Annotated in this window: 132 protein-coding genes; 60 read left to right on the plus strand and 72 right to left on the minus strand. The window is 56.5% G+C overall.

Annotation, left to right across the window (positions count from 1 at the left end):
* Positions 1 to 2,549: hypothetical protein (locus AAF465_02925; GenBank protein ID MEM7081661.1), on the plus strand; the 2,549-nt coding region annotated here is incomplete at its 5' end.
* 66 nt (positions 2,550 to 2,615) lie between these two features.
* Here AAF465_02925 and AAF465_02930 read toward each other — a convergent pair.
* The 4 genes from AAF465_02930 to AAF465_02945 all read right to left on the minus strand — a co-directional run bounded on the left by AAF465_02930 (position 2,616) and on the right by AAF465_02945 (position 8,504).
* Entirely contained in the window at positions 2,616 to 4,562 is a 1,947-nt protein-coding gene (locus AAF465_02930) for a M1 family metallopeptidase (GenBank protein ID MEM7081662.1), read from the minus strand.
* A gap of 23 nt (positions 4,563 to 4,585) precedes the next feature.
* Positions 4,586 to 6,619: a M13-type metalloendopeptidase gene (locus AAF465_02935; GenBank protein MEM7081663.1), complete on the minus strand. Its 2,034-nt coding sequence runs from the start codon at positions 6,617 to 6,619 to the stop codon at positions 4,586 to 4,588.
* A 164-nt stretch (positions 6,620 to 6,783) separates the two neighbouring features.
* Entirely contained in the window at positions 6,784 to 7,122 is a 339-nt protein-coding gene (locus tag AAF465_02940) for an FHA domain-containing protein (GenBank protein ID MEM7081664.1), read from the minus strand.
* A gap of 500 nt (positions 7,123 to 7,622) precedes the next feature.
* Positions 7,623 to 8,504: a DUF1853 family protein gene (locus AAF465_02945; protein ID MEM7081665.1), complete on the minus strand. Its 882-nt coding sequence runs from the start codon at positions 8,502 to 8,504 to the stop codon at positions 7,623 to 7,625.
* A gap of 221 nt (positions 8,505 to 8,725) precedes the next feature.
* On the opposite strand from AAF465_02945, the gene AAF465_02950 reads away from it, so the two are divergent.
* The 5 genes from AAF465_02950 to neuC all read left to right on the plus strand — a co-directional run bounded on the left by AAF465_02950 (position 8,726) and on the right by neuC (position 14,204).
* Positions 8,726 to 10,027: an OmpA family protein gene (locus tag AAF465_02950; protein MEM7081666.1), complete on the plus strand. Its 1,302-nt coding sequence runs from the start codon at positions 8,726 to 8,728 to the stop codon at positions 10,025 to 10,027.
* 70 nt (positions 10,028 to 10,097) lie between these two features.
* On the plus strand, positions 10,098 to 10,604 hold the full coding sequence (locus AAF465_02955) for a DUF192 domain-containing protein (GenBank protein MEM7081667.1): 507 nt from the start codon (positions 10,098 to 10,100) through the stop codon (positions 10,602 to 10,604).
* The gene (locus tag AAF465_02960) at positions 10,604 to 11,434 is read left to right on the plus strand and encodes an alpha/beta hydrolase (GenBank protein ID MEM7081668.1); all 831 of its coding nucleotides are present in this window, start codon (positions 10,604 to 10,606) and stop codon (positions 11,432 to 11,434) included. Before AAF465_02955 ends, AAF465_02960 begins: the two co-directional genes overlap by 1 nt.
* A 129-nt stretch (positions 11,435 to 11,563) precedes the next feature.
* Entirely contained in the window at positions 11,564 to 13,000 is a 1,437-nt protein-coding gene (locus AAF465_02965) for an alkaline phosphatase (protein ID MEM7081669.1), read from the plus strand.
* A gap of 16 nt (positions 13,001 to 13,016) precedes the next feature.
* Positions 13,017 to 14,204 carry a UDP-N-acetylglucosamine 2-epimerase gene (neuC, locus tag AAF465_02970; protein MEM7081670.1) on the plus strand — a complete coding sequence of 396 codons (1,188 nt, stop codon included), beginning with the start codon at positions 13,017 to 13,019 and terminating at the stop codon, positions 14,202 to 14,204.
* 147 nt (positions 14,205 to 14,351) lie between these two features.
* On the opposite strand, the gene AAF465_02975 is transcribed toward neuC, so the two are convergent.
* The 4 genes from AAF465_02975 to AAF465_02990 form a co-directional block, all read right to left on the minus strand.
* The gene (locus AAF465_02975; GenBank protein MEM7081671.1) at positions 14,352 to 16,319 is read right to left on the minus strand and encodes a tetratricopeptide repeat protein; all 1,968 of its coding nucleotides are present in this window, start codon (positions 16,317 to 16,319) and stop codon (positions 14,352 to 14,354) included.
* A 4-nt stretch (positions 16,320 to 16,323) separates the two neighbouring features.
* Complete coding sequence (locus tag AAF465_02980; protein MEM7081672.1) at positions 16,324 to 18,387, minus strand: tetratricopeptide repeat protein; 2,064 nt, start codon at positions 18,385 to 18,387, stop codon at positions 16,324 to 16,326.
* A gap of 87 nt (positions 18,388 to 18,474) precedes the next feature.
* Positions 18,475 to 20,109 (minus strand): tetratricopeptide repeat protein, encoded by a 1,635-nt coding sequence (locus tag AAF465_02985; protein MEM7081673.1) that lies wholly within the window; start codon positions 20,107 to 20,109, stop codon positions 18,475 to 18,477.
* Positions 20,106 to 21,779, minus strand: coding sequence for a CRTAC1 family protein (locus tag AAF465_02990; GenBank protein MEM7081674.1), 1,674 nt, complete (start codon positions 21,777 to 21,779; stop codon positions 20,106 to 20,108). Before AAF465_02990 ends, AAF465_02985 begins: the two co-directional genes overlap by 4 nt.
* A gap of 85 nt (positions 21,780 to 21,864) precedes the next feature.
* Between AAF465_02990 and AAF465_02995 the strand changes: the two genes are divergently transcribed.
* Both AAF465_02995 and glpK read left to right on the plus strand, forming a co-directional pair.
* Complete coding sequence (locus AAF465_02995; GenBank protein ID MEM7081675.1) at positions 21,865 to 22,389, plus strand: hypothetical protein; 525 nt, start codon at positions 21,865 to 21,867, stop codon at positions 22,387 to 22,389.
* Positions 22,386 to 23,864, plus strand: a complete 1,479-nt coding sequence (gene glpK / locus AAF465_03000; GenBank protein MEM7081676.1) for a glycerol kinase GlpK — start codon at positions 22,386 to 22,388, stop codon at positions 23,862 to 23,864. Before AAF465_02995 ends, glpK begins: the two co-directional genes overlap by 4 nt.
* A 199-nt stretch (positions 23,865 to 24,063) precedes the next feature.
* On the opposite strand, the gene AAF465_03005 is transcribed toward glpK, so the two are convergent.
* The 8 genes from AAF465_03005 to AAF465_03040 form a co-directional block, all read right to left on the minus strand.
* The gene (locus AAF465_03005) at positions 24,064 to 25,206 is read right to left on the minus strand and encodes a PA0069 family radical SAM protein (protein MEM7081677.1); all 1,143 of its coding nucleotides are present in this window, start codon (positions 25,204 to 25,206) and stop codon (positions 24,064 to 24,066) included.
* Between the two features lie 33 nt (positions 25,207 to 25,239).
* Positions 25,240 to 27,081, minus strand: coding sequence for a CRTAC1 family protein (locus tag AAF465_03010; GenBank protein MEM7081678.1), 1,842 nt, complete (start codon positions 27,079 to 27,081; stop codon positions 25,240 to 25,242).
* Positions 27,082 to 27,111: 30 nt separating this feature from the next.
* On the minus strand, positions 27,112 to 30,000 hold the full coding sequence (locus AAF465_03015) for a tetratricopeptide repeat protein (protein MEM7081679.1): 2,889 nt from the start codon (positions 29,998 to 30,000) through the stop codon (positions 27,112 to 27,114).
* 360 nt (positions 30,001 to 30,360) lie between these two features.
* Positions 30,361 to 33,699 (minus strand): ASPIC/UnbV domain-containing protein, encoded by a 3,339-nt coding sequence (locus AAF465_03020; protein ID MEM7081680.1) that lies wholly within the window; start codon positions 33,697 to 33,699, stop codon positions 30,361 to 30,363.
* A gap of 3 nt (positions 33,700 to 33,702) precedes the next feature.
* A complete protein-coding gene (locus AAF465_03025) occupies positions 33,703 to 34,707 on the minus strand; it encodes a nitrilase-related carbon-nitrogen hydrolase (protein ID MEM7081681.1) in 1,005 nt (334 codons plus the stop codon).
* A 194-nt stretch (positions 34,708 to 34,901) separates the two neighbouring features.
* Entirely contained in the window at positions 34,902 to 35,480 is a 579-nt protein-coding gene (locus AAF465_03030; protein MEM7081682.1) for a VPLPA-CTERM sorting domain-containing protein, read from the minus strand.
* Between the two features lie 342 nt (positions 35,481 to 35,822).
* The gene (locus AAF465_03035) at positions 35,823 to 37,460 is read right to left on the minus strand and encodes a long-chain fatty acid--CoA ligase (GenBank protein MEM7081683.1); all 1,638 of its coding nucleotides are present in this window, start codon (positions 37,458 to 37,460) and stop codon (positions 35,823 to 35,825) included.
* Between the two features lie 118 nt (positions 37,461 to 37,578).
* Complete coding sequence (locus tag AAF465_03040; GenBank protein ID MEM7081684.1) at positions 37,579 to 39,924, minus strand: TonB-dependent receptor; 2,346 nt, start codon at positions 39,922 to 39,924, stop codon at positions 37,579 to 37,581.
* 337 nt (positions 39,925 to 40,261) lie between these two features.
* On the opposite strand from AAF465_03040, the gene AAF465_03045 reads away from it, so the two are divergent.
* The 4 genes from AAF465_03045 (at position 40,262) to AAF465_03060 (ending at position 44,915) form a co-directional block, all read left to right on the plus strand.
* Entirely contained in the window at positions 40,262 to 40,966 is a 705-nt protein-coding gene (locus AAF465_03045) for a response regulator transcription factor (protein MEM7081685.1), read from the plus strand.
* Complete coding sequence (locus tag AAF465_03050; GenBank protein ID MEM7081686.1) at positions 40,963 to 42,429, plus strand: sensor histidine kinase; 1,467 nt, start codon at positions 40,963 to 40,965, stop codon at positions 42,427 to 42,429. The genes AAF465_03045 and AAF465_03050 overlap by 4 nt, the downstream gene beginning before the upstream one ends.
* Positions 42,430 to 42,595: 166 nt before the next feature.
* The gene (locus AAF465_03055) at positions 42,596 to 44,038 is read left to right on the plus strand and encodes an amidohydrolase (GenBank protein ID MEM7081687.1); all 1,443 of its coding nucleotides are present in this window, start codon (positions 42,596 to 42,598) and stop codon (positions 44,036 to 44,038) included.
* Positions 44,039 to 44,231: 193 nt separating this feature from the next.
* Complete coding sequence (locus AAF465_03060) at positions 44,232 to 44,915, plus strand: spondin domain-containing protein (GenBank protein MEM7081688.1); 684 nt, start codon at positions 44,232 to 44,234, stop codon at positions 44,913 to 44,915.
* A gap of 166 nt (positions 44,916 to 45,081) precedes the next feature.
* On the opposite strand, the gene AAF465_03065 is transcribed toward AAF465_03060, so the two are convergent.
* Positions 45,082 to 45,561, minus strand: coding sequence for a peroxiredoxin (locus AAF465_03065; GenBank protein ID MEM7081689.1), 480 nt, complete (start codon positions 45,559 to 45,561; stop codon positions 45,082 to 45,084).
* A gap of 72 nt (positions 45,562 to 45,633) precedes the next feature.
* Here AAF465_03065 and AAF465_03070 point away from each other — a divergent pair, with 72 nt between their 5' ends.
* The 5 genes from AAF465_03070 to AAF465_03090 all read left to right on the plus strand — a co-directional run bounded on the left by AAF465_03070 (position 45,634) and on the right by AAF465_03090 (position 53,063).
* Positions 45,634 to 46,956, plus strand: coding sequence for an amino acid permease (locus AAF465_03070; protein ID MEM7081690.1), 1,323 nt, complete (start codon positions 45,634 to 45,636; stop codon positions 46,954 to 46,956).
* A gap of 221 nt (positions 46,957 to 47,177) precedes the next feature.
* The gene (locus AAF465_03075; protein MEM7081691.1) at positions 47,178 to 48,401 is read left to right on the plus strand and encodes a thiamine pyrophosphate-dependent enzyme; all 1,224 of its coding nucleotides are present in this window, start codon (positions 47,178 to 47,180) and stop codon (positions 48,399 to 48,401) included.
* Between the two features lie 12 nt (positions 48,402 to 48,413).
* Positions 48,414 to 49,433 carry an alpha-ketoacid dehydrogenase subunit beta gene (locus tag AAF465_03080; protein MEM7081692.1) on the plus strand — a complete coding sequence of 340 codons (1,020 nt, stop codon included), beginning with the start codon at positions 48,414 to 48,416 and terminating at the stop codon, positions 49,431 to 49,433.
* Positions 49,430 to 50,770, plus strand: coding sequence for a dihydrolipoamide acetyltransferase family protein (locus tag AAF465_03085; GenBank protein MEM7081693.1), 1,341 nt, complete (start codon positions 49,430 to 49,432; stop codon positions 50,768 to 50,770). The genes AAF465_03080 and AAF465_03085 overlap by 4 nt, the downstream gene beginning before the upstream one ends.
* Positions 50,771 to 51,029: 259 nt before the next feature.
* Positions 51,030 to 53,063, plus strand: a complete 2,034-nt coding sequence (locus AAF465_03090; protein MEM7081694.1) for a hypothetical protein — start codon at positions 51,030 to 51,032, stop codon at positions 53,061 to 53,063.
* A 74-nt stretch (positions 53,064 to 53,137) separates the two neighbouring features.
* Here AAF465_03090 and AAF465_03095 read toward each other — a convergent pair whose 3' ends face one another.
* The 6 genes from AAF465_03095 to moaA form a co-directional block, all read right to left on the minus strand.
* Positions 53,138 to 53,944: a hypothetical protein gene (locus AAF465_03095; protein MEM7081695.1), complete on the minus strand. Its 807-nt coding sequence runs from the start codon at positions 53,942 to 53,944 to the stop codon at positions 53,138 to 53,140.
* A 110-nt stretch (positions 53,945 to 54,054) separates the two neighbouring features.
* Positions 54,055 to 55,281 carry a gephyrin-like molybdotransferase Glp gene (gene glp / locus AAF465_03100; GenBank protein MEM7081696.1) on the minus strand — a complete coding sequence of 409 codons (1,227 nt, stop codon included), beginning with the start codon at positions 55,279 to 55,281 and terminating at the stop codon, positions 54,055 to 54,057.
* Between the two features lie 2 nt (positions 55,282 to 55,283).
* The gene (moaB, locus tag AAF465_03105; protein ID MEM7081697.1) at positions 55,284 to 55,793 is read right to left on the minus strand and encodes a molybdenum cofactor biosynthesis protein B; all 510 of its coding nucleotides are present in this window, start codon (positions 55,791 to 55,793) and stop codon (positions 55,284 to 55,286) included.
* Between the two features lie 9 nt (positions 55,794 to 55,802).
* Positions 55,803 to 56,555 carry a sulfite exporter TauE/SafE family protein gene (locus tag AAF465_03110; protein ID MEM7081698.1) on the minus strand — a complete coding sequence of 251 codons (753 nt, stop codon included), beginning with the start codon at positions 56,553 to 56,555 and terminating at the stop codon, positions 55,803 to 55,805.
* A complete protein-coding gene (locus AAF465_03115) occupies positions 56,552 to 57,151 on the minus strand; it encodes a molybdenum cofactor guanylyltransferase (GenBank protein MEM7081699.1) in 600 nt (199 codons plus the stop codon). Before AAF465_03115 ends, AAF465_03110 begins: the two co-directional genes overlap by 4 nt.
* Positions 57,152 to 57,154: 3 nt before the next feature.
* Positions 57,155 to 58,162, minus strand: coding sequence for a GTP 3',8-cyclase MoaA (gene moaA / locus AAF465_03120; GenBank protein ID MEM7081700.1), 1,008 nt, complete (start codon positions 58,160 to 58,162; stop codon positions 57,155 to 57,157).
* A gap of 130 nt (positions 58,163 to 58,292) precedes the next feature.
* Between moaA and moaC the strand changes: the two genes are divergently transcribed.
* From moaC to AAF465_03140, 4 genes are all read left to right on the plus strand, one after another.
* Positions 58,293 to 58,766: a cyclic pyranopterin monophosphate synthase MoaC gene (gene moaC, locus AAF465_03125; protein ID MEM7081701.1), complete on the plus strand. Its 474-nt coding sequence runs from the start codon at positions 58,293 to 58,295 to the stop codon at positions 58,764 to 58,766.
* Positions 58,763 to 59,005, plus strand: a complete 243-nt coding sequence (locus tag AAF465_03130) for a MoaD/ThiS family protein (GenBank protein MEM7081702.1) — start codon at positions 58,763 to 58,765, stop codon at positions 59,003 to 59,005. The genes moaC and AAF465_03130 overlap by 4 nt, the downstream gene beginning before the upstream one ends.
* Position 59,006: 1 nt before the next feature.
* Positions 59,007 to 59,432 carry a molybdenum cofactor biosynthesis protein MoaE gene (locus AAF465_03135; protein MEM7081703.1) on the plus strand — a complete coding sequence of 142 codons (426 nt, stop codon included), beginning with the start codon at positions 59,007 to 59,009 and terminating at the stop codon, positions 59,430 to 59,432.
* An 86-nt stretch (positions 59,433 to 59,518) separates the two neighbouring features.
* The gene (locus tag AAF465_03140; GenBank protein MEM7081704.1) at positions 59,519 to 59,842 is read left to right on the plus strand and encodes a TfoX/Sxy family protein; all 324 of its coding nucleotides are present in this window, start codon (positions 59,519 to 59,521) and stop codon (positions 59,840 to 59,842) included.
* A 118-nt stretch (positions 59,843 to 59,960) separates the two neighbouring features.
* Here the strand turns inward: AAF465_03140 and AAF465_03145 are convergent, their stop codons facing one another.
* The gene (locus AAF465_03145; protein MEM7081705.1) at positions 59,961 to 61,235 is read right to left on the minus strand and encodes a Xaa-Pro peptidase family protein; all 1,275 of its coding nucleotides are present in this window, start codon (positions 61,233 to 61,235) and stop codon (positions 59,961 to 59,963) included.
* 56 nt (positions 61,236 to 61,291) lie between these two features.
* Between AAF465_03145 and AAF465_03150 the strand changes: the two genes are divergently transcribed.
* Positions 61,292 to 63,148 carry an SLC13 family permease gene (locus AAF465_03150; protein ID MEM7081706.1) on the plus strand — a complete coding sequence of 619 codons (1,857 nt, stop codon included), beginning with the start codon at positions 61,292 to 61,294 and terminating at the stop codon, positions 63,146 to 63,148.
* Here the strand turns inward: AAF465_03150 and AAF465_03155 are convergent.
* Positions 63,145 to 63,294 carry a hypothetical protein gene (locus AAF465_03155; GenBank protein ID MEM7081707.1) on the minus strand — a complete coding sequence of 50 codons (150 nt, stop codon included), beginning with the start codon at positions 63,292 to 63,294 and terminating at the stop codon, positions 63,145 to 63,147. The two genes, AAF465_03150 and AAF465_03155, sit on opposite strands and share 4 nt — an antisense overlap.
* Before the next feature lie 98 nt (positions 63,295 to 63,392).
* Between AAF465_03155 and AAF465_03160 the strand changes: the two genes are divergently transcribed.
* Positions 63,393 to 64,412 carry a LacI family DNA-binding transcriptional regulator gene (locus AAF465_03160; GenBank protein ID MEM7081708.1) on the plus strand — a complete coding sequence of 340 codons (1,020 nt, stop codon included), beginning with the start codon at positions 63,393 to 63,395 and terminating at the stop codon, positions 64,410 to 64,412.
* A gap of 24 nt (positions 64,413 to 64,436) precedes the next feature.
* On the opposite strand, the gene glk is transcribed toward AAF465_03160, so the two are convergent.
* A complete protein-coding gene (gene glk / locus AAF465_03165) occupies positions 64,437 to 65,453 on the minus strand; it encodes a glucokinase (GenBank protein ID MEM7081709.1) in 1,017 nt (338 codons plus the stop codon).
* Between the two features lie 457 nt (positions 65,454 to 65,910).
* Here glk and AAF465_03170 point away from each other — a divergent pair, with 457 nt between their 5' ends.
* The 3 genes from AAF465_03170 to AAF465_03180 all read left to right on the plus strand — a co-directional run bounded on the left by AAF465_03170 (position 65,911) and on the right by AAF465_03180 (position 68,943).
* On the plus strand, positions 65,911 to 66,645 hold the full coding sequence (locus AAF465_03170) for a PEP-CTERM sorting domain-containing protein (protein ID MEM7081710.1): 735 nt from the start codon (positions 65,911 to 65,913) through the stop codon (positions 66,643 to 66,645).
* Positions 66,646 to 66,901: 256 nt separating this feature from the next.
* Positions 66,902 to 67,720 carry a mechanosensitive ion channel domain-containing protein gene (locus AAF465_03175; GenBank protein MEM7081711.1) on the plus strand — a complete coding sequence of 273 codons (819 nt, stop codon included), beginning with the start codon at positions 66,902 to 66,904 and terminating at the stop codon, positions 67,718 to 67,720.
* 494 nt (positions 67,721 to 68,214) lie between these two features.
* On the plus strand, positions 68,215 to 68,943 hold the full coding sequence (locus AAF465_03180) for an alpha/beta hydrolase (protein MEM7081712.1): 729 nt from the start codon (positions 68,215 to 68,217) through the stop codon (positions 68,941 to 68,943).
* Positions 68,944 to 68,973: 30 nt separating this feature from the next.
* Here the strand turns inward: AAF465_03180 and AAF465_03185 are convergent, their stop codons facing one another.
* Complete coding sequence (locus tag AAF465_03185; protein MEM7081713.1) at positions 68,974 to 70,701, minus strand: family 16 glycosylhydrolase; 1,728 nt, start codon at positions 70,699 to 70,701, stop codon at positions 68,974 to 68,976.
* A 738-nt stretch (positions 70,702 to 71,439) separates the two neighbouring features.
* Between AAF465_03185 and AAF465_03190 the strand changes: the two genes are divergently transcribed.
* Complete coding sequence (locus AAF465_03190; protein MEM7081714.1) at positions 71,440 to 73,185, plus strand: DUF885 domain-containing protein; 1,746 nt, start codon at positions 71,440 to 71,442, stop codon at positions 73,183 to 73,185.
* A gap of 149 nt (positions 73,186 to 73,334) precedes the next feature.
* Positions 73,335 to 73,601 carry a DksA/TraR family C4-type zinc finger protein gene (locus AAF465_03195; GenBank protein MEM7081715.1) on the plus strand — a complete coding sequence of 89 codons (267 nt, stop codon included), beginning with the start codon at positions 73,335 to 73,337 and terminating at the stop codon, positions 73,599 to 73,601.
* A 131-nt stretch (positions 73,602 to 73,732) separates the two neighbouring features.
* Here AAF465_03195 and AAF465_03200 read toward each other — a convergent pair whose 3' ends face one another.
* Both AAF465_03200 and AAF465_03205 read right to left on the minus strand, forming a co-directional pair.
* Positions 73,733 to 74,890, minus strand: a complete 1,158-nt coding sequence (locus AAF465_03200) for a mandelate racemase/muconate lactonizing enzyme family protein (GenBank protein MEM7081716.1) — start codon at positions 74,888 to 74,890, stop codon at positions 73,733 to 73,735.
* 120 nt (positions 74,891 to 75,010) lie between these two features.
* Positions 75,011 to 78,025 carry a TonB-dependent receptor gene (locus AAF465_03205; GenBank protein ID MEM7081717.1) on the minus strand — a complete coding sequence of 1,005 codons (3,015 nt, stop codon included), beginning with the start codon at positions 78,023 to 78,025 and terminating at the stop codon, positions 75,011 to 75,013.
* Between the two features lie 895 nt (positions 78,026 to 78,920).
* Here AAF465_03205 and AAF465_03210 point away from each other — a divergent pair.
* Positions 78,921 to 79,553, plus strand: a complete 633-nt coding sequence (locus AAF465_03210) for a DUF2799 domain-containing protein (GenBank protein ID MEM7081718.1) — start codon at positions 78,921 to 78,923, stop codon at positions 79,551 to 79,553.
* 117 nt (positions 79,554 to 79,670) lie between these two features.
* Here the strand turns inward: AAF465_03210 and AAF465_03215 are convergent, their stop codons facing one another.
* From AAF465_03215 to AAF465_03225, 3 genes are read right to left on the minus strand one after another with little or no spacing between them, the layout of a single operon-like run.
* Positions 79,671 to 80,651 (minus strand): ribokinase, encoded by a 981-nt coding sequence (locus tag AAF465_03215; protein MEM7081719.1) that lies wholly within the window; start codon positions 80,649 to 80,651, stop codon positions 79,671 to 79,673.
* A 34-nt stretch (positions 80,652 to 80,685) separates the two neighbouring features.
* Positions 80,686 to 81,663 carry a nucleoside hydrolase gene (locus AAF465_03220; protein ID MEM7081720.1) on the minus strand — a complete coding sequence of 326 codons (978 nt, stop codon included), beginning with the start codon at positions 81,661 to 81,663 and terminating at the stop codon, positions 80,686 to 80,688.
* Positions 81,663 to 82,505, minus strand: a complete 843-nt coding sequence (locus tag AAF465_03225) for a 2OG-Fe(II) oxygenase family protein (protein ID MEM7081721.1) — start codon at positions 82,503 to 82,505, stop codon at positions 81,663 to 81,665. The genes AAF465_03220 and AAF465_03225 overlap by 1 nt, the downstream gene beginning before the upstream one ends.
* 262 nt (positions 82,506 to 82,767) lie before the next feature.
* Between AAF465_03225 and AAF465_03230 the strand changes: the two genes are divergently transcribed.
* From AAF465_03230 to AAF465_03245, 4 genes are all read left to right on the plus strand, one after another.
* Positions 82,768 to 83,301 carry a PEP-CTERM sorting domain-containing protein gene (locus AAF465_03230; protein MEM7081722.1) on the plus strand — a complete coding sequence of 178 codons (534 nt, stop codon included), beginning with the start codon at positions 82,768 to 82,770 and terminating at the stop codon, positions 83,299 to 83,301.
* A 109-nt stretch (positions 83,302 to 83,410) separates the two neighbouring features.
* Positions 83,411 to 84,862, plus strand: coding sequence for a tetratricopeptide repeat protein (locus AAF465_03235; GenBank protein MEM7081723.1), 1,452 nt, complete (start codon positions 83,411 to 83,413; stop codon positions 84,860 to 84,862).
* A gap of 28 nt (positions 84,863 to 84,890) precedes the next feature.
* The gene (locus AAF465_03240; protein ID MEM7081724.1) at positions 84,891 to 86,732 is read left to right on the plus strand and encodes a CRTAC1 family protein; all 1,842 of its coding nucleotides are present in this window, start codon (positions 84,891 to 84,893) and stop codon (positions 86,730 to 86,732) included.
* Positions 86,733 to 86,846: 114 nt separating this feature from the next.
* On the plus strand, positions 86,847 to 88,313 hold the full coding sequence (locus AAF465_03245; GenBank protein MEM7081725.1) for a tetratricopeptide repeat protein: 1,467 nt from the start codon (positions 86,847 to 86,849) through the stop codon (positions 88,311 to 88,313).
* A gap of 106 nt (positions 88,314 to 88,419) precedes the next feature.
* On the opposite strand, the gene AAF465_03250 is transcribed toward AAF465_03245, so the two are convergent.
* The 7 genes from AAF465_03250 to AAF465_03280 all read right to left on the minus strand — a co-directional run bounded on the left by AAF465_03250 (position 88,420) and on the right by AAF465_03280 (position 96,972).
* Entirely contained in the window at positions 88,420 to 89,970 is a 1,551-nt protein-coding gene (locus tag AAF465_03250) for a trimethylamine methyltransferase family protein (GenBank protein ID MEM7081726.1), read from the minus strand.
* 833 nt (positions 89,971 to 90,803) lie between these two features.
* Complete coding sequence (locus AAF465_03255) at positions 90,804 to 91,769, minus strand: SPFH domain-containing protein (protein ID MEM7081727.1); 966 nt, start codon at positions 91,767 to 91,769, stop codon at positions 90,804 to 90,806.
* Between the two features lie 114 nt (positions 91,770 to 91,883).
* Positions 91,884 to 92,318, minus strand: coding sequence for an NfeD family protein (locus tag AAF465_03260; protein MEM7081728.1), 435 nt, complete (start codon positions 92,316 to 92,318; stop codon positions 91,884 to 91,886).
* 269 nt (positions 92,319 to 92,587) lie between these two features.
* Positions 92,588 to 94,075 carry an aldehyde dehydrogenase gene (locus AAF465_03265; protein ID MEM7081729.1) on the minus strand — a complete coding sequence of 496 codons (1,488 nt, stop codon included), beginning with the start codon at positions 94,073 to 94,075 and terminating at the stop codon, positions 92,588 to 92,590.
* A 66-nt stretch (positions 94,076 to 94,141) separates the two neighbouring features.
* On the minus strand, positions 94,142 to 95,188 hold the full coding sequence (locus AAF465_03270; GenBank protein ID MEM7081730.1) for an LLM class flavin-dependent oxidoreductase: 1,047 nt from the start codon (positions 95,186 to 95,188) through the stop codon (positions 94,142 to 94,144).
* On the minus strand, positions 95,185 to 96,129 hold the full coding sequence (locus tag AAF465_03275; GenBank protein ID MEM7081731.1) for a flavin reductase family protein: 945 nt from the start codon (positions 96,127 to 96,129) through the stop codon (positions 95,185 to 95,187). Before AAF465_03275 ends, AAF465_03270 begins: the two co-directional genes overlap by 4 nt.
* 42 nt (positions 96,130 to 96,171) lie before the next feature.
* Entirely contained in the window at positions 96,172 to 96,972 is an 801-nt protein-coding gene (locus AAF465_03280) for an alpha/beta hydrolase (protein MEM7081732.1), read from the minus strand.
* 135 nt (positions 96,973 to 97,107) lie between these two features.
* On the opposite strand from AAF465_03280, the gene AAF465_03285 reads away from it, so the two are divergent.
* Genes AAF465_03285 through AAF465_03310 form a run of 6 tightly spaced genes read left to right on the plus strand, consistent with a single transcriptional unit; the run spans position 97,108 to position 103,624 of the window.
* Positions 97,108 to 98,109, plus strand: coding sequence for an Ldh family oxidoreductase (locus AAF465_03285; protein MEM7081733.1), 1,002 nt, complete (start codon positions 97,108 to 97,110; stop codon positions 98,107 to 98,109).
* A 40-nt stretch (positions 98,110 to 98,149) separates the two neighbouring features.
* On the plus strand, positions 98,150 to 99,595 hold the full coding sequence (locus AAF465_03290) for an aldehyde dehydrogenase family protein (protein MEM7081734.1): 1,446 nt from the start codon (positions 98,150 to 98,152) through the stop codon (positions 99,593 to 99,595).
* Between the two features lie 3 nt (positions 99,596 to 99,598).
* On the plus strand, positions 99,599 to 100,606 hold the full coding sequence (locus AAF465_03295) for a membrane dipeptidase (protein MEM7081735.1): 1,008 nt from the start codon (positions 99,599 to 99,601) through the stop codon (positions 100,604 to 100,606).
* The gene (locus tag AAF465_03300) at positions 100,606 to 102,342 is read left to right on the plus strand and encodes a hypothetical protein (GenBank protein MEM7081736.1); all 1,737 of its coding nucleotides are present in this window, start codon (positions 100,606 to 100,608) and stop codon (positions 102,340 to 102,342) included. The genes AAF465_03295 and AAF465_03300 overlap by 1 nt, the downstream gene beginning before the upstream one ends.
* A complete protein-coding gene (locus tag AAF465_03305) occupies positions 102,329 to 103,072 on the plus strand; it encodes a DUF3726 domain-containing protein (protein ID MEM7081737.1) in 744 nt (247 codons plus the stop codon). The genes AAF465_03300 and AAF465_03305 overlap by 14 nt, the downstream gene beginning before the upstream one ends.
* A 6-nt stretch (positions 103,073 to 103,078) precedes the next feature.
* The gene (locus AAF465_03310; protein ID MEM7081738.1) at positions 103,079 to 103,624 is read left to right on the plus strand and encodes a hypothetical protein; all 546 of its coding nucleotides are present in this window, start codon (positions 103,079 to 103,081) and stop codon (positions 103,622 to 103,624) included.
* 124 nt (positions 103,625 to 103,748) lie between these two features.
* Here AAF465_03310 and AAF465_03315 read toward each other — a convergent pair whose 3' ends face one another.
* The 6 genes from AAF465_03315 to AAF465_03340 all read right to left on the minus strand — a co-directional run bounded on the left by AAF465_03315 (position 103,749) and on the right by AAF465_03340 (position 109,915).
* On the minus strand, positions 103,749 to 105,143 hold the full coding sequence (locus AAF465_03315) for a tetratricopeptide repeat protein (GenBank protein MEM7081739.1): 1,395 nt from the start codon (positions 105,141 to 105,143) through the stop codon (positions 103,749 to 103,751).
* Positions 105,144 to 105,325: 182 nt separating this feature from the next.
* Positions 105,326 to 105,775 carry a hypothetical protein gene (locus tag AAF465_03320; GenBank protein MEM7081740.1) on the minus strand — a complete coding sequence of 150 codons (450 nt, stop codon included), beginning with the start codon at positions 105,773 to 105,775 and terminating at the stop codon, positions 105,326 to 105,328.
* Positions 105,776 to 105,859: 84 nt separating this feature from the next.
* A complete protein-coding gene (locus AAF465_03325) occupies positions 105,860 to 106,192 on the minus strand; it encodes a hypothetical protein (GenBank protein MEM7081741.1) in 333 nt (110 codons plus the stop codon).
* A 207-nt stretch (positions 106,193 to 106,399) separates the two neighbouring features.
* The gene (locus AAF465_03330) at positions 106,400 to 107,716 is read right to left on the minus strand and encodes a hypothetical protein (protein ID MEM7081742.1); all 1,317 of its coding nucleotides are present in this window, start codon (positions 107,714 to 107,716) and stop codon (positions 106,400 to 106,402) included.
* Between the two features lie 78 nt (positions 107,717 to 107,794).
* On the minus strand, positions 107,795 to 108,106 hold the full coding sequence (locus AAF465_03335) for a hypothetical protein (GenBank protein ID MEM7081743.1): 312 nt from the start codon (positions 108,104 to 108,106) through the stop codon (positions 107,795 to 107,797).
* A gap of 147 nt (positions 108,107 to 108,253) precedes the next feature.
* Positions 108,254 to 109,915 (minus strand): putative 2OG-Fe(II) oxygenase, encoded by a 1,662-nt coding sequence (locus AAF465_03340; GenBank protein ID MEM7081744.1) that lies wholly within the window; start codon positions 109,913 to 109,915, stop codon positions 108,254 to 108,256.
* Positions 109,916 to 110,261: 346 nt separating this feature from the next.
* On the opposite strand from AAF465_03340, the gene AAF465_03345 reads away from it, so the two are divergent.
* The 3 genes from AAF465_03345 to AAF465_03355 all read left to right on the plus strand — a co-directional run bounded on the left by AAF465_03345 (position 110,262) and on the right by AAF465_03355 (position 114,962).
* Positions 110,262 to 113,153 (plus strand): TonB-dependent receptor, encoded by a 2,892-nt coding sequence (locus AAF465_03345; GenBank protein ID MEM7081745.1) that lies wholly within the window; start codon positions 110,262 to 110,264, stop codon positions 113,151 to 113,153.
* 73 nt (positions 113,154 to 113,226) lie between these two features.
* Complete coding sequence (locus AAF465_03350; protein MEM7081746.1) at positions 113,227 to 114,150, plus strand: class I SAM-dependent methyltransferase; 924 nt, start codon at positions 113,227 to 113,229, stop codon at positions 114,148 to 114,150.
* A 59-nt stretch (positions 114,151 to 114,209) separates the two neighbouring features.
* The gene (locus AAF465_03355) at positions 114,210 to 114,962 is read left to right on the plus strand and encodes a SapC family protein (GenBank protein ID MEM7081747.1); all 753 of its coding nucleotides are present in this window, start codon (positions 114,210 to 114,212) and stop codon (positions 114,960 to 114,962) included.
* Positions 114,963 to 115,110: 148 nt separating this feature from the next.
* On the opposite strand, the gene AAF465_03360 is transcribed toward AAF465_03355, so the two are convergent.
* Positions 115,111 to 116,274 (minus strand): acyltransferase family protein, encoded by a 1,164-nt coding sequence (locus tag AAF465_03360; GenBank protein ID MEM7081748.1) that lies wholly within the window; start codon positions 116,272 to 116,274, stop codon positions 115,111 to 115,113.
* Between the two features lie 95 nt (positions 116,275 to 116,369).
* Here AAF465_03360 and AAF465_03365 point away from each other — a divergent pair, with 95 nt between their 5' ends.
* Positions 116,370 to 117,959, plus strand: coding sequence for a cytochrome c peroxidase (locus AAF465_03365; GenBank protein MEM7081749.1), 1,590 nt, complete (start codon positions 116,370 to 116,372; stop codon positions 117,957 to 117,959).
* Between the two features lie 100 nt (positions 117,960 to 118,059).
* On the opposite strand, the gene AAF465_03370 is transcribed toward AAF465_03365, so the two are convergent.
* The 3 genes from AAF465_03370 to AAF465_03380 form a co-directional block, all read right to left on the minus strand.
* On the minus strand, positions 118,060 to 118,773 hold the full coding sequence (locus AAF465_03370; GenBank protein ID MEM7081750.1) for an HAD family hydrolase: 714 nt from the start codon (positions 118,771 to 118,773) through the stop codon (positions 118,060 to 118,062).
* Between the two features lie 115 nt (positions 118,774 to 118,888).
* Positions 118,889 to 119,794 (minus strand): aminotransferase class IV, encoded by a 906-nt coding sequence (locus tag AAF465_03375; protein MEM7081751.1) that lies wholly within the window; start codon positions 119,792 to 119,794, stop codon positions 118,889 to 118,891.
* Between the two features lie 36 nt (positions 119,795 to 119,830).
* Complete coding sequence (locus tag AAF465_03380) at positions 119,831 to 121,480, minus strand: FAD-dependent oxidoreductase (GenBank protein ID MEM7081752.1); 1,650 nt, start codon at positions 121,478 to 121,480, stop codon at positions 119,831 to 119,833.
* Between the two features lie 155 nt (positions 121,481 to 121,635).
* On the opposite strand from AAF465_03380, the gene AAF465_03385 reads away from it, so the two are divergent.
* Positions 121,636 to 122,307 carry a thrombospondin type 3 repeat-containing protein gene (locus AAF465_03385; protein MEM7081753.1) on the plus strand — a complete coding sequence of 224 codons (672 nt, stop codon included), beginning with the start codon at positions 121,636 to 121,638 and terminating at the stop codon, positions 122,305 to 122,307.
* Between the two features lie 8 nt (positions 122,308 to 122,315).
* Here the strand turns inward: AAF465_03385 and AAF465_03390 are convergent, their stop codons facing one another.
* From AAF465_03390 to AAF465_03455, 14 genes are all read right to left on the minus strand, one after another.
* Positions 122,316 to 123,620 (minus strand): MFS transporter, encoded by a 1,305-nt coding sequence (locus tag AAF465_03390; protein MEM7081754.1) that lies wholly within the window; start codon positions 123,618 to 123,620, stop codon positions 122,316 to 122,318.
* Between the two features lie 10 nt (positions 123,621 to 123,630).
* Positions 123,631 to 124,800 (minus strand): aminomethyltransferase family protein, encoded by a 1,170-nt coding sequence (locus tag AAF465_03395; protein ID MEM7081755.1) that lies wholly within the window; start codon positions 124,798 to 124,800, stop codon positions 123,631 to 123,633.
* The gene (locus tag AAF465_03400; protein ID MEM7081756.1) at positions 124,797 to 126,332 is read right to left on the minus strand and encodes an NAD(P)/FAD-dependent oxidoreductase; all 1,536 of its coding nucleotides are present in this window, start codon (positions 126,330 to 126,332) and stop codon (positions 124,797 to 124,799) included. The genes AAF465_03395 and AAF465_03400 overlap by 4 nt, the downstream gene beginning before the upstream one ends.
* Positions 126,325 to 127,941 (minus strand): NAD(P)/FAD-dependent oxidoreductase, encoded by a 1,617-nt coding sequence (locus tag AAF465_03405; GenBank protein MEM7081757.1) that lies wholly within the window; start codon positions 127,939 to 127,941, stop codon positions 126,325 to 126,327. The genes AAF465_03400 and AAF465_03405 overlap by 8 nt, the downstream gene beginning before the upstream one ends.
* 442 nt (positions 127,942 to 128,383) lie before the next feature.
* Positions 128,384 to 129,544 (minus strand): acyl-CoA dehydrogenase family protein, encoded by a 1,161-nt coding sequence (locus AAF465_03410; protein ID MEM7081758.1) that lies wholly within the window; start codon positions 129,542 to 129,544, stop codon positions 128,384 to 128,386.
* Positions 129,545 to 129,599: 55 nt separating this feature from the next.
* A complete protein-coding gene (locus tag AAF465_03415) occupies positions 129,600 to 131,600 on the minus strand; it encodes an acetyl-CoA carboxylase biotin carboxylase subunit (GenBank protein MEM7081759.1) in 2,001 nt (666 codons plus the stop codon).
* 66 nt (positions 131,601 to 131,666) lie between these two features.
* Positions 131,667 to 132,485: an enoyl-CoA hydratase-related protein gene (locus AAF465_03420; GenBank protein MEM7081760.1), complete on the minus strand. Its 819-nt coding sequence runs from the start codon at positions 132,483 to 132,485 to the stop codon at positions 131,667 to 131,669.
* A gap of 9 nt (positions 132,486 to 132,494) precedes the next feature.
* Positions 132,495 to 134,117, minus strand: a complete 1,623-nt coding sequence (locus AAF465_03425; protein ID MEM7081761.1) for a carboxyl transferase domain-containing protein — start codon at positions 134,115 to 134,117, stop codon at positions 132,495 to 132,497.
* Entirely contained in the window at positions 134,118 to 136,040 is a 1,923-nt protein-coding gene (locus AAF465_03430; GenBank protein MEM7081762.1) for an acyclic terpene utilization AtuA family protein, read from the minus strand. It lies immediately after the preceding gene.
* Positions 136,041 to 136,179: 139 nt separating this feature from the next.
* Positions 136,180 to 136,764, minus strand: a complete 585-nt coding sequence (locus AAF465_03435; GenBank protein MEM7081763.1) for a peroxiredoxin family protein — start codon at positions 136,762 to 136,764, stop codon at positions 136,180 to 136,182.
* Between the two features lie 220 nt (positions 136,765 to 136,984).
* Complete coding sequence (locus AAF465_03440; protein ID MEM7081764.1) at positions 136,985 to 137,977, minus strand: MDR family oxidoreductase; 993 nt, start codon at positions 137,975 to 137,977, stop codon at positions 136,985 to 136,987.
* Between the two features lie 47 nt (positions 137,978 to 138,024).
* Positions 138,025 to 139,638 (minus strand): AMP-binding protein, encoded by a 1,614-nt coding sequence (locus tag AAF465_03445; protein ID MEM7081765.1) that lies wholly within the window; start codon positions 139,636 to 139,638, stop codon positions 138,025 to 138,027.
* Positions 139,639 to 139,646: 8 nt separating this feature from the next.
* Complete coding sequence (locus tag AAF465_03450) at positions 139,647 to 140,252, minus strand: DUF1326 domain-containing protein (GenBank protein ID MEM7081766.1); 606 nt, start codon at positions 140,250 to 140,252, stop codon at positions 139,647 to 139,649.
* A 38-nt stretch (positions 140,253 to 140,290) separates the two neighbouring features.
* Positions 140,291 to 141,040: a DUF2182 domain-containing protein gene (locus AAF465_03455; GenBank protein MEM7081767.1), complete on the minus strand. Its 750-nt coding sequence runs from the start codon at positions 141,038 to 141,040 to the stop codon at positions 140,291 to 140,293.
* A gap of 205 nt (positions 141,041 to 141,245) precedes the next feature.
* Here AAF465_03455 and AAF465_03460 point away from each other — a divergent pair, with 205 nt between their 5' ends.
* Entirely contained in the window at positions 141,246 to 142,082 is an 837-nt protein-coding gene (locus tag AAF465_03460) for a TIGR03084 family metal-binding protein (protein ID MEM7081768.1), read from the plus strand.
* A 717-nt stretch (positions 142,083 to 142,799) separates the two neighbouring features.
* Positions 142,800 to 143,999, plus strand: coding sequence for an NAD(P)/FAD-dependent oxidoreductase (locus AAF465_03465; GenBank protein MEM7081769.1), 1,200 nt, complete (start codon positions 142,800 to 142,802; stop codon positions 143,997 to 143,999).
* Positions 144,000 to 144,050: 51 nt separating this feature from the next.
* Here the strand turns inward: AAF465_03465 and AAF465_03470 are convergent, their stop codons facing one another.
* Positions 144,051 to 145,277, minus strand: a complete 1,227-nt coding sequence (locus AAF465_03470; protein MEM7081770.1) for an FAD-binding domain-containing protein — start codon at positions 145,275 to 145,277, stop codon at positions 144,051 to 144,053.
* Between the two features lie 220 nt (positions 145,278 to 145,497).
* Here AAF465_03470 and htpX point away from each other — a divergent pair, with 220 nt between their 5' ends.
* From htpX to AAF465_03495, 5 genes are all read left to right on the plus strand, one after another.
* Positions 145,498 to 146,385 carry a protease HtpX gene (htpX, locus tag AAF465_03475; protein ID MEM7081771.1) on the plus strand — a complete coding sequence of 296 codons (888 nt, stop codon included), beginning with the start codon at positions 145,498 to 145,500 and terminating at the stop codon, positions 146,383 to 146,385.
* A gap of 194 nt (positions 146,386 to 146,579) precedes the next feature.
* On the plus strand, positions 146,580 to 147,602 hold the full coding sequence (locus AAF465_03480; protein ID MEM7081772.1) for an adenosine deaminase: 1,023 nt from the start codon (positions 146,580 to 146,582) through the stop codon (positions 147,600 to 147,602).
* The gene (locus AAF465_03485) at positions 147,599 to 149,020 is read left to right on the plus strand and encodes a serine hydrolase (protein ID MEM7081773.1); all 1,422 of its coding nucleotides are present in this window, start codon (positions 147,599 to 147,601) and stop codon (positions 149,018 to 149,020) included. The genes AAF465_03480 and AAF465_03485 overlap by 4 nt, the downstream gene beginning before the upstream one ends.
* 24 nt (positions 149,021 to 149,044) lie before the next feature.
* Positions 149,045 to 149,485 (plus strand): DUF4124 domain-containing protein, encoded by a 441-nt coding sequence (locus tag AAF465_03490; protein MEM7081774.1) that lies wholly within the window; start codon positions 149,045 to 149,047, stop codon positions 149,483 to 149,485.
* A 16-nt stretch (positions 149,486 to 149,501) separates the two neighbouring features.
* Entirely contained in the window at positions 149,502 to 149,894 is a 393-nt protein-coding gene (locus AAF465_03495; GenBank protein MEM7081775.1) for a Dabb family protein, read from the plus strand.
* Positions 149,895 to 149,999: 105 nt separating this feature from the next.
* Here AAF465_03495 and AAF465_03500 read toward each other — a convergent pair whose 3' ends face one another.
* The 4 genes from AAF465_03500 to AAF465_03515 all read right to left on the minus strand — a co-directional run bounded on the left by AAF465_03500 (position 150,000) and on the right by AAF465_03515 (position 155,920).
* Positions 150,000 to 151,457 (minus strand): coniferyl aldehyde dehydrogenase, encoded by a 1,458-nt coding sequence (locus AAF465_03500; GenBank protein ID MEM7081776.1) that lies wholly within the window; start codon positions 151,455 to 151,457, stop codon positions 150,000 to 150,002.
* A gap of 190 nt (positions 151,458 to 151,647) precedes the next feature.
* Positions 151,648 to 153,531 carry a dockerin type I domain-containing protein gene (locus tag AAF465_03505; protein MEM7081777.1) on the minus strand — a complete coding sequence of 628 codons (1,884 nt, stop codon included), beginning with the start codon at positions 153,529 to 153,531 and terminating at the stop codon, positions 151,648 to 151,650.
* Between the two features lie 441 nt (positions 153,532 to 153,972).
* Entirely contained in the window at positions 153,973 to 154,326 is a 354-nt protein-coding gene (locus AAF465_03510) for a hypothetical protein (GenBank protein MEM7081778.1), read from the minus strand.
* A gap of 145 nt (positions 154,327 to 154,471) precedes the next feature.
* Entirely contained in the window at positions 154,472 to 155,920 is a 1,449-nt protein-coding gene (locus tag AAF465_03515; GenBank protein MEM7081779.1) for an aldehyde dehydrogenase family protein, read from the minus strand.
* Between the two features lie 258 nt (positions 155,921 to 156,178).
* Here AAF465_03515 and AAF465_03520 point away from each other — a divergent pair, with 258 nt between their 5' ends.
* Both AAF465_03520 and AAF465_03525 read left to right on the plus strand, forming a co-directional pair.
* Positions 156,179 to 157,660, plus strand: a complete 1,482-nt coding sequence (locus AAF465_03520) for a sodium/proline symporter (GenBank protein ID MEM7081780.1) — start codon at positions 156,179 to 156,181, stop codon at positions 157,658 to 157,660.
* Between the two features lie 198 nt (positions 157,661 to 157,858).
* Entirely contained in the window at positions 157,859 to 158,983 is a 1,125-nt protein-coding gene (locus AAF465_03525) for a hypothetical protein (GenBank protein MEM7081781.1), read from the plus strand.
* A 303-nt stretch (positions 158,984 to 159,286) separates the two neighbouring features.
* Here the strand turns inward: AAF465_03525 and AAF465_03530 are convergent, their stop codons facing one another.
* Positions 159,287 to 159,865: a hypothetical protein gene (locus AAF465_03530; GenBank protein MEM7081782.1), complete on the minus strand. Its 579-nt coding sequence runs from the start codon at positions 159,863 to 159,865 to the stop codon at positions 159,287 to 159,289.
* A 93-nt stretch (positions 159,866 to 159,958) separates the two neighbouring features.
* On the opposite strand from AAF465_03530, the gene AAF465_03535 reads away from it, so the two are divergent.
* The 7 genes from AAF465_03535 (at position 159,959) to AAF465_03565 (ending at position 170,553) form a co-directional block, all read left to right on the plus strand.
* Positions 159,959 to 160,357 carry a PaaI family thioesterase gene (locus AAF465_03535; GenBank protein ID MEM7081783.1) on the plus strand — a complete coding sequence of 133 codons (399 nt, stop codon included), beginning with the start codon at positions 159,959 to 159,961 and terminating at the stop codon, positions 160,355 to 160,357.
* Positions 160,358 to 160,630: 273 nt separating this feature from the next.
* Entirely contained in the window at positions 160,631 to 161,287 is a 657-nt protein-coding gene (locus AAF465_03540; GenBank protein ID MEM7081784.1) for a DUF480 domain-containing protein, read from the plus strand.
* Positions 161,288 to 161,309: 22 nt separating this feature from the next.
* Positions 161,310 to 163,088 (plus strand): CRTAC1 family protein, encoded by a 1,779-nt coding sequence (locus AAF465_03545; GenBank protein MEM7081785.1) that lies wholly within the window; start codon positions 161,310 to 161,312, stop codon positions 163,086 to 163,088.
* 101 nt (positions 163,089 to 163,189) lie between these two features.
* Positions 163,190 to 164,338 carry a dockerin type I domain-containing protein gene (locus AAF465_03550; protein MEM7081786.1) on the plus strand — a complete coding sequence of 383 codons (1,149 nt, stop codon included), beginning with the start codon at positions 163,190 to 163,192 and terminating at the stop codon, positions 164,336 to 164,338.
* 239 nt (positions 164,339 to 164,577) lie between these two features.
* A complete protein-coding gene (locus tag AAF465_03555; protein MEM7081787.1) occupies positions 164,578 to 167,775 on the plus strand; it encodes an amidohydrolase family protein in 3,198 nt (1,065 codons plus the stop codon).
* A 43-nt stretch (positions 167,776 to 167,818) separates the two neighbouring features.
* Positions 167,819 to 169,138, plus strand: coding sequence for a sorbosone dehydrogenase family protein (locus AAF465_03560; GenBank protein ID MEM7081788.1), 1,320 nt, complete (start codon positions 167,819 to 167,821; stop codon positions 169,136 to 169,138).
* Between the two features lie 176 nt (positions 169,139 to 169,314).
* Positions 169,315 to 170,553, plus strand: coding sequence for an MFS transporter (locus AAF465_03565; protein ID MEM7081789.1), 1,239 nt, complete (start codon positions 169,315 to 169,317; stop codon positions 170,551 to 170,553).
* 4 nt (positions 170,554 to 170,557) lie between these two features.
* On the opposite strand, the gene AAF465_03570 is transcribed toward AAF465_03565, so the two are convergent.
* The 3 genes from AAF465_03570 to AAF465_03580 all read right to left on the minus strand — a co-directional run.
* A complete protein-coding gene (locus AAF465_03570; protein ID MEM7081790.1) occupies positions 170,558 to 172,978 on the minus strand; it encodes a serine/threonine-protein kinase in 2,421 nt (806 codons plus the stop codon).
* Position 172,979: 1 nt separating this feature from the next.
* Positions 172,980 to 173,558 (minus strand): ECF-type sigma factor, encoded by a 579-nt coding sequence (locus AAF465_03575; GenBank protein ID MEM7081791.1) that lies wholly within the window; start codon positions 173,556 to 173,558, stop codon positions 172,980 to 172,982.
* A gap of 124 nt (positions 173,559 to 173,682) precedes the next feature.
* Positions 173,683 to 175,482 (minus strand): tail fiber domain-containing protein (locus AAF465_03580; GenBank protein ID MEM7081792.1); only part of this gene is annotated, 1,800 nt, incomplete at its 5' end.

A 175,482-nucleotide genomic window follows, 5' to 3' on the forward strand; every position in this document is an offset into this window, starting at 1 on the left:
CGGAAAACGAAAGCCTGGAGTCGATCAACATTGGCGCCTTGGGCGACCCTTCGCGAGGACCGTTTGTATTTAAAACAGTATCCGTGTTCCCTCAACAAGTTCAGGAACTCATGAAAAACCCGCGTGGTTTTGTAATCCAACTCGCCAATTTTGATATTACCGACGCACTCGGTACGAACTTTGCTTTCACATCAAGGGATGTGCTTGATCGAACCGCAGGAATCTCCTTTGATTTAGGTGACGGTCGCGTTGAAAATTATCGTGTTGCCACCTCTAGCATCCACGACCCCGCCTCGGGTCGGCCAGCCGGAATCACGATGGGATACGCGTTAGAGGTCATCGGGCTACAACGTTATGTGACGATCCGAGACGGAGGCAACGGTGTTGTTGATACGCTTGCAGTAGATGGTGATGAACAGCTGCTTGCTGTTGGTGCCGCCGTCGAGCCCAATGAGGTCATTGTGGCCGTGGGCGACAATCAAACGTTGAGCACAGTGCCCCAAGGCGACGACATATTGGTTGAGGCCGATTACGCCACCAGTCTAGTGGAGGACTTCGACACTATTGGTGATGGTGGAAACGGCCTGGCCGAGACCACAGCCAGCGGCGATGATCTTCAAAACGTTTCGGTCGGTTCCGCCGTGGTGAGCGGGCAACCGATTATTGCAGTCGGCCCGAATGGCGTGCTCGACACAATCCCTTTAGGAGACGATGCGATCGACTTGGCATCTGAACCCCCTCGACGAATGCTGACGCGTTTTCGTGACGTTGCAGCCGACGTGTCGACCAAGCGTTTCTGGGCATTGTTTCAGCCGCAGGCCAGACCGGGCGTCGATCTTGACAACTACATCATTCGCTCTGGAGAACAGTTTAACTTTGCCTATGTGCAAGATAAAGACGAAGACGGCGTTTGGGCAAGAGAAGAGTTTCTGCATGGCAGTTCCGATTTGCTGGTAAATACCGATGGCTGTACGCCACTGACGGCAGCCGATCAGTGTGACTCGCTATCTGACAAAGAGGAAATTCAAGATGGTTGGCGCGTTCAACTGCGCGGTTCCCCACAGGCCTACCCGGTCTACCCGAATCCAAACCAAGGCGATTCAGATCGGGACGGCCTGCTTGATCATGAAGAACGCAACTGCCTACTGGATCCTCGGCTGCGAGATTCCGACCTGGATGGCCTGACCGATTGGGAGGAGTTAACGGGTATGCGCATTGTAGAAGGAGCGATCACGCAAATGGTAAGTCGCGATCCCGACACCAATCTGATTACGTACGTCATCACGCCCTATGAAGGCGCGGCAACGGGCTGCGACGACAGCGAACCGCCGACCTGCAATTTGATCCCTCACGATGTGATCGTCGGTTGCAATACTGAAATTGATGCCCTTACCGGCGTTGGGTTTGCCACCGATCCACTCAATGCAGACACGGACGGTGATTTGGTGAACGACGCTGTGGAACTGAGCCTTGGCATCAACCCCAACGACTCTCAAGATGGACCGCTCTTTCTTGATGACGATGGTGATGGGGTTGCCAACTTTATCGAAGAGACCGGCTTTACTACCTACGTTAATGGCGTCGAAGTCACTTTTACATCGAACCCCAATAATCCAGACACAGACGGCGATTTACTACCGGATCTTCTCGAACATTTCATTCGTAGTAATCCTCGTAGCGTGGACACCGATGGGGATGGCATCTCAGATAACAACGAGTATAGAAACGGCGGCGCCGCCTGCGTTACCCAAAATGTGGGCGAAACGTGTGTATCGTTTGCCGACCTGATCGAGAGTAGCTTCCAGTCCTACCTCTCGGAGTGTGAAGCCGCCGATGTCTGCAATAACACTACCATCGAGCAAACATTAGCCAGCCTCAATCAGTACGGAACGAATCTGAACGAAAAAGACTCTGACTTCGACTCAGTCGATGATTTAGAAGAAATCGTCGGCGTGACTATCCAAGTCAATGATCTGAACGAAATGGTCAATTCAGACCCAATAGCCAACAATTCGGACGCGGATTTACTGGACGATGGTGAGGAAAGAATGCTTGGCAGCAACCCTCGAGAAGCAGACACTGACGGTGACGGACGATTCGATCATATCGAAAGAGATCTGGGTTTGGATCCTGCATTCCGTGACAGGTTGATATCGGTATCTTCCAGTGGCTTTCGCATTACAACTGCTGCCGAAGATGGCGAAATTGCAGAAATGGTATGGTGGGCTAACGTAAATAATAGCCAAGTCTGCTTCCTTCCAGAAAGAACGGTAAACCTGAACGAATTTGTCGATTTCACCTGCATTTACATCACTAATGCGGTGTTGCGTGACGATGGCTCGTCCATCACCGTCACTATGGCCGGACACGAAGTGGATGGCAGCTTCGACGGAATTGGAATGGCCGACAACGATGAAGTGTGTAATCAGCAGACTGTCGTATTTACCTATGACGAACCGAGCACAAACAGCATTGAAAGAACGCACATATGTAACTCGGGTACGCCTGACTTGGGGTTCACGACGACCCTAACCGTGACGGAGCAATAGCAAAAAAACCGATCGGCTGCCGCCCTAAAACGAGGGCGGTAGCCGAAAGGTAATCGTGATCGGCGATTATTCGCCGCGATTGAGTATCGCCTCGACCGTGCCTTGGGCAAGAGGATGGTAGCCTGGCCGCGCACGTTTATACACGTCGAAGGCAAACTCGCGATGCGCTGGCGTGGCCATCAAATCGTCATACAGCGGCACAATCAGTTTACGTCGACCAATACCAAGCAGGTATTGCTCCAAACGTGCGAATCCGGGCTGATAATCGTGCCGGATCACGTGTCGCATCCAGCTGTGGACGATTTCGTTATTACGCGACTCCGTCAGGGCGAATTCGCTATCCAATTGCTCAAGCTGGGTTCCAGAGAGATCTGACGGCAATTTATTTAAGAAGTAGAGCCATTCATGCACGCTCCAGTTGCTGGTGTCGAGATCACCGAGTGCCACTGACCCATTTAACCAACTCAATCCCTGTGCATCGATCGCGGTAAACGCATCGGATACCGGCACCATCGAGGCGTCCGGCAAGCCGTCTTCAAAAATCCATTCGTCGACTTCACTGCGTGTAACGGTGCCGGGATGTTTATCCACAAGGTTGGTCATCAGATAGTCAATAAACTGATCCGTGGAGATGCTCTGAAAGGCAAACGCATCGAAGTACTTGCGCAAGAAGACATCAAACTTCTCGCGACCAAAACGGGTTTCTAGCCAGTTCACGAACATCTGGCCCTTGGTGTAGGGCACGCCACTAAACACGTCATCGGGGTCGCGGCCGGTTAGATCAATCGCCAGCAGCTGGTCTGGCGCGGGCAACCCTTTGAGTTCATCGACCAGCGACTGATAGTCGAGGAAGTACTCCATATCGGCACGATCTTTTCCGTACACGGCCTCCATGATGCGCGTAGTGAGAAACGACGTGAATCCTTCATTGAGCCACAGATCTCGCCACGTGCCGTTGGTTACAAGATTCCCCGACCAGGAATGCGCCAGCTCGTGCGCGATGAGCGAAACGAGACTCTTGTCGCCGGCAATCACGGTTGGCGTAATGAACGACAGCCGCGGATTCTCCATCCCGCCAAACGGAAAACTCGGCGGTAGAATCAGTAGATCGTAGCGACCCCAGCGATAGGGTCCGAACAACTCTTCGCTGATCACCAACATCTGCTCGGTGTCCGCAAACTCGGCCGCCGCCGACTCGACAATCGTCGGTTCAGCAAACACGCCTGTGCGACCGCTCATCGGCTCGAACACCAAGTCGCCCACACCGAGTGCAATGAGATACGCCGGAATGGCCTGCGGCATCTCAAATCGATAAACACCATCCGCCCGCTTCTCGCTCGTCGGTTCATTCGACGCACTCATCACAGCGCGCAAGTTTGACGGTACACGAATCGTCGCCCCATACGTCATGCGCACTCCGGGCGTGTCCTGTATGGGAATCCAGCTGCGCGCGTGAATGGCTTGCGACTGCGTGAACAAAAACGGGTTCTGCTTGCCTGCCGTCTGCTCAGGCGTAAGCCATTGCAAGCCTGATGCGGCAGGCTGACTGGCGTACTTTATTTCAACCGTAAGTGTCGTTTGGTCATTATCAGGCAGATCCACAATGAGCGCTCGACCCAGGTTCGGATCGATCTCGCCCAAACGAAATTTGAGTAACGAGGACGCACGCTCTTCTATTAGGGTGGCGCGACGAACATCCAAATCCCGTGTATCCAACCACAAGGTGGACACACCTGGCTTCCGTTCGACCGTCAGACGCGCGGTGCCGACCAGCTGGCGAGCCTCAAACTCAACCGTCAGATCAAGTTCAGCGTGTGTCACGTGTGCTTCGTTGGGTTTGGCAAACGAATGCACATCGAAGGCGTATTCGCGCGCGGCAGGAACGTCTTGAGTGTCGCTGACGGCGGCATCATCATGCTTGGGCGATGACGGGCCACAGGCGGTAAGGCCGATGGCGAAGACCGAAACCGTAAGCATGCGTAGCGTCGAAGACAAACGATCATGTCGTGTCATTGGGAGCTCCATTTAACCGTCGGCTACCAGATTTTAATAATGTCATCCGGCGAGCGGTACAAACCGTCCCCGGGTTTGACGTTAAACGCGCGATGAAAATCAGGCATGTTGGCCACGATCCCATTGACCCGGTACTTGCTGGGAGAATGGGGATCGGTGAGCAAACGGCGCCGCAGCTCATCATCGCGATACAGCCGTCGCCACACTTGCGCCCAGCCCATAAAGAAGCGTTGATCACCCGTATAACCATCGATTACGGGCGCTTCAACGCCTTTCAACGAGAGACGATAGGCGCGATACGCCATGGTTAGTCCAGCCAGGTCACCGATGTTTTCGCCGAGCGTAAGCTCGCCGTTGACGAATTCGCCAGGCAGCGGTTCGAACGCCGCGTATTGCGCCACCAAACCGTCTGCGCGACGCTTAAATTCGACAGCGTCCTGCTCAGTCCACCAGTCGCGCAAATTGCCGTCACCGTCCGACTTGCGCCCCTGATCATCAAACCCATGACTGAACTCATGACCAATGACCGCCCCAATTGCGCCGTAGTTCACCGCGTCGTCAGCCTCAACATTAAAAAAGGGGGGCTGAAGGATCGCGGCTGGAAACACAATCTCATTCATCGACGGGTTGTAATACGCATTCACAGTCTGCGGTGTCATGAACCACTCAGTGCGATCGATCGGGCCGCCCAACTTGTTCAGTTGACGCCCGTATTCAAGTTCCGCAGAGGCCATCATATTGCCAACGAGATCGTCATCGCTCAAAGACAGTTTGCTGTAGTCTTTCCATTTCGATGGATAGCCAATCTTAGGCGTGAATTTGGCTAACTTGTTTCGCGCCTGAATTTTGGTGTCGGCACTCATCCACTCGAGTCCATCAATGGATGTGCCAAATGCGGTGCGCAGATTTTCCACCATTTCGTCCATGCGCTGCTTGGCGATCGGCTTAAACGTTTGCTCAACATAGAGCTTGCCAACCGCCTCTCCGAGCGTGCCGTTAACCGCGCTCACAGCGCGTTTCCAGCGGGGCCGAATTTCCTGCACGCCCCGCAGCGTGCGGCCAAAGAAATCAAAATCGGCCTCAACAAAATCGGCGCTTAAATATTCGGCGCTTGACGACAGCAAATGCCAATTTAGATAACTCCGCCATTCAGAAAGTGGCGTGGCCGCAATCAATCCAGCCAGTGAGGTTTGAAAGCTCGGCTGGCGGACAATGAAATCCTGTTGTTCGCCAAGCCCCGCCGCGTCGAGAAATGCGCCCATATCGACATCCGACAGCATGGCAAGCAGTGCATCGCGGGTGGCGGGATTAAACGTGGCATTGCGATCACGATTGCGCACCCGATCCCATTGCAGCTCGGCAATGCGGGTCTCTAGATCGAGCACGCTCTGCGCCGCACGCTCGCCATCAGGTAGCCCAGCCAGTTCGAACATGCGCTCAATGTGGGCGCGATAGGCATCCCGAATGCCAACAAATTTTTCATCCTCGTTCAGATAATAGTCTCGATCGGGAAGGCTGGTACCCGCTTGGGAGATAAACGGCACGTACCGGGTGGTATCGCCCGAGTCTTGATTGATCCAAAAGCGAATAGGGCTGCCCAGACCGTATTTCTGTGCCTCGCCAAAGTAGCGCATTAGGTCGGCGTGCGATGACACGGCATTAATCCGGCTGAAATGCCCGGCGAGTGGTGCGATCCCCGCAGACTCAATGGCTGTTTCATTCATGAACGCGTTATAGAACGCACCGATGCGCGCTTTGTCACTGCCCGGTGCGCCGCCGTTTTTGGCCGCGTCCTCAATAATGTCGCGTTGCAACGTCTCAGATACGTCAAACAACTCAGTAAACGATCCGTAGTTGGACCGGTCTGCCGGAATGTCGGTACGCGCAAGCCAACCGCCATTGATGTGACGAAAGAAATCATCCTGTGGCCGCACAGAATGATCGATGTTCTCGGTGTCCACGCCGAGCGATAAGGTGGCGCCGGTGTCGGGCGCGGGATCAACAGTAGAGCAAGCGGTGAGAGCCAGCACGGCGGCTAGCACGGTCAGTGTTCGCATGATGGAGTTCCCTATACTGTATTCAGAGGGCCGCAAGAATACCACGGCGCCTCCCCACACAACGCTAGACCGCGCGTCACTGAGATAAACCGCACACCATAGCGGTCAAGCCGCAATGAGCTGTTCGCAGGAAAATGGAGAAGATGGTTTGTCTAAACGTCTGATCAGACGTTATCGGGTTCTTTTTTGTAGTGCAGCTGATAGGAACCGATGGTGATGATATCGCCGTGCTCAAGGCTGTACTTTTTAATGCGCTTGCGGTTCACATACGTGCCATTCATGGAATCCAGGTCGAGCACGTAGTCGTCTTTGAGCACAGTGAAAATTTGCGCATGGTGACGACTGGAGTTTTTGCAATCGAGCCGAATATCACAATCGTGTTTGCGTCCGATCGTCACCCGACGTTTGTTGAGGCGATATTCGTCCACCTGCTCTCCGTCTTTGATGATGACGAGTCGGGCGGCCTGCACTTCCTGCAGGGTTCGTAGTGTCGGCGTGGGCATATCCGGTCTTTCCAGTGATTCGTTCTTATCGGCCGTTGACTCGTCGCAGCATAACAAATACCTCGCGAGACGCTTTGCGACGCACGTCTCACTCCAGCGGCTCGAACACAAATATTGTCAAACTGACCGTTAAACGCAATGGTATCGGGGTTTTCCACCCGTCAAATACCACATGCGCTAAGTTACACGGGCCCATTTTTCCAATTGAGTCAGTTATTTGCCCACTTTGCGCGCCGCTGCCCCTAATCGCAGCTGAGCCCGTTTCGTCGAGCGAGATAGGTAGGAGTACGCCGCTGACCAACGGCGAACATCAATCGATCGTGTGCACATCAGATAGGCATTGCTCGACCGCCGAGGATCGCCCGACAAGTCACCAAGCGCCATCCTCTCACGCGTCGCCGACCTTTTGGTACCGGCAACAAGGCGATCTTAAGCATTTGTTTTTATTTATTAATATCAAAACGACGCAAAACGGAACGCCGAGCGCATCGGCGTACCGCTTACGTCGCCAGATCATCCGACCAATCGTTTGCCACCACAAACATCCTCTTCCACTCGCCCTGTGATGTTTCCACGTCGACGCACTGCGGGCCACTTTCGACGGCCGCCTGCAACCGGTCGAGGGAGAGCGACGCACCGGTGCGTCGAGGCGCAAGCCAATCCTGTTTGTGCAGCGAGTGGATTGCACTCGGCGAGATCGTGCAGAGTGTATCGATCGGGCACCACGTGCCGTGAGGGGCCGCCGGGTTGATCGTGACGTGTCCGGCGGAGCCGTCAAACGAAAACGACGACGGGGACGCCGCCGGTAAACCGAAGGGGAAAAACAATCGACCTTTAAGAATCGCTCGTACTCGGGTGATGGGCTGAGGCAACGCCGATTGAGCCTCAGAGCGCGACGACAAGCGGAGCTGTCGATCATCCAAATGCGACAATTTACGACGCAGTGAATCGCGCTTACCTGGACCTACCCAATCGAGCTCGCCGTCGCGAAAGACCCCTAGATAAAATTTGCAGGCCACCTCCCAATGTTCGAGCGTCCCGTCCGCGAGGTTTCTCACAATGAAGTCGAATTCGCCCAGCGTACGCTCGTCATCGGCGATCTGGAGTCGACGCGCGACGCACTCCAATGCGGGCAGTCGGGATAGCCCGAACGCAATCAAGGTTTCAAAACGGGCGCCTAATCGATGATCGGTTTGCTGCCCAAGGGCATGGTCCAATTGATCCGCCATCGACGCGTCATCGGCCATCGCTGGTTGGTCGCACAGATCGCGGTACCAGGTATCGGTTTGCCATCGGACGTCGGTTTCTGATCGCACGAGTGGCGGGCTGCCGAGGGACCAGCGTAAGGCCTCGACCTGGTTGTGTTTGTTGTGTTTTTGCAACAAATTTTTCGCAGGTTATGTGGACTCACCGCACGACTAATACGGCGATTCCGCCACCCGCTAGTGGATTAGGCAGAATGCAAAATAGCGTGTATTTCACGGTATCGAGTTTTATCTGGTGCGAAACACTATGGTATATTTCGGCCTTAGTTACCACAGCAATCGCTGTGCATGTATTATCCGACCCACAATATGCCGCTGCTGGCAGGAGATTCGAGGTCATGAAAAAACTACTATTTATCGCCCTGACCGTGGCGTTATTGGGTGCACCGCAACAAACCGCTCAAGCGGAAGAAATTATTGAAAACGGGCGCTGGTACCTGAGCCCGATGGGCACCTACGTGTTCCGAGAAGACAAATCTCGCTTCAGTAATACCGGCGCAGGTGGCCATATCGGTTTCGCCCGCGGCATCGCAGACAACTGGGCCATCGAATTCAACTTGGTTGGCAACCAGCTGCGGGGAGACGGCCAGCACCGCATCGGCCAAGTGGGCCTCGGCGTCGACCTGATCAACACCTTTCGTACTCAGAGTAACTGGGCACCATATTGGTTGATCGGCACGGGCTACATGAAAACCCGTTCGAATGAAAACGGCAACTCGCCACCGTCTGGGGCTGATTCTGACAACGCAATCGCCTCGGCCGCCTTGGGTCTCGCCCACCGCATCGGTGACTCCAGCGGCATGTTCCGTGCGGAAGTTCGTTACCGCGGCGATTTTGCGGATCGCGACGATTACACCGACCTGCTGTTCAACCTCGGTTTTACCGTACCGATGGGCCCCTCTGCGGCGCCACCCGTGATTCTCGATAGCGACAACGATGGCGTGGTGGATTCCGACGATCTTTGTCCTGGTACTCCGGCCAATGCGCAGGTCGACGCTAACGGTTGCGAGCTGGATAGCGACAAAGACGGCGTCAAGAACAGTCGCGACCAGTGCCCCGGCACACCAATGGGTGTCAAAGTCGATGCCGATGGCTGTGAAATGATTCAGGATGCGGACGGCGATGGCGTCGCCGATGCGGACGATCAGTGCCCGAATACGCCTCGAGGAACGAAAGTCGATGCGAATGGCTGCAAGGTTATTGGTGACGACGACAACGATGGCGTACTCAACAACATTGATGAGTGTCCGAACTCCGCGCCCAACGTGCGCATCGACGCCCGTGGCTGCGAGATTAGCGAAGAGATTCAGTTGCCGCGCGTTGAGTTTGAACTCAACTCCGCCACGCTGACGCCAACGTCGCTGTCGGTGCTCAGTGGTGCTGCTTCCACTTTGAAGAAGTACCCCGACATCACCGTCGAGGCGGAAGGTCATACCGACAGTACCGGTCGCGCTGACTACAACATGAACCTGTCGCAGCAGCGCGCTGAGTCGGTTCGTGACTACATCATCAACCAGGGCATCGATGCCGCTCGCATCACGGCTCGCGGATTTGGTGAAACCCGCCCGATCGCCGACAACGCCACTGCGGAAGGCCGTCAGGCCAACCGACGCGTGACGCTGCGTCTGACGAGCGAGTAAATCGCTCTGGCTAATTAACGGCTAAACCCGTTATCCTAAGCCCCGATGACCGGTTCATCGGGGCTTTTTTATGCGTCGTCCAATTCTGCTTTTTTTACTCAGTGCTCTTGTCGGTGGCATGTCGGTCACGTTATCAGCGTGTGACAGCCCGCCCGATGTGACAGAACTCAATGAACCGCTCCTTGACGACTTCGCTCGTGACTCGCTGAGCATTCGCACACAAAGCGGCGACACGTTGGACTTTACGGTGTACGTTGCTCGGACAAGCGAACAAATGAGCCAGGGCCTCATGTTCGTGCGCGAGTTACCGGACCGCACTGGCATGCTGTTTACTTACTCCCGACGACGCATCGCGTCAATGTGGATGAAAAACACCTACATCCCGCTCGACATCTTGTTTATCAAACAAGACGGTACAATTTCCGATATTCATGCCAACACCACGCCCAAGTCGCTTAAGAGTCGTCGCTCAAGCGGTCCGGTACGTGGCGCACTCGAACTAGAAGCCGGTAGCGTGGAGCGACTCGGCATACAAATCGGCGACACAGTGTTGCACAGCCACTTTCGAACGCGCTGATGATCACCACGGTGCTCGCCATTACGGTGATTGGCTTGATCGTGTGGCTCGCCATGCCACGCCTGACCCGACGACTCATTTTCAAACCCGAAGCCGGCCCGCATGATTGGGTCGAGCCGTCGTTCCCGGGCGGGGTGATCCACGAGCACGTGTTTTTTGATACACCGGATGGCGAAACGCTCCATGGTTGGCTCGTACAGCAAGCAGGCAATGATCTTGTCGTACTAATCTGCCACGGCAATCGTGGCAGCATCGCTGGCCGCGAGGAAACCGCACTGTATTATCTGGCACTCGGTCTTAATGTCATGATGTTCGATTATCGAGGCTACGGTCGAAGTTCCGGCACACCGAGCGAATCGGGCAGCTATACCGATGTTGACGCCGCCTGGCGTCTGCTCACGCACGAACGAGGTTTTGCGCCGAACCAGGTGGTGTTGCTCGGCCGATCATTGGGCGCTGCGGTCGCCGCACATCTTGCCAGTCATGCACAACCCCGCGCGGTTGTACTCGAATCAACCTTTAGCTCATTGCCCAGGCTGGCACGCGAACTCTATCCCATCTTAAGCCTGTTCCGATTTGGCGCACGTTACGACACACAAAGCAAAATTTCGCACATAACCTCGCCGCTATTGCTGGTACACAGCGTCGACGATGAACTGATCGGTTTTCATCATGCGCGCCAACTTCAAGATGCCGCGCCGGCCGACACACCACTGGTCTCTATTACCGGTCGTCACCGCGATGGGTTTGTCACTAGCCGGGCGGTGTATATACCGGCGCTGGTCGATTTTCTCAATCTGTCCAACGTCAGAAAATCAGCGTCTGACTGACCGTCACTCAGACGCGCGGCGTGCTTTAGGGGATCTTCGCCGACGCCTTGAGCTGCCTATCGGTCTGATTTACTCTGGACGCTTCGATCACTTGACCCTTCGCGTCGCGCTCCGATGAGTGAGCGAACCATGGACTCGCATTCTATGTCTCACACCTGTGTACTCTCGTTCGTCGCTGCCGCCCTGTTGATGAGTGGTTGCACCACCGTCACGACGGATGACCGTGCCCGAAACGTTATCCTATTTGTTGGCGACGGCATGAGTCTTGCCACCGTCACAGCCTCTCGCATTCTGGAGGGACAGCAACGCGGCGGTCAGGGCGAAGAGCATCTCCTGGCCTTCGAAACCTTGCCCTACACCGCTCTGGCAAAGGTTTATAACACGAATCAGCAAGTGCCGGATTCAGCCGGCACCGCCACCGCCATCCTATCAGGACACAAAACACTCGCCGGAGTGGTGGGTGTGGACAGTCGGGTCACACGGGGTGATTGCAACACAGAGTTCGCTGCGCGAGTGCCGTCGATTGTGCAAATAGCTGAAGAGAACGGCATGGCCACCGGCATCGTCAGTACCGCACGCATCACACACGCAACGCCTGCCGCGGCCTACGCGCACAGTGTGGAACGCGGTTGGGAAAACGACGCAACGCTGCCCGACACGGCGACTTCTTGCCATGACATTGCACGACAGCTCATTGAGTTTTCGCATGGCGACGGCATCGACATTGTACTGGGTGGCGGCGGCCTGCAGTTTCTGCCGGACTCACGCGGTGGCAAGCGCACCGATGGACGCCATCTATTTGACGATTGGCAAGCGTCAGACCCTGATAATCACATGTTTGTTTACAATCGGGCGATGCTCGCCACGGCTGTCTCGACGGTCGGTAACAAAGTGGGCCGACACGCACGACAAATTCTCGGTGTTTTTGCGCCGTCGCATATGAGCTATGAAGTCGATCGCGTGCGCAATCAGACCGACGAGCCGTCTCTGACGGCGATGACGCTGGCGGCGATCGAGCACCTTTCTCCAAAAGAGGGGTATTTCTTACTGGTCGAGGGTGGCCGCATTGATCATGCACATCACGGTGGTAACGCGGCCCGGGCGCTAACCGAGACTATCGAGTTCTCCAATGCCGTCAGGGCCGCACTCGAGACCGTTTCACTTGACGACACCCTTATCATTGTCACCGCCGATCATGGTCATACCTTAACCATTGGCGGCTATGCCACGCGGGGTAACCCCATTCTCGGCAAGGTCATCGAAAACGGTCCGGACGGACGCTCCACGCGAAAACCTGCGCTCGATATCAATGGCCAACCGTATACGTCTCTATCCTACGCCAACGGACCCGGCTATCTGGCGTCCCAAAAGGAAGTCATGGCCACCGCCGACACGAGTGACGTCAACTACCAGCAGCAAGCTACTGTCGGTTTGTATAGCGAAACGCATAGCGGAACCGATGTTCCAGTGTACGCAGGGGGACCCGGCTCCGATAACGTGCGCGGCGTCTTGGAGCAGAATAAGCTGTTCGATATTATGGCCAGAGCACTTGGCTTCATCCGCTGACCGACGGCGCGTCCGTATGAAAGTGACCGTGATCACCACATCGCGTGCCGACTTTGGCCACATTGTTTGGCCCGTCAAAGCCATGCAGTCACACGATGACATCGATGTCGATGTTATCGCCATGGGCGCGCATTTGTCGCCGTCTTACGGGCACACGCTCAACGACATGGCGTCTCATGGAATTGAGCCGGATCATGTGCTGGAAACCCTGATCAGCTCGGACACCGATGTAGGCATGGCCAAGACGATCGGTGTGTCGATGTTGAGTCTCAGTGACTGTCTCGCCGCAAGCCGGCCGGATGTCTTACTCGTGACGGCCGATCGCTACGAGATGCTGGCCGCTGCCTCGGTGGCTCTCGCGCTTCGCATTCCCATTGCCCACGTGGAGGGAGGAGAGGTGTCAGCTGGCGCCATCGACGACGCCGTGCGCAATGCGCTGACCAAGCTCAGCCATCTTCACTTTGCACCACATACGGACGCGGCCCAACGCATTATGGCTATGGGCGAGGAGCCCTGGCGAGTGTGCGTAACCGGCGCGCCGTCGCTCGACCACTTGCGTCATCGCACTCTCCTGACGCAAGCGGAGCTGGAACGCGCACTGCAGACCTCGCTCGACAAGCCATTCACGGTTGTGTCGTATCATCCGGTTACGTTGCTCGATGACACCGTCGCCGAAGCCGATGCATTCTACGACGCGCTGCACGAGCTCGATCAAACATTGATTTTTTGTTTCCCAAATTGCGACGCCGGCAGTCACCAACTCGTCGAACGAGCCAATCAATATTGTGAGACACACTTGGACTCGCGTGTGTACGTCAACCTCGACCATTGGGTTTACTGGAGTTTGCTCCATCAAGCCCATGTCATGATCGGAAACTCAAGCAGCGCCTTAATGGAGGCGCCCTCAATACCACTGCCCGTTGTCAATGTTGGTGAGCGCCAGCGTGGCCGACTAACCGCCCCCAACGTGGTCAGCTGTGCCGCCGAGTCCAGCGCCATCGTGACAGCGTGGCGCCAAGCCGCCTCGAATGCGTTTCGTCGCTCGCTGGACGGCATGCAAAACCCCTACGGTGATGGTCAGGCAGCGACGCGAATGTGCCAATTTCTTCTGGACCACCGCGATCGGGACGCGCTGCTTGATAAGCGCGCGCGAACAGTGGTGTCATCCGATCAGATCGATGGATTCCTCAAAACGTTCGATTAGTTCACCCGTAGCGCCACGCCTCAACACACGATACGCCCATACCCTAATCGGGCGCACATCCGCAATTGCAGGTGGGGTCTTAACTGACACCAACGCGAGCACACACTCGACCAATGTTAAAAACTCGTACAGCGCGCTCGCACGCTGCTAGCTGACGCGGCGATCCTCGCCGCCCGACGGGTTGTCGACAAACTCGTCCATAAATGGACGGAAACGGTCGCTACGCCCCACTTTGCCGCGCGCAATCGACAATAAATCGCCTGATGGACCCGGTGAGCGAAGACGTGAGAACAGCGTGCTGTCGTAATCGATATTGATGAACCCTAGCACCCTGTCTAGGGTGGCACGTGGACGGGCGACAAACTGTTCGTAATTCAGAGAGAGCATGGGAAACTCTCCGAGAGTGTGCCAATGATCAAGCGTAGAGGTGAATTGATTAATGCGCTGACTAATCAACGGCATGGTCGATGGCACATCGCCGGTCACCGGGCTCTCGTGCGTGTACAGATCGAGCGCGAGGTCGGCCGGCTGCTGCACAATTTGTACGACGCGCATTCCTGGGAATAAGAGGCTGGCAAAGCCTAGATAACTTGCGTTATTCACCTGCGCATCGATTAACACACTGCGCTCCACTGAGAAATTACTCTCTAAAAATCGCCGAGCGAGTTTGCCAAGTTCAGCCCGTCGCGCCTGCGAAAGCGCCTCGGGGTAGGCATCGGGTGTGGCCAATACCGAGGGCAACGAGTGCGCGAGCTCTTCGAGCGGTAAGCGCTGCGCGCTGACCGCCACCTCCGGATGACAGCCCAACAGCTCACTGAAGAGCGACAACGCAAATCCTGGCATACCCACAAGAAAAACTGGCGAAGCCGTCGCTCCATCACTGCGTCTCAGCCGAGCCATTCGATCGCGATCAAAAAATGACCGTGCCGCATCATCGGATTCCACTAACTCACGACTCGCGCGAAGCTCATTGGCCAACGTGTAGTGTTTAAAAGCACGGGCGTAATCTTGCTCATATTCGTGAAGTTCGCCGAGTCGAAAATGGCAGCGGCGTCGACCGGCAGCATGATCCAGTCGATTGTTGAGACGGTAGCTCAGTAGCCGAATCGCTTCGCCCGTTTGATCACGCATCTGTAATAGATCCGTGCACAAAAGCGCTGTGCCGACGTCGTAGTCCTTCGGATCGCCGGCTTGGCGGATGTGCCGCAGGGCTTTATTCACTTCGCCTTCGCGCGCACAGACCTCGCTCAATCCTGCGTGGGCCGCCGGACTGTCGTTCATGTTGATTGCCGCCTGGTAGCTGCGCCGCGCACCATTCAAGTCGCTGCGCAAAAAATGTATTCGGCCGAGCATGACCAGCGCCGGCACATTGCGGGGCTCAAACTGGAGGGCCAACTGACAGGCTTTCAACGCGCGGTCGTACTGCCCGAGCTCCACCAGTGCGGCGCTTTTTATAACGAACGCATCCGGATCTTGCGGCATCACATCCGCATGGTACTCAAGCTGCTCAAGCGCGTCCTCGTACGCACCCTGCTGCGCATACAGTCGCGCGAGAAGAAGATGCACGTCCTCAAATCGACCTCCTAGTCGAACCGCATTGAGTAGTGCGGCGAGTGCCGGTTCGGTATGGCCCGTCGAGTGATAATATTTTCCGAGCTGATAGTGAACTTCGGGATATTCGGATCCAGCTTGCCTGGCAAACTCGAACGCTCGTCGCGCCAATTCGTGCTGCTCGTGCTGTGCAAACACACAACCCAGACTCACAAATGCTGGTGCGTAGGTGGGATCGGCCTCTAGCGCATCGAGAAACGCCCGGACCGCGCGCTTCTGTTCACCGACGTTGGCCAATGCGTAGCCCAGTCCCAGGTGCACATCTGCTCGGTCTGGAGCCAGTCGTGACGCTCGCTGTAAGTGAAACACCGATGCGCCGTGATCGCCGAGGCGACACTCGAGTTTCCCGAGTAGACTGAGCGCCTCGAAATTATCAGGATCGTCATCGAGCACATCGCGATAGCGTTGGCGCGCGGCCTCTAATTCACCACGCGTATCGGCCCGCACCGCATTTTCAAGTCGCGCTAACAGACTGGGCGTCAGTGGCGTAGCAGCGGATCCCATGCCCTTAGAACGCCTTATCGGGCGGTGATTCGAGCATCTCGACTAAGCCCTCGAGATGATGTTTATAGTGCCGATAACGACGCAACGAGATCGATTTGAGCGACGAGGGCTGAGGCAAACGCTCTTCGTCATCGTTAACGTCTGTGTGACCTTGAAGACCCAAGAAACGCAGTAGATACGCGGCTTCTGTATCGTACTCAAGAATCATGCGCTCATACGTGACAACATGCATCGGCAGCGTCAGCACCGACTGCCAGTGTGCCATCAAGCGCTTGTGTGCATTGATGTACGTGGCGATGTCGTTCATGTTGTAAGCAAACGATGTACTGCCGGCCGCGGCCGAAAAATGCGTGAAATAACACGACAACGCGATATCCCGATAGTCACGCGCGCAATACACGATGCGCGCCTTCGGAAACATCAGCTCAATGAGTCCCAAATACAAAAAGTTGCGCCACGTTGCATCAACCAGCACGTGAGTCTGATCCGCCACTAAGCGCATTCGATCTTGATACAACGCGGCATAGCGTCCGAGCACGGACTGATCAAGCTCATCGGCTGCATGAGGCCACGAAAACCCCTGTTCCGAGCACAAACGATACGCCGCTAGCTCAACAAATGACGAGCCGCCCATGCTAACAATTTCATTGTGTTGGCGAAGCTGTTGTTCGATTACTTTGACACCCGCTCGCGGCATGCCCAGCATAAACACCAATCCCTCGCCTGAATCGCCAACGCGGGGCGCGGAGGCCATCGCCTCTTTGCTAAAAGCGGACTCAATGTGCTGACACACGCGCACAAATCGCGCCGCATCGAATCGCGCCTGCTTAAGTTGGTTGGCTATTCGGTAGTTGTGAAACGCCAAATCATACGACGCATCAGCGCCCAACAAATCGCCGAGCGTAAAATGCAGATTGACTTTTTCTTCGTCGGGAATACGTGTGCGCAAGCGCTGCTCGAGCACGGTAATTCCATCCCGGCGACGTGCCGACGCCCCGAGTAATCGAGCATAAGCGGCCACCAAATTGGACTGCGCGCGTCCGGAATGGATAACGGCCGACAGCTTTGACAATGCCAGTTTTGTGTCGCCAGTCATGGCCTTCAGTCTTCCGTAGCCAGCCAGACTATCCTGGTCAGACGGTCGCAGCTGCAGCGCCTTTTCATAGCTGTCAATCGCTTCGTCTGTCGAACCACGCTCAACCTGGAGATGCGCGAGTTGGTTCAGAACCGCCAGATCCGTCGGTGCCAGTTCATGCGCGCGCCGAAAGAATTGCTCCGCGACCTCCCACAGCCCCTGCCCTAACCAAATTTGCGCGAGGCTTCGGGTCGCCTCGACATTATTGGCATCAAGCTGCAGAACTTTATTGTACGCGGCGATGGCTTCCTGAATTTTGCCCTGACGAAGCCGCATGTCGGCCATTCCGCGCACCGCCTCAGCACAATTGGGATTGAGCACCAGCGCTCGTTCAAAGCGCGCGGCCGCTTCGGTTGTTTCACCCTGGACAAGTTTCACATGCCCGAGCACGGCGTTCGCTCGCGCACTTCGTTCGTCCAGTTCAAGAGCTCGAGTTAGGGCCTCCGCCGCCTCTTTGTGCTGCCCATCTCGATAGAGTGCATACCCCAAGTTTATCGCTGCCTCAGCGTAGTCTGGGGTGAACTGCAATGCCGACTGAAAATGCTTGATGGCTCGAGACACATTGCCTGTTTGAAGAAACAAGGTGCCGAGCTGGTTGTGAGAGAGTGAAAACTCGGGGCGCATTCTGAGCTCTTCAAAATACGCCGCCTCGGCCTCGCGCAGTCGATGCTGTGCGACGAGCACATCGCCCAAACTATTTTGAAAGCCAACGCCATAGCGGTTGAGGCGAATGGCGTCATGCAGATACTGCTCCGCGCGATCGAAGTGCCCTAAGCGCTTTTCAACAATGGCCAGCGCATGATGTACTTCGGCGTTGTCCGGCTCGAGCTCAAGCCCGGCAAGATAATGTTGCTGCGCGGCGTCGAGATCTCCCTTAAGAAGGGCCTCCCGACCACTCTCCAACGCGCTGTCTGGGCTTTTTGTGTCGGCCACAAATCCTCGCAAACCACTGTTTTAACTCCGGGAGTTTAGCATAGGGCGGTTGCCTAAGGCGCGTCGTTTCCCATAACGCGCACGACGCTACGGCGGTACGCGCATCGTCAGTCTAGGCGGTGTGAGCATCGGATCAGACGAAAGCCAGCCGCGCCGCAATCGCTCGCCCGACTCAATGGTTACCAGGCGATCCTCAAGACCACCCATTGGTGACTCTCCGCTGCGCTGTATCGCCAGTTCGAGAAGACGTTTTGCCCGATCAAAATCGTTGAGCGCCGCAAATACCATCGCCAACGTTTCGGCTGCCGAGGTGTCTGGCCGCGTTTCTTCGAGGCGCTCGCCAATGTCCTGCGCCCGGCTGAGTTCCTCCGCATTCGTTGAGCAAACCGCGAAACTGCGCGCTAACCCTTGCAAAGCGGCCCGACTGTTGGCGTTCACCGCAACCGCCGCTTCAAACCAAGCGGGTGCGCGCTCGCAGTCCCCGAGCATTAACGCCGCCATACCGGCGTACTGTCGCGCCTCAAGATGATTGTCATGGCGATCGGCAACGAACTGATACTGAGTGAGCGCGTCCGCATAATCGCGCGAGCGAAACAGCGCATGCGCCAGTTGAACACGAGCCGGCAAATAGTCACCGTCCAGCGCGACAGCACGCTCATAGTGGACCACGCTCTTCTCATCCATACCCTGACGCTCATACAAGGCGCCAAGAAAATACCAAGACACTGCCGTCTCGGCGTTGACGGCTAACCGGTATTGCGCTTCGGCGCCCTGAATATCCCCGACCACTTCCAGCGCACGGGCGTAGGCCAAGCGAGCCTGACCGTCGCTGGGTGCAATATCGACGGTGGCTGCAAAATCCTGGAGCGCGAGCGCAAATTGACGTTGGCGCATGCGCTCGACTGCTCGATCATAAAAAAACGCCGGTCCACGCGAATACTCGGCCAGAGCCGCGCGTAAGGGCGTATCCGCCCCCAGCAACTGTGCGCTTCCGCTCTGTAACAGACGACGCGCTGCCCGCTCATTTCCTTGGAGTCGACTCAACGTTGCCGCGGCGGCATTGAGCGAGGACACGTCGGGCATCAGTTCTCGCGCCCGCGCCACGCGAGCCGTCGCTTCATCAAATCGACGTTCCAATAGCAACGCACGCGCGGCCACCATCTGCCAAGCGGCTTGGGTACGCGGCGTGGTTGTTTCAGTTTCGTCCGCTGCCGCACTCTCAAGGTTGCTCGCCAACGCATCAATGTCACTCAATGCGCCCACTCGATCGTCGCTGCGCAACCGCAATTCAGCGCGCGCAAACCGAACTTCGGCGTTTTCGCTTAGGGCCAGCGAGCGCTCGAAAGCGGCCAGCGCTTCATCATCTCGATGGATCGCGGCCAAGGCCAATCCAAAGTAATACTCATTGGGGGCAGTCGAGTGATCGGACACGGCCACACGCAGCGCATCGGCTGCGGCGTGGTCGAAATGATGGGCAAGATAAATTCGACCCAACTCGGCGTACGCCTGAGCGCGATCGGCGGCCGTCGGCGACTGGCGCACACGAAGTCGCCACTGTGCAACTGCGTTTTCCAGCGTGCGACGCACCTGCTCAGAGAGGAGCACAACGTCTGGGTGACGAATGCGAGTTTCGGGCGCGGGCTCGCTCTCGCAACTCATTAACCCCAGAGCCATTACGACCGCCATCACAACCGCTCGCCGCTGCCAACTCGCTCGCTTCATGGGCTGCCCTCACCGCGGATGAGCGTGTGATACCGCGGCTGAGAGACCAAACGAAACTCTTCGCGATCACCCTCTGGCCACACGACCTCCACGACGAGCGCTACAGGGTCGGCAGGTGCGGGGGCAGACTCACGATAAAACACCAAGCGTGAATCGCCAGACGACAAATAACTATGGCCGGGTCGGTATTCGCGTGCCAACGATGCGCTGGGTTCCAGTAAGCGCACCCGCGCCCCGGATATCACGCTCGACGAGTTTGACACTAGGCGCACCCCCACCCATTGACCCGGATTCGTCCGGTTGCGTAGCACTTGCACGCCGCTGTCGCTAGTGATCACAAGATCAAGATCACCGTCGTTATCCAAATCACCAGCCGCCACTCCGCGCGACACATCGCTTCGTGGGGTTAGCGGTTCGATCTGTTCAGGTGCCTTGCGAAAACCCTGGGCCTCACCGCGCCCCATAAACAGGCCATTGCTTTGTCGAAGCGGAAGCGTGTCGCTCGCGTCGAGCTGACGCTGCTGCTGTCGCCACGCACCGTTTGCTACGTATACATCAAGCCAACCATCCGCATCGGCGTCTAACAACGCTAAACCGCCGCCGCTTTGCGCGACGCTCACCCCACCGGCGCCAAACGCCATCGGCAAAAAGACATTGCCTTCGTTGATGAGTAATTGGTGCGATTGACCTTGATCCAGCGCCACCACCAAATCCATGTCACCATCACGGTCTAGATCAGCGGCGTCGACGCCGACGCTGCGCGTTTGATCCGCTACGAAACCGCTGGCCAGGCCGTATTCGCGCGCGCGATTTTCAAAGCCTCGACCGGCACGATTTACCCAAAGGGCGTTGTCAACACCGTAATGACTGACGTAGACATCTGGCCAATCGTCGCCGTTCACATCCAGGATGCGCATACTGACACTCGGCGCCTGCACGCGCGTCAGACCCCATTGTCTCGAGACATCTTCGAATCGCGGCGTCAGGCCATCCCCGTTCTCGTCAACGCCACGATTGAGAAACAGTCGATCAGACAGCGGCGCGTAATCGGTGAGCGCACAATAATCCGGCAGGCTGGTATTGGACCGACACACCACATCGGCGTCAAACGCCGCCACGCCCGTCACGTAGAGATCCGGCCATCCATCACGATTGGCATCAAACCACACCGCAGACGCGCTCCACTGTGCGAGCGACGACACCGCGGTATCGGCCGAGCGCCAACCCTCGTTCGTATTCAGCAACAGTTGGTCGGTCTCGGTCGTTGTGATCAGAACATCGAGACGGCCATCGCGGTTTGCGTCCGCCACCGCGATACCCGCCAGCCTCCCCGCTTGCGAGCTACGCGGTAAACGCGGCCCCGGAGTAAACCGTAAGTCACCGTCGGATTCATTCAGCCACAGCTGACTAAATGCCGTTGAAGTGCCGGCGTCTTGTCCTCCTTTGACAAGAACAACATCCAGATCGCCGTCGTTATCGGCATCCAATAAGGCAACGCCGGTGCCCATTATCGCCGGTAGTGACAATGTCGGGGCCACCATGCTCTGACGCTCTACCACCATGCCACTGAGCTCGGTCACATCCTCAAATAACGCATCCGACCGTGGTTCGCTGCAGCCCGCCAGCAGCACCAGAAGCGTCCCTAACCATACTGTTGATATCGCTTGCACGCTCTCATTCTACCTTTCACCCAATTCGGCGCCACATTCAGGGCTCGGCTTTCAAATTTCTCGGTTTTTAGCCACACTGTGCCGTATGCGAGCACTGATCCTGTTGATTGTCGTCGGCCTTGCCGGCTGCCAACCCGCGCCCAGTCAATCGAACGCGCCGTTCACGAACTATGTGGGCGACTGGTATAGCATTCGGCCCAACGGCGTCACAACACTGCATTCAAACACCACGTTTTTTGCCGATGGCACGATGACAATTGATTTGTTTACCTGCCTGTCTTCCGAGCTCGAATCTGCCTGGACAGACCGCGGCGAGTGGTATGTCGATGACAACGGCCTGCATATCTCGGTAATATCCGATGAGAACAATGCCGAGACGTACCATTACTCGTATGTCGAACTCAGCGCCGAATTCGATCAACGCTGGTTGCGTGATACGACCTACGACACTCGATTTAAAATCTGGCGCCGTTGGCATGAAACGCCGTATACCTGCGCTACCTCTCTTGAGGATATCGCCGCCGATCGCGATCGCGCCATAGCGGACGGTCGCTTTCAACAGGTGTATCCCGATTACAACGACGCCGATCGCGATGGTGACACATCATGACTAACGACCTCATTCTCTCTATTGACCAAGGCACAACTAGCTCCCGAGCGGTCGTCTTTGATTCGCAAGGCACGGTGCTCTCCAGTGCGCAACAAGAATTTACGCAGCACTTTCCTCAGGACGGTTGGGTGGAACATGACGCACAGGAGATTTGGCAATCGGTGCTCGACACCTGCGAACGCGCCCTGTCCGAGGTCAATGCCTCAAAGGTGGTAACGGTTGGTATCACCAATCAACGCGAGACCACCATCGCCTGGGATACACGCACGGGACAACCCATCGCGCCCGCGATAGTTTGGCAGGATCGTCGAACCGCCGAATTCTGCCAGGCGCTGGCGCGTGCCGGCCACCGCGATACGATCGCACGAAAAACCGGTCTACTACTCGACGCGTATTTTTCGGCCACCAAGATGCGCTGGATACTCGACAACGTAGAGGGAGCACGCAAACTCGCTGATACGGGACACCTTGCCATGGGCACGGTCGACAGCTATCTCATATTCATGCTCACAAAACGCGAGCGTTTTGTGACCGACGTGACCAACGCGTGTCGCACTATGTTGTTTGATATCCACACGCTCGACTGGGATGACGAACTACTCGATATTTTCGGCATTCCGCGCAGTGTTTTGCCACATGTTCAAGATTGCGACGCCCACTTTGGGAATGCGCACGCATTGTTCGAACGGCCAGTCGCGATTCATGGCGTGTTAGGCGATCAACATGCCGCAACCGTCGGTCAAGCGTGCTTTGAACCTGGCATGATCAAAAGCACCTATGGCACTGGCAACTTTGTCATGCTCAATACTGGATCGGAAGCACTAACATCCAACCACCAGCTGTTAACCACCATCGGCTATCGACTCAACAACACGACATCCTATGCGCTGGAAGGGTCGGTTTTTATCGCTGGTGCAGTCGTTCAATGGCTACGTGACAAACTGCAGGTTCTTGAGCATGCCGCTGACAGTGAAGGCATTGCACGCGCACTGGACGACGACAACAACGTGGTGATGGTACCGGCATTCACCGGGCTCGGCGCACCCCACTGGGACGCGAATGCACGAGGCGCCATTCTCGGCCTCACGCGCAATACAGGCTACGAGCACATTGTTGCCGCAGCGCTGGAGTCGGTGTGTTTGCAGTCCTTCGATCTGCTCAACGCAATGCGGGCCGACGGCGCGTCCATCAGCAGTCTACGCGTCGACGGCGGCATGTGCGCCAATGACTGGGTCATGCAATTACTCGCGGACATACTCGAACTGCCCGTTCAACGACCCCGAAACATCGAAACCACGGTACTGGGTGCGGCCGCCGTTGCAGGACTGGGCGCGGGGGTTATCGGCTCGCAGGATCAGCTCACGGAAATATGGGCACTCGATCGAGCGTTCACGCCGGCCATGGACAGCGCGCGTCGACAAGCCAAGATCGACCGATGGAATCACGCCATCGCGCAGGTGCGGCTCACGCCATAGCGCTGACAACGAGCCGTCCGCCGCGGTCACCCGTCTCAGCGTTGATCGATGCGCGCTTGGCTGGGTGCCACTTGCTCACCACCTGGCGTTTCGACTTCGTGTGATGGCGGTTCGCGACAACGCGTCGAGGCAGGACAATGGTTTGACATCGCGAATCTCATGGCGCGACGCACTCACCGTACCGCCCAGTCGCCCAGGATCAGAGCAACGAAAGCTGCGCCTGAGCCGGGTGATGTCGCACAAATAAGTCAGTATTGAGCTGAAGCCGGCTGTCAACGTCCAGTCCGGCCGCTTTGACCGCCTTATCAAACCGCGACTGAATCATCTTTGCGTAGGGTCCACTGCCGATCATGCGCTCACCGAACGTTGTGCTATTGGCGGTGCCATCTCGTGCTTCGCCAATGAGGTTGAGCACATGGCGGGCGCGCAACGGATAGTGGTCAATGAGCCATTCGGCGAACAGCTCCTTCACCTCTAAGGGCAAGCGTAAAAAAATATAGCGCGCACTGCTCACACCCGCCTCAGCGGCGGCGTGCACGATGCGCTCGATTTCGTGATCATTGAGTGCCGGGATGACAGGTGCGAGAAGCAAGGTAACGGGAATGCCGCGGTCGCGGAGTGCGCGGATCGTATTAAGACGCGATGCGGGCGACGCGGTGCGCGGCTCAAGCGTGCGCTTCAGGCCATTGTCGAGTGTCGTCACACTGATTGCCACCGACACCAGCCGCCTTGCGGCGAGGCGTTCGAGAATATCCAGATCGCGTTGGATCAAAGCACCTTTGGTGATGAGGGTAAGTGGGTGATCCAATCGATCAAACACCTCGAGCAACTGCCGGGTAATGCTATGCGTGCGTTCGACCGGCTGATAGGGATCGGTATTGGCACCGAGATTGATCGGTGAACACACGTAATTTGGTGCCATCAGTTCTTTTTCTAACAACGCAGCCGCATTCGTTTTCGCATACAAGCGGGTTTCGAAATCAAGCCCCGGCGATAGATCCAAATAGCTGTGGCTCGGTCGAGCGTAGCAATAGACGCACCCATGCTCGCAGCCACGATACGGATTAACCGACTGATCGAACGGCACATCTGGCGATTGATTGCGGCTGATGATCGAGCGCGATTGTTCGCGTGTCACGTGAGTCGGTACGCGACTCGGTGGCAGGTCCTCGTCGCACAACCCATCGTCCACCACCGCCTCGCGGATACACTCGGCAAACCGTGGCGTAGGTTGCGACGCGACCCCGCGCCCTGGGCGGACCGTTCGATGAAGCGGTGCATTGAGGTTGGCCACCCGGGATGTGGCGCCTTCGAATAGATCTTGGATGGCGTCGTGTTTCATACTGTATATTTATACAGTATCTATCGATGCGCATCAACGCCGCAAAGTATGCGCCCGATTTATTTCTAAATTATTGTAATTCATGATTTTTCCATCAGGCCAGGTCACACTCACCCGCGCTTCGCGGGCGGTACCAAGGCCAAACGTCACATCGGCCGGCACCTGGGATAAATAGCTTCGAGCCGGCATGATGGTCTGTCGCTGCACGCTGTCGCCCGCCGTGAGGGTGACACTGGCGCCGATGGCGCGCGGGTTATCGCCGGGTTGCTGAAGCGCGATACGAATCCAAAAATCGCCGGTGCTCTGGTCGTTTCGCAGCACCAAGGGCGGAGCCCCTGTCTGAGTGAGCACGACGTCCTGATCGCCGTCATTATCGAGGTCAGCGGCCGCCGCGCCGCGCCCCACGATCGGCGTTGAAAACGCACCGAGCTGATCGTCCGCGATACGCGTATAGGTTCGTCGACAGGTTGGACCACAGTTCCAAAAAAGCTGTGCGGGCTGTGCGTGGCGCTGACTTGGCTGCACCGTATTAATGTCATCCTCCACATGCCCATTCGCTGTGAGTAAATCCGTGCGTCCGTCGAGGTCGGCATCGAAAAACTGCAAACCAAAACTCAGCGCACGACGGCTGTCAGGACCAATGCCCGAAACGATGCTCTCGTCAGTGAATACGTCACTGCCTCGCGACACGTAAAACGAACTCATCTCATTGGCAAAGTTACCAATCACAATCGCTACATCGTCGGAGTTTTGATAATAGGCCGCATCCACGCCCATGGCGCCCGTGGCGTTACCACTGTTATCAAACGCCATGCCCATCACCGCACCCTGCTCATCGAACCGACCCTCGCCTTGATTGACGAAGACGAAATTCTGCACCGTGTCGTTGGCCACCACAAGGTCAAGGCGTCCGTCGCGATTAATATCCATGGGCCGCACGGCCAGCCCCTTACCCACCGGGTTGTCAGTGGCCGGATTCGTCACGTGAATTCGCTCGCTCACGTCCACAAAGGTATCGCCGTCATTCCGCCACAATCGAGATTGCGTGCCCCGATAATTGGTAGGCGGGCCATAGGCTCGGCCGATACCGGTGAGTTGATAATCAACTTCAAAATCAATGTCGCGAGACCACACCACATAGTTGGTGCTGAATAGATCTAGGTCGCCGTCATTGTCCATGTCAAAAAACGCGGCGCTCGTGCTCCACTCATCGAGACCACCTTCAACCCCGAGAGACTCTTCGGTGAAGCGTTTGCCGCCTCGGTTACGCAGCAATCGATTCGAGCCCACCGCGGTCACATACAAATCCTCGTATCCATCGCCATTGTAATCACCGACTGCGACGCCCATGCCGTAATCAGACAGCGCCAGCCCCACCTCTGCAGTGACGTTCTCGAACCGCCAGTTTCCGCGATTGCGGTACAGCGCGTGAGTGGTAGCCGGCGCATCGATCTGCGTGGGCCATGCGGTGGAATTGACGAAGAAGATATCAACCAGTCCATCGTTGTTGTAATCGAACAAGGCGACCCCACCACCCATCGTTTCAGGCAATAGCTTTTCGCCATACGCGCCGTTGTTATGCACAAACTGTATTCCGGCGTCCGCCGTCATGTCCGTGAATGGGATGCTCGGCGCATCGATTGTCACCGCGGCGACAGCAGCCGCTGCCGGTGCATTCGTTTCGATGACCTCAACCTCACCTCGATCACGCTGTTGCCAGGCATAGATAGCGGCCCCGATAAAGGCAAGCCCTGCAAATACCCACAGCGAGCGGCGCAGATAAACACCAATAATGGCGTCATCCTGCTCTTCGCTCTCCTCATTGAGTGAGTCCCAAATAGGCGCTTTGGAGGGACGTTTTCCCGGATCATTCATAGTGTGTTGGCTGGCCTGAAAACCGGCAGTTTAATGCGAATCCCCGAAGCTGTCATGCCGAGGTTGGCGAGTTGAACTTAATGTATCGGAAGGAACCGCCCGCGGCCGCCGCTGCAAATCGTTGATCACGATCGGGTCGGCGGCATGGTTGGCGGCCGCATTGTTGCGGCGCGCGGCGGCGATGGCGGCATCGCGCGCATTATCATCAGGCTTGTATTTGCTGTGCAGGTCACGGTGATACTCGGCATTTTCCAGTTCGTCGAGCAGCGCGTAGACCTGCGACAGTCCGTAGTGAGCCGTGGCGTTCTCAGGATCGATGGCCAGCGCTTGGGCATACGTTGTCTGCGCTTTGCTGAGCACCTGAGTGCGCATCTCACCGCGCTCGAGTTTGGACAACTCAACGTACGTATCCGCCAGCTGGTTGAGCAAACGGTAATCCTTGCTGAAATCAAAACCGCGCTCACGCGCGTTTTGGTAGCGCGTCGCCACTATGTTCTCGAAGTTCGCAACGGCTTGCTCAAGATAGCCGTTTTGCTTATTGACCAGGCCGGTAAAGTAATCCACCGACCAAGGCGGTGAGGGCGAATCGTGCTCGGCCGCTTGCTGCAACATGCGCACCGCGTCATCCAAGCGACCCTCACGAATGTAAACGCGCGCGAGGTTTAAATCGCCATCGGCACGGTCGAGCGCCTGCACGCGCTCGAAGGCATATTCCGCTTGACGCAATTCGCCGGCGCCCTGTTTGCGCAACAAACCGATGCCATAGTCGTTCCACCGCTGCCATAGCGGTACCGGATCACGCCGATCGCGGGCGATCGGCACGTCCGGATTCATCGGCTCGGCCGCGGCTTGGTAGCGCAGCGCGACGACCCGATCGGCATCGTCTTCCGGCGAGGCGATCACCTCGTCAGACGGCGCGACCGGTAAGGTAACCTGGTCGCCAGCAATCGTAATGATCGGCAAATCGTTGTAGGCGTCGGCATCGTCGATAAAGAGTCGGTAATACGCCGTGTCAAACTTGCGGTAATGCAATCGCGCGTCCAACGTGACCGAAGCGACATCGTCCGGCACGGTAAAGCGATAGTGCACCACATCCGCCGCGCCGGGTGGAATCTGATGGTTGTAGAGCGGAGTGAAAATATCTTCGGCATTACGCTGCGCAATGCGATCACCGTTTTTATCCAGCACATAGGCATTGACAAAGTGCGACCACGGATCGACCTCGCCCGTTTTGGGGTCGATTTTGCCGCTCGCTCCAATCATTTGATCGCCGGCGGTCACGGTCACCTCGACCCACACCTGGTTGGAGTCGGCCGTACCTTGAGTAAACGGATGACCTAAGGTCAGCGTACGCAGCACTGTTTCGAGCAGATAGGTTTTGCCGGCTACCAACACCTGGCTGTCGGCCGTTAGCGGTGCATGTAATAACCCATCGATGCGACCTTCTTCTTTGAGGCCAAATAGATCGACGCGCAACGATCCTTCCAGCATCTTACGATGCGCGTCGTTGGCTCGATCGCCAAATCCCAACACATGCGGAATCGCCGTATTGGCGCTTGGGAACTGATGGTTATGCACTTTGAGATCGCCCGAGTCATCCAGCGCCTTGGCGCCGAAATCGTCTGAGATCTCATGTTTCATATGGCAACCGTTACAGTTGGTCTGGGCGTTAGGTGGATAGTAAAAACTGGTGATGCCATGACCGGATACACCACTGAGCAAAAACGTATCGTAGTGATTTTGTCCGCGCAGCCACTTGTAGTCGTTGAGCTCCTCAGGCAAATGCACTTTGTGGCAGGTCCCGCAAAACTCGGTGGTCTTGTGCAACGGCTTTAAGAAGGTCTTTTTGTGGAACTCTGGCTTGGCTTTGACCAACAGACGATTAATCGCCTGCAGCGATGGGTTGTCGCTGTAAGCGAAGGGATAGTGCAGCGGCTCTTCGATCGTGTAGTCAGCGTTTCCACGCACACTGTTGATATGCGTAATCGCATGACAACTCGTGCACGTGATGCCCGCATGGGCGGTCGGATGATTCACATCATCAAAATTTGGGTCGTCAAACGCACCACTGAAAAACGGCACCGGGTCATGGCAACCCGCGCAAAAACGCGCTGCCTGCACCGAGCCATCGCGCTCCATCGACATCGCCCGCGTGCCGCGCACCGAAAAAAGGTACGCGGGGTTATTGAAGGAACTGATGTGGTGCATGCTGTCTTGCCAGCTCGCGTGGGTATCGGCGTGACATTGCTCACAGTAGCCGTCCATCATCAGTGCTTCTTCTGGAATAAACTGCCCGCTTGCGGTACGCGCAAGCGACGGGAAAAAGTACTGCTCGCCACTTTCTGGGCCCTCGACATTCCATTGGCGTGGGTCGCGCATTTGCCAAACAAGCGCGACGGCCGTCAATGTGGCGGCAACGCCGCCTACCCACAGGCCCGCTCGCCAATTGATACGCCGCCCGGCGAGTCGATGAAGCACAAACAACCAGACTATGAGTAGCGGCGACAACGCGTGCAGCCAATAAGCCGTGCTACGAGCACCCTCGTGCCGAATCTCCACAAGGGGCACACCGCGCGTTAGCGTGAGTCCGGTAATCAGTAGCACGATTGCGACGAAAAACAGCGCGTACCCTACCTTCACGGCACGACGATTAGGACGATTGTGCGCGTTCTTAATATGAATCGCGCCGTACACGATGACCGGCAGAATCACAATCAAGCCCAGCGCCAAATGCGCTAAGAACATGTACTGATAGAAAAAGTTCTGGTACGTATTGCCGGTGCTCCACTCGAGCAGCGACGTCGCGACCAAGTAAATAGCATTCGCCGACAATAGTGCGAACAGCACGAACACTGCGATTAGCAGCTTCTTGAGTTTCGGCCCTACGGCCGGCACATATTTTCTTCTCTTGCGCGTCATCAGTTGTTCTTGGCCTTGTTATTCCCTTTGACCGCTGCGGCGCCCAACCGCCTCTGTCCTGGCTGCCCGTCGGAAGATCTTCAATGATAAGGCGCACTTCCCACTACACCTGCCCTGCGACTCGGTACCCTCCGCTTTACGAGCGGCTCTGTATTGGCCCGGGCCCTCTTCGACAAACTGCCTCTATTATTATAAATGCCACCGCCGCCGTCGCCACTCTTGGCACGTCATCCGAAGCGGTTGAACCGTCCGGCGATGGCCACACACCACGTTATGTCAACGTCGAGAGCGCACATTGCAGGCTATCGCCTCCGCGACAACGAAGTCCCTATCGATCACCGGCCGCTTCCCCGTCGGCGGCTAGTAACTGTCACGATATCGGGTGTTAAATTGCTCGTGCAGTCGTTCATTGGCCGACGGTAAGACAGGCAGTGGCCCCACTGTGCCCGAATTTTGCGTGTACATATCCATATCTTTGGCGTAGCCCGACACAAACAATACGTATCGACGCGTCCAGCCATCGTGAAGCCGGGCTGGCTGTTCAAAGCTCAGCTCAACATCCTCACCCGGACCAATCACGACAAATGCGCCGTCGGTCTGTTCCAAAAGAGGGCGCACATCGCCCAATTTTGAGTAGTAACCTTTGGGATAACGCGTGTCCCAAAACGGTACGCGTCGATCGAAGTCATAGTCTGGGCGTTTCTGTGGCTGAGCGATACGCAGTGGAAAGCCGCTCTGCATTAGCTCTGCCCCGCGCAGCGCCAGGAACTGCCGCTTGATGTCAGACTCGCGCACGTCAACCTCTTCGACAACGCTCAACGCATCCCAATAAATCTCTAAATTGCTGCTGAGTCGTAATTGTGTCGTCCCTGCAGGGAGCGCACCCAGCGGCACGGACATCTCTCGAGGCATACCGGCCGGATAGCCAAAGGCATTTAGCAGCATCACCCAATTGCCCCGCCCGTCGCCCGCTTCCAGTGACGGAGGTGTGTAGAGCGCATTACTTTGCCACGCCGCGAACACCGTTTGTGAGTACGGGTATTCCACCCAACCACTGGCTTTGAGCAGAAGTGGGTTGTCCAACGTATCGAGAGGTTGATCAAACTCGAGGGTGAGCGTACGGGTTGAATCGAGCATACCCAAAAAGCGAGGATGGGCATCGCCCAAGTCTGCCGCCATAAAATCCGTTGACCGCACGCTCGCCGTTACATCAAGACCGTCGTCGCGTGTTACGCGAACAGGCCGATGTTCACGCCGAAAATATTGAGCCTGCCCGGTGACCGTTGGCGCGCCGGTACCCATGCGCTCATCCAGTACCATGTCAAGCCCAGGCGGCAGATCGTACGCGACAAGTTGCACCGTATCGAGCAACGCCAATTCCTCCATCGGCTCAGTAATTTTGAGCCCTAACACACCGTCTTTGGGCTGCATGGCGGATTCGGCGATGGCGAAGTACTCCCACGGTCGCGGCGCCCCATATCGCGCGTCCCCCTGTGCCGCAGGATCGTGCAAGAATCCGATACCGCCGACCCCCAGCACATCACTGACGAAGGCCCATTCATCGCCGTTCCAAGCAAACAGCACGGGACAACTCGACAGTTGTCGCTGGGTTTCAGTGATGCGATGAGTTTGGCCGGCGCGCAAATCCAGCTCGGTCTGAAAAACACCGTCTGACCAGTCAATGGCGATGTAATCGATGTGATCGTAAGTCCCCATACCCACCGACAAAGGCTGCGCGCTCTGTCCACGTCCGCTGTGCCGGTCGAAGGTGTCCTTGACTGTCCACGATGATCCACGCCGCACGGCGACACGCGTGCCCACGCCAGAACGATTGGAGCGCATCGAGTCGGCTTTTTCTTCCTGCCCCTCAAACGTCAGCGCTGTAAACAAGCCCCGGCCCGGCCCGGGCGGCAGGTGCACAAGCTGTTGTCCGCTCTCAGTGTTGATCACCGTGATGAGCGATGGGCCACGATCCGCATCCGCGACCAAAGGCAATGCCGAAACGACGGACGCGCGATAGCGAAACAGCTCGGATACCCCTGTGTCCCCAACGTCCAACACCGCGACGCCCTCGCCATCAACGAGCAGCAAATCCGGCATTCCATCGCCGTTGAAATCGCTCACGGCCAGTTCCGCACTACGCGGCGACGAGGTCAAATTGACAGTGGCCAAAACCCGCTCTGTCCAACGGGGGGCATTGTCGCGTGACCAACGCACCAGCTCACCGGCCGTGGTGACGCCGTACAGCTCAACCCGGCCATCTGCATTGCGATCCATGGCGCTGAGCGCGAGGACGTCGGCATTGAGCAGGCTCTCAGGTACATTGGCCGCCGGCACATCGGCGGCGACTGAGTAATCCCATAAGCGATCGTTGAAGAGCACGGCCACGCCGCCCTCTTGCACGGCCAATAAATCAGTATCCCGATCCCCATCCAAATCGGTCGCCAACAACTGCCGTCCAGGTGCGTCACCAAAGAACAGATCGCGCTCGGCGCGAAGACTTCGAAACGATCCGTCGCCGTTGTTATTAATCACATCATGAGCCCCGGCCTGATAGGCAATGAGCACATCCAGATCACCATCGTGATCCGCATCAACCAGCTGTAAGTCAGCGCAGGGGCGACCGGTGTTGGGCAACGCACGTGGTGCGTCCCACGCACCGGACGCGGCGGCCAACCGCACGTTGGCACCGCGCGCACCACACGTGGCGAGGTCAACGCCTCCATCGTTGTCGATGTCGGCCCACGCGACCGCTGTTACCGCACCCACCTCGTCGAGCGTTTGAGTCTCTTTTTGATACTCATCTTCTCCGGCACTCACTACCAGTGTCTGACCGTCTGGATTGTTGATAATAATATCCTGAAGGCCATTGCCCGCCAGATCACTGGTCGTTAGCGACCGAGACTGCGGCACATCGAACGTCGCAATAGTCTGCGGTGCGCCAAAAAGGGCCCCTTCTGGCATGTCCGCATCCACCGGCTCCCTCAAACCAATGGCGAGCGCGTTGGCCTTTGGGCCCATGCGGGTGTATTTGGTTTCGGCAAGACGCGCTCGAGGGTTGTCGGCCAGTCGCTCATAGACCGCCTGCATCTTGAGCCCGGCTTCCCGATTGCCTGACCGCACGTTGAGCAAAAATGCGCCGTAGTACGCGCTGCGCAAATACGGATCAAGTTCGATCGCGCGCTCAAACAGTGCGAGCGCTTTTTGGGGCGCCTCGGTTTGCGTGAGCACCGCTAAGTAATACGCGGCGTAGGCATCACCCGGATCGCCGTCGAGCACGGTCTGGTAGTGCTGCTTGGCGCGATCCGCGTCGCCGGCACGTTCTGACAACAAACCCGAGACAAAATGCGCGCGCAAATTATCCGGCGACTGCGCCAACACCTCATCTAAGTAGCCGCGTGCCAACACTTCATCGCCGTCCATCTGTCGGTTGAGCGTGGCAATGGCCAGGTTAATTTTCACATCCGCCCAATCGGGCTGTCGGTCCACGGCCTCGCGAAAGGCCTCACGCGCGCCGGCGTAGTCAAAGTAGCCCATGAGCGCGACACCGCGATTATTAATGTCGATATCTTTGGCGCCGAGTGGGCGTTGATCGACGGATGATTCACCCGTGTCGCCGCATGCCGCGAGCGCGAGGACCATCAACCAAAGACAGGGCCGCCAGTGCGTAAGCCGATTCAAACCTATGTGAGCGAACATGCGTTAGCGATCCTTCTTGGTTGGCGTGAGGGACGATTTGGCGGTATTGATGCGGGCCTTGAGCGACTCAATCGAAATCGGTTCATCGCCAGCGGGTGCCAAATAGTCGCGCTGATAGTAACTGTGGGCACCCGTGCGAAGGTGCGCACGCATGTCATGCCCTTCGCGACGTGCGCGCTCATGTCGCAAGGCGGGTAGATTAATCGGTGCCACTACGACTCGCTCGCCCGGCCCCGGATCGGCTTGCGCCAATACGCGGCCATCGTAATCTACCGCCATACTGCCGCCCGGCCAACAAAATGGCGGATAGTGGGCAAATTCCGCGCCTTGATTAGACGCCACTACGTAGGCCGTGTTCTCGATTGCGCGCGTCTGATTGATCAATCCCCACCAGTTCATGGGTTCCGCCGTGCCCCATGGATTCATATACGCCGAGACCCGAATGATCACTTCGGCACCATTGAACCCGAGTTGCCGAATGGTCTCCGGAAACAGCCAGTCGTAACATATGGCGACACCGAGCCTACCGATGTCGGTCTCGACGACCGGAAACAAGTCGTCTTGATAATTCGCTAAGTCAGCCGGAGACGTATGCACCTCCCACGGTATCCACGTGTTGACCTTTCGGTAGCGACTCAAGATACCGGTTGGGCCGATTAGCACTGTTGTGTTGAACAGCGCACCGGGATAGCGTTCATCCACTTCCAAGAAGGTGCCAGTTTGAATGTATACCCCGAGTTTCTTGGCTACCCGTTCGTATTGTTCGGTATGCTCGTTGGGAATCGGTAACGCCAGTTTCTCTTTGAGCGCCGACACCGTGGGATACGCCGGCACCGCATGGGCAAATTCGGGAAACACAAACAATCGCACGTCGTAGAACGGCTCGTAGCCGGCTACCGTTTGCTCCAGCATCTGGCACATGCGCCGAGTATTGGCGGCAATACCGCTGCGGTCTGCCGGCGCCTCGAAGTCGGTTTGACACGCTGCCGCGTAGTAGAGGTCTGTCATCTGGTGTTCCATCTGACGGCGCATGATCCTCTGCCCAGGCGACTGCCCAGCATCGATCGCTGCCCGATAATCAATCTAAAGAACCCATGATAACGCCCCGCGCACGGCTTGTGTCCGACCTTCACACGACCATCACGAAAAACGGACAAAAAAAAGCCCCGCGACGCGGGGCTCATGGATCAAAGGTTAGACGCTTACGCTGAACGGCGACCCCGCACGGCGCGCAGGCCGATCAGGCCACTCAACATAAGCCATACGGCGCCCGGCAGCGGGACCTGCTGGAGGTCGATCGTGCCGTTGCCCGAAATCGTGTTGGTAAACGGGCCAGCCGGTCCGCCAAATGACGTGTCTTCTGATGTAAACCCGGTCGTCACAAGGTAATACGTTGTGCCGGCCGTAAGGCTAACGCCCGCGATTTCAGATGTGCCAGGGCCACCCGGGCCGTCGTCATCGGCCGCAATACCGTTCAGCAAGCCGTTGGTCGGATCAAACACATCCGCGTACAAAAAGATCATGCCGTCGAACTGCGTGCCCGCCGAGTTCATACCCTGTGCAGACGTAATGTCATACAGACCGTCTTCGGACACAGTAAACGTCTGTACAGAGTACAGCGTGGTGTCGAGATCAAGCATCGTAAACGTTGCGTTGGGGTGCATCCAGCTGCCGTCTGCGCTGGTTTCAGTATCACCCGAATAACTGACTGTGTCCGCCGCAACGGTCGAGGCAAAACCAAACAAAGATGCGAGTGCAATCGCCTTGATAAATCGTGTCATTACTTATCCCCCATTGTGGGCGTTATATCGTTATATAGTCTTCGGCGGAGGCATGTTGTTGTCAGTGTCGACAGCTGTACCCGGACTGCCCCACTTCTTTTAACGCCGGCCGCACGAATCGGCCTGTATGAGCCATTGTTCTCTTTTTGCTGGCTCGTTTTATGCTTGACAGTCTAGCACCGCCACGGCGAGATGCGACAATGTTTTGACATATTCCTCGCGATACGCCTAAGTCCTTGTGTGGCCGTTGTTGTCAGCGCCGTCGTCACACGGCCCAAAGTCCGACTTGCGCACCCGGTCGGCGCGAACACTCAGCCCGTGCCGGTGAATGTGGGGCTTGGCTCAGGTCGCCGACTCGGCATAATGGTCCGCAAATTGTTCGCGAATCTTGAGCTTATTGAGCTTACCGGTTGCGGTGTGTGGCAACTCATCCACAAACACCACATCGTCCGGCATCCACCAGCTCGCCATTTTGCCGTCAAACCAGCCTTTGAGTTTCGCCGCGTCAAGATCGGACCCGGCTTTTTTCACCACGACCAGCAGGGGTCGCTCGGTCCACTTCGGGTGATTGATACCGACGGCCGCCGCTTCGGCGACACCGTCACAGCGCATGGCGATCTCCTCCAGCTCCAGTGAACTGATCCACTCACCGCCCGACTTGATCACGTCTTTTACGCGGTCGGTAATCTCCATGAAACCACGCGGGTCGATGGTGGCCACATCGCCGGTATCAAACCAACCGTCCTCACCATGCGCGTCACTCTCGTCGAGCTTAAAGTAGCCGCTGCAGACAAACGGACCACGCACTTTGAGCGTACCGAAATCGCTGCCGTTCCAGGGCAAGTCATTGCCTTGCGGATCGACGATCTTAATGTCGATGCCAAAGGGCGGACGCCCTTGCTTTGCACGCAGCGTGTCAATTTCATCCGCTGCGACGTCCGGACACTCATGCAAATTAGGAGTAAACGTACCCAGCGGGCTCGTTTCGGTCATGCCCCAGGCATGGTGGACAAACACATCGTGTTTGTCGCGGAACGCATCCATGATTGACGTTGGACACGCTGCCCCACCCACAATTGTGCGTTTGAGTTTATCCAGCGTCAGGTTGTTTTGATCAAGGTACTCCAGGAGCGCCAGCCACACCGTGGGCACGCCCAGCGCCAGCGTCACGTCCTCGGTGTCCATCAGTTCATAAAGTGTGGCGCCATCCGCGAGTTTCGGCCCCGGAAGTATCAATTTGGCGCCAACAATTGGGGCCGCATACGGCACACCCCAGGCGTTGGCGTGAAACATCGGCACGACCGGTAACACGCAATCCTTGACGCTCAAATCGAAGATATTGGGCTGCAGGGAGGTCATGGTGTGCAGAAAATTGGAGCGATGGCTGTACAGCACACCTTTGGGATTCCCGGTGGTACCTGAGGTGTAGCACAACGAACTGGCTGACCGCTCGTCCACATCCGGCCAACGAAAATCATCCGCTTCGCCGCGAATCAACGACTCGTAGCAATACACGTTATCCAGCCCGGTTTCGGGCATATGGGCTTCGTCGGTCAACACTATATAGCCCTTAACACCACCAAAATGGGCGTGCATTTTCTCAAACAGCGGAACAAACAGTGGATCGGTCAAAATCCACTCGTCCTCCGCGTGATTCACAATATGCAAGAGCTGCTCGGCAAACAGGCGCGGATTGATCGTGTGACACACGGCCCCCATGCATGGAATGGCGTAGTAGGCTTCAAAATGACGGTGGTCATTCCACGCCATCGTGGCCACGCGATCACCCTGCTTCACTCCGAGCCGCGTGAGGGCATTGGCCAATTTTCGCGCGCGACGGAAACACTCACCGTACGTGGTGCGGTGTCGAGGCGCGTCCTGCGTCACCGAAATAACCTCTACATTCGGGAATATCTTTTCCGTGTAGCGCAGAAACGACGTGATTACCAGCGGTTCATCCATCATCAGACCAGGCAGCATCAAACACCTCCTATCAATATGTTCTGCACGCGAGACATCTTTTTAACACATTCGCCTTAACCCACAAAAAAGGGCCTGCATTGCAGGCCCTCTCTTGCAGCAGTGTGATGACGTCGAATTAGAATTCGTACGTTGCTGACAAGGTGAAAGTACGCGGTGGCGCCACAAACCCATAGAACGTGTTGGTGCTGAATGTGCTGCCCGACAATGGGTTATTACCCACATAGGTTAACACGCGCTCGTCGGTCAGATTGAGCCCCGACAACGCGAAAGTCCAGTTGTCGCTTTCCAGTGCGACACGGAAATTCCATTTTGCATAGGCGTCGATGTCATACAGCGGGTCCAGGTTAACATGAACATTTTGCTCCGATGAGTACGACATGTCGGCAGTCATGCGTAAATCATAATTACCGGTCAGCGGCCGATAGTAATCCACGGACAGCGAACCGGTCAGCTTCGGCGTATATTGCCCCGACAGACCCGTGTAGTCGCAGAGGCGTTCGCCGTTGACAACCGCACCGTTGGGCACCTGCAGGTTGTAGCAGTTACCGTTCGCAAAATCGGTGAACTCATGATCGAGATACGCCAGTGAGAACGTAGATGACCAGTCATCAGCAATGGCCCAACGACCATCCAGCTCGATGCCTCGTGCACGTACCTCGCCGGCGTTGCCAACATTAAAGCCAATCTGACCGTCAAACTGACTGACCTGTAGATCGCTGTAATACGTGTTGTACGCCGAAATATTGGCTTCGACGCGGCCATCAGCAAACTTACCTTTCGCGCCAATTTCAACCGCGGTGGCGTTTTCCTGATCGAACTCAAACGAATCCGTGTTGTTACCTCGGGCGTCGTAGCCGCCGGCCTTAAACCCAGTGCTCGCGGAAATATAGCCCATCCAGTCATCATTCAAATCAAGCTGCATGTTAATGGACGGCGTAAAGGAGCCCTCGGTGCGCGAGCCGCGGAGATTGTGGCCCTCGAAGTTTTCACTTTGGAACCCGAACACCAAGTCGAACAGCGCCGGCGCCGCCGCGTTGGTGCTTAAGCCGGTAACTTCCAAAGTATTAGGCGCCAGATCAAAGACTTCTGCGATCCGCGACCCTGACTTATTTTCCCGCGTATAACGTCCACCGAGCGTCACGCGAAAGCGGTCTGACAAATTCAGCGTTGCTTCAGCAAACGCGGCGTAGAGCTCGGAATCAGCGACGTATGTGCGGGCAGCCCCTTGGTTAACCAGGTTGGTTAACAACGATGAGACAAGCGGTAGGATGCTGTCGGTGCGAACCCGCAGCATGTCTTGGAAAACCACATCGCTCTTTTGAAAAAACAGACCCGCCTGCCAGTCCACCCGTTCTCCGCCGGGTGAGGCCAATCGCAGTTCTTGACTGATTTGCTCATAGCCTTCGTTCATGGGCAAATCGAAAATCGGGGCACCGACAAAATCACAATCGCAGATTTCGTCAAACGTGTATTCGACATACGCCGTGGTGGACGTCAGTGCGTTGCCGTTTGCGTAGTCAAATGTTCCGATCAGCGTGAAATTCAATAATTCGTTGTCGCTTTTCTCAAACGAATCGGACTGACGCTCGTAGTCGAGCTCGGTCTCGGTAATACCGAGAGGCTGGCCAAACAGACCCAATACCTGTGCGAAGGTGAGGCCGCCGCTTGCCGCGGTCGCATCATCTTGAATGACCTCGATCTGTCGGCCCGTCTGGTTGAATTCGTTCCATTCAACCTTCAGGTTCCACTCTTGTGTATCGGTCGGTGTGAACCGCAGTTGCGCCCGCACCGTGGCTTCGTCACGCGTCACCTCGTCTTCATTGCGCACGGTGTTTCGCACGTAGCCGTCTTCCTCGAAATAGCGCACAGACAGTCGGCCGGCAAGGTTGTCGGTGATGCCTTGGGAGAACACAAACCGTCCCTCGTATCCACCGAAATCGGGATTGACTGTCAACGCCACCTTACCGGTACGCTCGTCGGTCGGCTTCGCGGTTGTCATGTTAAGGGCGCCGGCGATGGAGTTCTTACCGAACAAAATACTCTGAGGCCCACGCAGCACCTCCACGCGAGCCAGATCGAACATCGGCGCCCGAATCAGCTGCTGACGTCCGTAGTACACGCCATCAATGTAGGTACCCACCGACTGCTCGAAGCCCTGGTTGTTGCTGGTGCCGATACCGCGAATGTACATCTGAGTACTGATGCCGGTCTCGGTGAGCTGAAAGTTTGGGACAAAAAGCTGCAGATCCTCGAGCTTGTCGATCCCCGCCTCTTCGAGCTTGGCGCCGCCGAGAGCATTAATCGAAATCGGCACGTCCTGGAGGCTTTCTTCTCGTTTTCGAGCGGTGACCACCACCTCTTCCAAGGCGGCCTGACCAAATGCGGGCAGCGACCAGCCAGCGGTGAGCACAGTGGCCACCGCCACGAAGGCGACGCCGATAATTTGTTTCGGGTTAGACATACACACGGACCTGCAGTTGTGAGGAAGAGACAAAACACCCGCGCGGATCTGCACAAGCCGCCTCAACACCCCTTGACGAAGCCGTTATTGTGCAATTGCCGGCCGGCAAGTGCAACGCTGACTGTTGTTTTTTGGCGAATTTTTGTCCTACTCAAGGCGTGCATTGCCGCACCGCATCACCGCAGACCGGGGTACCGCTGCGCGGATGACCCAAAGCGTGAGTTGGCCGCGCGAAATATTCTGCCCAACCAAGCGGTCGTTAGTGAATAAGAACGGTTTCGTGAACTCTTCGTGAGTTTTACCCGCTAATTTGAACCCCATGGATGTGAGATTTCATATGGCCAAGAACGCCCTCGTTATTGAAGATGAAGCCGATATCGCGGCGCTCATCAAACTGCATCTTCAGGATGTGTGCGACGATGTCACCCTAGCCCACAACGGGCGAGAGGGCATGGATCTGGCGCTATCGCGCGAGTGGGACCTGGTGTTGCTCGACCTGCAGTTGCCGGGCAAAGACGGACTGCAAATCTGCAAAGCACTTCGGGACGCTGGCAGTACCGTGCCGATTGTGATGATCACCGCCAAAACGGCGGAGATCGATCGCGTGCTGGGGCTGGAACTGGGCGCCGACGATTATCTGACCAAACCGTTCAGCGTGCGCGAACTCGTCGCACGGGTCAAAGCGTTGTTTCGACGCAGTGAAATGGCCGAGCAAAAAGGCGCACCGCAGCAGATTTGCACGGGCGACCTGGTTATCGATCTGAATTCACGCGATGTGATGATCGGTGGCGGTTCCGTCACATTGACCGCCAAAGAGTTTGATCTGCTGGCCCATTTTGCGAGCCATCCGGGGGTGGTCTTCACCCGCTCTCAACTACTCGATCAGGTTTGGGGCTACGGACACGACGGGTACGAGCACACGGTCAACACCCATATAAACCGTCTCCGCGGCAAAATTGAATCCGATCCCTCCTCACCCTCGTTACTCACCACTGTGTGGGGAGTGGGTTACCGCTTTGGCCAACAAGCCGCACCGGCATGAACTCGCTGTTTTTACGTTCGGTTGCCGCTCTGCTCGGCATCCTAGTGTGTATCGGCCTTGCCACCGTTGGCATCACATGGTGGACCACAGAGCGTTATCAACAAGAAGTCACACAGCGACTTAATAAGACCATCGCCGATTACGTCGTCGCAACCCAAAACCTCATGGAAGAAGACCGCATCAACGAGAATGCGCTGAAAGACATTGCCCATATGGTGATGATCATCAATCCGTCAATCGAGGTCTATCTACTGGATCCTAAGGGCCAGGTGGTCGGCCACGCGCTTCCCGAGGGTGCCGTCGCCGATCAACCCATTGCGCTGGAGCCGGTGAAGCGCTTTATCGCCAACCCCGATCGCTTGCCCGTGTATGGGGATGATCCACGCAATCCTCAGGCGCAAAAAGTGTTTTCTGCTGCGCCGGTCATGAACGATGCCGGAGACGTGACGGGGTATCTCTATGCGGTACTTGGCGGGGAAGCGCACATGGCGTCGGTGCGCGGACTACGCAACAGCCTCATCATAAAGAACGGCGTGGTGGCCGTAATGGCCATCATGTGCTTTGCGTTGCTTGCGGGGCTGCTTATTTTCTATCTCTTGACCCGCCGGCTGCATCGCCTGGTCGGCAGTTTCAATGCGTTCCGAGATAACGGTTTCTCTGAGGTAGTCAATGCCGATCACCGCGCCGGTTCGCACGATGAAATCGATACGCTCGCCGTCACGTTCAACCGCATGTCGCGAAAAATTGTCGAGCAGATGTATGAGCTGCGGCAGACCGACCGGCGGCGACGTGAATTGATGCAGAACGTCTCACACGACTTGCGCACGCCGCTCGCGTCGATGCAAGGCTACATTGACACCCTGTACTTGAAGTACGACGAACTGAGCGAATCTCAGCGACGCGAGTATCTCGAAACCGCCGGCCGCCATGGCGAACACCTCAGTAAACTTGTCAAAGAACTGTTTGAGCTTTCCAACCTCGACGCGGGCATTTTAAAAATCAAAGAAGAATCGTTTTCGATGGCCGAGCTCGTTCAAGACATTGTGCAAAAATTCAAACTCGATGCGGCACGGCGAGGCGTCACGCTGGAAATCGACATCGAAAAAACAGCGGCACTGGTATCCGCCGACATCGGCATGCTGGAACGCGTGCTCGAGAATCTGATTGATAATGCGCTCAAGCACACCGATTCAAATGGCATGGTGCGCGTGTGCTTGAAGAAACACGAAAACCGAGTGGTCACCACCGTGTTCGATAGCGGCGCGGGCATCAGCTCCGAAGATTTGCCTCGCATATTTGAGCGCACGTTTGTGTCCAGCAATGGCGACCCCAATCGCCAGCGCGGCACGGGATTGGGCTTGGCCATCGTCAAAAAGATTCTCGACCTCCACAACAGCAAAATCGAAGTCGCGAGCAAACTCGGCCAGGGCTCCGCGTTTTCGTTCGCACTGAAGTGCGCCTAGGTCGTTTTCATCCTCGCATCGCCTCGATCCTTACGCGCCAGCCGACATACCCCCGCTCGCATTGCTAGATGACACCACGCCGACGCGCTACCATGGTCGGGCACATGTGATTGCACAGTCGGAGGCCCCAATGCTTTGTATATGCCCGTCCGCGTTCACGCGCCGCATGATTGAATCACCAATCGTCTTCCTTAGCGCCTGCCTCGCTTTCGTGTTTGGCAGCCCAGCAAGCGTTGCACAAACAAACGTCGATGTGACCGAATACGTTGAATCACGCACCGCCCTTACAGCGTCGGTGTCGCAAGAGCTATGGAATCTGGCCGAGCTTGGATACCTCGAAACTCGCAGTAGCGAATTGCTGCAGAACGTACTGAAGGGAGAGGACTTCACGCTGCGGTCGGGCGTGGCGGATATTCCGACCGCCTTTGTGGCGTCGTATGGCCGAGGCGGTCCCGTCATTGCCATCCTCGCCGAATTTGATGCGCTTCCGGGTATCAACCAGGACGCCACTGCCGAACGTTCGCCGGTCGAGGGCAAGAATGCCGGCCACGCATGCGGCCACAATCTGTTCGGCGCGGGCTCGATCACCGCGGCACTCGCAATCAAAGACTGGCTGCAAAAAACCGGCACGCCAGGGACTATTCGTCTCTACGGGACACCGGCGGAAGAGGGTGGCAGCGGCAAAGTTTATATGGTTCGCGCTGGGTTGTTTGATGACGTCGACATCGCAATGCACTGGCACGCATCGGACGAGAATTCCGCTGCGGCCCGCACGACACTGGCCAACCGTTCGGCCAAATTTCGATTCTACGGCACGTCCGCCCATGCCGCAGGCGCACCGGATAAAGCGCGCTCAGCGCTCGACGGTGTGGAGGCATTCAATTATATGGTCAACCTGATGCGCGAACACATTCCTCAGGAATCGCGTATCCACTATGTGATCACAAGCGGTGGTCTAGCGCCCAATGTCGTGCCGGATTTTGCCGAGGTGTTTTATTACGTACGCAATCCCGAAGCGCGCCTGGTAAGTGACATTTGGCGGCGTGTGGAAGACGCCGCGCGCGGCGCCGCGCGCGGAACGGGCACGCGCGTCGAGTGGGAGATCATTCACGGCAATCATCCGCTATTGGTCATCGAAACGCTCGCTGAAATGATGGACGAAAAGCTACGCTTAGTCGGGGGGGTTGAATACAACCAAGCGGAACAACAGTTTGCTGAAACGCTTTACGCCTCGCTGACGGAACCGGATTTGCCATTGGGTTCGGAGCAAGACATCCAACCTTATTCCGTGTCGCTAGGCTATGGCTCTACGGATGTTGGCGATGTCTCAATCGCCGTACCCACTGTCGGCCTGCGCACGGCCACCTGGGTACCCGGCACCTCCGCCCACACCTGGCAGGCGGTGGCTGCAAGTGGCATGAGCATTGGGCACAAGGGGGCGAGTAACGCTGCCAAAGTGCTGTCGTTGGCGGCCGTTGAGCTGTACACCAATCCAGCCTTACGCCAACGCGCCAAAGACGAGCATGCCTTCCGACTTGGGGACAATTTTGAATACGAAGCGCTGCTCGGTGATCGCGATCCACCGCTCGATTTTCGCGTGAGCAAATAAAACGGTCAGCGATTCTCTCATCTTTCCATCGGGACCGCTCTCGGCCTGTTTAATATCCGAGTTGGCTTTTTAGCCGCCCGGCCTGCGCATCGCGCTCACCGGCCTGGTTTACCAAATTGTGATGAGGCTGTGACCCCGGGGTGATGTTCCGCTGTCATCGTACACCCTCAGTTTTTTACTTCAGGGAGTCACGATGAACCGATTCAAACAGTTTTCGCTCGCGGCGTTATTGTCGCTAGCACTTGCACCGATCGCTGCGGCGGATGGCTGGTACAGCAACGACCGGAGTTACGAAGTCACAATCACCAACATCAGCGCGACAACATTTACGCCACTGCTGGTCGTCGCTCATAAAAAATCAGTCAGTTTGTTCGAAACGGGTGGTCAAGCCAGCGATGAATTGGCGGTGCTCGCCGAGGGCGGCGCAACCGCGCCATTCGAAGAATTGCTGGCGACACTGCCGAATGTTATCGGCGATGTCGAAAGCACCGACGGTCTGCTCGCCCCAGGGCAATCGGTAACCGTGCGCTTGGATACGACGCGCCGATTCAATCGGATTAGCGTAGCCGCCATGCTGCTGCCCACCAACGATTCTTTCGTCGGCCTCAACACGGTGCGTGCGCCGCGCTTCGCCTGGCAGACGCTCGACTACACGGCGATTGGCTATGATGCCGGTACCGAACCCAATGACGAACTCTGCGCGAACATTCCGGGCCCGCAATGCGGCGGTGAAGGCGTTTCACCCAACGCCGGTGGCGAGGGCTACATCCGAGTCAGTCCTGGTATACACGGCGAAGGCGACCTGACTGCCTCGGCCTACGACTGGCGCAATCCGGTTGCGCGTGTGTCGATCCAACGCGTGCCGTCAAACGACTAACCCCACTCTCCCCGACCCGTTGGCACCCCCCTGCCAATGGGTCACACTGAGCGTGTTTTGGGCGCACTCGCAAGGGTGCGCTCTTTTTTACTGCGCTCTCACCAAGTGCCTTGGCGCAACGCCACCGAGGTTTGGCGACCCGGCACTCCGTCGTCAGCGGCCTCGATCAGAGGTGCGCCATCACCGCTTCGGCAGACGACACGGTAATGCCACCCTCCGGCTCAACGTGGGTGCTGGACACGACGCCGTTGTCCACGATCATGGCGTATCGCGAAGAGCGCTTGCCCAGACCGAACTCACTGAGGTCGACCGACAACCCCACGGCGTCTGCGAAGGTCGCGTCGGGATCGGCGAGCATTAGAATATCGCCTGCGCCTTGCGCCTGACCCCAAGCGCCCATCACAAAGGCGTCGTTGACGGAAATGCAGGCCACGGTATCGACACCCTTTGCTTTGATATCGGCGGCCGACTCGATAAAGCCCGGCAGGTGGGTCATCGAGCAACCGGGTGTGAACGCCCCGGGCACGGCGAACAGCACAACCTTTTTGCCGTTGAAAATCTCGCTCGTGGCAATATCGGCAGGACCCTCGTCGGTCATGTGTTTGAGTGTTACTGCTGGAATGTTATCGCCTTTGCTGATCGCCATGATGGTCCCCGACAGATGAAATAAAAACCAGAGTTTAGCAAACAAATTCGCGCTCATGATATAACCGAAACGATGAGTAGCCCCTCTCACAGCGCAACGCGCAAGGCGCGGTTTTTCACGCCGCGAGTGGCGACCGCCGTGATCATCGCCAACATGATCGGCACAGGCGTATTCACGTCGCTCGGTTTTCAACTTGCCGACATCTCATCCGGCTTTGCGTTAGTGATGCTCTGGGCGCTCGGTGGTCTCACGGCGTTTTGCGGCGCGATGTGCTACGCCGAGCTTGGCGCCCGACTCCCCCGATCGGGGGGTGAATACCACTTTTTGTCGGCAGCACTGCACCCGTCTCTGGGCTTTGTCTCGGGCTGGATATCCGCCACGATTGGGTTTGCCGCACCCACCGCACTGGTGGCCATCACGTTTGGCCAATATTTGAGCCTGGTGATTCCAACGCTACCCCCCACACTCGCTGCGTGCGTGCTCATTGTTTCGCTGGCCTTTCTGCACGCCAGCTCTCGCGCCCGCAGTGGCGCTACGCAGTGGCTCTTCACTGTGCTCAAACTCATTATGATCGTTGGCGGCTGCGCGCTGGCCTTACTGCTCGCGCCACACGACACCACGACATCCTTTCGTCCGTCGACCGGCGAGATGGCCGTTTTGCTGAGCAGCCCGTTTGCGGTCTCACTGATCTATGTGAGCTATGCCTACTCGGGCTGGAACGCGGCAACGTATTTTTCAAGCGAACTTGAAACACCACAGCGCTCGTTGCCGCGTATTCTGGCCATCGGGACGCTGGTTGTGACGCTCATCTACCTTCTGGTGAACGTCACCTTTTTATCCATTGCGCCACAAGAGGCCATGGCCGGTAAACTCGAGATCGTTTACGTTGCGATCGACTATGCTTTTGGTGAGCGTGCCGCGGTCCTAGCCAGTGCACTGCTGTCGTTGTTGCTCATTTCTACAGCCAGCGCGATGCTGCTAGCAGCGCCACGCGTACTACAGATGATCGGCGAAGACTACGCGCAGTTTGCCCCGCTTTCGCGCACCAATGAGGATGGCATTCCGCATGTGGCGATCTACGTCCAAGCCCTCATCGCGCTGGCATTGGTCGTGACCGCAACATTCGAGTCAATTTTGGTGTTCAGTGGCTTCGCGCTTGCGCTGAACACCTTTGTCACCGTGATCGCGATGATGATTTTGCGCCATACTCGAGCGCATGAGCCACGCCCTTTCTCGGCCTGGGCCTATCCGTTGACCCCCCTTGTATTTCTGGCGCTAACCGGCTGGACGCTTGTCCACATCGCCGCCAATCGACCGACTGAAGCGCTGGCTGGCTGTGCCCTGATCGGATTTGGGTTTGTGGTGTACGCGCTACTTACGCGTCGCGCGCACTGAGCATCGAATACCGCAACGCATCATCCCCAGCGGAATGGCCACTCGCCCGGTGCGGCAAGACAAATTAGTTTCATTTATAATGATGGGCCGACCCAGCACCGGGTCGATCTTCGGATCATTGTGCTTGTGCCGCCGCCGGCGCGCGTTCCCCTGCGCCAGAGGGTTCGGCTGAGCGGCCACATACGAATTGCAGGAGCAGCAGCGTGAGTCAAAAACCTCGAATGCGCGTTCCGGGCGCCCCCGCCCGGCCCGGCGAGCAACCCGATTTCAGCTATTTACGTCTCACGGATGCAGGGGTGGCCCCTCGGCCTGCTGTAGACGCGGCCGTCGCGGACACGGAGGGCTTATCGCGACAGCTAGTGCGGGTACTCGATGAAGACGGCGCCGCGAGAGGCGACTGGGCACCAGACTTATCCACCGAGCAACTTACGCACGGACTGCGTCTCATGTTAGGCGTTCGTGCGTTCGACGATCGCATGCTCAAAGCCCAACGCCAGGGCAAAATCTCATTCTATGTGCAGTCGCGCGGCGAAGAGGCCGTTTCGGTGGCGCAGGGCCTCGCGCTTCGCACGGGCGACATGCTGTTTCCGACCTATCGAAATCAGGGGCTGTACTTTGCGCGCGAACGGCCGGTGGTCGATTTGATGTGCCAGTGCTTATCCAACGCCCGCGATATGTGCCGCGGCCGACAGCTTCCGATCATGTATCACTGGAAAGAAAAGAACATCTTTTCGATTTCGGGCAACCTCACCACGCAGGTACCGCAGGCCGTCGGCTGGGCCATGGCGTCGGCGATCAAAGGTGAAGACCACATCGCCGTGACGTGGACGGGTGAAGGCAGTACCGCCGAGTCGGATTATCACAACGCACTGACCTTCGCGAACGTCTACCAGGCGCCGTGCATCATCAATGTGGTCAATAATCAGTGGGCCATTTCAACGTTTCAGGGAATTGCTGGCGGCCAGGACAGTCCGTTCGCGGCACGCGGCCCAGGCTATGGCATGCCCGGTATTCGCGTTGACGGCAATGACTATCTTGCTGTGTACGCTGTGACCGAATGGGCGGCCCAGCGCGCACGCTCGGGGGGCGGCCCCAGTCTCATCGAACTGGTCACCTATCGCGCCTCGGCGCATTCGACCAGCGACGATCCAAGCCGCTACCGCGCTAAGGACGAACACAAGCACTTCCCGTTGGGCGATCCGATCGAACGACTCAAGACCCACCTCGTGGCGCAAGGCGCATGGAGTCAAAAAGAACATGACGAACTCATCGCTGAACTTGACGACCGCATGTCGGCCAGTTGGCAAGAAGCGCTGTCCTATGGCACGACCGAAGAGGGCAGCAGTTTCGCCGTCGATTCGATGTTTGACGACGTCTACAAAGACATTCCCGATCATTTGGTCGCGCAGCGCGAAAAGCTCAAGCGCCAGCTACAGAAACAATAAAGGCAACCGCTCATGGCAAAAATGAATATGGTCCAGGCGATCAACTCCGCCATGGACGTGATGATGGAGCGAAACAATTCCGTCGTCGTGATGGGGCAGGATGTCGGCTACTTTGGCGGCGTCTTCAACTGTACGTCCGGTCTGCAAAAAAAGTATGGCGAACAACGCGTGTTTGATACACCGATTTCCGAAGCGGGGATTGTGGCGACCGCGATCGGCATGGGGGTCAACGACCTACGACCGGTCGCCGAAATTCAGTTCGCCGACTATATCTATCCGGCGTTCGATCAAATCGTCAGCGAACTCGCGCGGCTGCGCTATCGGAGCGCGGGCGACTTTTGTTCGCCGGTTACATTGCGCTCACCCTGCGGTGGCGGTATCCGCGGCGGGCAAACGCACTCGCAAAGTCCCGAAGGGATTTTCACCCACGTGTGCGGCATTAAGGTCGTCATGCCGTCGAACCCTTACGACGCGAAAGGATTGCTCATCGCCAGCATTGAAGATGACGACCCCGTGGTGTTTTTCGAACCCAAACGCGTCTACAACGGACCGTTCTACGGCGACCCCAAACAGCCTGCAAGCACCTGGGGCGACCATCCCAAGGGCGAGGTTGACGAAGGCTACTACACGCTACCGATCGGCAAAGCCGACGTGGTGCGTCCGGGTAACGATTTATCCATCATTACCTATGGCACGATGGTGCACGTGTGCGAGGCAGTGGTGCGCGATAACGAACTCGATGCCGAAGTAATCGATCTACGCTCAATGCTGCCGTTGGATATCGATACCATTGTCGAGTCAGTGCAAAAAACCGGCCGCTGCTTGATCGTGCACGAGGCCACGCGCTTCAGTGGTTTTGGCGCCGAACTTTCCGCGCAGATCCAGGAACGCTGTTTTTGGAGTCTGGCAGCACCGATACAGCGTGTAACGGGTTGGGACACGCCCTATCCTCATGCGTTTGAGTGGGAGTACTTTCCTGGGCCCAGCCGCATTATGGCCGCGATTGATAAAGTGATGAAGGAATCGGCATGAGCGAACATATTTTCACGCTGCCCGACTTGGGCGAAGGCACGGTCGAAGCCGAAGTCTCCGAATGGCATGTGAACGTCGGCGACCTGGTCAAAGAAGACCAGCCGGTAGTCGACATGCTCACGGATAAGGCGGCAGTCGAAGTGCCCGCGCCAGTCACCGGCACCATCGTTAAACTGGGTGGCGAACCGGGTGACATCATCGCGGTCGGCGCACCACTGGTTGTGTTCGAAACCGACGCCAGTGTAAACGTCAACGCGGCGCCTTCGGCGGCCAGCGACAAACCGCGCTCTGCTTCGACCCCAGCGCCTGCCGCCCAGGCTACACCCTCCGAAACGCCTAATGCCGAACCGTCACGTGCAACGGTTGCGACGGCACCCATAGCGCCGCCAGCGCCACTGCCTGCAGTGAATCTCACCGCCTCCACACCGGCGCCGGCACCGGCGGGCATTCCAAAAAGCGTCACGACTGCAAAGGTACTCACGTCGCCGGTGATTCGCCGGCTCGCGCGAGAACACCGCATCGATCTGGCCGAGATCGAAGGCACCGGCTCGCGGGGGCGCATTTTGCGCGCGGATTTCGACGCGCATCTGGTCAAACTCGAACGCGGTCCCGCGCCGATTCCACCGCGCAAACGAGTGGGCGCGAAGGAAGTCAAAGTGATTGGCATGCGACGCATCATCGCGCAGCGCATGAGTGCGAGTAAATCGGAGATTCCACACTTTTCATATGTCGAAGAAATTGATGTCACCGAACTCGAACAGTTTCGCCAACTGCTCAATCAGCAGTACGCCCAATACGGCGTCAAATTTAGCTACTTGCCTCTGCTCGTTCAGTGTGTCGCCAAAGCCCTTGCGCGCTTCCCTCAGTGTAACGCGCTCTATGACAAGGAACGCAATGTACTCGTACAGCACGATCCCGTGCACGCCGGAATCGCCACGCAAACACCCGACGGACTCAAAGTGCCGGTCGTTCATCACGCGGAGGCCATGTCGTTGCCGCAACTCGCACAAGCCATCGCCTCAGCCGCTCAAGGCGCCCGCGACGGCAGCGCCTCGAAGCATCAACTCACCGGGTCTACCATCACCGTGACAAGCTTAGGCAAACTGGGTGGCATCGCCTCAACGCCCGTCATCAACCAACCAGAAGTGTCGATCATCGGCGTCAATCGCGCGGTCGAACGCCCCATGGTCGTGAACGGTGGCATTCATATCCGCCGTATGATGAACCTCTCGGCTTCATTTGATCATCGTTTCGTCGATGGTTATGACGCCGCTGAATTTATCCAAGCCATAAAAGAGATGCTCGAAAACCCGAGCCATACCTTTTCGGCTGGGTAACGACAGACCGAGCTCTCGGTCGCGCGAAGCCGTTGCCGTCGTTCAAACGCGATTGAAAGGTGGCCGCTCGTTGTAACGAACTGTATGGGTTGATTAAAAATCGCTTCAGCGCACCGCGCAATCAGCCTTATTTTATGCGTACAGCAGCGGTGTTCTAGGCAATATTTTCGAACCGAAAAGTCATGCTACCCTACTTATCACGGAATAATTGGTGATCAGCATGGACGTAACGCGAGTTTGGCGCAGAGGCTTCAATCACTTGAACCCTCGAGGCTTTGGTCTTGTCGCGGTATTTTTCGCCGTCACATGGACACTCAACGTGTTCGCAAGCGAATTACCGCCCGAAATTATCATCCAGCAGTTTCTTCCGGAGAACGGTGGCACCGGCGCGGATGGCGTATTCATTGACAGCGATCAACCTTGTAATCAGGTTGGCTTTGCTGTTTCCTCAGCCGGTGATTTCAACGGCGACGGCATCGAAGACTTTGTGGTAAGCGCCCCAAACGTGGGCTGCATCTTGAGCGGGGGTTACGGCGATGTGTTTGTTGTGTTCGGCACAGCCACCGGCTTCCCTCCCTACCTGAATATTCGAGATTTGCTACCTGAAAATGGTGGAGACGGCAGTCAGGGCATTGCCCTGCGCGGCCGATTTCCTTACGACTACACGGGCTATTCGGTCGACACACTCGGCGATTTCAATGGCGATGGCATTGATGACATTGCCATTGGCGAACCGTTTTACCCCTACCTGGAAACTAATACCGGCGCGGTCTACGTCTTGTACGGTTCTGCCGCCCCTTTTGCCGCACACATTGAACTTGAGTCGTTGCTGGCGGAAAACGGCGGTGACGGGTCAATCGGGTTTGTGGTGTTTGGCCATAAGTTGCGTAGCCGAACCGGTGAAACCGTCAGAGGCGCCGGCGACGTGAATGGCGACGGCCTCGGCGATTTATTGGTAAGCGCACACCGTGCTGAAGTGTCCGACGCCGAATATGTCGGACACACATATCTGTTGTTTGGCTCGGCGTCGACTTTCCCCCCGAGTTTCTTTTGGTCCGTACTTGACCCGCAAAATGGTGGTGACGGCTCACAGGGCGTGATATTCAAAGGCAATACTCCGGGTGGCAAACTTGGCATAGGCATCGACGCGATCGGCGATTTCAATGGCGATGGCTTGGATGATATTGCGATCGGCCAAAGTCAGGGCGGTAATAACCCCGACCCAATTTTCGGCAACAACGGAAGAGCGTTTCTCATTTTCGGCTCCACCGATCCCTGGCCCGCCGAATTCGACCCCGATGCACTACTTCCTTCGAATGGCGGCGACGGTAGCTCGGGTGTGGTGTTCGATGCGTCAAGCAGTATCCGAGCCCTGGGTTTCGAAGTCAGCCAGATCGGCGATTTCAATGGCGATGGCCTGGACGATATCGCCCTGAACGCCATCTGGGACTCGGGCGAGAGCACCGCGATCACCGAGTTTTCACCTGATGGGATTGTCTATGTGGTGTTCGGCGAACAAGGCTATTCCCAGCCTGTATTCGATGTGACGAATTTGGCTGGTGTCAATGGCGGAGTCGGCGATCGGGGTTTTGTGGTGCATCCTGCCGTCGAAGGCCACTACCTGGGAAGGACCTTATCGGGCGGCGATGACATAGACGGTGACGGACTCGATGACCTGTTGATTAGTTCGTTGTTCAGCCTAAAAGCCTACCTGCTTTACGGCACAAATACCGACAGTCCGTCAGATGTCTTTGTCAGCTCCCTATTGATTGAAAACGGCGGTACGGGCGAGAAAGGAGTGGTCATTAAAAGCCAACCGCCCGATGGTCTCGGCCATTTTGGCGAAATCGTTGGCATGATCGGCGACATTAATAATGATGGATTGGGCGATCTCGCCGTCAGTGATTTGAGACACGGCGACAGCGGCTTTCCCGATACCAGAAAAGCCGGCTCTCTGGCCGTTGTATTCGGCAAGCCCAAAGTGTTTATTGATCCCGATCAAGATCAAGATGGTGTGCCCAATCAACAAGACAACTGCACTCTCGCGCATAATCCACAGCAACAGGATGCTGACGGTGACGGCTATGGCAATGTCTGTGATGCCGATTTCGACAATAACTGCGTCGTCAATTTTTTGGACTATGCGACTATCGCCGAACAGTTTTTAACGTCGAGTAATGTGGTTGACTTGAACTCCGATGGCGTTGTGAACTTCACTGATATAAGCCTCTTTGCGAATCTATTCTTGCAGCCCGTCGGGCCATCAGGATCGACGTTTACCTGCCTTCCCTGAATAGTCGCAGCGGGACCCATCAAGAATGGGCGCTCAGACGAACCGATTCGAGGAGCAAGCTAATGGCGAATCGGTTAGTCGACGACTCCACACCCACCCGATCGGGCCTTATTTAGATACGCGTAAAAATCAGACAGACTGAGTAGGTTTAACAACGCGGAGTTATTGGAGTAGCCGCCTAAGAAGCCAGTGATATCGCCATTCGCACCAATGTCGTTGAGCGGTCCGGTCAGAGTTAACGAGAACTTACTCGGATCGAGTTTCTTACCAAAAAATTCAGCGCGATCGCCATTTTTTAAGAAGTCGCGCGAATCCTCACCAAAAATTGCAGCCAAAAAAGCATAGTAAATCGCAAAACCTTGTGAGTGCATACCGATGGCCAACTCCAAGTAGCTGGGCTCACTTTCTTTTTGTCGGTTCTTACGCGTCGGGCTGTTTGCTCGAACAACGCCGCGCTCATGGGTTTTCGCAAACAGCCCTTTTCCTGGATACGCTAGCCGGTAATCGCCCCCACTCCTGTCACCGATGTTGTCCTGCGCGAACGGCATGACGAGTTTTCCGTAGGCAAATACGCTCTTTACTTTTGCCGAGCTGTCACCCTCACTGATCACACCGTCCATCGACACGGCACCTCGAAAACTCAAAATATTTTCGCGTGGCAGACCGAGCCCACTGAAATGAATTGATACGTCATGGGAGTAATACGACACACCTTTTCGATTTGGCTCAAACGCGGCCGTCACATCAATTTGGTGGATCACCACATCCCCCACCGGGATATCGGCCACTTCCGAAAACGTGATGGAACACGGATTGTCGGCCAGGGCTCGCACCGAAAGCATGAAACCCATCATCACTAAAAGGTGTATTTGGATACGCATTCTGTTCCTCTCAACATGAAATCAGTCTTCGTTTTTTTGACCGTATGCGAGCGCTTGCCCGGCTCGTTTCTCTTCGCGCCGACGGTGGCGCCACGAGTAAAACCAACCGATTACAATCGAATCACACGCAGCGACTGGCCTCTTTTAATTTGTGTATTCGCTGGAATAACGATTAGCACGTCAGCCGCGCACAATGCCCCCTGCACCGATGAAGACTGCGTACCGGAGGGTTCGACCACAAGATCTGGATAATCACTGACGATTCGACCACGCAGATGATCAACCCGATCACTCAGCTTGTCACTGGAGAAGCCCGCAATCGCCGGTAGCCGAGCGGGCAAGCGAAAATCAGCGCCTTTTAACTTAGACAAAAACGGCGCGCAGAATAGATGAAACGTAACGAATGACGACACCGGATTTCCCGGTAAACCCAACACCGGCGTGCCCTCCGCTTCACCGAACAGAAACGGTTTGCCGGGCTTGATGTTGATTTTCCAAAACTCGGTGCGACCAAGCGTATTGAGCGCAGCCTGCACATGGTCTTCTTCGCCAACCGACACACCGCCGATGGTCAGCACCGCATCATTATCCGACACGGCCTCGCTCAACACGCGTCGCGTCGCATCCAATGTATCGGGTGCGCGGTAGGCAGTGGCGTCACAGCCTAGCGCTGCGAGTGTCGACAGAATCATGGGCGAATTGGACTCAATAATCTTGCCGGGCGGCAGCACCATCTCATTCGTTTGACGTCCGTCAAGCTCAGTCACATCCACCAGCTCGTCGCCGGTTGCGACAACGCCGACGCGCAACGGTTTAAACACATGAATTTGGCCGATACCTGACGACAACAAAAAGCCGATTTCTTGCGGCCGAATTTCCGTTCCTTGCCGAAGCACGCGGTCGCCCTGCTTCACGTCGTTGGCACGCCATCGGATGTTCACGCCCTCACGGAGTCCGCGGCGAATCTGAACGTGCTGTGCGTCGTACTCGCAGTTTTCCTGAATCACCACGCAGTTGGCGCCATCGGGAATTTCCGCGCCGGTAAACACCCGGGCCGCCGTGCCAGTTTCAAGCGGTACGGGCGCTTGTCCTGCCGCAATGCGCTGTGACAGGCGAATGGATTGATCAAGGCGCACATCGCGCACGTTGACGGCAAACCCGTCCATCGCCGAATTATCGGCCGGTGGTGAATCAATTGCCGCATGCACATCCTCGGCCAGAACACGGCCGCACGCCTGCTTGACGGCGACAGCCTCACTCTCCGGCCGATGGCGCGGCACCGCCTCTTCAAGGCGCAGCCAAGCTTGTTCCAGCGAGAGTGCAACCGCCCCGGTCATCGCTAAGACGCACCGCGATCGGCCAACAGCGTTCCGACGAAGTTGCAGGGTTTGTGGGTGCTGTCGAGCTGCTCTTTGACTACGCGCCATGCCGTGCGGCACGCGCCTGTCGACCCCGGCATGCACACCACCAGCGTATGATTGGCAAGCCCGGCAAACGCGCGCGACTGAATGGTGGAACTCCCGATCTCCTCATAGGACATCGCGCGAAACACTTCGCCGAAGCCTTCTACTTGCTTGTCAAGCAGCGGCCGAATCGCCTCGGGCGTGGAGTCGCGGCCCGAAAAACCGGTGCCCCCCGTGACGAGTACGACATGGATCTCACGGGAGGCAATCCACTCCGAAACGACCGCTCTGATATCGTAAATATCGTCTTTGACCAACAGGCGATGGGCCAGTCCGTGACCCGCCTCGGTGAGTGCCTGGGACAAAAAATCGCCAGACGTGTCGTTTTCCAGTGTGCGCGTATCCGATACGGTCAGTACGGCAATAGTCAAAAATTGTTGTGTCATTGGTCGTTCCTAAGTGACGGTATGCTGCCAGAGAAGGCGCGTGCCGACAGCCAGCACCAACACGCCGGTTAGCCGTTTTATCCAGGGGCCCGGCAGATGGCGAGCGCTCAAGCGACTGCCGATCTGCCCGCCAATGAGCACTGCAACGGGCAGCCATATGTACACACCAAACTCCGAGAAACTGAGCGAAGTTTCCGCCTGTTTGCTCAGCTGTCCAGCGAGTCCCGCCACTGAGTTTACCAAGATAAAGAAGCTCGCCGTAGCCGCTATTTTGCGGGCACCTGCAATGTGGAGGTGGTGCATCAATGGCGCAAGAAAAATGCCGCCGCCAATTCCGACCACGCCCGCCAAAAAGCCTAACCCACCGCCCAACACCGGCGCGAGTATCGGCCAGTTGTCCGACCGCGTTCGGTCCGAAGGGCCATACTGAGTAACCAATAGTAGGCCCGACACAACCAATGCCGCGCCCAGCGTCAGCATGAAAACCGGCTGCGAAACCGCCAGTGTGCCGCCCAACCAGGCGGCTGGCACCGACGTGAACACCAGCGGCAGCATAGAGCGATAGTGCATGAGTCCAGCGCGGGTGTACTGCACAACGCCGCCACTGACCACCACGATGTTACAGATGAGCACGAGAATGGGCAGCAGACGATAATCGAGGGTAGAGAGCGCTAACAGCGCCGCATAGGTTGAGCCCCCGCCGAACCCCACCATCGCATACACCAACGCAGTGACGCCGAACGCGGGTAGGAGTAGATTCACTCGGTGGGCCGTTCGCGGTTGGCAGACCCGCCGAACGGATCATTTACATTGGCAAACTCAACATCATCAAAACGTACAGGCACCGCGTGCCGCTGCATAAACGGGACAAGGGCCAGTCTTTGATCCATCAGGGCTTCCCGTACGAGGTGGACAAGCTTCGTATGAAGCACGGCACAGGTCGGAATGAGACTGCCACCAGAGACGGCGTAGGCAGCGCCGTCTCGTCGCGCTGCTTGGACGAGCTTGGCATACACCTGATTGGGCAAAGCAAGCTGGTCACAAGGGGCGACGGCCAGCCACTCATCATCGGTCGCCTGACAGCCGGCATAAATCCCGGCCAGCGGACCATGGTCAACAAAAGGTCCATCACCAATTACCGCATAACCTGCTGCTTCAAAAACGGCACGGTCGCGCTCGGTGTTAATGAACACCCGCTCACAACAGGCGCGAAGATTGGCCGCCGCAAACTCGAACAGTGGCACCGATCGATCGCCATCCGGCCACGGAACAAGCGCCTTATTGACACCTCCGGCGCGTCGCGCGCGCCCTGCAGCAAGCACCACACCCGTCACCTGACCGGGTTCTTCGTTCACCATCAACTAGCCGCCCGTATGGTGCATGTAACGCAGTACTTTGACTTCCGGTTCGTGGGAGAACGCATGACGCTCGGGTTTTTTGTGAATGCCCGCCAGTACCGCTTGCTGTATCGCCTCAATACTACCGGGATCACGACGTGTCACCGCACGCAAATCGATCGCGTTTTCATGGCCCAGACACAACAGCAACTTACCTTCTGCGGTGAGCCGCACGCGATTGCACGTCGAACAGAAATTCTCACTGTGCGGACTAATAAAACCGATGCGACTGGTGTGCCCTTCGATCACCCAGTAGCGTGATGGCCCGCCGCTGCTAGCAGTGGTTGCCATTAGTGGGTAGCGTGTCTCAATGACTTCGCGCACATCGCGACTTGAAAAAAACGCATCCTTACGGCTGTGGTCAGTCACAACACCCAGCGGCATCTCTTCAATAAAGCTGATGTCCATCTGATGTGCTAACACGTAGTCTATTAGTGGCAGAATTTGTTGATCATTGAAGCCGCGCATCACCACACAATTGAGCTTGATCCGACGAAACCCCGCCTGGCGTGCCGCCTCTAGACCCTCCAACACCCGCTCGAGCTTGCCGACACGCGTGAGATCTTTGAAGGTGGGTGCATCCAGCGTATCCACACTCACGTTGAGCCGATGCAACCCCGCATCGGCAAGTTGCGGCGCATAGCGCGCGAGCTGTGAGCCGTTGGTTGTCATGGCAAAATCATTCAGCCCATCTTCGGCACCCAGCTTTTCAATTAACCACATTATGTCGCGCCGAACTAAGGGCTCGCCACCGGTCAATCGAATCTTGCTGACGCCAAGATGGATAAATGCCCGACCGATCAGCGCAAGCTCCTCGAGACTCAACACGTTTTTGCGCGGCAAAAAGGTAGGGTTTTCATCCATGCAGTAGCGACAGCGAAAATCACATCGATCGGTGACCGACATGCGCAGATAGGTCACACGGCGACCAAATGCGTCGCGAAGCTCGGATTGTGTGGAGGTGTTCGGCATGTAGAAAATGGTATAAATCGGCCTATGGCCTTTGAATCTCAAATGCTACCACAGACGCCCTGCTGGCCGGTTTGTTCCCACGCGGCATCGCGTTACACTTTAGTGATAATTCCGCAGTGAGGAAAAGGCCGTGTCGCTGTCCCATATCGACAACAACAACCGCCCCACAATGGTCGATGTGACCGATAAAGACGCGACCCGGAGGAGCGCGGCCGCCGAAAGTCGTGTGCGCTTTCCGGCCGACGTATTCGCGTCCCTTATGTCACACGATCTCAACGCGAAAAAAGGACCGATCATCGACACCGCAATCATCGCAGGCGTGATGGCGGCCAAACGCACGCATGAGCTCATTCCATTTTGTCACCCATTGCCGCTGGATGGCGTGAGCATCCACATCGTCACGAGCGAAGACACACACGAATTGGTCGTCACCGCCCGATGCAAGGTCACCCACAAAACCGGTGTTGAAATGGAAGCACTGACCGCTGCGTCGGTGGCGGCATTGACGATCTACGACATGTGCAAGGCCCTGTCGCACGACATCGAAATACGCGCCACGCGACTCGTCGAGAAACGTGGCGGTAAAACGGATGTCGGCGCATGATCACACTTCAGATCGAGTACTTCGCCACACTGCGCGAACAGGCAGGTCAATCCCGCCAAACACTCGATACTGAATTGCGCGATGCAAGGGCCGTTTATGCGTTGCTCGCCAACGAACACCAATTTTCGCTCGGCGTTGACGATTTAAAACTGGCCGTTAACGACAGGTTTGCCGACTGGTCACACACACTCAATGACGGCGATCGACTGGTATTCATTCCACCTGTATCCGGGGGCTGATATGTTCGAATTGACCGACACCGATATCGATATCGAGGCGCTCAGGCATGCGCACGCGCACGACGCTTCAGGCGGTTTCGTGTGTTTTGAAGGATGGGTGCGCAATCATAATGATGGGCGTGAAGTACGCGGCTTACAGTATGAAGCGTATGCCCCACTCGCCCTGAGTGAGGGCAACGCGATTGTGAGCGAAGCGCTCGACAAATTCAATATTCGCACTGCTCGCTGTCAACACCGTGTTGGCGAACTGGCCATCGGTGGCGTTGCGGTGTGGGTGGGTACAGGCAGCGATCATCGTGATGCGGCGTTTCGCGCCTGCCGGTACATTATCGATGAAATCAAAGCGCGCGTGCCGATCTGGAAAAAAGAGCTTTATGTGAGCGGCGATACGCAATGGATCGATTGTCGCGATGAGGAAACGCCTTAACGATGCCGACCAGAACAGTCTTGACCGTGCCACTTTACGCACACCCCTAAACGCCCATTGAGAGGACACTAGACAAGGAAACCGCGATGAGTGAGTTTGTTGACTTTCTGCAGGAGCAATTCGAGCTGTTCGGTCGCATCAACAGTAAAAGAATGTTTGGCGGACATGGTTTGTTTTACGACGGCCTGATGATTGGTCTGGTGGCCGACGATACGCTATACCTAAAAGTGGACAAGCAATCGAAGGCGCAATTTGAGCAGTCTGGGCTGGCACCTTTTCGCTATAACAAGAACGGCAAGTGGATGACGATGAGCTACCATCAAGCACCACCGGAAGCACTGGACGATCCGGAGGTCATGCGAGAGTGGGCGAATCTCGCTTTCGAAGCCGCACGTCGCAGTAAGAAGTAGCGACCGTTTCCGCGCCCGCGACGTCAGTGTTCACGGGCACAGTGTCTGCGTGTGCGTGTTCTCTATCCAGCTAGCCCACCATGGGCAGAGTGACGCCTGCTCATAACGCGTCGTTGGGTTAAATGACCGGCCCCATCCGACCTAAGGGCGCGTCGATCGAATCAGGCGGCTCAGTAAACCACTTGGCACCGTCTTCGGTCATATATAGACAGTCCTCGATGCGCACGCCGAAACGCGAAAAATCGTACAGCCCTGGTTCATTTGAAAAGCACATTCCCGGCGCCAACGGAGTGGTTTCGCCATGGACAAAATTGACCGGCTCGTGTCCGTCCATGCCAATACCGTGACCGGTTCGATGGCTCAATCCGGGCGTCGCGTAACCCGGGCCATACCCCAACGACGCATACCAAGCACGTACCGTGTCATCGACTTTGCCAGCCGGCACGCCGAGGCGGGCGGCGACCATGGCGCGCTCTTGTCCTTCTCGCACGTGGTTCCACATGGTGCGCTGCTCGCTATTGGCGGCACCGAGCACAAAGGTGCGAGAAATATCCGACTTGTAGCCGTGCACTCCGCACCCGGCGTCCATCAACACGATATCCCCCCGCCTTAGCGGCGCTTGTTTTTTCGTGCCGTGAGGATAGGCGCTCGCCGGGCCGATCAACGCAATCGACCAAGCGCTCTTACCGCCGCGTGCTGCCTGGGCGGCGTTCATGCGCTGTTTGATGTCATCGCCGGTCATGCCCTCGCTGATCGTCGCCATGACCTCTTCATACGCCGACAGCGTCACCTGATTCGCGGCGCGCATAAGACGCAGTTCGTTGTCTGATTTGTACATTCGGCAGCCAAGGGTGACGGGCGTTGCCGCGACGAGATCAAGCTCCGGCGCCGATCGACGCAAACCGTCGGGCACAAAATACCGTACGGTGTCCTCGAGCCCGAGGCGTCGTGAGCCGGCTAAGCCGCGATCACTGAGAATGCCGTTAACAAGGGCAAACGGATCGTCGTGTTCCTGCCAGGTGCGCACATCGTCGCCAAACGTCATCAATTCGCGAATCGAGGGCTCTTCAAAATGCGGCGCCACGACCGCGATATCGCCTTGTGCAGGGATGATCACCGCCACGAGCCGCTCACTTCGCCACCAGTCTATGCCCGAAAAATAAGCCATGGCCGAACCGGGTTCGAGCAAGATCGCATCGATTTGATGGGTATGCATGAGCGCTTGGGCACGCGCTACGCGTTGTTGTCGTTCGCGTACGTCAATCGGTGGCGGAAACGCGTCGACGCCGATGACGCCGTTGCGAAACGATACCGCCGTGGTCGCACACCCCGCTAACGGTGTGGCTAATGCCGCCGCCGCGGTTTTAAGAAAAAGACGTTTGCTAGAGTCCATGTTGCCGCTCCCATTAATCCATGCCATTCGCTCGTACATGGTATTCTCTTCGTTCTATGGATGCACTGCCCACGCTCACTACCGAAATCTTGCTTGTTATGGGACTCGTGGTCTTTGCCGTCATCCTGTTCAGCAAGGAGTTGCTGCGTGTCGACGTGACAGCCGTGCTTGTCATGACATTACTCGGGCTCATTGTCTATGTCCCCGGGTTCGACGGACTGCTCGACAAAGATGTGCTGTTTTCAGGCTTGTCCAGTAACGCCGTGGTGTCGATCATCGCGGTAATGATACTGGGCGGTGGCCTCGACAAAACAGGGGTTATGGAGCGCGTAGCCTGGGCGATTATGCGCTTCGGCAGTCAAACCGAATCGCGAATTGTGACGCTCGTATCCGGCACCGTCGCGATGATTTCGGCGTTTATGCAAAACATTGGTGCAACTGCGCTGTTTTTGCCCGTCGTCGCGCGCATATCGTCCCGCACCGGACTCCCCATGTCGCGCCTTGTGATGCCCATGGGGTTTTGTGCCATTTTGGGCGGCACGATTACGATGATTGCCTCAAGCCCGCTGATCATGCTCAATGACCTGCTCGACAACGCCAACAACACGTTGCCCGCCTCGAAACAAATGGAGCACTTCGGCCTGTTCGCCGTGGCACCGGTGGGCTTATCTTTAGTGGCCGCCGGTCTTCTCTATTTTGTGTTTTTCGGACGTTACGTTTTGCCGCGCGGCGAACGCAAAGTGGGCGCACGTGGGGCCGGCACCATTCGCTATCTGCGACGTCTGCATGGTGTCGACGCCGCGGTGCGCGAAGTCGAAGTGCCTATCGACAGTCCGCTGGTCGGGCATGACATCAAAAGCGCTCAGCGCGAGTTTGAAGTGCGCATTGTCGCCTCGCGCTATGCCGGCAAAGTACTCGTCGCGCCACCGGTCGAAGCGCCCATTGCAGCGCCAGCGACTCTGGCTGTCATTGCTCAGGCGGATGAACTGAAACATTTCATCACGGCCAATGGCCTGCGAATCCGTCCAAAACTCGTCGAGTTTCGGCATCTGCTCGCGCGATCGATCGCCGGCGTCGCCGAAATCATCATACCGCCAGACTCCACGCTCATCGGGCGGAGCGTGCGCGACATCCGCCTTCGTATGTCCTATGGTCTGAGCATGCTGTCGATCTATCGCAGCGACCACAGCATCACACACAAACTGCAGGACATTCCCTTGCAGGCGGGCGACACGCTGCTGTGCCACACGCGGTGGGACAACCTGGCGCGACTCGAAGCCGATCGCGACTTGGTCATCGTCACCACCGACTACCCGCGCGAGGAACGCTTGCCGTATAAACTGTGGTTGGCCCTAGGCTTTTTTGCCTTAGCACTGGGCCTGGTGCTCTTTACCAACGTCATGCTCCCGGTCGCGCTGCTCACCGGTGCAGTGGGCATGATCGTCACCGGCGTGCTCACCATGGACGAGGCCTATACCGCGGTGAGTTGGAAAACGGTCTTCCTCTTAGCAGGTTTGCTGCCGCTAGGCCATGCGGTCGAGTCGTCGGGCGCCGCCAACTACATCGCGCTCCATGCGTTGGCGCTGTTTGACGGCGTGCCGGCCTGGGTTCTGCAACTCATGCTGGCCGTCATTGCGGCGGCGTTCACGCTGGTCATGTCCAACATCGGCGCCACGGTCATTCTGGTGCCGATTGCCATCAATATCGCCCTGGCCACCGGCGCCGACCCAGCCATGTTCGCTTTGACCGTAGCGATCTCAACGTCCAACTCATTTTTGATTCCGACTCATCAAGTCAACGCATTGGTGATGGGGCCTGGCGATTATCGTGTCAGCGATTTTATCCGCGCGGGCAGCGTGATGACCGTTGTGTTTATTGTGGTCTCGCTCGTCGTGCTCAATCTCATTTTCTAAGCCACTTTAATGAAGGACTCCACACCCTGCGAACTCACGTTGCCGCGCGTCAGGCCCGAATTGACTCGAGACCAATCGCTCAGCCCCATTACCGCCGTGTGCGCGCCCGGTAGCGATGCCGTAATTCGGTGACTTTTTCTCGTCACGCTTTCTCCCGCCGTCGCCAGCCAGTACACTTTCTACCCAGCGAGCATTGAAGACGCCGACAGCACATCCTCGGGCGTCAAGGGAAGGAGCGCAGAACGTGGCAAAAAGTAATATTCACGACGTTGCCAAACGGGCGGGTGTCTCGATTAAGACCGTATCCCGCGTGATCAATAATGAACCCAATGTGCGGGAAAACACGCGCGCCGCGGTGCAGCAGGCTGTCGACGAGCTCAACTATCGACCCAAGGCCTCCGCGCGTAGCCTAAAAGGCCGTCGCTCATACTTGGTGGGATTGCTCTATGACAACCCGAGCTCGAGCTACGTTGCCAACATTCAGCAGGGTGTTATCGATGAAACGCGGCGTCGTGGCTACGACCTGGTTATCCATCCTTGTAGTTACTTAAACCCCGGACTGTGTGACGAAGTAGAAGAACTCGTACGTCACGCGGATGCGGACGGCCTTATTCTTACGCCGCCGTTGTCCGACGACATTACGCTCATGAACAAGCTCGACGAACTCAACACGGCGTATGTGCGTATTGCCGCCGTCACACCCAAACAAGGAACTCTGCGAGTCACCACCAACGATCGCGACGCGGTGGCCGATCTCACCCGGTATCTGGCGTCACTGGGTCATCAACGAATTGCGTTCATAATCGGCCACCCCGATCACAAGGCGGTCGCCAATCGCTATCTCGGTTATCAAGACGGCCTCACGTCATGTGGTATCGAGCTCGATGAATCGTTGATCATTCAAGGCAATAACAGTTTTGAGTCCGGCGAAGAGTGTGCGCGCAAACTGCTATTAAAAACTCAACGGCCAACGGCCATCATCGCCAGCAACGACGATATGGCGACCGGCGTTTTACGCGTCTCTCACGAAATGAAGCTCAATCTTCCCGATGAACTCTCTGTCGCCGGTTTTGACGATATTCCCATGGCGAGTCAGGTGTGGCCGTCGCTTACAACGGTTAAACAACCGGTCAAACGCATGGGCGAGCGCGCGACAGCGCTGTTGCTTGATCAGCTTCACGGTCGCGCTACGGATGTGCAGTCTGAGTCGATCGACTCGTATCTTGTGCTCAGAGAATCAACCGGTAGTGTCGGACCACGCTAACCGCGCCACCTCGAACATCACCGTCTACTCAATGCGGCAGAAAGCCGCGCCGTACAGACCCGGGTCTTTAACGAGCACGAGTGAGACCGGTGTTTGTGCAACAAGGTCCGACATCGCGCCTGCGTTGAGAAATCGATTGACGAATCGTTCTTGCGAAAATAAGGGCTCAATCGAGCGCAGGATGTTGCCGCTGAGATAAAGACCACCACGAGCACAAAACGTGATGGCAAGGTTGGTACAGTAAGCCGCCAAAATGTGAAGATAGAGCTCGATGGTTTCTTCGCAATCGGCTTGGGCGCCCTCGCGAGCCTGTGACGTAATGGCTTCGGCGGTCATCGGCGAATACGGACGGCCATTCATTTGTGACAGCGCCTGATGGATCAGCGGGATTCCTGGCCCCGCGAGCAACATTTCCATCGACACGAAATCATGGCGACGACTCAATACCTTGAGTAATTCACGCTCGCGGCGACTCGCCGGCGCAAAGCGCGCATGGCCACCTTCACTGTCGATGATATGCGGCTCGCCCTCCACTTCCGTCATCGCCGCCACACCCAATCCAGTACCCGCGCCAACCACCACCTTGCGGACGCCTGTTCGCACACCCTCATGCAAAACGCGTGTTTCATCCGCTGACAGCTGCGTAATGGCATGCGCAACGGCTGTGAAGTCGTTAACAATTTCGAGCTTTTTGAGGTTGAGCGTTTTTTGCAGCTCTTGCGCCGACAGCGTCCAGTTCAGATTGGTGAACTGCACGGTGCCATCGTCGACCGGTCCCGCCGCCGCAATACAAGCGCGATCGGGGAGATTGCGGCCCAGATAATTGCGATAGGCGATAACCGTTTCAGCCGGACCGTCAAAATCGGCGCATTTGAATACTTTGATGTCGACCAGCGCGCCCCGCCCTGACTCTGGTGATTCGGCCACCAAAGCAAAACGGGCGTGCGTGCCGCCGATATCGGCAACAAAACGCGAATATTCGGGCGAGTATTCGCTGATCGGGCCTGCATGCAAGGGTGTCTGGGATGTGCGTTCGGTCATTCGATTCAATCCATCGTGCACTCGGTGACGAGCAAGTACACTCTTTGTTATGCCTGGCGCCCTTCTTTCGGAACGCCTCATTGTCACCGGGCTATCCACACTCTAAAACCCCGGAATACCGTCACGTTATAGCAGATGTGACATCGTTGTCAATTTATCCTAGGCGTCGTTAATAATGGTCATAGCCGGAATAGCTGATACTTAAGTATCTGTTATTAATGAACTATCTAAAAAACCCTGACTATCGTTAAATCGCCCTTCCAGCCTCCCGGCAGCACTCTCAAATGACACTATTGACAACGTTATCAATTTTCGCCTAGGGTAACGAGCATGTGAGCAAACATCCTGCGTCTCAGGCTTTTGCCTACAGCAAAAAGAGTAAAACAAAACGCAGTACCGAATTTACCGTTTCGATCGCAAAACGCGACGAAAGCACTTAAAAAGAGGGGAGAGACTCATGTTCAACAAGAGCAAGAAACTACTTGCCGCACTCATCGTAAGCTTTGCGCTAGCACCGATGAGTCAGGCAGCGCTGTCGAGCTACAGCCAGGACTTTGAGAGCCTGGATGACACCGATGGCGGCGCGTTGGCTGGCGATGGCTGGCTGGTATTTGCCAACGTCTTCGATGCCGGCGGTGGCTATCTGTACGGCTACGGCCCCAACCCGGCACCCAATGGCGGTCCGGCTTTCTCGGCTGTTGCGGTCGGCCAAGGCGGTGCTGCACAAGGTAATCAGCAGATGGTGGTCTACAGTGACTACAATAATGGTGATCACGGCAATGGCAACTTGATTGAAGCCAATGTCTTCCAAGAGCAGATCATTGGTGCCGGCGACGTTGGCTCAACGTGGGAGTTTTCGTTTGACGCCCAGGTGAACGACCTGGCCGCACCCACCACATCACTCGCGTTCATCAAGACGCTCGATCCGAACGCGGGCTTTGCGCTGAGCAGCTTCTTGATCATCGACACCACGAATGTCGCAGCTTGGAACAGCTACACGATCTCGATTCTGATCAACAGCGGTCTACAAGGCCACATTCTGCAGTTCGGTTTTGCCAGCACGGCAACCAACTTCAACGCATCCGGCGTGTTCTACGACAACGTGAACTTCAGCCAGGTGCCTGTGCCAGCTGCTGTGTGGCTGTTCGGTTCCGCGCTGCTGGGCTTGTTCGCTACGCGACGCCGCGCCTAAGTTTGAAACGTCTATAAGTACCACTTAAGAAGTACTCTGTAAGAAGAAAAGTGGCGCTGCCCTCACGGGTAGCGCCGTTTTTTTTGTACATCACACAGTGTGAACCCAGTCGCGCGGGATCACACCGATCATCGAGCGACTTCAGACGTAAAGGATTGTGGCGCGAACCGCAAAATCATGTCCATTCGGTATATGATGCTCTCCACCAACCGGGCGCGCGGTGCGCCCACTCAACGTCATTACCGGGGGGAACGTTATGAACTGGGAAGAGTGGTTACCGAAGATTCAGCAGTATGGCATCGAGTATGGCGTATTGGCACTCAAAGCACTTGCTATATTTATCGTCGGCCGAATCGCGGCCGGCATTATTCGCAAAGTCGCCGATCGCCTCATGAAGCGCGGCGGTATGGACGACATGTTGCGCAAGTTTATTCGCAATATTTTGTACGCCATCATCATGACGTTTGTCATTATCGCCGCAATCAGTGCGCTCGGCATCCAAACAGCGTCTTTGGTGGCCGTGATCGGTGCCGCTGGCTTGGCTGTTGGCTTAGCGCTCCAGGGTTCATTGGCCAATTTCGCGGCGGGCGTGTTAATGATTATCTTCCGGCCGTACAAGCTTGGTGACTTGGTCAACGTGGCCAGCACCGAAGGGTTTGTCGAAGAGGTGGATGTGTTTACCACGGTGTTACGTACGCCGGACAAAACGAAAATCATCATTCCCAACGGCCAAATCATGTCGGAGCAAATCATCAACTACACTGAGTCCGAACTGCGACGCATGGAATTGGTCGTCGGTATTGGCTACAGCGATGACATTGAGAAAGCCCGCGAAGCGATCATCGCGGCGATCAAGGACGATCAGTACGTCGTTAAAGACCCAGAGCCCAAGGTGAGCGTGGCCGAACTTGGCGACAGCTCGGTCAATCTTGCGGTACGTCCGTGGGTGCGCTCGGCCGAATACGCGCCAGCCTCGCATCACCTCAATGAAGTGGTGAAGAAGGCATTGGATGCGGCGGGCGTGAACATTCCGTTCCCGCAACGTGACGTGCACGTGTTTAATCACAACAGTTAGCGCGACAACATCCGGCCCGTCGCCTCGACTCGTTCGAGCGACGGGCTTTTTTTATGGCCGTCCAGTTTATGAGGGCCTGCGCCCTGTTTACCAAAACATTCTGCTCCCGCAATACGAGAAGCCGTCGGGTGAGTGCCCGATCATCGACCAGGCTCAATAATTGGATCTCCCAGCCTTCGATACTCAACCAATGTTCGAGCCACGCGGTCGATTCGCTCGCTCGATAAATTACTCGACACCGTTCACCAACCCGCGCCAACGGGCCTTTCGGCGCGTATCGATAGCGCGTCGACATCGATGGCCAACCCGACCCGAATCGCGCGCATTTTGACTTGGAATGGCCCCTCGATCGCTCATGGCTGCCCTAGGTCGTTAGAAAATAACCATTTTATTCAGTTAGTTAGAAATATCAGGATATTTTTGATTTTTGTGTGGTGCAGCATTTTTGGCGTACATGCTCTAGACTCGGACCTCCGCTAACTAGGAGATCCGGCATGCCGAACTCTGCCGCCACACGCGAAGCCGAATATGGACTCAGACCACCACCGCGCCTGTATCAGTATGGCGAGGCCCGCGCCCCTTTTGAGGCCTTAACGTTGTTTCCAGCCGCACCTTGGTTGCTGACGATGCCGGGCGGTGACGGCCGCGAAGTGATGTTTGTTCCGGGTTTCTTAGCCAGCGACGCATCCACCTGGGCGCTTCGCAACTATCTCGACTACTTGGGTTACACCACACTGCCTTGGTCGCAGGGTCGCAACAAAGGACAACCCGAAGAAGACGCCCGCCGGTTACTCGATCATATTGAATCAGTTCGCCGCCCCGATGAGCCGATTACGTTGGTGGGTTGGAGTTTAGGCGGTGTGATTGCACGCGAAGTCGCGCGTCTTGCACCCGACTCGGTGCGCGAGGTCATTACCTACGGAACACCCATTGAAGGCGGACCGAAGTACACCTCAACCGCAGAACTGTATGAGGGCCGACGCAACCTGGATCTCGACGCACTTGAAGACTATATCCACAGCGTCAACAGTCACGGCATCAGTCAGCCGCTCACTGTGATCTACAGCAAATCAGATGGCATCGTCGGGTGGCGGGCGGCCATAGATCGCTACAATCCCCAAGCACGCCACGTGCGGGTCGCAGGCTCACATATCGGCATGGGCACCAATCCGCTGGTTTGGCGCGCGATCGCCAAAGCGTTGCATCGATCCGGTAACCGCTAAGCGACAAACACGCGGATCAACGCGGGCGGCCTATTGACCGGCTGCGGGTCCGGGTGGATTGAAGAAGTACCCCTGCATGATCACCAGATCAAAAAAGTTCACCGCGCCGTCACCATTAAAGTCCGCATCCTCACTGTCGCCGAGGAACACGCCGCTGAACAACGACAAATCAAGAAAGTTGACGATGTTATCGTTGTTCAAATCCGGATCACAGTCATTGCCAAAACCGTCACCATCCGTGTCGCGCTGACTGACATTGGCCACAGCCGTGCAGTTGTCGACGCTGTCGAGCACACCGTCCTCATCGGTATCGGCGGCGGACGAGAACTTCCAAAGATCCGTTGAGAAATTAATATTCGAACCGGTTGTATTGAAGGTCATGACCACACCCGTGAGCGGGCCATTAGTCGCCACATACGGGTCAAAACTGCCGTTACCACCCCAGTGATAACTGTTGTCATCGAACAGCTGATCGAGTTCGATCACCACTTCCTGCCAGCCACCGCCAGCAACGGCGCAGGGCCCGGTCGGACTCACGACGCAGTTAAACTGAAACTCGTCGTCCGCCCCATCGGGCGGGTTCATGACGGTTTGGTCGTTGTCGTCGTCATCCAGAAAATTGAGTTCGATCGTGTAAGACTGATTCGCGAGCGGATCAATCCAGAAACTGAAGCGACTCATACCCGACAAATCGAGCGGCATGTTGCGGCCAATGCCCCCGGCGAAACCGGATGAGCCACCAGTGCCATAGCCTACTTGGATCGCGAATTCGCCACCGACAATCGGTGGCACGTTTGAACTCGAGGCATTCAATCCACCTCCGCCAACCGAGCCATTGAAACTGAACCAATCATTACCAAATGGATCGCCGTGTTCCAGATCGTCAAAGACCAAATCCGGTGAGGTAGGCACTTCGGCAGGCAGCTCATACACGCGCACGTAGTCGATCACGTATTCCATCGGAAACACCGTGCTGCCATCAGGCGGGCCCGGCAAATTCCCGCCCACCGCCAGATTCAGCAACATATGAAAGTCGACATCAAACGGCGCTGGGAAATTGCCGTTGGTTGTATACCACGCATTTTGCGTTGCATAGAGCACATCGTCGATGTACCAACGCATTTCTCCGGCCTGCCACTCCACCGCGTAGGTGTGAAAGTCGGTGGCCGTTCCTGCCGGCAAATTAGTGGCGTTACCGGTAAACACGTTTTCGGGAAACATACCGCCGTAGTGAATCGTGCCAAACACGCGATCGGGTTGATCGCCGGTTTGTTCCATGATGTCGATTTCACCGCTGGCCGCCCAAGTGCCGTAGGCATTCGCGGATGGCAACATCCAAAACGCTGGCCACATGCCCTGCCCAGTCGGCAACTTGGCACGCATTTCAATCCGGCCGTACGTAAAATCGCCTTTGTTCAACGAACGAATGCGAGTCGATGTGTAGTTATAGCCCGCGAAGCCGTCGTTTTTGGCGGTGATCGTCAGCACGCCATCGGCCACCGTGTCGTTAACACTGGTGTAGTACTGCAGCTCGTTATTGCCCCACCCGGGAATACCGTAGAGTTGGCCATTTCCGATCATGTAGCTCCACTTCGTTTGATCGAGTTCGGTGCCATCAAATTCATCCGCCCACACCAACGGGCAGTCGGGATCGAATGCGCAGTTTGCCTGAGCGCTGCCGGTCATCACCGCCAGAAGGACAAGACACAACGTCTGTACGAGTGGTTGCCCGAAGGGCGGCAAGGTCGAGTGTTTCATAGGACATTACTTCCGAATTAGAGGGGTTCGCGGACCCCTGAACCTGATCGCGTACCGATATTGCGGCATTTATCCCGATATCGTTGTTTTTATTGGCTATTTGCACTTGCCCTGCGGTGAGCGACCGCTTGGATAGAGCTTAGCTTAGTTTTCCTTATCGTATCTTAACTTTTTGTTTTACAAAGCTTGTTTCGACATAAATGGCGCGCAACCAGCGACGTCGACATTTCAATGCGCGTCCTCCGGACACCCTGGGCGGCCGCTTAATCCGAGCCGACAGAGTATGTCGCGGCGCCAGTGAAGCCGCAGTGACAACGTTGTCGGCTGAGGCCCTACGGCGGTCAAGTTTCACCGGCTGCACTGTAATCAATAAATAAAACATATGCTTATGTTTTGACATGGCCGTCGGTCATCGGCTGTGGCAAGCATTCGACCCATCGACCTTCTGCTGGCCCGTTTACCTCACACTAACCATAGGTGACAACGTTGTCAATCTAATGCCCGTAAAGGGCGAGCCGGGTCTGGCGCACGGTACTTTCGCGTAACGATGCGTGTCGATGGTGTTTACTAAACGCACACACTAATCCATGCGCCGCCGACCCGACTGGTCGGTGCGTGAACATCCCCAGCCCGCTTGATCGCCCGTCTCTGTGCTTAGCGCAACCCTTTGAGGCGGTGGTGCGTCATACTCATAAAATGCCCTTCTGCATTTCATCTATTTGTTTTTGAGGTACTACTATGCGCACGATTCATCGCACCCGGCTGCTCTTTATTGCATTTTGTGGTTTCGCCCTTAACGCCATGGCATCCGACAACTGGGTCGAGACAAGCAATGCCAATGCGCAAATTGTTCTGAAAGCCATGGCCAAATACAGTCCCGAGGGAGCCGGTAGTCTCGGCGTGGATGGTCTCGACGAAGACATCAGTGTCTGGGACAAGGGGATTTACAAACGCTCTTTGGCCGACTTTGATGAAACGCTCAAAGCACTGAACAAAAAGCTCGATGACGAAACTCACCCGACCGTGCGTCAGGATCTTCAGATTCTCATCAAAGCGATTGAAGACAGCCTGACGTCGACCAAACTCGATCGCGACAACATGCTGCCCTATTACAATGTATCGAGCACGGTCTTTAGTGGTATTCGCGGCCTTATCGATCCGCAGATCCCTGCGGAACGCTACCCCGCTGCCATCGTGCGACTCAAGAAATACGCCGGCATTGAACGCGGCTATACGCCCATTGTGGAGCACGCCATAGCACGCACCAAAGAACGCTTCAAAGTCAAAGGTCTGGTTGGCCCCTACAAGGGCGAAGTCGAACAAGACCTGGAACGCAGCGCGACGTTTATCACCGGTATCAAAGAATTATTTGAGGGCACAGAGCTCACCGGCTGGGAAGAGGCTTACGAAACATTGGCCAAACAGCTCAACGACTATAACGATTGGGTACGCGCCGAAATGCTCCCTCGCGCTCGCGAGGATTACCGCCTACCGAATGTTATGTATCGCGACGCGTTGAAAAATTGGGGCGTGGACGCGGATCCAGAAGAGCTCATTAAGCGAGCCACAGCCGGCTATATGGACATCCGCAATGAAATGGAGGCGCTTGCGCCACTGGTTGCGCAAGAAAAAGGCTATGAAACAAAAGATTATCGTGAGGTGATCCGACTTCTAAAAGAAGACCGCGTCACGGGTGACGCATTGCTGCCGTTCTATCGAGATGTCTTGGGCGAACTTGAAGACATCATTCGTGCTGAGCGGCTCGTGAGCCTTCCGGAGCGCGAGGCCGGTATTCGCATCGCGACGGCGGCGGAAACAGCGCGACAGCCGGCCGCTCACCTGGATGTGCCACGACTGATCGGCAATACCGGTGAATACCCAACATTTGTTATTCCATTGCTAGAGCAAAACGAGGACGGTACCTGGCCCGAATCGGACGATACATACAAAGCCGGGGCATGGACACTCACCGCGCACGAGGCTCGACCGGGTCACGAACTGCAGTTTTCGAGCATGATCGAAGGCGGCGTGTCGATTACTCGGGGCGTCTTTGCGTTCAATAGTGCGAATGTCGAAGGTTGGGCGCTGTATGCCGAAGCCATCGCGAAACCCTATATGCCGCTCGATGCGCAAATGATCTCTCTACAGTACCGCTTAGCCCGCGCGGCGCGAATGTACCTCGATCCGATGTTGAACTTAGGTCGAATCACACCCGAGGAAGCCAAACGTATCCTCAAAGAGGATGTGGTGCTAGGCGAAACCTGGGCCCAGAACGAGATCGAACGCTACACCTATCGTATTCCAGGTCAGGCGACCGCGTACTATTACGGGTACCTCAATCTGCAAGCACTTCGAACTCAAACAGAAATCGCCATGGGCGAGGCGTTCGACGCTCAAGCTTTCCACGACTTTATTCTCGCGCAAGGACTGTTGCCGCCAGACATCCTTGCGCAGGCCATTAGAGAGAAGTTTGTGCAAATGTAAACAAGGCCTTATCCAGCCCTAAGGCGCGTTTGGAGCTCGCTTCATTCGCGCCTTTTTGTGTTGATCGATCGATTGCTCCGTATGCTAAGGTGTCGGGCCGCGTTGCGTACACAGCGGGCGAGGGTTAATGGCCCGATCAGGAGAGGCACATGGCAGGGGGATGGGCGCGCGACGGCGCCGTTCAGGAACAAATTGACGCAAGCGTTGAAGACGCCGTTAAACGCGCGCGCAGTCAGCTCGCCCGTGGCCCAGGACGCGAGCCCTGTGAAGAGTGTGACGAACTCATTCCCGACGCTCGCCGTAAGGCCGTGCCCGGTGTCACGCTCTGCGTTCAGTGCCAAGAAGAACTCGATGCCAGTCGACTCACTCAATCGGGTATCAACCGACGCGGCAGCAAGGACAGTCAGCTGCGCTGAGCCTGTTCCGCGACACGACTCCTAGTCTGCACAATGTCGCCAAGACAACCGCGCATCGCACCGCGACGCCAAACTAACAAGCGCTCTTGACCCACTGTCTGCTCACGCCAATCCACCTTGCCGGATAACGCCTAGCGCCCAAACACGATACGTTCCGCGGCGGTCGCCTCGATCGTTGGCCAGTCGAGAACCAGACCGATGCCAGGCGTCGTCGGTGCGTGAACCGAACCATCCGGTTCGAGTGGAAACCGCGAACACCCCGCTAAATCGAAATCATGACGCGGCACGGGTACCTCAAAAAACGTGGAATTGTTCTGACCCAACGCCAAATGGAGATTCGCCGCCGTCGAAAACGATCCACCCCACGATTGCAATTCCACGTTCAAGCCGGCCTTTTTGGCCAAATTGAAAATGCCGAGCGCGGGCGTAATGCCGCCCGCGGTCGCCGCATCAATCCGTAACGCGCTCCAACACTGCGCGTCGATGGCCTGAGCCAGATGCGCCTGATCAACCACGCTATTACCGGCCGGTAAGATCGGCGTATCGACTTGTGCCTGTAGGCGCCGATACGCCGCCCAGTCATGATCATTAAACGGCGCTTCGAGCCAAAGAAATTCGGCATCAGACGCGACCTTCGCAACCGCCAGCGCCGCGTCTTCGCTATACAACTCTTCCGCATCGAACATAAACTGACAGTCACTGTGTGCAAAGGCTGCTGTTACGGCCTCAATTAGCGCGATGTCGGACTCCGCCGTTGATTTGTAATGAAATTTAAACCGGCCAAAACCTTGGGACTGTAAACTCGATATGAGCTCGATGTACTGTTTTGGCGTATCCATAACCGGCACGCTCGCATAGCAGGGAAGCTGATCGCGTGCATTACCCAGCAAGGTATAAAGCGGCTTGCCACATCGCCTTGCCAGTAGATCCCACAGCGCGATATCCACCACGGCCAGCGCGGGATTAGACACTCCCGGCCTGCGCTGGCTCATCCACCGCCAATGGTCGTCCACCGACCGAGATTGGCTATTGAGAAGCCCAACGATGAGCGGACGCAGGCTATGCGCGACCGACAAATCCGCTCCGAATTCGGTGAACGTGCAAACACTTCCACCGCCCACGAAACCGTCTTCATCCTCGACCTTGACAATGGTATCCGTGTTCAACACCTCGGGCATGACGGGCGACCAGGCGTACTCTGGCGGGGATTGAACTACGACGTATACCGTCACACGAGTGATGGCGGCAAGTGGGTTAGGCGCGTGGCTCGCTGAGAAACTCGTGTTCATTTTCAGATACATCCGTCCACTTCAAGTCACGATGCAGTGTATAAAAAAACACCCGCCAGAGGCGGGTGTTTTCGGTTTCTTTATGTGACGCGATGCGCCACTGGTTGTGCGATACGTCGACTAAAAGTCGTACTGAAAGCCAAAACGTATCTCATAACGTGAGGCATCGCCCACTCGGCTCTCAGGCGTACCAAGCTCAAGCGTGCGAGGGAAATTGTGCTGATACAGCACGCCCCAATCGTCATTCAGTAAGTTGGTCAGGTTATCAACCACCATAAACACACCCACTTCATGACCTTCACGGAACCCAGGAAAATCGACGTTCAGGCGCATATCGACCTTCCGCCACCAAGAACCGGTTTCAGTATTACGACCGTCTCCCGGACGCAAAACGTTGTCGCGGAAATCGAGGAACGGCGTGAAGCCAAACGGATCGATCGTGCCATTGAATGCATAGCTAAACGGACGACCGGAATTCGCGGCACCATAGAACGACAACGTGGCATCGTATTTATCCAAAAACGTACGACGATAGTTAGTCGTGAACGTGAAACGATGTTTGATGTTGTAGTTGGAGGTGGATCGAATGTCTTCCTGTGGGTCAAAGAATGCGCGGTTCTGATAATTAGAAAACGCCACCGAACTCGTCATTGGGCTGACATCCTCTGCATCGCTGTAGGCATACCCGACGGTAAAATCGAAGCCATTTTCGAATGCTTTGGCTAGGCCAAGCGAGAAATTCAGCGAGCGGTTGCCCACATTACTGTTCGTCAGCACAAAGCTGGGCTCTCGAACCGAATCGTAAATCGGGTAGCCGTCCGGGTTGGTGCCGGTCTGCTCCAAATCACCACGTAAGACAATCGCCGAATCCTGACCGTCTGTGTACAGAAGATCGGCACTCAATACATAGTCCTGAGGAAGGATGTGCGTCACGCCCAGCGCGTATTTCCACTCGGAGGGCAGATCAAAATCCGGGTCCAGGTAGTTAATCTCGAAGTTGTCGCCAACCCCCATTGCCACAGCATTGAACAGCTCAGAGGGCACGCCATAACCGGGACCATTGGGTACGCCATCTTCGAGACCGAGGTAGACCACATCGGCATCAAACAGCGAACGCGAGCCATCGGTGTAACCGAATGAGCGGCCGCGCTGGCCGAACTGAAGCACGTTGTTGGCAGAATAATTGTTGGATAACCACACGTTCGGGTCGCCGCCTGAGTACAGGCCGATACCACCTCTGAACGTCGTGTTGTCACTGTACTCATAGGTAAAGCCAAATCGCGGCTGCAGCAAACCTTCGCCATCCACCGTGTTCGAATTGGAAAAACCGTAGTCGGCCAAAAACGTCGCGTTCTCGGCCGGTGCAACATCGGTGCCGTACCAGTCGTAACGAACACCCGCCACGATCGTTAGACGATCAGTCGCAAGAAACTCATCCTGAAAATACAGTGTGTTGAGCTCGTAGCCCCAATCGGCCGCTGCATCCAGCGGGTTGTTGGAGGGGGCGTTGTTGTAGTAAATCGCGTCGGCAAAGCCATTGCGGAAATTTTCAATGCCATCGAAGCGAATTTCGGTTTCGGTGTGTTGCACAAAGAGGTTAAACACATCAAATTCTTCGCGTTCGTAGCCAAAGGTAAATTCGTGATCACCCCAGAGGTACTTGCCTTTTAGCGCAATCGTATCCACGTCATAGCTCAATTGATTGGACTGACGACTGTCATCCCCACCCAAGTACACGTCAACATCGTCGAGCTCTACGCGAATTTCACCGAAATCCGTACCGCCAACCGTGAGCTGACGGTTGTCCAGATCGACGCGAGCCAGTCGAATTTCCGTCGAGAAATTGGACGTCCAATCGGAATAGAGTGTCGCGGCGTAGGAATTGAGCTCGGCACCGCGCTCATACAGATGATTTTGAAATTCAAACTCATCCAGATCGCCGTCCGCCGTCGAGAAGTTTTCGCCATCGTTATAGTTGTAGGTGAACGCCACACGCTGACGATCGCTGATATTCCAATCCAGCTTAATTAGAAGCTTGTCATCTTCATGATCCAAACTATCTGGGATGCCGCCTGGATCGTACTGGTACAGCGTATTCGCGATCTGCACAATCTCATCGAGCTCTGCCTGGGTAACGGCCACTTCGTTCACCGCCCCCGAGCCAATCGGTCCGCGGTCAAATAGATTAGCGCCTTCGAGTTTTTCGTACGCCGCGAAGAAGAACAGACGATCCTTGATGATAGGTCCACCAAAGGTGATTCCGTATCGGGTTTCGGTGTAGTCCCCGGAAGTGATGCTATCGCCTTCGAGACTGTCCGCTCGCAAGCTGTCGCTCGTGTAGTCGACAAAGGTTGAGCCAAAAAACTCATTGCCGCCTGACTTGGTCACCGCATTGATGTTGCAGGCAGAGAAACCGCCGTATTCCACATCAAACGGTGCCAATTCCACGGCCACTTGATTGATCGCGTCGTAGGAAAACGGAATGCGTTCGGTCGGATACCCGTTGGCATTAAGGCCAAACGAATCGTTGAGACGCACACCGTCAACGGTGAGACTGTTGAAACGAGGGTTTTTACCACCACACTGCACGGCATTGATGCCCCCACGCGATTCATCGACATAAATACGCGCATCCGCCCGAATAACGTCAGTGATATTTCGGTTGATCGCAGGCGCGAGCTCGAGCTCTTCGAGTCCAAACGTGGAACTCGGGCCGACCGCAATCTCACTGACGACCTGACGGGTGCCGACCACCATGACTTCTTCAGTAAAACCGGAACTGGCGAGATCGAAATTGACAGCGGCGGTTTTACCGAGATTGAGCGAAACACCCTCAACGCGCTCGGAGCCAAAACCGTCGCTCGACACGCTAACACTGTAGTCGTAGCCGACCGGCAGGTTGCGAATCGCAAACTCACCGTTGACATCGGTGACAGCGGAACGGGTCAAACCCGACTGCTCGTTGCGAACGGTCACGACCGCGTTCGCAATCGCGTCACCGCTGTCCGAGGTGACTGTGCCGCGAACCGCAGAACTGGTGGTCTGAGCGTGTGATGAAAGCGGCAACGCCAGTAGCAATACCGCCAGTAACGCGGCAAAGCGACCAAGCCGCGAGCTGGATACAGGATTAATCATAGTTAAGCCTCAAAACGATTAAATGAAATCGATTCATCAGAGCGCTAGTCTGACTGATGCGCAAAATTGGATAGAGTGAGCGAGCGTTCTTGTCGACGTTAACCTACATCACATCTAACAAAGCGCGGCGGCGGTCTTCGCCAAACGCCTGATGAAGCAAGTTATTTCCCCAAAGATGTTGGAAGATGAACTGGCCGGAGCCCCAATGCCTCCGACGGTGACGATCCTTCGTACTGCGTACTCTAAAGCGTCACTGCGAATGATACAAACGGATTGTTGCGGATTTCTGACACACTCAACGATCACCGTTGCGGCGAGCGTGTATCGCTCAACGTCATTCGCGCGCGTTCCCGTTGCATTTTCACGACATTAGCGTCGATTCAAAGAATCGGGATTAAAAAAAAGCCCTTCAACCGAAAGATTGAAGGGCGAGTATTTAGAAGAAGCCCGGCGTTTATTATGCTCTTTTTTGCCTCTTCTCCTCTTCTCCTTGGGGGGACCAGAGTATTTCCGTTGCACGTCGCTCTGCGCGTTGTCGAGCATGCCGAGTCCGTTTCACTCGTCATACTCGTTTCCCGTTGGCTGAAACACCTGGCAGGCCCGCGGGAGCGCGTCTTGTTGGCGGCTTTTACTGTCTACAAAGCAAGTCTTGGGCCAAGTTTGAGCTAACCCGCCCGAAATGCCCGATATCAGGCATTGGCTTATAAAAACTGTGAAGCGGTTCACACTATTGTGGCGATTTTCGTTGCGGTATCGGTGATTCGTGACGAGTCGTTCATAGCGAAAAAAAGTGATTTGTAAGAGAATTCGACGCTCTCAACACCCCGATGCCCATTCAGCGTGGGTTCAACACCTGCGCGTCATACTCACTCAACTGCTATAGGGAAGATGGCTTATGAACTATCGATTGCACTACTTACTCGCCTGCCTCGGCGGTGTGAGTCTTTTGACGAGCTGCGCGTCTTTGAGTCCCGAGGAGTGCCTGGCTGCTGACTGGCGTGCCATCGGCTACGAGGACGGGCTGGTCGGCAGCGCGGGACGTTTAGCGGCCCACCGCAAGGCGTGCGCCAAAGTGAGTGTCACGCCCGATCTCGATGAGTATGAGCGCGGTCGAACAGAAGGCGTGCGTCGCTTCTGTATCCCGACCAATGGCTTTGAGGCGGGTCGTCAGGGTCGTCAATACGAAGGCGTGTGCCCCAGCGACTTGGAAAGCGCATTTCTCGAGGCGTTTGAAGACGGGCGCGCCTTATACGCGCTAGAGCAAATCGTGGACGATATCGAAGATCGCATCGACGATATCGAACGCGACATCGAGCAAGACGAGGATGCGATACGCGATTTAGAGCGCGAACTCGTCGACAACCCCGGCGACGCGAACAATCGTCAGCGCCTCGTGGATGATATTCGGCGCAAATCGCAGGACACGGAAGCGCATCGGATCGAGCTGGTTGTGCTCAATCGTGATCTGGTCGCCGCCGAACGCGATCTGGATGACTATCTGGACTTTCTCGGCGATAGCTACCGCTAGACGCGGCGCGCGCTCATCGGGCGGGTGCGAATGCGGCGCTCGCCTAAATCGCGTCCACGTCGCGCGACAAGAAAGCGGCTCGCTCCGATACTGCGTTGAGGAGATCGGAACCCGTCGTTAGCCCGATCGGGCCAAAAAAGCGCGGACGGCCGACGCCGTCGGGATGGCCGTTTGCGCACCGAGCTCGGTGCAGGCCAAGGCTGCCGCGGCCTGAGCCACACGTGTCGCAGCCGGTAGTGTTTGGCCAGCGGCCAGCTGGGCGGCGAGCGCACCACAGAACGTATCGCCCGCCCCCGTCGTATCGATCGCCTCTACTTCAAACCCCGGCTGTCGTAGACCCACACCCTCCTCACTGAGGTACACACCGTGCGGACCGAGTGTTACCACGCACTCGCGAACCCCCAGTGCGTGAACGACCGAACAGGCCCGCCGCAATGCCTCGTCGCCTGCGGGCTGGCCAGTTCGCAATCCAGAGGTCGCATTCGAGCCTGATGGACCAGACACCGGATCGTCCATGCGCGCCAGAAGATGCGCAAGCTCAATTTGATTGACCACAAGCGTGTCGACTCCCGTCAGCTCCAGGCGATCCAGTGCGCCGACCGGTGCGGCGTTGAGCATGTGTCGGCCGGCAGGAAGGCTCAGTGCCTTACGGACGGTCGCAACCGGAATTTCAAGCTGCATCAGCACCACGGCGGCACGTTCGATGACCGCCTGCGCCGGCGCGAGCAGCGTGGCGTTGCACATTGCGTTGGCGCCCGGCGCCACGCCGATACAGTTTTCTCCGTCCGCGTCGACAAAAATCAACGCCGTACCGGTCGGTTCAGCGCTCGGCACCATGAACTGGCAATCCAAGCCTTCAGACACCAGATTCTCACGCGCCATTCGGCCGTAGTCGTCATCACCCACCGCGCTGATGAAAGTTACCGGTGCCCCGCCCCGCGCGGCCGCGAGCGCCTGATTGGCCCCTTTGCCACCCATGGCCTGAACAAACGCACCGTCGCCGACGGTTTCACCCGGCGTCGGTAAGTGAGCGACCTGCATCACTAAATCGATGTTGGTACTGCCGATCACCACCACCGAGCCGGTTGACCCGCTCATGTCATATTCGCTCCGCGGTAGACGGGGGACGTTGTCATACCAAGCGCGCCATCACGGTTCGGTATTCGTCGAGCACCGCCTCACGGTCAACGTCGACACAGACGTCAACCAGCGGACGGTCTTGCCAAGCGGACACAAACCAATCCTGCTCGCCTTCAGACAAGATTGTCTGGCCGGCGCCGGCGCCGGTCGTCGGAACGCGAATTTGACCACGAACCGTATCAAATAACGTTGGTTTTACTGCGTATATCGCCGCCGACGAGTCGTGTACGTAGCACCCGTTAAGTCCTCGCCACTCACGATGAAATCCCGTGTAGACGCGGCTGATTTGGTAAATAAACTCGCCGACTTCGCCGGCCGTGCGACGGAGCGAATCAAAGTCGTCATCCGTCATAAACACTTGTTGTGTAACATCGAGGCCGACGAGTGTCAGCGGCATCGGCGCGCCAAATACCTCGTCCGCTGCGATCGGATCGCCAAAGACGTTTGCCTCAGCGACCGGTGATACGTTGCCCGAGTGGCCATGCCGACCGGTGGCACCACCCATTATGATCACCTGCTTGACCGCTCGCGCAATGCTCGGTTCACGGCGCAACGCCAACGCCAAATTGGTCAGGCGACCGACGGTGATAACCGTAATTTTGCCGGGATTGGCCATCACTGTTTCCGCGATATAGTCCGCCGCGTGTTGCGACTCGGGCTGGCGCCTCTTGACCACCGGCCCAATATTGCCGAGTCCATCCTGGCCATGAATCAACGCAGGTGGTGGCAAAGGATTGGTGCCATCAAGACCCACCCCCTCACCCACATACACGGGCGCATCGATACCAAAGCGCTCACCCATATACAGCGTATTGCGTGTAGTGAGTTCAACCGGCGCATTCCCAACCCCAGTACAAATACCCCGTAATCGCACTGACGGTGAACCGTGGAGATACAGCAGGGCCATCGCGTCGTCCACGCCCAGATCCGTATCGAAAATAACGTCCAACACAGGGGCAGCCTGTATCATTAGTTGCGCGCCTCACGCAACTCGGCCAGCCGCTGTTTTAAATAGCCGTCCGCCGTATATCGCTCGGACAGCACCACATCGGGCCGCGGGTGCAAAAACAACGGCAATGAAATCCGTGATCGATTGTGATCCGCATCCGGAGGATTGATCACTCGATGGGTTGTGGATGGAAAATAGCCGTCCGAGGCCTCTTGGAGCATATCGCCGGTGTTGATAATCAGGCTGCCAAAATCACAGGGTACGTCCATCCAAGAACCATCCCGCCGACGCACCTGGAGACCGGGTTCCTGTGAGGCGGGCAAAATGGTGATGAGATTAATGTCCTCATGCGCTGCAGCACGAATGGCACTCGGTAATTCATCTCCCTGAAGCGGCGGATAATGCAATATACGCAGCATCGACTGTTCGGAATCGACGAGCATATTCGGCAGCGGCTCGGAATAGGCCTCGCGGACAGCGGTGGGGCTGTGGGCCTCGATCCACCCGAGCAATTCGGCGGCAAAGGCACTGGTCGCGTCAAAATAGGCCAGTAGCTCATCACGCAGGTTGTCGGGGCATTGTCCCCATGTGTAAAACTGAAAGTACTCTTTGATATCCCGGATATCGCTGTGTTTAGCGGCTTCCGCTTCCTCGATCGGGAAAAAGCCGTCATGCGCGGCGGTTTTGAGGTAATCGTGCTTGCGCTGATCGTCGAAAAATCCTTTCCAAGACGAGTAGATAGCATTGACCTGGTCGTGCTGCAGCGGGTGCTCGGTGAGGACGCCGAAACCCGTTTCTCGCAGACTGTCGACGAAACGTTGCGGTGCATCCCCGTCGGTATAGCAAATCGCGTCCAATTCCATGGGCGAATCATAACAAACGGGCGGCCCAAAATGCGGCGACGCCACACCGCCTAAGACTCTGTCTACTTCAGGGGTTGTACTTGTCGGGATTTCTTACAAGAATGTCATACTATGTGAAACGGATTCACTCATAACTAATTTTAGTTGTTTTAATACAGGCACTTATCGTTTTTGGCACGGTGTATGCATAGTACAGACCACGAAACACCTATTTCCGTTCGCGCAAACGAACATTTACTCCGTTTAGATTAGGATTATTACAATGAAAATAAGTAAGTTTTTCACAGGTATGATCGCATCGCTGGCTGCAGCGTCTGTGTTCGCTATTCCTGTTGTGCTCGACATCACGTTTGACGATTTCCCGAACGAAACCTCTTTCGGTATCTGGGATGACTCAGCACTGGTTGGCGATATCTTCGCAGGTATCCCTTACGACGTTGACGCCAGCTCACCAATCGGCTTCGGCGACGGCTTCGTTCTTCCTGGCGACTTCGCCGGTGAAGGCCCTGGTCCTTGGCAGTTCGTTTGGGACCTGGAAGAAGGTGAGTACTTCTTCGCAATCTTTGATTCCTTCGGCGACGGCATCTGCTGCGGCTTCGGTAACGGCGAATACACGCTGACCGTTGACGGCGTTGAAGTGTTCTCAGGTGGCGAGTTCTTCGACATCGACCCTGTTGACGACAACGGCAACTACATCGGCAGCTTCACCGTTGCTGCAGCAGTTGCTGAGCCAAGCACCCTCGCTCTGCTGGGTCTTGGCATGATCGGTCTGGCTGTGGCACGTCGCCGCGCCTAAGGTCGAACTGCAATACCAAGAAAGCCCCGCCTTGTGCGGGGCTTTTTTGTGCCCGCTCGTCGCATAACGTAATCTTGGTCCCTCTATCTTGTTCGGAATCACATTCAATATGACCCTTTTCCGCCTTGCTCGCGCGAACCCAACCACTCTGCGCACAATCCTTCTCGGCCCGATGCTGTTTGTTCTGCTCGCGGCCTGCGGTCCGAGCATCGATTTACCTGAGTTACCCGCTGTCGACACCAGTGCGTTGCTGGCGGACGTTGCGGATCAGCTCGACGCCAATCGAGCGCGGGTCGAAAAATCCCCTGGGAACGCCACGCTAGCTGGCCGTTACGGTCTGGTGCTCGCAACCTATGGACGCGATGAAGCCGCGGATGTCGCCTTTCAGCGCGCCCGATTGCTGGAGCCCGATGAAGCGCGCTGGGCGTTTTATCACGCCTTTGTGTTGCGCCGCTTGAGTCAGCCCGATGCGGCCCTTAGCGCCATCGAGGCCGGCCTGTCGGCGCAACCCGATCAAATCGACCTAGTGGTGAAGCGTGGCGAGCTGTTGTTTGATCTGGCGCGTTTCGACGAGGCAGAGGCCAACTTCGACCAAGCGCTGAATCGCAATCCCAAGTATCCGCTTGCGCAATACTACAAAGGTCGCATTCACATGACTCGGTCCGAGTGGCCTGAGGCGATCAAGCGGTTCGAGAATATGATCCAAGACGGCATTTTGGTTAACGAAGTGCATTTTAACCTCGCCACGGCCTATCGAATGAATGGCGACGCAGCGCTCGCCGAAGAGCAGCTCGCGCTCTCGCAAGGAGACAGCCAACTGAAGATTGCCGGCTTTGATCCGGTCAATATGAAGTTCGACACCCTGAATGTGGGCGACCAGCCTCACGTGCTGCGTGCGGCACGGCATTACCGAAGTGGCAACCTGAATGAAGCCATCGCTGAACTGCGACTCGCCTTTGACAAGAACCCAAATAACGCCGCGACCCACGCTAATTTAATTCGTATGTATGGCCAGAGCAGACAACTCGACAAAGCCATTGAGCACCACGAGCTTGGCAAGGCGATCGATCCCAACTATGCCTTGCTCGACAGCAATATGGGTTTTGCTTACGCCTCGTCCGGCGATTTCGCAAACGCCGTCGACGCATTGACTCGCGCTGCCGAGCAATCGCCCAATGACGCGGCGATACAGGCCGAACTCGGCTTTGCCTTGGGCAAAACAGGCCGGCTTGACGAGGGCATCGAGCGCATGCAGCAGTCGCTGGAACTCAATGCCAATAATCGCGACTTGCGCTTTATATTGGGCGAGGCGATGGTCAAACAACGCCGTTTTCCAGAAGCCATCCAACTCTTCGAATCGGCCTTCGTACCCGGCGACCCCAAAACAGTCGCTATCATGCGTGCGTTAGCGCGCACCCATATGCTCTCGAGCAATCCGAGCGCCGCCGCGGCCACGTTAACCGATGCCATCGAACTTGCCGATTCGCTCGGCAAACCGGATATGGTTGAGGCACTCGAGGCCGATCTCGAGCGGGTGACCGTGGCTAGCTCGCCGAACTGATTCAACTGGGTTTGCCGACATACTATCGATGGCTCATAAGACTCTTGCGCAACGTTCGCCTTCCCGGCAACCCACAGCGAATCCTTTCGCCAGCAGGCTCGTCATAGCGCTTTTATGCCTACTACCGTTGGCCTGCAGCGAACAACCCAATCCGCGCACACAGGACGGCCAACACGCGGAGCTCGGTGCGGCCGCCAGCGGGCCAACACTCACCACGCCAGCGTTCACCGACATTGCTGAGCAGTCTGGATTGTCTTTTTTTCACCACAGCGGCGCGACCGCGAAGAAGTTCTTTCCAGAAATTATGGGCAGTGGCGGCGCGCTCGTGGATTACGACAACGACGGTGATTTGGATGTCGTCTTAATTCAGAGCGGTCGCATCAACCAAATTGATGACCCTCTTTTTCCCTTCGTTGACTCAACCAACCATGTCCAGCTCTTTCGCAACGATCTGCATCACGGCGCGCCGACGTTCACCAATGTGACTGATACAAGCGGTCTTGTGCTCGAGGGTTACGGCATGGGGGTGGCAACGGGCGACCTCAACAACGACGGCTATGCCGACCTGTATCTCACTAACGTTGGCACCAACGCGCTTTTTATCAACAACGGCAATGGCACCTTCACCGAGGCCGATGCGGGGATCGCGGATGATGACGCCGGCTGGTCCACCTCCGCGAGCTTTCTCGATTACGACCTCGATGGCCATCTCGATTTATTCATCACGCGCTATGTCGACGTTGACCTTGTAACGGGGCGCCGCTGCACCAGCAACGATGGCCAGCGCGACTACTGCTCGCCTGATGTGTACGTGCCATTGACCGATCTATTGCTTAAAGGTGACGGCTCAGGACGTCTTTCACCGGTTGAACGGTGGCATGCCGGCGGTCCGGCACCGAGCACAGGGCTTGGTGTGATTGCCGCGGATTTCAACAGCGATGGCTGGACCGACCTGTATGTCGCTAACGACAAAAAGGCCAACCAGCTCTGGATCAACCAAGCCAACGGCCTGTTTGAGGAAACGGCCGTGATGAACGGCAGTGCGTTTGACGCGAACGGCAAAGCCGAAGCGAGCATGGGTGTCACCAGCGGCGATGTCGACGCAGACGGTGACGAAGATCTGTTTATCACGCACCTTAAAGGCGAATCCAATACGCTGTACTTGAATCAAGGTAACGCGATGTTTATCGATTCGACCATTGTCTTTCGGTTGTCGTCCAACAGCTTACCGTCAACCGGGTTTGGTACCGGATGGATCGATCCGGATAACGATGGCGACCTCGACCTATTTGCCGCGAATGGGGCCGTCATGATCGAGTCTAGCCAAATCAACACCGAGCCCTTTCCCTACGTGCAGGCGAACCAGCTTTTCGAGCAGATCGAGGGCTTAAGTTTTGTCGACGCCAGCGCCCCGGCAGGCTTTGCCGATGAACGCCCTGAAATCAGTCGAGGTGCGGCATTTGGCGACATTGATAACGATGGCGACATCGACATTCTCGTCACGAACAACGAGGGGCCCGTGCGTTTGTTGCGTAACGATCAATCCCATAACCATGCCTGGCTAGGCATCAGTGTACAGGGGGTCACCGCCAACCGGGACGCGGCCGGCGCACGCGTGGGCGTCGAACGGAACAATGCACCGACTCTGTGGCGCCGGGTCGGCACCGACGGCAGCTATCTGTCGGCCAATGACAAACGCGTACTGATCGGCCTGGGCGTCGATCCCTCGCTATCCGGTCTTGTGGTGAGCTGGCCAGACGGTCAAACCGAACGTTTTCCTACGCCGACGCTAAATACGTTTATCACCCTGGTGCAAGGCGAGGGGCTGGACTTTTCCAGCGCTGAGCGCGACGTGAGCGGTACACCCTAACTCGCCACTCGACTGCGGTGTTCGCAGCACTGATTCTGGTGCCAAGATTGATCGAACACATAAACGTGAACGGAGACACGCGGCATTCACGAGTACAAAGGGTATGATCAGTGCATGAACATCCAGACCCATTCGTCTGAGGCCGTCTTCCAGCTGATCAGCACGGCATGCCGTCGCGGGGCAATTCAAATGCGAACGACACTCTGCACGCTATTGTTGTGTCTGTCCACAGGCTGCGCCAAGGTCCCCGAATTACCGCTGTTGCCGGTAGTCGATACCACGACGCTGCTGCCGGTCGTGGCCTCGCAGCTTGACGAAGTCAGAGCGCGATTGGAACGACACGATCAGGACGCCAACGTCAATGGCGAATACGGCCTGGTGCTGGCTACTTATGGTCGCGACCAGGAAGCCCGCGTGGCCTTCGAACGGGCACGATTACTCGCCCCCGACAACGATCGGTGGCCCGCGTTTCAAAGCTTTGTATTGCGCCGGCTAGGGCAGCCGGACGACGCCCTCGAGGCGATTGACGCGGCACTCGCGCTCAGCCCCCACCAAGTGGATTATCACGTGCGGCGTGCCCAGCTTTTTTACGACGGTGGACAATTCGATCAAGCTCGACGTGTTGTCGACCACGTGTTGCACACACAACCCAACTATCCACTTGCCCGCTTCTATCTGGGCCGTTTGTTTATGATCGAGAACGAGTGGGAGCAGGCGATCACCCAATTCGAGGGATTATTGAAGTCGGGCATTGCGGTGGAAGAAGTGCATTTTAACTTGTCGCAGGCCCATCGCATGACCGGCAACGCCAAGCAGTCCGCCCATTTTTTAGCACTGGCGCAGCGAGGTGGCGCGCTGAAAATAAATGGATACGATCCCGTGTACATTCAGCTCGCGGGTTATAACGTCGGCGATCAGCCTCATGTCTTGCGCGCAACCCAGTACTATCGTCGCGGCAAGATTTCCGAAGCAGTCGCCGAGATGGCGATCGCACATGAAAAAAACCCAGACAACATTGGCACCCACGTGCATCTGGTGCGAATGTACGGACACAATCGTCAGCTCGATAAGGCGCTCTTTCACTACGAGGCCGCCCGCAGCGTCGATCCGGAATTTAATCAACTCGACAGCAACTTGGGTTTCGCCTATCGCATAGCGGGAGACGATACAAAAGCCGCCGCCGCCTATCAGCGCGCCATTCGGTTGTCGCCATCAAGCGCGGATTTGCACACACAATTGGGGTTGGCGCTCGTGGGCGCGGGACAGAGCGAACTGGCCATTGCGCCCCTTAGCCGCTCACTCGAGCTTGCACCGGGTAATCGACGCGTGCAAATAGAACTGGGGGAATTACTGCTGGATCATCAGCGCTTTGAAGAAGCAATGACGCTGTTTGATCAAAGTTTAGAACCTGAAGATCAAATGACCGTAACTGTGTTGCAACGTATCGCGACGGCGCATGAGCAATTGGGTAATCCTGCTGCGGCGCGCGGCGCGCTCAGCAAAGGTCTTGCAATTGCTGAACAATACGGCAACGACCAACTGGCACAATCGCTGCGCGATAAGATCGGTCAGCTCCAATAATCCATCCGCGCGCGTCAACGAACATCGGGTCGGCTCAGTCGACATCAAACGTCGTTGCTGGGTTGGGCGTTGTGGTGAGCTGTGCGGGTTTGTTGAATACTGTGCCTCAAGCAGACGGCTTACTTTTCTGGCGCGCACAATAATCCTTAAGTGCTTCATCCACCGCTTCATCGATGGGAGGCGGCGTGTAGTCCGCCAGTAGCTGCCGATAAATCGCGTTGGCCTTTTGAGGCGCGGTCGGCTCGCCGGCTTCTTGCCACGTTTCGAAATTCCGCCAGTCGGAAATGAGTGGCGAATAAAACGCCGACTCGTAGCGTGCCTGAGTGTGCGGCGTACCGAAAAAGTGACCACCGGGACCGACGTCGGCAATGGCCTCCAGTGCCAACGTCGAATCATCGACATCAAATTGTTCCAGATACGTAGCCACCATTTGCAGCAGATCGGCATCGAGCACCATTTTTTCAAACGAGGCACACAGGCCGCCCTCCATCCAGCCGGCACCGTGCATCAGCATGTTGGTCTGCCCCATCACCGCACCCCACAGTGCAAACACCGATTCGTACGCCGACTGAGCATCCAATGAGTTGGCCGCGTTCACATTCGATGAGCGATAGGGAAGCCGATAATGCCTGGCAAGCTGGCCGCCGGCCTGGGCCGCGAGCATGTATTCGGGTGTGCCAAATGCCGGTGAGCCGGACTTCATATCGACATTAGAGGTAAACCCACCGTAGACCACCGGGGCACCGGGGCGTACCGTCTGAGCAAACGCGATACCGGCCAGCGCTTCGGCATTTTGCTGTGCTAACGCACCGGCCAAGGTGACGGGCGCCATCGCTCCCGCCAACGTAAAAGGCGTTACCACCACAACCTGATTTCGACGCGCCATTTCGATAATGCCCGTCAGCATCGGTTCGTCGAGCACCAGCGGCGAGTTAGTGTTGATAATCGTCACTAAGCTCGGCTGTTCATCCAGCGCTTCGTGACTCAGCCCGCGTGCCAAGCGAATCATCTCGAGCGCATCTCGGTTGCGCGCTTCACCCAGCGAATAGATGGTAAACACCTTGTCACTCAGCGTCGCTAAATCGTAAATGGCATCGAGGTGACGTGTGGCTGGGTCCAGATCGATCGGCTCGACGGGGTAACCACCAAACAAATGCACAATATTCAGGCTTTGGCCGAGTCGAATAAAATTTTGAAAATCACGCCGATTACCGCTGCGACGACCGCCGTCGAGATCGGACGCGTTGGGCGCGCTGGCGACAGAGCACACATTGAGGTGGCGACCACCCATGGTGAGATTGTGCGCGGGGTTTCGCGCATGCAGCGTAAACGATTCGGGAGCACGACTGATCGCGTCCAGGACAAAGTGGCGATCGAGCTTTACGCGCGGCTCGCCCTGTGACACGTGGACGCCTGCACGAGCGAGAATGGCTCGAGCCTCATCTAACAAAAATACCATTCCCTGCTCTTCAAGAATCGTCAAAGAGGCATGGTGTATGGCCTCAAGCTGCTCAGGACGGAGCACCTCGGCTGGCGGCAGCTGGAGCTTGAGTTGACGCCACGGTGGCTGCGGCAAGCGACCGCTGCGCTCGGCACGACGCGCCTTGCGGCCGGCCTGACGTCGTGCGCGACGTACGGGATGCTCAGATCGGGACATAGCCACTCACCCATTTTCACTGTCTTGAGACTACTTTGACCCCGGAACCCAATGTTGCGCAGGCGCGCCACGCACATGTTAACGCTAGACCCACCCCAACCATTACTCTGTGCGAGCGCTACCGCCGGCGGGACACCAAGATCGACAGAATCGGCAATGGGAGGAAGACATAAAAAAAGGGCGGTGCTCAGCACCGCCCTTTTCCAGTCAGATGATCGACTTGCCTTGAGAACACGTTCTCAGTGCGGTCGCGTTTTAGACTTCGGCTCACAGGTCAGGCACATGTCCTGCAGCTGCCTCGAAAGCTAGGCTTTCTTCGGCCTTCGCCTTTGTGTCGCCACGCATGCGAAGCTGTGTCCGGGCAAGGTTACGTTTCCCTTGCATGCTTCTTTATCGACGCGTTGTCTACGTCCCCCGCCCTCTTCACGCCGGTCGCGAAGTGACGAGTGTCGGTTCAGGGCCGTTTCGACGAACCCGCGACCGTAAGGCCGGTGTTCTATCGCGTCGTTAACGACGCGCGGCGTGCGTCCGAACCGTTGGCCACTGCTTGGTTACGTGGCCCGCCCCATTCCAAGCTGGAGCATTTGGTGTCTGGGTTTGGCGAATGGCCAATTCCTGCACCGTTGAAACTAGGTTAATGCAGTTAGCCGGCCTTTGTCATTACAATAACCTGTATAAATGCTGTGGAAAACTCTGCGGCAGTGCAATCACTCATCAATATCCTACGACGCAAAAATCGCCCACTGCGCAAATAAAAAAGCACAGCCGTATGAAACGGCTGTGCTTTTCGGTATGCAGCATTTGCGTAGGCGAAACGCTTACTTTGCAAATGACTAGCTACGTGATGGGAAGGGTGGCGTCGGCGGCGTCGCCACACCACTACCGGGATTACCTTTCGCAATATTCGTAGCCAACGCAATCATGCCAGAGAGATCGCCCAGGTTGGCCGGCACCACTAACGTATTGCCCTCTTTCGCAAGCTGTCCAAACTGCTCGATATACTGCTGTGCAACCTTCAACTGCATGGCTTCGTTACCGCCGTCGGTCACCAGCGAGCTGGCCACCTCGCGCAAACCCTGAGCCGTCGCTGTCGCCACCGCCAAAATCGCCTCGGCCTCACCTTCGGCTTCGTTGATCTGCTGCTGCTTTGCCGCTTCCGACTCTTTAATAACGCGCTGCTTCTCACCCTCAGCATTGTTGATCTGCGCGTCGCGCTCACCCTCGGAGGTGAGAATCACTGCACGCTTCTCTCGTTCGGCTCGCATTTGCTTTTCCATCGCGCCCAGTACATCGCGCGGCGGGTTAATATTTTTGATTTCGTAGCGCAATACCTTTACGCCCCAAGGGTCAGATGCCTTGTCCAATTCCTGAACCACATTGGCATTGATCGTGCTGCGTTCTTCAAAGGTGCGATCAAGTTCGATCTTACCAATCTCGCTACGCAGCGTGGTTTGCGCGAGCTGCGAAATGGCGAACTCGTAGTTACCAATCCCATACGACGCGCGACGTGGATCAAGCACCTGTAGATACAGCACACCGTCGACGCCCACCTGAACGTTGTCGCGGGTAATGCAAATCTGTTCATTGATATCCGCGGCACGTTCCTTCAGCGAATGTTTGTAGGCAATGCTGTCCAGAAAGGGAATCAGAATATGAAACCCAGCGCCCAACGCACGATTAAATTTACCCAGGCGTTCGACAACGTACGCACTCTGCTGCGGAACGACAACCGTGGATTTGAAGAGTATGACAAGGGCCAGAACGACAAGGCCGATAACTGCCACTGATAAGCTTTCCATAATGTTCCTCTCTTTAACGTTCCTTAATGATCGAAGGATTGACTTCGCCAGCGCGCCGGCTCAGTCCGTCACTTCGACGACCGATAGCTGAATTAGGGGCAAGTGCCCAGGAGTCTATGCGTCCGTGCCGACGTAGAGCGTCAGACCTTCCGAACGATTAATTTGAACACGGGCGCCGCGATCGATGGCATTGGCCCCTTCATTGACCACCGTCCATTTGGACCCTCGATAACTCACTCGACCGACTTCTCCGGCTTCGATGGCCGTATCAAGGGTGAGAAACTCACCAGCCACCCCTTCGCGATAGCCGGGAGAGTTACCGTGGATTTTGGTGTGAAGCGTTTTGCGCAGCGAAAACATGGAGACCAGTGAAAAAACGGCAAATGCAGCCCACTGAGCGCCGGGGGCTAGATCGAGACCAACCGCACCGAGCAGGCCGACCGCGATGGCAGACAGACCCATAAAGACCAAATAAAACTGCGCCTCGATGGCGAAAATCTCCACCGATAGCAGCAATAAGCCCAACGCTACCCAGTACCACCATTCCATAGACATTCTCCGTTGTTGAGGACCTCTATTATACTAAGTCTCGGTTTTTTAAGCAAAAATTTCGGAAGTCACTGGTAAATAGAGATTTTTTATTCCACCAATCTAGTCATTTTCCTTATATTGCAGAGCAGCAACATCAGGTCACACCCCCGCCGCGCGTTCCGTCGATGATCAAGCTTCATTTTTACATAATTCGTTCATTATGCGCACCGCGGGCGGGGGGGCTCGCGAGACTGGGGTGGACGGGCGCCCAGCGGTCGCCTGGGTCGTTATCGCATCACGAACGGGTTGGCCATCGGTTCGTCAGACACGTTGATCCACGTGGTCTTGGTGCGGGTATAGTCGAGCACCGACTCGGCCCCCGCCTCGCGACCGTAGCCAGACTGGTTGTACCCCCCAAACGGTGCCAGAGGGGATATCGCGCGATAGCTGTTGACCCAGCAGATGCCCGCTTTAAGCCGTTTCGACACGCGATGGGCACGAGCCAGGTTTTGGGTAAACACGCCGGAACCCAGACCATAGACACTGTCGTTGGCCAGCTTGATCGCTTCCTCTTCATCCTCAAAGGTCAGAAGCGACATCACCGGACCAAACATCTCGACTTGCAGCGTTGCTGTTTCAGGCGTCCGGCACTCGATTAAGGTAGGCGAGAAGTAATGGCCATCATTCAGACCCGGTGGCCGCTCACCCCCAAAATGTACGTGCCCCCCCTGCTGCACAGCCGTGGCCAGTGTGCGCTCGATTCGCGTTACCTGTTCGGCTGTGCAAAGCGGACCCACATGGGTTCGCTCATCCAACGGATCACCCACAACGATCGACGCTGCCTTTTCCTGTAATCGCTCGATGAGCGCCGTTTTCACGCTCGCGTGCACCAGCCCGCGGGACGCCGCGACACACGATTGGCCGGAGGCACCAAAGTTGCCGGCGATGAGTCCGTTAGCCGCACTATCAAGATCCGCATCATCGAATATTAACAGTGGGGATTTACCGCCAAGTTCCAATGTGGTGACCGCGAAGTTGTGCGCGGAATTGCGTACCACGTGCCGCGCGGTGTCCGGGCCGCCGGTAAACGCGATGCGGTCAACCGCCGGATGCGATGTGAGCGGAATTGCGCAGTGCTCCGCATCCCCCGTTACAACGGACACGACACCTGGGGGAAACCCCGCCTCATCGATCAATCGAGCAAACTCAAGCATGGCGCACGGCGCAATTTCCGAGGCTTTCAGCACAACCGTACACCCCGCGGCCAGCGCCGGTCCGAGTTTCGTGGCCGTTAAAAACATTTGCGCATTCCACGGCACGATGGCCGCCACCACCCCAATCGGCTCTCGCGTGGTGTAAACATGCATATCGGGTTTATCGATCGGAATTGTCGCGCCTTCGAGCTTGTCGGCCAGACCCGCGAAATACCGGTAGTAGTCGGCGACGTACGCGGTTTGCGCCATCGTCTCTATCGCCAACTTGCCACTGTCGGTCGTTTCAATTTTGCCCAAGACGGCCGCATTGGCCTCCACGATGTCGGCCAAGCGATAAAGCAGTTTGCCTCTCGCGGTGGCGGTTAGGGTTGACCATTCTCCTTCCAGCGCCCGTCGCGCACCCAATACAGCCCGGTCGATATCGCTCTGCGCCGCGCAATCAAAAGACGCCCACCTTTTGCCGTTCGCGGGGTTGGCGCTGTCCATCACCTGCCCGTCCGCTCCGGCAACAAACTCACCATTGATGTACAACGAGAAATGACGATTCACACCACCCTCCATCATGAACTCCTTCTTAAACTCTGACTGTTGATGCGATGAAGCGCCGCAATGGAAGGCACAAATTGGTCAAGCAAACGCTGGCATCACGTCTTCAATGAAACGGTTGAGTGTCGCTTGCTTGCGGGCGGCCGTCATACCATTGTCCAGCCAGAGCGCAAACTCATCAAACCCCAGCGACTCATAGCGCCGGATGCGTTCGATCACTTCGTCTTTCGTGCCGATGACCAAATTACGCTGCATTTTGTCGGGCGAATACATATCGATGGCCTCAATCTCATCGTCCGAAAGACGCTTGATAAAGCCATTACTGACCGGCCGTTCATTACGGAACCACGCACCAAAATGGGCGTAGTAACGACTCAGGCGTTTGGCGGCATCTTTGGCGTCCGCTTCATCTGTTGCCACGTATGTATGTTGTAACAGCATGATTTGTGGACGCGGAATTTCACTGAACTTCGCGCAGGATGCATTAAATGTGTCCACTAGCTGATTGATTTCCTCTTCGCCCTGCCAAAGCGGCGTCACCTGCACATTGCAGCCTTCGCAAATCGCAAACTCGTGGCTGTTGGGGTCGCGCGCGGCAATCCACAGCGGCGGTCCATCAGGCTGCCGAGGACGCGGTGAGATCGACGACTTAGGGAACGAGTAAAACTGTCCATCGTGGGCATAATCGCCAGCCCAAAGTTTGCGTAGTGTGGGCACAATCTCGCGCATGCGACCGCCGGCTTCCCACGCATCCATGCCAGGCATGAGTCGCTCGTACTCGTAACTGTACGCACCTCGAGCAATACCCAGCTCCAGCCGACCATCCGACACCACGTCGGTCATCGCGGCCTCGCCCGCCAGCTTAATGGGATGCCAAAACGGCGCGATCACCGTACCTGTGCCGAGGCGCACATTACGCGTGCGACGCGCCAGATCGGTAAGACTGATGAACGGATTGGGCGCAATCGTGAAATCCATTCCATGGTGTTCACCAGTCCAGATCGCATGAAAACCGCCTGCATCGGCGATCTCGCACAACGCGATAAACTCATCATACAGTTGGGCATGGGGTGGCATCGACTCGTCATCGGTCAGCCGCTCCATGTGTGCAAACAGGGAAAATCTCATAGGCCTTCTCCTCCATTGGCGTTGCCAACATTGACCGCGTGCACATCGCCCTCTATTTCATCGCCAACATAAAGTCGAAACACGCCGTGCTGACGCTCAAGACGCCAGCGTTTCATCATGTCGCCAATGGCTGGTGTCGAAAACGTTACGTCGTCGAGGTTGTCGATAGCAATATACTCACCCGCACCGCTCGTGCTGGATTGCGCCATGCCGCGGTAGAAAGTGAAGTACTCACCCGTGCGGTTTTCAAATACGGAATACACGGGACCAAACTTCACGTCGATTTCGGCCGCCCTGAGATGATCGCGCAGAAGGACGAGTGAGCCGGCCCTGTGCTGCACCTCGAGTGAGGGTGGCTGCAAACCCGACTCGGTGCGCATCAATAGCACTTTGCCGTCGTGTTCAATGATTGCGCCCACATGCCAAGCACGCGAGGCGCGCGGCATCTCGGCGGCCAAGCGCTCCAGCCCGAGACTGAAGTACCCGCCGTTGGCGTACCCCAGTCCTGGGCGATCATGTACCTCAAAGGCGCGCACACGGCCAAGCAAGAGCTGGTGATCGCCAGCCGGCATGCGCTCATGCACCGAGCAGGAAAAGGACGCGGAAACGCCCGCAAACAGAGGACTCCCGTAGGCATCGTGATGCCATGCCACCTGACCAAAACGATCTTCAATGGGACGCGCGAATACGTTCGACACGTCTTCTTGATTTTCGGCGAGAATGTTAACGGCAAAATGGTCGCATTGAAGAAACGCATCGAGACTGGTCAACGCGTTCGATGGGCAAACCAGCACCAGCGGTGGTTCGAGCGACACCGAGGTGAACGAGTTTGCCGTGAACCCCACCGGCAGTCCTTCGGGCGTATAGGTCGTCACCACCGTAACACCCGTCATGAACGTTCCGAACGCCTTTCGCAATTCAAGTTGTGCATCAACCGACATGGCGTTCATCCATAGAGAAGTTCACCGACGCCGCCCAATCTATCATTGCCTCAGGAATTCGCCTAGCCGCCCATTGACCGGACCGGCGTGCGTCAGCGTAAGCATGTGCGCAGCACGATCAATGACCGCCAATTGGCCCAAGCGTGCCTCATCGGCCAACGCTTGACTCATGCGCGCCGTGGAATTGGGGTCTGCGCTACCGGTCAGAAACAGCAGCGGTATCGCGCATGAGCTCAGCCAGGAATCGGACAGGCCCGCCACGCCGGCAAATGCGGCGTAGGCCGGCGCGTAACCACCTCGCGCTGTGGCGTGCCGTAACCACTTGCGACACAGTTCCGCATTGCCGGCGTCCGATCCATGCGGTCGCTCGCCAAACCAGCGCGTCAATGTCGCGGAATGATCGACTTTGCCGGTCAACTGTGTCGCGCGCGCCATAACCGCTGCCTGTGCCTTGTCATCGCGCCGATACACCGGCGACACAAGCGCCATTCGACTCACCGGCAACCGACCCCGCGCACTCAGCTCTGCGGCCAGCAGCGCGCCAAGCGAATGACCCACCACCGCGACTGGTTCAGACGTGAGCGAGCGAAGACCTTCTTCGATCGCCACCGCAAAGCTCGATAGCGCGTTGTTGTTCGGCGTTTGGGACACCAACGCACTACCGCCATGCCCCGGCAGGTCGACACTGATAACACGATGCTGAGTCGCCAATGCTTCCTGCTGAGACCGCCACACGTCCGCACACAAACCCACGCCATGCAGCAATACAACCGTCGCGCCCTGACCTTGATCGATCACGCTCAAGCCGCCCGGCAGCAGACGTCGTTTTGGGAACACCCGCATGGCCACTAATTATTAGGCAAGCTACTCATCGCCATAGAATAAATTAATGTCGCGACCCTTGACGATGCAGAGACGGCGCGCGTCTTGGCAACCCCGACTGAATACCGCACACTCAGGGCGATTAGGGAGACTTTTATGACCGATCTTACTTTGTCGGTGGACCAGATCCGCGCGCTTGCTGCCGAGTGCCTGATCCGCCACGGGTGTAATGAAACCAACGCGAACGCGGTCGCAACGACGATTGCTCACGCCGAGCGGGACGGCTGTCACTCACATGGATTGATGCGCCTCGCCGGCTATGTCGCCGCACTGGATAGCGGTAAGGTCAACGGACACGCCAATCCGCGCACAATGCAGATCGCGCCGGCCGTGCTGCGTGTGGACGGAGATGGCGGATTCGCACCGCTGGCACTGGCCGAAAGTCGAGATGAATTCATCGCCCTCACTCAGCACACGGGCATCGCGGCTATGGGCATCGCAAACACCCATCATTTTGCCGCGCTCTGGGCGGAAGTCGAACCGCTCGCCACCGCTGGTCTTTGCGCAATGGCCTGTGTCTCCTACAAACCCGCCGTCATTCCGGCAGGTGGACAACAACCGCTTTATGGCACCAACCCCATGGCATTTGGTTGGCCGCGCAAAGACGCGCCGCCGGTACTGTTTGATCAAGCCTCTGCCGTAATGGCCCGGGGAGAGGTGATGCTCGCCGCTCGCGAGGGCCACACGTTGCCAGAGGGCGTTGGAGTCGACAAAGCGGGTCAACCAACCACCGATCCAAACGCAATCCTCGATGGCGCGTTACTGGCATTCGGCGGCCATAAAGGTTCTTCGATTGCAATGATGATCGAACTTCTCGCCGGGCCATTGATCGGTGAAGTCTTGAGCTTGGAAGCCGCGGCCAACGACAACAACGATGGCGGCCCGCCGCGTGGCGGCGAATTCTTGCTCGCGATGGATCCCTCTCGCTTTGGCGATGCCGACGGTTGGGCCGATCACGCTGAGGCGTTATTTGCACGAATCTCAGCGCAACCCGGCGCGCGCCTACCTAGCAGCCGACGCTACGAAGCGCGCGCAACAGCATTGCGCAACGGCGTCGAGATCAGTCGCGCTGTGCACGATAAAATCCGAGCGCTGTGATTCACTTACGATCCCCTGATTCTCTTCTTTTGGAAAAACCATGCAAACCGAACAGTTTCCGAATCTTATTAACGGTGCCTGGATTCAGAGCAACACGTCTATTCGCAACGTCAACCCATCCGATACACGCGAGGTTATCGGCGACTACGCCTCCGCCACAACATCCGATGTCGACAATGCGGTATCCGCCGCCCGAGAAGCGTTCGACAACTGGTCGCAAAGCGAACTCGAAGACCGTAAGCGAATACTCGACTACATCGGCGATGAACTGATTCGCCGTAGCAGTGAACTTGGCGAATTGCTGGCACGCGAAGAAGGCAAACCCAAGGCAGAAGGCGCCGGTGAGGTCTATCGCGCCGGGCAGTTCTTCCAATATTACGGGGCCGAAGTGCTGCGGCAGATGGGCGAGAACGCCGCTTCTGTGCGACCCGGCATCGACATCGATGTGCATCGCGAACCGCTCGGGGTGATCGGCGTGATTACGCCCTGGAACTTTCCCACGGCCATCGCCGCCTGGAAAATCGCGCCTGCGCTGGCCTATGGGAACTGCGTGGTTCTTAAGCCCGCCGAACTCACACCGGCCAGTGCCTGGGCGCTGAGCGAGATCATCCAACGTAGCGGTTTGCCCCACGGCGTATTCAATTTAGTCATGGGCGCGGGTAGTGTGGTGGGTGAACACCTTACTCACCACCCCGAGGTCGACGCGGTGAGTTTTACCGGCTCGGTGCCCGTTGGTCGACATATCGCACAGAATGTCACGGCGCGCATGGCGCGTGTACAGCTTGAGATGGGCAGCAAGAACGCCCTGGTCGTGCTCGACGATGCAGACCTTGATCTCGCGGTTTCCTGCGCCGTCGGTGGCGCGTTTGGTGGCACCGGCCAAAAGTGCACAGCCTCGAGTCGACTCGTCGTGCAAGCCGGCATTCATGACGCGTTTGTCGAGCGCCTCATCGGCGCCACACAAGCGCTAACCGTCGGGCACGCGCTGACCGACGGCACACAAATCGGACCACTTGTCGACGATACCCAGCTGGCGAAGAACCTAGGATACATTGAGCTCGCCAAAGAAGAAGGCGCAACCCTGGCATGCGGTGGCCACACGGTCGATACCGGGGTGCCCGGTCATTACCTAGCGCCAACCCTGTTTACCCAGACGCACAACACCATGAAAGTGAATCGCGAAGAGCTGTTTGGCCCTATTGCCTGTGTCATTAAGGTCGATACCTATGAAGAAGCCCTGGCCGTTTCCAATGATTCAGACTATGGCCTCACGGCGGGCATCATGACTCGCTCGCTCGAACACGCCGCGCATTTTAAACGCCACGCCAAGGCCGGCTGCGTTATGGTCAATTTGCCCACAGCAGGCACCGACTATCACGTACCCTTTGGAGGCCGAAAGGCATCCAGCTATGGTCCGCGCGAACAGGGCTCGTACGCCAAGGAGTTCTACACCATTGTGAAAACCTGCTACAGCAAACCGTACTAGCCGATGCTCGATCGCGACGATATTCTGATTATCGATGGGCTCCAGTACATCAACTGGACACGCGAACTGTATGAGGAGGCTCGCGATCACGGCGTTAATGCCATACATGTAACCATCGCGTACTGGGAGAACACCAAAGAAACGTTGGCCAACATCGGTCACTGGCATAAGCAGTTTCGCGCACATGCTGACTTGCTGTTGCACGTTCAAACCGCCGACGACATCACCCGGGCACAGCAACAGAATAAGCTCGGCATTATTTTCGGACTGCAGAACTGCTCACCGATCGAAGACGATCTCACTATGGTGGACATTCTCCACCGACTCGGTGTCCGCATCATGCAACTGAGCTACAACAACCAAAGCTTGCTCGCCACCGGCTGCTATGAACAGGATGATCCCGGCATCACGCGGTTCGGTCGAGAGGTCATTCGGGAGATGAACCGAGTGGGCATGGTCGTGGACATGTCGCATAGCGCCGAACGCTCCACGTTGGAGGCAATGGCCATTTCTGAGCGCCCAATCGCCATTACACACGCCAATCCGAGTGCTTTTCATGCTGCGCTGCGCAATAAATCATCACGCGTTCTGGAGGAATTAGGGCGCTCGGGTGGTATGCTTGGCCTGAGTTTGTATCCGTTTCACCTTAAGCATGGTTCGGACTGCACGCTCGAGTCATTTTGCCAAATGGTGGCCGACACCGTCGAACTAATGGGTTCAGAACACGTCGGTATCGGGTCTGATCTTTGTCAGAACTGGGGCTACCAAACACTCGCATGGATGCGCAGCGGCCGATGGGCGGCTGACATCGACCACGGAGAAGGATCAGCCGCTGACCCGGCCTGGCCGGCGCAGCCAACGTGGTTTCAAAATAATCAACATTTTGGCAATTTGATTAACGGACTTGGGGAAGTCGGTTTTAACGCGGAAGAAATCCGCCGGATTATGGGAGGGAACTGGTTGCGGTTTTTTGCATCCTCATTTGATGCAATGGACACCCAGAATACGTAATGCCTCCCTTTCCAGCCCAATCGCACTCCCTGCCACTACGCGCCGCCGGCGACGTCATGGATCCGTCGCGCCTCGGCGCACACTATCCGACGCGCCTGAGTTTTATGCGTGTGCTCACACGCAAATTAATTCAGGACAAATGGGTCATCGATCGTTCGCATTTTCACCTTGGGCCCGACGGCAATGGCGAGGTGCACTATACGATTACCACGCCCAACGATCACTTTACTTTCGTCGCCTTTATTCATGCTCTCGATGACGACGAGCGATCCGATCGCGTGATTGCCGAACGCTGGGACCTCACCGCGACACTATGTGGCGGCGCCGTAAGCGCCGAGCACTTGCAGAAGCTACGTGAAAACGTGCCGCTGCAAGAGAAAGGACGGCTCGACAGTCGTTCGATTGTCCTGACTCGCGCCAACAAGAGTTCGCGCAACTTTGAGTATGTGGTTGCTCAACTCGCATCGGGCCATCAGCCCAGCGCCGACGCGTTGGCGCAAACCGGTTATCTTTACCGCACTACCGCTGTATACGGTAGCAGCAAATTCGGCATGGCCGACTGGTCGTTTGTGCGCAGCCGCTTTCCCGACTTCTCAACGCCCTTTGCGGCCGAGATGTTTAGCTGCTATCTGCTTCGACAGGTGTCCTTCGACATCGCCGAGCACCTCGCCCACTTACGCGCACCGACCACTGCCTGCAGCCTGTCCGCCGACGTCAAACGTTATCTGGGCATCGGAAACGCGACGGGCCTCGGCATGGCCCCGTTTCTGATTTGCCGACCGCTACTCATCCATCAATGGATGGCGTGTCGTGAGCTCGCACTCGCGCGCGTACGTGCGAGTGGGCCGGCAACTGATCGTACCCGTGCACGACTGATCAGCCTGCTCAGGCGCGCACGTCAACATCTCAATGAAACCGTGACCGGCAACGAAGAACAAAATGCGATCAATGCCACCGCCGCAACCAACCTAGGTCATATCATCGACTTCCTGCGGCACACGGACTGCCACTGGGATCAGTTGATTGAGGAAAGCGCGCGGTGGTGTCTGGACTCACAGGAAGTCGTGGTGGCCTGCCTCATTGAGCTGTTTCCGCGGTTGGTCGACGATTTGACGCAATCGATGACATCGGATGAGCACTACGACATTCGCCCAGAGCAGTCACTCAGGTCGCTGCGCGATACACTGGAACACCATTACGACTGGTCCTTGGCAATCGACTTTGACGATCCCGCTTCACGTCGCATGTTCTGGTATCGATCAATTGAAAAAATGGAGCCACGTCTTGGCGATATTCAGGTCGATGAAGGCGTAGACCGACAGCTCCACCTGGATATCGCGCTCCAGGTCAGCGAGCTTTACGATTACGTATGTGAACATCTGCGCCGCCACCCCGACGAACGCGTTGCGCATTTTCTTATCCAATTTCCGATGCTGCGCTACATTGTTCGACGGGTACAGACCATGGCTCAGACGCTGTACGGCGAGATTCGCGAGAACATGCTGAGTGCTAAAGTGGCCCCCACGAAGCTTATGCGCGCCAAATTGTCGTTCTTTGGTGCCAGCAAATTCGATCCAAAATCTCGTCTATGGGTACGCAACACGATGTTTCAGGGCGCACCGACGGTTGACGATTTGACCGCCACGCCGGTTGGCGAGCGCGCAGAGCTCGGCATCAACACCACCCTTGACGATTGGAATTTCCCTTTACTTCCTCAACACGATGCGACTGTCTAGCGGCGAATTTCTTGCTCTGCTAAAACGCGCATTTGAAGGCGCCGGCTGGAAGCACGGCCGTTACGAAGACGCGGCCACCACAACTTGGTGGCTGCAAATCCACGGCATAAATTGGCTACAGTATTTGACTGAGCGCGGACCTCGCCTCTTTGAATCGGCGGCCACGGTTCCCGAGCTGCTGCTCAATACACCGTCGCGCAGCGTACTTGACGGCATGCGCTCCAGTTACTTGCACTGCGGCGCCGCGGCAACTGATTTGGTTTACGCCAACGCCTGTATTGAAAAACTCACCTCGGTCGAAACGCGTAACTGCCTCGATCGTGTCATGGTCATACCGGGTCTTGTCACATTGGCACGGCGCAATGCCAGCGCGATTGCTCGCTGGTATTCTCGCACTTGCCTGCACGTCGCGTTTATCGACGCCGGCGCGACACATCCGACCTACCAGCAGTATTTGCTCCCTCCCATGCACGAAAGCACTACCCAATCTCTTTTTCTGATCTGTAGTCTCGACAATGAAGGGGTCAATCACTACCATCGAAGCATACGGTCGCTCGATCAGACCCACACATTGCTGCGTTCGATCAGCCCCGAAGAGTTTCGCCAAACCGCACAAACTGTGCAGACTGGCGGCATCGAACTACCCGCTGAAGCCATTAACTTTTTCAATGGCTTTGGTAATCGTGTTCTGGTCGAAGCATCAGAACAGTCTCGCCAAGGCGCCGGATAACACATTGTGAAAAAACCAACACTCCTCATCTTGGTCCTCGCGCTGTCTCACACAGTGTTGGCCGACGAGACCAAGACGACAAACACCACCATCACCACCACAACGACGACGGAAGAAGAGATCGATTGGGGACAGCACTCGCGCGACGGTCGCGAGCGGGTGGGGATGTCTGGCACCAAAATTCCGGGAAAGAAAAAAGTGTTGCGCTCGACGACCGAAATCTCGCGCACGATCGACATTATGAGCAAGCCCAAGGCCGAGCAGTGCAATGCAGACATTGATCTTGAGTACTACCAGAAAGACACGGTAGCAGAAGTGCGCACACTGTTTACGGTGTCAAACTGTGAGACCTTTGACGCTCGCTATCAGCTCACCGTGCAGTACTTTGACGATGACGGTAATTTTAAGCGCGCCATACATGACGCACAGTGGCCGATCGGCCAGATAGAACGACTCTCGAGTCAGCATGAGTTATCGGCGAACGCTGAATTGCGCCGCGTATCGTCTCGTGTGGTGGCGTGTGAGTGTATTCAAGACGACGACAGCAAGTAGCCACACCGACATCGCGTAGGCACATGGTGCCCACGCGCCGAATCGTCATCGCAGGTCGGCAACGCCAACAATGACCGGCGCACAGATCACCACACGCCTTCATCCACCGGCGGTTCTGAGGCCGTTACTGCGACCGCGTTCTCACGAAAATCGGTCCTTTCACTTCACCAAGCTGTAAGCCATGACCGGTTTGCTCAATCTCAAACGCATACCGCACGCCGGATGCGGCGACGGGCTTACCGTCGATGAAGCGCGGCCGAAAGAGCGACGTTTCGACACGGAAAATAACCGCCTTGGTCACATCCGGATTGTTCACGGTGTCCTCAATGATCTGCCAGTTGCGGGTTCGGCCCTTCGATGACACCTGGAATTCGATCACAATACGACCGCCATCGCGCAGGGACCGGTCGATCTCCCGCCCGTAAAAGGACGTGCGACTCGCCTCATGCCGAATCAGTTTCGGCGCACCAAAAAACTGATTGATGATGCGAGGATCAATACCGTCTTCCCTGGCTTTGGTAACCGCCTGCTGATAAAAATGCAGCGCCTTACCTTGATGACGCTGCTTGAGGCGATGCCATTTGTCCATGTAACGCTTGTCGCTGCGCATATACCAATCGCCTAAATCGGTACGCGCTTTCATAAGATCGATCTGATCAACGTGCTCTTGCGCGGCGTAAATATCGGCCACGCGCGACAGCGCTCTTTCGCCCGTCTGTGGCGTTTTGGTCGTCGGATGCAAGCTAAACAGGCGCGCCCGCAACCGAAGGGTTTCAATCAAACCTAAGTGGTTAGGGCCAAACGCCTGCTCCTGAATGTGGATCGCGCGTTCGATCGACTTGCGCACAGCGGGGAAATTGCCGGCTTCTGCTGCCCAGTTCGCGTATTCATGCAGGGCGGGAACAATATTTGGCGAATCTTCACCGAACGATTCTTCGGCGGCTCTCAAGGCCAGCTCCTGCTGCATCTTCGCCTTCATCTTCCGCCCTTGCGACATGTACATGCTCGTCAAATCCTCAAGCAGGTCATCTTGCTCGACGTTGAATATGCCGGAATTACGATGCGTGATGTCTTTCGCTCGAAGCAGCAGCAGTTCGGCCTCTTCTTGGTCGTCAAGACTCGACCTGATTCGACCGAGTTCGGTCAGAGGCTTGACTAACTCAGGGTCGAATGGCCCCAGCTGTTTCTCAGCCAAACGAAGGGCCTCACGGTAGTCAAGTTGCGCCTGCTCTATCTTATCGAGCGACTTCAACGCGTTTGCGCGGCACAGGAACAGCGCAAAGCGGGTGTATTGATGCGCGCCGCGCTGCGCGTTGGACAATCCGACGCTCGCGGCCGCTATCGCACCCGCGCTGTCGCCACTTGAAAATTTAGTGTTGCAAGACTGTTCAGCCGACGCCACTTCGCCTCCGGACGGATACTGCTCCGTCACGACATTGGCCGAGGCCATCCGCGCAGCCAAGGAAACGCTCGCAATACCGGCAGCGAGTGCTACCGTGATTATGGTTCTTGACGTCAATGTTCTTCCCCCCAAATTCACACTGGGCCGTGACACCGACACGCACTTTTAACCTTCGCGACCCTCATTAAGAGGCGCTATCGTCCTATTAAAAGCACTCCATCGAGTCCGGCAGCTGCATTACACCCCATTGCTTCTCGCGCGCCGCTCTTTGTTCTATTCCATCCAATTAGACTGATCCATTAGTTCCCTGGCGCTCGCAACGCGCGTTGCGTCAAGGCCCGTTCATACGCCGCGCGTCGAAACGCCTCATTTGTTTGTCGCATCGCGAGCTTCCGCCAAGCGTCTTCACCCAACTGCGCAGAGGCGGCGAGACGGCGCGCAGATTCTTCACGAAATTCCGCTCGCGTTTTGCAACGCCGCGTTTTAAGTCGAGAGGCCGCATCGCGACTGACCCGTTCCGTGCGACAAATCACTTCATTTGGATCAATATCCAAATCCAGTGCCGTGCCCGACTCCATGGCAATCGACTGCTGCAGTTCGCTCATCTCAACCACCGCTGGACGCGCTCGCTCGGTCAAACGCCGGGCGACTGTGCGGCTACTGTTATCCGACCAGCCAGAACCTCGAAATTCCTGAGCCGACACGGAAAACGGAATCGTGATCAACAATAAAAGAAAAGACTGTCGCACTCTCGAACCCTCACAAATTAATTTAATATCGAACATCCAACGCACGGATTATCGATACGACGATTTCCTGAACCCTACTCAACACTAGTATCCCGGCGAAATCTCCCACGCGGCAGCTTTACCACTTGCACGGATTAAATGTTTGCTCCGCATATCACGTTGCTCCATGTCGCGCTTCCAGGCCGCCACAGACTGACATTTGTTTTCAACGATTCGCGTGCCGGCCCGTCGCTGTTTTACGCAGACGATTTGCGCCAGCTGTTCCTTGGTGAGCCCCGCTTTGGATTTCTGTTGTGTTTCCAATTCGGCGTTTTGCGCGCTGTGCCCGACACTTGCGTGTTCGCTTGCACCGGCAATTGGGCCGATCGCACACACGAACATCGCGACAAATAACCACACCTGCTGTCTGTTCTTCACGCCTGTCTCCTTCAGACTGTCAGTCACCCAGTCTTCTCATTGAGCACTGTTTATTAATGTATGCGCAAGCGACTTGGCTCGCAAATTTTGTCTTTTAACCTCTTTATTATTGATTTTATGCTCTAACCTACCTTTCAAACACCAAATTTATTGCGGCGCATCACTGCGCAAACGTTACACTCGAAACTGACGGCGAGACGACAGTGATCACTTACGGCCGCTGACGGTGGTGGCGACACGAATCGGCTTGTACATGGTTCCCATGGTCAGGCCACCCGTTCCGGTCTGAATAATGTCGAAGCGCTGCTGCAGACCCGTCGTAGCAACCGCTTTGCCATCCCGAAAGCGCGGCCGAAATTCGGCGGTTTCGATTCGGCCAAGCACGTCGTCCACCACTTCAGGACTGCCAACCGAATTTTCGACCACACGGATACTGCGCGTTTTTCCTTTAGCCGAAACGGCATAGCGTACGACCAAAACACCTGGAGGCAGTGGTTGATCATTCTCATCGCGACCAAAAAACACTCGTCGTTCCGGGTCCATAAAAATAAGCGTCGGTGAACCGTAAAGCTGTTCGATAAGGGCCGGATCCACATTCGATTCCTGCGCCACACGCACAGTCTTGTTATACGTTCGACGAGCTTTGCGACTCTCCAAACGTTGCAAATAATAATCGCCAACATCGGTCCGCGCCTTGAGCAGATCGCCTTCATCAACTTCCTTCTGCGAGGCGATGATATCAACGACGCGTAGCATGGCATCGGCACCCGTTTTGGGCGTCACAATCGTCGGGTGCAGCTTATACAAACGCGCACGCAGTTTGAGCGTATCGATCAGGCGGTAATCGTTCGGACCAAAACGTGACTCGAGAATGGTGACCGCTTCGTCCAGCGCTCGACGAACTTTGGGGAACGACTGACGATCCGCATTCCATATCGCGTAGTTGTGAAGCGCCTTAACCATTTCGACAGATGAAGCGCCGTATGTTTCTCGCGCGGAGGTAAGACGCAACTCTTGCTGTCGGTCCGCGAGCATTGCGCGTTTCTGCTGAAGGAATATTTCGGCCAGATCATCCAACATTTGATCTTGTTCTACGTTGTAGACCCCCGCGTTTCGATGAGTGATGTCTTTCGCGCGCAGAAGCGCAAGCTCCGCTTCTTCCAAGTCGCCTTCGCTCTGATAGAGTCGCCCGAGTGCGAGCAGCGGCTTAGTGAGGTGGGGTTCAAACGGGTCATAATGTCGGGCGGCGATACGCAAAGATTCTCGTAAATCCTTGATAGCCTCTTGCGTTAAGCCAAGCTTTGACTGCGCGATACCGCGACACACCAGCTGGGAGTAGCGCACCGGCGCAGATCGCTCATCTGTCCGCAGTAAAGCAAGCGTCGACGCACGGATTGCCTCTTCATAGCGTTCATTGTCCAGGTGGTCTTGGCAGTTTGACGGGTTGGCTGAGGTCGCGGGCATCCAGTGAAAAAGAAAAAACGCAGCGACTAAACCCTGGGCTGCGGTTGTGGCAAATCGCATTAACTGGACGCAGGGGCGACGACTGGGCAATCGAACAGCTCCGATTCTACGACCACAATGCGTCATTGAGCGCCTCAACTACAGTTCAAGAAGATATTTGCGCAGTCGCTCATCCTGTAGCTCTGTACGCCAGGCGGCAATCGATTGACACCGGCGCTTTGCCAGGCGACTACCGGTGCGCACCCGCTTAAGACACAACACCCGCGATTCGTTAACTCGGGTGTGCGATGTGCTGGTTGGTCGCGGAGTTTCAGCGGCCGACCCTACCGTTGAAGGTAAGGGTTTGGCTGCTTCCGTGGCGCCCGCCACCGCTGATTGATCGGTCAGCGCCGCCGATGACATCGCCAGCAGAGCCGCGACAATCATCGCCAACCATTTCGATATCCCCATTGATGAACGTGTTGCCCTCATTTTTCACCTGACTTGGTTAGAAATAAATTTAAACCCCCACTCGTCCTAACTCTGACTGCGCGTTACGTCAACGGTTCCCAATTATTCACGCGAATCGGCTCTCCACGCGGAAGATCGCACAGGGCGCTATCGCGGCACGACATCAAACGGCGCGGTGAGACGGAGCCCGTCCGCCTGAATCGGCGCCGTTCCGTGCCATAAATAAGAAGGAAACAACACCAGCAGCCCCGCTTTGGGCTGAATCCATCGTTCTGGTTCGAGCATCGGATTTGTCATGAACGGCGGCTCAGAAAACTTGATCCACCCAGACCGGTCCTCATCTGAGGATGCTGGCACCGACACATAATAGGCCGAACTAATCCAACCCTCCGGATGGATATGGTTGACATGATGTCCACCGGCCACCAGCTTGACTGACCAGCACCCATTAAAATCGTACTGACCTGTGTTGCGACCCGTGAGTGGGTGACCATCGTGGTGCCCCACATGGGCGAGGTAGCGCCGAATGGGTTCGTCGAGCGCATTGAGATAGGCCTTAACCACCGCGTTAGGCACGCCGGTCAAATCACGTGCGGTTTGCGTTCCGTGTCGCAATGACTGGTCAATCGGTCGCCGCGAATGCGTATGCAATTGTTCGAGCGCATCACGCAGAGCGGTGTTGAAGTCGTCGATATTGCGATAGCCCTCCGGCACCGGCAGTGAGTACGTTTGCACGTGATGCTGCACATCCACTAACTGTGTGTACGCCGGATCACCCACCAGTCTCAGGCCGGTCGCTTCATAGGCGATCCAGTGTTGCGCATTGGGTTCGAGCTGTTGCATGCGACGCGTCTGTGCCAACGCTTCGTCGGTTTGGCCCAACATGAGATGGGCACTGATCCGCGCAGCCTGCGCGGCCGCATGATCCGATTCGATCGCCAACGCCTGATCGGCGTGCGTCAACGCCGCCTCCGCGTCAGCGCCATCCACAAAGGCTTGTGCGACGACCGCATAATGGTTCGCCTGCGGGGTCATACTTCGCAATGCATCGGCGAGAACTGTCGCGTCCGCACCACTGAACTTTAGTAACTCCAGCGCAACTGTCTGCATCGACGCATCCTGGAACTGAGTGTTTACGAGTGTCTCGAACGCAGTGTGGTCACCCAACATCCAGTGCATGCGCGCCAGTTCGCGCAACGTCATCGCCGACGGCGCGAGTGCGTGCGCCCGCGTCATGTTGCTCAATGCCCGGTCATGAACACCAGCCTCGAACGCGGCTCGGCCGCACATGAAAAACACGGCACTGTCTTCCGTCCCAGTCGCAATCAACCGCTCGAAACCGGCCAATGCCCGCTCGGTCAGTCCAAGCTCAAGCTCCGCGGAGGCCAGTCCAAACTGCGTGGGGTTGTCACGCGCGCCCTCCGCGATTAACGCAGCAAATACCGATCTCGCGTTCTCCCAGCGCCGCAGTGCCAAGAGCGCTTTGCCTAGCGTGCGCCGGGCGGGGGAGAAGCCAGGTTGCCGCGCCAACGCCGCTTCACAACTGGCAACCGCATCGTCTGCCCGCCCGAGATCTAAAAATATAAGTGCCTGATTATTATAGATTTCATGATTGTCGGGCGCGTAGTTTAAGGCCCTTTTTATGAGCACCAATGCGTGAGGATAGTGACCCAATCGACGCTCAACGAGTGCGGCCAAATGGGCGCTTTGACGGGGGTCACACCCGCTCAGATACTGCTTTGCATCATCATATTTCCCAGCCTGAAAGGCGGCGACAGCGAGGGCGAAAGAGCGGTTTTTTGTACTCATCGTATGGCTCAAAAACCACGCGAACAAACGGAGCTTCGATTATGTAGGATTTTTGCAACAAAGTCGCAGTCTGCACGCAACAAAGGGGTCTGATACACCCCACCTGTGATGAAAAAGACGCGCTGTTTATGGCGAAAAAGCCCTGGTTTTTGGTGGTTTTTTGACCACTGGCACCCGGGTTGTGTGTTTTTCGCTACAAACAGGATTGACTTTTTGCCGCGCTGACGTTTAAATCCAACCACTTTCGCATGTTTACCACAAAGACGAGTGGCAGCCCAGCAACACCGGTCGCGTTCACCGTCCAAATGTGCGGATTACGTTTTTTTTGATCTCTTAGGGGAATTCAATGCCTACGAACACCAAGCTGAATAAAGCGGTGAAACTGGCGCTTGCGATGAGTTCAGGTGCGTTTGCACTGTCTTTTGCAAGTCCGGCAGTTGCTCAAAACGATGGCTCGGATGATCTCGAAGAAGTTCTCGTTACCGGGTCACGTATCCCGCGTAAAGACTTCACTTCGAATGCTCCGGTTGCCACGATTGACGCCGGTCAGATTGAACTGACAAACACCATCAACACCGAATCGCTGTTGAACACTCTGCCTCAAACTGTTCCTGGTCTGGACCGTACGTCCAACAACCCAGGTAACGGAACGGCAACTGTTGACCTTCGCGGTCTGGGCACCAACCGAACACTGGTGCTGATCAACGGCACGCGTGCTGTACCGACCACTCTGGGCGGCACAGTTGACATCAACACCATTCCAAACGCACTGATCAAAGACGTCGAAGTGCTGACCGGCGGTGCATCCGCTGTGTACGGTTCTGACGCTGTGGCCGGTGTGGTCAACTTCATCCTGAAGGATGACTTTGAAGGCGCCACCGTAAACGTGTCGCACGAAGTCACTCAGGAAGGTGACGCATCACTGACCTCTGCAGACATTACGATTGGCGCAAACATGGCTGACGATCGCGGTAACGTGGTTTTCAACTTTGCTGTGACCGATCGTGACGATCTGTTCCAGGGCGATCGTGACTTCGCTTTCTTCGCTCAGTTTGATGACGTTGACGCCAACGGCAACCCCATCCTGATTGATGGTGGTTCGACCGGTGTACCGGGCACGTCTGTCTTTGCTGGTGCGCTCGGTGGGCCGCTCGGTGGCAGCACCGATCCGTTCTCCGATTCGTTTGGTGGTATCTTCGATGCCGATGGTTCATTCCGTCCTTTCCGCACCGGTGAAACCAACGACTTCTACAACTACGCTCCTGTGAACTACATTCAGTTGCCACAGACGCGTTACCAGGCTTCTGCTCTGGGTACGTTCAAGGCCACCGACAACCTCGAGTTGTACGGTCGCGCCATGTTCACCTACAGCAAAGTGCCTCAGCAGTTGGCACCAACGCCAATCTTTGCGTCTGGAACGCAGTTCACTCTCGACGGCAGCCCGTTCATCACCCCTGCTTCTCAGGCCATTCTGTCTGAAGCATTCGGTGACGGCGTTGACACCGACAATGACGGCATCGATGACACGGCTACCATGTTTGTTCGTCGTCGTCTGGAAGAAGTGGGTCCTCGTATCGCTGACGACACCCGTTCATCGTTCCAGGTTCAGGCTGGTTTGCGCGGCAACATCACCGACACGTGGTCGTACGATGCGTACGTCCAGACCGGTCGTGTGACCAACGCTGCTTCACAGTCGGGTAACGTCAACCGCGATCGATTCCAGCAAGCTCTGCTTCTGGATCTGGCCGCTGATCCATCGGGTAACACCTGTGTCGACCCGAGCGCGAACGGCAGTACGTCAGCTTGTGCGCCGATCAACATCTTTGGTCCTGGCAACATCTCGGCAGCGGGTGCAGCGTTCCTGCGTACCGCTGTTGCTTCAACGACCGAATTTGAGCAGCTCATGGGCTCTGTCACCGTTTCCGGTGACTTGGGTGCCGCTATGGAACTGCCAGGTGGACGCATCGGCGTTGCTGTTGGTTACGAGCACCGTGAAGATGACGGCTTCTTCCTGCCTTCGCAGGATTTGGCCGCTGGCACAATTGCCGGCTTTAACGGTTCTCCCGCTTCGGGCGGTGGTTTTGACGTAGACGCAATCTACGGTGAAGCCTACTTGCCGGTCCTTGACAACCTCGAGATCGAGCTGGCCGCACGTTCGTCTGACTACAGCACCGCTGGTAGCGTTAGCGCATACAAAGTCGCGGGTTCTTGGCAGCCAATCGACCAACTGCGAATCCGTGGTGGTTACAACACGGCTGTCCGTGCACCCAACATCGCTGAGCTGTTCTCGCCGCAAAGCGAAGGCTTCCCAGGCGCTGCTGACCCATGCTCGCTCTCTGGTACGCCTGCTGCCGGCCTGTCTGCGACAGCGGCAGCGACTTGCGCTGCAACGGGTGTTCCGACTGCTTCGATCGGAACGGCTGCAATCAACCCAGCTTCTGGCCAGGTTCGTGCCATCTCCGGTGGTAACCCAGACCTGACCGAAGAAGAAGCTGAAACGATCACCTTTGGTGTGGTTGTAACGCCTGACTTCGTCGAAGGCCTGACCTTCAGCATCGACTACTTCGACATCGAAATCGACGACGCAATCGCGGCGTTCGGTGGTGGTGCCGCAAACGTGCTGAACAACTGCTACTCACCTGACAACACTGCCGGTGCAGCTAGCGACTTCTGCCAGGTCATCACACGTCGTGCAGACGGTACGATTGACAACATCGCACTGCAGGCACAGAACGTTGCTCTTCAGACTCTGAAAGGTATCGATCTGGCTGCTAGCTACAACACCGAGTTCTACGGTGGCGATCTGGGTATCCAGTACCTTGGTACGATTACCACAGAGAACGACTTCACCGCGTTTGATGGAGACGATCCAATCGAATGTGCTGGTAAGTTCGGTAACCTGTGTGGTGAGCCTATCCAGGAATACGGACATCGCGTGTCGTTCAACTGGAATCGTGACGCATGGACTGCACAGGTTGTGTGGCGCTATGTTGGCGAAACCGACGATGACGATGACGATACCACGTTCTTCGTAGAGACCCTCGACGCTGAGAACTACATCGACGTTTCTGGCTCATACGCCTTTAACGATCGTTACTCACTGTCGTTCGGTATCGACAACCTGTTTGACACCGATCCACCAATCATCGGTGACAACCAGGAGCAGGCGAACACCTTCCCTGCTACCTACGACGTATTTGGCCGCACGTTCTTCCTGCGCGGTTCAGCAACGTTCTAAATCCTTCGGGATTGTGCAAGACAGAAACGGCGGACTTCGGTCCGCCGTTTTTTTTTGGGTTACACTCTCGACTATGATCGGAAGCGATACCAACAGCGAGAACCAGTGGGACAACTACTGGAATAATGACGGTGCTGAAGGCGAAGTATTTGTCAGCGCAAGTGGCGCGGCGCACCCCGAACTCGCTGACTGGTGGCGACAGCAGTTTGCTCCATTAAGCACTGGCGACATGGTCGACCTGGCCTGCGGTGCGGGATCGGTCTTTGCCCATTTGCCCGATCACCACGACCATCGACTCTTTGGCGCCGACATCTCCTCGGAGGCACTTAACCTGATGCGCAAACGCATTCCGGGGGTTACGACCACCGTCTGTTCGGCTCATGATTTGCCGTATGAAGATCAGCAGTTTGATGTGGTGTGCAGCCAATTCGGCATCGAATATGCAGGGGCCCTGGCCTTTGAAGAGGCCGCGCGCGTAGTAAAACCCGGCGGCCGTTTAATGGTCATTGCCCATTATGCTCACGGTCAAATCGATGCGCGCAACCGCGAACATCGAGAACACGCCCATACCATCGTGTCGTCCAACTTTATCGATAAGGCGATAAAGCTCACCGCGGCCTCATATGCTCAACACGAGCAACGATTCCGGCAAGCGACCGAGGAATTTGTGCCGGCGGAACGTCAACTTGCCGCGGCGTGTGAAGCGCTACCGGAGGGCATTCACTTCCACCTTTACGGTGGCTTTCGACAGTTGTTCGAGCAACGACGTCAGTACGATGCTGACGACATCATTACCTGGCTTCAGCAGATGCGTGATGACGTGGCCGAAAACCTTCAGCGACTTGAGCATATGTGCCGGGCGGCCAGTGACCAGGACGAAATGAGTGCGATCATCAATGAACTCGAAAAACGTAACTGTCGCGAAATCAACTGTGAAGCATTGACGCTTGAGCAGCATAAATTGCCGCTCGCTTGGGCATTGACTGCACGCCGTTAACGTTCTCTTGATCCACCAAATATGCTAGCCTTTTAGCATTCAAATCTTAGGATCAAGTCATGAACGACATTCAACGCGGCATCGTCGAAGGCAAGCTTTTCCTCTACGAAAAACCCGAAATGCTGGCAATCGAAGACCACTTCGATCTCGGCGTTTCTCCCGTCGATGCCCCCTACGCGAATACGCGTAACGCCAGAGCGATTCCGCTGACGCAAACGGAATTTTCCATGGCCCAAAATGACTATCCGATCATTTTCACTGATCTTAAGAATCCCTCGCCTTTGGCGATTGTCGGTCTTATTGAAGACGACAACTTGTTTTTGAACGAGAAAGATCAATGGGAGCCCTACGCGTATCAGCCGGCTTATCTTCGCGCTTATCCGTTTGCCTTTGCTCGACATGGCGAGGACCAAATGGCCGTGGTGATCGATCGCGCCTCTTCCATGGTGAGCGATCAAGCGCAGTATCCGTTTTTTGACGACAAAGAGCTGTCGGAGCACTCGAAAAAGATGATCGATTTTGCCGCAAAGTTTGTCTCCGAGCGGCGTCGAACCGAGATGTTCTGCGAAAAGCTCGTCGAGCTCGATCTACTCACCGCCCAACACGTCTCTCATCAGACAGCTCCCGACGCGGAACCGACGGTCGTGGCCAATTATGTGAGCATCAATGCGGAGAAACTCACCGCGCTCGACAAGGACACGGTCTATGAGTTGCACACCTCAGGCATGCTGGCCGCGATGTACGCGCAAATAAATTCCACGGATAATTGGAATTATCTGCTGCAACGTCGAGCCCGAAAACTCGCAGGATAACGCCCAGTCCTTGCGCAAATTCGCGTGATAGCGATCAATCTTATCGCTCACATCAGACCCAAAAAGGCGGGGTAGTGCCGACGCACACCGTTAATCAGTTGAAAACGGGTGTGCTTCCGCTGTGCGGCGTTTATTCTTCAATCGACAATCAGCGGGTGTTGGTCGATGTGGCTCTGGATTGGATGCCAAACACGGCGCGAACCGGTAGCCGTCTCAGTGCTTCATATCCCAGTATGCACCCCACAATCGTCGCCAATAGCACCAAGGCGAATTCGAACCAGACGCCCAATGACCACGGCGTCAACCAATAGCCCACAGCGATCGTGATGGTTTGATGCAGAATGTAATAGCAAAACACCGCGCCGGTGAGATAGCGAAGAATCGGCCGGTCGAACGCGAGGTAACGCTGCGCCAGCCCAAGCAGAAGAGTGATGCTCGCCCAAGCGTAAACAATCTCCACCACCGTATAGACCTGACCGGCGACCGGCCTTAGCCACTCCGGCACCGGCTCGACAATCCACACCACCCAAAGCAACAGGAACACCAAGGCACTTGTTGGCAACAGCCGGTCGATGCCGCGCCAGAAATCGGTGTGTTTGGCAACGAAATACCCAATCATAAAAATAGTAAAGCGGTGCCCATGGTGGGCCCAATCGTCTACCAGCGCATGCGTGGTTGGGAAACGGGGAGACAAGGCGAACGCAACAGCGATAAACGGGATCGGCACAAGCAGCAGTAGGCGCCAGCGGGCCGCACTGAGCCACGAGACAAAGCGCATGACCGGACCGTTTGCGAGCGCCTGAAGAATTGGCAGTAGCGCCAATACGATCAGAATGTAGACCAACAGATACACGACGTACCAAAGATGATTCCAGGTGGGCGTAATTATCGAAAATCCGCCGGACAAATACTGGGGATAAAAGCCGGCAAACCCCGGCTCAATCTCGCCCGCTTGAACCAGCTGAAAATACGCCTGTGGGACCACGACAAAAAAGAGGCCCCCTAGTATCGGAAGGCCCAAACGCGACAGTCGGGTTAGCGCGAACTGCCTCCTCGAGGCGAGCGTGTCGGTCGCAAAACGTATGGCAACACCTGAAATAAAGAAAAGTAGCGCCAGACGCCAAGGATTGAGCGTGAGCATTAACGGATGCGCCGCGGCGGAGCTGTATTGGCTCTTTATATGCCAGTCCCATTCCACGTAGAACATGCCCACGTGATAGAGAATAAGAAGCGAAAAAGCGATGACCCGCAGCCAGTCGAGGTCGTAGCGGCGAGTGGTGACAGGGACATTCATCTGGTGATAGTACGTCATACCTGGGTTAGATGGTCAGCGCACTCGACTTTCTGCCTGGGTTTGCTCAGTATCCTACCTAGACATCCAACTGCCTCTACCGAATCACTATTGAGATGTATCGCTTAATTTGCGCGCTTTTGCTGGCCACCGGATTACTCCAAGCCTGCTCACCGAACACGGAACACAGCGATTCTGCGGTCGCCGACATCCGCCCCTGGCTCGAAATGAAAACCACTAATTCGCGATACCGAGTGCGGATTGACGAGCACTATGCGCATATTCCGGCCGGTGAACTGCACGCCTGGATCGTGCAGGTAACCACCATAGATGAGGTACCACTGACCCCACAGCGTATGAAGCTCAGTGGCACCATGCCGGGCCACGGGCATGGCATGGCCACCTTTCCACAGGCGGTTGCCACCGAGCAAACCGGCCGCATGCGCGTCGATGGCATGAAATTTCACATGGGCGGGCTTTGGCGTATGCGCATCGACATCAATGACGCGGCGGGTCCGGACTATGCCTATTTCGAATTGGATGTGCAGCCAGCACACACACGCGCGCCCGCGAGCATCACGTTTAGCGAACAGGAACTGGCGCAACTCAATGGCCTACGTCTCGCTTCGCTCGCCGAGCTCCAAGCCGATCCGTCCAATCGATTCAGCCTTAACTCAGCCGCCGCCGCGCTCGGCGAGAAATGGTTTTTTGATCCAGGGTTCAGTCAATCCGGAACCGTTTCTTGCGCCACCTGCCATGATCCCGAGCTGGGATTCGGCGACGGCAAAGCCCTGAGTGTCGGCACCGCCATCACTCCACGTCACGCCCCGACACTCCCGGCAATCGCTCATGCGACTTGGTTCTACTGGGACGGGCGACGAGATAGCCTTTGGGCGCAAGCCCTTTCGCCTCTTGAGACCCGCGGCGAAATGGATAACCACCGTGGCGACGTGCTGCGCTATATTCTCACACACCCCGAATACGGCCCGGCATTTGAGCAGCTGACGGGGGTCGGAGCCGATCTACTCAATGATCTTGATCGCCCCGGGCTCAGTCCGTCCACGGAGTCTTGGCGAACGCTGAGACCACCCCAACAGGAGCGAATTAATACGGCTTTCGCTCTGGTCGGCAAGGTAATTGCGGCCTACGAAGAGACGCTGCAATACGCGCCCACGAAATTTGATCGATTCGTCGATGCGCTGCTTGAGGACGGTGAACGCGCAGCGAGCGATCTGTATACCGAGTCTGAGATGCGCGGAGCCAAATTATTCGTCAATGAGGAACAAACACCGTGCCTGCGCTGCCACAATGGACCGCTATTCACTAATCAAGAATTTCACAACATCGACACCGGCACCAATGCCGCCGGTGGTTTTGATAGCGGTCGCTTGGCTGGCGTTATTGCCGTAAAGGCCGACCCGTTTAATTGTCTGGGCGTGTACAGTGATGCGCAACCCGAGCAATGTTCCACACTTAATTTTGCGCGCGGCAACCACTTGGAATCCGGCGCGTTCAAAACGCCTTCGTTACGCAACATTAAAAACACCGCGCCGTATTTTCATGATGGACGTATGCCGTCGCTTCAGAGCGTCTTAGCGCACTATCTGGCGTCGCAGGGCGATGAAGACGATGTGCACGAAATGCCGATGTTTGAATTAACCCGTCAAGAAAGCGACGACTTGCTCGCGTTTCTAAACACGCTGTAGCGTCGAGGCGGGTCGGCAAAGAAGATGAAACGCTCGTCCCTGAGCGTGACGGTCATCCGTGTCTTGGGTGTCACGTTAATTGTAAAACGCTTTTTAAAATTTATCCAATCTGTACGCGCTTGGCGTACAGAAAATCGTAAAGCGGTTTTGCCTTTTCGTAGACCGCACGCAAGTGTGGGGCAAGCGTAATCGGTGCTGTGCGCGGAGCCTCAAACTCCGTCGATAACCACACTCGGTTGTACCAATGCGCGGCCCAGATTCCGTCACTGTCACGTTTTCCAGCAGGCCACGAAAGCATTCGTGTTGAAAACGGTACATCAATATATGCGCAGAGTTGCTCAAGATACGCACGCGGCTGTTGCAGAAAGTCTGCACTATCGATAACCATCGGCGCCACAGTCGCTTGCGAACATATTCGCTTATACAGATTAACTTGCTGCTCTAAACCAATGTCGTTAAGCGTCGGGCGCTCACGCTTTTTTTCGTACGACATCAACACGCGCGCGGGATCGCGCAGCAAAAAACAGTGGCGCAACTGCGGCAGCCAATCCAGCTCGTAGTGGTCGAGCATGTGGTGGCTCATGTGCTTTTGATAGCTCAACGTCACGCCGTCTGACAGTGGCGACGTACACAGCGCAACAACCTTCTCCCAGTGATTTTCCTGATCCGCCAAAATGGCCTCGCGCATGGGGTGATCTAGACCGGTATCGCGCAAGTAAGCGGCATAGAACGGCTCATCCATCACCACCGTGTCAGGGCGGTTCTCAAACGCGCGCATCATTGCGGTCGAAATATTGCGCGGTCCCGACCACATCGCCAACCTCACCGCACCGCGCCTCCATTGCCAGGCGCAGCGACGCCTCTGTGCCCTGTCACATCACAGCGACGACCGTAAACTGGCGCATAGACAAACCGTTTTGTGCGCATTTTCAGCTGCCCGCAAGTAGCTCTAAATAAAGAGTTTGCAGTCGCGCAACCATTGGTCCTCGCTCGCCATCGCCAATCGTTCGCCCATCGATGCGCGTCACCGGTGCCACTCCGGCGAAGGTGCCAGTAACAAAGGCTTCATCCGCATCGTAAACGTCAGTCAGCGAAAAATTGCGCTCGCGGTGAGGAATGTCGTGATCGGCGCATAGCCTGAGTACGTTCTCACGGGTAATTCCGCCTAGACAGTAGTCGCCTGTCGACGTCCATACTTCACCGCGCCGCACAATGAAAAAGTGGGTCGAATTGCACGTCGCCACAAAGCCATGCGGATCGAGCATGAGCGCCTCGTCGGCACCCGCTTTGGTGGCCTGAATGCAGGCGGTGATGCAGTTGAGCTTACTATGACTATTGAGTTTGGGATCCTGCACATCCGGATAGCCGCGTCGTACATGCACCGTAAACAGGGAAATGCCTCGTGTCAGCGTTTCGGGCAGCGCTTCTTTGTGCTCAGGAATGATGACAATCGTGGGTGGACCGATGGTTACACGCGGATCTTGGTAGGGCGTAGCCTTTACGCCGCGACTGACCATGAGGCGTATGTGCACGCCCTCTGTCATCTCGTTGGCTTGGAGTACTGCATCGATCTGTTGCGCTAACTGCGCTCGGGTGAGACCGATGTCCAGATCGATGGCCTTGGCGCCTTGCTCCAAGCGTTCAAGATGCCGATCGAGAAACGCCACGCGGCCGTTGTGTACGCGCAACCCCTCCCAAACACCGTCACCGAGAATAAAACCGCTGTCAAACACAGACACAACGGCTTTCGCACGCGGCACCAAATCGCCATTGATGGAAATCAGAATGTCGCGATTGCGCGCATCCTCGGAGTAGTCATGTGTGCCTTTAGCCATAAGCGAAAATGTAGCAGGTTTTGCGCGGGCAAGCTGCTATTCCTTGATGGCGGTTGGAGGCGACGCCAGAAACTCCGCGATCTTCTGCTCAGCGTCATCCCCAAACAGCACGGCGGCAATGCTGTCTAGTCGAGTCCGTTCGCGCAGCACGTCTTGCGGCACCACCAACGCGATGCTGGAGCGTCGACGGAACAAATCGTGCAGCGTTTCGATCATCTCGTTTGCAGCTGCGTACTCAAGCTCCGCCCAAGTAAAGCTACTGTCGGGAAAAAGCGTGCGCGCGGTGTCTGGCTTATCAGCGATGCGCTCGGCGATGGACTTTGCGGCATTGCCATAGCGGCGCCATAGACGGGCTGACAGCGTGCCCCGGGTCGCATCGGCGGTATGGGTATCGAGATTTTGCTGCCGCACGTATTCCATAAATTCTTCTTTAAGCTTAAGCCCGGGCTCACCCAGCCCCCCTCTTGGCGCATGCGCCACGTTTAAACCACACTGCGCCACCAGGCTAGTCACCTCGTCACCCACGTTTAAGCAGTCGGTGAGCTTGCCGCCAAAAATGCTGATATAGCGTTCGGCTTCGTTGCAGTGAATCTCGTGTTTGCGCGACAGTTGCAACCAATCGGCGCTTCCTTCCTGCCCGGCACTGCCGGCGATGACCAGAGGTCGAACGCCACAACGCTCAGCAATAATGTCCGCTTTGGTCAGCGGCACCTCTAAGTCAAGCAGCGCATTAATGTTATTCAGAATAAAGTCGCGATCCTCGTCGGTCACGTCTACGTACGGTGACGGCACCTGGGTGTCGGTCGTACCGATACACGAGCGAGCACCCTTGGGAAAGACAAAAAACATCCGTCCGTCACTCGCAAAAAAAGTCAGCACACGTTCTTCACTGGTCAGGCGCTTCACAATTAGGTGCACGCCTTTTGAAAACACATGGTGAAATCGTGTCTCCTGACCGATTTTCGCGTTAAGTGCGTCCACTTCGGGACCACACGCATTGACCACCAAACGGGTACGCATGACAAACGGCGTATCGGACTGTCGGTCGCGCACGCGAAGCTGCCATAGACCCTCTTGCCAATCAGCACGCTCTAATCCGAGATAATTGGCCGCAACGCCTCCGTGGCGCATGCATTGCACAACGAAACGCCACACAAAGCGCGCGTCACCGTCCGGTAGATAACAGTCAGAGTACTCAAAACCGCCGGCCGCCTCGTCGGTATTGATGAGCGGCTCACGAGATTTTATGCCGGACGGACGAAAGTAGGCCGGTCGACGCGTGGCAAAACGCCCAAACGCCCAGTACAACCATGTACCTAAATAAACAAACCAGGCGGGCATTCGAAATCCGCGGCGAAGCGTGGTCAAAAAGCGGACTTCGCGCACGGTACTTGGAAATGCCGCCGTCAGTTCGTTACGACCCTTGCAGAGTTTATTAACAAGCCCAAACTCATAATTCTCTAGATACTTAATCCCACCCCAAACCAAACTCGACGAGTTGGAGCTGGTGTTCCCGGCGAAATCCGCCTTATCGATTAGCGCCACGCGTGCGCCGCCGGCGGCGAGCGCGGCGGCGGAAGCCGCACCATTGATTCCAGCACCAACCACCACGACATCAAATTCCGTTTCACGCAATTTCTGCAAAATCCGTTCGCGGCGGCGGCGGGCCTGCTCGGCAAAGGTCATGCACACCTCTCGAAGACACAAAGTAGAAACGCATTATCGTTAAATTAAGGCTCACGATTGAGCCGGACAATGCTCCCTGCAATTTAACATTTACGTGCTGGACTTGCTCACGTTCCGAGATCGTGGCACCGTTTTGGTCTGACCTCGGGGGAACGATGATGTATCAAGTAAGCCTATCCAGCGCGGCGAAGCGCTTAGCGGCAGGTTGTATCCTGCTATTTTGTTTTAGCGCGACCGCACAAGATACCGATGGCGACGGTGTGCCGGATCTTACCGACAATTGCTCGCAAGTGCCCAATCCCGCCCAGCTTGATGTGGATGCGGATTTGCTCGGCAATGCGTGTGACGCCGATTTTAATAATGATGGCAGTGTCAACTTTCTGGATTTCGTGCAACTGACCGGCGCCTTTCAAACCGCGAACCCACTGTTTGATCTCAATGGGGATGGCATCGTTAACTTCCTCGATATCTCGCTGTTCGTGCCGAGTTTTAACGGCACACCTGGACCCGGCGCCATCGGTGCTTCGTTCGCCAGCGACGTGCAGCCCATTTTCATGAGCAAATGTGCACCGTGCCACACCATTCTTGGTCTTGGCGGTCACAATCTGGCCACGTCCTACGCCGACAACTTGGCGACGGGCAGTCAGTTCACCTGTGGTGGCACAACAATCGGCGAATGTGCGCTGGTGCGCGTACGATCCGGTCAGATGCCGCCGGGCGCGGGCTGCACAGGCAATCCCGTCACGGACGCGGGCAATGTAAGCTGCCTGAACTACACCGAGCAATCGCTGGTGTTTTCTTGGATAAACGGCGGGCTCGCACCGTAGCTGTTGTCTCAGCCGGTTCGTTGGCTCGATTCGAGAACCCGTGATGCATCGGGAGTCTCATCCAGCTGCACGGCGAGCCATAAGGCGGCGCCGGTCAGTGCGAACACGGTGCCACTGCCCAGGGCGACGGGCCATCCAAACGTACCGGCCAACCACGGAACGAGCAGTGCATTGAGCACACCCACCAGATTGCCACCTGTATTCATCACGCCGCAGGCCGCACCGGCCTGCGGTCCTCCCGCACGTATAGCCGCCGCCCAATACGCGCCCTCAGTGCCCTGATGGCAAAAGAACGCGAAAGATAAGACGAGCGCCATCACCCACGGCGTCTGGGCCATCGCACCAAACAGAATCAGGACGCCGCTGAGCACAAGGCCGGCAACCGCGGGTGCTCGACAGCCAAACTGCATCCCTCGACGACGCGACAATCGGTCGCACCAAATCGCCCCCAACGTGGCACCGATCGCCGCCGCGATCCACTGTAGCGCATTGAGATAACTCGCCGTTTGCGCCTCGATCTGACGGATTTCAACCAGGTAATAGAACATCCAGTTGAACAACTGATAAAACACGAAGTTCATGCAAAAGTAACTGAGCGTGAGCAGCAGCACATTGCGATTTCTGAGCACGTCTCGCCAACGCGACGGCGACCTCTTGTCGTCACGTCGGGCTCGCTCACCCGTGATGAGCGATGCTTCCTGTTCGTTGACGCGCGGATGCGCGCCGGGCGTATCCCGTATAAACAACCACCATAATGCGGCGGCGACAAAGGCCATGGTGGAGAGCACTACAAACGCGCTGCGCCAACCCATCACGTTAATCAACACAATGAGCAACGGCGCGGTGGCGGCTGAACCGAGCGTGAGGCCCGCACTCGACAAGCCATTTGGCAATGCCCACTGTCCGGGCGGAAACCAACGCTGAGTCGTCGCCCCTGTGACGGGGTAGAGCGGCGCATGCGCCACACCGACCAAGCACCGTACGACGATGAGCAGACCGACCACCCAACCGACCGATGCATCGGCAGGTATCCATGCGGTCGCCAAGGTGAGCACGCCCCAGAACAGCATCGCAATCGTCATCGCGCGCCGGGCACCAAACCGATCCGCGATCAGCCCCGCGGGAAACTGGCACACCACGTAGCCCACCGAGAAAGCCGCAAACACCCAGCTCAGATGCTCAGCTGTGAGCCCAAACTCCTGAGTAAGCGACGGCGCGGCGGCAGACAGTAGGTAGCGCAGCACGTACGATACGCAGCTAGCGAGAACCAACAGCGCCAGCACGCCGTAGCGAATTCGGGTTGGGTGCGCCATGGATGTACGGCTAAAAATTGCCCGCAGGAGTGGCGCGGCGACGCGCAGGATGCCAGAACGCACCTTCGACTATTTTGCAGGGCGCCAGGACACGCGACCAGTGCAACTCTCGCTGATAGTAGATATCGGCATGCAGATCATCGTTGGGTTCGCCAAACGGTTGTTCGACCGAGGCGATAGCCAAATTTGCCTTGCATACCGGCGACCAGACGGCGGAGGTCACAAAGCCGATCTGCCGCGACTGTCCCGCATAGAGATAAGCGTGATGGGCCGGTTTGTTGCCCGCGACGTCCAGCTTCAGAAGGCGCCATTTGGACCCTCGCTTTTTTTCGTCAAGCAGAGCACGACGCCCGGTAAAATGGGGCTTGTCGAAGTCCACAAGGGCGGCCAATCCCAGTTCGAACGGCGAACGGGCGCGGCCAGGGCGAACAACCTGATCCGCACCGATAAAGTCGACGCCTGCTTGCAAGAAGCCAGCCTCGATTCGCGCCATCTCATAGGCATTCGTGCCGACCGGGCGAACGCCCAGGTGTTTACCGGCTTCCATAAGCCCATCCCAAAGCTCGACCGCACAGGATGGGTGTAGCCACAACTCGTAGCCTAAGTCACCGGTAAACCCCGTGCGCGAACACATCACCGGAACCCCGTTCAGTTCGTACCAATTCAAACGAAACGGCGGAAGTAATTCGACCCCATTAAAACCCAATGCTTTGAGCACCGCACACGACGTCGGACCCTGAACGGCCAGTGCGGCCAGGGACGTTTCGTCTTCAATCGTCACATCGAAACCGATCGCGGAGGCCATAAGCCAGGCATAGTGCCGCTCATAGGCACACAATCGATACACTCCGTCATCCACATGAAACAGCGTGCCGTCATCGAGTACCTTGCCAGCGTCATCACACCAAACAACGTACGTAACGCGACCGGCTTCAAGCGTACTCACCTCTCGTGTCACGAGCCGATTGAGAAAATCTCGGGCATCGGGTCCCGAAATGCGATATTTGTTGAGTGGTGACAGATCAAACAGGCCCGTGGAGTTGCGCAAGGCGAAATACTCCAGCTCCTCATCGTCATACGCGTCGCTGACCGTCACACCCTTCCACTGGTGCCAGAGATTCAGACGATTGGCGGCAGCCGTGCGCAAATGAAAGGGGCTTACAGCGGTCGACAGATTCATCGTGCATTGACCTCTCGAAGTATTTCTCGGGCGCAGTTGCGACCTGCCGCGCCGCTGACGCCGCCACCGGGATGGGTACTCGCGCCGCAAAGATACAAACCGTCTACTGGGAGCGCATACCGCTCGGCACCATAGGTTGGCCGCACAAATAAAAATTGATCGAGGGACAGCTCGCCGTGGTGCCAGTGACCACCGGACACGCCATAGGCATACTCCAGGTCGAGCGGCGTTTGCAGCCGCGACGACACAACTTGTTGTCGCAGCCCCGGCAGATAACGCTCGAGTTGGTCGAGAAGTTGCTCTGTGAGTCGCGTCTTGGCCGCATCAGTCCAGCCTTCTTTGAGCTCATAAGGCACATATTGCACCGACGCGCTCAGGACATGCTGCCCAGACGGAGCGAGCGACGGATCGATGAGGGTGGGCAGGCCAAACTCCATCACGCATTCGTCCGACCACTGTCCATACTTGGCCGGATTAAACGCGTTTTCGACGTGATCCATTGTTGGCGCAATCACCAACCGTTGAGCGAGGTCATTTTCATTTAGATTGTTAACCGATGGCATCCCCGCCAGAGCCAAATCCAGTCGCGCGACATTACCGCTGCAACGAATATGATGCACCCGACGTATAAATCCGGCATCGAAGTGGCGCGCACCGACCAGTGACAACACGGTAGCGCGAACATCCAAATTGGATACCACCCGATCCGCCGAGATTATTTCGCCGGATTCCAATACGATGCCGCTGGCGCGACCACGCTTGACCACGACCTGAGCCACAGGGGCTTCGGTGCGAATCTTGACGCCACGCTGTTCGGCGACCTCTCGCAACGCGTCGATCAAATTCTCGCCGCCGGCGGCGTGGACCAACGGCGGTGCCCCACTCAGACGATGCATGAAATTCAGGACCGTGTTGCCCGAACGTGGCCCGAGATGACTACCCAGTGTCCCGTCTAACGCTAGCGCCCCTTTGAGGGCATCCGTGGTCAGCCACTCGTTAAACACATCGTAGACATTGCCGGCGCCCACCCGCAACAGCGCCCGCAAATCGTCGCGACCGAGCCGTCTTAGATCCAAACCCAATCGTGCGAGTGCAAATCGCTCGCGGTGCGTATCGGGTTTGAGTTTGGGTGGGCGCCGAGCATAGAGGGTTTCGAGCAGCCCACCAAAGCGCCGCATTTGTTCCATTAGGCCGCGATAGGCCTGTACATCGTGTTCGGGCAGTCCGCGAAGCACCGCGGTACGGTTGAAGACGATCGGCGCCGCGCCGTCCGAGAGCACAACCGTGTCGAGCGAGGCGCGCTTCGCCAACGTTGATTGCAACGTCAATTCGTGAAGCACAGCGGGCGCGAGCTGGTAGAAAAAGAGCGCTGGCCCAGGCGCACGAAAACCGGGAGCGAACTCACTCACTGCCGCCATACCACCCAGCGCTGACCGCGCCTCATAGACCGTGGTATCAACGCCACCTTCTGCGAGCAATGCCGCGGTCACGAGGCCATTATGTCCGCCACCGATGATGGCTGCACTAGTCATCGCCAAAGTTCTCCGGCACCGTGTTGGGCTGCTTCAGATCGCGCAGAATTTCGCGCGCTGCATTGGCGCCCGGTGCCGCCATTACGCCACCTCCGGGGTGAGTACTCGAACCGCACATATACACCCCTTTAACGGGCGCTCGATACTGCGCATACCCCGGCAACGGTCGGTTGAACAACAGCTGGTCAAGCGTCAGTTCGCCCTGAAAAATATTCCCCGAGGTCAGACCCACCTCGGCTTCAAGCTCTCGCGGTGTGCGCACTTCCATATGTAGAATCAGATCCTTGAAATCGGGGCTGAAGCGACCGATCTGATCGATCACGGTTTGTCCAAACGCATCGCGATCGGCATCTGTCCATTCACCGGTCGCGAGCCTAGGTGGGCAGTACTGTACGAACACACTCATAAAATGCTTACCCGGCGGTGCCATGGTCGGATCGCACGTTGTGGGCATGAGCATGTCGAGGTACGGATCTTGGGACCACCTTCCTGCTTTCCAATCGTCGTACCCGCGTTCGAGGCGCTTGACGCTATCGACAAAATGCATATCACCGCCGTAGAGCGGACTGCCCTTGGGCAAGGCGCTAAAGGTGGGTAACCCGTCTAACGCGATGTTGACCTTGCCCGACGAACCGCGAATGCGAAAGTGCTCAACGCCCTTCACAAAATCGGCGGGCAGTTTAGTCTCGCTCATACACGTTAAGAACGTGCGCTTGACGTCGAGATTGGACACGACGATCGAGCTCGTCAACTCCTCTCCAGAGGCCAGCGCAACGCCGGTTGCGCGCCCATCTTTCACCAATATTTGCTCGACCGGTGCGTTGGTGCGCACCTCGCCCCCGCGCTCACGAACCGCGCCGTACAGTGCCTGCGAGACCGCACCCATGCCGCCACGCGCCAGCCCCCAGGTGCCCACATTGCCATCCACATCCCCCATATAATGATGAAGCATGACGTAGGCGGTACCCGGAGAATAAGGCCCGAGTGCCGTGCCGATAATGCCGCTGCCGGCCAGATTGGCTTTGACGATGTCGGTCTCAAAAAACTCGTCAAGATAGTCTGCGACGCTCATGCTCCAGAAACGGAAGGTGTCATACATGACCGCTTCATCGAGTTCGCCAAACGCCTGGCCGATCGTCATGAGTTCACGCAAATCACGGGGCCGAAACGAGGTCGGATCCGGTGGTGTGGACAGCATAAAGTCGCGAATGAAACGACACTGGCGCGCGGTCTCGGTTTTGAAGCGGCGCCACGTCTCAGCATCGTGCAGCGAATGACGCGCATACTCCCGATAGGCCAGTTCTCTATCCCGATAAGCCGCGAAATAGTCGCCGTTTTCCATATACGTGACACCACCACCGTAGGGCGTCACCTGCAAACCATGGCGAGCGAGATTCAGCGCGCGGTATATTTCGGGCCGCAGCAGACTGCACACATACGAGCAGTTGGAGTACTTCCAATCGGAGTACAGCTCTCGACTCACGGTTGCGCCACCAATGTAGTCGTTCTTTTCAACCACCAGCACACTCAGGCCAGCCTCAGCCAGAAAGGCAGCATTGGTTAAGCCGTTGTGGCCGGCGCCGATGACAATCGCGTCGTACTGTTTCAAGCGGATATCAGCCTGGTCCGTAGGGGTGGAATAGAAAATGTGGGTGTTGAGCGGTGTCTGAGCAAATCGATTTCAGGAATTTCCCTGATTTTGCATCGAAAAAGGTCAAATTCGAGGAAAACACTGAGTGCATGCATCGATCAAGTCTGCGTATGTTACATCACTAGGGTACCCGCGAGTCTATCGTGTCTACCTAGCCGGGATCACGAACGACGATCGTCATCCAACCCGCTCGCGTCCTACCCGGGTTCTCGATGAGTAACCAACCGCGTCAGCGTGTGTGTAGCCGAACTGCATGGTTCGACTACACACACGGCGGCGCATTGTGTGGTGCTCAATACCGACGCCGACGCGCACTTTCTCCGAGCGTGCTTCCTGACTGGTGTGAAGGGCAGGCTACATCTATTCCCGACGCACCCTCCGACGACGCCCGCCACAACCGTCAGCGGCGCGTTGTCGGCGCCACGCCCATCGTTTTCGCGATAATGCTCAGCATTACCTCATCGGCGCCACCACCGATCGATGCCAGACGCATGTCGCGAAATCGACGCGAAATGAGCATGTCATTCATAAACCCCATTCCGCCATAGTATTGCAGGCAACCGTCCACCACCTCACGATAGAGTCGTCCGGTTTTGAGCTTCAACATGGACACCTGCTGCAGCACATCTTGACCCGACCGATAGCGGAGGATCGTCTGTTCTAACAGCGCTCGAAATAGGGTCACTTCTGTCTTGAGCTCAGCCAGTCGAAAATGCACCGCTTGATGGTCCAACACACTCTGTCCAAAAATACGTCGTTCACGCGTGTAAGCGATTGTGTCGTCGATGGTCATCTCAAGCACTCGAACCGCAGCGGCGGCCACCCACAATCGCTCTTCCTGAAACTGCGTCATTTGATAAGTAAAACCCTGACCCGGTTCGCCCACACAATACCGTTTGGGCACGCGCACATTGTCAAAGTGAATAAGCCCTGTGTCCGACGAGTGCATGCCCATTTTGTCGAGCTTGCGGGCTCGCTCCACACCCGGCGTATCCATCGGAATCACAATGAGGCTTTTGTTGTGATGCGCATCGCCGTCACCGGTATTGACCAGCGCCGTCATAAAATCCGCCTGTATCGCGTTGGTGATCCACATCTTCTGGCCGTTGATCACGTAGTCTCCGCCATCCTCGCGAGCCCAGGTTTTGATGGCTGACACATCACTGCCCGCTTCCGGTTCCGACACACCTAAACACGCGACCTTGTCGCCACGAATCGCCGGCTGCAAAAACTCGTCGCGCAATTCCTGAGACCCGTGATTAGCCAGACACGGCGTGGCCATGTCCGTTTGCACGCCGATCGCCATTGGTATGGCGAGGCAATCCGTCTCACCGAGCGCCTCCACACAGGCGACGTTGTAGCTGTAATCTAGCCCCAGGCCGCCATCCGCTTCGGGTTTTTGGATGCCGAGCAGGCCCAGATCGCCCATTTTTTTAAACAGCTCATGAGCGGGAAACATCTTTGCCTTTTCCCATTCATCGACAAACGGATTGATCTCTTGCTCGACAAAGCGTCGCGTCGTGCGCTGAATTTCATGATGTTCGTGTGTGTAAAAATCCATGCGGACTCCCGTGATCGCGCTCAGCGTGGAGGCAAGCCCAAACCGCGCGCGTCATTTACTCGGTATCGGTAGGCTCAATGCGAATAAGTAGCTCGTCCGCCGCGATCTGCTCACCTTTGCGGGCAGCCACTTCGGCGATTTTGCCCGCCGTAGGAGCGACAATTTCATGCTGCATTTTCATGGCTTCCAAAACCGCGAGCTTATCGCCCTGTGCCACTTGGTCTTCCGGCGACACAAACACGTCGATCACCACGCCATGCATCGGGCAGAGCACGGTACCCTCGCCCGCCGCAGACTCCCCGCCAAAGGACGCCAGAAGATCCGTGAAGCGCAGCGTCACCCCGTCAAACATGACAAACAGGCGACCATCGGCAAGCACCTGGTATTGCACATCGAACCGCTCGCCACCGACACGAATGCGCGCCGATTCGTCATCGAAATGGTCGCCGATCACCGCAAACGTCGCGCCACCGATCTCGATGCGCAGTGTCGATTCATCGAGCGATGACACGACCGCTTCATGCTCGGTGGATGAACGTCCATCCTGCAGTTGATAGGTCGATCGCAAACCCTGATTATTCGACCAGCCAAGCATGGCATGACTGCCGCCGAGTGAACGACGCCGGGCGAGTCGTCGATCATGGAAATAGCGCAAGGTCGTGGCCAATGCAACGTGTTCACCGAGGACCGGCCGGCCAGCGAAGCCAGCGTCGCCAAACGCGTCACCGATAAACGCGGTTGTCGCGCGGCCACTGGCAAAATCAGCCGCATTCACACAGGCGAGCAGAAACTCAATATTGCTTTCCGGTCCGAACAGCACACTGTCACGCAATGCGGTAGCAAGATGATGCAATGCCTCATCACGGGTTTGACCAAAACCGATTACTTTGGCCAGCATCGAATCGTAAAACGGTGAGATCAATTGTCCGCTCGTGACCCCGTCATCGACCCGCACACCGATACCCTGTGGTGCACGCCAGCGCGCGATGAGACCGGTGGAGGGTGCAAAATCGTTCGCCGGATTTTCCGCATACACGCGCGCCTCAATCGCGTGCCCCCGAAGTTCAACATCCGATTGACGGATGCTCAAAGGCTCATTTCTTGCCACCTGAATCTGCATAGCCACCAGATCGCAGCCCGTCACAAGCTCGGTCACGGGATGCTCGACTTGCAAACGCGTGTTCATTTCCAAAAAGTAGAAGTCGTTGTTTTTATCGAGTAAGAATTCCACCGTACCCGCGCCGCGATAGTCAATGCGTCGCGCTGCCGCGACCGCTGCCTCACCCATACGCGCACGAAGATCTGGTGTCATAATCGGACACGGCGACTCCTCCAACACCTTTTGATGTCGTCGCTGTACCGAACAGTCGCGCTCCCCTAAGTGAATAACATGACCGTGATTGTCGGCCATAACTTGAACCTCAACGTGCCGTGGTTCAATCACCGCTTTTTCGAGGATAAGCTCGCCGGAGCCAAAGGCATTTTGTGACTCAGAGCGGGCTAAACTGATCGCGCTGTCGAGCTCGCTGTCGTGCTGAACCAGACGCATGCCGCGACCGCCACCACCCGCGGCAGCTTTGACCATTAGCGGAAAACCAATCGTGCGGCCTTCTTTTGCGAGCACGGCGGGGTCTTGATCTTCACCCTCGTAGCCGGGAATACAGGGCACATTCGCGTCAATCATCATGCGTTTGGCTGCGGCCTTGTTGCCCATTGCCGCGATCGCCTCAGGCGAGGGTCCTATGAAAATAATGCCGGCATCGGCGCAGGCACGCGCAAAATCGGCATTCTCTGATAGAAAGCCATAACCGGGGTGAACCGCCTGCGCACCAGTCGCCATCATCACTTCGAGCAACTTATCCGCATTGAGATAGGATTCGGTCGCTGGGCCTGCGCCAATGCACACCGCCTCATCGGCTAACGCGCGGTGTGGCGCATCGTGATCCGCGTCGGAATATACCGCAATCGTGTGAATCCCCATTGCGCGCGCCGAGCGAATTACCCGACAGGCTATCTCGCCCCGGTTTGCGATGAGAATTCGTTCTATAGTCGCCATGTCTATGTCCTGGTGTCTAACTGCTTTATTTTGCCCGCTTGACTATCGGCGGCGTGCTGTCGGCCATCACGTGCTGGAAGATTGCCAAGCGGGTGCCCGACGATCAAAAAAAGCCCGGGTGCCCTCGCGCCCTTCTTCGCTCGTCACGCACTCGGCGAAACGTTCTGCCGCCCACGTCTTGAAGGCGTCGTGATCGGAGTGCACAAGGTGGCTCAACACGCGTTTGGTCACACCCACCGCACCGGGTGCGCATTGCCCAACTTTTTCTTTGAGCGCACGCTCCAGTAGGTCGAGCTCAGTGCGATCATCGGCCAACGCGTCGATCAGGCCAAATTCATGCGCCTGAGTCCCATCGAAACGCTCCCCCAATAGTAATAGCCGTCGCGCGACACTCGGTCCGGTGCGCTGCATTACATAGGGCGCTATCTGCGCTGGCGCCAATCCTATTCGCGTCTCGGTAAACGCAAATTGTGCATCGCGAGTCGCCAACACGAAATCCGCCGCACAGGCCATACCGAGCCCTCCGGCCATTGCCGCACCCTCGATCAGCGCGACCACCACCTGCGGCGCGCGATGAACATGTTCAAACAGCTCCGCGCCGCCAAGGCTGGTTTGGCGCGATTGATCGTAGGCCTTTGTATCCGACAGCTCGCTCAATGCCCGAAAGGCTTTGAGATCACCGCCGGCACAAAACACGCCACCCTCGCCTCGCACGCTGATGCCACGCACTGTGCGGTCATTACGCACGGCTAGAAACACCGCATTCAATTCGGCGCTCAAACGGTCGGTGAGCGCATTGCGAGTAGACGGCTCGTTCAGCGTCACGCTCAACCAACCTGCATTGAGCGAGAGTTTCAGCGAGTGTGTATCGGGCAGTGACGTCATCGATAGCGCTCAGAAACGGGACACGCCAAAACTGTTCGCCTGTGTCGTTCGCGCGCGCGCTTCCCAAATGGTCTCGAGCGCAAAACCCAGCACTCGGCGCGTGTCGCGAGGATCGATAATGCCCTGGTCAAGGACGCGGCCGGACGTGTAAAACGCACTCGACTGTTTATCGAAATGGGCAGTAATGCGCGTTTCCTGTTCGCTCATGGCGGCCTCATCAATCGGCTGGCCACGACGCTTGGCCGAAATTCGCATTACCTGCGACATGGTTTGGGCCGCTTGTTCACCGCCCATAACGCCGGTCGTGGCGTTCGGCCAAGCAAACAGGAAATCGGGTTCATACGACTGGCCACTCATACCGTAGTTGCCGGCACCAAAACTGGCGCCGATGTAAAGTGTGATGCGAGGAACACGCGTATTCGCCACGGCCTGGATCATTTTGGATCCATGTTTAATCATGCCGGCCTGCTCGTATTCAGTACCCACCATGTAGCCGGTTGTGTTGTTAAGAAACAAAATGGGCCGCTGCGCTTGATCGCACAGCTGAATGAAGTGCCCAGCCTTCGTCGCGCCCTGTGGGTCGATCGGTCCGTTGTTCGCAATAATGGCGATGCTGTGGCCGTAAATTCGCGCGGTCACGCAAAGCGTCGCTGCACCATACCGAGATTTAAACTCCTCAAAATCGGACCCATCGACCACACGCGCGATCACCTCACGCGCGTCATACGCTTTCTTATGGTCGATCGGCACCACGCCCGCGATGTCGTCCACACTATATTTAGGCTCATCAAAGTCCTGCGTCGGAATCGGCGGACACTGTTGATTCCAGCCGAGGTCGTCGACAATACGTCGCGCCACATTGATGCCGTGGTTGTCATTCTCGGCGAGATATTCGACCACGCCTGTAACCTCAGAGTGCATTTTCGCGCCACCGAGTTGTTGCTCATCGGCGACCTCACCGGTGGCCGCGCGCACCAAGGCCGCGCCCGCCAGCGCCGCCATACCGTTGTCTTTCACGCCGACTACGTAATCACTCATGCCGGGCATGTACGCTCCACCGGCGGTCGATGGTCCATGCAGAACGGCGATACACGGAACGCCCGCTGCACTGAGTTTGGCCAACCGATAAAACACCGCGCCAAACTGCACCCAGCCCTCTACCGCGTAATCCATCAGATTGGCCCCGGCGCTTTCCACACAGTGAATCACAGGCAGTCGAAAGCGCTGCGCCACCGCCAACGCACCGAGTGCTTTGGGCAGTGAGCCCTTCGTAACGGCACCGGCCCGTATACCGCTGTCGTCGACCCAAACAAGACACCGAACGCCGCTCACGAAGCCAATGCCAACAATCATGCTGGCACCTGGAATACTGGTATCTGGATCACTGTCCTCCATCAGGTAGTTGGCCATGTTGTACAGCTCAAGAAACGGCATGCCTGGATCGAGCAGGCGGTTTAGCCTCTCTCGCGGCAGCAACTGACCTCGCTCCTCAAAGCGCGCCGCGCGCTTGCTTGAGCGCTCTACCGCGCGCGCCTCGAGTGCGCGCATATGATCGACCAACGCCAGCATATCCTGGCGATTGCGCAAAAATTCATCGTCGTTGGTATCAACTTTGGAGACAAACACTGTCATTTATAGAGACTCCGCAAGGTCTTTCGGTACCGCGATGGGCAAATGAAGCAAAACTTGTGCATACGCCTTGCCTTGCGCATCACCGCGCAGGCTGGCCATGCCACCACCGCCCAGCACATCGTGCAGAACCAGGTTGACGGCGTGGATTCCGGGCAACAAGAAACGGTCTACGCGCGATGGCGTAAAAGGCGCAAACACGTGTTCAACGCGCGCGGGTTCAAGCCCTTGCCAGATCCACGGCAGATACGCCCGGTCGCGAGCAATGATACCAATATTTGCGCGATCGCCCTTATCGCCACTTCGCCCCCATGCAAGCTGAATGAGCGGCACCGACACAGCCACCTCGCCGATGGCCTGGGGCTCGGCCGGTCGTTCGATGGTCGTCGAGACATCCGATGCGTCGCGCGCTGCATGATCCACTGGATAGGCCGTTGAATCGATTACAACTTGTGCATCAATTGCGTCACGCGCCAGCGTGCATGAGAAGAGGCGCACGACCGGCGAGGGTTTGGGGCGGCCCGTTTGAAAAATGGCGAGTCCAGGGGGCGTGGCCAGCCCAAGCCCGGTTACCGCCTGCACAAAGATCGCCGCGCCGGCCATTTCATTATGTTTAACCGCCAGATTAAGCTGCACCTCGCGCCGATCATGGCGTGACACGGAGACACCGCGCCTCAATGGCGAGGCCAACATCGCGTTGTCGGTGGCCGTAAGGCGGGTCGTCTCCGCACCGCCGTTAGAATCCGTCGCTGATGGGACACGCCCATCACCACCAAATTGACTGTCGGCTCCGACGATCTCAATGTTGCTCTCAGACAGGCCGTTTAACCCCCTCTCACGCAAGTTGGCCTCGGTGCGCGACAGCGCCGCCGCGGCAAAGGCTTCGGCCTTGGCCACCGCTTCGAAACCGTAAAACCCGAGCGACATCGAAGTCTTGTGGCCATCTGTGTAGGTCACGCTGACCTTGTAATCAGTGGGCGGCGAACCGCCTAACGCACCCACTACTCGCACCGTGTGCGCATCCGTTTGTTCCAGCGTCACCCGACTGAAATCGCACACCACATCGGGCAGCAGATACCGCTGTGGATCTTCGATCTCGTACACAAGCTGCTCAGAAACGGTGCCGACGCTTACCTTGCCACCGGTACCCGGTGGCTTGGTCAAGTCGATGCGCGCGTCACAATCGATTATGGCGATCGGATAGCCGATATCGACCATCGTGCCGTCGATGTCTCGCCAGTCGGTAAAGTTGCCACCCGTCGCCTGAACACCACACTCAATAAGATGCCCCGCGAGGCTGGCCTGCGCCAGTCGATCTAACTCGTGCATTCCCCATTCAAACTCGGCCAAACAGACGCCGAGCGTCAGCGCGCTATCGACGCAGCGACCCGCAATCACGATATCCGCGCCCGCGCGAAGTGCCTGCGCGATAGGCTGTGCGCCGAGGTACGCATTGGCGCTGACGACACGCTCTACGTCCGGAAAAGGGGCACCACTGTACAGCTCGTGCTGCTCTTGCAGCAACGCCATCTGGTCAACCACATCATCCCCGGTGATCACCGCGACCTTCAAATCCAGTGCCAATTCATCGACCGCCGCGCATACCGCCGCACCGCACGCCAGCGGATTCATTCCACCTGCGTTGCTCACCACTTTTACGCCACGGTCGGCAATTTGTTTGAGATTGGGTGCCAGAGCCGCCGTAACAAAGTCGCGGGCAAAGCCCAGTGCGGCATCGCTTTGCCGTGCGCGCGCCATAATCGATAAGGTGACTTCGGCCAGATAGTCGTAAACAAGGTAGTTGAGCGGCTCATAGGTCAGCAGCTGGCGCGTGGCATGGGCCGCGTCGCCCCAGTAGCCGCAGGCCCCTCCAATAGCGACGCGCGTCGGATTCTCGGTCCTGGACACTGGCGCGGTAACTGACACGATAGGGCTCTCCAAGCAGGCAGCGGGTGTTCGCTGACAGCGTTCGATTGTACATGCAAACGCAACGAGGCCGGATCGGTATTCCGATCCGGCCTCGCGGTCTAATCAGGCGCGTTGCGTACGCGCCAAAGGGAATGGATTACTGATTCACAAGGCGACGATCCGCCTCGGCTAATACGTCCTCAACAGGTGGTCGTTTGCGATAGCCTTCCTCGGCGAATTTCGCCACGAGCGTACCGCTTGGACTAAACAGCATGATGCCGGGATGCGGGATACCATAGCCTGACGTGCCTTTTTCGTGCTTTTCATTACGAATGCCAAATGCATTGATCACACGCGAACCCTCGTCAGACACCAAGGTATAACCAATGTTTTGTTCATCGGCGAACGCATTGAGAATCGCTACCGAGTCGTAGCTCAACACGACAAGATTGACGCCGCGTTTCGCAAACTCGTCACGCGACTGGTTGAGTTCGACAATTTGGCGCTTGCAAAACGGGCACCAGTCGGCCGAACGCACAAACGCAATGGCCAGCCCATTACCTGTGGCCAGATCCGACAACGTCACCGTGTCGCCCTCGTGCGTGGTAACCGTAATATCCGTCGGTAGCGTGCTGCCGATCGATGGCCCCCAATGCTCTTTGTGGTTTGGATGGGCAAGCGCCGTCACAGCAAACACGGTGCTCAACACAGAAACAAGAGAAGTTCGAAAAATCGTGCGCATGAAGATTTCCTTTTGATCGAAGAGACAGACACGCAGTGTCGACGGCTTTCCTGTGCGCCGTGCACTCGGCATCCGTTGTAACGAGGATCAGGCCAGTCCGGCCTGAATAGCTACCCGAATAGACCATCCTAACGCTTAGGTTATTTCATCGCGTGACAATTTGTGATGAAACCGTCGAGCGCGAAGAAAACAACGGCATTTAATTATTTAGTCTTCAATATCAGGCATTTACATCGACAATCACGCGTCCACGCACCTGCCCCTTTAGAATGTCTTGCCCGAGTTGGGGTAAATCGCTAAGCGTGGCCGGCATGGCCATCGCCGTCAGCGCTTCGGTGCTCAGGTCGGTTGCCAGGCGATGCCAGGCATCGACGCGATTTTCATACGGCTGCATCACGCTATCAATCCCGAGCAGGTTCACACCGCGTAGAATAAAGGGTATGACCGTCGCTGGCAGTCCCGCGCCCCCGGCGAGCCCAACAGCCGCCACCGAGCTGCCGTATTTCATCTGGCCCAAAACCCGTGCCAACATTGGCCCACCAACGGCATCGATACAGCCCGCCCAGGTTTCCGACTCGAGCGGTCGTTTCGTGGTTTCATTGATCTCTTCACGCGCCACAATCTGGGTGGCGCCCAATGCGGTCAAGTAATCGGCGGCCTCGGGGCGCCCCGTCACGGCCGCAACGTCGTACCCCAGTTTGGACAAGATCGATACGGCCACCGAGCCCACACCACCTGCAGCACCGGTAATCAACACGGGACCTTGGCCGGCGGTCAAACCCTGACGCTCTAGCGCCATGACCGACAGCATCGCGGTAATGCCGGCGGTCCCGATGGTCATCGCATCGCGTGTGCTGATGGAATCCGGTAACGGCACAAGCCAGTCGGCTTTAACACTCGCTTTTTGTGCGTAGCCGCCCCACCAAACTTCACCCACTCGCCAACCGGTCAGCACCACCCGGTCACCCGGCGCATAACGATCATCGCTTGACGAAGCCACCGTGCCAGCAAAGTCAATTCCCGGAACATGCGGATAGGTTCGTACCAGCCCTCCGCCCGAACCCAAACACAAACCGTCTTTGTAATTCACGGTGGAGTATTCGACATCGATCGTGACGTCACCCTCCGGCAAACGCGACTCGTCAAGCTGCTGGACGGACGCGCTGGTTTTGCCGTCCTCGTCTTTTTCTACTACAAGCGCTGCAAAGCTCATGGGTAAATTCCTTGATTATTCAATGCGAGAGAAATACTGGCGAGGCGTTACTTTACATGCTCGCGCAATACGAATTTCTGAATTTTTCCTGTGGCGGTTTTTGGCAAGTCGCCGAAGACCACTTTCTTGGGCGTCTTAAACCCCGCGAGGTGCTCACGGCAAAATTCGATAATCTGGCCTTCTGTTGGGTTTGCGCCGGGCTGCAATTCAACAAACGCGCACGGCACTTCACCCCACTTTTCATGGGGCATGGCCACCACGGCCGCCGCGGCCACATCTTGGTGGCGGTAAAGCACGCCCTCCACCTCAACCGACGAGATATTCTCTCCGCCAGAGATGATGACGTCTTTGAGTCGATCGCGAATCTGCATGTAGCCGTGTTCGCGCCACACCGCCGCGTCTCCACTTCGAAACCAACCGTCACGAAAGGCCTCGGCCGTGGCAGCAGGGTCTTTATAATAGCCTTTCATAATAGTATTGCCGCGAAGCACGATCTCTCCTTCGCTATGACCATCTCGCGGCACCAGCGCATCGTGCTCTAGGTCCACGATGCCGACGCACTCGGTCATCGGAAACGCTACCCCTTGCCAGCTTTTGATTTCAGCCTGCCGCGCATCGGATTCGGTGTCCCATTCCTCACGCCACAAACACTGCGTGACATGGCCAAAGGTCTCGGTCAGTCCATACACCTGCATAACGTTAAAGCCGAGTGCGCGGGTTTTTTCGAGAACGACCGCAGGCGGTGGTGCACCCGCTGTCATCAATTGCACGGAATGAGTAAATTCGCGCCGCTCGCTGAGGGGCGCATCGACTAACATCGATAATACGATGGGTGCGCCGCCGAAGTGGGTGACCTGGTGATCGGCCACCGCATTGAAAATATTGGCTGCCGTGACGTCCCGGATTAACACCACCGTGCCGGCCAACAGCGCCATCGTCCAGGCGTGCCCCCAGCCATTGCAATGAAACATAGGCACCGAGTACAGATAACGCGGATGCTGAGCTAATCCCCATGCCGTGACGGTACCCATCGACATGAGATACGCGCCGCGATGATGATAGACCACACCTTTGGGACGTCCCGATGTGCCTGACGTGTAGTTGAGCGCCAGTGCCTGCCATTCATCGCCAGGTAATGCGCCCTCAAAGGCCTCATCACCCTCGGCGAGCAACGCCTCGTAGGTCAATTCACCCAGACATTCGCCGCCGGGCCCCTGAGCGTCCTCAATGTCGATAACGAGTATGTCATGATCAATGAGGTCCAGTGCGCGCCGTACGTCCGCGGCGAACGCGGTATCGGTCAGCAGAACACGTGCGTCGCCGTGTTCAAGAATGTACGCGATGGTGGTCGGCTCGAGTCGAAAATTAATAGTATTAAGGACCGCACCGGCCAGTGGCACACCGAAATGTGCGTCGAACATAGCGGGGGTATTGGGCGACAGAACCGCGACTGTGTCGCCCAGCTTCACCCCACGACCGAGCAGCGCCGAGGCGAGGCGTCGGGCGCGTGCCTGCACGTCGCGCCAGGTGTAGCGCTCACGGCCATACACCACGGCTTCGCGATCTGGAAACACATCCGCCGTTCGATTTAGAAACGACAGCGGCGACAGTGGCACATAGTTGGCGGCGTTGGGCGGCAGGCTTTGGTAATGCTCGTGCATAGCGAGCGTTACCCTGCCCAGTCGATCTGACAGATCTCAGCGCTGCGTCCATCAAAGTCCCACACCCGTCCATACGCGCGAACCCGACCTTGCGTTGCGGTCGCTACCGTGACATCCGCACCCATCCAATAGCCGGTATTCGTTACCATGACTTCTTTGTCCGGGTCCGGCCCTTCAATCGGCTCTACCGCACCTTTGATTTTCTTGCCGACAACGAGACGCCGTGTTTTGCCTTCTGTTTCATAGCTGATCGGCGCGCGTTCGGCGCCCAAAAACTCCGACACCAGTATTCGAAACAGCCCCGTGGTGCCACGTAGCTCGCCGGAAAAAATCTTAACCAACTTGTCGTACGCCTCATCGGATGCCCGCTCGTCGATGAACGCCGCACATTTCCAGTTACCCCGCGACATACGTCCAGGAATATCCAGCAACAAACCGACGTTTAGGCCGGACAGGTCTTCCTCACCGGCGTGACCTGTATCGATGCGCACACCCGCCCAGGCCTGGCAGTTACCCTCGGTAGGAGGATGTGCACCGAGTGACACCACGCACGGACAAAACACCGTGCAGTTGCAGTTGAGTATAAGCTCGCCCTTTATCGACCAGGTATCCATTACATTCTCCCGTTTGCGCGTCGCCTCTGGCTACGCATCTATTGTCCAAGCATACGATACAAAAACCAAACGCCCGCCGCGACAAACATCGCACCTAACGGCCGCGTTATATATTGACCGAGTTGAGGTAGCTTCTCGACGGTCATCAGCACCGTTGCGGCGCCCATCCACAGTAAACTCATCACGCCACCGGCAAATCCCACCAGCATGAGCGCCCAGCAACACGCCACACAAATGACGCCTAAACGAAAACCAAGCGCCACCGCCCCAAAAGTACCCGGTTGCCATTGCTCCATAAAAAAAGTGAGCGGCATTCGGCACTGTGTCAAACAGGCGTCTTTCAGGGGTGAAAATTGATACAAACCCGCACCAATCAGCAGGACGGCATTGAGACCCAACGACAGGCTCTTACCCTGCTCATCGATCAACACTTGATCGGCCAAAAAGAGTTGCAGCGCGGTCGCCAATGCCGCATACATCAGCCAAGCCACCAGGTAACCGCCAATCAGCGCATAGAAATCGCGTCTCGGCCCGGCCCCGGCATCGAGAATATCGTCAAACGCAGCCAGTGCCGGCACAAACGACGGCAGCATCATGGCTAAGGCCATGAGCGCCCACATCACAAACAACGCGAACACCGGCGCATCCGATGCACCATGGTGGGCGTGATGCCCATCGCCGCCGGACACGCTCATGGCGTACATGAAGTACCACGCCACACCGATCGCCACGAACACAACAAGCCAGTGTCCGTAGGATTGCGGGCGGTGCAAAAGGCGGGTGCTCACGACAGTATCCAGGGCCTGTAAGTGCAAACGATTAGTCAGTCGATCAGTGTAGCCCGACGCTTCATCACCGATCTAGACGCATCGGTCAGAAAGTGTCACGCACACGACCCGGAAAACGCGTTACTGGATGTTCCGGTACGCCGATTGATCGATTCTTGCGGCTGTGTTGAACTGAGGTCTTCCGATGGGTGAACGGGGGAACAGCATGTTTCGGCAAGTCAGTGAATTCGCCGATGAGTGCGCGGCGTTTGCCGATCTAATTGATCGCGCATTGACCGCCGCGGGACCACGAGTCTTTGACTGCCCCACGCTGTTCAAACAGTGGACGCTCAACGACATATTAAGCCACCTGCATGTGTGGAATTGGGCGGCAGACACGGCCCTTCATGACCCAGCGCGCTTTGAAGCGTTTTTTGGCCAGGCCGCCGCCGCCATGCAGCGCAATAAGATGAAAGAATTTGAACAGCAGTGGCTCAAGGATTTGCGCCACGAGGCGCTCTTCGATAGCTGGCGCGCATTTGTGTCACCCATGTGTGAACGGTTTGGCAACGCCGATCCGCAGCAACGCGTCAAATGGGCGGGCCCGGACATGAGCGTGCGGTCAAGCATCTCGGCTCGACTCATGGAAACTTGGTCACATGCACAAGCCTTCTACGACCTCGCGGGCGAAGCGCGACAGGATCAGGCGCGCTTGCTGAACGTGGTCGTGCTGGGCGTCAATACGTATAAGTGGACGTTTCGCAACCGGGGATTGGCGCTGCCCGCAGACCCGCCTAAAGTTCTGCTTCGTTCGCCAATCGGTGAACCCTGGCAGTTCAACACCGATTCGGAAACGGGATCAGTGCAGGGCACCGCAACCGAGTTTTGCCAGGTGGTCACGCAAGTTCGGAACATTCGTGATACGCAGCTGGAAGTCGAAGGCAACGCCGCCGCGAACTGGATGAACATCGCTCAGTGCTTCGCCGGTCCGCCAGTGGACCCGCCACCCGCAGGCACTCGATCAATTGCAGAGCAACACATGGCCTTCCGCCACCAGACGTAGTCGGCACACACCGCGGTCGTAACCACGAACGGGCGATTGATCAAAACGATTTGAAAAGTGACTCACGCCGGGGAGTGGGTTCGCTTCGGTGCAGAAGCTGGACTCGCTAGCCGGTGGACAACCGAAAACTGGTCAAACAAGTCCAACGTCTGCACCGCGGCGCCTGACGTGTACACGTTGCTAAGGCGGCAACGCGACGTAAGCATGCCATTGTAGAGAGTCAACGCGCAATACTTGTGACAAGCGTCTCAGTTTTGTTGTTTTCAAAACGTACCCTGAATCATCTGGGCGATCACTTCGCGCATAGCCGTCTTCGCCATGTCGATCCTACGCACGAGTGAACGTCTCCACTCACTGTCATACGCGTATCAAACCCACTCCGCGAAAGCCGAATCGCATACTTGTCGTATTAAACCCCTTTTTTTAGGCTGCCAAGTCGCCGCTTACCAAATAGAATCCGCGACTTCATACCGTATTTTTTCGACTGACGGTCATGTCGCACTGATAACGTCGCGAGTGCGATGCGATCGTTTTTTTTGTTCGCGCATAGGTTTGCTCCGCAATACACGTGTGCGCTCAATGCAAAACCCATCGTCACGCTCACGTTTCACATTGATTAGAAAAGCGCAGCCACTTGCGCAATTTGCGCAAAATACGGCGACCGACGGTCACACGTTGTTCGACACGCCGGTGACCACAATCGTTTATAGTGTGCGCGTGAATAGAGACGTCATTGTCATTGGTGGTGGAGCAGCCGGACTCATGTGCGCGATGACTGCGGGTCAACGCGGTCTCAACGTTGTGGTGCTCGAAGGCGCAAACAAAATCGGTAAGAAAATACTGATGTCGGGCGGCGGCCGCTGCAACTTTACTAACCTGCACTGCGAGCCCTCGCGCTTTCTGTCCAATAACCCGAATTTTTGCATCTCTGCGCTCAAGCGTTACACGCAGTGGGATTTCATTAAGCTTGTTAACGAACATGGCATTGCCTATCACGAGAAGACCCTGGGCCAGTTGTTTTGCGATCATTCGTCCAAAGCCATTGTGGCCATGCTGCGACACGAGTGCGAGCAAGTGGACGTCTCGATTCTGCTGTCCAGCGGAGTCACCCACGTCCGGGCGGAGCGGCACAAAACAGGGGGCCCACTCTTTCAAGTAGACAGCGCGCACGGCACGTTTACCGCACCGCGACTGGTGCTGGCCACAGGTGGACTGTCGATTCCGAAAATGGGCGCTACCGACTTTGGCTATCGACTCGCTCGACAATTTGGCCATCGTGTACTGCCAACCCGTGCCGGTCTCGTGCCATTTACGTTATCGGGCAAACTCAAGGCGCTGAGCACGTCCCTCGCCGGAGTGAGCGTACCCTCTCGAATGCGTGCCAACGATCAGAGTTTTGAAGAAGGTCTGCTCTTCACTCATCGTGGTCTTAGCGGACCCGCGGCGCTGCAAGTCTCAAGCTATTGGGATCTTGGGCAGCCCCTTCATGTTGACCTTTTACCGAATTTGCAGGCCACAGACCTGCTGCTCGATGCCAAACACAGACAGCCTAGAACGACCATCGAGAAAGCCCTCGCGAAGCATTTGCCCAACGCACTCGCAAACGCGTTTATGGCTTATCATTGGCCTCATATCGGGGCATCGCGCCTGGCGGAATTATCGGATAGCGTGCTGCGCAACATCGCTCAATCGCTCAATGATTGGCACCTGACGCCTTCGGGCACAGAAGGCTATCGCACCGCCGAGGTCACGCTGGGTGGCATCGATACACGTGAACTCTCTTCGCAAAGCATGGAAAGCACCCGTCAGCCCGGTTTGTACTGCATCGGTGAAGTGGTGGACGTAACCGGCCATCTCGGCGGTTTCAATTTTCAGTGGGCTTGGTCGTCGGCAGTGGCGGCAGCGCGCGCGATGTAGTAAGCCGCGCGTCGTCGCGGTGCATTCTGGGGAAACGCGGGAGTTGACTGGTTAGTGCTTGCGACCGCTGAATACGATGCCGCTATCCTGCAGCAGCGTCGGAATGTGTTTCTTGAAATTGAAAAAGCCCTTGGTCGCGTAAGGCCAAGCCAAACGGTCCCAGGGTCGGATAACCGTTGTCATTGTGATGCCATAGGTGGCCAAAATTTGCTTGGTCTGTTGCAGCGCATCCGTGCTCGGACCCACCGGCACGTGTAGACTCACAAGCTGTTCGATACCGGCCGTTTCACACCACTGACCCAGCTCGCCGGCCCATTCTTCGCCCTCGGCCGCAACACGATGCATCGGCATGACAAGACGGTCAGCAAGATCATCAACCGCGCCGTCGACAAAACGCTGAACCTCTGGCGAGGCGGTTTGCTCACACCGCCAGGCGGTGGTGTCAACATATACGGCGTTGGCGAGTTGTGGGAGCGCAAAGAGGTCTCGCGAAACGGCCAAATCGTCATCGGTGATCAGCAAGGCGGTGTGCTTGGCCGTATCGGGCGGCACGGACTCGGCAAGGGGCATCGGCGGCATCGGATCGCGACCCAGAATAGGTTGTGCCGAAGGCGACAAACCGGGTGTGTCCACAAACCGTTGGTTCGTATATTTTGCGATGTTTTCGGCACGCGCCAGATAGTTTTTGCCGACCGTTTGCAGTCCCGCCACCCAACGCCAAGACAAGGTGTTGGACGCCGCATCGCCATCGAGTAGATGGCGCATAAAAAAATCGGCGCCAAGCTGCCAAGGCAAGCGAAGTGTAAAGATCCAGATGCTCGCAAACCACATACGAGTGTGATTGTGCAAGTAGCCGGAACTGGTGAGTTCTCGCGACCAAGCATTGAGACATTCGATGTCCGTTTCGCCTCGCATCGCCGCGGCGAGTCGGTCACGGTCATCCGCACTGAGGGTATCGTGTGCAGGTGCAATCGCGTCGCGATAGTCACGCCAGACCGACGGTCTCATTTCCAGCCAGCCTTTCCAGTAGGTTCGCCAGCACACTTCCTGCACAAACTTCTCGGCCGCGGCCAAACCATGCTGAGACAATACCGCGGTCAGCACTTCGTCTTCAGTAATGAGTCGATGACGAATCCAGGGTGAAAGTTGCGATACGTTGCCCCGATTCTCTTGGCCAAAGTCGAAGTTGCGGGTTCGCGCATAATGCACACCCGCTCGCGGCAAAAATGCCTCGAGTCGGCGCTTGGCCTCAGATCGCGTGGGTATGCACGCCGTCAACAAACTTCCCCTACCAAAAATCGAATCATGTCGCACACCAGATAAAGGCGGCGTGAGCAGCGCTAACGCTCCGCTGAGAAATCGCGCTATGACACTTAGTATTCCCGCGCTCAGCGGGTCAGGTTCGAGCAAGGGGCATCAATGCTGCAGCGCACACCTTGAAACTTTCGCGTTCACCCCCATGTCTAGAGATGTTTGGGCGAAGCGGGAAACTGATCTGATGACGCGAATTCTTTTGTTCGTCGCGACTAACGTGGCGATAATTGCTCTTATATCTATAATTTTCAGTGTGTTAGGCATTGGCGGCGTGTTGCAAAGCAACGGTGTCAATCTCGATCTGAGTGCACTATTAGTGATGTCGGCGGTGATTGGCTTTGCCGGCTCATTCATCTCTTTGGCGATGTCCAAATGGATGGCGAAGCGTACGACCGGTGCGCAGGTGATAGAACAACCCTCGAATGAAATGGAACGTTGGCTGCTGCAGACCGTGACACGTCAAGCCTCGGCCGTCGGCATCACGACGCCGGAGGTTGCCATTTACAACTCGCCGGATGTGAATGCCTTCGCGACGGGCGCACGGCGGAACAGCTCACTTGTTGCGGTGAGTACCGGACTGTTGAAAAACATGACGCGCGACGAGGCCGAGGCCGTCTTGGCCCACGAAGTGAGTCATGTGGCCAATGGCGACATGGTGACGCTGACACTCGTGCAAGGTGTGGTAAACACGTTTGTGGTGTTTTTCTCGCGCATTGTTGGACACTTAGTTGACCGCGTCGTATTTAAAGTCGAGCGCGGCCATGGTCCAGGCTATTACATTGGCTCTATTGTGGCGCAGATCTTATTCAGCCTGTTGGCGAGCATCATCGTTATGTGGTTCTCTCGACAGCGCGAGTTTCGCGCCGATGCCGGCGCCGCCGAACTGTCGGGTCGTAACAAGATGATCAGTGCACTGCGACGGCTGCAGAGCGGCAAGACCGAGCCACTACCCGGCGAGCTGTCGGCCTTCGGCATCGGCGGAGGCGCGTCCAAATTTGGCAAGCTTTTTATGTCCCACCCACCGCTTGAAGAACGCATTGCCGCACTCGAGTCTCAGTCCAATTTTCGTTAACCAACGGGAACGGACACCTCTCTCATCAACGACCCCGATGTGCCGCATCGGGGTTTTTTTTACCTCGAAAATAGCTGTCTCGCTCCACGTCGCTTCATTTACGTAGGTCGATCCACTCCGTTTCGGGGCGCATCAGACTTAAATCCAACCAAGCGAAACGGTATGCTGCTGATACCCTACTGATCAGGAACCCCATGGACGCGCAATCACTGAACACACTCATCGAGCAGTTGCCCAAAGCCGAATTACACCTTCATATAGAAGGCACACTCGAACCTGAGCTGATGATGACGCTCGCCAAACGCAACGGTGTCGCGCTGCCTTATGAGTCGGTAGAAGCCATTCGCGCCGCGTATCAATTCACCGATCTGCAGTCGTTTCTCGATCTTTACCACATTGGCACGGAGGTCGTGATCACCGAGCAAGACTTCTACGACATGACTATGGCCTATCTGGAGCGAGTCGCGTTAGACAATGTCAAGCACGTCGAACTTTTCTGCGACACGCAGACTTACACGGCTCGTGGAATCCCGGTGGAAACCGTTCTCAACGGTATCGATCGTGCGTTGCAAGACGGTCGGCAGCACGGCATTAGTAGCGCACTTATTTTGTGCTTCCTTCGCCACCTGAGTGAGGAGGACGCCGAACGGACGCTCGATGCCGTCTTGCCTTTCAAGCACCTACTCGCCGGTGTGGGGTTGGCGTCCTCAGAGCTGGGGCATCCACCCTCTAAATTTCGCAAGGTGTTCGCGCGAGCGCGCGCTGAGGGATTAAAGGCAGTGGCGCACGCCGGCGAAGAAGGTCCTCCGGCGTATATCTTCGAAGCCCTGGACGACTTGCAGGTTGTGCGTATCGATCACGGCGTGCGCTGTCTGGAAGATCCATCGCTCGTGGCGCGGTTACGCGCCGAGCAAATACCGCTTACGGTTTGCCCTTTATCCAATGTCGCACTGTGTGTCGTCGAGTCGATCGAACAACACAACTTCAAAGATCTGCTGGAAGCGGGACTGTGCGTAACCATCAACTCCGATGACCCTGCGTATTTCGGCGGCTACATGAACGAAAACTATCGACAAACCGCGCACGCACTGGGGCTGAATGCGGGCGATCTTATCCGCGTTGCGCGTAATGCCTTCAATGCGGCGTTTATGAGTGACGCCGAGCGCCAATCGCATCTTGATCAGCTTGACCGACTCGAGAAGGAATACACCCAATGAAACACGCATTGCTTAGCCTCCTTGCCATTGCGCTTTATGCCTCACCCGAGGCTCGAAGCGAAGACTATGACTACTTCAGTGCCAATCGCACGCTGATTCGTAATGGCGTGCAAGCCGTTTTGACCTGCAACGGATTGTTTACCTCAAACCGCACGCTAGAACAGGTGTTTGACCAAGAACTCCAATATCTGAGCGATCGGGTTGGCACCGTTGACGGCGGCAATTACCGCGTCGATAACGCTGATCGTTGGGTGGCCGTCGGCAGCCCCCCCTATCGGGTACGTGCGGTATTTCGACGCGGCATTGGTTGCGTGGTGATGGCGCCGAACCAGACTGTAGACGACATACCCTCCCTACCGGCACAGACATTGCCCACCGAGAAAAGCGCTCTGCACGAAGTACCTTGGCCGGATGGGGATCAATTGACTGCGCATCCGAGGCTCGATCGCGTGAATCTCAAGGCGCTCAATGCCGCCTCTGATTGGGCGTTTGATCGCGACACACCCGAACAGGACACGCTCAGTCTGCTGGTCATTCACGATGGTCACATCGTACATGAGCGTTATGCTCCGGGTGTCGATGTCACCACTCGTACGCGAACCTGGTCGACCGCAAAGAGCATTGCCGTCACATTGATTGGTCTGCGCGCCGCGCAAAGCACCCTTGAACTGGATGAACCACTGAACTTGGACTGGCTGCCGCATATTGAGCCAAATGACGATCCACGCAATGCGATCACGCTGCGCCATACCCTCAACATGTCGAGCGGTTTGTATCCGGTGGATAGTTACCGCATGGAATACGCCACCGGCTCGGGCCTTGCCTATTGGGCGGGAATGAGTTCGGTATTGGGGGCACGTAATCGCGGCCTAGTCGCGACGCCCGGCACGGAATGGGAGTATGAAAACTACGACACGCTTCTCGCGATTTATGCGATGAAACGCACGTTCAAGAGCGCCAAGGACTATCTGGAGTTTCCGCGCAAAGCGTTACTGGATCGAATCGGTATGCACAACACATTGCTGAGCACCGATCGCTTTGGTGACTTCATATTAAGCAGTCAGGTCTACACCAATGCCCGCGACTTAGGGCGCTTTGGCCTTCTGTACCTAAACAACGGCCGCTGGCACGACGAACAATTACTCGATCCTGAGTGGATCGACTTTGTGCGTCGTCCCGCCCCCGCGTCACATCGACGCCACTTTGACTACGGCGGACATTTCTGGCTCGTACCCGATAACCGTACGGATGTGCCGGCCGATGCCTTTGCCACCGCCGGCAACCGTGGCCAATACGTTATTATTGTGCCAACCCATAACTTGGTCATTGTTCGACGGGGCCTGGACTACGGCCGCCAAGGGTTTAATCGCTGGGACCTAACGCGTGAAGTACTCAAAGCCTTCGCGCCAGAAAACTAATGCATCGCCCACAGGGACGTAGCCATGAAAGTGTTTATCAAACTAATGCTTCTTTTACTGATCGCAGCGATGGCGGGGCCTTTTTTCATTCGCGGCCCCGATGGCCAGCCGCTCATGAAATGGCGTGACATCACGTCGAAATTTGGTAACTGGTCGAGCTCCGCGTCCGGCGGTGACAGCGTTGAAGTTCATCGCTGGCAGGACGAAAACGGTCAATGGCACTATTCGGACGAACCCCCTGAGCAGGGCGGCGAGGTGATCACACTCGACCCTAACACCAACGTCATACAATCAGTGCCCGTGAACGCGCCTCCGGCCGTTGAGCCGAGCGCGCCTGTACAATCGGAACCGACCGCGGGCGACGAAATGCCATCCATGTTCAATGCCGTAGACGAAACCAAAAAAGTGCGCGACGCGCTTGAGGAGCGAAACGACACGCTTCGCAAACGGCTCGATGACAACTGACTTCGGAGTCCAATTCATGACAAAGCGCTTACTTGCCTCATTCTTGATGCCGTTCTTGCTCTGCGCATGCACAGTCAATCTGACGATCGATAACGATGAGCCGCTGGCTCACGTCGTATTGGTATGGATGAATGAACCCGGCAATCCCGCCCACCGCGCTCAGTTGATTGCCGCCAGTGAACGCCTTCGCGATATTGACGGCGTGGTGCGCGTCAAAACTGGCCAGAGTATCGCCAGTGACCGGGATGTGGTGGACGACAGTTTCGATGTCGGTATTTACGTTGAACTGGAGTCACTCGACGCCTTAAAAGCCTATGCAACGGATCCGTTACACCTTGCCATTCTAAACAATGACATCGCTCCGGTGACCGCACGCTATATCGTCTATGACTTTGAAATAGACCGTTAGTCGAGTTTTCGGAATCGACGCAAAACCCCAAGGCGTAAACCCCAAGCGTGCGTCATCGCTACAACCGCGATGTGGTGCCGCTCGCGTTACGGGTAACTTGATCGACTAGCGCTTCAGACGCACCAGAAAGTCCATGACCCAATCAGCGAATCGACCATAGGGCGGCGCGAGAAACCGCAGCGCCGAAAAGCGCGCCTGATAAAACACCGGCCGCAATTTGGAACAGGCCAAAAAACCCTCATACCCGTGATAGTGACCCATGCCACTTGGCCCGACGCCACCAAAGGGTAAGTCATGTTGTGCTACATGCAACAACACATCGTTCACCGTTACACCACCTGACATGATGCGATCGATGTAGCGAGCCACCAGCTTTTTGTTGTGCGAGAACGGATAAAACGCCAGCGGCCGGTCGTGCGCGTTAACGTAATCAATAACGTCAGACGGATCGGTATAGGTGAGTACCATCATGAATGGCCCAAAGGTCTCGCGATGACGAATGCGCATGGCATCAGTGGTGTCCAGCACCAAGTGCATCGCGACTTTACGAGTCGATGCATTGGGTTCATGCAAGGGCGAGAGGTTGACGATGGTTGCGCCTTCGTTGCGCGCATCGTCCAGTGTTGCCATCAGTCGGTTATAGGCCCGTTCATCGATGATCGACGTGTAATCGGAATGCTCGGGATCCGGGCAGTGCTCGGCTACGTACGCCTTGGCTTTTTCAACGAACGCGTCTTTCTGACTCTCGTGAACAAACACGTAATCAACGTTGGTGCAGATCTGACCGGCGTTAAATTGTTTGGCAAAGAAAATGCGCTCTACCGCGCGATCGAGCGGATACTTCGGATCAATCACCGCCGGACATTTTCCGCCCAGCTCCAAGATAACCGGAGTGAGATTTTTCGCGGCCGAGGCCATTACCGCGCGGCCGGTCTGACCTGATCCGGTAAAGATCATTAGGTCAAACGGTAGCTGGGAAAACTGAATGCCGACGCTGCCGGTTTCCTCATAGAAACACAGCTTGTCTTCCGGCAGGTACTGAGGGGACAACGTTTTGAGCAGGCGCGTTAGTTGCACCGAGTTTTCTGACATTTTGACCATGGCGCGATTGCCCGCTGCAAACGCGGCAGCTAGCTGCGAAAAACTCAAAAAAAGCGGAAAGTTCCAAGGCACGATGAGTCCCACCACGCCCAAGGGCTGAGGAATCACACGGTTTTTGGAGCCCGGGAACAAGAACTGGTCAGACTCACGATGCTGCGGCTTCATCCACTGTCGCAACTTTTTGATGTTGTCGTTGATGCCGTCGGTCGTCGCAAATACTTCAGCAAACAGCGTCTCGTGTCGGGAGCGATTACCGTAGTCGCTGCTAATCGCCTCAACAATGGCATCAACGTTATCGGTCACCAATCGTTTTAGGGCTCGCAAGTCGTCCCGTCGCGCACGAAGCGAGGGGGTCGGTTCGCGAAAATACGCCGCCCGCTGGATTTCCAGCCCAGACGTTAGCGCCTCATCCAGTGCGTTGGTTTCGGGTGATGCGTCCTGAAGGTTGTAGACCGAGCTCATAGCTACCTCACTGTTGGGGGCATGTCGTTTGACCGTAGTATCGCAAAATTACGGCGCTGCAACAAAGCGGTCACAGTCACGCCACAAGCCTCTGATTTACGGTTATCCCGCTCGATCGCTCCGCGGGTCACGGCAACTGAGCAGTCGCCGTGACCCGGGTTCTAAAGCGGTTGACGCCGGGTTTGGGGCGTCAGGGGGCGACCCCACTCGGCCCGGGCGGACCGAAGAAGTAGTCCGGCACAATCGCGTAATCGATAAAGTTCACCACGCCATCGCCGTTAAAGTCGGCAATCTGCGAGCCGGTGCTGCCAAACGCCGCCGAGAACACGCCGATATCCAAAAAGTTCACGACGCCATCGTTGTTGAGGTCAGGGTCGCACGCATTGCCATAACCGTCACCGTCGACATCGAGCTGGCTGGCGTTACTCACTACCGTGCAGTTGTCCGCATCATCGCTGACGCCGTCGCCGTCGCTGTCCACTACGGTGCCGGTTATCACGCGCACATAGTCGCCGGGTGAATTAGCGCTGAACGCCACTGAGAAGACATTGCCGGCGAAGCTCACCGAATCGTCCACCTCGAGTCCGCGTAATGATGGATTCAGATAGTTGGCGGTCGGATTACCCAGAAAGTCACTGTCATTGAGCGTCTCAAGCGATGTCGCGACACCCAGAATGGGCGCGCTAAACGTCACATCCCCTTGAATCGATCGGCTGCTGGCTGGATCAAACGAGACGTAGTAGCTGTTCACAGTCGAACCGGCCGGTACCACAGTGTTTTCATCGAGCGTCAGATCATCGGTCAACACAACGCCCTGCAGTTCTTCATAGGCAAACAGATCATTCGATTGAAAGTTGTTATTACCAACCGGACCAATCGGATCGCACAGCTGTGCGAACACACCGCCGTTATTCGCCGCCGTACCGCCCAACACTACGCCTGTGATGGTCACGTCTTCGGGCGGACAGACAGTGAAGAACAGACTCGGTGAAGCGCTGCCCAACAGCACGCGCACCGAGTCGCCCGGTGAACTTGCGCGAAAACTAACAAAGAGCTCATTACCGTTGATGGTGAAGTTGTCGCTACCTTCCAATCCGAGCAAGTCAGGCTCAAGATAAGTGGCCGACGCATTACCCAAAAATTCGCTATCCTGTAGCTGCGTTCGATCCTTGATCACAGCAATGATGTCGTCCGGGAACGTGATCGTACCTTGGTTTCTGGTGTCAACGACCGGGTCGAAAACAACATAAAAGCTCGACACGATTTCACCGGCGTCGATACTGAAATTTTCATCGACGGCCAATGGCGCAGTGAGCTCAACCGCCTGCTGTTCTTCGAACGCAAACAGATCGAACGAATTGAAATTGTCGGCCCCTACCGGTCCGATGGGATCACAAATCTGGCGGAATACGCCCCCCGCCTCCGCGGCAGAACCGCCCGTTACGACACCAGCAAGCGTCGCCGTACCCCCCACACACACCGTCGTGCCCGGCTCTGGATCGACACCTGTTATCACACGAATCGCGTCACCCGGCGAGACGGTGCGCAAAAAGAACGACACCGTGTCGCCCGAGATCGTTACGGTATCCGGACTCTCCAGTTCCTGACTGCCAATGTCATAAGCGGTACCCGGATTACCAAGAACAGGATCCGTGATATTGAATCCTTCGTTATAAATCATGACACCGAGAATCGGTTCGTCGAAGGTCACGCTCGCTTCGACTTCTTCTGTCGCACTCGGGTCATAGATAATGTAGTGACTCGACACGACGCTGCCCGGGCCCAAAATGCTGCTGTCCAAACCGCTTGCGGCCACATGTAAACTGATATTCGATGTGAGCGTCACGTCTTGTTGCTCGTTAAAGGCCCTCACGTTGTCGTCGTTGTAGGCATTGTTTGGCAAGACCACTGGCGCGGGTATTTCGATAAACAATCCGCCATTCACAAATGACGATCCTCCCGTTACCACGCCCGACGTTATCTCCGCGTGGGTTTCAATCGCCAGGGTACATATAGCCAAAACGGCCATGGTTTTTATGGTGCGCGCGCGTACGCGCGGAGCTTGATCACTCATCGTCGGTTCCCTCCTGTTATTTGTGTTGTCCGACTTGTCGTGTTGTCGACTATCTTGGCACGCTGACACCACGGCCCACTACCGCTCGATCCCCCGGATGCCCTCGCTCCAAACTTCTTGTTTTCGTTGATTATATTGAGCGGTCTTGCCAAGCCTGTCCAGTCATCGCCGCACTGTCCAAGAGCAATCGTTGGACGGACGACGGCACATTCGACCCTAACAATATGAAATTTCAAATGATAAACCGCGTTCTGATCCGTTTCCGGCAAACGTTCATTACGATGATTGCGACCCGATGGAGGGACGCAATGGTCAGTCTTCGCGACCGAGCATTTGACATATTTCCTAAATGCGGTTGCCTCCACAGGCTCGATCCCAACGCGCCGGATCGCATCACGGTTGCCCGGGCGAGATCGTCGGCGCGAAGAACGCCGAGAGCGGCTAGTAAATAGGATCCGTAATGGCCTGGCCGAGCAATACCGCGCGAAGCGCCTCTTCATCCAACGACTCGCCCGAGTTGATTAACCAGCAGCTCAAGCGCGTCATGCGTGTGCCTAAACGCGGGACATAGTCACAGCCAATCTGCTCGTCTTCTTCGCGAGTTTCGTTGTAACGCCTCACCGATTCAGCAAGGTGTTGGCGGTTCCAGTTAGCGTCTTGCTGTGTTGGTGAGCCATGCCGGCGATAGGTGAGTGGCGTGTTGGACTGTTCCGCGTAATCGGGCGATACGCGATCGGCCGAATGAGGGGTGCACGCGCTCAAAAGAGCGATGCCACTCAAGAGTATCGTGCGCATTATGGTGCGAACAGGCGTCAATCTCCGCCCCCCGTGCGGTGCGCCTCAAATCGAGACGGCGCTTTTCAGTAGCCTGCAATCGTGGGGCGAACCGACATCGTCCGTCAAGAGCTCAGCTGGCGCACAACACCGGAATAGGTGTCAATCAGTGGCCCCACCCACTCACCGCTTTGACCTCGAGGAATTCCTCCAGGCCCCAGATTCCCCCTTCGCGGCCGTTGCCCGACGCTTTGACACCACCAAACGGCGCGCCGGCACCCCTTGGCTTGCCATTCATCTCCACCATGCCCGCTCGCATACGACGCGCCACTCGGCGGCGGCGCTCTGGGTCCTCCGACTGGATATAGTTGGCCAGTCCATACGGCGTATCGTTGGCGATGCGGATCGCGTCCTCTTCGGTATCAAATGGGATAATCGACAGCACGGGGCCAAAAATCTCCTCGCGTGCGATGGTCATGTCATTATTGACGTCGGCAAACACCGTGGGTTTGACGAAGTAACCGGTGTCAAAACCATCGGGCTTGCCCGGCCCGCCGGCAACCAGTCGCGCACCTTCATCGATACCCTGTTCGATGAGCGACTGAATTTTATCAAACTGGATCTTGCTAACGACCGGTCCCATGTGTCGACCTGAATCGCTCGCGAACGCGACTTTGCATTTCGCAGCCGCCGCAATCGCCTCTTCCACGGCTTGATCGTAACGTTCGCGTTGAACCAGCATACGCGTCGGGGCGTTGCAAGACTGCCCCGTATTATTGAAACAGTGCATGGCGCCGCGTTTGACCGCCGCTTCATAGGCGTCATTGAAAATGATGTTCGCCCCTTTTCCGCCGAGTTCCAAGTGCACACGCTTTTGCGTATCAGCCGCTGCTTTGGAAACTAGCGTGCCCGCACGGGTAGAGCCGGTGAATGAAATCATGTCGACATCTGGATGCGCACAAAGCTGCGTGCCCACACCGGCACCATCCCCGTTGACCAGATTGAATACGCCAGCAGGCACACCCGCTTCGTGAATCATCTCCGCCAGCAACAGCGCCGATAGCGGTGCAATTTCTGACGGTTTCAATACCATCGAACAACCCGCGGCCAGAGCCGGCATCACTTTGAGCGTGACTTGATTGATCGGCCAATTCCAAGGCGTGATCAATCCAACCACCCCAATTGGGTCGTACAACAAACGGTCGTCGGGCGCGTGATCACCAAGCGGACGCTCGAACTCGAACGCATTGGCGGCACGGATGGTTCCCTTAATATTCCCGATGCCGGTCATTGCCTGCTGCGATCGCGCCATGTCAATCGGCGCACCCATCTCCTGACTGATGGCCTGCGCCATGTCGTCGATGCGCGCCGTATAAATGTCAAGAATGCGTTCGAGGTAACCGATACGTTCAGCCTTGGGATGAGAGGACCACTCATCAAACGCTCCGTTGGCCGCAGCCACCGCGTCGTTTGTGTCCGCTTCACTGCCCAGTGAAATCAACGCGAACGGTTGTTCCGTTGACGGATTAATCACCTCAAGCTCGGTCGCAACTCCCGCGTCCGAATTGGGATTGACCCATTCACCATTGATGTAGAACTGTCGTCGATCGAGCATGTCGCGGCTCCTGCAAAAAAATTGGATGTGCCGTATTGCGGCTCGCATAAGCAAGCGGGAACGCGAATGTACACCGCGTTCCATACGCGTACAACCACCAAGCAGGCGCTAGGCCAACGCCAGTCCACAGCGCGATCGCTGGACAGAGCAGGACGAGCCCACGCTACGCTCGTCGCTACGTGAAACGCACTGTCAGACACCCGCGCAATGGCTTGCCCGTTGTGGCGGCTATCCCCTTATAATGCTCACCACCAACGCGTGAGGACACGAGCCATCAGCCAAACCACCGTCATTCTCCTTTCCCTTGTCCTGTACAAGCTGCTGCTGATAGGCATCGGCCTATGGGCGTCTCGTCGGGTGCAAACAGCCGACGACTTCCTGCTCGGTGGACGCAATCTTGGCCCCTGGGTTGCGGGCTTGTCTTATGCGGCGAGCACGTCGTCAGCCTGGGTCCTGTTAGGCTTCAGTGGGTTTGCCTTTGCCTATGGCGTCTCGGCGCTGTGGATGCTGCCTGGCATCTGGGGCGGCTACGTCGTGATGTGGTTGTGGTTTGGCCCGCGACTGCGAGGAGAGGCCGAAGCGAAACGCTACGTGACGCCCACCGAATTTATTAGCGCCAATGTGCCGCCCAAGGCACAAACCCTAATTGCTGCACTAGCCGCGTTGCTCATCACGTTTTGTTTTATTTTTTATATTGCCGCTCAGTTTGATGCCGCCGCGAACGCCTTTATGGCCAACTTCGCCATGAGCAGCACCGCCAGTTTGCTACTCGGCGCCACCATCATCCTCTTCTATTGTTTGCTGGGCGGCTTCTGGGCGGCCAGCATCACCGACACGCTGCAAGGTATTGTCATGATGCTGGCAGCAATACTCGTCCCCACTATCGCCGTGATCCATGCCGGCGGTTACGGCCAGATGATAACGACCGTGAGTGCCAGCAATCCGGCCCTCCTCGACATGTCGGGTGGTCACGCCGGATTCGTGTTTGTCGGATTTGTGCTTGGCCTGGCGGGTATCGGTCTTGGCACACTCGGGCAGCCGCACCTACTGGCTCGCCTAATGGCGGTACGCGGTGAGCGCGAACGCAAGCAAGGGTTTGCCATCGCCATGACCTGGGCGGTCTTGGTTTATCTGGGCATGGCTTCGCTGGCGCTCGCCGCACGCAGCTTGGCGCTGGAGCCTGGCAATGGCGAACAGATTTTTTATCTGATGGCGGAAGCGCTGCTCCCACCGCTTCTCGCCGGCATTGTCATCGCAGCCATTCTGTCGGCGGTCATGTCCACCGTCGACTCGCTACTGCTGGCCGCCGCCGCCGCGATTGCGCACGATCTTGGACTAGCCAGGCGCCTACGCATCGGCGAGCTGACGCTGTCGCGTGTGGTCATGGCCGGGCTTGTTTTGGCGGCGGTCACCTTGGCGCTGACGCTGCCCGACACAATATTTAATCGAGTCTTGTTCGCCTGGAACGCGCTAGGCGCCGCGTTTGGCCCTGTCATCATCGCGCGGTTACTGGGTCGGGAGCCAGCGGCCGCTGCTCGGGTGGCCAGCATCCTGACCGGATTCAGCCTCACTGTTCTCTTTTATACGTACGGCGCCATCGACGTGGCCGACACCAGTCATGCACTGTCACGAACACTGGCCGATTTGGCTCATCTGCCCGGCGACCCGTTTGAGCGCGTCGTGCCGTTCATCCCGCCGCTACTGATTGTCATGCTCGCACCCCGCCATCGCCGGACGTAACGGATTGCGATCCAAACGACCCCACCGGCGCGCCGTCAGGGTGGGTGCGGTATCAGGGTTTTCCCGCAAAGCGACAACGCGCGATGGATGGAATCGAGCCGATTTCAGCATCCACGCTAAAGCTTGCGACTCTGCCGCCGCTATTATGTCCATCATCGACAGATTTTGTTTACGCCCTTTGGGGAAAGCGAGCACAACATGGACCTCATTTCGACGATTAACGCAGCCTTTACCAACGTTCAGCGCTTTGAGAGCTTTAGCCTCAATAGCAATGGCAGCCAACAGCAAGTCGGCTATCAGGAACGCGAAACCATGAGTCGGTCGGCAGGACAAATCGATGCCGGTCGCTTACTGCCTGCGGGTAGCGGCAACTCGTCTGTCGGCGTGCGGGAGGCGGTACAAAGCGCGATCGCCTACGACCGCTCCGAAAGCGGCACGTTGCAGCTGCGTACGCAGGAAGGTGACATCGTGCGTATGAAGTTTCTCAACAGCGAGAGTTACAACGCGCAGAATCAACAGTTTGAGGAAGGCGGTACCGTCATCTCTGATTTTTCGATGCTCGGCAGCAATTCGTCGCAGTTTAAAGTGGTCGTTGAAGGCGATTTGAACGGCGAGGAACTCGCCGCAATTCGAGATGTGCTGATTCAGGCGCGTGAGATGGCCACCAATTTCTACGATGGCGATGTGAAGAACGCTTTCTCAATGGCCAGTCAGCTGAATTTCGACAGCGAGCAGCTAGCCAACGTCAACATGCAGTTTAATCTACGGGAAACGGTTACGTATGCCGACATATTGGCACAGGCTGCTCCGGCACCAACTGACCCGGCCACTCAACCCGTGGCACCAGAGGTGCAAGTAGCGCCGGTTTACGATCCCGAACCCAGTGCGCCGACCGTCGCAGCGTCAACCGCTAATCCGGTCAATGTCGCGGCAGCGGCACCCTCAACCGCCGCGGTGAATGAGCCTGCTGTCGTCCAAGAATCCCCCGATGCTGTGGCGCCTGCGCCGGCAGTGGCGCCAGTGCCATCGGCCAATGCGACACCGGCGGCACTGAGTGAGCCTCTGTCTAACGCACTCTCAACGATCAACAACTTCTTGAATCAAGTCTCCGACTCGATCAACGCCTTCAGTGATCGCTTTCAGACCGGTGGCGTGCGACCGAATTTCGCGTTCAGCGGTAGCTTTCAACTGCAGGTGTTCAGCGCGTTGGTGAGTCAACTCGACAGCGCAGAGCCCGAGCAGGCCCAGGGGAATGGGCTTGCCGCCGACACGCTCAGCGAAATGGCCATGCGCATGGAGGCTCGTTTCGACGCGTTGATCTAAACCCCGTCCACGTTGTTCGACTATGAGGCCGGACCCGCACGTTTTGTACTAAATCCTTTTTGCTAGACAGGCGCGGTAGAGCAAAAAGGGTGGTGGCATTGACTTAGTAGCATACAAAACTGAGGGTCTGGCCTCATTCTATTGAGCGCCCTCCCAGCAATCGGCACGCGGATGACACGCCTTGCAGCGCCGAACCTCGGCAACGGCTTTGGCCGACCTGCCTGTAGCAAGCGCTCAGCCGCTGCTTAGAATCCGGTCAACTCGACAATCTCAGAACGCCGCGTCGTTGCGTCCCGAGCGCCGCTACTCGGCTTTACGCACACCGTGAATTCGGTGTACTTCGAGCCACTGCTTTTGATCCTTGGACCACTCCATCTTCCACTCAAAACTGTTGTCTTGAATATCAAAAAACGTGATGCGCGAATGAAAGCCATTGGCCCCCGGTTTGTCGCTGAGCATAACGATCGTCTCAGCGTCCGACACCGCGGTAAATCCTGAGGGTGGCGTGGCAGCGGTGGTGAGCCATGTCATGACCCATTTCTTTTCAGCCGGGTTGTAGACACGCAGATTCACGCCGCGGGTACGTGTCGACTCGTCGTCGACCTTTTGTTCAACGGGTGGTGATACGTATAAATCTCGAATTCCGTGACCGTTGTATTCCCAATGAAAATCCCAATCGGCAGATGTTGACGGCTGCCAGCCCGACCCGTCCGGCTTAAGCGACTCCTCAGTGGTAGACCAGCGGCCGACCAACTTACCCATGTGCGCGACCTCAGGCGGAGCGTTCGGATTCATGCCGTTGAGCGCGTTGCCAGCGACCGATGACGTCACGGTCAGAACGATACCGGCGGCCAGTACCGGAATAATTCGAATCAAATTCATGGTAACCCCCCTTGTGTAGATGCTTTAATAAGACTCGCGCACGCTCGCAAAGTTCGGCGTGACGTTTAAGCGGACCACGTTCGAGGGGCATAAATGGCGGATGAATTTGAAACGGCGAACCAGTGTTTTGCGTGTGGACCGGATAACCCAATCGGATTGAAGATCGTCTTCACCGTAGCGGGCGATCGCTGCACTGGCGAATTTACGCCTAATGCACACCATGTGGGTTACGAAAATACCGTGCACGGCGGCATCATTTTTTCCTGTCTCGATGACGTCATGGCGAACGTGCTTTATCAGCAGCAGCGCAAGGCGCATACGGCCAAATGCGATGTGCGCTATCGGCAAGCACTTGAAGTAGGTCAAACGGTCAAGCTGATCGGCTGGATCGACAGCGAGCGTGGGCGACTCATTCAAATGAAAGGCGAAATGCGGCTCGCCGACGACGACTCGATGATTGCCAGCTGCAGCGCTCGCTTCATGCTGGCCTAATGGCGGCCGATTCGCCGACAGGCTGACCCGCTCATCGGTTGACCCTGGCCGGTCAACGAGAATCCAAGGGCTCGCACGCATTAGTGGGCCGATGCGACTGAATGATCCTTAGTCACGGCTGACTCTAGCTCCTCCTCTGCGCATGGATTATGTTGCGCCCAGACGAAAACGGTCGACACCCCTTGCGCTGTCGTTATATGTTTAACCTATCGACCACGCAAGCGCCGCCGGCGCCCGCGGTCGCAATAATAAACGCCTCAATCTGGAGCCAGCATGCGCCACATGCTTACCGAAACTGAAGCCCGCGTGATCGGGTGCCTGATGGAAAAGTCGGTGACAACACCCGACCAATACCCACTCACACTCAATGCTCTGACCAACGCGTGCAACCAAAAATCGAGTCGCCATCCTGTGATGAATCTCGAACAAGGATCCGTGCAGCATGCGGTGCGTGAACTTGAAAAGAAAAAGCTCGTCACGCTCGACGAGAATTTTCGACGCGGCGTAGAAAAATATTCCCATCGATTTTACACGACCCAGTATGAAGGCTATCAATTCGACAGCGCCCAGCATGCGGTGGTGTGCCTGCTGTTACTGCGCGGCCCGCAAACACCTGGCGAACTTCGCACTCGCTCCACTCGCCTGCATGCGTTTGATGACAACAGTGCCGTGGTCGCTACGCTTCACACACTGATGGCCAGCGACAGCGACGCGCTGGTGACTCAGCTACCGCGTACGCCCGGCCGCAAAGACAGCGAATACATGCATCTTTTTTGTGGCGATATCGATGTCGATGCCTATGCCGCCGCAACGCCTACGCCCGCGCCGCGCGCGTCATCCGCCAGCGCCCTCCACGCGCTGACTGAGCGTGTTGAGGCATTGGAAACACAAGTGACTGAACTTACCCGACGACTCAATGAACAACACTAATCAACATTCACCAAGAACGTCGATGACGTCCGTATCGTTATCCTGTCTGGCGTACGCCGCAGCGCTTTTCTCAAGCGCTTTGTTTGTCGCCAACACAGTGAATGCTGACTCAGCAAAACAGTCGGGAGACCAAACTGTCCACTCGTCTCGATTGCCAGCCAGCAAAGGGGCTCTACCGCCCACTCAGGTCGCCAAGCCATCAGTGGGTTCGCCGGTGAATCCAGCACTCAATCCACCGAGTGAGATACGGTTCACTGATGTCACCGAAGACGCCGGTCTGAGTTTTGTTCACGACAATGCGATCGACCATCAGTCCGGGCCGATGACGGGCGGCGGCGCGGTGGGCGATTTCAATGACGACGGCTTCGCAGACCTTTACGTGATCGGTGGTGGTGACCGCCGCGACGCGCTGTATATCAACAATGGCGACGGCACGTTTTCGGATCAAGCGGACTCATGGAATCTTGCCGAACCACACCGAGGAACCGGCGCCACAGCCAGCGACTACGATAATGACGGCGACGTCGATCTGTTTGTCACCAGCTTCGGCGCCATGAGCGAAAATGCCGATCTCGGCAAACATCGTTTGTATCGCAACGACGGTGACCGCTTTACGAACGTGGCGGTTGAGGCCGGCGTATCGACAACCAGCACCACGCACCCTGACGGCTACGGTGCCGCGTTTGGCGATTATGATCGCGATGGCGATCTCGATTTGTTTGTCGGCGCCTGGCATAACGCGCCGGTGCTCGGCGCTCGACTTTTTGATAATCAAGGCGACGGTACCTTTGTCGACGCGACTGCCAGCGCGGGGATCATCACGCGCAGCACGCGCGCCTTCGGCGCCATCTTTGCGGATATGGACAACGACTTTTTTCCTGAGCTGCTGGTTGCCGGCGACTTTGGCACAAATCGCTACTACCGCAACAACCAGGACGGTACCTTTACCGAACTCGACCCGGGCAGTGGCTTAGCCAATGCGAACGACGAGGTGAGTTGGAGCATCGGTAATGCGCACAACGCGATGGGCACAACCGTCGGCGACTTCAATCGCGATGGTCGTCTCGACTGGTTTGTAACGGCGATCTGGCCCACCGCCGCATTCGAGAGCGACTTCTGGGGAAACGGCCTTTATCTTAATCAGGGCATGCACACGTTTGCAGAAGAGGCCGAACGCTATCGAGTGCACGATGGCGGCTGGGGGTGGGGCACCGAAGCGGCGGATTTCGATAACGACGGCTGGACGGATCTAGTCATGACAAACGGGTGGCCGTTCCAAGACTCAGTGACGGGCGCGAGTTTTGACAACGAAGCGTCGTATCTTTGGCGTAACAATGGCGACGGCACGTTTGCCGCGCCCGATGCGCAAACCGGCTTTGATCACACCGGCCAGGGCCGCGCACTTTTAACGCTTGATTACGATCGCGACGGCGACATCGATATCGTCATTTTGTCGAATCAGGAACCCATGCGCTTGTTTAGAAATGAGCAAAACAATTCATATACGTCGCTCACTGCCCGCTGGTTGCAGGTTGAAATTGACGCAAGCCTCCACCCACGGCGCGCGCCACACGGCATCGGCGCTCGTCTGACGCTCGAAGCCGGCGGCGTCGCGCAAACCCAGTATATAAAGGCTGGCGGCACCTATCTTGGGCAGAGTGAGGCGGTCGCTCATTTTGGTCTTGGCGACGTCAAACGTATCGACAAACTCACCATTGATTGGGGCGACGGGGAACCGATTGTGCTGCAGCGCGTTCGCTTGGATCGACGACTCAAAGTGAAAACCTACGTCAAACGCTAACCGGTTGATTCGCGGTGCGGCACAAAAAGTCGATTGCATGAATCTTCGAGGCGGACTAAGGTTGACGTTCTAAATTGGGGAACAACAAGGGGATACCTCCCATGAAATTCAAATCAACACAATGGCTGTGCATGAGTCTTATGGTGGCCTGGTCTGGTTTTGCACTTGCGCAAGACATATGGGACACGGACGGCGACGGTTTCGACGATAATAATGATAACTGCACGCTGGTTCACAACGAACTCCAGCGCGATACCGATGGCGATTCATTTGGCAACATGTGCGACGCCGACTTCAACGGCGACGGTCAAATTAACTTTCTCGATCTGAGCTACCTCAGTCAGCGCTTTCTGACCACCGATCCCGATGCCGATATCAATGGCGATGGCTCAGTGAACTTTGTCGATATCGCGTTGTTTGGTGAGTTGTTCATGACGGTTCCGGGCCCAACCGGCACCGATCCAGAACAACCGCCGTGCACCTGCTACTTCAGCGGCGACTGCCCAAGCGGTACGTTCTGCAACTATGGTCCTGGCAGTTTTGCGACGGAAGACATTTGCGTATGGCGTGACATCAAACCCTTCGGTGTAATCGGCGCAGGTTGCTCAATCGAATCCAACCTCACGACAGGCGACTGGATTCCGGATATTTGTGACGGCGTGTGTACGTCATCAACACAAGGCTCTGCGATTGGTCTTGAGAATACCGACATGGTGGCTGAAGCAATGATGACCTGGGGTCAGGCGATGATCGACCCGTCGGCCGCAGGTGGTGGCCCGGTTGATCCGGTGTTGGCAGAACGCGCTAACGCCTTGCCGTTCAGCCTGCCCACGATTCCCATTCAGCTCGGTCGCTACGCGGCGGACGCACTGGCGATGGCTGCAGGTGAGCCCTTCCACGATTACTTCTGCCACTACGAAGGACATCCGGAAGATCCGAACCAGCCTGTCGTCAACCTCGCCAACGATCCGTGTCGAGTAACCTCGGGCCAGCTCACCATTCAAGCACTCGCGTCGGAGCTAAAAACGCCCGGCACCGCGCGCGCGATTATGGAGCAGATTCCCGAAGCCTGTCCGAAGAACTGGCAGTCGCTGTTTATCACCGAATGTGATGCCGGCCCAGGTGCGTTGAATTGCGCGATTCAGTACATTGAATCGCAAGCACAATTCCTTCGCACGCCGTCGGTAGGCGGTGCGTCACCCGCCGAGCAGAATCTGCTCGATCAACTCATGGGTGCAGCCGGCCGCTAAACTCGGTGCGGTGGTAAGACTAGAAAAGGCCGGCTTTGCCGGCCTTTTTTTTGGAACTCCCGGCAACAGAACCACTCCCCACTCTGACCGACATGACGGTTCCGTTCTACGCCTAACCGGAAAAACGAACCGTCTGAAAGCGGCTTTTCCTTTCGCGACGTGATGTCGCCCCTGTGGTGGAGTTCCCAGGGCACTATCGTCTATGATCATTCGCAATCACTTGGCGCTCGGGGAAAACCATGTACAACACTATCATGCTGGTCGTGGGTCTGTTTGTCGTCGGGCTATTCACATCCACCGCGTCGCGCGCTGACAACGAGTCGGGAGGCTGGTCGGTAGAAGCCATCGGCGGCGAAGCGCGTGACATCGCGATTAACACGACGCGAGGCACTTGGATGAGTCTCGACGTGAGTCCGGACGGCCGCACGCTCGCGTTTGACCTACTCGGCGACATCTACACGATGCCCATTACCGGCGGCCAAGCGACCGCCATTCACAGCGGGTTATCTTGGTCGATTCAACCTCGATTTAGCCCGGACGGCACCGAAATTGCTTTTACCAGCGATGCCGGTGGTGGCGACAACATTTGGATTATGGACGCTGACGGCGATCACCCACGTCCGCTAACGAAGGAGCGCTTTCGTCTCCTCAACAATCCCTACTGGTCGCCAGAGGGCGATTATCTCGTCGCCCGAAAGCATTTCACGACCACGCGTTCGCTGGGTACCGGAGAGATCTGGATGTACCACCGCAACGGAGGGGGTGGGATTGTTGTGGTCGAACGACCATCACCGCAACATCAAAAGGAAATAGGCGAACCGGCCATCTCACCAGATGGTCGCTACATTTATTTCAGCATGGACACCACACCGGGTGCCCGCTTTCAGTACGCGCAGGACTCAAACGGCGAGATTTTTCAGATCCGTCGTCACGACCTGCACACCGGCATCACCGAGCCGTACGTCACAGGCCCTGGCGGCGCCGTGCGTCCAACGCCATCACCCGATGGTCGCTACTTGGCCTTCGTACGCCGAATTCGTACGCAAAGCGCGTTGTTCCTCAAAGATCTAACCAACGGCGAGGAATATGCCATTTACGAACAGCTCGATCGCGATATGCAAGAAGTGTGGGGAGTCCAGGGTGTGTACCCGAATTTTGACTGGACCCCCGACTCCAACAGCATTGTCTTTTGGAGTGAAGGGGCCATCAAGCGCATCGATATACACAGCAAGCGTGTCACACCCATACCGTTTGAAGTCAACGATACACGCACGGTGTATGCGCCCCCTCGCCCGAAGTTCGATGTAGCGCCCGACGAATTCGATACGCAAATGGTGCGCAACGCTGAGGTGTCACCCGCTGGCGATCGCGTGGTGTTTGAATCGATGGGCAAGCTCTACATTAAGCGCCTGCCCGATGGCGAAGCAAAACGCCTAACCCGCGGCGACACAATCGAGTACGACCCAACCTGGTCGCGGGATGGGCGTCATATTGCCTTCGTGAGCTGGACCGATGATGGGCTTGGCCATATTGCTCAGGTTCGGTCGCGCGGCGGAAAAAGTAAAACACTCACCGCCACATCTGGCCACTTTCACGCTCCGCGGTATGCGCCGGACGGCGAGTCTATTGCGTTCGTCTCTGCACGCCTGGGCAACCTCACGTCTCCGGCTCGCACGATGCAAAACGGGGTGTTCATGGTCAGCTCGCGAGGCGGCGAGGCGCGCTTCATCACACCCGCCAGCAGCAATCCGCATTTTGGCCGTCGCAATGATCGTCTCTATGTCACTCGCGACGTCGAAGGTGGCCAAATGCTCGTGAGCATTGACCTCAATGGCGACAATCCACGCGTGCATGCGCGCGGCGAATTTCTGCGACGATTTGAAGTGGCCCCCGACGATCGCCACGTCGCCTTTCGAGAAAATTACCATATCTATGTACTACCGCTTCCACCGGGCGGCCACCCCCTTATGGTGACTACCCATGTCGGCAGTCTTAATATGACGCGCGCCAGTGGCGACGGTGGTAATTTTCCGCACTGGAGCGCCGACGGTCGCGCACTGCACTGGTCGCTTGGACCAACGCTGTACAGCACACCCACCGATGCACTGTTTGCATTGCCAAATGAAGAAGAAGCAGCCTATCGGCCGCCCGAAGTCGGCGTATCGATGTCGAGGAGAGTCGCGGCGGATGTCCCTGACAGTACGATCGCGTTTACGGGCGGCCGCCTAATCACCATGCGCGATGCCGACGGCGGTGTCATTGAGCACGGCACGGTGGTTGTGCGCGGCAATCGCATCGTGGCGGTTGGCGAAAAGGATGCGGTCGAGATTCCTACGGATGCCAATGTCGTCGATGTGACGGGCAAGACACTGATTCCCGGCCTGATCGACGCACATGCGCATGGCCAGCAAAGCGCGGGCATGATGGTCGAACAGAACTGGCGCCACTACGGCACGCTCGCGCTTGGCGTCACGACAACCTTCGACCCCTCCAATGAAGCCACCTCAATTTTTGCAGCAGCAGAAATGCAGCGTGCCGGACTGATTCTGGCACCACGTATCTACTCGACAGGCAACATCATTTATGGCGCCCGATCGGGCAGCTTTGCCAAAATCGACTCACTGGAGGAGGCGCGTGAACACGTTCGCCGACTTAAGGCCCAAGGCGCCATCAGTGTGAAGAACTACAATCAACCCAGGCGTGATCAGCGCCAACAGGTTGCCGTTGCGGCTCGTGAAGAGAACATGCTCACCGTGGGCGAAGGCGGCGCGCTCTACCATATGGACCTATCGATGGTGGCTGACGGCAATAGCGCCATAGAGCACAACTTGCCTCAAGAAACCCTCTACGATGACGTGGTGCAGTTTTGGCAACAGACCAACGTCGCCTACACGCCGACGCTAGTCGTGACCTACGGTGGCCTGACCGCCGAGCACTATTGGTACAAAGAACGCAATGTATGGGAACACCCGATCTTAAGTCGTTTCGTACCGCCGCGCGTGTTGCAACCCCGCTCTGTGCGACGCATTACCGCGCCGGATGAGGATTTTTATCATATCAACGCGGCAGCGGCCTCCAAAGTACTCGCTGACGCAGGCGTTAATGTGAGTATTGGCGCACATGGCCAGCGCGAGGGCCTGGCCAGTCACTGGGAAATTTGGGGGTTCGCCCAAGGGGGAATGTCTCCCGTTGAGGCGCTGCGTACCGCGACCATCGCCGCCGCCGAGAAACTCGGATTCGAGCGTGATCTTGGCACACTCGAAACCGGCAAGCTCGCTGATGTTGTGGTTCTTGATAGTAATCCGCTCGACGACATCTACACCACCGACCAAGTGAATCGCGTGATGCTGAATGGGCGACTTTATGATGCTCAAACGCTAAATGAGCAAATCTCTGGCACCCGGGTTTCCCGGCCTTTTTATTGGCAGCTCGACTAAACAGGCCAGAGTCGCGTGATCACACATCGCAAAGGAATCCAACATGAGAACTAAACGCGTCCATACGAGCGGTTTGATCGCCATATTGTCTCTTGTCGTGTTGTGCGGATGCAGCAGCGGCGGGGATGCACCGGTATCCGCCGGCGTGGGCACCGATCCGACACTCCCGGATCCAGACACATCATTGATACCCGTGGTCAATATTGCGCCCGCTCGGGGCTGGGAAAATGGCGCGATGCCCGTTGCGAGGGATGGCTTGCAGGTCAACGCCTTCGCATCGGGTCTTGATCACCCGCGTTGGATCTACATGCTGCCCAACGGCGACGTGTTGGTAGCCGAATCAAACGCGCCGCGTAAACTAGGCGGCGTTAGCGGTATAAAAGGCTGGGTCGCTCGACGCGTCATGAAAAAAGCTGGCGCGGCAACGGCAAGCGCCAATCGCATCACCTTGTTGCGCGATGCAGATGGTGACGGCGTCGCTGAGTTGCAAACTCCCTTTCTCGAGAACTTATACTCACCGTTTGGCATGGTGCTAATCGACGACTATCTGTACGTGGCGAATACCGATGCAATCGTGCGTTTTCCCTATCAAAGCGGCCAAACCTCGCTAACCGCCGCGGCCGTCGAGATCGCCGAACTCCCCGCGGGCGAGATCAATCAGCATTGGACCAAGAGCTTGGTCGCCAGCGAAGACGGACAGACGCTATATGTGGGCGTGGGTTCTAATAGCAACATTGCTGAAAACGGCATGGACAACGAAGTGGATCGCGCCGCCGTGTTGAAAATCGACATCGCATCAGGCCAACGCGAAGTCTTTACCAGCGGCCTGCGCAATCCGGTCGGCCTGGCATGGCACCCTATTACAGGCGCGCTCTGGACGGTGGTCAATGAACGCGACGAATTGGGCAACAACTTGGTGCCTGATTACCTGACAGAAGTAAAACAAGGCGCTTTTTACGGCTGGCCTTACAGCTACTTCGGACAAAACATCGACACGCGCGTTAAGCCTCAAAAACCGAGCCTCGTTGCTCAAGCCATCGCCCCCGACTACGCTCTCGGCGCGCACGTCGCAGCACTCGGTCTCGAGTTTTATCAACACCCATTGATGCCTGACTTTCAAAACGGTGCCTTTATTGGCTTACACGGCTCATGGAATCGCAAACCGCATAGTGGCTATAAAGTGATATTCGTCCCATTTGAAAACGGTCGTCCGATCGGTCAACCGCTCGACATTTTGACCGGCTTTCTCGACTCGGACAACAACGCTCAGGGGCGCCCAGTCGGCGTGGTAACGGCGCGCGACGGCGCGGTACTGGTCGCCGATGACGTGGGCAATATCATCTGGCGCGTGGCGCCTAACTAACGGGCGGGGCCTGACGTTTGTCGCTTTTGCTCACAGGAGCGCGTCGTGACGAGTGCAACGGACGCTAAAACGATTACGGTCAGCGCGCGCTCGATCGGATCAATGACCGCTTGCGACCATCGGATGCGCGGCGCGATAACGTCACACCTGACTCCACTCTTGGGGCACAATAAAAAATGACCAGTGCCAAACGCCGTTTTCTTTATCTGACTGGGCTCATCATTGCCGGCGAAGCTATTTTCGCCTTGCCGTTTCACGTGACGCGTTTTTTCCGACCCACAGTATTGGAGGTGTTTGGTCTTACCGCCACTGAGCTTGGAGCAGCGCAAGGGCTCTACGGTATAACCGCTATGGTTGCCTATTTTCTAGGTGGCCCACTTGCCGATCGTTTTCCTGCGCATACCTTGCTTGCCTCATCGCTGTGGGCGACCGCTCTGGGTGGCGTGTATATGGCGACCTTTCCAACCTACTCGGGCGCGTTAGCGCTATGGGGATTTTTCGGATTCTCGACCATCTTGCTTTTTTGGGCGGCAATGATCAAAGCCACCCGGCAGTGGGGTGGCGAACACGAACAGGGTAAAGCGTACGGATTTCTCGACGGCGGTCGTGGGCTATTGGCCGCTGCGCTGGCCAGCGTAGGCGTCGCGCTGCTCGCGTTCGCGTTACCCGACGGCGGCAGCGCTGCTACCATTGAGGAAAAACGCGCGGTGCTGCGCACGATTATCTACGGCTATACCGCCGTCACATTGCTTGCCGGCGTGTTGGTCTGGTTTATCGTCCGACCAACCTCCGGTGAGGCAGCGTTCTCCCACACGCCACCCCTGGCTGGAATCTCTGCCGCTCTTGCATTACCCACCGTGTGGTTACAGGCGATTATCGTTTTGTGTGCGTATGTGGGCTACAAAGGATTTGATAACTATTCGCTGTTTGCTGTGCAAGTCTACGGCTTAACAGACACCGAAGCGGCAGGATTAGTCACACTCGGCTCCTGGGTGCGCATCGTCGCAGCGATTGGCGCCGGCCTTATCGGCGACCGTATTGGGGCATCGAAAACACTGATTGTGTTATTTGCCCTACTGCTTCTGGCTGACCTCTATTTCGCCCTCACAGTACCCGGTGCCGAATGGGTATTAATCGGTAATGTGTTACTCACGTGCATCGCGATTTTCGGTTTCCGCGGTCTGTATTTCGCATTATTTCAAGAGGCACGGGTTCCGCTTCCGATTACCGGCACAGCGATTGGTATCGTCTCGGTTGTGGGCTACACACCCGATATATTCGTCACGTTTGTCGCCGGTGTGCTCATTGATCGCTCGCCTGGACTCGCCGGCCATCAACACTTTTTCGTGTTCCTCGCGGCCTTCGCGCTGGTTGGTCTCATTGCGAGCACACTGTTCCATCGAAAAGTACGATAGTCGCTCAGTCTCTGGCTTGAAAAGCGGCCAGGGCCTCGCGCGCGCGCATAACAAACCGATGATCATCATCGAGGTGCGTAGTTAATATCGCCACCCCCTCCAACAGGAGTGATTCGGCCTCGGCATCTTCTTGAAACTCAGCGAGGCACGCGCCGAGACGCCACTTGGCCTGCCCAACCACAAAATGATCAGGCAGTTTATCGGAAAGTATTTCGACCGCTTCACGAAGCGTCGGAATGGCCGACTCGCAGCGATCCTGCAGCTGATTGATGCGCCCTAGATTCAGGTGCACGCGACCGACGTTTGGGCTGTCGGGCGTATGCAGCATAATCAGCCGTCGTGCTTCTTCTTGCATGCGCAAAGCTTCGCCATAATCCCCTCTAATTTCCGCGACACTACTCATGCCATTCGCGATATAGAGGTTGTAGGTGTAATCAGGACCATAAAGCCGAATGTTCTGATCCATCGTTTTTTGATAGATCGCCATTGCCTCATCGTATCGCTTCAAGTTGGTCAGCGATCGAGCCATACCCAGGTGCAGATCGGTTTCAACAATTTCCTTGTTCTTTTTAACCCGTTTATGCGTAGCCTCGATGTCTAGGAAAATGTCATAGGCCTCTTGGTGCGAACCGGTATGGTCTAACAGTGTCGCCAGATTTAGCTTGGCTGCCGCGGTACGCATGTCGTCATCACCCAGCGATTGTTGGAGCAGTCGCAGCGCTTCTCGATATTGCAGATCGGCACCTTCGTAGTCTCCTTGGAGATGCATCATACGACCGAGCCGGCCATGGGCCTCACCTTGACTGGCCAGATCGCCAAGCACTTTACTGATATCGATAAGCTCATAGGCCAGTGCTTCGGCTTGCGCATAGTTCCCCACCATGTCCTCGGACTCCGCCAGGTGCATGAGGATGTCGAAATATTCACGACTGTTTTGACCATCCAGTTCCGCCACCAGCGTTTTGCGCTCGTACATGAGCTCTTGAGTTTCGTTGTTCAACCCCATCGCCATATACACGCCGGCAATGGTTTCCATCATATCGGCCCGAAGACGTGGTTCATCGGTAAACTCTTGTTGGACGCGCTCGCGCCCCGATTCAAGAATTTCGCGTGCGGTGACCGTGCGGCCCTCTGCCTTAGGTCCAGCGGCCTCGAATATGCTGACCAAAAAGTCCTGGGTGGCCTGCAGTCGATTACGTTCGGCCAAAACCGCCAGTCGCTGCTGCTCGCTGCGAGCGGCTGAAAGACTGGCAAATAGGGCAAAACCGGCGAGGCTTACAATCGCCACGGTGCTTAACGCCACAGCGGTGACATTACGCCCCACAAATTTTCGCGCGCGATAAAACCATGACGGCGACTTCGCACTGACCGGCATGCCCTCACGCCAATGGCGAAGATCCGATGCGAGACTCTCCATCGACGCATAACGATCGGCCGGATCTTTGGCCAGCGCGCGGGACAGAATCGCGTCCAAATCGGTATCAATAAGATCATTGCAATGACGAGCGGGCTTGGGGGATTGGCGACTCACCTTGGCGTGCAGTTCGGCCAAACTCAAACCCTCGACGTCAATCGGCAGAACGCCAGTGAGCAGTTGATACAACACAACGCCGATGGAATACACATCGGTTGTCACGTCTACCGCCTCACCGCGCAACATTTCTGGACTCGCATAGGCAGGCGTCACGGGGCGCTGTGCGATTTGCGTGAGTGCAACGTCCTGGTCCGACTCAAGCACTTTGGCAATGCCAAAATCGAGAAGGCGCGGGTAACCGAAATGGTCAACCAGAATATTCGTGGGCTTCAGATCGCGATGAATCACCAAATTACGATGGGCATACTGCACGCCATTGCTCACCTCAAGGACGAGATCCACTGCCTGTCGTACGCTGCATTGATGGCGACGGCAGTATTCGTCAATACGCACGCCATCCACATAGTCCATGACAAAGTACGGCGTGCCGTCATCACTCACGCCGCCATCCAGTAGCCGCGCGATATTGTCGTGGACAAGTCGAGCGAGAATTTGCCGCTCGTTGATAAAGCGCTCTTTGGCAACGTGGCTATCGAGTCCAATCGACAGTGTTTTTACCGCCACCCGCTTCTCGAATTCGCCATCGGCTCGTTCGGCAAGATAGACGGCCCCCATTCCACCGCGGCCCAACAACGACACAAGACGCCATTGGCCCAAACGCTTTTCTATAAATGTGCTCGAGTCGTCTTCAGCCAATGCGGAAAGACCCACTTTATTCGACAATCCATCAAAGAAAGCTTCGCTTTCGTTTGCCGCCGTGAGTAGCGAACTAACTTCGTCATACAGTGCCTGATCGTCACCACAGGCTTGCTTCAGGAAGCGATCGCGATCATCGGGCGACAGGGTGATCGCTTCGTTAAACAGTTCTTCAATCCGCGGCGAAATCGGCATGTCAGCTTTCGTCCTTCCCCTCTCGCTGCATTTCGCGATATACCCATGCGCTGAGCAACGCCCAGTCGCGTTTGACTGTTGCGGGCGATACGCCAATGACATTGGCGGTCTCCGCAATCGTCATGCCGCCGAATACGCGGCAATCGAATAATTCTCCATGTCGCGGATTTTCCTTCTCAAGTGATTTGATCACGGCGTCGAGCTGCACCACGTCATCCAGTGTTGTCTCATCATCGAGCGCCAAACCCGACAAAGTAACCTGAACGGCATCACCGCCGCGCTTCGCCGTTGAGGCACGCTCTGCATAGCTCACAAGAATCTGCCGCATCGCGCGTGAGGCCGTTGCATAGAAGTGCGTGCGATTTTCATAACCCGATAAATCACTATTTGCTAACTTGAGGTACGCCTCACTGATCAGTGCCGTGGTGTTGAGCGTATGGTTGCCGCGCCAACGGCGTCGATGGGCAGCCGCGATTTTTCGAAGTTCGTCATAGACCTGCGCAAACAGCGCATCGCCCGCCTGCCGATCACCGTCCGCCGCCGCCTGAAGCAGCTTTGTTATGGCTTGTTTTTCGCTCACTTCGCCCCCTTCCTTGGGGCAGTATAGCGACTTTCTTAAAATCAGCGCCAGCAATCGAGGAAGAAGCGCCGCGCTACCTTCGTTGTGGCGGGGCCTGCCAAGAGTCGATCAAAGCACGACGCCTCTAGTTAAGCTGCAATTTCAGTTGCTCAAGTTCGGCCTGCTGTGCCTCCAACATGGCCTGCTGTGTCTTTAGTGCTTCGACCAGCACGGGTATCAATCCCATGTAAGCCACCGTCTTCAATCCGGTCGTTGGATCCTCCCGTACCAGCTGCGGTAGCACATCGGCCACATCCTGGGCGATAAAGCCAAGCTGATGATCACTCGCAAACCGCTCTTGTCCGCTCAACGCTTGTGCACGCTGACCACGCGTATCAGGCACGAACGCATACGAAACGCCTTCGAGCTGTTTGATCGTATCCACGGCGCTGCGAATCGGCTGGATGTTGGTTTTCAGTCGACGATCCGAATAGGAACTGTAATTGAGGGGACTGGCCGCGAAGTATTCTCGACTGTACATCGCCCGAAACGGAAACGTTCCCCGCCCAAGGTAGCCAGTTTCAAAACTGGTTGGCTCCAGCACGGTATAGGCGGTACCGTCGGTGGCCTGGGTGATGCGAAAGTTGCCGTTTGTACCGCCATCGAACACCACGCGCCCGCGAACTTCAAAGGCATCCTCATTCCGATTGCCGCCTGTATTAACGCGCACCTCTCCGCCCTCCGCATTGAGTGTTAGCGGCGCCGCATTTCCATTGTTGCGCGCCATAATCTCATTGTTGTCCAGCGCCACATTGATCGACGTGTCGCTTCCCAAAGTCATAAAACCGCCACCGCCGGGTGCCACATCACTTCCAGAGCCGATGTGCAGACGGGTGCTTGGTGATACGTTGGCGATACCGACGTTTTCATCGGCATCAATGACAAACGGGGCGCTCGACGACGAGGCGACGTTGGACACTACGAACTTGCCGCCCCCTGCCGCCCAACTGTCGGCGCTCGAACCCACAAACCATTCTGCTCCCCCTGCAAACGGATTACGCAGGCTGAACTGCCAATCGGGGTCCGAGGTCGTCAGTTTCGCGTTCGGTGCAAATGCACCGACACCGACGTCGCCCAATACATAGAGGCCGGCATTGGGACCAACGCCCGCTGTTCCAACCGATACACTGCGATTCTCATGGACCATGAGCGCAGTCGTGCCACTTACACGCGCGCGCAAAGGCGTCCCACCCGACGCCGAATCGATAAATAGATCGGCGCTCGCGTTGGCTGTGCCAATTGCTACCGCATGGCCCGCCGGAACGAAGTGAGTTGAAAGATTGGTTGACCACGGACCGCTGTTGTCGGTGGCACACTGCACATTACCCGTCGGGGTTACACCCACCATAAAAGAGCCACTTTGGCAGGAACCACCAATCTGCTGCTGCAGAAGCGGAATGACGCTGTCGATCGTCGAAATTGCCGCGGCATTGTCCTGGATTAAAAAGACAGCCTGATCGATATCGCTCTCAGCAAGACTGAGCGCATTAGTGAGTGTAATAACATCGCTGTTGTTAGACGACACCTGCGATTCGATGGATTCGATGTTGTTTTCGAGTGTATTGAGTATGGTTTGCAGGGTATCGGTCGTCGTCGAGAGCGACTGAATATCGCTGCTTTGATCGAGATCTTGCGCGGTATTACCACCGAGCGTATTGGCATCGTTGGCTTTGAGAGCATAGGCTACGGAGGTCAACGCGCGCCTTGGCGTCATCTCATCATCGGTGCCCACCTTGACGCCCAGGAAAAGTGGCGTATCAAACATCCCCGCCGGGAATGGATTAGACTGATTGCCAAAGGTTGTTGAAAACAACCCTTGCGAAGGAAAGACGCTCTGAAACTCAGACCATACCGGTGTACCGCCCGATTCGCTGGTGTAAATCGA

The organism is Pseudomonadota bacterium (assembly GCA_039028935.1).
Lineage (GTDB): Bacteria > Pseudomonadota > Gammaproteobacteria > Steroidobacterales > SZUA-146 > SZUA-146.

What these genes read in the sequence shown, in the direction of transcription:
- AAF465_03270 (MEM7081730.1), bottom strand. Translation starts at nt 95,188, where the DNA reads ATGAGATTTTCCCTGTTTGCACACATGGAGCGGCTGACCGATGACGAG.
- AAF465_02965 (MEM7081669.1), top strand. Translation starts at nt 11,564, where the DNA reads ATGGACTCGCATTCTATGTCTCACACCTGTGTACTCTCGTTCGTCGCT.
- AAF465_03340 (MEM7081744.1), bottom strand. Translation starts at nt 109,915, where the DNA reads ATGAGTACAAAAAACCGCTCTTTCGCCCTCGCTGTCGCCGCCTTTCAG.
- AAF465_03170 (MEM7081710.1), top strand. Translation starts at nt 65,911, where the DNA reads ATGTTCAACAAGAGCAAGAAACTACTTGCCGCACTCATCGTAAGCTTT.
- AAF465_03400 (MEM7081756.1), bottom strand. Translation starts at nt 126,332, where the DNA reads ATGACTAGTGCAGCCATCATCGGTGGCGGACATAATGGCCTCGTGACC.
- AAF465_03180 (MEM7081712.1), top strand. Translation starts at nt 68,215, where the DNA reads ATGCCGAACTCTGCCGCCACACGCGAAGCCGAATATGGACTCAGACCA.
- AAF465_03255 (MEM7081727.1), bottom strand. Translation starts at nt 91,769, where the DNA reads ATGGAAAGCTTATCAGTGGCAGTTATCGGCCTTGTCGTTCTGGCCCTT.
- AAF465_03545 (MEM7081785.1), top strand. Translation starts at nt 161,310, where the DNA reads ATGACGTCCGTATCGTTATCCTGTCTGGCGTACGCCGCAGCGCTTTTC.
- AAF465_03450 (MEM7081766.1), bottom strand. Translation starts at nt 140,252, where the DNA reads ATGGATACCTGGTCGATAAAGGGCGAGCTTATACTCAACTGCAACTGC.
- AAF465_03265 (MEM7081729.1), bottom strand. Translation starts at nt 94,075, where the DNA reads ATGGAGGGTGGTGTGAATCGTCATTTCTCGTTGTACATCAATGGTGAG.
- AAF465_03375 (MEM7081751.1), bottom strand. Translation starts at nt 119,794, where the DNA reads ATGGCTAAAGGCACACATGACTACTCCGAGGATGCGCGCAATCGCGAC.
- AAF465_03420 (MEM7081760.1), bottom strand. Translation starts at nt 132,485, where the DNA reads ATGACGTCACTGCCCGATACACACTCGCTGAAACTCTCGCTCAATGCA.
- AAF465_03525 (MEM7081781.1), top strand. Translation starts at nt 157,859, where the DNA reads ATGGACCTCATTTCGACGATTAACGCAGCCTTTACCAACGTTCAGCGC.
- htpX (MEM7081771.1), top strand. Translation starts at nt 145,498, where the DNA reads ATGACGCGAATTCTTTTGTTCGTCGCGACTAACGTGGCGATAATTGCT.
- AAF465_03235 (MEM7081723.1), top strand. Translation starts at nt 83,411, where the DNA reads ATGACCCTTTTCCGCCTTGCTCGCGCGAACCCAACCACTCTGCGCACA.
- AAF465_03350 (MEM7081746.1), top strand. Translation starts at nt 113,227, where the DNA reads ATGATCGGAAGCGATACCAACAGCGAGAACCAGTGGGACAACTACTGG.
- AAF465_03370 (MEM7081750.1), bottom strand. Translation starts at nt 118,773, where the DNA reads ATGTGGTCGGGACCGCGCAATATTTCGACCGCAATGATGCGCGCGTTT.
- AAF465_03330 (MEM7081742.1), bottom strand. Translation starts at nt 107,716, where the DNA reads ATGCGATTTGCCACAACCGCAGCCCAGGGTTTAGTCGCTGCGTTTTTT.
- AAF465_03445 (MEM7081765.1), bottom strand. Translation starts at nt 139,638, where the DNA reads ATGCACGAGCATTACCAAAGCCTGCCGCCCAACGCCGCCAACTATGTG.
- AAF465_02950 (MEM7081666.1), top strand. Translation starts at nt 8,726, where the DNA reads ATGAAAAAACTACTATTTATCGCCCTGACCGTGGCGTTATTGGGTGCA.
- AAF465_03145 (MEM7081705.1), bottom strand. Translation starts at nt 61,235, where the DNA reads ATGGACTCTAGCAAACGTCTTTTTCTTAAAACCGCGGCGGCGGCATTA.
- AAF465_03150 (MEM7081706.1), top strand. Translation starts at nt 61,292, where the DNA reads ATGGATGCACTGCCCACGCTCACTACCGAAATCTTGCTTGTTATGGGA.
- AAF465_02935 (MEM7081663.1), bottom strand. Translation starts at nt 6,619, where the DNA reads ATGCGAACACTGACCGTGCTAGCCGCCGTGCTGGCTCTCACCGCTTGC.
- AAF465_03505 (MEM7081777.1), bottom strand. Translation starts at nt 153,531, where the DNA reads ATGAGTGATCAAGCTCCGCGCGTACGCGCGCGCACCATAAAAACCATG.
- AAF465_03345 (MEM7081745.1), top strand. Translation starts at nt 110,262, where the DNA reads ATGCCTACGAACACCAAGCTGAATAAAGCGGTGAAACTGGCGCTTGCG.
- AAF465_03215 (MEM7081719.1), bottom strand. Translation starts at nt 80,651, where the DNA reads ATGAGCGGGTCAACCGGCTCGGTGGTGGTGATCGGCAGTACCAACATC.
- AAF465_03290 (MEM7081734.1), top strand. Translation starts at nt 98,150, where the DNA reads ATGCAAACCGAACAGTTTCCGAATCTTATTAACGGTGCCTGGATTCAG.
- AAF465_03070 (MEM7081690.1), top strand. Translation starts at nt 45,634, where the DNA reads ATGAGTAGCCCCTCTCACAGCGCAACGCGCAAGGCGCGGTTTTTCACG.
- AAF465_03300 (MEM7081736.1), top strand. Translation starts at nt 100,606, where the DNA reads ATGCCTCCCTTTCCAGCCCAATCGCACTCCCTGCCACTACGCGCCGCC.
- AAF465_03565 (MEM7081789.1), top strand. Translation starts at nt 169,315, where the DNA reads ATGACCAGTGCCAAACGCCGTTTTCTTTATCTGACTGGGCTCATCATT.
- AAF465_03500 (MEM7081776.1), bottom strand. Translation starts at nt 151,457, where the DNA reads ATGAGCTCGGTCTACAACCTTCAGGACGCATCACCCGAAACCAACGCA.
- AAF465_03570 (MEM7081790.1), bottom strand. Translation starts at nt 172,978, where the DNA reads ATGCCGATTTCGCCGCGGATTGAAGAACTGTTTAACGAAGCGATCACC.
- AAF465_03550 (MEM7081786.1), top strand. Translation starts at nt 163,190, where the DNA reads ATGAAATTCAAATCAACACAATGGCTGTGCATGAGTCTTATGGTGGCC.
- moaB (MEM7081697.1), bottom strand. Translation starts at nt 55,793, where the DNA reads ATGACACAACAATTTTTGACTATTGCCGTACTGACCGTATCGGATACG.
- AAF465_03035 (MEM7081683.1), bottom strand. Translation starts at nt 37,460, where the DNA reads ATGCTGCCTGGTCTGATGATGGATGAACCGCTGGTAATCACGTCGTTT.
- AAF465_03205 (MEM7081717.1), bottom strand. Translation starts at nt 78,025, where the DNA reads ATGATTAATCCTGTATCCAGCTCGCGGCTTGGTCGCTTTGCCGCGTTA.
- AAF465_03395 (MEM7081755.1), bottom strand. Translation starts at nt 124,800, where the DNA reads ATGAATCTGTCGACCGCTGTAAGCCCCTTTCATTTGCGCACGGCTGCC.
- AAF465_03440 (MEM7081764.1), bottom strand. Translation starts at nt 137,977, where the DNA reads ATGAGCTTTGCAGCGCTTGTAGTAGAAAAAGACGAGGACGGCAAAACC.
- AAF465_02960 (MEM7081668.1), top strand. Translation starts at nt 10,604, where the DNA reads ATGATCACCACGGTGCTCGCCATTACGGTGATTGGCTTGATCGTGTGG.
- AAF465_03540 (MEM7081784.1), top strand. Translation starts at nt 160,631, where the DNA reads ATGCGCCACATGCTTACCGAAACTGAAGCCCGCGTGATCGGGTGCCTG.
- AAF465_03275 (MEM7081731.1), bottom strand. Translation starts at nt 96,129, where the DNA reads ATGTCGGTTGATGCACAACTTGAATTGCGAAAGGCGTTCGGAACGTTC.
- AAF465_03245 (MEM7081725.1), top strand. Translation starts at nt 86,847, where the DNA reads ATGAACATCCAGACCCATTCGTCTGAGGCCGTCTTCCAGCTGATCAGC.
- AAF465_03130 (MEM7081702.1), top strand. Translation starts at nt 58,763, where the DNA reads ATGATCACACTTCAGATCGAGTACTTCGCCACACTGCGCGAACAGGCA.
- AAF465_03425 (MEM7081761.1), bottom strand. Translation starts at nt 134,117, where the DNA reads ATGACAGTGTTTGTCTCCAAAGTTGATACCAACGACGATGAATTTTTG.
- AAF465_03210 (MEM7081718.1), top strand. Translation starts at nt 78,921, where the DNA reads ATGAACTATCGATTGCACTACTTACTCGCCTGCCTCGGCGGTGTGAGT.
- AAF465_03305 (MEM7081737.1), top strand. Translation starts at nt 102,329, where the DNA reads ATGCGACTGTCTAGCGGCGAATTTCTTGCTCTGCTAAAACGCGCATTT.
- AAF465_03185 (MEM7081713.1), bottom strand. Translation starts at nt 70,701, where the DNA reads ATGAAACACTCGACCTTGCCGCCCTTCGGGCAACCACTCGTACAGACG.
- AAF465_03285 (MEM7081733.1), top strand. Translation starts at nt 97,108, where the DNA reads ATGACCGATCTTACTTTGTCGGTGGACCAGATCCGCGCGCTTGCTGCC.
- glp (MEM7081696.1), bottom strand. Translation starts at nt 55,281, where the DNA reads ATGACCGGGGCGGTTGCACTCTCGCTGGAACAAGCTTGGCTGCGCCTT.
- AAF465_03030 (MEM7081682.1), bottom strand. Translation starts at nt 35,480, where the DNA reads ATGACACGATTTATCAAGGCGATTGCACTCGCATCTTTGTTTGGTTTT.
- AAF465_03355 (MEM7081747.1), top strand. Translation starts at nt 114,210, where the DNA reads ATGAACGACATTCAACGCGGCATCGTCGAAGGCAAGCTTTTCCTCTAC.
- AAF465_03075 (MEM7081691.1), top strand. Translation starts at nt 47,178, where the DNA reads ATGCGCGTTCCGGGCGCCCCCGCCCGGCCCGGCGAGCAACCCGATTTC.
- AAF465_03360 (MEM7081748.1), bottom strand. Translation starts at nt 116,274, where the DNA reads ATGACGTACTATCACCAGATGAATGTCCCTGTCACCACTCGCCGCTAC.
- AAF465_03080 (MEM7081692.1), top strand. Translation starts at nt 48,414, where the DNA reads ATGGCAAAAATGAATATGGTCCAGGCGATCAACTCCGCCATGGACGTG.
- AAF465_03250 (MEM7081726.1), bottom strand. Translation starts at nt 89,970, where the DNA reads ATGTCCCGATCTGAGCATCCCGTACGTCGCGCACGACGTCAGGCCGGC.
- AAF465_02940 (MEM7081664.1), bottom strand. Translation starts at nt 7,122, where the DNA reads ATGCCCACGCCGACACTACGAACCCTGCAGGAAGTGCAGGCCGCCCGA.
- AAF465_03390 (MEM7081754.1), bottom strand. Translation starts at nt 123,620, where the DNA reads ATGGCGCACCCAACCCGAATTCGCTACGGCGTGCTGGCGCTGTTGGTT.
- AAF465_03530 (MEM7081782.1), bottom strand. Translation starts at nt 159,865, where the DNA reads ATGAATTTGATTCGAATTATTCCGGTACTGGCCGCCGGTATCGTTCTG.
- AAF465_03240 (MEM7081724.1), top strand. Translation starts at nt 84,891, where the DNA reads ATGGCTCATAAGACTCTTGCGCAACGTTCGCCTTCCCGGCAACCCACA.
- AAF465_03495 (MEM7081775.1), top strand. Translation starts at nt 149,502, where the DNA reads ATGACAAAGCGCTTACTTGCCTCATTCTTGATGCCGTTCTTGCTCTGC.
- moaA (MEM7081700.1), bottom strand. Translation starts at nt 58,162, where the DNA reads ATGCCGAACACCTCCACACAATCCGAGCTTCGCGACGCATTTGGTCGC.
- AAF465_03095 (MEM7081695.1), bottom strand. Translation starts at nt 53,944, where the DNA reads ATGCGTATCCAAATACACCTTTTAGTGATGATGGGTTTCATGCTTTCG.
- AAF465_03005 (MEM7081677.1), bottom strand. Translation starts at nt 25,206, where the DNA reads ATGAAACACGACGCCATCCAAGATCTATTCGAAGGCGCCACATCCCGG.
- AAF465_03555 (MEM7081787.1), top strand. Translation starts at nt 164,578, where the DNA reads ATGTACAACACTATCATGCTGGTCGTGGGTCTGTTTGTCGTCGGGCTA.
- AAF465_03515 (MEM7081779.1), bottom strand. Translation starts at nt 155,920, where the DNA reads ATGCTCGATCGACGACAGTTCTACATCAATGGTGAATGGGTCAATCCC.
- AAF465_03220 (MEM7081720.1), bottom strand. Translation starts at nt 81,663, where the DNA reads ATGATACAGGCTGCCCCTGTGTTGGACGTTATTTTCGATACGGATCTG.
- AAF465_03115 (MEM7081699.1), bottom strand. Translation starts at nt 57,151, where the DNA reads ATGGTGAACGAAGAACCCGGTCAGGTGACGGGTGTGGTGCTTGCTGCA.
- AAF465_03560 (MEM7081788.1), top strand. Translation starts at nt 167,819, where the DNA reads ATGAGAACTAAACGCGTCCATACGAGCGGTTTGATCGCCATATTGTCT.
- AAF465_03060 (MEM7081688.1), top strand. Translation starts at nt 44,232, where the DNA reads ATGAACCGATTCAAACAGTTTTCGCTCGCGGCGTTATTGTCGCTAGCA.
- AAF465_03010 (MEM7081678.1), bottom strand. Translation starts at nt 27,081, where the DNA reads ATGAATGATCCGGGAAAACGTCCCTCCAAAGCGCCTATTTGGGACTCA.
- AAF465_02930 (MEM7081662.1), bottom strand. Translation starts at nt 4,562, where the DNA reads ATGACACGACATGATCGTTTGTCTTCGACGCTACGCATGCTTACGGTT.
- AAF465_03480 (MEM7081772.1), top strand. Translation starts at nt 146,580, where the DNA reads ATGGACGCGCAATCACTGAACACACTCATCGAGCAGTTGCCCAAAGCC.
- AAF465_03380 (MEM7081752.1), bottom strand. Translation starts at nt 121,480, where the DNA reads ATGACCTTTGCCGAGCAGGCCCGCCGCCGCCGCGAACGGATTTTGCAG.
- AAF465_03190 (MEM7081714.1), top strand. Translation starts at nt 71,440, where the DNA reads ATGCGCACGATTCATCGCACCCGGCTGCTCTTTATTGCATTTTGTGGT.
- AAF465_03280 (MEM7081732.1), bottom strand. Translation starts at nt 96,972, where the DNA reads ATGCGGGTGTTCCCAAAACGACGTCTGCTGCCGGGCGGCTTGAGCGTG.
- AAF465_03055 (MEM7081687.1), top strand. Translation starts at nt 42,596, where the DNA reads ATGATTGAATCACCAATCGTCTTCCTTAGCGCCTGCCTCGCTTTCGTG.
- AAF465_03045 (MEM7081685.1), top strand. Translation starts at nt 40,262, where the DNA reads ATGGCCAAGAACGCCCTCGTTATTGAAGATGAAGCCGATATCGCGGCG.
- AAF465_03415 (MEM7081759.1), bottom strand. Translation starts at nt 131,600, where the DNA reads ATGGCGACTATAGAACGAATTCTCATCGCAAACCGGGGCGAGATAGCC.
- AAF465_03195 (MEM7081715.1), top strand. Translation starts at nt 73,335, where the DNA reads ATGGCAGGGGGATGGGCGCGCGACGGCGCCGTTCAGGAACAAATTGAC.
- AAF465_03485 (MEM7081773.1), top strand. Translation starts at nt 147,599, where the DNA reads ATGAAACACGCATTGCTTAGCCTCCTTGCCATTGCGCTTTATGCCTCA.
- glk (MEM7081709.1), bottom strand. Translation starts at nt 65,453, where the DNA reads ATGACCGAACGCACATCCCAGACACCCTTGCATGCAGGCCCGATCAGC.
- AAF465_03140 (MEM7081704.1), top strand. Translation starts at nt 59,519, where the DNA reads ATGAGTGAGTTTGTTGACTTTCTGCAGGAGCAATTCGAGCTGTTCGGT.
- AAF465_03085 (MEM7081693.1), top strand. Translation starts at nt 49,430, where the DNA reads ATGAGCGAACATATTTTCACGCTGCCCGACTTGGGCGAAGGCACGGTC.
- glpK (MEM7081676.1), top strand. Translation starts at nt 22,386, where the DNA reads ATGACTAACGACCTCATTCTCTCTATTGACCAAGGCACAACTAGCTCC.
- AAF465_03385 (MEM7081753.1), top strand. Translation starts at nt 121,636, where the DNA reads ATGATGTATCAAGTAAGCCTATCCAGCGCGGCGAAGCGCTTAGCGGCA.
- AAF465_03410 (MEM7081758.1), bottom strand. Translation starts at nt 129,544, where the DNA reads ATGGATTTTTACACACACGAACATCATGAAATTCAGCGCACGACGCGA.
- AAF465_02955 (MEM7081667.1), top strand. Translation starts at nt 10,098, where the DNA reads ATGCGTCGTCCAATTCTGCTTTTTTTACTCAGTGCTCTTGTCGGTGGC.
- AAF465_03175 (MEM7081711.1), top strand. Translation starts at nt 66,902, where the DNA reads ATGAACTGGGAAGAGTGGTTACCGAAGATTCAGCAGTATGGCATCGAG.
- AAF465_03460 (MEM7081768.1), top strand. Translation starts at nt 141,246, where the DNA reads ATGTTTCGGCAAGTCAGTGAATTCGCCGATGAGTGCGCGGCGTTTGCC.
- AAF465_03050 (MEM7081686.1), top strand. Translation starts at nt 40,963, where the DNA reads ATGAACTCGCTGTTTTTACGTTCGGTTGCCGCTCTGCTCGGCATCCTA.
- AAF465_03200 (MEM7081716.1), bottom strand. Translation starts at nt 74,890, where the DNA reads ATGAACACGAGTTTCTCAGCGAGCCACGCGCCTAACCCACTTGCCGCC.
- AAF465_03510 (MEM7081778.1), bottom strand. Translation starts at nt 154,326, where the DNA reads ATGCGCACGATACTCTTGAGTGGCATCGCTCTTTTGAGCGCGTGCACC.
- AAF465_02975 (MEM7081671.1), bottom strand. Translation starts at nt 16,319, where the DNA reads ATGGGATCCGCTGCTACGCCACTGACGCCCAGTCTGTTAGCGCGACTT.
- AAF465_03040 (MEM7081684.1), bottom strand. Translation starts at nt 39,924, where the DNA reads ATGTCTAACCCGAAACAAATTATCGGCGTCGCCTTCGTGGCGGTGGCC.
- AAF465_03435 (MEM7081763.1), bottom strand. Translation starts at nt 136,764, where the DNA reads ATGCGCACGATTTTTCGAACTTCTCTTGTTTCTGTGTTGAGCACCGTG.
- AAF465_02995 (MEM7081675.1), top strand. Translation starts at nt 21,865, where the DNA reads ATGCGAGCACTGATCCTGTTGATTGTCGTCGGCCTTGCCGGCTGCCAA.
- AAF465_03365 (MEM7081749.1), top strand. Translation starts at nt 116,370, where the DNA reads ATGTATCGCTTAATTTGCGCGCTTTTGCTGGCCACCGGATTACTCCAA.
- AAF465_03260 (MEM7081728.1), bottom strand. Translation starts at nt 92,318, where the DNA reads ATGGAATGGTGGTACTGGGTAGCGTTGGGCTTATTGCTGCTATCGGTG.
- AAF465_03065 (MEM7081689.1), bottom strand. Translation starts at nt 45,561, where the DNA reads ATGGCGATCAGCAAAGGCGATAACATTCCAGCAGTAACACTCAAACAC.
- AAF465_03015 (MEM7081679.1), bottom strand. Translation starts at nt 30,000, where the DNA reads ATGACGCGCAAGAGAAGAAAATATGTGCCGGCCGTAGGGCCGAAACTC.
- AAF465_03135 (MEM7081703.1), top strand. Translation starts at nt 59,007, where the DNA reads ATGTTCGAATTGACCGACACCGATATCGATATCGAGGCGCTCAGGCAT.
- AAF465_02985 (MEM7081673.1), bottom strand. Translation starts at nt 20,109, where the DNA reads ATGAAGCGAGCGAGTTGGCAGCGGCGAGCGGTTGTGATGGCGGTCGTA.
- AAF465_03335 (MEM7081743.1), bottom strand. Translation starts at nt 108,106, where the DNA reads ATGGGGATATCGAAATGGTTGGCGATGATTGTCGCGGCTCTGCTGGCG.
- AAF465_03490 (MEM7081774.1), top strand. Translation starts at nt 149,045, where the DNA reads ATGAAAGTGTTTATCAAACTAATGCTTCTTTTACTGATCGCAGCGATG.
- neuC (MEM7081670.1), top strand. Translation starts at nt 13,017, where the DNA reads ATGAAAGTGACCGTGATCACCACATCGCGTGCCGACTTTGGCCACATT.
- AAF465_03295 (MEM7081735.1), top strand. Translation starts at nt 99,599, where the DNA reads ATGCTCGATCGCGACGATATTCTGATTATCGATGGGCTCCAGTACATC.
- AAF465_03225 (MEM7081721.1), bottom strand. Translation starts at nt 82,505, where the DNA reads ATGGAATTGGACGCGATTTGCTATACCGACGGGGATGCACCGCAACGT.
- AAF465_03020 (MEM7081680.1), bottom strand. Translation starts at nt 33,699, where the DNA reads ATGTTCGCTCACATAGGTTTGAATCGGCTTACGCACTGGCGGCCCTGT.
- AAF465_03230 (MEM7081722.1), top strand. Translation starts at nt 82,768, where the DNA reads ATGAAAATAAGTAAGTTTTTCACAGGTATGATCGCATCGCTGGCTGCA.
- AAF465_03025 (MEM7081681.1), bottom strand. Translation starts at nt 34,707, where the DNA reads ATGACAGACCTCTACTACGCGGCAGCGTGTCAAACCGACTTCGAGGCG.
- AAF465_03535 (MEM7081783.1), top strand. Translation starts at nt 159,959, where the DNA reads ATGGCGGATGAATTTGAAACGGCGAACCAGTGTTTTGCGTGTGGACCG.